Below are 224974 nucleotides of genomic sequence, written 5' to 3' on the forward strand. Positions count from 1 at the left end.
CCAGAGGCAGGTCGAACAAATCTTTCGGCGACGGCCCGGCTGCAAAGTTGCCGCCAAGCACGCCGTAAGTCGCGAACAACACCGCAAAGATGAGACAGTCGCTCATCAGGTAGAGCCAGAAGCCCAGCTGGGTGCTGCCACCGTCACCGTGCTCGTGCTCATCGGCCACGTAGAAGGGACGCGTTTCCTTTGCCTCTCCGGCCCCGGACGCCGACGCGCTTGCCGTCATTGTCGTCATCGCTCAGGCCCCCACCGATTGAAGGAGCTGAGTACGCTCGCTCTCGGTTTCAACGATCTGCTGCGTCGGAATGTTGAAGCTCCGATTGTAGTTGAATGTATGACCGATCGCGGTCGCCAGCAGGGCGACGAAGCCAACGGCGGCCAGCCACCAGATGTACCAGATCAAAGCGAAACCGGTGATGAAGCTGAGACCGGCGAGAATGACACCGGCTCCGGTGTTCCTCGGCATATGGATCGGCTTGAAGCCTCCCATCGGCCGCTTATAGCCGTGCTCCTTCATGTCCCACCACGCGTCGTGATCGTAGACGACCGGCGTAAAGGCGAAGTTGTAGACCGGCGGCGGCGATGACGTCGACCATTCGAGCGTCCGTGCATTCCAGGGATCGCCGGTGAGGTCGCGCAGCTTCTCGCGGTTCTTGATGCTTACGGCGAGCTGGATAAGGAACGAACCGATACCGAGCGCGATCAGGAACGCACCGAACGCCGCGATGACGAAGTAGATCTGCAACGACGGGTCGTCGAACACGCGCAGGCGCCGCGTCACACCCATCAGGCCAAGAACGTAGAGCGGCATGAAGGCGAGGTAGAAGCCCGAGACCCAGAACCAGAACGACATCTTGCCCCAGAACGGATCGAGCTTGAAACCGGTGACCTTCGGGAACCAGTACGCGATGCCCGCAAAGCAGCCGAACACGACGCCACCAATGATCACGTTATGGAAATGCGCGATCAGGAAGAGGCTGTTGTGAAGCACGAAGTCCGCCGGCGGGACTGCGAGCAGAACGCCCGTCATGCCGCCGATCACGAACGTCAGCATGAACGCGACGGTCCACATCATCGGCAGCTCGAAGCGAATCCGGCCGCGATACATAGTGAACAGCCAGTTGAAGAGTTTCGCGCCCGTCGGGATCGAGATGATCATCGTCGTGATACCGAAGAACGAGTTGACGCTAGCGCCCGAGCCCATCGTGAAGAAGTGGTGCAGCCAGACGAGGTACGACAGGATCGTGATACAGACCGTGGCGTAGACCATCGACGTGTAGCCAAAGAGGCGCTTGCCCGAGAACGTCGCGGTCACCTCGGAGAACACGCCGAACACCGGCAGCACGAGAATGTAAACTTCCGGGTGGCCCCAGATCCAGATGAGGTTCACGTACATCATCGGGTTGCCGCCGAAGTCGTTCGTGAAGAAGTTCGTGCCGACGTACCGATCGAGAGAAAGGAGGGCCAGCACGCCCGTCAGAACGGGGAAGGCCGCCACGATCAGAACGTTGGTGCAAAGCGCGGTCCAGGTGAAGACCGGCATCTTCATCATCGTCATACCGGGGCAACGCATCTTCACGATCGTCGCGATCAGGTTGACGCCCGATAGAAGCGTTCCGACGCCAGCTATCTGCAGCGCCCATATGTAGTAATCGACCCCGACATCTGGACTGTAGGCGTAGTTCGAAAGCGGCGGATAGGCGAGCCAGCCGGTCCGTGCGAACTCACCGACGAACAGCGACGCCATAACAAGCACGCCGCCCGAAACCGTCATCCAGAAGCTGAAGTTGTTGAGGAACGGGAAGGCGACGTCGCGCGCGCCGATCTGCAGCGGCACGACATAGTTCATCAAACCCGTGACCAGCGGCATCGCCACGAAGAAGATCATGATCACGCCATGCGCCGTGAAGATCTGGTCGAAGTGATGCGCCGGCAGATAGCCCTCGTTGCCGTTGAAGGCGATGGCCTGCTGCGCGCGCATCATGATGGCGTCGGCGAAGCCGCGCAGCAGCATCACGAGGCCGAGCACGATGTACATGACGCCGATCCGCTTGTGATCGACGCTCGTGAACCATTCGTGCCAGAGGTAGCCCCACAGCCTGTAGTAGGTGATCGCGCCCAGAACCACCGCGCCGCCGATAGCGACGCCGATGAACGTCATCACCAAAATCGGCTCGTGATAGGGAATAGATTCGAGCGTCAACCGCCCGAATATCGCTTTCTGAAGGTCAAAGTTTTCGAACATCTCTGGAAACTATCCCGGTCAGGAGCCTGACGGCTCAGGAATTTGATGGCTTTCGCGCAAACGATTGGAACATGCCCGGCTGCGGCAGTCCGGCCCCGACGAGCGGCGTCGAACTGACAGGCGTGACTGCGGCAGCAGCCTGCGCATCCATGCCCATCGGCGCCGTCTTCGTGCACACGCTTGCGACGTACGACTTCTTCACGACCGGCCCATCACCGCGACGTGCATACTTGTCGTACTCAAGAGACTGCACGATGTCGTTGCCCGCGAGCCCAAGCCCACCCTTGGCGTCGATGGCTGCCATTTCGTGCATACACATTTTGCCGGGCTGGACACACATGTTGACGATTAGATCGAAGAGCTGCGGATCGACGCTCGAGAATTTCTTGACGGGCACAGCTTCGCTGGGACGCTCAAGATCAAGATACTCGGTCCGGCCAAGATTGCCGGTCTGCGATGCCTTGACGCCCGACACCCACTTGTCGAAGCCGGCATCGTCCATTGCCAGAAAGTCGAACCGCATCTCCGAAAAGCCGTTGCCGCTATAGTTCGAAGAGAAGCCCTTATAGATGCCCGCTTTGTTGATTACCGCGTGCAGCTGGGTCTGCATGCCCGGCATCGCGTAAATCATGCCGGCGAGCGCCGGAACGTAGAACGCGTTCATCACCGACGAAGCAGAAATTTTGAAATTAAGCGGCCGGTCGACGGGAGCCGCCATTTCATTCACAGTAGCGATGCCCTGTTCGGGATAGATGAACAGCCACTTCCAATCGAGCGCGACGACCTGAACGGTAAGCGGTTTCGCAGTGGCCGCAACTTCCTTGTCCGGGCCGGTGCGGTTAAGCGGGCGCCACGGATCAAGCATGTGCGTCGCCATCCACGTCACGGCGCCAAGGCAGATGATGATCAGAAGCGGTGCCGACCAGATGATCAGCTCAAGATGGGTCGAATGCGACCAGTTCGGCTCGTATCGCGCGTTCGTGTTCGAAGCTCGATAGTGCCAGGCAAACCAAGCCGTGAGTGCCATGACCGGAACGATGATCAAGAGCATCAGAACGGTCGAGATAATCACGAGATCGCGCTGCTGGATGGCAATATCGCCGGCAGGATTGAGCACGATTGCGTTGCAGCCGCCCAGGAGGGCAAGAACCGGCAACAGAGCGAATATATAAAAACGTTTCAAGGCAGGTCGCGTCCTATCGACAGAGCTTCCCCTGATCTCCCGCTAAACGCGCACAGGTTGAAGCAAAATTGGACAATTTGCCCAACGCCAGTTGGCCGCAGGACATCCCCGGCCTGGGTAACACACCTAGATATAGCTTTCAGTGACGATCGAACCGGTGTTGAGAACTCCGAAAAACTACACCTGATTTGAAAGAGATTTGCCATCCAATTTGTCGCTCGGAGGCGCCGTGCCTAAAAATGCCGAACCTCGCCACCCCCGTGCGAGAGGCGCGAGGACGCTCCGATCGCACAGCGCCACTTGCGTCCGGGCGTTCCGATGACGATCCCTTTGGCCCCCAAAACCGCGCAAGGCCTGATCAAGGCTGCGATGCGTCAGAAGCATGCTCCGGGAAAATACGATGTCTTCGCCTGGCAGGTCGGCCCGGACTTGCATGCAATTCCGGTCGCCTGGAAGTCCTTCACCAAGAGGTCTGTTGCGCTTGAGGCCATGACGCTGAGCGATGGCAACGAAATTCAAACCAACGCCGCGCCTTTGCCGAATGGCGTCGGCAGCAAGGCAGCCCGCTATGTCGGCTCGTTCCGGATCGACAAACGGACAGGAGAGAACGAACCCTGACGGGAAACAACCGACGGACTGCGCCGCCTGATGGCCTGGCTCGTCGGAACGACGGCGCACCGGTCGGCGATCTAAGATATGACAAAGCGCTCCTCGCAAGGCTGAGATCGTCCCAGCCTGCAAGAAGCGCTTTGAGTTTCAGTTATAGATCGTGTCTGAGCGCGCCGCTTAAGCCTGCGGCGAAAGCCGCTTCAGTTCACCGACGAGCGTATCGGCCATGCGCTTCGCATCATCGTCCTTTGCGGCGGCAAGTTCGGCTTCCGCAGTCTTGAGCTCCGCCGCAATCGTTGCCGCCGACATCTCGTCGACGTCGTAGGCTTTCTCAGCCAGAACCGTCAGGCGCGCCGGATCGACTTCCGCGAAGCCCGACTTGACGAAGAGCCGCTTGCGCACGCTGCCGGCCGTAACATCGAGAACGCCCGGAACAAGCGTCGAGATGACCGGCACATGACCGGCGAGAACCGTGAACTCTCCGTCTGTGCCAGGCACGACCACCTGCTCGGCGTCGACCGACATCAACACCCGTTCGGGCGAGACGAGTTCAAACCTGAATGTGCCTGCCATGGTGATTTCCGACCCTTCGAAGGCGTTCGACCTATTTAATGCCGTCGTTTTTTATTTTGACGCCGTTAAGCCTGGCGCGGCTCTTCTTCGCCGTCGTCCTCGGCACCGGCTTTGGCTCTCACCTCTTCCGGCGTCTGCAGCTTGGTGCCACAGAACGGGCAGAAGAAAAGCGGATGATCGACCAGACCCGGCTCTTCTTCTTCGAGATCGACGAGCCCGACGGTCATGTAGATGACCTCATCGGGCCCGACCGTGATCAAGGGCTCAAAGTCGCCGCCCTCAAGAGCCTCTTTCAGCTCTTCGCAGCAGCTTCCAAACGTCTTTCCGGCTTCCGCCATGAACTCTCTCTCCTGGCGGCGCCTTCGGACGGGTTCTCCGCTCGAAAACGCTCAGCCTAATCGTTATGCCGCTTCCGCGAGCTTCTCTGCCTTCGCGATCGCTTCGTCGATCGAACCGACCATATAGAACGCCGGCTCGGGAAGGTGATCGTACTCACCGTCGCAGAGGCCCTTGAACGCTTTGATGGTATCGGCGAGCGGAACGAGCTTGCCGGGCGAGCCGGTGAACACTTCCGCGACGTGGAACGGCTGCGACATGAAACGCTCGATCTTACGAGCGCGGGCAACCGTGAGCTTATCCTCTTCGGAAAGCTCGTCCATGCCGAGGATCGCGATGATGTCCTGCAGCGACTTGTACTTCTGCAGGATCGCCTGAACCTTACGGGCAACGGCGTAGTGCTCTTCGCCGACGATGCGCGGATCGAGCATGCGCGACGTCGAGTCGAGCGGATCAACCGCCGGATAGATGCCCTTTTCCGCAATCGCGCGGTTCAGCGTCGTCGTCGCGTCAAGGTGGGCAAACGAGGTCGCCGGCGCCGGGTCGGTCAAGTCGTCGGCCGGAACGTAGATGGCCTGAACCGAGGTGATCGAGCCCTTCGTCGTGGAGGTAATGCGCTCCTGCAGCGCGCCCATGTCCGTCGCGAGCGTCGGCTGATAACCGACCGCCGAAGGAATACGGCCGAGCAGCGCCGACACTTCCGAACCTGCCTGCGTGAAGCGGAAGATGTTGTCGACGAAGAACAGCACGTCCTGGCCCTGGTCGCGGAAATACTCAGCAACGGTAAGGCCCGAGAGCGCAACACGTGCGCGTGCGCCCGGCGGTTCGTTCATCTGGCCGTAAACAAGAGCGCACTTCGAACCAGCGGCCGACCCGTTGTTCGCCTTCGGGTCCTTGTTGACGTTCGATTCGATCATTTCGTGATAGAGGTCGTTGCCCTCGCGCGTACGCTCGCCGACGCCGGCGAACACCGAATAACCGCCGTGAGCCTTCGCGATATTATTGATCAGTTCCATGATCAGAACCGTCTTGCCGACGCCGGCGCCGCCGAACAGGCCAATCTTGCCGCCTTTGGGATAGGGCGCGAGCAAATCAACGACCTTAATGCCCGTGACGAGGATCTGCGCTTCCGTCGCCTGATCTTCAAACGTCGGTGCTGGTTGGTGAATGGCGCGCACCGCGCTTGTCTTGATCGGACCGGCTTCGTCAACCGGCTCGCCGATGACGTTCATGATCCGCCCGAGCGTTTCATCGCCGACGGGAACCGAGATCGGCGCGCCCATGTCGGTGACTTCCTGACCGCGGACCAGACCCTCGGTCGAGTCCATCGCGATCGTGCGCACGGTGTTTTCACCAAGATGCTGCGCGACTTCGAGAACGAGGCGATTGCCGTTGTTGGTGGTCTCAAGCGCGTTCAGAATTTCCGGCAGCTTGTCGGCGAAATGCACGTCAACGACGGCACCCGTCACCTGGTGAATCTTCCCTACGTTTTTAGCCATTTTTATCTCCAGCGGAATTGTTTCAGGCGACCGAGAGCGTCACCGGGATATTGTTGCGTGTCGCTTTGGAATACGGGCAGATCTGATGCGCTTCTTCGATCAGCGCCTGCAGCTTGTCCTTATCGGCGCCAGGAATCGCGAGCGTCAGATGCGCCTTGAGGGCGAAGCTCGTCGCGTCCTTGTCGAGTTCAACTTCGCACGTAACCTTGGCGGCCTGACCGTCGAGTCCGTGCTTCTTGGCCAGCAGCAGAACCGCCTGACCGAAGCAAGACGACCACCCGAGCGCAAACAGCTGCTCGGGGTTGTGGCCTTCACCCGATCCACCGAGCTCCTTCGGCAGCGCCATCGCAAGAGCGAGCTTGCCCTCTTCGAGAACTGCGCGGCCGTCCCGGCCGCCCTTCGTCGTTGCACGCGTTACATAGGCCATGATCTATCTACCTCGCCCTAGACCGCTTCCGCTCCGGAGATGATCTCGATCAATTCCTTGGTGATGTTCGCCTGACGCTGACGGTTGTAGGCGATCGTCAGTCGATTGATCATGTCGCCGGCATTGCGTGTCGCGTTGTCCATCGCGGTCATCTGCGCGCCGTAGAACGACGCCGAGTTCTCCAGCAGGCCGCGGAAGATCTGCGTCGAGATATTGCGCGACAGCAGGAAGCCCAGGACTTCTTCTTCGCTCGGCTCGTACTCGTGAATGGCGCCTGCGCCCTTCGCAGCGTCCGGTGCCGCCTCAGGCACGGTCGCCGGAATAAGCTGCAACGCCGTCGGCTTTTGTGAGATGATCGACTTGAACTCTGAGAAGTAGACCGTGGCGACGTCAAACTCGCCGGCTTCGAACATCTCAAGCACACGCTTCGCGAGGCCCTCGGCATGCCCGAACGTCAGCTGACGCACACCCTGAAAGTCTTTGCGCTCGACAATATTGCGGCCGAGATCGCGACGTAGGTTGTCGGCGCCCTTGCGGCCGACCGTCATGATCTTCACCGTCTTACCCGCGGCGATCAAACGGTTCGCATCTGAACGCGCTAGCTTGGCGATGTTCGAATTGAAACCGCCGCATAGACCACGTTCCGCCGTCATGACAATCAGCAGATGCACCTGATCCTTGCCGGTGCCGACGAGAAGTGGCGAAGCGCCGTTCTTATCCGCAACTTTCGAAGCCAGGCTACCGAGCACGGTTGCCATCCGCTCGGCGTAAGGCCGGGCGGCAGTCGCAGCTTCCTGCGCGCGGCGCAGCTTCGCCGCCGCAACCATCTGCATGGCTTTCGTGATTTTCCGCGTCGCCTTCACCGAGGCGATGCGGTTGCGCATATCTTTTAAGCTCGCCATCGGGCGTTCTCCTCAAGGAACCCGATTAAGCTGCAAAACCTTTGGCAAACTTGTCGAGGAACTCGACCAGCTTCTTCTCGGAATCTGCCGACAGAGCCTTCTCTTTCGCGATCGTTTCGAGAAGCGTCTTTTCAGAGCGAAGCCCGGCGAGAACGCCTTCTTCGAACTTGCCAACGGCCGAGACCGGAATGGCGTCGAGATAGCCGCGCGTACCCGCAAAGATCACCGCAACCTGCTCTTCCATCTTGAGCGGCGAGAACTGCGGCTGCTTCAGAAGCTCCGTCAGACGTGCGCCGCGTGCGAGCAGCTTTTGCGTGGCGGCGTCGAGGTCCGAACCGAACTGCGCGAAGGCCGCCATTTCGCGGTACTGCGCCAGCTCGCCTTTGATCTTGCCGGCGACCTGCTTCATCGCCTTCGTCTGAGCCGACGAACCGACGCGCGAAACCGAAAGACCGACGTTCACGGCCGGACGGATGCCCTGATAGAAGAGATCCGATTCAAGGAAGATCTGGCCGTCGGTGATCGAAATGACGTTCGTCGGAATGAACGCAGACACGTCGTTGCCCTGGGTCTCAATGACAGGGAGCGCCGTGAGCGACCCCTTGCCGGCGGCGTCGCCCATCTTTGCAGCGCGCTCAAGCAGACGGGAATGGAGATAGAAAACGTCGCCCGGATAAGCTTCGCGGCCCGGCGGACGGCGCAGCAGCAACGACATCTGACGATACGCGACGGCCTGCTTGGAAAGATCGTCATACGCGATCACCGCGTGCATGCCGTTGTCGCGGAAGTATTCGCCCATCGTGCAGCCGGTGAACGGCGCGAGATACTGCATCGGCGCCGGATCGGAAGCGGTGGCCGCGACGACGATCGAATATTCAAGCGCGCCACGCTCTTCCAGGACCTTCACGAACTGAGCAACCGTTGAGCGCTTCTGGCCGACGGCAACGTAAACGCAATAAAGCTTCGCGCTTTCGTCGTTCCCCGCGTTGAGCGGCTTCTGGTTGAGGAAGGTATCGAGAACGACGGCGGTCTTGCCCGTCTGACGGTCGCCGATGACCAACTCGCGCTGGCCACGGCCGATCGGGATGAGCGCGTCGATGGCCTTGAGACCCGTCGCCATCGGCTCGTGCACCGACTTGCGCGGCAGGATGCCCGGCGCCTTGACGTCGACGCGCATCTTTTTCTCGAACTGGATCGGGCCCTTGCCGTCGATCGGGTTGCCGAGACCGTCGACGACGCGACCGAGAAGACCCTTGCCGACCGGAACTTCGACGATGGCGCCGGTCCGCTTGACGGTGTCGCCTTCCTTGATCGTGCGGTCGTCGCCGAAAATAACGACGCCGACGTTATCGGCTTCGAGGTTCAGCGCCATGCCGCGGATGCCGCCGGGGAACTCGACCATCTCGCCCGCCTGGACGTTGTCGAGACCATAGACGCGCGCGATGCCGTCGCCGACCGACAGCACCTGGCCGATTTCGGAAACCTCGGCTTCCTTGCCGAAGTTTTTGATCTGATCCTTCAGGATCGAAGAAATTTCTGCGGCCCGGATTTCCATTGAGACCTCTTCCCTGGTCGTTTCCATTTACGGAGCCTGGTCCGGCCCCTTATGCCAATTTGTTAAGTGCAAACCTTGCCGTGACACCGCCGGCCTCGCAGCCAGCAGCGAAACTGTCAGGCCTTAAGCCCCGGCTCCGTTCAGCGCCGTCTTCATGTTCTGAAGCTTGGTCTTGAGCGAGGAGTCGATCATGCGGCTGCCAACCTTGACGATCAGGCCGCCGAGAATGCTCGGATCGACGCGCGACTGCAGCGTCACATCCTTGCCGACAGAAGCTTTGAGCGTTTCTTTAAGAGCCGAGACCTGCTCGTCGTTGAGGGCAAACGCGCTGGTGACCTCAGCCGTGATTTCGCCGCGCGCCTTGGCGGCGAGCGAGCGATAAACTTTGATCATGTCTTGAATGACGAACAGGCGCCGATTGGCGGTCACGAGCTTCAGGAAGTTAGCGGTCAAGCCGCCGATGCCTGCCCTGTCGAGAATGGCAGCCATCGCCTTCTGTTGATCGTCCGCTGCGATCACCGGGCTGCGCACGAGGCGCACGAGATCCGGGCTTTCATCGAGCAACGATTGGAAATTTACGAGATCGCTTTCGATCCCCTCGATGTTCGAGCTTTCCTTAGCCAGCTCGAACAAGGCCGACGCATACCGTCCGGCCACTCCGTCCACGCTTGTTTCGTCCGTCGCCACGTCGCTCTCACCTCGCGCCTTCGGGCGCATAGAGGGCGGGGCACGAAAAGGCCCGAAATTGCGCCCGCTCCAAGGAAAGGCCTTTGACAAAAAAAGAGCGCCGGGGCCGGAACCCACCAGCAGCCCCCTTCCAAAGCCGGGCTGTCCTTAACATGCACTCTGCAAGGCTTCAACAGTGCGCCAAGAGGGCGCGTTGCCGCATTACATTTTCGCAAGGAGCCTGAATTTCGGGCGTTTCCCGGCCCGGCCAGCTTCCAGAGGGATGAACGAAGGGATCGAGCGCCGTTCAAACTACGTTCAGGCTCGATCAGCTAAACGTTCGTCAACATGCAGCGCAACCCTATCGCGCTCGCGCGTTCCTAGACGATGACGGTCCCTGCACTTCACGTTCAATCACTCAAAGACCCGCTTTGGCGGGTCTTTTTTTGTCTCAAAGCGCATCCCGCATGATGATCGGAAAGCGCCAGGGCAGCACGAACACCAAGTCGAAACCGACGTCGTGCTCGCGGTATTGCGGGTTGCGCGCCAGCCAGAGGTCGGCCGCGCGGCGCACCCGGCGGCGCATCGTCAACGTAATGGCGTCTTCGGCTTCTTCGGTTGTTTGCCGCCGTTTGACCTCGATGAAAGCCACCCGGTTCTTCCTGATCGCGATCAGGTCGATCTCCCCGACCGGGGTCTTGAACCGGCGCCCCAAAATGCGATGCCCGGTGGCCATATAGACCACTGCGACGATCGTCTCTGCCCTGACGCCACTATGGTGCCGCCGCTTGCGCTCAAGCCGCTGCCGGAGCTCATCATTGACGTTCGAACTCATCGTCCCACGTCCTTCGCCTTTAGTTCGTCTTTTGCCTTGATCCCAAGCCCATAAACGCGCGCTTTCGGAACCCCAAATTCGTCGGCCAGGGCTTTGGCGGCATCCTTGAGGCTCATAACCTCAAGAGCCCCCGCCAGCCGCGCCGTCAACGTCTCGTCACTGACGGCCTGAGCCTGCTCCGGCCCGACGACAATGACAACCTCGCCCTTGAGGCCCTCCATTGGAGTTGCCTCAGCAAGCTCCGCCAGAGTGCCGCGCCGAACATCCTCGTGCAGCTTCGTCAGTTCGCGAGCGATGACGGCGTCTCGGCTACCGAGCAAACGCGCCATATCCGGAATCGTCTCCGCGACACGGTGAGGCGCTTCATAAAAGATGAGACTGCCAGGAATGGCCGATAATTCCGCAAGCCGCGCCCGCCGGGCCGCCTGCTTCGGCGGCAAAAAGCCCGCGAAGAAGAATGCATCCGTCGGCAGACCACTGGTTGTCAGCGCTGGCAGCAGCGCCGACGCGCCGGGAATAGCGACGACTGGAATGTCTTCCGCCGCCGCAGCGCGCACAAGTTTGAATCCCGGATCCGAAAGCAGGGGCGTCCCGGCGTCCGATATGATCGCAATGCGCTTATCGGCTTTGAGTTCGTCAATAACGCGCGCGCTTTCGCGCTCTTCATTATGGTCGTGAAATGGCCGCGTCCGCGTGGCAATGCCATAATGCTGCAAAAGCTTCGCGGAATGGCGCGTATCTTCGCAATAAATGATATCGGCCCGCGCCAGCACCGACAGTGCGCGCAGCGTGATATCCCCGAGATTGCCAATCGGCGTCGCGACCAGATAAAGCCCGGCCGCCAATGGCTCCGACAAAAGCCCCGCAATCACGCCCTGCGCACGCGCCGCCGGTCCGAGAGTTGGCGTCGCTATGGCGGAATGAGAGGAACGATCGTCGGCCACGGAGAAAGTCTCGATCCTGTAATGCGGGCAGTTGCACTACCCATATCAACCCAGGACGAATGCCGAAAGCCGTCTTGCCTTAAAGCATTTAAGCAGCGATTGCGCCGCCGATCGGCCGCAGCGCCGGCATCGGCGCCACACCCAGCACATGCACCGTCGCGCGACGGCGGACCCGATCGCCCATATCCATGACGGACGACAATTCATCGATCAAAGACGACAAGGCATATTGCGCCAGATCGATCTGCTGGGTTGCAGAGACATGGCAGCGTGTCGCCGTTTCGGCTTGCTGCACCGCCCCGACCACGATGTCGGACAGCCGGCTCCATTGGTCGGCAAGCGACAGCCGGCGCGGCTCGACCGGCCTTCGAATTTCAACCGTTTCCGGAACGTCGGCAAAGGCCCAGATGACGAATTGACGGACGATTGCAAGTCCGCGCGCAATTGCGGCGGATAATCTGGCACCGACAATTTTCGATATTTCTGCCATAAATGCGAGAATCCGGTGGATAGATTAGAGAACGATTAAAATTGACGTGATTTGGCCAAAGTTACAAGGAGGGGCCAATTTGCTTTTCAAATATTTTTGAATCTTAAGAGTAATAAGGGAAATATCGCGCACGAATCCGGCGCGGAATGCGACCGGGAAACGCGGCAATGAAATATGGCACCGACGCCGAATCAAAAAAGTTGGCGCCTTAGGGAATTTAATTCCGCCCCGCGCCTCGCCATATCGCAATGGCCACAAAAACGTTCCGGCGCGATCAGACTTCGAAGATGACCCGCCGGATATCGTCCGCTGTCGCCCCTTCGTCGCGCAGCACCCGGAGCCCCATATCCTGATTGGACTTCGAAAGCTTTTGTCCGTTGGCCCATCGGATCACCCGATGATGCGAATAGACCGGCTGCGGCAGATCCAATAACTCTTGCAGCAGACGCTGCAGATCTGTCGCCGCCAGCAAATCCTGTCCGCGCGTAACATGCGTCACGCCTTGCCGCGCATCGTCGACGACGACGGAAAGATGATAGCTCGCAGGCACTTCCTTACGCACGATCACGGCATCGCCCCAGCGCGCCGGATCGGCCACAACAGTCCTCTGCGAACCGTCATCCCCAATCTCGACGAACGTCAACGGCTCATCGCCGCGTTTCGATTTCAGAACCTGCAACGCGCCTTCCATGTTGAGACGAAGCGCCGGCGTCTCTCCTGCAGCCATCCGCTCACCAACTATTTCGGCGGAAGCGCCACGCCAAATTCCTGGATAAAGCGGAGCGCCATCAGGATCGGTTTTTGTCGGATCCGCCGCAACGACAATTTCCTTGCGCGTTGCAAAGCACGGATAGAGCAAACCCATCGCGATCAGCCGCTCTGCAGCCGCGAGATATTCAGCGAAATGCTCCGACTGTACCAGCACCGGCTCTTCCCACGTCAGTCCGAGCCAATTGAGATCTTCAAAGATGGCCGTGATGAATTCAGGCCGCCTCCGTTCGACATCGATATCCTCAATGCGTAGCAGAAAGCGTCCGCCGTTCCGGCGTGCTGTATCGTGCGCAATAATCGCGGAGAGTGCGTGCCCGATGTGCAAGAGCCCGTTGGGCGACGGCGCGAAGCGCGTAACAGAATCCATCACGCGCTTTGGCTCGCAAAACGCGCGTCACCGACGCAATGACCGGCCTTCCACTCAGCAGACTGATAAATCATGACCTCAACTACGACCCAAGCTGTTGAACTTATCCGCGAATGCAACGCCTAGCATGCCAAGGCAATTTCACCGGCACACGATCTGAATGCACCGAAAAGCCGACCGGAGATCAGGGAAGTTTTGAAAATCTTCGATAGTCGGATGGTCACCTTTTGCGGAAAGATCGGCATGCTTGCAATTGCCATGCACGTCTTACGTCGGCGACATACTCATTGATCTGAGATGCCTCCGTGTGTCATTCCAAAACTTGTCGAACCTCGCCATGGCGAAAGCGTGACGCCTCAGAATCGCATTGCCGCACTGTCTGAAATCAACAAAGCGATAAAGAGCGCCGCCAATAGAATTCCAGCAATCCGTGTCATTTTCCACGTCCTCTTTTCGCCGGCTCCGCATTGCGCGATAAGATCGCCCGCGAATTGAATGAGGCAAATCCTTCCCGGAACAACGCGTTTGACCCCTCGCCACCATGCGACCGTAACGACCGAACGCCAGCTCAAGGCAGCGGCGATTATGCTCGCCGCTCAATGCAAGGTCATGTCGCGCATATTGAAACGCACCGGCCTTCCACCGCCACGGGATTTTCCCGCCGATTTCTCCGGACTGGCAAAAATCGTCGTCGGGCAACAGCTTTCAACCCAGAGCGCCGCTGCCATCTGGACACGCGTCGCGGAAGCGCTTTTCCCGTTCACGCCTGATGCAATCCAGGCGGCGAGCGACAGCGATCTGAAACGGCTCGGACTTTCGGACGGCAAGATCCGCACGCTGCGCGCCCTGACGCGCGCTGTCCTCGACGAAGGCCTCGACTTCGAAGCCCTCAACGCCGCCAATGATCTCGTCATCGTCGAACGTTTGACCGCAATCCATGGCATCGGCCCCTGGACCGCCGACATCTATATTCTTTTTGCTTTGGGCCGCCGCGACGCATTCGCGCCGGGCGATCTCGCCTTGCAGCTCGCCGCGCAACACCACTTCAAGCTTGAAAACCGCCCCACGGCCGAGGAACTGGAACGAATCGCCGAGCGCTGGCGCCCCGCACGCGCTGTCGCCGCCAGGCTGTTATGGGCCGATTACGCCTTTGCGCGCCGCGCTCTCCTGGGGAAAGCCCAACAGACGATCAGGACAAAAACAAATAAATTACTGAAATAGAACGAAAAAATCATTTCCGCGACAGATGGGCTCGAATGCTTCACAGAACTGATACGCGCGGCTAGTATCCCGGCGTCCGAGTGGGGCCAAGACGCGATTCGACGGATCGAAAAACCGCGAGGTTTGCGCGACTGTGAATGCTCACGTGACAATACCGGACAATTGTCCGGCTCTTGTGCTGAACGCCGACTTCCGGCCGCTCAGTTACTACCCGCTGTCCCTGTGGAGCTGGCAGGACACGGTGAAGGCGGTCTTTTTGGACCGCGTAAATATCGTCTCGGAATACGAACGCTACGTCCGAAGCCCGTCATTCGAGCTGAAGCTGCCGAGTGTCGTTTCGCTGAAGACCTACGTGAAGCCGGCGCTTTATCCGGCATTCACGCGTTTCAATGTTTTCCTGCGCGATCGCTTCACCTGCCAGTACTGCGGCGACAGGAATGATCTGACGTTCGATCATCTCATTCCGCGCTCGCGTGGCGGTCAGACGCGATGGGACAACGTCGTCACCGCTTGCGCACCCTGCAATTTGAAGAAAGGCGGATTGATGCCGCGCGCTGCAGGCATGTTCCCAGCGCACGAGCCATATCGGCCAACCGTCTTCGAACTGCATCGCAACGGCAGGCTTTTTCCGCCGAACTATCTGCACGAAAGCTGGCTCGACTATCTCTACTGGGATACCGAACTCGAGCCGTAGCCGCGCACTCTATTCAATGGCCGGGCAAAACCCGGCCATCATCTTCCGAGCGCAGCAAGGGCCTGATCTTAAGCGGCCCGCGCCATCGGATGCGCACACAGCTCGGACGCAACGAGATCGACCACGCGCTCCCAGTCTGCACCTTCCTCGCACTTTAGGCCGAACGCGACCAGAGCGTCGCGAGGCGCACCGCCATCGCGAAAGATTCTGGCGCACTGCTCGCGGCTCACTGCGACGGCCTGATGCCACTGAATGGGGCTGACGTGTTCCGGAACCGAGGGGGTCATTGTCTTCGCACTCCGCTAAACCGAAAATCGTGGAACGATTCCCGAAGCTTCTGAGTTTCAAACGATGGCGGCAGACACACAGAGCGCTGTGACATCACTACGCGAGACCGTGTCACATGATGTCTCGATTGAGGGCTAACTCCAATCACGCTCCGTGCGTCTGCCAGCTCGTTGGAAAGCCAGCGCTCTCCGAAATCCTTTTTCCCAACTCTTAAAACTCGACGCATACGCGACCGGATACTCAACGCTCGACTTAGGGGTTCACTTCGCCTTTGCGAGAGCCGCAGCGACCATGGCGTTTCGCACCACATCGCCCGCGACGTCTCCAACTGGACGCCATCCCCAATCGGGTGAACGCGCACTTGCCTCAAAACCGTTGGAGGTCCGCTCCGGGAAAGAGCGATCTCCGTGAGGAGTGCGGGCGAACCGCGAGGACATACGCTTTGACGAGTTTGTCGAAGCAGTTCGCCTAAATTTTGCAAACGTCTCGGACAGAACGTCTTTCGGGCTCGGTCCGTACACAGACACCACGCTACGCAACGAACGCCTACGAAACGCAACAACGCCACTCGTACTCAAAGATGGTGCGGACTGGGCCTCGGACAATGGATTGCTGTCACTCGTCCCAAGCATTGCACTCGACAAACTCAACGCAGACGCCACCACGAACGCTCCCAACGCTGGTACGATATCCACACAATCCACATGGGCCGGCTCGGGTTTCGTTCCGTGCCCCGCGAACGAAGCAAGAATAGCCGTCACATTCGGGCAACGCGAAGGCGCGATCACGGCTTACCGGTGATATTCACCGCGACATTGCCTTGACAGTATTAGGCCAGCAACAAAATCAACGTTTTCATGGATTTTGAGAATTGTGGACAAGCGTCAGAACGTTGGGAACGCTGCCGCGCCTCAGATGTTACGGCGCGTCCAAGCCGCCGAGGCCGCACCGAACGCAACCACCATCAGCAGCACCGAAGCGACGACGTTCCAGCCAGCAAAAGAGATGCCGAGGAAGCGCAACGCCGCTTCATCGCACTTGATGACTTTGATGTGCTGGATGTCGTTCAGAAGATTTCCGGCGGACGACGTGAGGGATTCCCCGCCGCCGCAGGCGCTCGGGCCAGGCCAGAACTTCCACTCCGCTCCGGCGTGATAGATGCCAAGCCCCGTATTCGCCAGAAACGCCAAAGCGACCAACACGAAGAGCAGCGCGGCGATCCGCCGATAGCCGCCCGCCGTCAGCACCAACGCGATGAAAAGAACCGGAATTCCCGCGTAATAGGCGTAGCGTTCGATCAGGCACAGCATACACGGCACGTAGCCGCCGATGTATTGAAACCCGAGCGCCGTCAGGATCGTGGCAATCGCTCCAAATAGCGCCAGCGCGCCGAGCTGATAATCCGCACCCCGTGCCGGCCGTTCCGCAAACGCCATGATCTCACGTCCGAGTTAGAAGATGTATTTGACCGCAACGAAGCCGCCGACCAGCAGCACGACGAACGTCGTCATCACCAAGCCGAGCCGCTTCTCGATAAAGGCTCGGATTGGCTCGCCGAAGAAATATAGGAGGCCAGCGACCAGATAGAAACGCATGGCGCGGGCGATGATGCTCGCACCGAGGAAGGCCCAGATATTCATCTGGCCAACGCCAGCCGCAATCGTCACAACCTTGTAAGGGATCGGCGTCGCGCCCTTGATGATGACCGCTTCGACGCCATACTCCTGTACGAACGTCATGAAGCTATCGAGCGCATGCTCGCGGCCGTAGAACTTCAGGATGGGCAGTCCGACCGCCTCAAAGAAATAGTACCCGATGGCGTACCCGAGAATGCCGCCGATTACGGAGGCGACGGTCGCCACCGTCGCATACCACCACGCTTTCCGCCGGTCGCTCAGGACCATCGGGATCAGCATGATGTCGGGCGGTATCGGAAAAAACGAACTCTCGGCGAACGAAACGGCGGCGAGCGCCCACGGCGCCCGTTTACTGGCCGCCATTCGCATCGTCCAATCGTAAAGTCCCCTCAGCATGAGCGCTGCTTAAACGGCGCTTCTGAGCTTGTCCATGCGGTCCGTCAGCTGAAAGCTGTTTGAGAGTTTGGCGACAACGGCGTTAAGCACGAGCCGGCCATGCGGCGTCACCCGGATGCGCACGCCAGACAGCGGTTGCGTCTCGGGAGCAAGTCCTGGACTTGAGCACATGACGATCTCGTCAAGCTCATTCCGCCGCCAGTCGCCACCGGCCGGGGAGGCGCGCAAGGACGCAGGCAGCGTCTCCAGAAGCCCGAGTTCCGCCAGCTCGTCGATGGTCGTCTTGCTCGGCCGCACGCCGCCGATCTTCGCAAGCTGCGCCAGATCGACCCCTTCGGAAAGCCGCAGGCCCATCAGCAGCATCTCGTCCGCCTGCTCGGCGTCAGACAATGCGATCCGCTCAATGAAACCATGACCGTTGCCTTCGACGTGTTCGACCCACGCCTCAGGATTGCGCTCGGCAATCGTCGCTTCACGCCGGCCATCGACCACAATCCGGCCATGCGCCCCCGGCCCGATCCCTGCATACTCGCCGTAGCGCCAATAAAGGAGATTGTGTCGGCTTTCCGACCCGTCGCGCGCGTAGTTTGAAACCTCATAAGCCGCGAGCCCGCGCGCCGCCGTCATCTCCTCGGTGATCTCGTAAAGCGCCCCCGCATCGTAGTCGTCCGGAATGACGAGCTTACCGGCAGCGTGAAGTGCGGCGTAAGGCGTATCGGGCTCGATGGTCAGCTGATAAAGCGATAGGTGATCGCCTGCCAGCTCGAGCGCCTCGCCAAGCTCGCGACGCCATGCGTCTGCGGTCTGACCGGGACGTGCATAAATCAGATCGAACGAAAACCGCTCGAACGTGCCGCGCGCTACATCGAGCGCCGCCTTGGCTTCCGCCACGCTGTGAATGCGCCCAAGCTTGCGCAGTTCGTCATCTCGCAGCGATTGCACGCCGATCGAAACGCGGTTGATGCCCGCGTCGCGAAAACCGCGAAAGCGCGCGGCTTCCACGCTGCCCGGATTGGCCTCAAGCGTGATCTCGGCGTTGTCCGCAATGCCCCAGCGTTTCGCAATGTGATCGAGGATGCCCGCAACCGTCTCGGGCTGCATCAGCGATGGCGTGCCGCCGCCGAAGAACACGCTCATCGCAACGCGTGCTCCGATGCGATCCGCCACCCAGTCGATCTCGCGCTTATAGGCCGAAAGAAACCGCGCCTCGTCCCAGCCTTTATGGCGAACGTGACTGTTGAAGTCGCAGTACGGACACTTCTGCGCGCAGAACGGCCAGTGCACGTAGACGCCGAATGTCGTGTCGCGATCAGTCATCGCTCGCAGCCAGCATTGCTTTTGTGATTTGCCGCCACGCCGGTTCATCCTTCGAAGGCGCATGCTCTAACTCTCGGGCAAGTGCACCAAGAAAACTTTCGAGCGTCGTGTTGTTCCATTCGGCGCCGTGCGTGACGAGATCGTCTTTCAAACGTGCAACGAACGCCGCAGCCTCGACCCGCGTCGAAAGACTCGCGGCTGCTGCTGCAAACGCATCGACGTCGCGGCCCCTACGCACCTTCGCGGCGGTCGGCGCAATACCATCGAGCATCGCCGCCTTGAAGGCCGCAAAGGCCCGTGTCCGATGCGAAATCGCATACTTCTCTTTCGGCTCCATCTCGCCGAACGTGCGGGTGTCGCCGTCCGGCACGAACATCGGATCGTAGCCGAAGCCGTTGCCGCCACGTGCCGGCCAGACAAGATGGCCAAACACCTTGCCCTCGAATAGCTCCACCTCGCCGCCTGGCCACGCAAGACACAAGACCGAAATGAAATTGGCGCGCGGGCCTTCAGCCGTCCAGCCGTGACACGCGCTGATCTCGTCTGCGACTTTCTTCATAGCGACGCCGAAGTCTTTTGCCGGACCGGCCCAGCGCGCCGAATAGATCCCCGGCGCGCCATCCAGGCATTCGACTTCAAGTCCGGAGTCATCGGCAAGCGCCAGCAACCCAGAACCCTCAGCCGCTGCGACAGCCTTCAGCCGCGCGTTGCCAGCAAACGTCGTCTCCGTCTCTTCGGGTTCCGAAAGCCCAAGCTCGCCCGCCGAAACGGCATCGAGTCCATAAGGCTGGATGAGTTGATTGATCTCCCAGACCTTGCCAAGGTTGTGGCTCGCCACGACGAGCTTCATGCCCTTCGAAAGAGTCTTCATTGCAGTCCCCAGATGCGCGGCTCGGCAAATTCGAGGCAATTGCCCGCCGGATCGCGAAAGTAGATTGAGCGGCCGCCGCGCGGCCATTCGAGTTCGGCTTCGATCGGAATATGGAGGCTCTCAAGTCGATGCCTCCAACGCACGAGGTCGTCGCGCGTGGCTCGAAAGCAGACATGCCCCTCGCCACGCATGCCGTGAGGCGGCACTGGCAGCGCATCGTGCGCGGGCGGAATACGCGATGTCTCCGGATTGAAGATTAAAAGCATCTGCGTACCTAGTCGGTAAAAGAGGTGGCGGCCGGCAACGGCTTGAAATGGTCGAATGCCAAAGACCCGACGATAAAAGTCTTCAATCGGCACGAGATCCCGCGCGTAAAGCACCGTTTCGAGCACACCAGGCAGTGCCGGCGGTATGTTTAAATCGACGCCCATAGGAAAAGCCCCAGGCTGAAGGCGCCAAGCACGCTGCGCACGCCGTGCAGCATGCCCCAGCGCTCGATCAGCGCCCGTGTCTCTTCGTTGGCCCGTTCGAACGGGGTCTCTTCAAGGATCTTATTGACCGGCATGATCGCGAAGATCGTAAACGGCCAATTGGCGAGTAGCGCCGCGCCACCGGCAAGCCAGATCACCTTGCCGGTGACCAGCCACTCGAGCGTTCCCAGAATGAAGCCGATGACGGCAAGCGACGCCTGCATCTGGAATCCGCGCCGGTAGGCGGGTTTCCATTCCGCAAGCATCGCAGCATCGTCGAGAGAAAGCCGCGCCGGTTGCTCTGCCCAGTTGATATAGATCGCCGCGCCGGTGAATAGCGCCGCGACCGTCAGGGCAAAAGGTCCGAACATGGCCTCGCTCCGTTGTCTGGTCCTAAGCGACCGTCAGCTTCTGCAGCTGAACGAGTTCGCCGATCCCCTTCTTGGCGAGCCCCATCAGCTCGGTGAACTTGTCTTCTGTGAAGGGCGTCGTCTCGGCCGTGCCTTGGATTTCGACGATGCCACCCGAACCGGTCATCACGAAATTGGAATCGGCATCCGCGTTGCTGTCCTCGGCATAGTCGAGATCGAGCACCGGCTCACCTTTATAGAGACCGCACGACACGGCAGCCACGTGATCGCGCAGCACGGCATCCTTCACCATGTCGCGCATTTTCATCCACTGGATGCAATCGTGCAGAGCCACCCACGCGCCGGTAATCGACGCCGTGCGCGTGCCGCCATCGGCCTGGATGACGTCGCAGTCGACCGTGATCTGCCGTTCGCCAAGCTTCGTCAGATCGACGACCGCACGAAGCGCCCGGCCGACGAGACGCTGAATTTCTTGCGTCCGCCCCGACGGATGGCCGCTCGTCACCTCGCGCCGCGTCCGGTCGTGCGTCGACCGCGGCAGCATCGAGTATTCCGCCGTCACCCAGCCGCGGCCCTGACCTTTCAGCCACTGCGGGAGGCGCTCTTCCAAGCTCGCCGTGCAAAGAACATGGGTGTCGCCGAATTTGATGAGGCAGGAGCCTTCGGCATATTTGGAAACGGCCCGCTCGATTGAAACACGGCGCAACTCGTCTGGCTTGCGTTTGGAAGGTCGCATGAGTTCCCTGAATTGTTGGTATTGCGGCCGCGACCCTAATGAAGGCCCCCCCAGCCTTCAACCGGAAACCTTATCGGTTGAAAGAAGGGTGCAGATACCCAGAAAACACCGCAGGATTTGACGTAGGCCCCTGTCATTCATAGATTTTGACGGTGAACACGGAAGATCAAATCGTGGCAGCACCCATCCTGGACGGCAAAACGCAGCTGCAAAAGCTTAACGAGCGCTCGCGGACGATCCTGCGGCGCATCGTCGAAAGCTATCTGGCGACGGGTGAGCCGGTCGGCTCTCGCAATCTGTCACGCGCCTTGCCGATCGCGCTCTCGCCCGCCTCGATCCGCAACGTCATGTCGGACTTGGAGCAGCTCGGCCTCATTATCGCGCCGCACACGTCTGCAGGGCGCCTGCCCACCCAGCTCGGCCTGCGTCTGTTCGTCGACGGCCTTCTTGAAGTCGGCGACATCACCCCGGACGAGCGCCGTCAGATCGAAGCCCAGATCGCCGTCCGCCGCGAAAAATCGGTCGATCAGCTTTTGAGCGAAGCGGGCGAACTGATGTCCGGTCTGTCCCACTGCGCGGGCGTCGTCCTCGCCGAAAAACAGGTCGCCCGCCTGCGCCACATCGAATTCGTGCCGCTCGAACCCGGACGCGGCCTCGTCATCCTGGTCGATGAAGACCAGAACGTTGAGAACCGCATCATCAACCTTCCCGATGGCTTGCCGCCGTCTGCCTTGCAGGAAGCTTCCAACTATCTCAACACCCACTTGCGCGGCCTGACGCTCGCCGAAGCCAGGGCAGAACTCGAAAAGTCGTTGAACGCCGCCAAGGCAGAACTCGACGTATTGACCCAAAAGGTCATCAAGGCCGGGCTCGCCGAATGGTCAGGTGTCGCTGATGATCGCAAGAGCCTCATCGTCCGCGGTCAGAGTAACCTCCTGAAAGACGTGACCGCCGCCGAAGACCTGGAACGCATCCGCCAGCTCTTTGACGCCTTCGAATCCAAGCAGGACATCGTCGAGCTGCTCGGCGCCTCCGAAACGGCCGAAGGCGTCCGCATTTTCATTGGCTCGGAAAACAAGCTGTTTTCGCTTTCGGGCTCATCGTTGATTGTTGCCCCATTTCGGGATGAGACCCGCCACGTCGTCGGCGTGCTGGGCGTTATCGGCCCGACGCGGCTCAATTATGCCCGCATCATCCCGATGGTGGATTATACAGCCAAGCTGATGAGCCGCTTGATGGGCTGAGGCATCGAGACCTATTTGACCCGCTTCTGACGCACCCCAACTTGAACTGCCTTGATTTTTACGGCCTAGCGGCCGATACCCCGGCACCGGAATTTTTGCAGTGCTATTCCAGCGAAGAGAAAAATGAGCGACGACAAAAAGCCCATAGACGAGACCGTGCAACCGTCCGCGGCAACGCCCCCCGAAATGGGAGATGTGAGCGTCGAGCAGCTCAAGGCGATGATCGCCGCCCTTCAGGCCGATCTCGAAAAAAAGTCCGCCGAAGCTGCCGCCAAGCAGGATCAGTACCTGCGCGCCGTTGCTGAAACGGAGAACGTCCGCCGCCGCCTCGAAAAGGAAAAGGAAGAGACGGCGAAGTATGCGATCACCAAGTTTGCCAAGGATATCTTGACGGTCGGCGACAACTTCCAGCGCGCTATCGCCGCCGTGCCGAAGGATGCCGTCGAGAGCGATCCGGCCCTGAAAACCTTGCTCGAAGGTGTCATTCTCGCCGAGCGTGATTATAAGACGGCCCTTGAGCGTCACGGTGTCCGCGCCATCGACCCGGCCGGCCAACCCTTCAATCCGCACCACCACCAAGCCGTGATGGAGCAGGAGAACGCAAACGTCCCAGCTGGCACCGTGCTGCAGGTCTATCAGGTCGGTTACATGATAGATGACCGCAACCTGCGCCCGGCGATGGTCGTCGTCTCCCGCGGCGGCCCGAAAGTCGCCAAGGCTGACGATGCTGCCCCTGCCTCGTCGGAGCCACCCGCTGACGCCTGATGCCGCTGCGACGTCGCGACCAGCATCGCAACAGAACAAACGTTGAGCAAAATCAAGGCGCCTCCTCCTCTCCAGGGATGCGCTTCAACCGCAGAAAAAAGCTTGCAAACTGAAGCATTGCGTCACGGCGGGTAGTTCCGTTTTGACGCAATCAAAAGGCGATAAAGTTGATCTATGGAGGGGATAAGAAGCGTTGCACGCTGAAATCAGGCCCCTATATAACCGTCGGTCACACAATTGAAATCCTGGGGACCGGTGCCTCTGACCTCTCGTTGGGGAGCACGTTGGATGCCAATAGAGGGTCCACCCGGTCTGCCGCAACTGAGAAGGATTGATGCGAATGGCAAAAGTAATCGGTATTGACCTCGGCACGACCAACTCGTGCGTCGCCGTCATGGATGGCGGCAAACCGAAAGTCCTTGAGAACTCCGAAGGCGCCAATACCACCCCGTCCATTGTTGCATTTACTGCCGACGACGAACGTCTCGTCGGTCTGCCAGCCAAGCGCCAGGCAGTCACGAACCCCACCAACACCTTTTTCGCGATCAAGCGCCTGATCGGCCGCCGCTACGACGATCCCGAGGTCACGAAGGACCAGAAGCTCGTTCCGTACAAAATCGTGAAGGGCACCAACGGCGACGCCTGGGTCGAAAGCCACGGCAAGCAGTATTCCCCGCAGCAGATCTCGGCTTTCATCCTTCAGAAGATGAAAGAAACCGCCGAAGCCAAGCTCGGCGAGAAGGTCACGCAGGCGGTCATCACCGTTCCCGCTTACTTCAACGACGCCCAGCGCCAGGCAACGAAAGACGCCGGCAAGATCGCGGGCCTTGAAGTTCTGCGCATCATCAACGAGCCGACGGCAGCCGCGCTCGCCTACGGCCTCGACAAAAAGACGGACGCCAAGACGATCGCGGTCTACGACCTCGGCGGCGGCACCTTCGACGTGTCCATTCTCGAAATCGGCGACGGTGTCTTTGAAGTGAAGTCGACGAACGGCGACACGCACTTGGGCGGCGAAGACTTCGACATGGTGCTCGTCACCTATCTCGCCGACGAGTTCAAGAAAGAGCAGGGCATTGACCTGCGCTCCGATAAGCTCGCCCTTCAGCGTCTGAAGGAAGCCGCGGAAAAGGCCAAGATCGAGCTGTCGAGCGCCCCTTCGACGGAAGTCAACCTGCCGTTCATCACGGCCGACGCGACCGGTCCGAAGCATCTCACGATGAAGCTGACGCGCGCCAAGCTCGAAAGCCTCGTCGATGGCCTCATCAACCGGACCAAGGGTCCGTGCGAAAAGGCTCTGAAGGATGCTGGCCTCAAGGCTGCCGAGATCGACGAAGTCGTTCTCGTCGGCGGCATGACGCGTATGCCGAAGGTCCAGGAAGTCGTGAAGCAGCTCTTCGGCAAAGAGCCGCACAAGGGCGTCAACCCGGATGAAGTCGTCGCCGTCGGCGCCGCGATCCAGGGTGGCGTTCTGCAGGGCGAGGTCAAGGACGTCCTGCTGCTCGACGTCACGCCGCTGTCGCTCGGCATCGAAACGCTGGGTGGCGTCTTCACCCGTCTGATCGATCGCAACACGACGATCCCGACGAAGAAGAGCCAGACTTTCTCGACCGCCGAAGATAGCCAGAACGCTGTCACCATCCGCGTCTTCCAGGGTGAGCGTGAAATGGCGGCCGACAACAAGATGCTCGGCCAGTTCGACCTCGTCGGCATCCCACCGGCGCCGCGCGGCGTCCCGCAGATCGAAGTCACTTTCGATATCGACGCCAACGGCATCGTCCACGTTTCGGCGAAGGACAAGGCGACCGGCAAGGAACAGTCGATCCGCATCCAGGCCTCCGGTGGCCTCTCGGACGCCGACATCGACAAGATGGTCAAGGACGCCGAAGTCCACGCGGCCGAAGACAAGAAGCGTCGCGAGGTCGTCGAGCTTCGCAACCAGACCGAAGCCCTCGTCCACGGCACCGAGAAATCGCTCGCCGAGAACGAGTCGATCCCGGCCGTCGCCGCGATCAAGGGCGAAGTCGAAGCTGCGATCACTGCCGCCAAGGAAGCCATCGCCGGCGAAGATGCCGATGCGATCCGCTCGGCTTCGACCGCGTTGACCCAGGTCGCCATGAAGATCGGCGAAGCCGTCTACACGGCCAAGGGTGGCGCTGAAGGTATGGAAGGCGGCCCGGAAGCGTCGGCTGAAAAATCTGCCAGCGGCGACGACGTCGTCGATGCGGATTTTGAAGAAGTCAAAGACGATAAGAAGAAATCGGCTTAAAAGTCGAACTTAGATTCGCCCTTGGGTTGTCGCAGCGTTCTCAATTTTGGACCGCTGCGCCCGGCCTGAGGGCGAAAAGTTGATATAACCGCTTGTTATTGCTGCGACTTCATCGACCAGCAACTTGCCAATCAATAGGTCATAGAACAGCGCACCATGGCTAAGCGCGATTATTACGAAGTTCTGACCGTCAAGCGGTCCGCTACCGAAATCGAGATCAAATCCGCCTATCGGTCTCTCGCCAAGGAATATCACCCCGACCGCAATGCGGGCGACAAAGAAGCCGAGCGCCGCTTCAAGGAAGTCAACGAAGCCTACGAAGTTCTGAAAGACCCTCAGAAGCGCGCCGCTTATGACCAGTTCGGCCACGCCGCTTTCGACGGCGGCATGGGCGGTCGCGGCGGCCCCGGCTTCGGACCGGATTTCGCCTCTTCGATGTCGGACATCTTCGACGATCTGTTCGGCGAATTCATGGGTGGACGACGCGGCACCCAGGGCCGCTCGCGCACAGCTCGCGAAGCAGGCGCCGACCTGCGCTACAATCTCGAAATCACGCTGTCGGAAGCCTACACCGGCAAGACCGCGCAGATCCGCGTTCCCGCCAGCGTCAAATGCGAAACCTGCTCCGGCACCGGCGCGAAACCCGGCACCAAAGCGAAAACCTGCACCACCTGCGGCGGCATGGGTAAAGTCCGCGCCAGCCAGGGCTTCTTCACGATCGAACGCACCTGCCCGCACTGCCAGGGCCGCGGCGAGATGATCGACGATCCGTGCGTCGACTGCGCCGGTTCCGGCCGCGTCCAGAAAGAACGCACGCTCTCCGTCAACATTCCGGCTGGTGTCGAAGACGGCACGCGCATCCGGCTGGCGGGCGAAGGCGAAGCCGGCCTGCGCGGCGGCGCGCCCGGCGACCTTTACATCTTCCTCTCGATCAAGCCGCACGAATTCTTCCAGCGGGATGGCGCCGACATTTTCTGCAAGGTGCCGATCTCGATGACGACCGCTGCTCTCGGCGGCCAGATCGACGTGCCAACACTCGAAGGCACGACGACGCGGGTGAAAATCCCCGAGGGCACCGAAAGCCGCAAGCAGTTCCGTCTGCGCGGCAAGGGCATGCCCGTACTCCGCGCCAAGGTCTCAGGCGACATGTACATCGAGGTCGATGTCGAAACGCCCAAGAACCTCACGCGTAAGCAGCGCGAACTGCTCGAAGAGTTCGAGCGAGCAAGTCATAAGGAAACGAGCCCGGAAAGCGCCGGTTTCTTTTCGCGCGTGAAAGAATTCTTCGAAGGCAAGAGCGGCTGATTCATTGTCGCTCCTGCTCGCGTTCAAGCCTTCTGCGCAGCCTTGCCAACGGTGCGAAAGCCGCTAGGGTCCGGCTCACAAAGCGCTCTCATTATCCGGACCTTCGACCCAAATGACCGACGCCCCCGCGCCCGATCCGCGCCTTCTGTTCTTCGCAGGCAGCGCCCGCCAAGCCTCGTTCAATAAGCGCGTGGCGAAACTCGGCGCCGTGATTGCCGAAGCCAATAGTATCCCCGCGACGTTCGTCGATCTCTCCGACTACCCGATGCCGATCTATGACGGCGATCTGGAAGCCGCGTCCGGCCAGCCGGAAAATGCGCACAAGCTCAAGAACCTGATGATGGCCCACACCGGCGTTTTCATTATGAGTCCCGAATACAACGCGTCCTTCACGCCGCTCTTGAAAAACACGCTCGACTGGATCAGCCATATCCGCGATGATGGCGAGAGCCCGCTCGAAGTGTTCCGCACACGCGTCTTCGCTCTTGGCGCAGCCTCGAACGGCGGCACCGGCGGTCTGCGCGGCCTCTCGCAACTGCGCCTGATGCTGGAATTGGGAACCGGCGCGCTCGTTCTACCGAACCAGTTCCTTCTTCCACGCGCCGCCGATGCTTTCGACGAGCACGGCCACCTGAAAAACAAAGAGCAGACCGAACAGTTCAAGACCGTCATTCAGCGGCTCGCACGCGCCGCCCGCGTGCTGCACGGCTAGAGGAACGAGACCGCGATGATCGACGCCGCCACACGAGACAAGCTCATCGTCGCCCTTGACCTGTCGTCTTACGATCAAGCGCGCGCGCTTGTTGATCGCCTCGACGATACCGTCAGCTTCTACAAGATCGGCTTGGAACTGTTGTTTGCGGGCGGTCTCGATCTTGCTCAGGAACTGAAGCGCGAGGGAAAACGCGTTTTCCTCGATCTGAAATTCCTCGATATCGCTAACACCGTCGAGCGCGCGGTCGCGTCAGCGGCCGGGCTGGGCGTCGATTTCGTTACCGTCCACGGCCACGACACCAAGACGCTGACAGCCGCCGTCAAAGGCCGTGCCTCCTCGAACCTGAAGCTGCTCGCCGTCACGGTGCTGACGAGCCTCGATCAGTCCGACCTCGAAGAACAGGGCATTACCGACATAACGCCGGCGGGCCTCGTGGTCGGCCGCGCCCGCATGTCGGAGCTCGCGGGCTTCGACGGCGTCATCGCCTCTGGCCAGGAAGCCGCCGCCATTCGCGCCGAAACCGGGCCGGATTTCCTCATCGTCACGCCAGGCATCCGGCTGCCCGGCGCCGAAGCCGGCGACCAGACCCGCGTCACGACGCCCGAAGAGGCTATCGGCTTCGGCGCCAACCACATCGTCGTCGGCCGCCCGATCAACGCCGCCAAGGACCCCAAAGCCGCCGCTGAAGCGTTCCTGCAGCACATCGCCCAGGCTTAGCGGCGAAGGCACTTACGCGCGATAAGTCGCTGGCCGATCATGGCCTTGCCACATCCGCGCCCAGCTCTCACCACGCCGTGCGCACACTCGCCGTTTACCTCCCCTTAACCGTCTTTGGCCATGAACTGGACGGTCCATGATGGTTAAGCGTTTGCGTAAGCGGGGTTCACGGACAGCATGCGTTGGCTTTGGCACTTGACCCAGCAGGTGCGTCTGCTGGCTGCGGCAATCGCCGTTGCCGTCCAGGTTTTTGCGCCCGTGGCGCTTGCGGACGAGCGGTCCGCCGAAAAGCCGCTTCCTTCCGCCGTGGAAGCCGCCCTGATCCTCAAGGACATCGACCAGAATTCCCCTGTCTATCTTCGTATCTTCAAGGAAGAATCCGAGCTTGAGGTCTGGAAGGCCCGCCCGAACGGCCGTTACGCGCTGATCAAGACGTTCCCTGTCTGCAATTGGGGCGGCACGCTCGGACCAAAGCGCACCCAGGGCGATCTGATGTCGCCCGAAGGCTTCTACCGTATCACGCCCGGCGCCATGAACCCGAACAGCAAATATCATCTGGCGCTCAACGTCGGCTATCCGAACGCTCTCGATCGTTCGCTCGGCCGCACCGGCAGCTACATCATGGTCCACGGCGACTGCAAAAGCGTCGGCTGCTTCGCCATGACCGACAATCAGATCGAAGAAATCTACGCTTTCGTGCGCGATGCGCTCGCTGGCGGCGAAACATCCGTGCCGATCCACATTTTCCCGTTCCGCATGACCGCCGCCAACATGAAGCGCCATGCCGACAATCCGGCACGAGATACGTGGGAGCCGTTGAAAGAAGCCTACGACGATTTCACCCGAACGCGCGAGCCGCCGCGGATCGGCATGTGCGGCAAGCGCTACATCGTCAATCCGCTGACCTCGGTCGGCGACGATCCGAATGCCGCCTGCCCGGTTCTTATCGGCAAGCGCTTGGCGCCGCTGTCGCCGCGCTTCCGGAAGCGATTGGTTAAGGCCGATCCTGACCTTGAAGGGAACGGCAAGAAGCTCAAGGGCGTGATGATCGCGAGCCAGAGTTGGGAAACCTATCTGCTGGGCACCTCCGTCGCGACGGCATCCAATCCGCCGCGCCCTGCGCCGCACCGGCAGTCGTACGCGACCAGCAGCGACACCGCTCTGGGCGCTCTTCAGTCGATCGTGAAATAACGCCTGCTCCGCCGCCATTGACGTCGCATGGGTTGCCGAAGCGCCGCCGCACCGGCTATGGCTCCTCGTCCAAAAATCCACGCTCTGCGTCGAAGGAAAGAACAAGCCAATGCCGAAGGGATACGTTATCGCCCGCTCCATCGTCACCGACCCCGACAAGTGGGCTCAGTACGCTGCCAAGACAAAGGCTGCGCTCGACAAGTTCGAAGGCAAGCCCATCGCACGCGGCGGCAAGAGCGAGACCCTGGAAGGCGAGGGCGTCGCCCGCAACGTCATCCTCGAATTTCCGAGCTACGAACACGCCATCGGATATGCCAAGTCGCCCGAATATGCCGAAGCCAAAGCGCTGCGCCAGGGCGCCGGCACGATGCACATGACCATTGTCGAAGGCGTGTAATCGGACGCTCAACGGTGTCATCCTCGGGCTTGTCCCGAGGACCCATCGGTCATCGTCCCGCTGCAAAATGGATCCTCGGCGTGCAGCCGAGGATGACAACATAAATGGCCCACTTCCCAACGAGCGACGGACGCGCCCCGTGGCGAGCGCAGGTCCTGACCCTCTTCCCCGAGATGTTTCCGGGACCGCTCGGCATCTCGCTGCTGGGACAGGCGCTCGACGCCGACCTCTGGTCGCTCGACGCTCTGCAGATCCGTGACTTCGGCTTGGGCCGTCACCGTCAGGTCGATGATACGCCCGCGGGCGGCGGCGCAGGCATGGTGCTGCGTGCCGACGTGCTCGGCCCAGCACTCGATCACGCCCAAAAACGTTCGCCCGATGCACCGCTGATCTATCTCTCTCCGCGCGGCACCCCCCTGACGCAGCAACTCGCCCGCGATCTCTCCGAAGGACCGGGCGTCACGCTGCTCGCGGGCCGCTTCGAAGGCATCGACCAGCGTGTCATCGAAGCCAGGGGGCTACGCGAAATTTCGATTGGCGATTATGTGCTGGCGGGCGGCGAGTTGGCCGCCATGGTTCTGATCGAGGCCTGCGTCCGCCTCATTCCCGGCGTGCTCGGCGCTGCCGACAGCCTGACCAGCGAAAGCTTCGAGACGGGCCTGCTCGAATACCCGCAGTACACCAAGCCCCGCGAGTGGGAAGGTCGCGCCATTCCCGAAATTCTGCTCTCCGGCGATCATAAGAAAATTGAAGACTGGCGCCGCCGCCAATCAGAAGAACTAACGGCCGCCCGCCGCCCGGATCTTATTCGTCCCACCCGCGCCCCAAAGTGAGGCGTCACAGCCGCTTCGCCTTTGCATGGCCAGGATTTCTTGAGCAAATGACGCGGGGGAAGATTCGCGAAACGGTTCTTTAGACCGCGCGCATGAAGCTCTCGGCACGGACGCGTGACCAATCGAGAGATGGCGATGGTATATTACAAAAATCTGCTTCTCGGCATAGCGGCTATGGTGCTGCTGACGTCTCCCGCAATCGCCGATCCGCTCCCCGCCGCGCCCGATCCGGCGCCCGTTCAAACCAATACGCCCAATCCAAAAGCCGCAGCCGAAACCCCGGCCGCTCCGGCAGCAACGCCGGCCGCGACCGCGCCCCCATCCTCTGAAGCGGCTTCTGCCGCTCCGCAACAAACGCAAGACGATCCGGTCCTGGCTGCCGCCCGGGCCAAGCTCGCCGCCGAACCAGCGGCAGACGACGAGCACGACCGCGACGATCAAAAGGCGCTCGTCGAATTCTACAACAGTCGCCACGGCGGCGGCTTGTGGGTGACGGCCTCGGGCCTCAAACCCGAAGCCAAGGCGCTTGCCGCCGAGATCGCCAACGCCGATCACTACGCGCTCGATGTCCGGCGTTTCAAGGTCCCCAAACTCGCCAACGGCGCGCTGACGGTAACGGACACAGATTCTCTGGCCGACGCCGAGATCATGTATTCGAAGGCCGCGCTGCTCTATGCTCGCGACGCCCGGGGCGGCCGGATCCCCGACCCGTCGGCGCAGCTGACGACCAACCTCGATCGCCGCCCGCAATGGATCGAGCCGAAAATCGTCATCGACGCGCTCGCCGCCACGCACGAGCCCGACGCCTATCTGCGCAGCCTCGAACCGCAGCATCCGCAGTTTGAAAAGCTGCGCCAGATCTACATCACGATGCTGCCGAAGGACGGTAAAGGCAAACTGAGCCCGGCCGCCAAGCGCATTCGCGCCAACATGGAAGAGTGGCGCTGGATGTGGCTCGATATGGGCAATTTCTACGTCCTGAACAACGTCCCCGAGTTCATGCAGTACGTCTATAAGGACGGAAAGATCATCCGCTCCGAAAAGATCGTGGCTGGCCTCGTCGACAAGCAGACGACGATCTTCTCGCGCCCGCTGAAATACGTAGTGCTGCGTCCTGCCTGGCGCGTGCCCGAAAGCATCATGGTCAACGAGCTGTGGCCGAACCTGATCCGTGGCGGCGGCATGATGACCAAATACGGACTGCAAATTCGCTCGAAGGACGGCAGCCGTAATATCGACTATCGCAAGGTCGATTGGGCCTCGACGGACATCCGCAATTTCGAGGTCATTCAGCCGCCGGGACGCAAAAGCGTGTTGGGACACGTCAAATTTTCATTCCCAAGCCAGCACACGATCTTCATGCACGACACGCCCGATAAGTGGATGTTCAGGCCTGCGATCCGGACCTTGAGCCATGGCTGCCTCCGCGTCTGGAAGCCCATGGAACTCGCCAAGATGATCCTGAAGGAAGACAAGGGCTGGGACGCCGCGAAGGTCGACGAGCTCGATCGGACGGGGCCGCTTAACAATGAGATCGCGATCACCAAGGAGATCCCGATCCACATCGTCTACTTCACTGCTTGGGTGACCGATGACGGCAAGCTGAAGACCTTCCCTGACGTCTACGGCCACGAGCGCCGCATCACGCAAGCCCTCGACGGCCAGTGGAGCAAGATCAACAAGGGTCACGACCACCTCGCCCCGGTCGAGCCCGACTTCAATCCGGAGGCGCTTGCCGCCCGCAGCGGCCGGGCCGACGATGTGGACGACGATCGATACCCAGCACGCCAAAACGCGACGCTGGGCAATATGATCGGCAACGCGCTCGGCCTAAGCAATTGATTTTGCGATAAAGATCTCAAAATCCGGCCGCAGATCTCGGTTCGCTGCACCGCCCACCATACTAACAGCGTACACGAACTAATCGGTGGATAACTCGCCGCCAGCCGGGGACTCTCGCACTGCAACGTGATCAGTTGCCTGCGCAAGTGAGTTGGTTCCTCTATTTTGAGAAAGTGAGTAAATCGTCATGGCTCAGAATGAGAAGACATCTGCGCGTGTGAGTGCGATCGCCTCAAAGGCGCTCTCGAACCCACAGTCCCTGAACTCTGAAGAGATCAAAGAGCTTGCAGCGTCCGTGTTGTCGCAATCTCAAGATCCTCAGAGATCGCAGCAAAATGCCCAGAACCAGCAATACCAACCGAACCAGGGGCAGCAAAAGCGTTAGTACTGCGTTCGACTTCCGTCAGCCTTTCGACCGAAAGGACGCAGCGGGTGGGTATCGTCATGATCCCACTCGCTTGTGCTTTATCGGGGGTCTCGAGATCGCCGACGTTCTGGCAGATGACGATCACCTCCGCGGTATCCCGCAGCAGCCAACCGACGCTCGCCACTTCGACGGGCCGCGCCTCCGGCAAATCCGCAATATAGCGCCATTGCCCTGACGGTTGCCGGCTATCGAGCCACCGAATGATGACGAGCGGGCAATCGGCCATTCCGCACCTCCGAATGTGATTCGAAGGAAATCATAACAGACTGAGGCGCCTGACGGCGTGGCTGCCGCTTTTGGCTGTGGTAACGTGGCTCACCGGAACCACGCCAGTTTTCGCTCGCCCTCTCGCGCGACGCTCTCGACAAAACCAGGCGCATCGGTTATCAACCGCCCCAACAATATTCCCCCTCAAACGGGTTGCCCTTCGGGGTTGCATGAACGGCTCGGGCGCCAACGCTGCTTAGCCGATCCTCTGCGTCATCAAAAAACTATATGGAATCAACAAGATGAACCTTATCCAGCAGCTCGAACGCGAGCAGATGGACGCCATTCTTTCCAAGCGCGGCGTCCCCGAATTCGGCCCCGGCGATACCGTCAAAGTGATGGTAAAAGTCATTGAGGCGGCCGAAGCCGATCCTAAGGACAAGAAAAAGAAGGTCGAGAAAGAACCGACCGTTCGCTTCCAGGCCTATGAAGGCGTCGTGATTGCCCGTTCGGGTGCAGGTCTCAACGAGAACTTCACGGTCCGCAAGATTTCCTACGGTGAAGGCGTCGAGCGCGTTTTCCCGATCTACTCGCCCTTCATCGCCGAAATCGAAGTCCTGCGTCGCGGTAAAGTCCGCCGCGCGAAGCTTTACTATCTCCGTGGCCGCCGCGGTAAGGCCGCCCGCATCTTCGAACGTACGGACGCTCGCGCGCGCCGCCTGAACGCCGCCTGGAAGGGCTTCAAGAAGCCGAAGGGTGAGGCCGAAGATCTGACGCAGATCAAGGGCATCGACATCGACCTGCAGAACCGTCTGAAGCAAGTCAACGCCTACAAGATCGAGCAGATCGCGAACCTCTCGGATGAGGATATCGCCAACCTCGATGAGACGCTGAAGCTCAAGGGCGCCATTGAGAAGCAGGATTGGGTCGGCCAGGCTCAGCGTCTTCTCGCCGAGCTGACGGCTGCCGAAGTTCCGGCTGAAGAAGCCAAGGAATAAGCGCCTCGTGCAGGCCGCTTCTGAAATTTTAAAAAGCGCCGGGATCTCCTGGCGCTTTTTGCGTTAATGCCGCCGCGACGATGCCATGTATTTTGTTGGCCGCGGTTTCGCACTAAATATACTGACGAACGATTGCCCCCGCCGTGGAGTCCCATGTCCAACATTGAAGTGAGCAAAACAGCAAGCCGCGACGGTAAGATCCCGTTGCACGGCCCCGACGCCTTCGCCGCCATGCGCAAGGCCGGCCAATTGGCAGCCGCCGCGCTCGACATGCTGGTTCCGGTCGTGCAACCGGGCGTCACGACGGCCGAAATTGACGAGCTTGTGCTCTCATTCGCCCTCGATCACGGCGCCATCCCGGCAACACTGAACTATCGCGGCTATCGCTACGCGACGTGCACCTCGATCAATCACGTCGTCTGCCATGGCATGCCGAACGACAAGCCGCTGCGGCCGGGCGACATCGTCAACATCGACGTGACGTTGATCGTCGACGGCTGGCACGGCGACACCAGCCGCATGTATCCGGTGGGAGACGTGTCGCGACGCGCCGAACGGCTGATGGACGTCACCTATGAATCTCTGATGCGCGGCATCGCCGTTGTGAAGCCCGGCGCGACGACCGGCGACATCGGCGCCGCCATCCAGCGCTTTGCCGAAGCTGAGCGTTGCAGCGTCGTCCGCGACTTCTGCGGTCACGGCCTCGGCCGCGTCTTCCATGACCGCCCGAACATCCTGCACTACGGCGAACCGGGCGAAGGCACCGTGCTCGAACCGGGCATGCTCTTCACGATTGAGCCGATGATCAACCTCGGCAAGCCGCACGTAAAAATTCTCGCTGACGGCTGGACGGCGGTCACGCGCGACCGCGAGCTATCCGCGCAATTCGAGCATACCGTCGGCGTCACCGAGACCGGCTGCGAGATCTTCACGGAATCGCCCGCCGGTTATCATTACCCGCCCTACAACGTCCGCGCCGCAGCGTGATGGAGTAAGCGGCATGTCGCGTTCGGGGGGATCTCGCGACAAGGCCAGCGCCGAAGAGCAGGCGGCATTTTTCGCAGCCGCCCCTGAGAAGGCGAAACCAGAGCCGGACGACAGACACGGCCACCGCCAGCGTCTTCGTGAGCGCTTCCAGAACGGCGGCGCAGACGCCATCCCCGACTACGAACTTCTCGAAATGATTTTGTTCCGCGCCTTCCCGCGGATCGACACCAAGCCCATCGCCAAACGTCTGCTCGCCAAGTTCGGCTCGTTTGCCGATGTCGTCTCCGCGGCGCCCCAGCGCCTGAAAGAGGTCGACGGCGTCGGCGACCGTGCGGTCGAGGAACTGAAGCTGATCAAGGCGGCCGCCGAGCGCCTCACCAAAGGCGAGATCAAGTCTCGCTCGGCGCTCACCTCATGGAGCGGCGTCATCGATTATCTGCGCTTGGCGCAAGGCTTCGAAACGCGCGAGCAGTTTCGCATTCTCTTCCTCGACAAGAAAAACCAGATCATCGCCGATGAGGTGCAAGGCCACGGCACGGTCGATCACACACCGGTCTACGTCCGCGAAGTGGTGAAGCGCGCTTTAGAATTGTCCGCGACCGCAATTATTCTCGTCCATAACCACCCCTCGGGTGATCCAACGCCATCGCGCGCCGACATCGACATGACGAAACAGATCATCGATGCATCGCGGCCGTTCGGCGTCACTGTGCACGACCACATCATCGTCGGCCGCAACGGCCACGCGAGCCTGAAGTCGCTGCGGTTGATTTGAGAATCTCTCTTCGGAAGCCAGGAATTCCGCGACAGGGTCATGGCAGCTCGCGCCTCAGTATGGTCGTTCAGACTTGGCTGGCGCATTTGCCGCGTCATTTCCGAAAGACTTCCCATTCCCGCCTCAACAAGGCGTACCCAACCTCGTCATGCCAACGACCAGCCAACAAACGGCTTTCGACCGTTCGGCTTTCTAGGCGCATACCAATCTTACGCATCGTGTTCTGAGACGACGTATTGGTCGAAAGGCAACGGGCGGTGATGCGGTGCAGCCCGCGCATGGCGAAAGACCATTCCGTAAGCGCCGCCGCTGCTTCAACGGCATAGCCTTGCCTGCGATAATCCGAATGTAACCACCAGCCCAGATCGCCTTGTTCGGGATCGTCCGCAGCAATGAAGATGCCGACTTCGCCGATCAGGCCCGGAATTTCGAGCCGCTCGATAGAAAACATCCTCCACCCGAATGCGTCGTCCTTCAGCTGGGACTGGACGGACAGGAAGGATTTGGCGCTTTCCTCATCTATGGCGTCCACCATCAGGGATTCCATGGATGCAGGCTCGTTGCGGTAGGCCAGATAGCCGGAAAGGTCTTTGATCGTTGGGGCCCGGAGCTTCAGGCGTCGAGTCGTAATGGGAGGGATCATGATGCTCGACTACATTGCATCGACAGGGCCGGCAATTCCCGAATTGGATTCCGCACGAGGAGGATTCGCCGATCTCCCGACCCTCATCGGCTCAAACGCATCTGAGATCGGCGCGTCGCGGCCGTTCGGCGTCACCCGCGCACAACCACATCATCGTCCGCCGCAACGGCCACGCGAGTCTTAAAGGGCTGAAATTGATTTGATCGATCGAAGTCCCCTCATCCGGCCTTCGGCCACCCGTCGGGAGAAGGAAGTGTGTCTCCTCTCCCGGAACGGGAGAGGATGCCCGAAGGGCAGGTGAGGGACTTCAGAGCTGAATGACACAAGTCTAAAGCCGCCGATCTCAATCAATTGCTGAATGATCCCGCGTGTCCCGCATCGTGGCATAGACGATGAGCGATAACGCGATGCAGCCTGTGACGTACCAATAGAAATAGGTTTCGCGTCCGGCCTGCTTGAGCCACAGCGCCACCCATTCCGCCGTGCCGCCGAACAGCGCGACCGTCAGCGCATAGGGCAATCCCACGCCCAGCGCGCGCACCGACGTTGGAAACAATTCCGCCTTAACCACCGCATTGATCGCCGTGTAACACGACACGATCGCGAGCCCCGCGACGATCAAGAGAAAAGCCTCCCACGGATCGCGCACGTTTCCGATGGCGCTCAAAAGCGGCACCGTACACAGCGTGCCGAGAACACCGAACGTGACGAGCACCGGCCGCCGCCCGACCTTGTCCGATATCGCGCCGACGATAGGCTGCAACAGCATGTAGACGAACAGCGCGGATGCCGACACGAGCGTTGCGGTGTCCTTCGAAAATCCCGCCGTGTTGGCGAGAAATTTCTGCATGTACGTGGTGTAAGTGTAGAACGCCAGCGTACCGCCCATCGTCAGCCCAATGACGATCGCAACCTCGCGCGGATGTCGCATGAGTGCCGCAAGCGAACCCTCACGCCGCGTCTCACGCGCAAACGAATCCGTCTCGACGAGATCGCGCCGCATCACGAATGCGATCAGCGCAAGCAGCGCCCCGATGACGAACGGAATGCGCCAGCCCCAGGCTTCGAGCTGGGAAGCCGTCAGCACGAACGTCTGCAGCACGATCAACACCAACATTGCCGTCAATTGCCCGCCGATCAGCGTCACGTACTGAAAGCTCGAATAGAACCCGCGATGCTTCGACGTCGCCATTTCGGATAGGTACGTCGCGCTCGTGCCGTACTCGCCGCCGAGGCTCAGCCCTTGGATCATGCGCGCGATGAGCAGAATGATCGGCGCCGCAACGCCGATCGTTGCATAGACGGGCGTCACCGCGATCATCGCCGAGCCGAAACACATCAGCAGCACCGACGCCGTTAGCGACACACGCCGCCCGTGCCTGTCCGCCATCCGCCCGAACAGCCACGCTCCGATCGGGCGCATCAGAAAACCGACGGCGAAAATCGCGGCGGTATTCAAGAGCTGCGCGGTCTGATTGCCTGCCGGGAAAAAAGCTTTGGCGAAATACAGCGAAAACGCCGCGTAAACGTAGAAATCGTACCACTCGACCAGATTGCCCGACGAGCCGATGAGGATGGCTCTGATTCGCTGGCCGAAGCTCATCTCCGGCGCGGACTTCGCGTCATTCACCCCTGGTCACCCCCCCGTTTTTGATGAAGCCTAACACGGCCCGCGCCGCTGTGCCGCACGTATTCCCCGGAAACGACGGCGCTCGGGCCGACGAACATTGACGATGGGCAAACGGCACCCCTAATTAGCAAACCCTGACCCGCAGGCTGCGGTCGGAGAGTGAGAGCCATGACTAAAAAACCGCATCACGCCAAGGTTATCGTTCTGGGCTCCGGCCCCGCGGGCTACACCGCGGCGATCTACACTGCACGCGCCATGCTTTCGCCGACGCTCATCCAGGGCACGCAGCCCGGCGGCCAGCTGACGATCACGACCGATGTGGAAAATTATCCCGGTTTCGCCGATCCGATCCAAGGCCCGTGGCTGATGGAGCAGATGCAGGCGCAGGCCGAGCACGTCGGCACGCACATCATCATGGACCACATCAACAAGGTCGATCTGCGCGTTCGCCCATTCCGCTTGGAAGGCGACAGCGGCGACACCTACACGTGCGATGCGCTCATCATCGCGACCGGTGCACAAGCGCGTTGGCTTGGCCTGCCGTCGGAAGAGCATTTCAAAGGTCACGGCGTCTCGGCTTGCGCGACATGCGACGGCTTTTTCTACAAGGGCAAGGACGTCGTCGTCATCGGCGGCGGCAACACCGCCGTTGAGGAAGCGCTGTTCCTCACGAACTTCGCCAACAAGGTGACGCTCGTTCATCGCCGCGACTTCCTGCGCGCCGAAAAGATCTTGCAGGAACGCCTGTTCAAGAACCCGAAGATCGACGTCATCTGGGATAGCGTCGTCGAGGAAGTCATCGGCGCACCGTCGCCGAAGTCAGTGACCGGCATCGTGCTGAAGAACATCAAAACCGGCATGACGTCCGAACTCGCGACAGACGGCTTCTTCGTTGCGATCGGACACGCGCCGGCAACTGAGCTGTTCAAAGGCCAGCTAGAGACGACACCGTCGGGCTATCTGATCACTGCGCCGGACTCGACCGCGACGGCCATTCCTGGCGTCTTCGCGGCAGGCGATGTCAAAGACGAGGTCTTTCGCCAAGCCGTGACCGCGGCCGGCATGGGCTGCATGGCGGCGCTCGAAGCCGAGCGCTATCTCGCGCAGATGGAAGACCAGGCCGACGCCGCCGAATAGAAACCGGCGCATTCATCGCGACCAGAGATGCCTTTGATCTGTGGACGGAGCGCGACAAGACCGCGCTCGGCCCATTTGTCTATTGCTTATCTGGCATACCCCCGTTGCAATGCGTCCAGTGCATAGCTAATTATGTACCGTCCAGTAACCCCCCACTGGTGAGCCTCCGAAATGGATTGGGATAAGCTTCGAATCTTCCATGCCGCAGCCGAGGCAGGGAGCTTCACGCATGCTGGCGAGCAGCTTCATATGAGCCAGTCGGCCGTCAGCCGACAAATCTCCGCTCTTGAAGCCAACCTCCGCGTCACGCTCTTTCACCGGCACGCCCGCGGCTTGGTCCTGACCGAGCAGGGCGAGCTGCTGAACCGTACGGTCGCCGAGGTCTTCGCCAAGCTGCAGACCGCCGAAACGTTGCTCTCAGACTCGACGACGAAGCCTTCGGGCGAACTTCGCGTCACCGCGCCGATCGGCTTCGGTACGATTTGGCTCACGCCGCGTTTGAGGGAATTCGGCGAGCTTTATCCCGAAATTCGTATCGAGCTGATCCTCAACGACGATCAGGTCGATATCGGCATGCGCGCCGCCGACGCTGCGATCTGGACGCGCGAACCGGAACAGGCGGACCTCATCCGCCGTCCGCTGTTCGAAAGCCGCGTCCGCGCCTTCGCATCTGCACACTACATCCGCAAATACGGCGCGCCGAAGAGCCTCGAGGATCTGAACCAACACCGCATCATCGGCTATACCGGTCCGTCCGCCCAGCACCTCGACGCCATGTCCTGGATCGAAACCGCAGGCAGCCTGAACGGCGAGCCGCGCGAAGCCGCTCTGCGCGTCAACAGCGTCGTCGCCATCAAATACGCGATCAAGGCAGGCATCGGCGTCGGCATGATCCCGGATTATCTGACCGACGACATCACCGATCTCGTGCCTGTCCTGACCGACATCGAGCAGCCGTCGCTCAACATGGTGTACGCCTACCCGGAAGAGCTGAAATCCTCAAAGAAGGTCCAGCTTCTGCGCGACTTCCTGATTTCGAAGATTGCGAAAAATAAAGGTAACTGAACGCTCTGCGCGCCTTGCTGGCAGAACGCGCGCACCCCATGTCCCTGACATGCGCGGAGCGGCGAACTGGTTTGTTTGCCACCACCGGACGGCGCTCCGTTTGAAATGCCAGCTCCCTCAACTGCCGGGCCCCAAAAGGCCCGGCTTTTTGCTGATCAGGCCTGCGACCAGCACTGATTTGCGGAAATCGATCTCTGACGCTATCTAACGCGTTCGTTTTGATCCGCCGCACCCAAAAGGCTCTCGAAAAGTCATGGCAAAGACGCTGTACGATAAAATCTTCGACGATCACGTGGTTGAGCAATCGCCGGACGGAACGAGCCTCCTTTATATCGACCGTCACCTCGTCCACGAGGTCACAAGCCCGCAGGCATTCGAAGGCCTGCGCATGGCCGGCCGCAAGGTTCGCGCCCCCGAGAAGACGCTCGCCGTCGTCGACCACAACGTTCCGACGACGGACCGTTCCAAGGGCATCGCCGACGAGCAGAGCCGCGTTCAAGTCGAAACGCTGGCAACGAACGCGCGCGACTTCGGCATCGAGTATTTCAACGAGCGCGACAAACGGCAAGGCATCGTCCACGTCGTCGGACCGGAGCAAGGCTTCACGCTGCCGGGCACGACGATCGTTTGCGGTGACAGCCATACCTCGACGCATGGCGCATTCGGCGCACTCGCACACGGCATCGGCACCTCCGAGGTTGAGCACGTTCTGGCGACGCAGACGCTGATCCAGAAGAAAGCCAAGAACATGCGCGTGACGGTCGATGGCGTCGCCCCGAAGGGAGTCGGCGCCAAGGACATCACGCTCGCGATCATCGGCGAGATCGGCACCGCTGGTGGCACTGGCTCGGTCATCGAATATGCGGGCGAGGCCATTCGCGCGTTGTCGATGGAAGGCCGCATGACGGTCTGCAACATGTCGATCGAAGGCGGCGCCCGTGCCGGCATGATCGCACCGGATGAGAAAACGTTTGCGTTCCTCAAGGATCGTCCCAAGGCGCCGAAGGGCATGGCCTGGGACATGGCGATGAAGTACTGGGAAACGCTGCGCACGGACGACGGCGCGCACTTCGATCGCGAAGTTCGCCTCGACGCCGCAAAGCTGCCGCCCATCGTCTCGTGGGGCACGAGCCCCGAAGACGTGACGTCGATCGCGAGCGCCGTGCCCAATCCTGCCGATGTGCACGACGAGAACAAGCGCGCCTCCATGCAGCGTGCGCTCGAATACATGGGCCTGACGCCCGGCACCCGGATGACCGACATTCCGCTCGACGTCGTCTGGATCGGCTCATGCACCAACGGCCGCATCGAAGATCTTCGCGCTGTTGCCAAGATCGTCGATGGCAAGAAGATCTCGTCGCGCCTCGCTTACGCGATGATCGTTCCGGGCTCAGGCCTCGTGAAAGAGCAAGCGGAATCTGAAGGTCTCGACAAGATCTTCATCGACGCCGGCTTCGAATGGCGTGAGCCGGGCTGCTCAATGTGCCTCGGCATGAACCCGGACCAGTTGAAGCCGGGCCAGCGCTGCGCCTCGACCTCGAACCGCAATTTCGAAGGCCGCCAGGGCTACAAGGGTCGCACGCATTTGGTCTCGCCGATCATGGCCGCCGCCGCAGCCCTCGAAGGCCACTTCGTCGACGTGAGAGAGTGGCAGGGCTAAGAGACTCGCGCCACGCCGTCTCCTGTCATCCCGGGCGAGCCGCTCTTTGCTGCGAAACCTGGGAACCAGAATGTTGCTACAGGTCTGCTGATTGATGGGTCCCGGCTGTCCGCTACGCTGCGGCCGGGATGACAAATGAGGATGTGCGCTATGGCCGACGACACAACCACTTCCGTCCAATCGCAGTTCGGCCGCGCCGCTGCCGACTACGCAACGTCGGAAGTTCATGCCAAGGGCGAAAGCCTCGCGCGCATCGTCGAACTGACGGCCCCACAAAAAACCTGGGAAGCCCTCGACGTCGCGACCGGTGCCGGACATACCGCCGCGATCTTTGCGCCGCACGTCGCCAGCATGATCGCGAGCGACGTCACCGACGAGATGCTGCAGGAAGCAGCAAAGCTCGCCAATGCGCGGCGCATCTCGAACATGCTGACGGCGCGCGCTTCTGCTGACGCGCTGCCGTTTCCCGACGAAAGCTTCGATCTTGTCTGCTGCCGCTTGGCGGCGCATCACTTCCCAAATCTCGAAGCCTTCGTTCGCGAAGTGCGCCGCGTCTTGAAAAAAGGCGGACGCTTCGCGTTCGTCGATAACGTCGCGCCGGACCGCCTGCGTCTGCCGAACGCGAGCGACGCGGAAATCGAAACAGCCGTCGTTGACTACAACAGCTTCGAGAAACTGCGCGATCCGAGCCACGGCTTCGCGCCGCCGCCTGAAACCTGGGTCGCTTTGCTCAAAGCCAACGGCTTCTCGATTGCTGCGCATGAGCAAATGGAAAAGGAACTCGACTTCGCATCGTGGGTCGCGCGTATGCGCTGCACACCCGATGTCGTCGCCGAACTCGATCGCATTCTGACCGCCGGTCCGGCGCCGCTCAGAGCTTTCCTCAAGCCGCGGACCGACGACACCGGCGCACTGCACTTCACGTTGCAGGAACTTCTCATCGTCGCTGACCGGACCTGATCGAAAACGGCCTTTCCATTTCGTCCAGCGAGGCCTATCTCCTGCGCTCAACCACAGGAGTGCGCCGAGATGCCGATCGATTGGAGCAATGCCTTCGCCCCAAGCCTTGCCGACTTCGAGATGCTCGCGCAAACCGCGTGGAATAAGCTACCCGCCGAATTTCGCACGATGGCGGGCGACGTCATCATTCGCATCGAAGATTTTGCGTCCGACGACATCCTCGACGAGTTGGACATCGAAGATCCCTTCGAACTGACGGGCCTTTACCAGGGCGTCAGCCTCGACCGCAAAAGCGTGACCGAGACCACGCGCGAACCCGACATGGTGTTCCTCTATCGCCGCGCCATTCTCGACGAGTGGGCCTCCGAAGGCGAAGAGCTGGGCCACCTCGTCGCGCACGTCCTCGTCCATGAAATCGGCCATCACTTTGGCTTCTCGGACGATGACATGGAGGCCATAGAGACCCGCATAAGTGACTGAACCGTGGCCGGAAGTCACATCGGATTAACTGTGTTCATGCCACAAGACGGCTAAGCTTGAGCACTACGACATTTCGGTCCATGTTGTAGGGGCAGGCTGAAAGAACGCGGGGCACGTTTTTGAATGTTTGAACGGATGAGCGGCCGGCGATTCCTATTCAGGATCGTCTTGGCAGGATGTTTGGGCTTTGCGGTTGCGTTCGCGCCATCCGCTGACGCGCAAGACACGTCGGCAACGCTGCGCGACGGCATCCCGACGCCGGAGCAATACGTCTCGACCGTCGGCGGAGACAGCCACATCGTTGGCCCTGGAAAATTCAAACTCGACGGCCAGACGCAATATTGCGGCCAACGGCCGACGGTCATCGACAACAAGCTTGATGACTACGGCGCGGCCTATCCGGGCTTCCTGATCATGAATCCGCGCCTGCTCGACAAGGTATCGACGCCCGTCAAGCAGTGGATCTACGCGCACGAGTGCGGACATCAGTTCCGCGGCCCGGACGAGGAAACCGCCGACTGCTTCGCCGTCCAGCGCGGCCGCCGCCAGGGCTGGCTGAAGCCCGAAGGCCTGGAAGAGATCTGCACGTTCATTACGCCCGCCAAAGGCGATGCCATGCACTTCTCCGGATCGTACCGCTGCGAATACATGCGCAAGTGCTACGCCGACCCGAAGATCCGGTGACGATTTAGGTTTAGCCGCGGCGGCCGGCTCCGGGAACGGGAGTCGCCGCGGCCCGCCAAAAAAGCCAAAAACTTATCCCCGCCCATTCCGGCGGCCGTAAAATCCCAGATCCGTTAGACCTGAGGATCTGCCATGCGGCTCGCCGACTACGCCCAGCGCCTTCTCGACCTCGCCCAGCGCCTTCTCGACCTCGCCCGCACGGTTAACCGTTGGCTGGCGCTCACCGCCAAGCTGGACGGCCTCCGGCGCGAAAAGGTCGCCCTCTATGCCGAGGAAGTTGCAGCAACATTGGCCCGCGCCGCCACAAGCCTTGCGGTCCTCGAAGGCGATCCCCATAACCGCCTAGCGCTCCTGACCGCCACCCGCGAGCTCGGCCGCGTCAGTGGCTACGTCGAAACGATTGTCGCGACGCTCGAACACCATCTTGACGGGCGCAAGCAGGCTGGCGTTAAACGGCGGCTGGAACATCTGAAGCCCTTCGATCTCGAAGCCGCCATCCGGGAGTTCGGCGCTTTCCGGCACGCTCGGCGGCTTGCCTCGGCGGAAGGCTATTTCCGGGCGCTGGCAGACACACTGCGCGCCTGAAGAGGAGACGTAAGCATGGATAAATTCACGGTTCTGACCGGCGTAGCGGCGCCCCTGCCGATCCGCAATGTCGACACCGACATGATCATCCCGAAGCAGTTCCTGAAAACGATCAAGCGGACCGGCCTCGGCAAGTCGCTGTTCTATGAAATGCGCTACGACCCGGCGACGGGCAACGAGCTGTCGGACTTCGTCCTGAATAAGCCGCAGTACCGCAACGCGACGATCCTCGTTGCCGGCGACAACTTCGGCTGCGGCTCTTCGCGCGAGCATGCGCCCTGGGCGCTGTTGGACTTCGGCATTCGCTGCGTGATCGCCACCGACTTCGCCGACATTTTCTACAACAACTGCTTCCAAAACGGCATCCTGCCGATCAAGCTGCCGCAGGCGGACGTCGATAAGCTGATGGACGACGCCAGCCGCGGCGCCAACGCGACGATCACCGTCGATCTGGAAAAACAGGAAATCCGCGGTCCCGATGGCGGCGTCATCAAGTTCGACATTGATCCATTCCGCAAGCACTGCCTGTTGAACGGCCTCGACAACATCGGCCTGACGCTGGAGAAGGGCAAAGCCATCTCGACGTTCGAAGAAGGCACCGCCTCCTCGCGCCCCTGGCTGTGACGCCTTTTTTCCTCTTGTCATGGCCGGACTCGATGTGGCCGTGACGTAAAAAGAACGAAGACAAAAAGGGAGAAACGGACAGAATGGCCAAAGCGATTCATATGATGATCCGCGTTCTCGACGAGGCGCGCTCGGTGAAGTTCTACGAGGCGTGCTTCGGTCTCAAAGTTTCCGAAAAGAAAGATTGGCCGGACTTTTCGCTCACCTATCTGAAGAACGCCGAGAACGATTTCGAGGTCGAGCTTACGGTCAACAAAGGCCGCACCGAGCCCTACAATCTCGGCGATGGCTATGGCCATATCGCCTTCGTCGTCGACGATCTCGAAGCGGCGCGGGCGAAGATCGTTGCTGCCGGCTACCAGCCGAAAGACATCAAGAACATGACACACGACGGCAAGCCGTTCGGCACGTTCTTTTTCATCGACGATCCGGACGGCTACAAGATCGAAGTCCTGCAGCGCGGCGGCCGGTTCCAGTAAGCGAGAGGCTCACATGGCCGACGACGATTTTAAATTCGATTCGGCCACGATGGCGCGTCTCGCGGGCGCCCTGTCCTTTGTTGTCGGCGCCGATCACGCCGCAACGAAGGCGCTGAAAGCCGCCGCCGAAACCGGCACGGCGAAAGACATCAAAACCGCGCGCACGCAGTTCCTGCGCTTAAAGCCCGGCGACCGCCGCGCCGCGCTGACGATGCTGAACGATTAGCTCGCAACCGACACAGAAACGCATTTCAAATTAAAGTCTCGTTTACTCGCATCACGAACAATCTCCCCATTCTTTCGATTGCCTGCGTACTGCGTCTTCACTCGACTTTTATATGGGGGGACTCGTGCGCATATTGGCAGCGTCCGCACTATTTCTGTCCGCATCAATTGGCAATGCATTCGCTGGCAATGGCGGTCCGCACGATTGGACCGGCCCTTACATCGGCGCCGATGTCGGCTACGCCTGGGGCGAGACGGGCAACCAGTGGCGCTCTCCCGGAGCAGGGTATCAAGACTGGCAACCGGATGGAAAGATTTCCTACGACAGCGCGATGGGCGGTGGATACATCGGCTATCTTGCACAGTACGGCAGGCTCGTCTTCGGTGCCGAAATCGACATCAGCGCCATGTCTCTCAAAGGAGATGACAGTCAATTTGCGGGCGAGGTCAATGCGATTGAGCTCAACTACGTGGGCACCATACGCGGCCGGCTAGGTTATGCCTTCGACAACTCTCTTCTCTACGCGACCGGGGGTTTCGCCTATAGCGACTACACAAAGAAAGACGAAACCTTAGGCTGGTCGCAAAACGATAATTTGACGGGCTGGACAGTCGGCGCCGGATACGAATATGCGCTTGGCGAAAACTGGAGCGCCAGGGTCGAATATCTCTACACCGACCTCGGCAGCGTGGATTCACTCCTCACCGATGGCGAAGGCTCATACTATTATCACCGGGCTTCCGATGTGACCGTGCAGTCCATGCGTGCCGGCCTAACCTACGGCTTCTGAGATCATTTCTCTAAAACCTCGACCCGCGCGCGGTGACGAGAGCACCGCTTAAAGCGTTGGCGAAATCACGCCGCTCGTCATCCGTCAGAAACTTCCCGAACCGCACCGCCTTGCCCTGCGCCGACAGCCAGAGCGACGTCCTCCCGTCCGGACGATCGACCGTGCAGTTCACCCGCGTCCAATAGGGATTGAACTCGAACACTTCGCGCCGCCCCGAGGGATGCACATGCGTGAGCGTCAGCACGTCGGGAGTGACGTCCACGGTCTCGTATTCCCGGCCGTCGCGATAGTTGCGTTTGAAGGCCCAGTAGATGAGCGCGACGTCGAGCCCGAAAAACCCGAACACCGGCCACGCGCCCATGAGATAAAACACCAGCCCGACGATGAAGCTCACCGAGCTGATCAAGCTCATCATGATCAGAAACCCGCTCGGCGGCAGCGAGCGATGAGGATGAAGCACAAACTGCGTATCTTTCGCGGATTGCATTTCAGTTCGTTTATCGCTCATGTCTCGTGGCTGGCGACCCGTCTCAACCCATCACTGCGGAGCGCCAACGGCGCCAACACAGCGGAGCTCTGATGGCCAAAGCGTACTCGGATGTACACCGTACAAGCATCGGAAGTTCCGCCCCAAAACGCAAGGCTGCAAAACCTGCGGCAATTGCGGCCAAGAAGGCGCGTAAATCTGCGCTGCTCGACAAAGCCGAAATTCATGAGGTTTTCCGGAGGTTTCACGCCGCAAACCCCGAGCCCAAGGGTGAGCTGGAGCATACCAATCCGTTTACGCTACTGGTCGCCGTTGTGCTGTCCGCCCAGGCAACCGACGCCGGCGTCAACAAAGCAACCCGGGCTCTCTTCAAGATCGCCGATACGCCGGCAAAGATGCTGAAGCTCGGCGAAGACACGTTGCGCGATTACGTGAAAACGATCGGCCTTTATCGCGCCAAAGCGAAGAACGTCATCGGCTTATCGCAGCGCCTGGTCGACGACTACGACGGCGTCGTCCCCTCGGACCGCGATGCGCTGGAATCGCTACCCGGCGTTGGGCGCAAAACGGCGAACGTCGTCATGAACATCGCCTTTCACCAGCCGACGATGGCGGTTGACACGCACGTCTTTCGCGTCGCGAACCGCATCGGACTATCACGCGGAAAAACACCGCTGGCGGTGGAAGAAGACCTGATGCACGTCGTGCCGAAGGAATATGCGATGCACGCGCATCATTGGCTGATCCTGCACGGCCGCTACGTCTGCAAAGCCCGCAAACCCGAATGCTGGCGCTGCCTCATCAGCGACATCTGCCGCTTCCCCGACAAAACGCCCGCACCTTAGAAACCGGACGCCATAGCCCCAAGGCAGCGCCCTTTTGGTTTCTCATACCGTCATCCCGGCGCAGGCCGGAATCTAGTCAAACCTCGACAGGTGAAATGGTGATGCCTGTCTGGATGCCGACCTCCGTCGGCATGACGGAGGGCAGGGCGCCATTCCAAACTCAAGAAAATCTAGGAATCCATCCGCATCGCGAGTCCGGCTTTGGCCATGTAGTCTTTCGCTTGCGGGATCGAGTACGTCCCGAAGTGAAAGATCGACGCTGCCAGTACGGCGCTCGCGTGGCCGCCTTCGACGCCATCAACCAGATGCTGCAGCGTGCCCACGCCGCCCGAGGCAATGACGGGAATGGTTACGGCATCCGACACGGCCCGCGTCAATTCCACGTCGAACCCGGCTTTGGTGCCGTCGCGATCCATCGAGGTCAGCAGAATCTCCCCCGCCCCGAGTTCTGCAACTTCGCGTGCATATTCGACGGCATTGATGCCGGTCGGCTTACGGCCGCCGTGCGTGAAAATCTCCCACCGCGCCGGCTCGCCTTCGGCTGAGACGCGCTTGGCGTCGATCGCGACGACGATGCACTGCGCCCCGAATTTCTCGCTCGCTTCTTTCACGAACGCCCGGTTGTTCACCGCCGCCGTGTTGATCGAAACCTTGTCGGCGCCAGCTTCCAGCAGCTTACGGATATCCTCGACCGTCCGGACCCCACCCCCGACCGTCAGCGGCATGAAGCAGCGGTTCGCCGTGCGTTCAACCACGTCGAAAATGGTATCGCGGTTTTCATGGCTCGCCGTGATGTCAAGAAAGCAAAGCTCGTCGGCGCCGGCTGCGTCATAAGCGGCGGCCGCCTCGACCGGATCGCCCGCATCGATGAGATCGACGAAATTGACGCCCTTTACAACTCGTCCATCTTTGACATCAAGACATGGAATGATGCGGACTTTCAGCATATTTGTAAAAGCGACTTCCTTTGCACCTGGGAGCTCCGGTATCACGCCCCGTGGCTAGGCAACTATCACGCCGTATCCGTCAGCGTCGAGCATATTAACGCTCCCTGAGGGAACTCTCGCGCACTTCGGAAGTTATGCCGTCTCGCGGGACTACGCGCAAAAATTTGCAAGGGAACCTGATACCTATGGTCGACGACTTTGCCCCAAAGAACCTTCGCGCCCGGTTGGCCGCCATACAGGACCGTATTGCCCAGGCCCGCACCCAGCTCGAAACGCATGGCATCGGCGATCAAGCCGATGCGCTGACGAACTTCGTCGATCAGCACGACGCCATTCGCGGCTCGTTGGACACCGAAGGCACCATAACGGAGCTGCAGCACAGCAAAGCGTCCGCCCAGACGGATGCCCTCGAAACCGCGCTGCATAAGTGGCTGGAAGGCGTAGAAGGCAAGTTCAACAACCCGCAGAGGCGGGAGCCAAATATATCGGTCTGAAGCCGCGCCTTATTCGTCTGTTTGCGGGAATTTGACGCGGATCAAACCTCCGACGGCGATCGCCGGAATATCAAATTGGCGGGAGTGGCCGCCGCAAGCGGCAATGTTCTCGCAGATACCCGTTTTTGGGCGCAGCAGCGGTCGCTCCCGCAGCCACGCCGCCTTTAGCTGCTCAGCATGCCTACAATCGAATTAGGATTCGCCGCGTTCCCGGAGTGCGGCGAATTTGATTTCGGGGAAGCGCTCGGTCTTGTATTTCAGCATCCAGGCGCTCTCCGCAAGGAACACGAGCGCCCCGTCACGATCGGTCGCGATCTCGCCCCGATGCGCATTGACGAACTTCTGCAACGCCGCCGGATCATCCGCCGAGATCCACCGCGCCACTTCGAACGGCGACTGTTCCAGCGACACCGGTACGCTGTATTCGTTTGCCACACGTGACTGCAAAACTTCGAACTGCAGCTGCCCGACGACGCCGAGAATTTGCCGCCCGCCCGCGATCGGGGTGAACACCTGCACGATGCCCTCTTCTGCCAGATCGTCCAAAGCGCGGTTGAGCTGCTTCGCCTTCATCGCATCCTGAATAACGACGCGGCGCAGAAGCTCCGGCGCGAAATTCGGAATGCCGGTGAATTTCAGGCTCTCTTTTTCCGTCAGCGTATCGCCGACGCGCAGCGTTCCATGGTTCGGTACGCCGATGATGTCGCCCGCCCAGGCTTCGTCCGCAGTCTCGCGGCCCTGGCCGAAGAAGAACGTCGGCGACGAGATCGTCATCGGCTTGTTGTCTCGGACGTGCAGCATCTTCATGCCGCGCTTGAACTTGCCCGAGCAGATCCGCATGAACGCAATACGGTCGCGATGGTTCGGGTCCATGTTGGCCTGCACCTTGAAGATGAAGCCGGTAACCTGATCCTCGCCCGGCTGCACCGTCCGCTGCGTGGCATCGCGCGGCAGCGGCCCCGGCGCCCAGGCGCCAAGCGCGTCGAGAAGCTGCTCGACGCCGAAATTCTTCAAGGCGCTGCCAAAGAACACCGGCGACAGATGCCCTTCGCGGAAGGCCTGTAGATCGAACTGCGGCAGCGCACCCTGCGCCAGTTCCACAGCCTCGATCGTCTTCTCAGCGATACGCTCGTCGATTCCCTCGATGCGGCGCAGCCCCTCGAACGTTTCGAGCGGTTGCGAATGCCCGTACGAAGCGCCGCGCTCGGCGCTCTCGGGAAGCAAAATCTTATTGCCGACGAGATCGAGTACGCCGCGAAAATCCGTGCCCATGCCAACGGGCCACGCCATCGGCACGAGGTCGAGCGCGAGATCGGCCGCAATCTGATCAAGAAGCGTCAGCGGATCTTCCGCTTCGCGGTCGATCTTGTTGATGAACGTGATGATCGGAATATCGCGCAGGCGGCAAACTTCGAACAGTTTGCGCGTCTGGCTTTCGATGCCCTTCGCCGCGTCCATCACCATCACCGCCGCGTCGACCGCCGACAGCGTACGATACGTGTCTTCGCTGAAGTCGGAGTGGCCCGGGGTATCGAGCAGGTTGTAGACGATGCCGTTACGCTCGAACGTCATCACCGACGACGTCACCGAGATGCCGCGCTGCTGCTCGATCTGCATCCAGTCGGACCGCGTGCGCCGCCGCTCGCCGCGCGCTTTCACTGCGCCCGCCATCTGGATCGCTCCGCCGAACAGCAACAGCTTTTCCGTCAGCGTCGTTTTACCGGCGTCAGGGTGCGAGATGATCGCGAACGTGCGCCGCCGCGCAATTTCAGGCGGCAGCATCGGCTCGGCCGACGCGCCTTGCGTCATGACGTTCAAAGTTCAGGCCTCAATCAATTGCACTTGGCTCGGATCGAGCCAGATTTGGTGATGCTCGGCGGACTTGCCGAAAACTTCGCCGACATGCAGCTCGACCAGTCCGTCGTCGAACTTGACGATCGGAAACGTCTTGCCGACGCAGCCGCGAAACAGCGTCATGAGCTGCTTGTTATCTTTGGGCACGCCATCCGGAACGCCCAGCACACGAACTTTGTCACCGATCTTCATGCCGTCTCCAGAAGTTCGAGCGCTTCTTTGGCATCGAGGCGGCCATCGTAGAGCGCGCGGCCCGTGATGGCCCCTTCGAGCATGCGGTATTCAGGTTTCATCAGGTCGCGCACATCGGCGATGGACGCAAGACCTCCCGACGCGATGACCGGAATGCGCGTCGCCTGCGCGAGCGCAGCTGTGGCAGGCAGATTAAGCCCCTTCAACACACCGTCGCGCTCGATGTCGGTATAGATGATAGCCGCAACGCCCGCGTCTTCGAACCGCTTCGCCAGATCGACAGCCGTCAGCTCCGATGTCTCCGCCCAACCCTCGACGGCCACCTTGCCGCCCTTGGCGTCAATTCCGACCGCGACCTGGCCTGGAAAGCGTTTCGCCGCGTCCTTCACAAGCGCCGGATCGCGCACCGCGACCGTGCCGAGGATCACGCGGCGAATGCCCTTATCCAGCCAAGATTCGATGGTCGCAAGATCGCGAATCCCGCCGCCAAGCTGCGCCGGCATTTTGATCGCCGTTAGAATGGCTTCGACCGCCGCACCATTGACCGGCTTGCCCGCAAACGCGCCGTTGAGATCGACGATATGCAGATACTTGAAGCCCTGGCGCTCGAAGCTCGCCGCCTGCGCCGCCGGATCGTCGTTGAACACGGTGGCGGCATCCATCTCGCCGAGCTTCAGCCGCACGCACTGGCCGTCTTTCAAGTCAATGGCAGGGAATAGGATCAATGCTTTTGTCTCGCGGGTAAATTCCTGCTCCCGTCAGGGAGAGGACGAATTCGCGCCATATCCGGCGCGACAATCCGGCCATCAGATTGCTATCTTGGGTTCCTAAATGTTCCGTGCGATCAATCGCGGATCGCAGGCTACGTCAAGACCTACGCGCTGCGGCCGGCTCGCGGAACGCGTGTCGCAGCGCGCAATCGAAGAAACAGCCGACTCCACCGGAAGGAGTCGCAATGCGCAAAAGTAAGAGTGTTCCATGGCTACCGCGTTTCTTGTCGAGCCGCCGCCTGCCGTTGCCCGCCGTCCCCTAACCGAGGACGACGCGGTCGACATCTGGATCGCCCGCTGGATGCGCATCCGCCCGACGGACCTGCAGCGCCGCTACGCCTGCGACCCGCGCCGCCTCTATGAAATCTGGGAGGAAGTGCGCTTCCCCGGCGCCCGCGCCAGGGCGCTGGCTGAGTTCCAGCGGCGTTTTCCGGGCCTTGAGCCGCGCTTCGATCCCGGCCCCCACCGGCGCATTCCATCCACCCAGCATCCCGATCCGGATCAGCTGAGCCTGTTTCCCGAGGCGTAACGGGCCGCCGGCACATGTTCCGCTTGGGCCCGGGGTGCAACGCCCCGCTTAAGGCCGAAATTCTTAATTATTTTAACCTGTTGTCCCTACCACGACGTTAAGACTCCGACAAGAACAATTTTAGAACAAATGCTGGACAACTGTTCTGAGTCGTGGCATGTTCTTCCTATGTTCACGACGCCGCAAGTCAGGCGCCACCCTGGGTCAGAGTAGCGTGTTCGACCCTCCCGAAACACTAGGAGAGCCCCCATGCGCACCTACCTCATCTCGTACGATCTCGCCCACCCGACCCGCAATCAGCACGTCGTCGCCCAGGCCATCATGGGCATTGGCGACAAGTGGGCCCGGCCACTGTCGAACACCTGGTACGTCATGTCCGAACGCGAAGAAGTGGAACTCGAGACCGATCTCCGCGCGCTCCTCGCCGAAGATGACGGCCTCCTGATCCAGGCGACGAAGCGCGACGCCGCAATGACGAACACGTCGCTCCGCTGGTTCCGCCAGCGCCGCCCCAGCGTCGATCTCGCACCCGATGGCAACGTCATCGCCTTCCCGCTTCCCGCAACAGCTGCCGCCGAGCCGATGGAGCCCGAGCTGCCGTTCGCGAAAGCCGGCTGACGCTCACGAATTCCGGTCTTTGGGCGGGGCGGGTCTTTCTCTCCCCCTAGCCTTCCCGACGGGCTCGTCTCGTCCAAAGGCCGATGCTGGAGACCCGGGGATCATGCCCCCCAACTGCCTCATGATCCCCGGCTCCTTTTTTCACTTTGCGTTTTTCACGTCGCGTACTGCGTACCTCATGCCTGCTCCCCCAAAGCTCCCCCCGCCCAGTACCGGATTAGCGCCATGAAGACCTTCCTTCTCCATCACACCCCCAAATCCGCCAACCAGGACACCTGGACGGTGACGTTCTCGCTCCCCTACATCGCGACCGAATACGCCCCCGCCGGCAACGGCGTCTGGTACGTCAGAACCTGGCTCGGCGCCGAACAGATCAAGCGACGCCTCGCGATCCTTTTCGATTCTCCTGATGAACTCGCCGTCCACGAACTTGGTCGCGCCGACGCGGCCGGCACGGCACGTCTCACCTGGCTCGAAGGCCGCCTCGAAGACGACGATACCGATGGCACATGGCACGTCCCGCGCGGCGTCTGGACGGTCATTCAATCGGCCGTCGGCACGCTCGCGCGGTGACTTCGGCTTCTGACTTCCTGCTCCTTATCGGGAAGGGGTTAGAGATCGGGGGATAGACACGCCCGCTGAACGTCATCCCGGCGCAGGCGGGGATCCAGCCAAGCCTCAGCTTGCCAGACATTTGCTCGCTGACTGGATGCCGACCTCCGTCGGCATGATGTCAATATCTACGGCTTCCACTTCAAGAAATTCGCAATCAGCTTGAGACCGAGCTTCTGGCTCTTCTCGGGATGAAACTGCGTGCCCGCGATATTGCCGTCGGCGACGAACGCCGTGATCGGCCCGCCGTAATCTGTCTCGGCAACGACGACGCGCCGCTCTGTCGGCACCATCGCGAACGAATGCACGAAATACGCGTGCCAGCCGTCCGGGCCGGTCGGAATGCCGTCGAGCAACGCATGCGGATGGACAACGTTGAGCGTGTTCCAGCCCATGTGCGGAATTTTCAATTCCGGATCGCTGGGTGCAATCGCACGCACCTCACCTTTGATCCACCCAAGCCCCGGCGTCTCGACGAATTCGAGCCCCCGCTCGGACAAAAGCTGCATGCCGACGCAAATGCCGAGAAACGGCCGACCCTTCTGCCGCACCGTCTCTTCCAGCGCCGGGATGAGCCCCGGCACGCGTTCGAGCCCATGCTTGCAGTCGCCGTATGCCCCGACACCCGGCAGCACGATCCGATCCGCCGCCAGCACGTCTTCAGGACGCGGACTGACGATGATCCGGGCATCGGCCTCGCTGTCGCGCGCCGCGCTTTCAAACGCCTTCGCCGCCGAGTGCAGATTGCCCGACCCGTAATCGATGATAACGACGCTTTGCATGAGAAGACCGGGCCTCGGAGGAATTTTCAGTGAGATAAATTGTGCCAGCTTCCAATGCCGCAAGCCGCGCCAATTGTCATCCCGGGTGAGCCCTCTTGCGAGACCTGGGACCCAGTCTCAACGACGCGGACGATGCGACCTGGATTGCGATCGTCTCACAACGCACAACCCGGAAGAACAATGCGCGCGCGTGATGCTCAAGCCCCAATGCCGAACGGCCAGAAGCGTGATCCGCGCGCTCTCGACGACGCACCAGTGGCGTCATCGCGCGCGATCACCGGCTGCTCCGGCAGCCAGCCTTCGAAGAACCGCCGCTCGCTCTCCGCAATCGACTTGCCGTTGACGACGCCAATCATCTGCCAGCCGCGTTGGTCCAACATCCACCGCTTCAGGCTCGACACCTCGAAGCCAAGGTAGATGTTGATCATCAGAAAGATGATGCCGATGCTGTCCGGGCTGACTTTCAGCGCATTCAGCACGTAGCCGAGCAGCGCCGAACCCGCGAGATAGGCAATCGCCATCAGCCAGACGCCGTTCGCCAGAAACCCGAGCGGCGGACAGATTGCGGTCAACCACGAAAACCCGTCTTTGACGAACTCAAGCTCGACGCCGCGATCGATGCGATCGGCATCGGCATCCGGCGGCTCATGCACGGTGTAGGTCGACACAGAACTCAAAGCTCCTTGCTCCATTCGAACGGCGCGCCGCCCAGATCCGTCAGCCAGATCCGTCAGGTCGACCGGCTCGAACGTTAAAGCGCGCCTTTCGTTGACGGAATGCGACCCGCCTGCCGCGGGTCGATCGCAACCGCCGCCTTCAGCGCCCGCGCGAGGCCCTTATAGCAGGTCTCCGCGATATGGTGATTGTTCTCGCCGTAAAGGTTTTCGACGTGCAACGTAATGCCGGCATTCTGGGCAAACGCCTGGAACCACTCGCGGAACAGCTCGGTGTCCATCTCGCCAAGCTTCGGCCGCGTGAAATCCACCTTCCAGACCAGAAACGGCCGCCCCGAAACGTCGACCGCCACGCGCGTCAGCGTCTCGTCCATCGGCAGATGCACGTCGGCATACCGCACGATCCCGGCTTTATCGTCGAGCGCCTTGGCGATCGCCTGCCCCAGCACGATGCCCGTATCCTCGGCCGTGTGGTGGAAATCGATGTGCAGGTCGCCTTTGGCCCTGAGCGTAATGTTGATGAGAGAATGCCGGGCGAGTTGCTCCAGCATGTGATCGAGAAAACCGATCCCCGTCGAAACGTCGTAGGCGCCCGTCCCGTCGAGGTCGACGGTCGCGGAGATCTCGGTCTCCTTGGTCTTGCGCGTTATCGTCGCCTGCCGCTTCACGTGAATCGTTCCTTTTCGTTTGGCCCCGGCGACTCCCGTACCGGAAGCCGGCCGCCGGGGCCAGAAAACCATCAATGTTTGCCCGCGAGGCCACGAGCCTTTATCAGCTTGTCACCCGACAGGCCAAGGCCCACCCACCTTGCATCTTCCCGCCAAAAGCTTAACTGACGCGATACATATGACGCACCAGAGCCAAAATGCCGGCCTTCCGAGCTGGCACGCCACGACGATCCTGACGGTCCGGAAGGGCGGCAAAGTTGTAGTTGCCGGTGATGGCCAGGTCAGCCTGGGCCAAACGGTCATCAAGTCGAATGCCAAAAAGGTCCGCCGCCTGGGCAAAGGCGACGTGATCGGCGGCTTCGCAGGCGCGACGGCCGACGCCTTCACCTTGTTCGAGCGGCTCGAGGCCAAGCTTGAGCAATACCCCGGCCAGTTGACCCGTGCCGCCGTCGAACTGGCGAAAGACTGGCGCACTGACCGCTTCCTGCGCCGCCTGGAAGCTATGATGATCGTCGCCGACGCCACAACGACCCTCGTCCTGACAGGCACCGGCGACGTGCTGGAACCCGAAAACGCCATCGCCGGCATCGGCTCCGGCGGCAACTATGCGCTTGCCGCCGCGCGCGCCTTGATCGACCAACCGCTCGACGCCGAAGCCATCGCCCGCAAGGCCATGTCCATTGCCGCCGAGATTTGCGTCTATACGAATTCGAACATCGTCGTCGAAAGCCTCGACGCGAAGACATCGTAACGGCGCGAGCCCGCTCATGGCCAACGGACCATCCTCTGACGATCTTCAGGCAGCCGTCGACGCGGGCGTCATCGACGCCGCGCAAGCCGAGAAGCTGCGTGCCATGCGCCATGGTCCCGCCGCCGCGCCGCTCGGACCCGACGGCGAACCGTCCGTGCTGGCCGATGAGGAACGCTTCCGCTTCCTCAACGGCTTCAACGACGTTTTCCTGACCATTGGCGTGCTGCTGATCGCGGCTGCGTTTCTCACCGTTACGTCCACCGGACTTTTCGGCATCAGCTGGGTCGCGACACTGGCTGTCGCCGCCGCCACGTTCTGGATCTTGAGCGAAATTCTCGTCGGACGGCTGCGCGCCGTGCTGCCGGGAATGGTGCTCTCTCTGCTGTTCGTTGCGTTCGCAGCCTCCGCCGTCGTCGTCCAGCTTCACTGGGACAACTTCAAATCCTCCAACTGGGATACCGCTTCCGAACTCGCATTCTGGCGCAATCCGACACTTGTGTTCGGCTTGCCAGCCCTCATCGCGGCGTTCGTCTATTACTTGCGCTTCCGCCTGCCGTTCGCGCTCGGCCTGATGGCGTTCTTCGGCTACGCCGTCGTCAGCAAAGGTCTTTACTCGATAGGGCTCGGCTTATCGTTTGCGGCATTCGGTTACGGCATCTTCGTGTTGCTTGTCGCGCTGTTCTACGATGCGAAGGACCCCAAGCGCGTCATGCGCTTTTCCGATTGCGCCTTCTGGCTGCATCTCGTCGCCGCCGCACTGATCGTCTCGCCGATGATCATGCTGATCAAAAGTTCAACCAACGGCTTGATGACTTCTGGCGTCGTGCTTCTGACCGTTCTGGCACTTGGCCTCTTTGCGCTGGCCATCGATCGGCGCGCACTGCTCGTCTCGTCGCTCGCCTACTTCTGCGGCGCGGTCTACGATCTCTTGAGCGGTGGCGTGGAGCTGCCTCATAGCGGCAACGCTCCCTCGTCCTTCACCTTGACGCTTGCCCTCGTTGGCGGCTTCGTCTTGATCCTCGGCGTCTTCTGGCACCCGCTGCGCAACCGCCTGCTGCCGGTGCTGAACGCCACACCCATCGGTCCCTACCTTCCGCAAGCGAGACAATGACCAACTTTTCCCCGCGTGAAATCGTATCCGAACTCGACCGCTACATCGTCGGCCAAGCGGACGCCAAGCGCGCCGTCGCCATCGCGTTGCGCAACCGTTGGCGCCGCCAGCAATTGACCGGCGAGTTGCGCGACGAAGTCCTGCCGAAGAACATCTTGATGATCGGCCCGACTGGCGTCGGCAAGACCGAAATCTCCCGCCGCTTGGCGAAACTCGCGGGCGCACCGTTCCTCAAAGTCGAAGCCACGAAATTCACCGAGGTCGGCTACGTCGGCCGCGACGTCGAAAGCATTATCCGCGATCTCGTCGAAGTCGGCTTGGGCCTGGTCAAAGAATCGAAACGCCAAGGCGTCCGCGCCAAAGCCGAGAAAGCCGCGGAAGAACGCGTACTCGATGCGCTCGTCGGCTCGAACGCCTCACCATCCACGCGCGATAGCTTCCGCAAGAAGCTGCGCAACAATGAATTGAACGACAAGGAAATCGACATCCTTGTCGCCGATACGGCGTCGCCCATCCCGACGTTCGACATGCCCGGCGGTTCGATGGCAACCATCAACATCAGCGAGATGCTGGGCAAGGCGCTCGGCCAGCGGACGAAGTCGCGCCGCGTGACCGTTAAAGACAGCTTTGACATTCTCATTGCCGAGGAAAGCGACAAACTGATCGACAGCGATCAGATCTCCGGCGAAGCGATCGCTGCGGTCGAAAACAACGGCATCGTCTTCCTCGATGAGATCGACAAAATCTCCTCGCGTAGCGACGGCGCGCGTGGTGGCGCCGATGTCTCGCGCGAAGGCGTCCAGCGCGATCTTCTGCCGTTGATCGAAGGCACCACGGTCGCGACAAAGTACGGCCCGGTGAAAACCGACCACATTCTCTTTATCGCGTCCGGCGCCTTCCACGTCTCCAAGCCGTCGGACCTGCTGCCTGAGTTGCAAGGCCGCCTGCCGATCCGCGTCGAGCTCAATGCGCTTACGCGCGATGACATGAAACGCATTTTGACGGAACCCCAGGCGAGCCTCATCAAGCAGTACGTCGCCCTGATGCAGACGGAAGGCCTGACGCTCGAATTCAAGCCCGACGCCATCGATGCGCTGGCCGACGCCGCCGTCGAAGTGAATTCGACCGTTGAGAACATCGGCGCCAGACGCCTGCAGACGGTTCTGGAACGGGTACTCGACGAGGTTTCGTTCGAAGCCTCCGACAAGAGCGGCGCCACCGTCGTCATCGACGGCCCCTACGTGACAGAGCGCGTCGGCCCACTCTCGAAAAACGCCGACCTCAGCCGGTTTATCCTTTAACCGTCGGCGCTTGGCGGCCGGCGCGCGGAACGCATGTCGCTAAGCGCCATCAAATAAGGAGCGCGACGTCCTGCGACTACCAATCCGCCGCAAACGCCTGTAAAAGGGCCACTTCCGCAACTCGAAGCTGATTTTTTAAGTTATGACCGCCGCTCCCTTGGTTAAGATTGATACCGATACGTCCGCCGCGAAGCCTTCGCTCGCAGGTCTGACGCGCGACCGCTTGAAGCTCGCGCTCGCCGCTGCAGGCGTGCCGGAAAAACAGCTCCGCATGCGCGTCGGTCAGCTCTGGAGCTGGATCTACGTCCGTGGCGTCACGAGCTTCGAGGACATGACGGACGTCTCCAAAGACCTCCGCCGTCAACTCGCCGACCTTTACACACTGGACCGGCCCGAGATCGTCTCCGAGCAAATTTCGGTCGACGGCACGCGCAAGTGGCTTCTTCGCCTGGCAAAACGCAGCCACGAGGCCCGGCCGCCGGAAATCGAAACCGTCTACATTCCGGAAAGCGACCGGGGCACGCTCTGCATTTCGAGCCAGGTCGGCTGCACGCTGAATTGCTCATTCTGCCATACCGGCACCCAGCGCCTCGTGCGCAATCTCGAAGCCGAAGAAATTGTCGGCCAGATCATGCTGGCGCGCGACCGCATCGGCGATTGGCCCGGCGCGAAAGGCCCCGACGACGGCCGTCTGCTTCCGAACGCGGAACGCAAGATCACCAACGTCGTGCTGATGGGCATGGGCGAACCGCTTTATAATTTCGACAACGTCAAAGCCGCGATGGACGTCGCCTCCGACGGCGAAGGCCTGTCGCTATCGAAGCGGCGCATCACGCTCTCGACGTCGGGCGTTGTTCCCGAGATCCCACGGTGGGGCGAAGAAGCCGACACAATGCTCGCGATCTCGCTGCACGCGACGAACGACGCGCTGCGCGATGAACTCGTGCCGATCAACAAGAAATACCCCATCGCCGAGCTGATGGAGGCCTGCCGCAATTATCCGGGCCTTTCGAATGCGCGCCGCATCACCTTCGAATACGTGATGCTGAAGGGCGTGAACGACAGCCTTGCCGAAGCCCGCGCGCTGGTACGGCTGCTGTCGGGAATTCCGGCGAAAATCAACCTGATCCCGTTCAATCCGTGGCCGGGCTCGCGCTACGAATGCTCGGATTGGGAAACCATCGAACGCTTCGCCGACGTCGTGAACCGCGCAGGCTACGCAAGCCCCGTCCGCACGCCGCGTGGACGCGATATTCTCGCCGCCTGCGGGCAACTTAGGTCCGAAAGTCAGCGCGTGGCCGCCAAGGATCGCGCGGCTCCTACGGCAAATCCCTAATCGGCGGCTCAGCCCGAATCCCTATTGAGCCCCGAGCCGCTGGCTATATACACTCCGCGCCAGGGTGACTTGGGGCGGAGTTCTTGTGCTCAGACTAATCGGCACATTGGCGCGGATCGTATTCGGCTTGACGCTTGCGAGCTTGGCCGCAGGGCTCGTGACCGTCCTCTTCGTCGATGTCGGCGTTCTGCCCGGCTCATCCAGCCGCTGGCCCAAGACGCTTGGCGAAATCATCGACTTGTCGCTGCTCGCCGCAACCCACATCGCAATTTTCTCAGCCTTCTTCGTTTTGATCGTGGCCACGATCGGAGAATGGTTTTCGATCCGTTCACTGTCGTTTTATCTTCTCGCCGGCATCGTCATCGCGTTGCTCGGTTTCAGTGCCCAGTACGCCAGCGAAGTGGCCGGCCAGCCGACGATCTTCAATGATTACGCGATCAAGACATTCCTGACGGTCGGCTTCTTTGGCGGCTTCGTCTACTGGCTCGCCGCCGGACAATTTGCTGGCCGTGCTCCCGCACCGACACCCGCACTGGTAACCGCGCCCACGCAGGAAACCGCCCCACCACGTCCCGATAAAGAGGGCGACGTCAGTGTCGTCATCACCCATCCCCCCGTTACCGAAACGATCGAAGACCGGCGGCTTTGGCGTATGCCGACCCTCGAACGGCTGAAGTTTGCCAAACGTGACGCCTCGGCGGTCCCCGGCGTCACGGCTACGCCCACGCAGGACGACGAGGCTCCGCCATCCTCGCGCAGTTGACCGCGCTCATCCCTCGACGCGCTCCCCTCGCGCAGACGTGATTAACCAAAGCCGTTGCCCTGCTGCTTCGCTGTTGCTGCATCGCAGCAACCATGATATATTGTCGCAGAGCTAGAGGGATGACGCCTGTGTTCGATTGCGCCCTGCACTTCCGCTTTCTCCAGAAAGCGACGGAAGCCATGTTCGAGATGGGTCAAGCCTCCGTTGCGGCCTCCCTCGCGTGCCAAAAGCGCCTCTATGACGAAATGACGCCGGAAAATCTCCGTCCTGCGGAGCCCGTCGCGCCATGGGCGGCTTGGTTCGAAGCCTGGGCTCCGGTCGCAAAACCGCAACTGCCCGCCCAGCCCGATCTCATGCAGTCGTGGTTGGCAATGGCCAATGCTTGTTCGGCCTATTGGTCCACCGGGCAATCAGCCCCGGCTTCACGCCCAATGATGCCGAACCCGGTCTTTCCTCCTGCCGTCCAAACCTTCTGGGGCGCGACCCCCTGGACGCTTTATCAGGCGCCGATGATGGCGATGATGCTCTCCTACGGCGTTCCCTACGCCGTCGCAGCCCCGACCGCCCGCGCCAGCACGTCCGCCATGGATGCCGCCGACGCTGCTTGCGCCCAATGGCGTTTGGTTTTTGGCAGCGACGAAGGCCGGAAAAGCCTGGAGCGCAACGTTCCCGTCACGCCACGTTGGTCCGGCTACCTGCACTGACGGATGCCGAGCCGGCCCCGAAGTAAACCAGCCCGCACCTTGGAAATCACGGCTTAGTCAGCGCCGCCGGCATCCGACGGGGGCGCAACCGAGTCACCGCCACTGGCAGCCGGGGCCTCGGCAGGAGCCGCATCAGCCGGAGGCGTCGCCGCAGCGGGTTTCGCCTTGGCTTTCTTGTGATGAACGGTCTTCTTCTTTTCCGGCTTTGTCTCGGCCGTCGTCGTCGTAGCGGTCGAGCCCGTGGTCGCATTCTTGGCCCACGGCAGGACTTCCGGCTCTTTCGTCTTGGCAGCTTTCGCGGCCTTGTCGATTTCCCGTTTCAGGATCGCCATTGACCGGCACCGCGCCTTGGTGGCCTTACCGGCATCGTTGGTGCCGGCCGCCACCCAGATGCAGGCCGTGTTGGCCCCGCACTGATCTTCGGTCAGATTGAGACACGACGCCTTAGCCGACTTCGTCTTCTTCGCCGTATTCTTAGGCGTGGCTTCAGCTGTGCCTTCGCTCGCGGGAGCCGCGGCTTTAGCCGCTTTCTTTGTTTTCTTATGCGTTTTCTTCACAACAGGGGTGGCAGGCGCCGCCGCCGGAGCCGCTTCCGCAGCGGCCGGAGGAGCAGCCTCGGCGGGCGCTTCCGCGGCGGGAGCCGGCGTTGGCTCGGGTTGAGCAACGGGTGCTGCCGCTGCAGGCTCGGAAGGAGCAGGTTCAGAGGCCGCAGGTTCGGCCTGGGCTGAATTTTGCGGCGCTGTCTCGTCGGTCGGGTGCGCGGTCGGATCCGTGGCGGACTGCGTCTGGGCGGGCGTATCGTCCGGCGGGATCGTTACGGTGATTTCTTCGGCACCCAGCGGCAACGCCATTGCGCCGCTCAAGAGCCCGATCCAAACGAGCCTTCCGACGATGCGAATCGATCTGGCCACGCCCCGTCTCCCCCACTGAGATTAGTTCCCGCGCTTCTAACAGCTTCCGCGGGTCATAAATACCCGCAAACACCCGCCGAAAGCCTTTTTTATGTTCACGAATCGAGTGCAATGCAAAAGCGGGAATGCGCAGCAATACATTCTCGTAAGGTCTTCATCGCGCTGCTGTAATACCCCGTAAAAAGCCTCACGATTTTGCCGGCGTTTTCGCGCATGCCCACGCCAGCGCCTGATCCAGCCGATCGTCACCCCAGAACAGTTCGCCATCGCCGGTCGTGAAACTCGGCGCCCCGAAAATTCCCAGCGCCTGCGCCTCGTCCGTGTTGGCGCGCAAGGCGGCTTTGACAGCCGGGTCCGACGCCAGCGTGCGCGTCGCTTCCGGATTAAGACCGGCGGACAGCAGGCAGTCCGTCAAGACAGCGTCATCGAAGATGTCCAAACCCTTCCCGAACGCCGCCGCATAGACGGCACGGGTGAAACCGCCGATCTCTCCCTGCGCCTTGGCAGCGATGGCGAGTCGTGCCGCCTTCAGGCCGTTGCCGGGGAATGTCGTCGGCATCTGGAAGGGAAGTCCGCGCGCCGCTGCCGTGCGCGCGATATCGCGTACCATGTAGCGGCCTTTGGCCGGATAAAGATTGAACGGAGACGTGTCCCAGCCTTGCGATTTGAAGACCGGGCCGAGCAGAAACGGCCGCCATTCGACCTCGACCTCTGCCCGCTGGGCTGCATCCGCGATGCGCATCGCGCTGAGATAGGAGTAGGTCGACGCGAATTCGTACCAAAAGATAATCGTCGGTCCCATTCTGCTCCCCATCTTCGCCAAACGCCGACTTTCGTTGCGACAAGTCGGTTTCCCCCGTCTACTCCACTTGCGGGTAGCGCCGCCGACCCTATAGTGCCGCGCGTTTCCCGCCCAATCTCATCTCAAGAGCCAGAAGAGCCATATCGTCCATGAGCGCCGCGCCCAAATCCGTGAAGAAAGTTGTCCTCGCCTATTCGGGCGGCCTCGACACCTCCATCATCCTGAAATGGCTGCAAGAGACCTACGGCGCCGAAGTCGTGACGTTCACGGCCGATCTCGGCCAGGGCGAAGAGCTTGAGCCCGCCCGCCAGAAGGCGCTCATGCTCGGCATCAAGCCGGAGAACATTTTCGTCGAAGACCTGCGCGAGGAATTCGTCCGCGACTACGTCTTTCCGATGTTCCGCGCCAACACACTTTACGAAGGCATCTATCTGCTCGGCACCTCGATCGCTCGGCCGCTGATCGCCAAGAAGCAGATCGAGATCGCGCGCAAGGTCGGTGCCGACGCCGTCTGCCACGGCGCGACCGGCAAGGGCAACGATCAGGTCCGCTTCGAGCTTGGCTATTATGCGCTTGAACCCGGCATCAAGATCATCGCCCCATGGCGCGAATGGACGTTCAAGGGCCGCGAAGAGCTTCTGAAGTTCGCGCGCGAACATCAGATTCCAGTCGCCAAGGACAAGGAAGGGGAATCGCCGTTCTCAGTCGACGCCAACCTTCTGCATTCCTCGTCCGAAGGCAAAGTGCTGGAAGACCCGGCGAAGAAGCCGCCGGAAGTTGTCTATCAGCGCACGATCTCGCCGATGGACGCGCCGGACAAAGTCACGACCATCAAAATCGGCTTTGAAAAGGGCGATGCCGTTTCTCTCAACGGCCAAAAACTCTCGCCCGCAACGCTGCTGAAAGCACTGAACGATCTCGGCCGCGACAACGGCATCGGCCGTATCGACCTCGTCGAGAACCGCTTCGTCGGCATGAAATCGCGCGGCGTCTACGAAACGCCCGGCGGCACGATCTTGCTCGCCGCCCATCGTGCGATCGAAAGCCTGACGCTCGACCGTGGCGCCGCGCATCTGAAAGACGAGATCATGCCCCGCTACGCGGAGCTGATCTATAACGGCTTCTGGTTCTCGCCCGAGCGCGAGATGCTTCAGGCGCTGATCGACAAGAGCCAGGAGAACGTCGAAGGCGAAGTGACGCTCGAACTCTACAAGGGCAATGTCATCCCCGTAGGCCGCGAGAGCGCAAAATCGCTCTATTCGCCGACGCTCGTCACCTTCGAAGACGACAAGGGCGCCTACGACCAGAAAGACGCCGCAGGCTTCATCAAGCTCAATGCGTTGCGTCTGCGCACGCTCGGCAAAAGAAACGGCTAAATCTATGGGCTGCCGGCGGGTTCCTTGCCGCGAACCCGCCGGCGCTCCAATCATGTCCTCACACGTGCGAGCGACATCCCGCCAATAGACAGTCGTTGCCGCCTCGACTAGGTTTTCCGCGGTCTTCTTTCGCCCCAGACTCGACGTAGGAGCCGCTCTTTTCCCGGCGCGCACCACATCGGAAGGATATCCGCCATGATCGTCATCACCAGAAACGGCGAAACGACCGTGCTGACCGGGTGGCGCGAATGGCTCTTCAAGCTCGTCGTCTTCCTGGCGGCAATCCTGCTGTTTGGCGTCATCGCCTTCGTGATGTTTGGGCTGGCAGTGACCATCGGCGCAATCGCGATGGTCGTCATTCCGGCAGCCATCATCGTCGGGCTGCTCGGGACGATCTTCAGCCGGGGCGTCTGACGCGCCCGAACCCGGCCATTGGTAAATAATTCGCTGCCCCGGCCGCAATTTTCGGCTCCGTCGCATCTCTACTCTTGACGCGGCGGACCCCATCCCCGACATGGCCTGCTTCTAAGAGCATGTCGCTCTCCATATGATTGACGAGGACGGAAATATGACAGTCGCGGCCGACGGCCTGCCGGTGGTGACACCTGCCGAATGGGCGCCCCAGAAAGCGATCTGGACTGCGTGGCCCGCCGATCCCGATGAGTGGAACGGCGATCTTGAAACGCCGCGCCGCGACGTGGCTGCCCTCGTTCGCGCCCTGAGCCTCGCCGGCAACAAGGTCCGGCTGCTCGTCAACGGCGAGGAAGCCAAGGCGTCGGCGGAAGCCGCGCTTCGTGATGCCGCCGAACTGATCCCGGCGAAGTACGGCGATATCTGGCTACGCGACACCGGCCCGATCTTCGCTCAACTCGGCAACGACCGCGTGGCGCTGCGCTTCAAGACGAACAGCTGGGGCGGCAAATACGATCTGCCGGACGATGCGACCGTCGGCGATGACGTGGCGCGCTTGTCAGACGTTCCCGTGCGACGCTTCGATTTTGTGCTCGAAGGCGGCGCTGTCGATCACGACGGCGAAGGCACGATCCTCGCCACACAGCAGACCTTGCTCAACCCCAATCGCAACGGCTGGACCAAGGAGGCCGCCGAAGCCGAACTTGCCCGCGCGTTCGGCGCGAAGAAAGTCATCTGGATCGACGAAGGCCTGAAGAACGACCACACCGACGGCCACGTCGACAACATCGCTCGCTTCGTGGCACCGGGCCGCGTCGTCTGTCAGGCGCCCGCCGGGCCTGACGATCCGAACGCTGAAATCCTGAACGCCATCGCCGCATCGCTTGAAAAGGCGACGGACGCGATGGGCCGCAAGCTCGACGTCGTCCGCATTCCCGGTGTCGGACTCTATCGCAATGCTCTTGGCGAAATCTCGCCTGCGTCCCATATGAATTTCCTCATCGCCAACGACGTTGTCGTCGTTCCGATTTATGGGACTGCTACGGAAGCCGACGCGCTTTCAGCGCTCCAAGCCGTCTTCCCAACGCGCGCAGTCGTCGGCGTATCGTCCCGAGGTCTGCTCGGCTGCGGCGAAGCCGGCGGCGGATCTTTTCACTGCATCACTCAACAGGAGCCTCTGTAGATGGCGCGACGCTCGATCACCGTCGGGAGCATTCAAACGTCCTACGGTCCGGACCTCGAAACCAACATCGCCAAGACGGAAGCGTTCGTCCGCGAGGCTGCTGGCCGCGGTGCCGAAGTGATTTTGCCATCGGAGCTGTTCGAAGGCATCTACTTCTGCACGCGCCAGGACCCGAAGTGGTTCGAGACGGCCCGGCCGCTGATGGAGCATCCGGCGGTGTTGCGGCTCCGCGAGCTTGCCAAGTCGCTGAACGTCGTCATTCCGATCTCGTTCTTCGAGAAGGACGGCCCGCGCTATTACAACAGCATCGCCATTGCCGATGCCGACGGCGAGATCCTCGGCGTCTATCGCAAGAGTCACATTCCGGATGGTCCAGGCTATCAGGAAAAATATTATTTCCGCCCCGGCGATACCGGCTTCAAAGCCTGGAACACGAAGGCCGGCAAAATCGGCGTCGGCATCTGCTGGGACCAGTGGTATCCCGAAACCGCCCGCGCGATGGTGCTTCAAGGCGCGGAAATTCTGTTCTACCCGACCGCCATCGGCTCGGAACCCTATGATTCGAGCCTCGACACCCATCTCCAGTGGCAGCGCGCCATGCAGGGCCATGCCGTGTCGAATGCCGTCCCGATCGTTGCCGCCAATCGCACCGGTCTCGAAGACAATGACGGGGTGAAGCAGAAATTCTACGGCCACTCATTCATCAGCGACCACCGCGGTGAGCTGGTTCAAAAGTTCGATGCCGACGATGAAGGCGTGCTCGTCCACACATTCGATCTAGATCTGATCGAGAGCTATCGCGCCGACTGGGGATTCTTTCGCGACCGGCGCACCGATCTCTATGCTAAGAGTATCATCTGATTACCCAGCGACATCAGGAGTGCCGCATGAAGATCAGTGCCAGAAACGTGCTTAAGGGAAAGATCGTCGAGGTCACCAAGGGAGTAACAACGGCGCACGTCCGCATCGACATCGGTGGCACAATCGTGACGGCGTCGATTACCAATGAGTCCGTCGACGATCTCGGTCTGGTCAAGGGCATGTCTGCATCAGCCGTCATCAAATCATCCGACGTGATGATCGCGGTCGAATGATATGAAAAAGATCCATCTTCTTTCGGCAATGGTTGGCGTCGTTGTGGTGGCGACCTCTGCTTCAGCGTTCGCAGCAGAGACAGGCGGCTGCAACAGCTTCACGTGGCCCATCACGACCGAACTCAAATGGATGAAGTCGGAAAGCCAGGATGTCGCTTCAGGCGGCAAGCTGCCTTCGCCTCCGGAAAAGGCTGTGAAGCTGGCGCTCGAACCGATGAGCGCCGTCTCGTTTCCCGTCGCGCCGACGGGCCGCCTGAAACCACACGGCGAGGCTTATGGCGGCATCATCGCGTTCGACAGTCCGAGCAGCGCGCCCGGCGCCTATCAGTTTTCTTTGGACGCTCCCGCCTGGATCGACGTCATTCAGGACGGTAAGGCCCTGAAGCCGACGGCGCATAGCGGCAAGACCGACTGTGACGGCGTTCGCAAAAGCGTGCGCTTCAATCTCGATCCCGGTCCGTTCACCGTCGAGATCAGCAACGTCAAGAAAGATGCGATCAAATTCACGATCCGTCAGGCCGAATAGCGTGAAGCCGCTTGTCGGCTTCAACACCCAATTCTGCATTCCGGCGGACCATTATGAATTTTCTTAGCGACACCCCGAGACTGGAACTGTTCCGGCTCGGCGGTATCCCGATCAAGATCGACATCACCTTCATTCTGGTGCCGATCTTTTTATGGAATGTCCTTCTGAGTTCGCCCAACACCTTCGTGATCCTGACGATCGGCGTCTTTCTGTCCGTGCTGCTGCACGAGCTTGGCCACGCAACGATCGCGCGCCTCTTCCGCGTACCCGTCGGCGAAATTCTGGTTGGCGGCTTCTACGGCTACGCGCGGATGCTGCAAGCCGCACCCTCCACGCTCGCCAACATTCTGATCCTGTTCGCCGGGCCGCTGACCAATGGGCTGCTTTTCCTGCTGTGCTGGCACGTGCTCGGCCAGCCTCAAATCGGCATCACCGGTCAATTTGGTCCGATTGATCCGATGCCCTGGCTTGCCAACAATCCATGGGCCATTTATGCCGCTTTCATGCTGGCGCGCATCAATCTCGCAATGCTGGTGTTCAACCTGCTGCCTGCATTCCCGCTCGACGGCGGACGGATTTATCGCGACATCCTGGGCGCTGTCTTGTCCCGCACGTTCGCGATCCGCGCGATAGCGCTCCTTGGTATCGCCGTCGGACTATGGAGCGCCTACACCGCTTACGCCAGCTTCAATCACAATCTGGTCCTGCTTTTGATCGGCGCACAGATCGCCATCATGAACTGGGCTATTCTGAAACGCCCCGCCGACGCCGAAGACCGCTAGCACCACGATTGCAAAAGCGTCTTATCTCCGTGCATATCTGGCGGCCACTTTAACCCCTTCGCCGGGAGCCAGTGATGACCCGCGTCTCCGTCAACCGCACACTCGCGCGGCTCTATTGGCTGCTGGGGCTCGTATTGCTTCTTTTGCTCGCCTCGAAATTCGCCAACGACATTCCCGGTATCCCACCGTTCGTCATATCCGCCGCCAACAACTTCTATGACTTCATGCGCGATATGTCGTTGCTGATCGCGACGGGCGGCGTCGCCTATATTTCGAACATCTACCAGAAGCGCTCAAACTTCGTCGAAAGCCTGGAAGAGGAATGGCGCAACATCGTGCGCACCAAATCCGTCCTACTGTCGACCTGCGAAAAGCCCTATCTCGCGACCGACGATTACCTCGCCGCCTATTACAAAGTCAGCGAGACCATCGACACCATGCGCATCGTCTATCGTAATGCCGGTGAAACGGAGGGGCTCGTTGGCCTTTATCCGTATGCGCCGCTGCACGACATGCGCCGCGCCCTGCAGACCTTAGACCCGCGCGTCGCAAACGACATCACGAAAGACAAAAAAGCCCTGGTTCGCGATGCCATCCTGCAGGCGTTCTATGCCCTGCGCGAAACCTTCCTCGAAGAGCTCGACCTGGAAGAGCCGCAGCATCCGCTGCTGGTCGCCGGCAGCCGCCGCCTTAAGACGCCCGGCGCCGCAGTCTCGGCCCGCGTCATGGAAGAGTATCAACGCAAAAAGCTCGGCCGCGAGCCCTCGCCCCGGCCCGACATTGACACCTTTTTGGCGAAGCTCCGCGACCAGGAAGAAACGGGCGGCGAAGGCCGCACCACGCCGAGCCGATGACCGGCCCGCACCCTTTCCCGTCTCGCCAAAACAAATTCCATGCCAAATCCCGCACCGGATCCCTTGTTTGACTGTTAAGCCGCACCCAACTTATTGCGTGCCGCCCTAGCCCTGCCCTGCCCCGTCATGCTAGGTGCGAGGCCAATATTGCGCCGCAGTGGCACGGCCCGCGGCGCTTCCCATAACCTCAGGTTCCAAATGGCCCTTCGCAATATCGCGATCATCGCGCACGTCGACCATGGCAAAACGACCCTCGTCGACGAGCTTCTGAAGCAGTCCGGCTCCTTCCGCGACAACCAGAAAGTCGCCGAACGCGCGATGGATTCCAACGACATCGAGCGCGAACGCGGCATCACCATTCTCGCCAAGTGCACAAGCGTCGAATGGAAAGGCACGCGCATCAATATCGTCGATACGCCAGGCCACGCCGACTTCGGCGGTGAGGTCGAGCGCATTCTGAACATGGTCGACGGCGTCGTCGTTCTGGTCGACGCCTCTGAAGGTCCGCTCCCGCAGACCAAGTTCGTCGTTTCCAAAGCCCTGAAGCGTGGCATCCGCCCGATCGTCGCGATCAACAAGATCGACCGCCCGGACGAACGCCACGTCGAGGTCTTGAATGACGTCTTCGATCTCTTTGCCAATCTCGACGCGACCGATGAGCAGCTCGATTTTCCGGTTCTCTATGGGTCCGGCCGCAACGGCTGGATGGCCCGTGATCCGTCGGGCCCGGCAGAAAATCTGGCGCCGATGTTCGACCTGATCCTGGAACACGTGCCGCCGCCGGAGGTCAATGACGGCCCCTTCTCCATGCTCGCGACGACGCTGGACGCCGATCCGTTCCTCGGCCGTATTTTGACCGGCCGCATCACGTCAGGAACCGTCAAGCCGAACCAGCAGCTCAAAGCGATGGACCGCGACGGCAAAGTCCTCGAGACGTTCCGCGTGCAAAAGGTCCTCGCCTTCCACGGCCTCGAGCGCGTTCCAGTTGAGCAGGCGAGCGCCGGTGACATCATCGCCCTCGCCGGTATGAGCGAAGCCAACGTTGCCGATACGCTTGCCGATCCTTCGGTTGAAAATCCGTTGCCGGCTCAGCCGGTCGATCCGCCGACGCTGTCGATGAACTTCCGCATCAACGACGGCCCGTTCGCAGGTCAGGAAGGCGACAAGGTCCAAAGCCGCGTTATTCGCGATCGTCTGCTGAAGGAAGCTGAGCGCAACATCGCCATCCGCGTTGTCGAAAACGAAGATCGCGATAGCTTCTCGGTCTCGGGCCGCGGCGAACTTCAGCTCGCGATCCTGATCGAGAATATGCGCCGCGAAGGCTTCGAGTTGACCGTGTCACGTCCGAAGGTCGTGTTCGAGACCGACGCCGAGACCGGCCAGCGCTTGGAGCCGATCGAAGAAGTCATCATCGACGTCGACGATGACTACACCGGCGTCGTCGTGCAGAAGCTGTCCGAACGCAAAGGCGACCTCTTGGAAATGCGCCCCTCGGGTGGCGGACGCACGCGCATGGTGTTCCACGTTCCGACGCGTGGCCTCCTTGGCTATCAGGCGGAGCTGCTCTCCGACACGCGCGGCACCGGTATCATGAACAAGTTGTTCCACTCCTATAAGCCGTTCAAGGGTGAGATCGCGGGACGCCGCACGGGCGTTCTGATCTCGAACAGTCCGGGCGAAGCGGTGGCTTACGCGATCTTCAATCTTCAGGATCGCGGCCCGTTCATGATCAATCCGCAGGACCGCGTTTACGAAGGCATGATCGTCGGCGAGCATTCGCGCGACAACGATCTCGAAGTGAACGTCATCAAGGGCAAGAAGCTGACCAACGTCCGCGCCTCCGGCAAGGACGACGCCGTGCTGCTGACGCCGCCGATGCGCCTGACCCTCGAAAAGGCGATGAGCTACATCACCGACGAAGAGTTGGTTGAGGTGACGCCGAAGAACATCCGCCTGCGCAAACGCTGGCTCGATCCCAACGAACGCAAGCGTCAGAGCCGCAAGAGCGAAACGGAACGCGCGGGCTGACGATAACGCGCGTTCATTTGCATAATTTGAGGCTCGGGGAAAAATTCCCGGGTTGAATGGGTCAATTTCCGCCCACAAATGATCATGGTTGAGACCATGTCATAGGAGAGAGACCTGATGAAACGTTTCGCCATCGTTGCTGGTGCGGTGTTCGCGATGTCCATGCCGGCCTTCGCAGACACGCCCCTCACCGAGGAGGAAATGAAGAGCGCGACGGCCGCGGCCTCTGCTGTGGGCTGCGAAGGCGGCAAGTGGGAAAAGGAAACGGAAGGCACCGGCGTCTTCGAGCTTGATGACGCCAAGTGCAAGAACGGTGCTTACGACCTGAAGTTCGACAAGGACTTCAAGCTCCTCAACATGACCGCCGACTGATTCAAGGTCGAGATTTCGGCGCGGACGGCCGGTGGGGCCGTCTGCGTCCTATGACCAACCGATTTCCAACAGCACTCACAATTTGACTTGAGTGACCGCCTTTGATTTCTCTTCCTTTGGGTCTCAAATCTTCGTGCGCTAGGCCCGTGGCGGAACACGCTCAGAATGCTCCAATCTTCAATAACTGATAACGAGACCCCCTCGCTGCGAGGGCGGTCGTGATTGCTTGGCCTGACGGTATCACGCCGACGCCGGCGTTCGAACGCGCCGCGGCCTTCATCGCCGAAGAAAATAGCGGCAACCTCTTCGTCACCGGCCGTGCCGGAACCGGCAAGTCGACGCTGCTGAAAGCCCTGCGCGATACCTACGAGGATCGCATGGTCGTCTTAGCGCCGACCGGCCTCGCAGCCATCAACATCGGCGGCCAGACGATCCATTCTTTTTTCGGTTTTCCGCCGAGACTCATCCAGGACAACGACATCAAGCGCAGCCGTAACGGCCGCGTCATGCGCAAGCTCGATTTCGTCGTCATCGACGAAGCCTCGATGGTGCGCTCGGACATGATGTGGGCGATCGACAAAGCGCTGCGCGTCAACCGCGGGCGCCCGCGCGAACCGTTTGGTGGCGCACGCCTGTTGTTATTTGCTGACCTGCATCAGCTGCCACCCGTCGTCCAGGAACGCGAAGTCCTCGCCCATTTGACTGAAGAACATGGCAGCCCATTCTTCTTCTCAATCCCGGCCCTTCGCGAAGGCGCGGGCACTGCGCTCCTCGAACTGGAGCAGATCTTCCGCCAGACAGATGACGCCTTGATCCACGTCCTGAATGCCGTCCGCGAGGGCAACGTCAGCGACGATGATCTCGCTTTCATCAATAAGCGCGTGAGCCCTATTCGCACCCTGTCGGAAGGCGAACCTTTCGTCATACTGACGACGACGAACGCCGCCGCAAAACGCATCAACACCGCCTATCTCGAGGCCCTTCCCGGCCGCGCCAACCGTTTCGACGCCAACATCACCGGCGAGTTCGCAGCAAACGTCCAGCCCGCCGAAACCGCCCTTGAGCTAAAGGCCGGCGCAAAGGTCATGATGTTGCGCAACGATCCGGACCGCCGCTGGGTCAACGGCACCATCGCCCGCGTCTCGCGCCTGACGGAGAAGCAGATCTTCATCGAAGTGTCCGGCAAGGAATACGAGGTCGAGCAGGTCGCCTGGGAACACCGCCGCTACGCCTTCGATCAGTCGCAGGAAAAGATCGTCGAAACCATCGCCGGAACGTTCAAGCAGTTCCCGCTCCGCCTCGCCTGGGCGTTGACGATCCATAAGGCCCAAGGCCTGACCCTCGATAAGGTATATATCGATCTGGGTTCGGGGACGTTTGCCCACGGCCAAACCTACGTCGCGCTGTCCCGCTGCCGGACGCTCGAGGGCCTCGTACTCGCCCGCCCGCTCACCCGCCGCGACATAATGTTCGATCCGAGCACGGTCGGTTACCGCGATGTTTTTTCAAAACTTTGATCAGCCCGGGGTGCGGCGAAAAAACATCATTTCGCAAGTGCGAACAAAAGGATAGGGCTCCCCCTGCCCGGCCGGGTCAGTGTACGGACATATTTGAGGCATAAGGACGCGATTTGCGAGTCTCAAAACCCCATTTCACAGGTGCGCGGCAAAAACTTGTTGCAACGCACAATACATTTGCATATATATTCACCACTGGTTTTGCCGTCGGGCGCCAGACAGCAGATTTCAAATTCACGCTCAGCCGATATTGCTCTTTTTAGGAGTGACCCCATGACCGACGCTTTTACTCGTCAAGTCCAGGACTTCACCAAACAAGCCCAAGAGATGTTTACCGCCGGCAAGGACGCTAAGGTCCCCGAGAACATCTCTGCGTTCGCTGAAGACGCCATCGCGAAATCGCGTGACGCCTATCACAAGTTCACCGCCATGGCCAAAGACAACGCCAAGGTCGCTGAAGAAGTGATGCTGACGACTCAGGCCGGCGCCAAGTCGATCGGCGAAAAGATCGTCGCCAACACGCTCGCCAATACTGAAGCAGCTTTCGAAGCGGCTCAGGCGATGGCACGCGCGCGCACCTTCCCGGAGATCGCTCGCCTGCAGGCCAACTACTGGCAGCAGCAGTTTGCTGTCGCTGGCTCGCAGTCGAAAGAGCTCTTCGAGCTCTCGAGCAAGGTCACGAAGCAGGCACTCGAAACAGTCGGCGCTGCAACGACGAAGTCGTTCGAGCAGTTCAAGACCGTCGGCTAACGGTCACGCCGATGCGAATACGATGCATTGCTTAAAGCAAGCGTCGAGTGGGGCACGTAATTCATACATCAGACGCGGAGATTGCTCTCCGCGTCTTTTTTATTTTCACGATATGCATCGAGACGTGATGCCTTTTCTCCAACTTGGAGTTAGAGTGTCCGTATGCTGAACCAGAGGCTTGAGGTTTCTGTCCGCAACGCCCGGCCCGCCGATGCCGCCGCGCTCGCCACGATATTTCGTGACTCCTGGCGCCTCGCCTACACCGGCATTCTCCCTGCCCTTTATCTCGAACGTGAGATCTTGCGCCGTGACGCCATATGGTGGCGGCGCGCCATTTCGTCTGAACGCAATCTGCTCGTCATCCTGCACGGCGAAACGGTTGCTGGCTATGCCACATGCGGACGGGCCCGCGGCGGCGGCCGCGACGTCGGCGAAATCTATGAGCTTTATCTCGCGCCGGTCTACCAGGGCCTGGGGCTGGGCGAGCATTTGTTTGAAGTCTGCCGCTCCACGCTCGACTCCCTCGACCTCGAACGGCTGATCGTCTGGGCGCTGGAAGGCAACGAAAGAGCCTGCACTTTCTATCGCCGCTGCGGCGGCCGGGCGACGCGCCGTTCCTGCGTCCGGTTTGGTAAAGGATTGAGCACCCGGATCGCCTTCGAGTGGTAGCCGGCAAAATTTCGATTTCGCTCCGACAGCGCCGCATTTTTTACTTTTTCTGCGCCGATGTGCGACCTATGAGCGGTTGTGCGGCCCATGCTTTCCCGGCAAGTGTGACCCCCGAACCGAATGATTTGATTTGAGGTTATCTCCCATGCGTCTCGACGCTATCAAGCCCGGTAAAAACCCGCCCGACGATATCAACGTCGTGATTGAAGTCCCCGTCGGCGGCGAGCCGATCAAATACGAAATGGATAAAGCCTCAGGCGCTCTCGTCGTCGATCGCTTCCTCTATACGGCGATGCGCTATCCCGGGAACTATGGCTTCGTTCCCCATACGCTTTCCTCGGATGGCGACCCGATCGACGTCCTGGTTTGCAATACGCGCGCGATCGTTCCCGGCGCCGTCATCAACTGCCGCCCGGTTGGCGTACTTGTGATGGAAGACGACGGTGGTCCGGACGAGAAGATCATCGCCGTACCGTCCACCAAGCTCACGAAACGCTACGACTCGGTCAAAACCTATACCGATCTGCCGAAAATCTCGGTCGAGCAGATCGAGCACTTTTTCGCTCACTACAAAGATCTAGAACCCGGCAAATGGGTTAAGATCGACCATTGGGGCCATGTTGATGAGGCACATGACCTTATCCTCAAAGCGCTTGAGCGAGCCAAGACCCCGGCCTGACTTTTGACCGAAGTCAACCAAACAGGCGTTTTAAACGGCGTGGCGGCGATTTTCGGAGCTGTCCTCTTTACGCTCGCGTAACGGCATTGCTATATCGGCCCGCCGAATGGCAATCGCCGAGCGAACCGGAGATGATATGAAGATCGCCGTCATGGGCGCGGCCGGCCGTATGGGCCGCGAACTGATACGCGCGATTGCAGCTGAACCCAGCTGTACGATTAGCGGCGCGACCGAAACGGTAGGCTCTGCAGTTCTGGGCAAGGATATCGGCACGCTCGCGGGCCTTGAGCCCATCGGCCTTACTGTCAGCGACGATGCTGCCGCTGTTATCGCCGCTTCCGACGCCATCGTTGATTTTACGGTTCCCAAGGCAAGCGTTGAGTTTGCGCGTCTCGCTGCCAAATCAAAAACGGCCGCCATTATCGGCACCACAGGTTTCGATGCCGCCGCCGAAGCCGCGATTGCGGCCGCAGCCAAGGAAACGGCCATCGTCAAGGCTGGTAATATGAGCCTTGGCGTCAATCTGCTTATGGCCTTGACGCGTCAGGCCGCAGCCGCGCTCGGGAACGACTTCGACATCGAAATTGTTGAAATGCATCATCGCATGAAGGTCGATGCCCCTTCGGGAACGGCCTTGATGCTGGGAGAAGCCGCAGCCGCCGGCCGAGGCCTCGACCTCGGCGCCCATTCCGTTCGCGTCCGTGATGGCGTGACGGGTCCGCGCCGGAAAGACGATATCGGTTTCGCCACGTTACGCGGCGGCACCGTCGTCGGTGAGCATACGGTGATATTCGCAGGCGAGGGTGAACGCATCGAGCTAACCCACAGCGCAACCGACCGAGGAATTTTTGCCCGCGGTGCGGTCAAGGCCGCGCTTTGGACAAAAGGCCGTGCACCAGGTCTTTATGGTATGACCAACGTATTAGGAATTGCGCTTTAAGCTATTGCCGTAAGCGCGGCTGGAGGCCCCTAGACCGAAGACATGACAGACGCTCTGACGGACAACATTCTGGTACTCGTACGGCACGGCGAGAGCGAGTGGAACAAACTCAATCTCTTCACCGGCTGGCGCAATCCCGACTTGACCGAAAAGGGCGTGATCGAAGCCCGCGTCGCGGGACGTATGATCCGCGATCATCGCGTCAAGTTCGACATCGCCTTCACGAGCGCGTTGAAGCGCGCCCAGCGCACGCTCGATATCATTCTGTCCGAACTCGGCCAGCCTGACGTCCCGATCATCAAGGACGCCGCCCTCAACGAGCGCGACTATGGCGAGCTCTCAGGTCTCAACAAGGACGAGGCCCGCAAGAAATGGGGCGAAGCGCAGGTGCAGCTCTGGCGGCGCTCCTACGATATCGCTCCTCCCGGTGGCGAAAGCCTGAAGGACACGCTGGCCCGCGTGCGTCCTTATTATGACAAAGCCATTTGGCCCCAGATCACCGCCAGCAAGAACGTCATTATTGCAGCGCACGGTAATTCCCTGCGCTCTCTGGTGATGATCCTCGAAAACCTCGACAAGGATGAAATCCTTGAGCGGGAGCTTGCGACCGGCGCGCCCATTCTGTATCGGCTTGGCGCGGACGGCCGCGCCATCGATCGCAAAGACCTGTTGCCCGCACGATCCCTTGCCGCGCCACCCGAAGACCGTATCGTCTGACGACGTACTGTTTCAGTTGGGGGGGACTTCACATGGCGTTGGAAGAACTTGCGGTTGAGCGCGAGAACATGAAGTCGCGCGACAAGCTCATTGGCGTCTACGTCGGCATCCTCGCCGTCGTCCTTGCGATTTGCAGCCTCGGAGGCAGCAACGCCGAGCAGGACGCACTTCAGGAAAATATCGCAGCCTCCAACACCTGGGCCTTTTTCCAGGCGAAAAACGCGCGACGGCAGGCGCTCCGCCTTCACGCCGAAGAATATGAGGCGATGCTGAAAATGTCGCCGACCATGCCGGACGACGCGAAGAAATTCATCGAAATGAAAATCGCCGACTACAAGGCGCAGGACAAGCTGCTAACCACCGATCCCAAGAGCGGCGAAGGCCTCGACGAACTCTTCACAACGGGTAAGGGCCTCGAAGCGATCCGCGACGAAGCGCTGAAGAAAGATCCCTATTTCGATTTTGCCCAGGCGCTTCTGCAGATCGCGATCGTGCTGGCGTCCGTCGCTCTGATCTCGGGCGGCAACATGCTGCTCTTCGTCAGCTTCGCGATGGGCATTGTCGGTGCCGTGCTGACGTTCGGTGGCTTTACGCTCGCCTTCACGCTACCCGCGTTCATGTCCTAAGCGGCCGTGGCCCCGCCTGCCGGGGGGCGCCCTATCGGTTGCATAGCACTCTCTGCGCCAAAGTGGCGTTTTTCGCCGCCGGGTGCTTGCCCGGCGACGGTGCAAACGCTAGCACTCCCCCCACCGAATTCCCTCATCCCTTGGCTAAGGACCGTTAACCGATGACGACGCACACCCTCCTGCTCCTTCCCGGCGACGGCATTGGCGTCGAAACGATTGCAGAGGTCGAGCGGCTCATCGCGTTCTTCAATGCCCGGAGCAACGCCGTCCATTTCGATATCGAGCGCGATCTCGTCGGCGGCGCGGCCTACGATGCGCACGGTGTCGCCATCACCGAGGACGCGATGGCGAAGGCCAAGAAGGCCGACGCAGTGATCTTCGGCGCCGTCGGCGGCCCGAAGTGGGCGAACGTTCCCTACCAGCACCGCCCGGAAGCTGGCCTGCTCCGCCTGCGCAAGGATCTCGACCTCTTCGCCAACTTGCGTCCTGCGATCTGCTACCCCGCACTGGCCGATGCCTCGAGCCTGAAGCGCGAGCTGGTCGAAGGCCTCGACATCATGATCGTGCGTGAGCTGACGGGCGGCGTCTACTTCGGCGAGCCGAAGGAAATCGTCACGCTTGAGAACGGCGAGAAGCGCGCCGTCGACACGCAAGTTTACACGACACACGAAATCGAACGCATCACCAAGGTCGCCTTCGACCTCGCCAAGAGGCGCCGCAACCTCGTCCACTCGGCCGAGAAGCACAACGTCATGCGCACGGGCGTGCTCTGGAAAGAGGTCACGACTGAGGTCCACAAGGCCTATGCACCAGACGTGAAGCTTGAGCACATCCTCGCCGACAACTGCGCGATGCAGCTGATCCGCAATCCGAAGCAATTCGACGTCATCGTCACCGACAACCTGTTCGGCGACGTCCTGTCGGACGAAGCTTCGATGGCGGCAGGCTCGCTCGGCATGCTGCCGTCAGCATCGCTCGGCGCCCCCGACGCAACGACCGGACGCCGCAAAGCGCTTTACGAGCCGGTGCACGGTTCGGCTCCCGACATCGCCGGTAAAGGCCTCGCCAATCCGATCGCCACGATCGCATCGTTTGCCATGGCGCTTCGCTATTCCTTCGATCTCGGCGCCGAAGCCGACCTCGTCGAGAAAGCGATCTCGAAGGTTCTCGATAAGGGCCTGCGCACCGGCGACATCATGCAGCCCGGCATGACCAAAGTCGGCACGACGGAGATGGGCCAGGCCATCGAAACCGAACTCAAAGCTTTGGCGGCGTAAACAAACTTACGTCCGCGCTTGGCGGCCGGCTCGACGAAGGAGAGTCGCCAAGCGCCAGGAATACTACGGCCGGCTTCGCGGAGCGAAGTCGCAATGCGCAATCAAACAGCAGGCTCGTCGCGGCAAGCGCTGGCTTGCCCTTGGATCGCCCCGCGTGCCGTCCAGCGCGGCTTGCCGTCTTCCGACCGCGGAACCGTCGCTTCCGTCCGTGAGATGAAATAGAACTCGTAGCAGTTCGTATCGACGCGCATCACGCGATAGCACCCGCCTGTCTCGTCATAATCGTAGATCGTGCAGAGCGAGCCTTGCGTGATCGACCAATGGCCGCCGAGCGTCATCCCGTGCTCGACGTAATGCAGCCGCCCGTCGCTGCCGTAATGCTCGGTGAACGGCTTGCCGTTGGCATAGCGGCCATCGATCGTCGCGTTGGAAAAGCGTTGCAGCTCGGCATCAGAAAGCCACGCGCTGATAGCGAACGCCGACGTCATGGTCATCGGCGCGCAGACGCCAAATAGTCCAAAAACCAAGGCTGCCAACGGCTTTAACGTCTTCACCGCGCTCTTCTCCGCCCCGAGAATTCAACAGAAAACAAGTTGGTCATGGAATTATGACATTCACATGCTCCGACAAATTCCCTCAGATGAATACGACGTGGGCTGATTCTCTGGGGACGGCGCATGCGAATATTCAAGAAATTTCCATTTATTCTTTTGTCTTTGTTTGGTTACGCAGTTCTTAATCCGGCCCTGGTGAACATCTTCGACGCGGCAATCGCTCAGCCCGCAAGCGCGAACGAGTCGAACACGCATCGCCACTCATTGCTGATCTTCGCTCCGGACATGCTCAGCAAGGCCTTGGCCAAGCAGCTTGCTGCTTTCGACAACAAACAAGACGACCTCGAAGTTCGCGAGATCTCTCTTGTTTATGTTGTGGGCAAAACGGCGTCGGCCCAGCTTGGGTCTTACGTCGTAGCACCTGCCGTGAGACTGCGGGCCCGCTACCAAGTCGGCGCCGATGAATTTCGAACCATCCTTGCGGACGAGCACGGCGGGATCGAATTGGTTTCCGATGTCCCGATCACCGCGGCGCAGCTCTTCGAGACGACCGACGCGGTGCCCGCCACGCACGAGGCGCAACGCTGATTTGAGGCCGCGACGCCGACGGCCTTGACAGTCCTTGAAACTCCGGCGCGGGCCGCGTATGTGAACGGCCAGCAAACGGGCGTTGCGTCGTCGCTGACGCTCAACGCAAAACACATAGATTTCAAGGACATAACCGTCATGGGCTATAAGGTCGCCATTGTCGGCGCAACCGGCAACGTAGGCCGCGAGATGCTGAATGTGCTCGCCGAGCGGAAGTTTCCGATCAGCGAGCTTTACGCCTTGGCCTCCCGCCGTTCGATCGGCACGGAGGTTTCCTTCGGCGATTCCGTCATCAAATGCCGCGACCTTGAAACGTTCGACTTCTCCGGCGTCGACTTCTGCCTGATGTCCGCGGGTTCGACCGTCTCGAAGGAATGGTCGCCGCGTATCGGCGCGCAGGGCGCGATCGTCATCGATAACTCATCGTGCTGGCGCTATGACCAGGACGTGCCGCTGATCGTGCCGGAAGTGAACGCTGACGCCATCCGTGGCTTCACGAAGAAGAACATCATCGCCAATCCAAACTGCTCTACGGCTCAGCTTGTCGTCGCGCTGAAGCCGCTGCATGACGCGGCAACGATTAAGCGCGTCATCGTCTCGACCTATCAGTCGGTCTCCGGCGCGGGCAAGGACGCCATGGACGAGCTCTGGCAGCAGACCAAGGGCAAGTACGTTCCGGGCCAGGAAGTCGACCCGAAGAAGTTTCCGAAGCAGATCGCGTTCAACTGCATTCCTCACATCGACGTCTTCATGGAAGACGGCTACACGAAAGAGGAATGGAAGATGTTGGCCGAGACCAAGAAGATCTTGGATCCCAAGATCAAGCTGACGGCGACGTGCGTGCGCGTGCCGGTGTTCGTCGGCCACTCCGAAGCCGTCAACATCGAGTTCGAAAAGCCGATCAGCCCCGAAGAAGCCCGCGATATCCTACGCGCGTCACCCGGCATCATGGTCATCGATAAGCGCGAGCCGGGCGGCTACATCACGCCCGTCGAAGCCGCCGGCGAATACGCGACCTTCGTCTCGCGCATCCGCGAGGACGCGACCGTCGAGAACGGCCTGACGATGTGGATTGTCTCGGACAACCTGCTGAAGGGCGCGGCTCTCAATGCGGTGCAGATCGCCGAGGCGATCATCAACCAGCGCCTGCTGCCGAAAAAGGCAGCATAAAACGCAACGCTTTCAGCTGATGAAATGGCAACGCCGGCAAATCACTTGCCGGCGTTTTCCTTTTCTTTGAGCTTATTGAGCGTCTGCACGATGGCGTTGAGATCCTGCAGAAAGCGGTCGCGCTGCTGCGCCGGAAGGCTCGACAGAATGCGCTCATCGACCCGGCGCGCCATCGGATCATGCGTCTTCAAGATCCGCGCGCCTTCTTCCGTCAGCTTGACGGCATAGGCCCTGGCGTCATCCCGCGTCCGGCGCCGCTGCAGCAGGCCCTTCTTGAGCATGCGCCGAACGACATCCGCGAGCGTCGACCGGTCGATGCCCGTCAACTCCACGAGATGCGTCTGGCTCAGGCCCTCGTTCTGCGCAACGGTCAGCAGAATCGCATACTGCCGAGGGGTGAGCTCGTCATTGCCCAATTCGGTTTGAAAGATTTCGGACGCACATTGTCCGGCTCGGTGTAGCAGATGCAAAGGCGATCGCTCGAGGCGACTGTTTGCGGAGTCTCGTCCCATTCCATGCCCCACACGTTTCACCCCACCGGTCCACGCATCAGCCCCCGACCGGCAAGCAAAACTAACTCAACTTAGTTCATAGTTCCTGACAAGAAACACAAGCCAGGGCACTCCGTCTAGCGAAAATACAATCGTCGTTCGAGAAATCGAAAAGTTTTCTGGATGGCGAAACAGCGCGCACGATGCGCGGGCAATTAAATGTCGTCGGACGAAAGTGCGCCGGTGTTTGGCGTCGTATCTTCGTATCTTTTTAGGACACCGATTTGCGCCAACGCGAACACGAACGTTAGCGGCATGATACCGAACACCTTGAACGTCACCCACGTGTCGGTCGAGAAGAGCCGCCACATCACTTCATTTAGAACCGCCAGTACTACGAAGAAAAGCGCCCAGCGGATCGTCAAAATGCGCCAGCCTTCACGCGTGAGACGCATGACGTCGCCGAATACGATTTTCAGGAACAGCCGGTCGAACAGCAACCCGCCGGCCAGAATAGCGGCGAACAAACCATTCACGATCGTCGGCTTCATTTTGATAAAATGATCATCTTGCAGATAAAGCGTCAGGCCGCCGAACACGAGCACGAAGACGCCCGTCACGAGCGGCATCGTTGCGATCCGGCCGAGAAACACCCGCGACGCCACGAGCGCAATGACGGTGGCGACCATGAAAGCCGCCGTGCCTGCGAAAATGCCATAGTGGCTGTTGACGAAGAAGAACACGAGCAGCGGACCAAGCTCGACGATGAACTTGATGAGCTGCTTGCGGTCGAGCTGCGGACCGTCGCTCGTCTCTGAAACTTTGTTCTGTTCCGACATCGTCTCAGGCCTCACTCGTGCGCAGGATCGGGCAAGCGGTACTTCTGCATCAGCCGCGTTAGGATCCATGCGTAAACGCCAGAGACCGGCAACACAATCGCGACTTTGAACAAAATCCAGACGTTCACGCCGCTCATTTCGTGACCCAGGATCTTGTAAAAGTGGTCCTCCACGTAGACCCGGCGGACATATTCGTTCGCAATTGCCGTCAAAAAGAAGAAGAGAGCGAAGCTCCACGTGAACTTGTTCCAGCCTTCGTCAGTGTAGCGGAACGTCTTCTCGAAGACGTACTGAAAGAAATTGTGCTTAACGAACAAGCCGCCGATCAGAAATACGGCGAACAACGCGTTGAAGATCGTAACTTTGATCTGAACCCACATCGGATCGCCCGTCACCAGCGTCAGCATCCCGAACGCCACCGTCACGCTCGACGCGATCAACGGAAAGATCGGCGGCCGGTGAAACATGTAGAACATCACGCCGATCGCCATCAGGGTCGTGATGATCAACGCCCAGGTGCCTGCTTCGATGCCGAGCGCCGCGTTGACAATGAACATCGTCACGAGCGGGCCGAATTCGCTCATGATGTTGATGGTCTGCTCGGCATTGAACGGAAACCAACTTTTACGCGCTGGCGGAACAGAAGCATTCCGAATGTTTACGTCTTGCGTCATCTCGTGATCCGTTCCCCCGAGGCTTCAAGTTCCGGCAATGGCGTTAGCGAAATCTTGCGCAGAAAACGGCTGCAGGTCATCGGCGCTTTCGCCAACACCGACGGCGTGGACGGGCAGGCCGAACTTCGCCGCGATTGCAACCAGGATGCCGCCGCGCGCCGTGCCGTCGAGTTTCGTCATGACCAATCCTGTCACTCCGGCGCGATCTCGAAAGACCTCGACTTGTTGCAGGGCATTCTGACCGGTCGTCGCATCGAGCACGAGCACGACGTCATGTGGCGCGCTTGGGTCGATCTTTTTCAGAACGCGTGTAACTTTTTCGAGCTCTTCCATCAACACTTGCTTGTTTTGCAGGCGACCGGCGGTATCGAGCAAAAGCACATCCGCACCTGATGCTTGCGCCTGTTTTAAGGCGTCGAACGCCAAGCCTGAGGAATCCCCGCCAACTTCGCGCGCGACAACGGGACACCCCGTACGTTCGCCCCAGACCTTCAACTGGTCGATGGCCGCGGCACGAAACGTATCGCCCGCTGCGAGCAGAACCGATTTTCCCTCAGCCCTGAATTTGGTCGCGAGCTTGCCGATCGTGGTCGTCTTGCCGGTGCCGTTGACGCCCACCATCATGATCACGTGCGGCTTTCGCGACGGATCGATGACAAGCGGCTTCGCAACCGGCGCCAGAACGCGCTCGACCTCGGCCGACAGCACGCTGCGAACCTCTTCGGCTGAAATGCCTTTTTCAAACCGGCCCTTCCCGATGGCCGCCGTAATGCGGCTCGTCGTCTCCAGACCGAGATCGGATTGGATCAAAAGGTCTTCAAGATCATCCAGCGTCTCGGCATCGAGTTTGCGCTTGGAAAAGAGATCGGTGATCCCGGTCGTCAGCTTCGACGACGTCTTGCCGAGCCCCGATTTGAGCCGTTGAAACCAGCTCTGCTTGACGGGCTCTGCTTTGGGCGCAGGAGCCACGGCCACGGGAACCGTCGTAGGGACTTCGGCCATCGGCGGGTTATCGTCCGAGACGGCGATGCTCGCTTCGTCTGTCGCTTCCTTTTCCTGTGCAACAGGCGCAGCAGCGCCGCCCTTGAACAATCGCCCGAACAGACCTTTGCCTTTTTCCTTTGGCTCGCTCACGCGCACGCCTCGCCGATCAGATGTTGCGCATCGGCGCCCTTGATTTCCGTCCGAACGACCGCCCCAGCGCCAAACGGCGCCTCTCCGTGAAATAACACTTCGGCAAATTGCGGCGTGCGTCCCTTGCCGTCACTTTCGACGAGCACATCGACGACGCGGCCGCGTTGAGATTGAAGATACGAAGCGAGCACGTTTGTTCCTTTTTCACGCAGCCTTGCCGCGCGCTCCTTGATGATGGTGCCGTTGACTTGCGGCATGCGGGCGGCCGGCGTGCCGCGCCGCGCCGAGAACGGAAAGACGTGCAGATACGTCAGGCCGCACTCATCGACGATACGATAGGAATTCTCGAACATCTGATCGGTTTCCGTCGGAAAGCCCGCAATCAGATCGGCCCCGAACACGATATCAGGACGCAGCGCGCGCGCCTTTTCGCAAAACGCAATTGCATCAGACCGCAAATGCCGCCGCTTCATGCGCTTCAACGTCAGATCATCGCCTGCCTGCAAAGACAAATGCAGATGCGGCATCAGACGTTCCTCGTCGCGCAGCGCGATCATCAGATCGTCGTCGGCTTCGACCTGATCGATCGACGACAGCCGCAAGCGCGCCAACTCCGGCACATGCTTCAGCACTTGCCGAACGAGTTTGCCGAGCGTCGCAGAACCCGGCAGATCGCGACCGTATGACGTGATGTCGACGCCGGTCAGCACGATCTCGGCATAGCCCTTTTCGACAAGTCTGCGCACCTGCGTCACGACTTCGCCCGCCGCAACCGATCGCGACGGCCCGCGGCCGAAAGGGATGATGCAGAACGTGCAGCGGTGATCGCAGCCGTTCTGAATTTGCACATAGGCCCGCGTCCGCGAACCGAACCCATCGATCATGTGCAGCGCCGTATCACGCACGCTCATGATGTCGTTGACCTGCACGCGTTCGCCGTCCGCAATCGATAGCCCGGCGAACGTCTCCGCCTGCATCTTCTCGGCATTGCCGACGACATGATCGACTTCCGGCATGTCGGCGAAACGTTCCGGCTCGATCTGCGCCGCGCATCCCGTCACGATGATGCGCGCATTGGGCTTCTCGCGCCGCAGCCTGCGAACCGTTTGCGCCGCCTGTCGCACCGCTTCGCCCGTCACCGCGCACGTATTGACGATAATCGCGTTATCGAGACCCGCCTCGCGCGCGTGCCGGCGCATCACTTCGGACTCATACGTGTTGAGCCGGCAGCCGAGCGTGATCACCTGAGGTTCGGACATGAGCGCAGTGACTTCTTTCTTAAAATCGCTCGTTAAGCGGTCTCCGGCCAGCGCGATCAGACCGACACTTTGGTCAGCTTGGAAAAGTCGATGACGCCCTCGTACTCGAATTCGACCGGGCCCGTCATGAAGATATGATTATTCTCGGCCCATTCGATTTCGAGTGTGCCGCCCGGCAGCGTGACCGCTACCTTGCGCCCCGTGAGCTTCTTGCGCGCCGCGCAGACCGCCGACGCACACGCGGCCGACCCGCACGCGAGAGTCAGGCCCGCGCCGCGTTCCCACGTCCTGAGAAGAAGCGAGGCGTCTGACGTCACCTGCGCAATCGAGATGTTCGCGCGCTCTGGAAAGATCGGATGGTTTTCGAGCAGCGGACCGAACCGGCCGAGGTCGTAGGCCTCGACATCGTCGACCCAGAAGATCGCATGCGGATTGCCGACATTGACGACGGATGGCGAATGCAGGACCGGATGGTCGATCGGCCCGACCTGAAGTTCGATGGCGCGCGTATCGCGAAACTCTTCCGCCAGTGGAATGTCCTGCCAGCCGAACTTGGGTTCCCCCATATCGACCGTGATCGACGCCTGATTTCTGACGACGGTGCCGAGCACGCCGGCGCGCGTCTCGACCAGGAACCGCTCCCGCGAACCGCCTTCCGACAAAAACCAGCCGACACAGCGCATGCCGTTACCGCAGGCGCCTGCCTCCAAGCCATCCGCGTTGTAGATCCGCACGAACGATTCCGTGCCGGTCGTCCGCGGCGCGTGCAAAACCATCATCTGGTCGAACCGGGATTTCCGGTCGGCCGCGACCGCCGCCACTTCCTCCGCGGTGAACGTCTTGGCGCTATTGCGCAAATCGACGACGACGATCTCGTTGCCGAGGCCGTTCATCTTGAGAAAGGGAAGGGTCGTTGCCGTGTTCATCGGGCCTATATGGCGAGAAGCGGGAAAAATGACAATTCCGAACCCACTCAGAACGGCCCGACGCACCCGGGCAGGGCGCAGGAATTTCCCGCATTATCCTCTGGACGGAACAATATTTCTTGAGCAACCGTTTAGGTCGCCGAAAACGCCTGACCGCACGCCGGTGGGCGGCGATTTATCCTCTCAGAGACCTTGATGTCGCATTCCGCCTACAGTTCGCTGCTTTTCCGGGTCGCTTTTGCCCGCGCCCGACCCTGCTATTGCTATGGCTGCATCTGCCTGGCCCCGGATGAGCGAGCCTATCAGCGCCGCGTCTTCCGATTGGCTCGCAACTGGACAAAGGTGCTGAAGCGCTCCAGCCGCCCCCCAAACTAGGCCGATCGGCCGATGTGACGGTCCCGCCAGCCCGGCGGGATTTCCTTGGCATTGCCTTGCCGGAGGGGGAAAATCGGCGCACACGTTGCTGTCTTGAGGAGCCAATTCGAAGGCCGGGGGCAGCTTTCCGAATGAAGAGTTTCGTGCGCACCGTGGCAGCGTCCGGCATCGCGGCTCTGCTCGGGCTTATCGCCGTCAGCGCCGGTGCCGCTGCCGACGACATGCTCTATGCCCTGAAGATCGGCGCGCTGGCCCACGACGTGCCAGACCTCTGGAGTGGCTTCCAGGTCGAAAAGAACGCGGTCGACATCAACATCGAAGCCCAGTTCAACGCCGCCTGGGCACTGCCGTGGGGCGCCATCCGCCCCGTGATCGGCGGCTCGATCAACACCCGCGGCCAGACCAGCGACGGCTACATCGACGCGCGCTGGCAGGGCGACTGCCCATCGGGACTGTTCTTCGGTCTCGGCCTTGGCGCTGCCTTTCACGATGGCGAAATCGGCGGCGCAGGCTCCGATCCGGATCGCAAATGGCTGGGCTCCCGTGTGCTGTTCCACATTCCGATGGAAGTTGGCTACCACCTCGACGAACACAACGACATCTCAGTCTATTTTGAGCACATGTCGAACGCCTACACCGAGAAATACAACGAAGGCATGGACCGCATCGGCATGCGCTACGGCTATCGGTTCTAGCAGCGCGGAGAGGCTCGCTCCCGGCTAGGCCGCTTCTGACTCGTCGTCCTTCCCATCTTCCAGCATCGGAAGTTCGAAACCTTCGATCTCTTTCAGCGCCTTGCCCGCGATGCCTTGAAGGTCGCCGTACATGCCAGCGGTCGCCGCGAGCACCCCATCGATCTGCGCCTGCCGCTTCGCCCACAGCTTGGTCATGGCTTTGCGCTCTTTATCGAGATCGCTTTGCATTTCGTCGAATTTTTCGACGATCGCCTCAACGCGGTGACGAAACTGCGGTCCCGTTAGGTAGTCGTAGACGAGCGCCATTTTGCTTTGCTGGCCCTCTCCGACCACACGCGCCGTTGCCACGTCGATCAGCAGTTGCCGCAGCACGATCGCGATCGGAACGGCGCATTTGAAGTCGGCAACCCACACACCGTCGACGAGATCGAACGTATGCACGCCCTTCGGCAACGCGGTCGAGACGATCACAGCGAATTCCGCCTTTGCCCGCCGCTGATCCTCACGCAGCTTCGCAATCCAGCCGTCTTGCCAGTTCTTAGTCCGCTTCATCTCCCACAGCACCGAGCCACACGCCGCCCCCGAAGCGCCGACGACGCGCTGCACGAGATCGCCACCAAACTCGCCCTTCGGCACGGGTTCGATCCCATCAAGCGGAAATCTCGCACGCAGCAAATTCTCAAGCTCAAGTTCGAGCACTTCGCCCTGCAATTGCTGCGAGCCCTGTTCAGCCTTGCGCTTCAGCTCTTCGATCTTGTTCTGCATCGACGCGATGATCTGATCTTTTTCCGAGACGCGGAGCTTCAGCGCCTCTTCGGCTTCGAGCTTGGCTTTCGCCCGCTCGCTCTCAAGACCGGCGCTGATGCCTTTCTGGACGTTCAAGTCCATCTCGCGCTTGGCGTCGTCCAATTCGCGCACTTTCTTCTGGAACTCTGCCTGCGCCTTCTGCGCTTCGGCGAGCTTCTGATCACGCTCCTTCAGCACGTTCTGAAGTTCGGCAAGAGCATTGGCCTTTTCTTCGAGATCGGCCGCGGCGCGCTGCTTTGCCTTCTGCGCTTCTTCGCTGACGATGCGTTGGCGCTCGACCACGAGCTTTTCAGCGACCATCGCATCGAGCGACGCGCGCGCCTTTTCGAGTTCGCCGGCCTTCTCTTGCATGGCCGCTTCGCGGGCGGCGATCTCGCGATCCTTTTTTGCTGCCGCCGCCTCGAATTGGCGGCGGGTATCGGCGATCAGCGGCGCGGCAAGCGATTCCGTCAGCGCAATCTCATGATCGCAGTTCGGGCAGGTAATGGTCAGATCGGTCAACGCGAGCTTCCTTCCAAACGAGGCGATAGCCGAGCCCCACAATAGGCCGTCGTTCTTGTCTTGTATACGTTACTTTCTGATATTGTTCTTTTAACGCCAGGATTTAGCGTTACTCGACCGCTATCGCCGCCATCCAACCTGACTCGCGCTTCAAAAATGAGGGGATTGGCGCGAGAAGGGCGACTTCGCTGGGGATGAGCGCCACGTTGACTTCCGCGCCCGTTTCCCGCATACCCTCGCCCATTCCGACGGCCTCTATTCAAGAAGCCGCCGCCCTGCACATGGCCTTTTTCGCGAAAGCGTCCGGGAGGCAGGGGGGTTAACATCCGGCAGCGCGTTGCGCCCCCGGGTGCGTTTGTGCTTTGCGCTGCCGATCCTATCTCTTCGTCATACCGGCGAAGACCGGGATCCAGACAAATCCAACCCGACGCAAGTTTGAATGGGCCCCGGCCTGTGCCGGGGTCACGTAACGATTAGGGCAATTTCCGGCGGCTCGGAAACGAAGGCTGAATGTTTCAATCGCTCACAGAACGCCTCTCGGGCGTCCTCGATAAGCTCACCCGCCGCGGCGCTCTGACCGAGAACGACGTCGTCGAAGCGATGCGCGAAGTTCGCCGGGCGCTGCTCGAAGCCGACGTCGCGCTCGATGTCGTCAAGGATTTCACCGAGAAGGTCAAAGCCAAGGCTGTCGGCGCCGAAGTCCTGCGCTCGGTCACGCCCGGGCAGATGGTCGTCAAGATCGTCAACGATGAGCTGGTTGCTACGCTCGGCTCGAATGCCGAACCGATCGATCTGCACGCCGCCCCGCCCATCGGCATCCTGATGGTTGGCCTCCAGGGCTCGGGCAAGACGACGACGACCGCCAAGATCGCCTATCGCCTGACCAACCGCGACCGCAAGAAAGTCCTGATGGCGTCGCTCGACACGCGCCGCCCGGCAGCCCAGGAGCAGCTTCGCGTGTTGGGCGAGCAGACGGGCGTCGCGACGCTGCCGATCATCGCCGGACAAACGCCGTTGCAGATCGCGCGCCGCGCCGAAGATGCCGCCAAGCTCGGGGGCTATGACGTCATCATCTACGATACCGCCGGCCGCGTGACGGTCGACGAAGAGCTGATGGACGAAGCCCGCGACGTCAAAGCCGCGATCCATCCGCATGAAGTCCTGCTCGTTGCCGACGCGCTGACCGGCCAGGACGCCGTCAACACAGCGAAGGCATTCGACGGTCACATCGGCATCACCGGCATCGTCCTGACGCGCGCCGACGGCGACGGCCGCGGCGGCGCTGCACTCTCCATGCGTGCCGTCACCGGCAAGCCGATCAAGCTCATCGGCGTCGGCGAAAAGTGGGACGCGCTCGAAGACTTCCATCCCGGCCGCATTGCCTCGCGCATTCTCGGCATGGGCGACGTCGTCTCGCTGGTCGAGAAGGCCGCGCAGACGATCGACGTCGAAAAGGCGACGAAGATCGCCGAAAAGATGAAGAAGGGGTCGTTCGACCTCGAAGACCTGTCCGATCAGCTCGCCCAGATGCAGAAGCTCGGCGGCATGGGCGGTGTGCTCGGCATGCTTCCCGGCGTCGCCAAGATCAAAGGCCAGATCAACGAAGCTGGCCTCGACAAAAGCCTCGTGCACCAGCGCGCCATCATCTCGTCGATGACGCCGAAGGAACGGCGCAACCCCAAAATTCTCGACGCCAAGCGCAAGCGCCGCATCGCGGCGGGTTCAGGCACAAAGCCTGAAGACATCAACAAGCTCATCAAAATGCACCGCCAGATGGCGGACATGATGAAGACCATGGGCCGCAACGGCGGCCTAATGAACAAGTTCCTCGGCCGCACCGGCGCCGGACCTTCTGAAGCCGAATTGCAGTCGATGCAGGCCGAGCTCGCAAAGCTCGATCCCAAGGCGCTGGAACAGTTGCCCGCGGAATTGAAAGAACAGATCGCCAAGGGCACGGCTCCTGCGTCGGGCTCCGGCGGTGGAATGCCGGGTCTGCCACCGGGACTTGGCCGCGGCCTTCCCGGCCTCGGCGGCGGACTTCCCAAAGGTCTTCCGGGTCTCGGCGGTGGAATGCCGAAATTCCCTGGGATTCCCGGAAAGAAAAGATAACCCCCATCCAAAAACACATTTTGATTTGATCAGGAGAAGAAGAAAATGTCGGTGAAAATTCGTTTGTCGCGCGGTGGCGCGAAGAAGCGTCCTTACTACTACGTCGTCGTCGCCCACGGCACGAGCCCGCGCGACGGCCGCTATATCGAGCAGATCGGCACGTTCGATCCGATGCTCAAGAAGGACGACCCGAACCGCGTGAAGCTCGTCGAAGAGCGCGTGAAGCATTGGCTCGGCGTCGGCGCTCAGCCGACCGACCGCGTCCTCCGCCTGCTCGACGCCAACGGCTTCGCCAAGCGTGATGCGCGCAACAACCCTGAAAAGGCCAAGCCGAAGAAGAAGGCCCAGGAGCGCGCCGCTGCTGCTGCCGAGAAAGCAGCTCAGGCCGCCGAGGCTGCTGCTCAGGGCGAGCAGGCTTAAGAGACTGCGCCCGAACAAACAAACAGGCCTCCCGAATAGGCTTCGGGGGGCCTTTTTGTTGCAGATCTGACTGGCCCGACTTTTGGACCGCCTCCGACTTTCGATCGTTAATTCGTGGGGAGGTCCGAAATTGAACCAGATAACGCGCGTCAATGGTCTGTTTGAGGTGGTCCGGACCAAACCGAGCCCGCTCTCGGCCCCGGCCAGCCGACTCATTTTGGTATGTCGCGGCGGCCGGCTGTTCGGCGCCGATTCTGAGGGTCGCGTCTGTATGGGACGTCTCCTGCCCCAGCGCGTCCATCACATGCGCCTGTCGGCCATTCGCGGCACCTACGAAATCCCCCTTCGGCGCGTCCGAACCCGCAACCCGAGCATTCGGATCCCGATCTTTGGCGATGTCGACCCGTTCGCCCGCTCCCAGAACACGACAATCAGCATCGGCGGCAAAACGATCGACATTGAGATTACCTATCTCGGCCCCTTGCCCCCGTGATCGTTGCACGCCATCAAGAGCCCCATGACAGCATCAGAGACAGCATCAGAAAAACCATCGCCCGACCGCCGTATCCTCGTTGGTGAGATTACCGGCGCCCACGGCATCCGCGGCGACGTGCTAGTCCGCAGCTATACCGAGACTCCGGACGCCATCGCCGCTTACGGCCCATTGACCGACGCAAGCGGCAAGAAAAGCTATTCGCTCCGCGTCGTCCGCGTCACGAGCAAGGGTATTGTCGCTCGTGTTGCGGGCGTTGAGGATCGCAACGGTGCCGAACCGCTGCGCGGCACAAAGCTCTACATCGAGCGCAGTAAGCTTCCGGAAACGGGCGAAACCGAGTTCTATCACGCCGACCTCATCGGCCTGCGCGCAGTCGCAGCCGACGGCAGCGCGCTTGGAAAGATCGTCTCCGTGCAGAATTTCGGCGCCGGCGATCTTCTCGAATTGAAACCACTCGAAGGCGAGACGGAATTCATTCCCTTCGAAGATCGCTGGGTGCCGAGCGTCGATCTCGACGCTGGCATGCTCATCATCAATCGCCCCGCCGTCACCGTGGACGACGACAGCGATGAAGACGACGGATCGTCCGCAGAGGATGAGGCCGACGCCTAGACGGCAACGCCGCGCGCGAGTTTCGGCAAGTCGCCGGTGACGCCTGCCGCCTCGGCGATGATCAACTCTTTCAGGCTGGGAATGCGGTCGAGCACGCCGAGCGCAGCACCACGGCCCGCGCGCAGAACCATGCTGTCGATCGCAAATGCCCGATTGATCCCGTCATAGAGCGTCGCCGACATCGCCGAATCGAACCGGCGCCAGCGCTGATAGCGCTCAAGATGCGTACCGCTGCCGAAGTCGAGCCCGATGCGTCCGGCATCGACAAGAATTTCAATCATCGCCGCAGCATCGCGAAGCGCGAGGTTGACGCCTTGCCCAGCAACCGGATGCACACCGTGCGCAGCGTCCCCGACCAAAGCGAAGCGTGGCGCAATCAAGCGGCGCGGCAAACGCAAATCGAGCGGCCACGATTGCCGCGGCCCGTCGAGCGAAATCGTGCCGAACCGGCCACCGATCCGACGATCGAGCTCAGCCAGAAAGCTGGCATCGTCGAGCGCGATCGTGCGCGCTGCTTCGTCTTTGTCGGCGCTCCACGTGATGCACGCGCGATTTCCCGGAAGCGGCAAAATCGCAAACGGACCGCCGGGTAGAAAATGCTGGATGGCGACGGCGCCATGCGGCTCGCTGAACTTCACCCGCGCGACGATGCCCGTCTGCGCGTAGGGCCATCCGACAGTCTTGATGCCGACAGCCTCGCGAAGCTTCGACTGCCGCCCGTCGGCTGCAATCGTCAGCGCGGCGCTGACGACAGTGCCATCGCGCAAAGTGAGATCGCTGGCCGTCTCGCCCCACTGCGCGCTTTCGATCTCGGCTGGTGCAAACCACGTCACCGCCGGATCGCCCGCAACGGATCGATAGAGCGCGGTGGCGAGCACCGATGCCGGAACGATATAGGCGGCAGGCGATCCGTCGTCCGTCCGCGCGTCATAGGTAACGAGCGCAGGCCGGAAAGCATCGTCAAGCCGCGAATCAGAAATTTCGATCGCCGTCACAGTCTCCGCGGCATCGCGAATACCGTCCCAGACCCCGAGGCTTTCCAGGACCTTCTGTGCGCCGGCCCAGATCGCAAAGCCGCGGCTATCGTCGGCGTGCTCGGTCGCCGGAACAACCCTGTCGATGATCGCCAGCCGAATATCGGGTCCAAACGCCTGCGCCAATCCGCGCGCAACCGCCAGTCCCGCAAAACTGCCGCCGACAATCGCGACATCGAAGTTCAATTTTGGCATCTATCGACCGTCATCCGTAGCTGTAGTGATTTGCTTTGCCCGGACGCGAGGGCAGCCTAAAAGGTCCCCGTCGCCGCGCGCGCAACCCTGCCATTATAACCCCGAAAGTCCGCCATGACAGCTTCGCCCCAGGCGCATCAGGCCCTCCAAAAGCTCCTTCGAACTCTGACCCTGGAGCCATTGGAGGACAACCTGTTCCGCGGCCATCGCGCCAGCGAAGGCTGGCAACGCGTGTATGGCGGCCTTGTCCTTGGCCAAGCAGTGGTTGCTGCGGCGTTAACCGTCGACGAGAGCCGGGCGATCCATTCGCTTCACGGTTACTTTCTGTTGGCGGGCGATCCGGAACGGGAAATCGTTTACGACGTTGAGCGCGTCCGCGACGGCGGCAGCTTCACGACGCGGCGCGTCCGCGCCATTCAGCACGGACGCACCATCTTCGTGATGAGCGCTTCGTTCCACAAGCCGGAGCCGGGCTACGAGCACCAGTCCGAAGTGCCGGACGTCCCGCCGCCCGAAGCGCTGCCAAGCGTCCGTGAGCTTTTTGACGCCGCCACCGACATCCCTGACGGCATGCGGGCCTACTGGCAGCGCGAACGCCCCATCGACGTCCGTATTGTTGATGCATCCCGCTACATGAGCCGCGAACCGCGGGCGCCCCGGCAGTCCATCTGGCTTAAGTCCAATGGCCCGTTGGGCGACAACCCTTACATTCACCAAGCGATTCTGGCCTACGCTTCGGACTTCACGCTGCTCGATACCGCCCTCGTGGCACACGGCAAGCTGTTGTTCGATGCCGACATCCAGTTAGCGAGCCTCGACCACGCCATGTGGTTCCACAGGCCTTTCCGGGCCGACGACTGGCTACTCTATACCCAGGACAGCCCCAGCGCCTCCGCCGCCCGCGCCTATTGCCGGGGCGCCGTCTTCGATCGGAACGGCCGGTTGGTCGCATCGACCGTTCAGGAAGGCCTGATGCGCCCCAGAGAAACCGCATTTGTGCCCAAATAGCGGGCAAAAACCTCAAATTGCCCAATTTTCATGCTTATTTTGCAGGCTAGTGCCGCATAAATTTCGTTCATTCGTAAACTTTCCGTTGTCTAATCAATGCGTTGAGCACGCGTCCGTCAATTGGCACGCGTCTTGACTCCCATCACGCGAAGTCTTCGTCCCGGCGTGGGGGCGGAGGCTATTTTGTCGAGCACCGGTTCAATTAAAAAAGGGGGCCTTATGAAGCTCATAACTGCGGTCATCAAGCCTTTCAAACTCGAGGAGGTTCGCTCTGCGCTGACCGATCTCGGTCTTCAGGGCATGACTGTCACGGAAGTCAAAGGCTACGGCCGTCAGAAGGGCCATACGGAAATCTACCGCGGCGCCGAATACGCCGTGAGCTTTTTGCCCAAGATCAAGATCGAAGTCGTCGTTCCGGGAGCACAGGTCGATAAGGCGCTTGCCGCCATCCAGCGCGCGGCAAAGACGGGACAGATCGGCGACGGCAAAATCTTCGTGTCTCCGATCGAGCACACGGTTCGCATCCGCACCGGCGAATCGGACGACGACGCGCTCTAAAGCTCACAAAATTTCCGCTTTTCATAAGTCAATCAGGGAGCACTCAACATGGAGTTTAGAAAGTTAGCGCGATACGCAGGGGTCGTGGGGGCCCTCGGCGCGGTTGCGCTTATGGCCGGACCGGCCATGGCACAAACGCCGCCCGCGCCGGTGCCGAATAAGGGCGACTCCGCCTTTATGTACATTGCCGCGGTCCTCGTTCTCCTCATGACCGTGCCGGGCCTCGCACTGTTCTACGGCGGTCTTGTCCGCACGAAAAACATGCTGTCGATGTTCATGCAGGTGTTCGCAACGCTTTGCCTCGTCGGCATCCTCTGGGTGCTCTACGGCTACTCGATGGCCTTCACCAACGGCGGCGCGCTGAACGACTTCGTCGGCGGCTTCTCGAAAGTCTTCCTGAAGGGCGTCGACTCGAACTCACTCGCCGCGACCTTCTCGAACGGCGTCTACATTCCTGAATACACCTACATAATCTTCCAGATGACATTCGCTTGCATCACGCCGGCCCTTATTCTGGGTGCTGTTGCCGAGCGTCTAAAATTCTCGGCGATGTTGGTGTTCATGACGCTCTGGGCCACGTTCATCTACTTCCCCATCGCGCACATGGTTTGGTACTGGGGTGGTCCCGATGCCTTCGCCAGCGCTGCTAAGGCTCTCGCCGCGGCAACGGGCGACGGCAAGGCTGCCGCTCAGGCCGCCTATGACGCTGTCATGGCCGACGCCGGCATCTCCTTCAAGTGGGGCGCTCTCGACTTTGCCGGCGGCACGGTCGTTCACATCAACGCCGGTATCGCTGGCCTTGTTGGCGCGCTCATCCTCGGACCGCGCATCGGTTACGGCAAAGAGGCAATGCCTCCGCACTCACTTGTCAACTGCATGATCGGCGCTGCTCTTCTTTGGGTCGGCTGGTTCGGGTTCAACGTCGGTTCGAACCTCGAAATCAACCAGTTCGCTGGCGTTCCCTTCATCAACACATTCATCGCGACCTGCGCTGCGGCCCTGTCGTGGATGATCGTCGAATGGATCGTCAAAGGTAAGCCGTCTGCTCTCGGCCTTGCGTCGGGTGTTGTTGCCGGTCTCGTCGCCATTACCCCGGCCTGCGGCTTTGCCGGTGTTATGGGTTCGATAGTGCTTGGCCTCGTCGTCAGCCCGATCTGCTTCTTCTTCTGCTCGGCGATCAAGAGCGCTCTCGGCTACGACGACAGCCTTGACGTTTTCGGTGTCCACTGCGTTGGCGGCATCGTCGGCGCGCTTGGCACCGGCCTGCTGGTCAACCCCGATTGGGGTGGCGCCGGCATCGCCGACTACACGTCGAAGCCGGGCGAACTGGTTGCGGGCACCTACGACATGGCAGCCCAGATGCTCGCCCAGGCGAAGGCCGTCGGCATGACGCTTCTCTGGAGCGGCATCGGTTCGGCAATTCTCTTCAAGTTGGTGGACATCGTCATCGGTCTCCGCCCGTCGGAAGAGAAAGAACGCGAAGGCCTCGACATCACCGACCACGGCGAAAGCGCCTACCACTACTAAGACGAATTTCTCCTGGCCTGAGATCGGCGGGCCAGGAGATCTCCTTTCATCTCCCGAGCACGCGTCTCCACCTAGACGTGCTCTACTTAAGCCCGACGCCTCGTGCTGTCGGGCTTTTTTTATCGCAATCCGATGACGATCACGCTCCGCCGCGGCAGCACAGCCAGAAGTCGCCGCAGATCGCGCGCACGTAGCGCGATGCAGCCTTCGGTCGGCTCGAAATTCCCGCGCGCGACGTGCATGAAAATGGCGCTGCCTCGATTGCGCACGCGCGGCACATCGTTATAACCGAGCACGACAACGACCTCGTACAGCCCGTCCGCGCGCCACAGATGTTCAGCGCTTGCGCGATAGGGCAGCCGCACCGGACGATTATAGTTGCGATCCTGCGGACTGTCGCACCAGCCGTCATTGCAGCGAATTCTGCGCAACCGGAAAGTCGACCTTGGCCGTGCAGCGTCGGACCGATAAAGAACGCAGCGCACGGGTAACCGCCCTCGCGGCGTTGCACCATCTCCCTCGCGTTTGATGGCCGTGATGCCCGATTGGCCGAGCGCGCAAGCAAAACGCAATGCGCCAAACGCGACATGGCCGCGCTGCGCCGCCTGAGATAGAACCCTGACGTAGACCTGCGCCACGGGCGTCCGGGCCGGGTTCATCGACCACTTATTCAAGGAACCGCCATTCCGCTTGCCTGTTTGCCCCGAGACCCTATGTTGCCGACGCGCACGATGCTAGAGTTCCACGCCAAAAGAAGGCAAGAAACCGGAGCCCCCGTCCATGAGCACGGCCCGAAAGGTCCTCCTCGTCGACGACGATGAAGATTTGCGTACGTCGTTGAAAGATCAGCTCGTCCTCCATGATGAATTCGAAGTCTCCGAAGCAGGCACTGCTGCCAAGGGCATGGAAGCCGCAAAAACCGGCCGCTTCGACTTGGTGGTGTTCGATGTCGGCCTGCCCGATATGGACGGCCGCGAAGCGGTGAAGCTTCTGCGCAAATCGGGTTTCAAGACACCGATCGTCATGCTGACCGGCAATACGTCCGACGCCGATCAGATCCTTGGTCTCGATGCCGGGGCGAATGATTATGTTTTAAAGCCATTCAAGTTTGCCGTTCTTCTTGCGCGCATCCGTGCACAACTACGGCAGCACGAGCAAAGCGAAGATGCTGTCTTCGCGATCGGCAACTACACCTTCAAGCCCGCATCGAAGCTGTTGGTCGACGAAGCCGGAAGCAAGATCCGTCTCACCGAGAAAGAGACATCGATTCTCAAGTATCTGTATCGCTCCGGCGACAAGGTCGTCTCTCGCGACGTTCTGCTGCACGAGGTCTGGGGCTACAACGCCGGTGTCACCACCCACACGCTCGAAACGCACATTTATCGTCTGCGGCAGAAAATCGAAAAAGACCCATCGAACGCCGAACTTCTCATCACGGAGAGCGGCGGCTACAAACTCGCGCCCTGAGTTGCCGGAACAATCGATTGCTGGGTCACAGCCGCTAGGCCAATCGCCAAGTTTTCACGTGAATCTTCTGACAGTGAAAGTTGTTCAACTGCGTCCACAGCAGCTTTCACGCGCGCGGGTTGGATAAGTTCCGTGACGGACATCGAGTCGGATAGTTAATCTGCGTTCGCTTCTGTTGTGGTGAGATCGCAAGCGAATAAGTGCATTCGTGCGTATCGCATCAATGGAGTTCGCAACGATGGCAATCAATGCCCTCGTCCAACCTCTTCTTGCCCAGCCGCTTTTCCGCGGACTGTCGCCGTCCCAATTGACGGAAATCGTTCGTTGCGCTGAGCGCATCATCTATCGCTCGGGCGACGCGCTTATAGCCGAGCATCAGCCGAGCGATGCTTCCATCCTCGTCATTTCAGGAACGTGCCTGCGCATCGACGACAACGGCGACCCATCGCAAAAATCGCGCGGCGAGGTTGTACCCGAAGGCTCCATTATCGCTGAGCTCGCGATGCTCATCGAGATCGAGCACGTTACGACGATCATCGCACAAGGGCCTGTCAAAGCACTGCGTCTTCCGCGCCAAAAAATTCTCGCACTGATGCAAGACGACCCATCACTCGCGCAACATTTCAGCGCGTGCATCACATCGCGACTAAAACTGTTGGCGAATGATTTGAAAGCTATTGATACCAGCGCAGATGACGCTACGATCCCCCCGCTGCTTCAACCGCAGAGCGCCGATCAGGCCGCCGCGGCTCAAGCTAGCTAAATTAAGCGGAGCGCCAGACCACACACGACATGTGTTGTGGTCTTCTTCTGGAATTCAGGGGGCCAGAAACGAGGGCGCCCAGTTCCGGGGGGAGGAACTGGGCGCTATGCGCTTGTCGCGCTCGGCACCGGGAGGGAAGCCGGTACCAGAGGCGGCGTCTTCGGCTAGACGGGGGGCACTACCGAATACAGGGTGACGCCACCTGCATGCATGAGAGTTAAGCGCAAGCTGGAGAAATTCAATAGTGCCCGCGCGGGCACTTCACGAAAATGTGAAGACATACCCAAACTTATCCACAGGATGGGTATTGCATCGCGTCAAAAGCGCAACACACTGATTTGCAGGCGAATTCCCCTTATGGCATCGCGCTTTTTGGCCAAAGTGATTGAATTTTAAACAAATTTCCGTCTAGGTCGTCTGTTTTGACGAGCTGCGAAAGCTGGATTCGGGTGTCCTGACCCTGGGCGTCGGTGGTCACCCACTCTTTCAGTTCCATGGCCGGTTTGGTCGCCAGAAAGAGCTTAATGCGGCCCGGAGAATTGGGGTCTTTATCTTCCAGCGTGAGCACGATCAGGTCGGCGGACTGCTGGACTTCCAGAATTTTCGCATCCCGCAGCAGATTGACGTCCTTGCGCAGAAGCAGCCGGAACGGCGTCTGATCGAGCGAAACACGATCCTCGTTATTGAGGTCGAGGTCTTGAATGGCGAGGTTCTGTCCGTCGGAAACAATGATCTGCCGCGACGGCAAGGCGTAGTCGAAACGGAAGCGGCCGGGACGCTTGACGAAGAACTTGCCCTTCATCTTTTTGCTGTCGGCATCCGTCTGAACGAACGTGCCTTTGAGATCCTGCAAAGATTCGAAATACGCGCTGACATCGTCGACGATCTTCGTCTGGCGCGCGTCGAGCGTAATACCTTGATCGGTGTTCGGTGCGACTTCGCTGGACCAACCATTGACCGCAGGCTTGGTCGCCGGCGGATTGACGATCGTATTCGTCGGACCGTCCGGATCTTGCGCCGTGGCAACGCCAGAAAACGCGACCGTAAACGCCGTCGCGACGGCTGCTCCACGCAGAAAATGCCTCATGATTTGTCCCATTCGTGGCCCCCCACAGCCCCGATGCCCCGAGTCGGGGCCCTGTACGCAGAGTATCGTTTCAACAAAGATTGCGTCCAGAACTAGGCGAGAGGCGTTACAGCCCTATTTTGGGTAGAACCAATCGAACATCCGAGGCAAGCAAGCGCAGTAGCGCGCCCCCGAGTTATCCTCAGTTGTTAGCCTCGGTTTCGCTGTTGTTCGTGCTGGCCTGAGACCGTCGAAATACACAATCAGGCGGCGTCGGCGCTACCGCCGCGCGACATCAGAATTTCGCGCTTGCCGACCGAGTTCGCCGTTGAGATCAATCCTTCACGCTCCATGCGTTCGATGAGATCGGCGGCGCGGTTGTAGCCGATCGACAGGCGACGCTGGATATAGCTCGTAGAAGCCTTTCCATCCCGAAGCACGATAGCGACGGCGCGATCATAAAGGTCGTCATCGCTCGCCTCGCGAATCCCGGTCGCGACGTCCGACGGCGGCGGCGTCTCCGTAATACCGTCGACATATTTCGGCGCGCCCTCCTGCCGGAGCGCATCGGCAAACGCCACAACTTCTTCATCCGACACGAACGCGCCATGCACACGCACAAGCTGGCCGGCGCCTGTCGAATAGAGCATGTCGCCCTGACCGAGCAATTGTTCGGCGCCCTGCTCATTCAGGATCGTGCGGCTGTCGATCTTCGACGTAACCTTGAACGAGATCCGGGTCGGGAAGTTCGCCTTGATCGTGCCGGTGATGATGTCGACCGACGGACGCTGCGTCGCCATGATCAGATGAATGCCGGCCGCACGCGCCATCTGCGCCAGACGTTGCACCGAAGCTTCGACCTCGCGGCCCGCAACGATCATCAGGTCCGCGAATTCATCGACGATGATCACGATACGCGGCAACGGCTCAAGATCCATCTGCTGCGTTTCAAAGCGTGCGGCGCCGGTCTTGTCGAAGCCGGTCTGCACCGTGCGCGACAGCATCTCGCCGCGCTTCTTGGCATTGCGCACGCGATTATTGAAGACGTCGATGTTGCGAACGGAAAGCGCGGCCATGCGCTTGTAGCGTTCTTCCATTTCGCGCACGGCCCAGTTGAGCGCGGAAACAGCCTTATGCGGGTCCGTAATCACGGGCGTCAAAAGATGCGGAATGTCGTTGTAGACCGACAGCTCCAGCATCTTGGGGTCGATCATCAGCATGCGGCAATCTTCTGGAGAATGCCGGTAGAGCAGCGACAGCACCATCGCGTTGATGCCGACTGACTTGCCGGAGCCGGTCGTACCAGCGACGAGGAGATGCGGCATGCGCGCCAGATCCGCGACGACCGGATCGCCGCCGATCGACTTGCCCAGACCAAGCGGTAATCCACTGGCTTCCGATTTGAACGCGTCGGCTTCGAGAATTTCGCGCAACAGCACCGTTTCGCGCCGGGCATTCGGCAATTCGAGGCCGATGGCATTGCGCCCCGGAACCACAGCCGCACGCACGCTTGCAACGCTCATCGAGCGCGCGATGTCTTCCGCGAGCCCGATAACGCGCGATGACTTCGTGCCGCGCGCAGGCTCCAATTCGTACAGCGTCACCACCGGACCTGGCCGGATATCCTTGACCTCGCCCTTGACGCCGAAATCGGCCAGCACGTCTTCGAGCAATCGCGCGTTGCCGCGCATGACCGTCTGCGACAGCTCGGGACGCGGCTTCTGCGCGCTCGGACGCTTGAGCATGTTGAGCGACGGCCGCTTCCAAATCGGATTGGCGCGCGTCCGCGCAATGCCCGACAACAGCGCATTGGTGACCGCGGGCTTTGAAGCCTGCGCCTTGGCTTGTGCCTTGGCCAAGACCTTCGGCAGCGGCGGAGGCGGCGGGATAGAAGGATCTAAAACCTCTTCGACCACAGATTCACCACGCGCCAATGCGGCAGTTGCCGAAACCGGCGCAAAGCGTTGCGCGATCGCCCGACTCGAATCTTCCGTCGTATCGTCGAACGCCAATCCGCGATCTGCGAATTCGCGGGCATGGGTGAACTCATCATCGAGATAGTCATTGTCATCGTGGTCATCGAAGCCTTGGACGCCACGACGATCCTCACGATCGTGCAATTCCGTTAGCAACTCCGAAGGCCGCGCGACATCTGCCGGACGCTGCCTTGCGAGACGCTCCGGATTAAGATCGAGCGTCGGCGTCGCGTCGCCCGCAAAGGCATCGAGCGAGCGATAGGAGTGCGTATCCGTTACAGCTGCAGCAGGAGCGCGCCGGAACCAACCTTTGCGCACGCGCTCCGCACCACCCGCCAGCGTCGAGCTGACAGCCGCCACATCGTCGAGCCGTTTCTTGCTCGACGCATAACGAAGGCCCGAACCGAGCGAGCGCAGGAGCGACTTGGTGACAGTCTCGACTTCGAAGCCGATAGCCTTGCCGCAGGTATGTGCAGCCGCTGCCAGCAGCACGACACCGGCAGCAACCGGCGCGCGTTCTTCGTTGAGCATCGCGAACAGCTTCAACGCTAATTGATAGACGCCATCGCCCACCAGGCCGCCGTAGCCGTGACGCAGCGGCCAGCCCCCCAAAACCGGCAGCGCCGAGATCGCGCCGGTCAGAGCCACGATGGACAGCGGATAAAAACCAAGCTTGACGCGTCCGTCCTTCACACGCTCGGAACGGAGCATCTCGATGCCCCAGACGACCGGCGCGATCAGCGCCAGCACCGCACCGAAGCCGAGCATCTGGAACAGAAGATCTGAAACAATTGCGCCGACGCGGCCCGCATAGTTCTGCGCAGCCGCCGTCGTTGTATGCGTCAGGCTCGGATCAAGCGCTGACCACGAAACGAGACTCGTCCAGATGAGCAGCGTCAGGCCGAGCAGGATCAACCCGCCAAAACGGCCCAGCCAACTCAACAAACGGTCCTCGACTGACTGCGGCAACAGCCGCTGAGGATCGATTCCTCGCGTATCCAGCGACATCTCGGCGAACGTACTCTTTAACGCAGCACGGAAATCGTGCGTTCGAGCGCTTCCTGGATCGTCTTGGAGTCCTGCACCATCGCGACGCGAACGTAGTCTGCGCCGGGATTGGTTCCGTCTCGTCCCGTCTGAGCCAGAAAGCTACCGGGAATAACCTTGACGCCTGCGCGTTGCCATAAGGTTACCGCCGCTTGAGCGCCGCCGCCAAACTGACTCATATCGAGCCAGAGACAGAACCCGCCAGCCGGCCGCTGGTAGCCGTATCGGCCACCTAACACATTGTCAGCAATGAGAAATTTTTCACAATACGCCTTCCGCGAACGCTCAACGTGCGCTTCGTCGCGCCAGATCGCGGCGGATGCATGTTGCAGTGGCAAGGGCACTGTCGGCGCGCACATGTTGCGCACTTCGCCGTAGGCTTCGATGAATTCCGGGTCGCCCGCACAGAACCCGGACCTCAACCCCGGCAGGTTCGAACGCTTCGACAGCGAGTTGAAAACGACGAGATTGCGGAACCGCTCCGGCGTCGCCGCCGCGACCTCCAAACCGCCGAGCGGCGCGGTCTCTGTGTAGATTTCCGAATAGCACTCGTCGAGGAACAGCATGAAGTTGTGGGCGCGCGCCAGTTCCAGCGCCTTCAGGATGTAGCTGCGATCGGCGACCGTGCCCTGCGGGTTCGACGGTGAATTGATAAAGAGCGCAACCGTCCGCTTCAACAGCGCCTCATCGCGCGCAATTGCATCGAGATCCGGCAGGAAGCCTGTCGCCTTCGTGGCGTTGAGATAGACCGGCTCCGCGCCAACCGCGATCGCCCCCGCGACGTAGGCCGAATAATACGGGTTGCACATCAGGATCGCAGGCCGACCCTGCACGTCCTTCCGGCCCACCGCCGGCAGGCACGCAAAGAATAGCCCTTCGCGCGAGCCGCTGAGCATCAACACATCGCGCTCGGGATCGACGCCGCCCGGCAGGACGTAACGTTTCGCCAGCCATTCCGAGATCGCCTTGCGCGCCTCCTCGGCGCCGCGGATCGGCGGATACTTGCCGTAGAGCGCCGTCGCCTCATCGAGCTTTGCCTGAATGAAATCCGGCATCGCCTCGCGCGGCTCCCCGATTGTCAATTCGATGGGTTTCTCATGCCCCGGCGCAATCCCCGCCAGCAGCTTGCGAAGCTGACTGAAGGGCGACGAAATCGCACCGGACGTGAGGGAGGAAAGCGGGTGACTCATCTGAGGATTGAACATCGATCTTGCGCTTGCTCGCCGCTATCGCATGTCGGCCACGATGTGGGAAGCCCAATACTGGTCTGTCAGTGTCGAACGCCCGCGAGACTCCGGCCGGCAGGTGCGCCAAAAATCCGGCGAAACTCGCGGGCGAAGTGCGGTTGATCGTAAAAACCCGACGCTTGGGCGGCGGTCGTAAAATTGCTTCCCTTGACGACTTCGGACACCGCCACGCGCATTCTCGCCCACGCCGCATAACGACGATAAGAAACGCCAGCCTCCTGTTTGAACAGGTGCTGAAATCGCGACGTCGAAAGCCCCGCAGCATGCGCAGCCCAATCGACCCGCGGCACCGATCCGCCCGTCACGACACCGCCCGCGTTGTCAGCAACCGCTTCAAGTGCCCGGCGCACGCGCGCGTCGATGGTTCTTCGCGCCCTAGACTTGGAAAATCCGAGAAGATCATTCATCGCTTCGTCGGTCCAAGCCAAGCTGGAAGGATCTTCGTAAAGCGACCGAACCTGCGAAAGGTCAGCGCGCATTCCGATCAGCACACCCCGTTCCTCGCGTGTCTCTCCGACGAGCGCTGCAAGACCTTCAGCGGACGCCTCGCTCGGCTCAATGTAGATCACCGCGATCGGTCGGCCTTCGGCATCGAACTCGTAAGCCGTCCCGGCGGGTATAACGGCCGCACGACACGCGAACCACGAACCGCCCGCAAGTCTCAAGCGAAAATCATCGTAAAGACCCGCGAGCATCACCGGTGCGCTGTGGCTGTGAAGTGCATTCTTATGCAGACAGCCGGCGAAAAGCATGCGGCCCGAACCGACGTGCCACAGCGGCTTCAGGGACCTGCCCTCGATGCCAGCAGATTCATACAATCGCATAGCTCCGTGCCTCGACTAACCTCGGCTTCAGATCAGATACTTGGCAAGGACATCGAAATGCGCAAAGCCCTCTCGCCCGATATCGAAGCTCTCGCCGTGGACCGCCGAAAGCTTTTGACCACAGGCATCGGCGTCGCTCTCACACCCACTCTGTCCCTGGCCTTTACATCAAACGCGACCGCGTCAGCCCAAGCCCTTGGACCTTGGCAGCCGAAATTCTACCGCTTCAAGCTCGGCTCTTTCGAGATTACCACGATCTCGGATTCAGAAGCTTTCATTGATGGTCCGTTCCCTATCGTCGGGCAAAATGCCCGCGAAGCCGATGTTCGGGCGCTGATGCGCGACAACCTTTTGCCGGAGCAGAAATACCAGCCGGGCTTCACGCCGACGATCATCAACACCGGTGATAAGCTGATCCTGCTCGATACTGGCAACGGATCGAACGGTTTCATTCCGCGTCCCAACGGTGGCTGGCTTGCGGCCCAGCTCGGCCCCGCAGGCTTCAAGCCCGAAGACATCGACATCGTCCTTTTAAGCCACGGTCATCCCGATCACGTCGGCGGCATGATCGAAAATGCAAAGCCGCTCTTTCCCAACGCACAGTATGTCATCGGTGGCATCGAACACGATTTCTGGTCGCCCGAAGGCAAATTCACGGGCGATCTTGAAAAGCTCGCAAGCGTCTTCCGCGCCAATACATCGCCGGTGGTCGAGAAGTTCAAATTCGTCAAACCAGGCGACGATGTGGTGACCGGCATCCGCGCCGTCGAAGCTTACGGTCACACTCCGGGGCACCTGGCGTTCTTGATCGAGAGCCAAGGCAAATCTCTATTGTATTGGGGCGACTGCGCCCACCACCAGGTTGCCTCGCTCGCGCACCCGGAATGGTATTGCGTTTTCGATATCGATAAGCAAAAAGGCGTCGAAACCCGCCGTCGCATCTATGACATGGCGGCCACAGACCGTATCCCGGTCATCGGCTACCACATGCCGTTTCCGTCAATCGGTTATGTCGAGCGCAATGGACCCGGCAGCTATCGTTGGCTGGCGCATTCCTACCAGCTCAATCTCTGACAGAAAGGCTAATCATTACTCCGGCAGATGCGTCACGGCTTCGATGTTGTGCCCGTCCGGATCGAAAACGAAGCCACCGTAGTAGTTGGCGTGATAGTGCGGCCGAAGTCCCGGCGGTCCGTTGTCTTTACCGCCTGCAGCCAGCGCCGCCTCGTAGAAGGCTTTCACTTCGTCGCGGCCCTGCGCAGCAAACGCGACGTGAAGGCGACCCTTGAGCGCCGTACCCGTTCCGATCCAGAATTGCGGCCGCTCACGACCGAACCCGGCATACCCGTCATCGTCCTCTTCCGAGAACTTCATTTCCTTGAGCAGCTTGATGCCGAGCGGCGCCAGCGCCTTGGTATAGAACTCCAGCGACCGGCGGTAATTGGTAACGGGGAAGCCAATGTGATCGAGAATGTCCAGCACGGTCGCTCCTTCATTATGATGCGATCGAGCCGGCCGCCTACACGCGGCGCTCGACCATAAGTTTCTTGAGTTCCGCGATGGCTTTTGCCGGAGACAAACCTTTCGGGCAAGCCTTGGCGCAATTCATGATCGTGTGGCAGCGGTAGAGCCGGAACGGATCTTCGAGATTGTCGAGACGCTCGCCCGTCGCTTCGTCACGACTGTCGATTACCCAGCGATAGGCTTGCAGCAGAATGGCAGGGCCGAGATAGCGATCCGAGTTCCACCAGTAGCTCGGGCACGACGCGGAGCAGCATGCGCACAGAATGCACTCGTAAAGCCCGTCGAGTTTCTCACGATCTTCGCGTGACTGCTTCCACTCCTTCGGCGGCGTCGGCGTATCGGTTTTGAGCCACGGCTCTATGGAGCGATGCTGCGCGTAAAAATTCGTGAGATCCGGCACGAGGTCTTTGACGACTTCCATGTGCGGCAGCGGATAAACCTTTACCGGCCCTTTGACGTCTTCGATACCCTTCAGGCACGCGAGCGTATTGGTGCCGTCGATATTCATCGCGCACGAGCCGCAAATGCCTTCGCGGCACGAGCGGCGGAACGTCAGCGTCGGATCGATCTCGTTTTTGATCTTGATCAGAGCGTCAAGAACCATAGGTCCGCACTGCTTCTGATCGATATGATAGGTGTCGACGCGCGGATTGCGCTCGTCATCCGGATTCCAGCGATAAATCCGGAATTCCTTCCAATCGCCCTCGCGGTCCGGCCTGTTCCAGATCTTGCCTTCAGAGATTGTCGAATTTTTCGGAAGAGTGAGCTGAACCATGAGAGTGCCGGTGTTCCCGCCAACGAAATCCTTATGAACCTGACAGAAGCTTGAACGTCGTCCCCTGTCAACGGCATGAGCCCGCGGCGGATGCGGTTCTTTGGCCTTAACCGGATTTCTGGTGTTTCTTCAGCTCCCGGACCAACCCGACAAGGCTTTCCGCGATCTGAGCCCCCGTTTGGACCGCGACGCGCAGCGGCACTCGCGACTGGATAATGTCGTTGAGCCGTTCCTGTTGCTCGCCAAAGCCGAAGAAGACCTCCTCCGGCGCCTCGACATCCCCATCTTCGATCGCGGTCATGACGTCGAACGCGTTCTGCGTGGCAAGCACCAGCATCGAGGCGATGTCATTCATCAGTTGCAGATAAAGCCGCTGAGCGTCCGCGCGAATGCGTTGTCCGTGAACCCCAAACTTCAGCGGCGCCGACGCCTGTCCGCCGCCACCTGCAAACACCCTCGGATGCTTCTGGAAACGCTTAAAGATCTCGACGAGGCCGAGACAACAGGTTTCAAGATCGCGAAGCGCGGCACCCGTCTTGCGCTTGGTGCGGGTGCGCGTTGCGACCTTTTCCTGTCCCGACCAATTAATGGCCGCGATCGACGCGATTGCGCCAAGAGCCGCCAGCGACGGCAGCACCGCCGCGAACGGATCGGGCGGCATGCGAGTGTCGGTATCGTCGCTCTCGTCCTTACTGATCTTCGTCACAATCGCGCCCGCCCCTTGAATAGCGGCCGCACCATAAGCGACTTCCCAAAGCGGCGCTATTTCTACTCATCCGGAGCGCTTCCGGAAAAGCCGGGCACCGGTTTTCCCGATGAGAAGCGCGACTAAATAAAAGCTGGACCGGCTCAATAAACGCGAGCTTTGGGCTCGATATATTTGACCTCGTTGGTCATGGTCTTCGTGTGCACCGGACGATCGTCGAGCTTGACTGTTTGCGTCGCGTAATCGGCCCATGCCAGCGTGTGTTTCATCCAATTGACATCGTCACGCTTGGGGAAATCTTCGCGCGCGTGCGCACCACGGCTTTCCTGCCGGTTTTCGGCGCCCACGACCGTAACGGCTGCTTGCGCGATCAGGTTGTCGAATTCCAGCGTTTCGACGAGATCGGAATTCCACACCAGGGACCGGTCGGTAACGGAAATATCCGCCGCATCGCGCCAGACCTGCGTGATCTTCTCGACGCCTTCTTTCAGCACCGGGCCATCGCGGAAAACCGCGCAGTTCGACTGCATAATCTTCTGCATGCGCAGCCGCAGCGCCGCCGTCGGCGTCGAGCCCTTGGCGTTACGGAAATGATCGAGGCGGGCAAGCGCCGGTTCGTGCGCGTCCTTGGGCAGGTCCGACTGCATTGCGCCTTGCTCGATCGTCTCGGCACAGCGCAAACCGGCCGCACGACCGAACACGACGAGATCGATGAGCGAGTTCGAGCCCAGACGGTTGGCGCCGTGCACCGACACGCATGCCGCCTCGCCGATCGCCATCAGGCCCGGCACGACATGATCGGGATCGCCGTTCTTCTTGGTCAGAACTTCACCGTGATAGTTCGTCGGGATGCCGCCCATGTTGTAGTGAACCGTCGGCAACACCGGGATCGGCTGACGACGAAGATCGACGCCTGCGAACACCTTCGCGTTCTCCGTGATGCCGGGCAAACGCTCGGCCAAAATCTTCGGATCGAGATGGTCGAGATGCAAATAGATATGATCGGCATCCGGGCCGACGCCGCGGCCTTCGCGAATTTCGATCGTCATCGAGCGCGAGACGACGTCGCGCGAGGCGAGGTCTTTGGCATGCGGCGCATAGCGCTCCATGAAGCGCTCGCCCTTGGAATTCGTCAGATACCCGCCTTCGCCGCGCGCGCCTTCGGTAATCAACACGCCCGCGCCGTAAATACCGGTGGGATGGAACTGTACGAATTCCATGTCCTGCAGCGGCAAACCTGCGCGCAGAACCATGGCGTTGCCGTCGCCGGTGCAGGTATGCGCTGAGGTGCACGAGAAATACGTCCGCCCGTAACCACCTGTTGCCAGGATGGTCTTCTTCGCACGGAAGCGATGCAGCGTGCCGTCATCGAGATTGAGCGCGATGATGCCCCGGCATGCACCGTCCTGATCCATGATGAGATCGAGCGCGAAATATTCGATGAAGAATTCCGCCGCGTGGCGCAGCGACTGCCCGTAAAGCGTATGCAGCATCGCGTGGCCGGTGCGGTCGGCAGCAGCACACGTGCGCTGTGCCGGCGGACCCTCGCCGTAGTCGGTCGTCATGCCGCCGAATGGGCGCTGGTAGATCTTGCCGTCTTCGGTGCGCGAGAACGGCACGCCATAGTGCTCGAGTTCATAGACGGCGGCCGGCGCGTTCCGGCACAGATATTCGATGGCGTCTTGGTCGCCGAGCCAGTCGGAGCCTTTGACGGTGTCGTACATATGCCAGCGCCAGTCGTCGCGGCCCATGTTGCCGAGCGCCGCCGCCACACCGCCCTGCGCCGCAACCGTATGCGAGCGCGTCGGGAACACCTTCGTCACGCAAGCCGTTTTAAGGCCTGCTTCCGCGCAGCCAAGCGTCGCACGCAATCCTGCGCCACCCGCACCGACGACAACGACATCATAAACATGATCGTGCAGCGGATAGGCTTTGCCGATCTGCGACGGTGCGGCACCCGCGCCGTTGGCCTTGCCATTCAATTGCGACATCAGGCTCAGGCTCCAAAACTCAGTTTCAAAATCGAGAACACGCACGCGAGTGCGATGGCAATGGCGAAGAAGGTGTTGAGCATCAAGGCCACGACCTTAAGCCCTTCTTCGTGGACGTAATCTTCGATGATGACTTGCATGCCGATCCGCATATGGACGGTGCCCGAAAGTACAAGACCGAGAAGCGGAATCGCAATCAATGGGTGCGCAAGCTTCTGTTTCGCCGTCGCGTAGTCCGCGCCAAGCAGCGAAACGATCAGCCAAACGAGAAAGATCCCGAGGAACAGGTTCGCAACCGCCGTCACGCGCTGTTTCCAGAAATGGTCGGCGCCTTCTTTGGCCGAGCCGAGATAACGTACTTTTTTCAGCGGTGTCCGCATCGTGGTCATCAGACGGCCCCCATAGCAACCGCGATCCAGACAATCGCCGTCAACGCCAGCGACGCGGCAAGCGACCCCCACGACAAGAGATCGACCGTCTCAAGGTCGTAGCCGTGGCCGCTGTCCCAGATGAAGTGGCGGATGCCGCCCATCATGTGATGCATCAGAACCCACGTATAGCCAAGCAGCACCAGCTTACCGAACCACGTATCGCACCAGCTCAGAAAATAGTTGTAGGCGTCCGGTCCGCTCGCGGCTGCGATCAGCCACCAGGCGAGCAGCAGCGAACCGAAATAAAGCGCCGCCCCCGTGATGCGATGTACGATCGACATCACCATGTTGATAAGCGGCGAATAGATTTGCAGATGTGGTGAAAGCGGCCGCTTGGGGCGCACGCCGCGGCCGGATGTAACTGCCATCGGACGTCCTTCTTTTTTGTTTGATGCGCATATCTAGCGCCTCGACGCGGGCGCGGCAATTCGCCAAATGCCACATAGATTCTGTCGCGCCTCAGGTCAGCGCGCCAGCAATGGCCTGCCCGAGATGCCGGCCGCTTGTAAAGGCATGTTCGGCGAAGCTGCCGAGGCACCAGTCCCCCGCAACGCCGACCCGCGTTTCCGGACAGTAAAGATGCGTCTCGCCCAGCGCCCTGCCGACGATACCCTGGCGCCAGAGGAAGGCTGTCATCCGCGACGGTCTGACAGGGGGGAGATTTAAGAACTCCCCGACCTCGCTCCAAAGCTCTTCCGCCACATCTTCGGGGTCAGCCTGCTCCGCCGCCAGGCTCCACGCCGATGAGGCATGAATGACAAGGGCCTGGCCCCTGGGATCGCGCCCCGGCTTCGTGTTGTCGCGCGCGATCCACCGCACGACCTCTGAGACGTCGGTGAAAACGTCATGCTCCGAAGTTTTCTTTTGATCGAGGCGGACCATCAAGGACCAGCAGGGCAGCATCAACACGTTCTGCAGCGGCGACGCGAGACGGTCGATCCGTTCCGTCAGCGGCAACGCCGCTGCCGCGGGAACAGCGATGGCGACCGCTTCGAACGGCCCAGCCGATGCTTCGTCTGCGAACCAGAGGTGCCAGCCTTTCTCTCGCCGTTCGAGCGATTGCACCCGCCGGCCGACCGAGACACGCACGCCATCGGCGATCGGACGCGCGATCGACGACATGCCGGGTGTCCCGACGATCCACGGCTCCCGGACGGTTTTGCCGGGCCCTGGTTTCCACTGTCGCGGCACCCAGGTATCCGCATAGCCGAGACCCGCAATCTCCGAGAGATAACGCCCGAATTCATCCGTTTGCGCCAAGAGATATTGCGCACCCGGATCGAACCGGTCGCTGCCGAGACAGATCGTTGCGAGGCGGCCGCCGACGTTGCGGTCTTCTTCAAAAACCTCAACGGAAATGCCCGCGCTCCGCAACGTCTGCGCACATGAAAGCCCCGCCAGACCCGCACCGATGATTGCAACTTGATTGATCACCGCATCTCGCTTCGAATGTCCGGCCGATTAATTACGACGCATACATACGATCGAATCGCGGCCCTTTGGAGATTTACAATCTCAGGCCCGGCGTGCGCATCGGCAAAGCGGCATCACGTCGATTGATCAACGTGAATTTCGCGTCCCACCGACGCTATTGCTGTTTGATCACACCGCAACCGATCCGCTTTTCCCCGCTACCATCCGGATCGGTCCGATAGTCATCGGCCTTGTCATAGATGACAAGCGATGATCCATCGGCATCGAAAAGCGTATCGTCAGCGCCGACGTTAAAGTGGAGATACGTTGTCATCATTTCGGCGCGCGCCATACCGTCGGGTCCGGCGACGATGTTGGGAAGATCGCCCGCCATCGGACCCTCATCGTTCATGAAGCCGTGCTGAGCGCCGAGCGGATTGTAGGTCGGCCCTGCGGACGAAAAATCGCCATCGCATTTGCCGGCCTCGTGCACGCCAAAAGCGTGAGCGCCCGGTGGCAAGCCTTTGAGATCGAATGCGAGAAGCACGCCGGAGGACATGTCGGTCAGCGTCACCGTGCCGGCACTCGAACCGTCTGAGAGTTTGATCTCGGCAACGGCCTTTTCGCCGGCCGCGTCTGCCGGTCCGGCCACGGCCAGAACGAGCACGCCCAGCGCCACCCGACCGATCGTGATGCTCGCCTTGAGGTTCGCTCTGAGGTTCATGCGACGTGTTCCCCCGCTTCCTGCCCGGAAGTCGCTAGCGCCAAGGCACAGGCGTCAGCCAGCCCCGCTGCCGCTGAATGCCCTTAGCGGGGAAGCACAAGCCACGTATCGAGATCGAGAACAACCCCTTCGGCATACTCGCCCGTCGGAGTCTTGAGCGGCAGTGACGCGCAATCCTGATTTTTGACGCCGACGAGACGAACCCGAAGCGCGCCGACGTCCTTCCGTTCGGGAATCTCGGCTTTCTCCAGGATTTCCGACCACGCGTAGATCGTATCGCCGGCGAACGTCGGCGCCACGTGCCGGCCGCCATTGATGGCCGCCAAGTGGAAGGCATTGCCGAGCCCGTTGTAGGACAGCGCCCGCACCAGCGAAATGACAACGCCGCCATAGACGATCCGCTTGCCGAATCGCCCCTTGGATTCGGTGTGCTGATTGAAATGGACCTTCGCCGTATTCTGATAAAGCCGCGTCGCGATCTGATGCTCGGCTTCTTCCAGTGTCATGCCATCGACATGATCGATCTTCTCGCCCGGCTCATAATCACCCCAGCGATGCGGCGAACCCGACAGCGCGAAATCATATTTGCTGACGTCGAGCGCCGGGACCGCCGACGCAAGAACTTCCGGATCGACACGCTCGGGAAGCTTCGGCACCACCGCTTCCGGCGCCGGCGAACCCTTGGAGCGCTTGCGCACCATCACCCAGCGGCAATATTCAAGGACGACTTCGCCATCCTGGTTGCGCCCCGTCGAACGCACGTAAACGGTGCCCGTCTCGCCGTTCGAATTTTCCTTCAGACCAATCACTTCCGACGTCGCCGACAGCGTATCGCCCGGATAGACAGGCTTCAGGAACCGGCAATCGGCATAGCCGAGATTGGCGATGGCGTTGAGAGAGATATCCGGCGTCGTCTTGCCGAACACGACATGAAACGTGAGCATATCGTCGAGCGGCGCTTTCGGATAGCCGATGGCCTTGGCGAACGTATCAGCCGACTGCACTGCAAAGCGCGAGCCGTAAAGCGAGGTGTAAAGCGCCACGTCGCCGTCGGTGACGGTGCGGGGTGTGGCGTGCGGGATGACTTGGCCGTAAGTGAAATCTTCGAAGAAGTTTCCTGCGTTCGTCTTGGTTCCGGCCATCATCCCCGCCTTATGGTTCGGGAAGCCCTTACGCACGGGCTTCGGGTTTTGGTTCTTTTCAGGATGTCGGGATCAGACCGCAACCCTTTTTTGAAAGGTCGGGGACGCGATCAAGGGCCGCACGAAGCCCGTTGGAGGCGGCATTTACTAAAACCACGGCTCCTCGACTTTCGATCGCGCGTTGATGGCATCGGCAATCGCGGCGACACGTCTCGCCATCACGAGATGCAGCCGTTCGACCATGCGTCCCTCGACCGTAATCACCCCCTTGCGCGCATTCTCGGGCTCTTCGAAGGCTTTGATGATCTTATGCGCCCAGGCGATTTCCTCGATCGTCGGTGAAAAGACTTCGTTGCAGGGCACGACCTGCGACGGATGGATGAGCGTCTTGCCGTCCATGCCCAGCGTGCGGCCATGCTCGCATTCGGCGCGAAAACCGGATTCGTCCTTAAAATCGTTGTAGACGCCATCAATGACATCGAGCCCATAAGCCCGCGCGGCCACCAGCGTCATCGCCAGCCACGGCACGACGGCGAAACGGTTGCGGCTTGCGAGCGCACGGCTCTCCTTGAGGAGATCGTTCGTGCCCAGCACGAAGCAGACGAGCCGATTGTCCTGGTCGGGCGCACAGGCGGCAATTTCCTTGGCGTTGATGATCCCCATCGGCGTCTCGATCATCGCCCAGAGCCGAATGCGCGGATCGGCATCCGATGCTTTGATGACCTTCGCCGTACCGGTGATATCGCCGGAGTTCGAAACCTTTGGAATGAGAATGGCATCCGGAACGGCTGCCATGGCCCCGTGCAGATCGGCCATCCCCCACGGCGTTTCTATCGGATTGACCCTGAGGATCACTTCCCGCGAACCAAACCCCCCTTCGTGGATCGCAGCCGTTGCCTGCGCTCGCGCCTTTTCCTTGTTGGGAGGCGCGACCGAATCCTCAAGATCGATGATGATCGAATCCGCCGGCAGCGTTTTGGCTTTTTCCAGAGCCCGCTCGTTGTCGCCGGGCAAATAGAGGACGCTGCGTCTGGGTCTCATGGCCATCGCATCGACTCCCGTAGAAAATGCGTTGATTTTGCATCGCAGCATGCACGTTTGCAACATCGACCGCGACTAAACTTTCGAATAAATCGCAATTCCGAGCGCTGGCGTTGGCTTGTCCATCGCGCGGCAAAGGTCCAATCGCGAACTCTTCGGTCCCTATGCGCCGCATTCTCATGATCTCGTCGTATGTTGCGCATGATCCCGTTGGGCTGACCGCAACAAGCCCGCCCCTACTCGCCGCCGGCATCGATGTCGTCGGACTGCCGACGGTTGTGCTGTCGAACCATCCGATCCGCGCCCACATCGCCGGCATTACGCTCGATCCGAGATTTGTCGGAGACATGGTCCGCGCCCTCGCCGACAATGGCTGGCTGGCCTCGTTCGATGCGATTTTCTCCGGCTACCTACCATCGCTCCAGCACGCCGAAATCGTCGCCGAAGCCGTAATGCGTCTGCGCTCCGCAAAGCCCGAGATCACCTATATCTGCGATCCGATCTTCGGCGACGACCCCGGCGGCCTCTATATTGACGAACGATCCGCACACGGCATCCGCGATCTGCTCATGCCAATGGCCGACATCATGACGCCGAACCGCTTCGAGTTATCGTGGCTGTCCGGCATCAATGTCCAATCGCCGGCCGATGCCGTCACCGCAATCGCCAATCTCAGCCGCCCCATCGTCGCGGGAACGTCAATTCCGGACGGGCCAGCCTCGCTCGCTACCGTGCTGACGGCTGCGAACCGCACCTTCATCGGCCGCGTCGAGAAATGGGCCGACGTGCCGCATGGCACCGGCGACATCTTCGCAGGCTGCCTCACCGCCAAACTCATGCACGGCGAACCGCCTCAGACGGCGCTGGCTTACGCTCTCGGCGGCGTTCGCCGCGCGCTCGAAATCAGCCGCGGCACCGATCGCATGCTGCCGAATTTCGTCGATTGGCGGCACATCTCTCCTGTGTCCATCGAAGCTGCAGCGTGAGTGACATTCGCGCGCCACGCCCGCTTTGGGTTGCTGCGCATGGAATGAACCGGCATATCTGCCCAGGGATCATTTTTATGGAGGGACTCCGCAGATATGAAGCCAGAATCAAGTGCGGAAGGCATTAGCAGAGAAGTTCTTGCCAGCCTTGTTTTGCTTGCCGCCGCGCTCTTGGCGCTGTTCCTTGCCAATTCGCCTCTTCACAACGCCTATGAGCACATCTTAACGACCAAAGTTCAGCTCGGCGTCGCACCCTTCGCTCTCACAAAAGAAATCCATCACTGGATCAACGATGGCCTGATGGTCATTTTTTTTCTGGTCGTCGGTCTCGAAATCAAGCGTGAAGCCATTCGCGGCGCGCTTTCGAAACCCGCCGCCGCGATGCTGCCGATCGTCGGCGCAATTGGCGGTATGGTCGTCCCGGCGCTGATCTATGTCGCGATCAATTTCGATAACGCGGAGCACCTGCGCGGCTGGGCCATTCCGGCAGCAACCGACATCGCGTTTGCCGTCGGCGTGATGGCGCTGCTGGGCAAGCGCGTCCCACCGACGCTGAAGGTCTTCCTGCTCGCCCTCGCCATCATCGACGATCTCGGCGCCATTCTGATAATCGCATTTTTCTACACATACGAACTGTCGTTCACCGCATTGGGATTGGCCGCTGCCGGCGTCGCCGTGATGGCGGTCATGAACCGGCTCAACGTCATGCGGGTCTGGCCCTATCTGCTCGTCGGAGCCTTCGTTTGGCTCTGCGTGTTGCAGTCCGGGGTTCACGCAACCATTGCGGGTGTCGTCACGGCGCTGATGATCCCGCTCTCGAGCCCGAAGAAAGGGGTCGACGGTCCGCTCCCGGCGCTCGAGCACACATTGAGCCCTTGGGTCAGCTTTGGCATCATGCCGATCTTCGCTCTCGCCAACGCCGGATTGGCGGTTGGCGACCTGTCAATGAATGACATGCTGTCGCAAATCCCCGTCGGCATCGCGTTGGGTCTTTTCCTCGGCAAGCCACTCGGCATATACGGCGCAGTGCGCGCTGTGATTGCCAGCGGCCTCGGAGAAATGCCTCACGGAGCATCTCGGATGCAGCTCTTCGGGACCGCAATTCTCGGCGGCATTGGTTTCACGATGAGCTTGTTCATTGGCCTGCTGGCGTTCCCCGACCCCACGCTGACCGCGGAAGTGCGTCTCGGCGTTATGGCAGGGTCCCTGCTGGCAGCGGTGGTCGGCTACATCGTATTGGTCACGAGCAAGGGAGCCCCGCCGATGGCGGAGGAAAAACGATAATGAGCAGCTTTCCCGAAACTTTGGCGGACCGCTATCGCCGTTTCCGTCATCGCCATTTCGTTCCGAACGCCGACCATTACGAAGAACTCGCGACACACGGGCAAAGCCCCGAGACGATGATCGTCTCGTGCTCGGACAGCCGCGTCGATCCCGAGACGATCTTCTCGGCCATGCCCGGCGAACTATTCGTCGTCCGCAATGTCGCCAATCTTGTTCCGCCCTACGAAGTCAGCGGCAAATATCACGGCGTCAGCGCCGCGATGGAGTTTGCAGTGCTGAATTTGCGCGTGAAGAACATGATCGTCATGGGCCATTCTGGCTGCGGCGGCGTGAAGGCGGCGCTGGACCAGAACGCCGCAATCCAGACGGACGCGCATTTCATCTCGAAATGGATGTCGATGCTCGACGACGCCCGTCTCAGCGTTCTAGCTGCACATCAAAGCAGCTCAGCTAGCGTCCGTCAGGAAGCGCTCGAAAAAGAAGCCATCAAGCAGTCGATCGCTAATTTGCGTACCTTCCCGTTCGTGAAAGAGCAGGAAGACAAGGGCCGGTTGTCGCTGCACGGCGCGCATTTCGACATCAAGTCGGGAACGCTGACGGTTCTGAACCACTCGCGCGGTCAGTTCTTCGCACTTTGATGGCGTGGCCGCTCGGAGCCTTCTCGGCCTATCAGGATGATGGACCTGCCGCTCCGGCGGCAGCTTCCACTTTCGCCTTGGCAATGATCGGCAGCAACTTCGTCTTGAGCGACTCCGGCGTGATCGGCCCAACGTGCTTGTAGATCACGTGGCCCTTGCCGTTGACGACGAACGTCTCAGGCGTTCCGTAGACGCCCCAGTCGATCGCAGCGCGCCCATCGGCATCGGTCCCGACTGCCGTGAACGGATTGCCGTAACGCCCCAGGAAACGCCGCGCCGCCGCAGCCTGGTCCTTGTAGTTGACGCCATAAATGTCGACGCCGGACTCTTCCTTGAGCTGCTCCAGCATCGGATGCTCATCGACGCACGGCACGCACCACGACGCCCAATAATTGACGACTGAGATCTTGCCCTTCGCAAGATCAGCCGAGGTAAATCCTGGTTCGGCGTTGCCCGCTGTCACTTCCAGTCCTTCGACGGCCGGAAACGTCGTCTGCGGCACCGGCTTGCCGACGAGCGTTGACGGCAGCAACGACGGATCGCCGGACCTAAGTGCCATCGCGAAAAAACCCGCGATGACCACGAAAATCACGACCGGCAACAAGCGCAAATAATTGGATCGACCCTGGGCCACCGTCATCTCTCTATTCAGTGCGAGGAGCGGCGCTTGACGCCCTGGCGTTCCAGCGCGGCGAGTTCGGCGCGCTGCTTCCATCCATCAGCCAAAAGCCAAAGGATGAGCCCGATCACCGTCACCGTGACGACGGCATACGACAGCCAAATGAAAGCGGCGTGCGGTCCCATATTCATAGCAATCACTCCGCTGCCTGAGGCGCGAGCCGATCCCGGCCCATGACCGCCTGTGTCCTGAGCGCCTTCACCCGGCGGCGAAGAATCTCGTTCCTCATCGCCTTCAGATGCATCGCGAAGAACATCAGCGTGAACGCTAGCGCCATCACCAGCAACGGCAGACGCATGCTGGGATCGACAGTCGATGTGAAGTCCGTCGACGGCTGATGCAGCGTATTCCACCAGTTGACCGAAAACTTGATGATCGGCAGCAGCGTCACGCCCACGAGCGCCAGGACGGCTGTCAGCTTGGCTGCAGCCCCTTCGTCTTCCAGCGCTGAGCGCAGAGCAATCAAGCCGAGATAGAGAAAGAACAGCAGCAGCACCGACGTCAGTCGCGCATCCCAAACCCAGTAGGTGCCCCACATCGGCTTGCCCCAGAGCGAACCGGTCACCAGCGCCAGGAACGTGAAGGCCGCGCCGAGCGGCGCCGCGGCCTTCGCCGAAACGTCCGCCAGCGGATGACGAAACACGAGCAGGCCGAAACTCGACAGCGCAATCAGCCCGTAAATCATCATCGAGAGCCACGCGCACGGCACATGGATGTACATGATCCGGACCGTCTCGCCCTGCTGATAGTCAGGTGGCGAATCCAGAAATGCCAAATAAAGACCGTAAACCAATAGGATAGCCGAAGCGGCCGTCACCCACGGCAGCACGCGAGCGGAAAGCTCCATGAACCGTGTCGGATTGGCGAGGCGTTGCGTAAGCGTCTGCATGGGCGGGATTTAAGCCTTTAAACGATACGGCGCAATGAAGCCTGAGGTTACCATTTGGAGAATTACTGCAACTGGATCCGAAGCGCAGCAGCTGCCGCGACCGGCCCCAGCACGACCGTAACCAGCGACACCGCCGCCAGAATGAGAAACGACGCACTAAGCCCATCGGGTCCCGCGCTGGCACTGACGGCCGATATGCCGAAAATCAGCGTCGGCACATAGAACGGAAGCACAATCACGGCCAGAAGCAGGCCGCCGCGACGTGTCTTCATGGTCAATGCCGCCCCGATCGCCCCCAGAAAACTCACGGCCGGCGTCCCGATTAAGGTTGTTGCCACAAGAATAGGGTATGAATTGAGGTCGAGGTTCAGGAGAATGCCGAGCACCGGCGCCATGATCGCCAGCGGAATTCCCGTGGTGATCCAGTGGGCTAAAGCCTTTGCGGCGCTGACAAGCTCGAGCGGCAGCGGCCCCGTCGCCAGCACATCAAGGGTCCCGTCTTCGTAATCCGCCTCGAAAATACGATTGAGCGACAGCAACGCTGCCAGCAACAGCGCGATCCAGAGCACGCCCGCCGCAATCCGCGCCAGCAGATTGAGATCCGGCCCGAGCCCAAGCGGCATCAACGAGACGACCACGAGAAAAAAGCCCAGCGCTGTCCCGATAGCGCCACCCTCGCGGACTGCCAATCGCAAGTCCCGCTTGATGAGAGCCCAGAAACTCTTCACGCCGCCATCCTATGCGCCACGAGATCGAGCGTCCGCGCCCGCTCCAGCGCCAATGGCAAATGCGTGGCAATGACGGCAAGCCCGTCCTCGCGCGTATGCGCGTTCACCGCCGCCACTAGCCGCTCCGACGACGCCGCGTCGAGCGATGCAGTGGGCTCATCGAGCAGCCACAGCGGCCGGTGCGCAACAAGCAGCCGCGACAGCCCGAGCCGCCGCTTTTGTCCGGCCGAAAGATACGCGGCGGGAAATTCGCCAAGCTCTTCCAATCCGAAATGCTGAAGCGCAGCGTCGATCCGCTGCTGCGAATGATCGTTCGCTTCCAGATAGGCGTTCCAGAACGTCGCGTTCTCGATCACCGTCAAACTCGACTTCACCGAATTGGTGTGACCGATCGCATGCGCCTGCTCCGCGACCGACAGCTCCGGATCGCCGCCTTCGAGACGAACGGAACCGCGAAACGGCCGGATGAATCCGGCCAGCGTTCGCAGCAACGTCGTCTTGCCGATGCCGTTCGCGCCCGTCAGCACCAAGGCTTCGCCGTGCTTAACGTCGAACGACAACCCCTCGATGACACGCCGCGGCCCGCGGTCGATGGTCAAGTCTTCAGCAATAAGCTGCACAGTGATCGGATTCCATGATGCCGGATTGAGCAAAGGCGGGGCAATTTGGCCATCCGCACGATTGGGCTTTTCTTTTCGATATGCTTATATAAAAGGCACGTTGTATCCTTCGCTAGCGCAAAAGCGAGGGGGTCGCGCGGCCCAGTCCTATGTGCCGCGGGGCGTCCTCGATTCCGTCGGCACACCGGCGGCGCAGCCCTTCGTCTTAATCTTTCGGAGGCCTGACCTTGAGCGCCCTTACACCCATTTCCGACGACAGCTTCAAATGCAAGAAAACCCTCACCGTCGAGGGTAAGACTTACGTTTACTATTCCTTGCCCGATGCCGAGGCTAACGGCCTTAAAGGCATCTCGCGCCTTCCCTATTCCATGAAGGTTCTCCTCGAAAACCTCCTTCGTCACGAGGACAACCGCTCGGTCACCAAAGCCGACATCATGGCCATGGCCGAATGGCTCGATAACAAAGGCAAAACCGAGAAAGAAATCGGCTTCCGCCCGGCCCGCGTGCTGATGCAGGACTTCACCGGCGTTCCTGCCGTTGTCGACCTCGCCGCCATGCGCGACGGCATGACGAAGCTCGGCGGCGATCCGACGAAGATCAACCCGCTCGTGCCCGTCGATCTTGTGATCGACCATTCCGTCATCGTCGATGAGTTCGGCACGCCGAAAGCCTTGGCCGACAACGTCGCGCTCGAATACGCCCGCAACGGCGAGCGCTATAACTTCCTGAAGTGGGGCCAGGGCGCGTTTCAGAACTTCCGCGTCGTGCCGCCCGGCACCGGCATCTGCCACCAGGTCAATCTCGAATATCTCGCCCAGACCGTCTGGACGAACGAGATGGCCGACGGCGCAACCGTTGCGTACCCGGACACGCTCGTCGGCACCGACAGCCACACGACGATGGTCAACGGCTTGGCGGTTCTCGGCTGGGGCGTCGGCGGCATCGAAGCCGAAGCCGCGATGCTCGGCCAGCCGCAGTCGATGCTCATTCCTGAGGTCATCGGCTTCCGTCTGACGGGCAAGCTCAAGGAAGGCGTCACCGCGACCGACCTCGTTCTCACCGTCACGCAGATGCTGCGCAAGAAGGGCGTCGTCGGCAAATTCGTCGAATTCTTCGGCCCCGGCCTCGATTCAATGACGCTCGCCGACCGCGCGACGATCGCCAACATGGCGCCCGAATACGGCGCAACGTGCGGCTTCTTCCCGGTCGACAAGGAAACGATCAACTACCTGACCATGTCGGGCCGCGACGCGCACCGCATCGCGCTCGTCGAAGCCTACGCCAAGGCGCAAGGCCTTTATCGCGAAACGGGCTCGGCCGATCCGGTCTTCACCGACACGCTCGAACTCGATCTCGGCGATGTCGTCCCGTCGATGGCTGGCCCGAAGCGTCCCGAAGGCCGCATCGCGCTGACCGACATCAAGACCGGTTTCGAAACCGCGCTCGCCGGCGAATACAAGAAGCCCGACGAGCTGTCGAAGCGCGTGCCCGTCGAAGGCAAGGACTTCGACATCGGCCATGGCGACGTCGTCATCGCCGCGATCACGAGCTGCACGAACACGTCGAACCCGAGCGTGCTGATCGCCGCCGGCCTGCTCGCCCGCAACGCGGTCAACGCCGGGCTGACGAGCAAGCCGTGGGTGAAAACATCGCTCGCGCCGGGATCGCAGGTCGTCGCCGCTTACCTCGCGGACGCTGGCCTACAGCCCTTCCTCGACCAGATCGGCTTCAACCTCGTCGGCTTCGGCTGCACCACCTGCATCGGAAACTCCGGCCCGCTGGCACCTGAGATTTCGAAAGCCATCAACGGCAACGGTATCGTCGCTGCGGCGGTGCTGTCCGGCAATCGCAACTTCGAAGGCCGCGTCAGCCCCGACGTGCAGGCGAACTATCTGGCGTCGCCCCCGCTCGTCGTGGCTTATGCGCTCGCGGGTTCGGTCCAGAAAGATCTGACCAAAGAGCCGTTGGGCATGGGCAAAGACGGCAAGCCTGTCTTCCTGAAGGACATCTGGCCGACGACGCAGGAAATCCAGCAGTTCATCGCCGACAACATCACGCGCTCCATGTTCATGTCGCGCTACGCCGATGTCTTCAAAGGCGACAACAACTGGCAGGGCATCGCGACGAGCGGCGGCCTGACCTACGGCTGGAACGGCTCTTCGACGTACGTCCAGAACCCGCCCTACTTCCAGTCGATCGCGCGTGAAGCCAAGCCCGTGGGCGACATCGTCAACGCCCGCATCCTCGGCCTCTTCGGCGACAAGATCACGACCGACCACATCTCGCCTGCGGGCTCCATCAAGACCGCGAGCCCGGCAGGTAAATACCTGCTCGACCACGGCGTGCAGCCGGTAGACTTCAACCAGTACGGCACGCGCCGCGGCAATCATGAAGTGATGATGCGCGGCACCTTCGCCAACATCCGCATCAAGAACCACATGGTGAAGGATGCGAGCGGCAACGTGAAGGAAGGCGGCCTGACGATCCACTATCCGTCGGGCACCGAAATGCCGATCTACGATGCCGCCATGCAGTACGAAGCCGAAGGCGTGCCGCTCGTTGTCTTTGCGGGCGTCGAATACGGCAACGGCTCCTCACGCGACTGGGCGGCGAAAGGCACGAACCTGCTCGGCGTCCGCGCCGTCATCGCGCAGTCGTTCGAGCGCATCCATCGTTCGAACCTGGTCGGCATGGGCGTGGCGCCGTTCGTCTTCACCGAAGGCGCCTCGTGGGAATCGCTTGGCCTCAAGGGCGACGAACGCGTGTCCATTCCCGGTCTCGCCAGCGTCAAGCCGCGCGAGGTCATGACGATCACCATCACCCGCGCCGACGGCTCGACGCTGCCCGTGCCGGTGCTCTGCCGGATCGATACCCTCGACGAGATCGAGTACTTCAAGAACGGCGGCATCCTGCACTACGTGCTGCGCAACCTGGCGGCTTAAAACATCGGCCCCGGCGGCCGCCACGCAGAACGCGTGTCGCCGGGCCTAACTTAAAAAATGTCTGCCCCTCCCGATGCCGATAGGCCAAGAAAGTGATATTTTGAATCGGCGGGTTGTCGGAGGGGATCAATATGACGTCGCAGGTAGATGCCGTCATTCTGGCGCTACGCTCCGTGCTGGAAGACGCGGCTCGAAGCCATGACGTCTATTGGCAGACCAGGACAATCAATCGCTGGATCAACCAGCTTCCCGGCGCGTGGACCTGGAAATGGCGGCACCTAAAGCTTCGCGGCGACTCTCGCAGAGTTCCCCGCGCTGACGCCATTGTGCACCTGCGCGCGACGATCACCTACCTTGAAGCCAACCGGGACGGCATCCGGTCCCCATCGTTCCGCTGGCCGAAGCTGCGCAAGGAAAAGACGCCGCGGCCAGTCGAGCCAGCTAAGCCTCAATACAGAATGGTGGAAGGACCGACCTCAGATACGAGGCACTAGCGGTTGACCTATCGAACGACTGGTCGCGCCTGATCCAAATGTAGAACGTCGGGCGGCCGTTCGTGGGGCCAAACGTAGGGTGGCCAAACGACGAATCGCTTTATGAATCAATTTGGCCGGGAACGCTTGCAACGCCCCGGCCAATTAGCACCCGCCGTAGGCCGACGGGCTCGTGATCACAAAGCAGATTGTACACTTAGAAGGACTCGGGTCAAGCGGCCGACGGCTACCCAGAAAGGGTAGACGAAAATGAGCAACTTCGTAGATTGGCAAGGGAAGTCCGGTCGAGCTTATCGATACTGGTTCGTAGACATGGACTTGCCGTTTAACGCCGTCGCAGGCAATTACGTATTCGCAACGCGGATGCCAAACGGCAATTTAAAGCCACTTTACTTTGGCGAGACTGGCGATTTCAGCACGCGAATGTCAAAGCATGAAGTGTGGAGCGTAGCTTTGAGACTTGGCGCTACTCACGCGCTTGCGCATCCCACACAAGGCGTAGAGACGGTGAGGCGCGCCGAGGAACGCGATCTTGTTGAGCTGTGGAATCCACCATTAAATACGCACTATCGCACGACTGGCTGATGCCACTAGGCTGCAACTGGCAGGGGCTCTCTACTCCGCTTTGGACGGGCGCTCCTGTCATCCTGAGGATTATATCGGCGTTGTTTTTTGCGATCCTGTCCATGTGAGTGTTGAACGTGAGTCTGGTTTAGAAGTTCCTAATCAGATAGGATTCCGGGATGCCTAAACGCGAAGAACCCGAGCTGGACCCTAAAGAGCAGTTCCGGTTCTGAACTCGATCGGGCTACGGCCTTATCGTTTAAGATCACAAATGCCAAAGTATAGGTCGTCCGGGTCCGGCGCGTTCCGCGATTAGAAGCCCGGCACGGCCCGGGGATCTGCCATCACAAGGGCACAAGTTCAGCCCTTTTTTGCAAGTCACAGTAGGCGACGCTCTCATCGGTTTGGTGCGTTTGCTACGCGGTGCCGAAAATGTCTGCGCCCATCTCCCCCGCGCAGATAGTGGAACGCCATGTAACACCCGCCCACCCCCCCAACGAACCCCTTAACGCTCACCCCTTCGTGACAAGGCTTTCGCGCCTTTCACTTTGGCCTGACGTTTGTGGGCGCTAAAGATAAACTTGGCGGCGGCCGTAGTGTCTGTGAGGCTTAACGATTGATGCGTTTTCGCGAATTCCTGCTGGCGGTCCTCGTCGTCGGTGCCAGCGCCCTTCCCGCTTCAGCCCAGGAAGTCCCCGTCGACCGGCCAGCGGAGCAGCCCGTCAAAGCCGTCGTTGAGCTCTTCACGAGCCAGGGTTGCTCGTCCTGCCCGCCCGCCGATGAAGTTCTGAAGACGCTCGCCGACGACCCGTCGATCATCGCCCTGTCGCTGCCCGTCGACTACTGGAACTATCTCGGCTGGAAAGACACCTTCGCCTCGCCGCGCAACACCGAGCGGCAACGAAACTACGCCCGCGCCCGTGGCGACGGCCAGATCTACACGCCGCAGGCGGTCGTGAACGGCGAAATCCCTGTTAATGGCTCCTCAAAAGCCGCAATCGAGCAGGCCATCGACGAAACCTCCAAATCCGGGGGACCCCGCCAGGTTCCGGTCCGTTTCTGGCAGGAGCGCAACACCATGAACTTCGCGCTGGGCGCCGATGCGGCCGGCCATACCCCGCGCGAGGCGACCATCTGGCTCGGCGTCGTGCAGATGTCGGGTTCGGTGCCGGTCAAGGATGGCGAGAACGCCGGCAAGACGCTGACCTACACCAACGTCGTCCACGAACTTATTCCCGTCGGCATCTGGAAAGGCCAGCCGATGCAGGTGCAGCTGCCGCGCGCCGCCATGATGCAGGCCGACGTGCAGAAGGTCGTCGTGCTCGTGCAGGAAGGCCGCAGCGGCCCCATCATCGGCGCGACGATGGCGGGCCTCTGGTAGGTGCCCCGGCGGCCGGCTCCCCGAAGGGGAGTCGCCGGGGCCAATCATCAAGCCGCCAGCCCGCGCTTCTTCAGCAGGCCGTCGATCTTCGGCGGCCGCCCGCGAAACGCCACGTACGCGTCATGCGGATCGCGCCGGTTGCCCGCCGAATAGATGAACTCGTGCAGCTTCTTTGCCGTCGCCGGATGGAAGACGTTGCCCGTCTCTTCGAACGCCGCGAACGCATCCGCGTCCATCACTTCCGACCACAGATAGCTGTAATAGCCCGCTGCATAGCCCGACATGATGTGCATGAAGTGCGGCAGCCGGTGCCGCATCACGATCTCTTTCGGCATGTCGATACCGTTGAGCGCATCGCGTTCGAAACCCTCGATGTCGCCGATTTCCGACATGTCTGCGGAATAGAGCGCCATATCGACGAGTGCCGATGACGTATATTCGATTGTCGCAAATCCCTGATTGAAATTGCGCGCCGCCGTCAGCCGCTGGCGTAGAGACTTCGGCATCGGCTTGCCGGTCTTGTAGTGCAGCGCGTGCTTTTCGAGCACGTCCGCCGTCGACAGCCAATGCTCGTAAAGCTGCGACGGCAGCTCGACGAAATCGCGCGACACTGACGTTCCCGAAATCGACGGATACGTCACGTTCGACAGCAGTCCGTGCAGCCCGTGCCCGAATTCGTGAAATAGCGTGCGCGCATCGTCGAACGACAGCAGCGGCGGCGTATCATCGCCGCCCTTCGTGAAATTCAAGACGTTGATGATGATCGGTGTCTGGCCCTTGCCGAGCTTGTGCTGCGAGCGGAACGACGACATCCAGGCGCCGGAACGCTTCGTTGGTCGGGCAAAATAATCGCCCATGAAAATGCCGACGTGCTGGCCTTTCTTGTCGAGCACCTCCCACACACGCACCTCGGGGTGATAGCGCGGCAGATCCTTGCGCTCCTTGAACTTCAATCCGAAGAGCTTCGTCGCCGTGTCGAAAGCAGCGCGGATCATGTTATCGAGTTCGAGATAGGGCTGCAGCTTCGACTCGTCGAAATCGTACTTCGCCTGGCGCACCTTTTCCGAGTAATAGCGCCAGTCCCACGGCATGATCTCGGAATTGTCGCCCGCGTTCTGCGCTTCCGCCGCCAGCAGATCGCGTTCGCCTTTGGCGCGCACGACGGCCTTCGCCCACACGGCGCGAAGAAGCTCATCGACGGCAACCGGCGTCTTCGCCATCGTGTCCTGCAGGCTGAATTCGGCATACGACTTGAAGCCCATCAGCCGCGCATATTCGCCACGCAACGCAACCGCTTCGGCAACGATCTGCCTGTTGTCGGTATCGCCAGCGCGCGCACCGCGGCTGATCCAGGCATTGAACGCCTGCTCCCGCAAATCTCTGCGGGCAGAGTACGTCAGGAAGCCTTCGACACTCGACCGCGCCAACGTCACGATGGCCTTGCCGGGAAGACCCACATCAGCGGCCGCCCGTTCCGCACTGTCCTTGAGCGTTTGAGGCAGTCCGGCGAGATCATTCTCGCCGTCGAGCACGAGCTGCCAGGATTGCTCGTCTTTCAAGACGTTCTGCATGAACTGCGTGACGAGCGTCGCAAGGCGCGCATTGATCTCTTTCACGCGTGATTTGTCTGCCGACGACAGCCGTGCGCCCGCGCGAACGAATTCCAGATGGTGGCGTTCGAGCACACGCAGGTCTTCATCATTGAGCTTCAGCGCATCGCGGCGCTCGTAAAGATCATCGACACGCTTGAAGAGGCGCTTATCAAGCAGGATCTGCGTTTCGTGCGCTGCAAAACGAGGCGCCATATCGCGCGCAACTTCCTGCAATTCCGGCGTCGAATCCGAGCCTTCGAGATTCCAGAAAACCGACGCGACGCGGGACAACTGCCAGCCGCTCTTTTCAAGCGCGATGATCGTATTGGCGAACGTCGGCTTTGCCGAATTGCGTGCGATCTTTTCGATTTCCGCTTTGTGCTCGCGAAACGCCGCTTCGAGCGCCGGTTTGAAATGGCGCGCCTCAATTTTCTCGAATGGCGGCATGGCGAATTCGCCGTTCCATTTCATCATCAATGGATTGGCGGTGGCTTTTGGGCGCGGCTTCGATGCCGCCTTACGCTTTGCTATCATTGAGATCGAATATCCGAGTTTCCCCCACTCTGTAACTTTATATACGCACAAAATACCGTTTGTGCTCAAATGAAACCCTTGCAATGCGGCAACGCCGACAGGACCGGCGCGGTGGCACCGGTCCTGTCGAACACGACGTCGAGGGAGAGGGTTCGTTTTGGATGGGGACCAAAACGCAGAAGGGAGCGTTGCCTGAGAGTCCTATCTCGAAACTATGGCCCCGGGGGGCTGGGGGGCTATATATCCAGAGCCGGTCCTTTGAAATCGGACCCAAAGGCAACGGTTATCTCTATCGCGTTTTAATACGGCGGATTGGGGCCGCGCCTGAGTCGCGATTTTGTCAGGGTCAGGGTATTTCCGTGCTTTGTCCCCAAAGTTGTTCATCCCGTTCATTTGGCCGAAGAACCGCAAGTTTTTTGACGTCTCTCTTGCATTCGCCGTCCGTTAGCGCGATCCTTCACTATCAACGATTGGACGGCGCCGTTTGAGCGAGACAACCGACCCGATAGTTTTTCGCCCGCGCTCAGCGGGCACGCCTGGATCGCCCGATCAGCATTCGGAGCCAGGCCGACGAACCACATTCGATCGCTACGAACTCACAGCCATTCTCGATCTCTACGGCCGCAAAGTTGCCTCCGGCGCTTGGCGCGACTACGCCATCGACCTGCTGCGCGACAAGGCCGTCTTTTCCGTCTATCGCAAGGCAAGCGAATACGCGCTCTATCGCATCGAGAAGGATCTGCGCCTGGCGCGCAAACAGGGCGCCTACAGCGTCATCGCGGCCGGAGGCCTCATCATGAAGCGCGGCCATGACCTGAAGCGCGTGCTGAGCGTCCTCGAAGACCGCCCCGACGTCGTGAGATTTTAAAGCTCTTCCTCCGCTTCCGGCCGGCTCTCGGAACGAGAGTCGGAAGCGGAAAACAAAAGAGCGCCGACCAAAAATACGCAAACAAAAAAGGCCCCGGATTCCGGGGCCTTTCTCAATTGGATTTCTCGCTCTTAGTTGCGATTCGCCATTCCCAACAGGTTCAGGATGTGAATGAAGAGCGTGATGAACGAGCCGTAGAGCATGAAGGCGCCGAAGATCGACGACCGCTTCAGCTGCTCTTCGCCACCATACTGGGCATTCTCGATGTACATCGACTTGATCGCCTGCGTTTCAAACGCCGTGATGACCGAGAAGAGCAGCACGACGACGGCCGAGATACCCATGCTGACCGTCTTGCTGGTGCCGGGATCGGTGATGAAGAAGAAGCTGCCGAGCATGACGACGATCAGGCCGATCGACGCCATCGACAGGAAACCGCTCCAGCCGGTCATGTCCTTCTTCGTGGTATAGCCGATGAGGCTCGTGACCGCGAACATCGCGGCGGCGATGAAGAACGCCTGACCGACGAGGCCAGCCATGCCGGTCGAAACGTAAAGCGAAATCATCGGAGCGATCAAAGCGCCCCAGGCCGCGCAGTAGAGCCAATAAGCGCCGTGGGCGACGACGTTACTGCCGCCGAAGAAAAGACGCGGTGCAAACCAGCCAAGACCCATGACGGCGGCAAACAGAACCCATTTCATCGGGCCCAGCGCAATCGCTGCCATGACCTGCGGGTTGGCCATAAGAAGCATGACAACGGCCGCCGTACCGGCAACACCGAGTGCCATGTAGTTGTAGGTGCCGAGCATGAACGAGCGCAGCCCCTGGTCGATCGCGCCAGATGTCCGCGCGCTGCCGTACGGGCTATTTGGTCGCGAAAAAACTTCAGCCATGGTCCTCGAATCCTCGTGTTATCCGGCGAACTGCCGGTTCTGCGTGGAATATGATCCTGCTGCCGAAGCCTTTCAAGGTCCGGAAACCAAAAGCAGAATGCTTTTATTCTGAACGCAGGTAACTTGCAGGCGGAGCCTTAAGGATCATCCACGTTCCGATCCCACCGAACACCGCAATCATAGCCGCTGCAACCCCAAGCGTCACGAAAACGGCATTGAGCGAAAAGACATAATCCAATTCCATCACGCGGGTAACGGCAACCCAAGCGATGACACTGCCGAGCAGAATGGCGATGAGCGCCGCAATCACGGCCAGCAAGGCATATTCCCAGGCGTGCGCCATGAGAATCTGCCGCCGCCGTGCCCCGATCGTCTTCAGAATCACGGCTTCGAGGATTCGCCGCCGCTGAGCCGTTACGAGCGCGCCTGCTAAAACGAGCGCGCCCGCCGTCAGCGTCACGCTACCTGCAACTTGAACCGCCACCATCACTTTCGCGAAGATCTTGCTGAACTGATCGATGGCGTCGCGAACGCGAATGGCGCTGACCGACGGATAGGACCTGCCGATATCGCGCACCATCCGGGTTTCGACATCCGCCGCCGTTCCTGGCGGCAGGCGCACCGTCGCAAGCAGATTATGCGGCGCGGCCCGCAGCGTGTTCGGCGAGAACACCATGATGAAGTTGAGGGCGATGCTCTCCCACTTCACCTCGCGCAGGCTTGCGACCTTCGCTGTTATATTCCGCCCGAGCACGTTGATCGTCACGCTGTCGCCAAGTCCGACCCCGAGTTTTTTCGCGATTTCGCCCTCGAACGATACGAGCGGCGGCCCGGAGTAATCTTTCGCCCACCAGGAACCTGCGGTGAGTGTCGAACCTTCTGGAATGCTGTCGGAATAACTCAGGCCGCGGTCGCCATTCAGTACCCACTGAGTATCGGACGAAAATTTGAGATCCTCGACCGGCGTACCTTTGATCGCGACGATCCGGCCGCGCAGCATCGGCGCTTCGACCAGTGACGTGCCCGGTGCGTCTTGCGCGATGCGCGCCTTCAACCCATCGAAATCTCCGGGCGGAATGTCGAGCAGGAAATAATCCGGCGCTTCCTCAGGCAAGCGGTCCCGCAGATCCGCCACCAGCGAAGCATTCGCGAGTGCCACCACGACGAGCAGCGAAAGGCCAGTCCCGAGCGACAACACGACAGAACGCGTCAGCCCGTCAGGCGAACCGATGTTGCGCAACGCCAATCCCAATTCCGGCCGCGACGGGCGCGGCAGGCGACGCGCCATCCGCGCCAGAAATCCGCCGAGCCAGCCGAATACGACCAGCATGACGACCAGCCCGGCAAGAATCCAGAGCGCAATCGACCGTGACTCCGACGTCAACACCGCGATCGCGATCAGCGCCGCACCGAGCGCCGCCATCAACACGATCAGCGATGTTCGCGGCCGACCGCCGGATCCGTTAATGCTGTCGCGAAAAAGAACCGTCGCCGATACGTTTTCCGCTCGTCCCAATGGCCAGAGCGCAAACAGCAACGCAACGAGCGCGCCATAGAGCGCCGCGAGTCCCAGACTGAGCGGCGATACCTCGACGTTGATCCGAACAGGCAGCAAATCACCGTAGAATTCGTCGATGATCGACGGCACCGCAACGCCGAGCGCGAGGCCGATCGCAATGCCGACCGCGCTCATGATGACGAGCTGCACCAGGAATATGCCCATGATCTGCGAACCCGACGCGCCGATGCTGCGGAGCGTCGCGATCACCTTCATGCGCTTGTCGATGAACGTGGAAACCGCGTTCGCAATGCCCACGCCGCCGACCAGCAGCGATGCCAGCCCGATCAGGATGAGAAACTGCCGCAAGCGGTCGAGCGCCCGGCTGATCTGCGGTGACGGATCATAACGATCGTTGCTGGTGTAGCCGCCGGTCGGAAGTTTTTCGGCAACCGATTTGCGCAAATTCGAAAGCGCCCCACGGTCGCTTGGCGCACCTGTCGGCAACTTGATCGCATAGCGCCAGCGAATGAGTGTGCCGGGCTTGATGAGATCGGTTTTTTCCAGCGTCGCGAGTGACACGAACACACGCGGGCCATAGGTCATGCGGTCGACGATGGCATCCGGCTCGTTATCGAGAATGCCTTTAATCACCACACTTTCGGAGCCGATGCGCATCTCGTCGCCGATCTTGAGACCGAGCCGATCAAGCAACATGGCATCGGCGACGGCGCCCTGTCCGGAAAGCGCTTCGGCAAATGTGCCACCGCTCTTCAGCGTCACCGTCCCTGCGAGCGGATAAGCGCCATCGACGCCTTTCAACTCCGCCAGGGCCTGATCCGAACCGTCGGTACGCCGCGCCATCGTTCGCATCGTCGCCGTTTCGCTCACCCGCCCGAGACTGTGAAACAGGTGCTGATCCTCGGGCGTGCCGCGAACATGCATCCGCGCGAACACGACATCGCCGCCGAGGATCGCCTCGCCCTGTTTCGTAAGTCCGGCGCGCAACGCATCGGCCAGCGCGCCGACGGCCGCGATCACCATCACACCCAGTGCCAGGCAGGCGATGAAAATGCGAAAACCATCGAAACCATTGCGAATTTCGCGCAAACCGAGACGAACGATGGTGAGAATACTCGCGCGCTTCGGCTGAGCCGCGCCGTCCAAATTCGAGAGTGCCGTCACGACGACACCGCGCGCATAGCGGCTTCCGTCCTCTCGTCGGCGACGATTGCGCCGTCCGTCATGCGGATCACGCGATCGGTCATTGCCGCAAGCTTGTTGTCATGCGTGACGATCACGAGGGTCGCGCCGCGCCGCTCGCGCAGACCGAACAACAGCTCGATAATCTGTTTGCCCGTTCGCCCGTCGAGATTGCCGGTCGGCTCGTCTGCGAACAGAATATCCGGCGACCGGCTCAACGCGCGGGCAATCGCAACGCGCTGCTGCTCGCCGCCTGAAAGTTCCGCCGGGAAATGATCGACACGAGCGCTCAAGCCCACTTCCGCCAAGAGGTCGCGCGCCGTCTCGAAGGCCTTTGCTTCGCCCGCAAGCTCCATCGGCAGGGCGACATTTTCCAGCGCCGTCATCGTCGGTACAAGATGAAACGACTGGAACACGATGCCCATGTCGGCGCCGCGCAGAACGGCCAGATTATCTTCCGACAGCGACCCAAGCTCGCGCCCCGCGACCGTAATGCGGCCGCTCGTCGCCCGTTCGAGGCCCGCCATCGTCATCAGCAGCGAGGTCTTGCCCGATCCCGATGGCCCGACGATTGCCGCCGATTGCCCGCGCGGAATCGCAAGCGACACGCCACGCAGGATATGTACCGGCCCGGCGCGGCTCGTTAAGGTCAACTGCACATTGTCGAGTTTAATGATCGGATCGCTCAAGGTAAGATGCCCTGCCTTGTCGTGGCTGATGTGTGTCGTATCGGACTTGTGCCGCACACATTGAGCCTCTACGTCAGCTCATGAAATGTGTGATGTGTGGGGCCGAAAGATGAACGCTAAAGCTTCCCGCGCCCCGAACCGGGTTTCTGGCTGGATTGCGAAGACCGCCTTTCGCGTACTGATCTGTGCCGGGATGATGGCTCCGCTCGTAACCTCTGCAACTGCCGTGTCGTCGCGCCCACTGACGATCGTCGCCTTCGGCGACAGTCTGACGGCCGGTTACGGCGTCAAAACCAGCGACTCCTTCCCGACCCAGCTTCAGATGGCGCTTCAGGCCAAGGGACACAAGGTCACCGTAACGAATGCCGGCGTTTCGGGCGATACGACGTCGGGCGGACTGGAACGCCTCGACTGGGCGCTCGATCCCAAACCCGACGCCGTCATCATGGAGCTTGGCGCCAACGACGCGCTGCGCGGCATCGATCCGAAAGTCCCGCGCGAAAACCTCGACAAGATGCTGGCCGATCTCAAAGCCAAAGGCATTCCCGTTCTGCTCACCGGCATGAAAGCGCCGAACAACTGGGGCGACGATTACGCCAAAAAATTCGATGCGATCTTTCCGGATCTCGCAAAAAAATACGACGTTCCGCTCTATCCGTTTTTTCTCGAAGGCGTCGCGCTCGATCCCTCATTCACGCAACCCGATGGTCTGCATCCGACGGCCAAAGGCGTTGCCGAAATCGTGAAACGCATTCTGCCTGACGTCGAAGCGCTTATCGCGCGCATCGACCAAAGTGAGACGACAGCAAAAGGGGCTGCGCCTTAAGCCCCGCCTACGAGCAAGGACATCCTGAAATGCCCCGCTTGTTTACGGCCATCGAACTGCCTGACGATATTTGCGACGAGCTGCATCGGTTGCGTATGCCTCTTCCCGGCGCGCGCTGGATTAAACCGGAGAGCTACCACATCACGCTGCGGTTCGCCGGCGACATCGGCAACGTTCAAGCGCGCGAGTTTGCCGACAACCTCGCCCGCATCGAACCTGACGGCTTCGAGCTGCGCTTGTCCGGTCTTGGCGTCTTCGGCGGTGACGATCCGCATTCGATCTGGGCGGGCGTCGAACCCAAACCCGAACTCGAAGACCTCGCCCGCGCCCACGAGAAAGCCGCACGCAATGCCGGTCTTGCGCCCGATACGCGGGCGTTCAAACCGCATGTTACGCTCGCCCGCCTGAAACATTCGAACGTCGATGCCATTGCTCGTTACTTATCGCGCTACGGCGGCTATCGCTCGGAGCCGTTTTTCGTTGCACGAACATTGCTGATGTCCTCGCGCCCAAGCGTAGGCGGCGGGCCGTACGGCGTCGAAGAACGCTTCCCGATGCGCGGCATGGGCTTCCTGGCAGATGAAGGCGAAGGCGACGCGAGCTGGTAACGCGCGACCGCGTCAGCTCATCGTCAGCACGATCTTGCCGGTCGCCTCGCGACGGTCGAGCACACCCAACGCCAACACGATGTCTTCGAGCGGATACGTCGCCTGAACGCGCGGCCTGAGCCGCCCGTCGCGCACCCAGTCCAAGATGCGAACCATATTGGCGCGATGCCCGGCGGGATTGCGCGTCACCGCTTCGCCCCAGAAAACGCCTGCGATCTCCGCGCCACGCAACAGCAGCAGGTTGAGCGGAATTTTTGGAATTTCACCCGCCGCAAACCCGACGACCAGAAAGCGCCCCTCCCACGCCAAAGCCCGCACGAGCGGTTCGGACGCCTCTCCGCCGATGCAATCGTAGACGACGTCCGCGCCGCGGCCGCCAGTGAGATTGCGAACTTCCGTTTTAAGATCCGATCCGGGAAACAAGATCACCTCATCGGCCCCGGCAGCCTTGGCGATTTTCGCTTTTTCATCCGATGACACGACCGCGATGACGCGCGCGCCCATCAGCTTTGCGATCTCCACCGCCGCCTGGCCGGCGCCACCTGCCGCGCCGGTCACGACGACCGTTTCTCCGGCCTTGAGCTGACCGCGATCTGCGAGCCCATGAATCGCCGTGCCGTAGGTCACCGAAAGCCCGGCCGCGACCGTCATCGGCACCCCGTCCGGAATGGGCACCAGCTTGCCGATGTCGACCGCGATGTTTTCCGCCGCCCCGCCCCAATTGACGTAAGCCATCACCGGCTGTTCCACGTGAATCCCGAGATCGTTCGGCCCCACGCTCTCGACCACGCCCGCGATTTCGGCACCCGGCGAAAACGGTAAATCCGGCTTGAATTGATATTTGCCGCGCGTAATCAACGTATCGGCGAAATTGAGACCGACTGCCGCAACCCGGACGATCGCCTGGCCGTCCAGCGGCACCGGCTCCGCCAGCGTCTCGATAACGAGGCCGTTCGGCCCCTCAAGGCTCTTGCAAAGAGCTGCCTTCATATGTGACGTCCCTCGCGCTGCATCTCTCTCTGACACACACGAGCGGAACCCAATGTCAAGAAAAGCGACCACATGGCCGCCGCATCCGAAAGGCTATTTCGCCATCGGCGCCGAACGCATGTCGAAGTCGCTCAATCTCGGTAACCTGATGCGCTCGGCCCATGCTTTCGGGGCAAGCTTTACCTTTACCGTTGGCGCCACCTACAAAGCCGCTGAGGCCTACGCCGACACGTCCAAAAGTCAGTTGCATTTGCCGCATTACAATTGGTCCTCGCTCGACGAGATGGCTCTGCCCGGCGGCTGCAAGCTGGTCGGCATCGAGCTGCTCGACGATGCGATAGATCTGCCGAGCTTCCGCCATCCGCTGCGCGCGGCTTATGTGCTGGGACCCGAGCTCGGCTCGCTGTCCGAACCGCTGATCGAACGCTGCGACTATGTCGTCAAGATCCCGACAGCCTTTTGCGTCAATGTTGCGATGGCCGGCGCTATCGTGATGTATGACCGCATTAAATCGCTGGCTCGGTTTGCCGATCGGCCGATCGGCGAGGGGGGACCTTGAATGCCGAATGTCGGGAAGACCTTAGCTATTCTGTTGTTGGTTGCTGCAGTACCTGGCGGAGGAGCGTTCGGCGCCGAGCAGCAGATGACGCGCGTCAACACCTATGGCGCCTGGTCGTTGATGACCGACACTGCTGATCCGCATCTTTTCTGTTTCATCACCAGCGAGCCGACAGCAAGCCAATCGGGGAGCGTCAATCGCCAGTCGCCTCGGGCCTACATTTCCGCTTGGCCGAAAGACGGCATTCGCGCCGAAGTTAGCTTCCGCATGGGCTTTCGCATCAAGAAAAACACGCCCGGCATGGCGACCGTAAGCCCCGCAGGTTTTCGGCTCTTCGGCTCCGGCGACCGCGTTTACGTCTCCGACTCGACGCGCGAGCTGAAGCTCGTCGAAGCCATGCGCAAAGGCAGCACCATGACCGTCGCGGCGACGCCCGCAAGCGGCGCGACGGTGACGGACACCTATTCTTTGAGCGGTATTGGACAGGCCCTGCAGAAACTCCAGCAAACCTGCTTCTGAACTTACACGCGATGGCGCGCGCGCAAATGCACGTAGATGGCGCCCTCGCCGCCGTGCTGAATAGCAGCCGTCGTGAAGCTGACGACAATCGCGCGCAAATCCGGTTCTTCCAGCCAGCGTGGCACATTGCGTTTCAACACGCCGCGCTCGCGATCCGCTTCACCGATGTGGGCGGCCTGCGAACCCAGCGCCTTGCCCTTGCCTGTGATGATCAGGACATAGCGCAGGCCCCGCGCCTGACAGCTCAGCAGAAATCGCCGTAAAGCCGCATGCGCCTCGTGCTGGCGCATGCCATGCAGATCGACCCGTGCTTCGATGTCGAGACGCCCGCCGCGAATCTTCCGCACGCTATTGCGGTCGAAAAGCGCAAGCTCTGGCGCGGCCGTACGCGACGGCTTGACGGCGGGCACTTCAACGGGCGCCACTTCCGCGCGTTGCTTGCTCGCGGCGCGCTCCACGCGCCCGGCAGCTTTCGGCGCGGCTTTCGGTTTGACGTGCCCGAGTTTGACGGCCTCGCTGGCGGGATGAAAACGGCCCTTGGCGCGCTTCAGCGGCTCGACCGTTGCCGCCGCATAGTGCCAAACCTCATGATCGTCATCGCCGGTCGATCCGCCTTTTTTAGCGCCGGTTCCTTGCCGCTTCTTCACGGCTCCATGCTCGCAGTCTTCGGGTCTGGAACCGCCGGGATGCCATAGTCAGCGCTGGTTTCATTCGGCAGCAATGCATAGAGATGACCGGGTTGCTTCGTAACGCCGGCCCGCCGCCCGGCCTCGGCGCCCGAACCGAAATAGATGTCCCCGCGCTCAGTGCCCTTGATCGCCGAGCCGACATCGTGCGCAACCATCAAGCGGCGAAAAACCTTCGACGTCGTGGCATGCGTGATCCGTGGCGCATCGACATAAATCGGCGTTCCAATCGCGTAGTACGTTGTATCGACGGCGAGGCTCCGTCCGGTCTGCAGCGGAATGCTCATGACACCCATCGGCGCCTTCGCCTCATTGCCTAAAAGCTCCTTGAAGAAGACGTAGGACTTGTTCTTCCACATCACGGGTTTAGCGCGATCTTTGTCTGCTCGAAGATAGCTCTTCAGCGATTTAAGCGACATCTCCTCGGCCGTCATTTGACCGTCGGCGATTAGCGCTTTTCCGATGGATGTGTAGGGATAGCCGTTTTTGCCGTCGTAGGTCACGCGCACTTTTTCGCCGTTCGGCAGTTGGATGCGCCCCGACCCCTGCACCTGCATGAAAAAGACGTCGACCTGGTCCTTGAGATACATGAGTTCAAGCCCATGCCCAGCGAGACCGCCCTCCTCGATCTCGGAGCGCGTCAGATGCGGCTCAAGGCCCTTCGCAGTCTTCCGCTGATGGGTGAAAGACCCCGACTTCGCCCCGCGCTCGCTTTCCGCCACCACATTCACGAGATCGGGCGGACGCTTGTAGATCGGAATCTTATAGATCGCCGTCGGCGTCCGCGATCCCTTGATGACCGGCTCATAATAGCCCGTCAGCAGACCTTCGCTGTCACCACCGCTAATGCGATGCGGCCGGAAGTTCGCTTCAAAGAACTGCCGCGCTTCGCTGCGCGTACGAATGGATTTCGTTTTCGACAGTTCGAGCGCAGTCGAGCAAATGTCGAGAAGGGCCTGCGGTTCTCCGGTGCTTCCTGGTTTGGCAGGACGGGCGCCCGCCCGCAGGACCGGCTTGCAGGAGGCTAAAAAAGCCTTCCACGCCGCCAGATGATCGTCAGCCGCCCAGCCGGGAAGCTCACTGAACGCCATAGGCTCGAACGTAACGGCACTCGGCGGCATCGCAGGCGAAGCTTGAGTTTGAGGTGGAGGTGGAGGTGACGAAGGGTCAGCTAGCGCTGTCTGACCATCAAGGATAAGATTATGGGACAGAAACACCAGCATGGTCGCCATCGCAAGACGGCTGACCAGTAAAAATCTCGGGTGATACGCACACTTGGTCACAAGGCGCCCCCCGGTGCCCGACCCACGCAGTCCTCAAAAACCTCTTAATCGGTGCGCGGCCTACACCGCCCCTCAGAAAAGCACGTACCGCTTAATCGTGACTTAATTTGGCGCCTGCGTCGCGACGAGCCGCCAATTCGGATTGCTCCGGGCCTTCGCCGTCGACACGTCACGGCTGAACGTCCAGATATCCGTCACGTCCTTGATCTTCTGCGCGTCGCCCGCGATGACCTGACCGGCCTTGTCACGCGTTGCCGAGATCAGTTCGCTCATGAAGCGCACCGTCACAGACGCGACACCGTTTTTGACTTCGGCTTCGACGATCTCGGCCTTTTTGATACCGACAAACTGCTGCTCGATCGTCTCCCCACGCGCTTCGCGGTCGGCGATCGCGGTGGTAAATCCATCATAAACTTCCTTGCTCAGAAGGTCTTTCAAGGCCCGGCGATTGCCCTCCGCGAACGCCGACACGATCATCTCGTAAGCGCGTCCGGCGCCGGCCACGAACGACTCGGGATCGAGCGAGGGATCGAGCTTCGCAATATCGAGCAAGCCAGCCGTGACGGCCGGATCCTGTACCGGATAGGCGCGAATTTTTGCTTCGACGCTCGGACCGGACATTTCCGGCGCCGGAGCAGGCGGCATGGGTTCCCGGTCGCGGCGCGGCATCGCGATGACGTCGGCCGACGCCGTTTCGGTCGCCGGACGCTGCGCAGCTTCGCGCTCACGCGTTTTCAGCCGCTCGACGCGCTGCTCGTCCTCATCGGTGCGATGGCCAAGCACGCTCCTGAGCTTGATGATCGCAGCAACCGCGACGACAAGAGCAATCAGCGTTATGAGATCAAATTGGCCGTACATTCTAAAGGTCAGCGCTCCGGTGGGGGACAAGGACAGAGATGCCGGTGGGCACCCGGATCGATTGCCGCAACCCTATCACCTATCTAAGGCTGCGGACGGACGTTTTGAAGATGGCAGCTATAGCACCTTAAGGTTGCCGCGTCTGCCGTCCATCTTTCCGCCTGCGAATGTGACGTTGCCTCATGGTAAGCGCCAAGAGCAACGCAAATAGTGTTGAAACGTCCGCCCCCGCGTCGGGAAGGTGTGTGGCCGCTGACATGCAACCGCGCTAAGGTGTCGCGTTCGTTAGGTAAGAGCATATGTCTCAACCCTTGAAAATCGCCCTGGTCCTCGCGTTCGCAGCCCTTCCGTTGCTGGAAATCGGGCTGCTGATCCGTGTTGGCCAGCTCATCGGCATCTGGTGGCTCGCGGCGATCATTATCGGCACCGGCATTCTCGGCACATATGTCATCCGCCGCGTCGGTCTTTCTGTTTTCGAACGCGCACTGTCGCGCTTGGGATCCGAACGGGAAGGTTTCTCGCCCCTCTTCGATGGCTTCCTCCAGGTTCTCGCCGGGCTGCTTCTGATCTTTCCCGGTCTCATTGCCGATTTCTGCGGCCTGATCCTGCTCGTGCCGCCGATCCGCCGCATCGTCATCCAAACCGGCCTGCTGAAGCTCGTCACGCTATTCCACTATCAGGCTGAGGTCAGCCGCGAGACGTTTCGCGCCAGAGACGATGTTCCGCCCGCCGATGCCGACGGCATCGTGATCGAAGGCGAATATGAGCGCGTCAGCGAGCGGCCTATTCGCCCCGGCAGATCCGTCCAGCCGCGCCGATCCCGCTCATAGCGACACGTGTTTCGGGAAAGCCTTGCAAGCGCATTTGATTGCGTCACCCGGATCGACGTGCTAGCGACCCCGCATCAAAATTTAAGTATCGCGACGCCGCGGGAGGGGATCCATGGCCGACAACGAAAACAATGGAAACGGCGCAGCGAACGACGGGCAGGTTCCGATCCAAGCCAAGATCGTCAACCAATACATCAAGGATCTCTCGTTCGAGAATCCGAACGTCCACAAGCTGATTGCCGGCGCCGGCGATCAGCCGAACCTTCAGGTCGAGGTTAACGTCGCCGCCCAGCGCATCAACGGCGATCTCTACGAGACCGCAATCGAGTTCAAGGCGACCGCAACGAACAACCTCGGCACGATCTACGTGCTCGAAACGGTCTACGCCGGACTGCTGAAAATCGACAGCATTCCCGATGGGGCGCTTGAGCCGTTCCTGCTGATTTCCGGCCCGGCGATGATCTTCCCGTTCCTGCGCCGTCTCGTCGCCGACATCACCCGCGAAGGCGGTTTCCCGCCGCTGCTTCTCGATCCGATCGACTTCGGCGGTCTTTACGTTCAGCGCCAACGTCAGCGCGCTCAGTCGGCCGGCCGCGCCGACGCCTGATCGACGTCACGCCGACGTTTTATTCCAGAAGTTGAGCCAAAGCGCCGGCGTCTTCATTTTCTCAATAAACGACTGGTGCGCGGCGATGTCGGCCTCGCCAATGCGCGGCGGTAGCGGCTCCGGCCGAACCGCCGCGAGAGTGCGTCCTGCACCGGGCCGCAGGCCGCTTGCTTTCGCGCCGACGGTCTGCAATCCGAGCGCCGCCTGACGTTCGCCGAGCAGCTCGACGTAAACTTCCGCCAGCAGCAAACTGTCGACGAGCGCGCCATGCTTCGTGCGAACGGAATTGTCGATGGAATAGCGTTTGCACAACCCGTCGAGCGTATTCGGACCCGCCGGATGGCGACGCCGCGCGATCGCAAGCGTATCGACCACGCGCTCGAAGCTGATCGGCTTCTCGCCGACAAGCCCCAGCTCGTAATTGAGAAACATGATGTCGAATTGCGCGTTGTGAATGACGAGAACGTCATCCGCCAGAAACGCCAGCAGGTCGCGCACCACGTCCTTGAACAGCGGCTTGTCGAACAGGAACTCCGTCGCGATGCCGTGAATCTCTTGCGCTTCCCTCGGCACGTCGCGCTGCGGATTAATGAAGCGATGAAACTCGCGTCCTGTCGGAATGCGGTTGATCATCTCGATACCGCCGACTTCAATCAGGCGATGACCCTTTTTCGGATCGAGGCCCGTTGTTTCCGTGTCGAGAACGATTTCGCGCATTCTGGTCCTTCAAGCCTGGCGTCAATCGCGCCAGAACTGCTCGTAGGCCGTGGCGCTCAAGGCCGGTAGTTTAGTGATGACGACGTCGATTTGGCTGTTGCAGTTTTCGACCGATCCGCTGGTGTCCACAACGAAATCGGCGCGGATCTGCTTTTCGGCTTCCGAAAGCTGGCGTGCCACCACGGTTTCGAATTTCTCGTCCGTCATTCCCGCACGTGCAAGCACCCGCGCGCGCTGAACCTCACGCGAAGCGGTAACGACGATGATCGCATCGACATGCTCATCGCGCCCGGCTTCGAGAAACAGCGGCACTTCGAGAACGGCAAGCTCCGAACCATGGTGGTATTCGGCCTGCAGGAATTTGCGCTCAGCCTCATGCACGCGCGGATGCACGATGGCCTCGAGCTCTTTGAATCGATGTGGCGCAGCGAGCAGATGTTCGGTGAGTTTAGCGCGATCGACCGCGCCGTTCGTCAGCGATCCCGGAAATGCCTTTTCGATTTCGTCAGCCAGCGGCCCGGCATAAAGCCGATGCACCTCCGCGTCGGCATCGAACACTGCGATCCCGCGCGCGCGAAACCGCGCTGCGGCTGTCGATTTGCCCATACCGATCGACCCGGTCAGTCCCACGACGCGCATTCATCCCTCGCGAATATGGTCAGCAACGAGGGTATAAAGCTCGGAGGAAACCTCAGGCCGGACCCCGAACCATTTTTCAAATCCGGGAACAGCCTGATGGAGCAGCATGCCGAGACCGTCGACCCCCACCAATCCATGCGTGCGTGCGGACTTTAAGAGCGGAGTTTCCAACGGGACGTAAACAAGATCAGCGACAACAGCGTCCTTTTTGCCAGAGCGGAAGTCGATCTCGGGATCGCCGACGCCATTCATACCGAGAGTTGTCGTATTAACGATAAGAGATGCTTCCGCGACGTGATTATTCCGGACATCCCACGCCCACGCGGACACCCCTGCGCCGAAGTGCCGCGCAATGTCTTCCGCCCGGTCAAGGGTGCGGTTAAAGACGCGAATATCGCTCCGCCCGCTGTCTAAAAGACCATAGATGACAGCCCGCGCCGAGCCGCCCGCACCAAGCACCAGAACCGGCCCATCGACCGCGCGCCAACCCGGCGCACGCCAATCAAGATTGGCCATAAACCCGTAGGTATCGGTGTTCGTGCAAGCGAGCGCATCGCCCTCGAACCAAAGCGTGTTCGCGGCGCCGATCGCCACCGCGGACGCATCCTTGATGTCTGCCGATCCGAACGCGCGCTCCTTATGCGGAACGGTGACGTTGCAGCCGAGGAACCCGCGCTCTTTCATCGTGGCAAGAAACGTCACGAGATCTTTCGGCTCGACAGGCTCCTTCGTATAGAAACCTTCGATCCCATACTTGCGTAGCCAATAGCCGTGAATGAGCGGTGATCGCGACTGCGCAATCGGCCAGCCGATGACACATGCTTTCTTCATGCCGTGATCATCTCTTCATCACGCAGACGCTGCAGCAGCGGCAACAGCGGAATGCCGAGGATCGTGAAATAATCGCCCTCGATCCGCTCGAAAAGCTGCACGCCGGTGCCTTCGAGCTCATAGCATCCGACGCTCGCCAACGCCCGATCCCCCATGCGTTCGAGATAGGCCCCTAGAAACTCGTCGGAGAAATCGCGCACCGTCATTCCGGCGACCGCCAGCGTCTGCCAGTGTACGACGCCGTTGCGTGCAAGCGCCACTGCAGAAACGAGATCGTGCGTGCGTCCGCGCATCATCGTCAAATGATCGCGCGCTTCCAGCATCGTCTCAGCCTTGGAAAAAATCTTGCCGCCGAGCACCAGAACCTGATCGGCGCCGATCACCAATGCTTCCCGATGCAGTTCCGACACGGCGCGGGCTTTCTCGGCTGCCAGCACGCTTGCGATATCGCTCGCTTCGGCTCCCATCGTTTCTTCGAGAATGGCTGTGCGAATGGCGGCTTCGTCGATTTGTGCTGGAACGACATCGAACGTCAATCCAGCGGCTTCGAGCAATGCTTTGCGCGCCGCGCTTCCAGACGCGAGCACGAGGCGCGTTGATTCAGGCATTGGACGGTTCCACCTCCGGTCGCGTACCGGATTTCCGGTCTTGCAAAAGTTTCAGAATCATCGTGGCTGATTCCTCGATCGAACGACGCGTCACGTCGATGATCGGCCAGCCGTGTTGTGCCGCAAGTTTTCGCGTATACGCAATCTCCGCTGAGATCGTATCGCGATCGACATAGGTTTCGAGATCGCGGTCGGCCATCAGAATTGCGCGATTGCGGCGCACGTCCGCAATGCGATCGACGTTCGCGATCAGGCAGACGATGAACGCCGTATGCGGCTGCAACAATTGCTCCGGCAGCGGCACTTGCGGCACCAGCGGCAAGTTCGTGGTCTTGTAACCGCGCTGGGCGAGATAGAGCGACGTCGGCGTCTTTGATGTGCGCGAAATACCGAGCAGCACGATATCGGCATCATCGAGATTGTCGGGCAGCCGGCCGTCGTCATGCGCCATAGTGAAATTCATCGCATCGATGCGGCGGAAGTAGTCGGCGTCGAGTACATGCTGGCCCGCGACTGTCGGCGTCTGCGGTGCGCCAAGATAGCTTTCGAAAACTTTCATGATCGGTTGCAATACGGCGAGGCACGGAATCTTGAGTCGCTGACAATGCGCTTCAAGCTCGGCCACCAGCGTCGTATTGACGATGGTATAGAGAACGATGCCGGGCTCCTGCTCGATATCGGCCAGCACGCGTTTCAATTGCCGCTGCGTTCGCACCAGCGGATGCACATGCTCGATGGCGCGAATGTTCTGATACTGCACCGTCGCCGCTTTTGCGATCGCCACCAGTGTTTCACCGGTCGAATCCGAGACGAGATGCATGTGAAAGAGGCTCGGCAGCGTCATGGCGATGATCTCTGGAAAATGACGCCCGGCGGCATGTTCAAAACTCGCATGTTATCCCCTGCCCCCGTGGACGACCCATCGGTTGAGAGAACAACCATCCTCTCGCCCACGGCGATACCCACATCCTGGCAAAAGGGAAAGATGTTGTTCAGCGAATGGCCGTCCAAAGGAACAACCAAGCTCTCCTGGCCTCGTCTGCCTGTTCTTAACAGGATGTCCCTTCGGGTTGGCGGCACACATTACCTGCAAGGCCTTGATTAATGGGCGTCTTAAGGCCCTATTGCGCCAGCCGCCCCACAAGCGCTACGCCTCGTGCTACACGATCCGGCAATGGGATACCTTGTGGATGACGCGTGGATCGCTAGCCGATCCCCGATCCTCCCCGGCCTAAGAGTCAAAAAAATAAGCTTCAAGAAAATTTATCTGATCTGAAGTGAAGGGAAGAACGAAGGTGCGCGACCTGAAATCCGAACTGCTCGACAAGCGCTTCCTGCAACCGTTTGCGAGCAAGGCCGTCACACCGCCTCCAGTCTGGCTGATGCGGCAAGCCGGCCGCTACCTGCCGGAATACCGCCAGGTCCGCACCGAAGCCGGCAGCTTCCTCGATCTCTGCTACACGCCAGATCTCGCCGCTGAAGTGACGTTGCAGCCGATCCGTCGTTTCGGCTTCGATGCCGCGATCCTGTTTTCCGATATTCTCGTCGTGCCCGATGCGCTGGGCCAGAGCGTTCGCTTCGCCGAAGGCGAAGGTCCGCGCCTTGATCCGATCAAATCCGTTGCTGGCCTCGCCCGACTCGCCCTATCGAACACCAACGACAAGTTCGCGCTCGTTTGCGAAACGGTCCAGCGGCTGAGCGAAGCACTGCCGCGCGAAACAGCTTTGATCGGATTTTGTGGGGCACCGTGGACCGTCGCGACATACATGGCCGAAGGCAAAGGTTCATCGGACCAAGCAGCGGCACGAGGCTGGGCCTATCGCGATCCGGCAGGCTTTCAGCAACTCATCGATATCCTGACGGAAACGTCGATCGTCTACCTCACTGGGCAAATTGATGCCGGCGCCAATGCGATTCAGATCTTCGACAGTTGGGCTGGAAGCCTTGCCGAAAACGAATTTGCGCGCTGGGTCATCGCACCGACTGCCCGCATCGTTCGTGCGATCCGCGAACGCTTCCCCGCTGTTCCGATCATCGGCTTTCCGCGCGGCGCCGCGGCTTCGTTGCAAACCTATATCGACGGAACCGACGTCGATGGCGTCAGCTGCGACACATCTTGCCCGCTGAGCGTAATGCAGACGATCGCAAGAACAGGCAAAGCCGTGCAGGGCAATCTTGATCCGCTGTTGCTCGTGACGGGCGGCGATGCCCTCGACCAGCGTGTCGACACGATTTGCGAAACGATGGCCGGGCTGCCATTCGTCTTCAACCTCGGACACGGCATCGTTCCAGAGACACCGCCTGAAAATGTTACGCGGCTCGTCGCGCGTGTGCGCAAAGCATCGTGAGGCACGTCATGGCGGAAACAACCAGTGGACGAACCGTAGCCATCCGCGCCGGCGTCGCCCTTGCCGTCACAGCGATTGCAGCCGCGGCGATGATGCTGATTTTCGGCGACGCGGCTTACCTTTGGATCAAGGCGCTCCACGTCATCGCGATCATCGCCTGGATGGCGGGCATGCTCTATTTACCGCGCCTCTTTGTCTATCATGCCGATGCGCCGGTCGGTTCGCCTCAGTCTGAGACTTTTAAAATCATGGAGGCGCGCCTCCTCAATATCATTACGACGCCCGCGATGGTGGTGGCCTGGGTCCTGGGTCTATGGCTAGCCTGGCAGGGTGCTTTCTGGTCGGCGCCTTGGTTGCATGCAAAATTGGCGCTTGTCCTTGCGCTTTCCGGGTTGCATGGCTACCTCTCTGCTGCCACCCGCGCCTTCCGCGAAGACCGGAACACGAAACCGGCGCGCCACTGGCGAATCGTCAACGAGATCCCGACCGTACTGATGATCGGGATTGTCATCCTTGTGATTGTAAAGCCGTTTTGACACTTTCCAGATCGGTGCCGATCTGCTATACAAGCCATGTCCTCATTGGATTTTGGCAGACGGCACGTTTCGACGTTTTAATGCGTCAACGCTCGCTGGGTTATGACGGGGCGCCCGCCTCGTCGCCGTCGTGCCAGGCTCATTCACCCCACCTCACCACCCGATTCCGCTGACATGCGGCGCTCCGTGGAGTTCTTTTTCAATGAAGCAAATGAAGCTCGAGGATTTGAAGCGGAAGTCTCCCGCTGAGCTCGTCACCTTCGCCGAAGAGGCCGGTGTCGAGAATGCCTCGACCCTGCGCAAGCAGGAATTGATGTTCGCGACGCTGAAGCAGCTCGCGACGCAGGAGACTGAAATTACCGCGACGGGCGTCGTCGAAGTTCTGCAGGACGGCTTCGGTTTCCTGCGCTCGCCGGAAGCGAACTATCTTCCTGGCCCCGACGACATCTATGTGTCGCCCTCGCAGATCCGCCGCTTTGCACTCCGCACCGGCGACACCGTCGAAGGCCAGATCCGCTCCCCCAAGGAGGGTGAGCGCTACTTCGCGCTTCTCAAGGTTTCGAACATCAACTTCGAAGACCCCGAGAAGGCGAAGCACAAGAGCCACTTCGACAACCTGACGCCACTTTATCCGACGAAGTGGCTGAAGCTCGAAATCGAAGACCCGACGATCAAGGATCTGTCCCCGCGTGTCATCGATATTGTCTCGCCGATTGGCAAAGGGCAGCGCGGACTGATCGTGGCACCGCCGCGAACCGGCAAGACGGTTCTGTTGCAGAACATCGCCCATTCGATCTCCGTCAATCATCCGGAATGCTACCTGATCGTTCTTCTGATCGATGAACGGCCTGAAGAAGTCACCGACATGCAGCGCTCGGTGAAGGGCGAGGTTATCTCCTCCACATTCGACGAGCCGCCCTCACGCCATGTCCAGGTTTCGGAAATGGTCATCGAGAAGGCTAAACGTCTCGTTGAGCATAAGAGGGACGTCATCATCCTGCTGGATTCGATTACGCGCTTGGGTCGTGCCTACAACACAGTTGTGCCGTCATCCGGCAAGGTGCTGACCGGCGGCGTTGATTCCAACGCGCTACAGAGGCCGAAGCGCTTCTTCGGCGCGGCTCGCAATATCGAAGAAGGCGGCTCGCTGACCATCATCGCGACGGCGCTCGTCGATACAGGTTCGCGCATGGACGAAGTTATTTTCGAAGAGTTCAAGGGTACCGGCAACTCGGAAATCATTCTGGACCGCAAGGTCTCCGACAAGCGCGTCTTCCCGGCGATCGATGTGGCCCGCTCGGGCACCCGCAAGGAAGACCTGCTCATTCCGAAGGATCAGCTCAAGAAGGTCTATGTGCTCCGCCGCATCCTCAACCCGATGGGCACGATGGACGGCATCGAGTTCCTCATCGACAAGCTGCGCTCGACCAAGACCAATGGCGAGTTCTTCCAGTCGATGAATACATAAGCAGCTACAACGATTCACGTGAAAAAGGCCGCTGCATCCAAGCGGCCTTTTTTCTTGCGCTTGCCGTTCCATTCAGACCTAGCCGAAATGACGGGCAACGATCCGACCGACATCAGCCAGCAGCGGATCCCGGTCCGCAGGCTTCGCTGCGACACCGGTCGAATAGGCTGCGACCAGCAGCGGCTTTTTATTTGGCCGCTGAATGATGGCGACGTCATTGGCTGTTCCGTTCGCGCCGCTTCCGGTTTTATCGCCGCTGGTCCAGCCGGCCGGCAGACCAGCTGGAATACGTCGCGCTGCCGTCTTGCAGCCATTCAACCAGCCCAAAAGTCTCGCTCGTGAGTTCGCAGCCAACGCATCTCCGAGCACCAGCGCGTTGAGATCGGCGAGCATCGCCGCTGGCGTTGTCGTGTCGCGCGGATCGCCGGGAATGCAGGTGTTGGCATCGGGCTCGAACCGATCGATTCGTGTCACCTCATCACCCAGAGAACGAACGTAGCGTGTCGCGCCGTCTGGCCCGCCAACTGCTTTGAGAATGAGATTGGCGGCGGTGTTGTCACCGTACTCGATCGCCGCCGCGCAAAGATCGCTCATCGTCATGCCGCCTTTGCCGACGGCTGTCTTTGTCACCGGCGCATAATCGAGAAGATCGCTGGCCTGAAAGGAAATCCATCGGTCCAGCCGCTCAGAACCCATGTCGACGTTGTGCAGAACGGCGCCAACGATAAGAAGTTTGAATGTGCTGCACATCGGAAAGCGCTCGTCGGTACGATAGGCCATGCGCTCGCCCGATCCGCTATCGCGTACCGCGACGCCGAGCCGGCCGCCGTATTGTCTCTCCAAGACCTCAAACGGATTTTCGTCGCCGCGCGCAGACGATCCCATGACGAGCGCTGCGGTCGTGAGAATGAAGGCGCGGCGATCCAATGACAGCTCCCATGAATGCGAATTTCGGAGCTCTCACTGACGATGATCTATCGCCAAATGATGGCGTTCGGAATCTCACTTTTCGAATGCCACAATGATTCACGTGAAATAAAAAAGCCGCCCAAATGAGCGGCCTTTTGTGATGTTGTTGTGATCATCACGACGAAGACGTTCATTCCGCCGCGTGCAGCACCTGATCGCGCGCTTCTTGCGCCGGCGTTTTTGCTTTGGCCTCTGCGGCCATCCGCTTATAGCGTTCCGGTTCGCCGTTGCCCGGCACGTAGACCCAAGGCAGGATCAACTGCTCCCACAAACTTTTCGGGAAGTTCGGCAGCTCGTCGACGCCCATGTCTTTCGACGTCACTTCGCGGGACAGCTTCTCGGTATAAGTTCCGAACAGCCGATCCCAGATCGTCAGGAGCATGCCGAAGTTGCAATCGCCTTCGGTGCCCCAGTTGACGTGGTGCATATGATGCGCGCGTCCGATAGCAAGATGCTTCTCCAGCGGTCCGAGATAGGCGTCCACGTTGGAATGCTGCACGATCAGAGTGACAGAGATCACGAAGCCGAGCACGACCGCAACGGACGCCGGCATGCCGATGATGACAAGCGGCATGTTGCCGACGATCATGTCGATCGCCTGGTGCAGTGGATGGCGGATAACGCCGTTGTAGCCGTAGAGCCGCCCGACGCCGTGATGCACCGCATGCAGCCGCCACAGCATCGGCAGGCGATGGCTGAGGTAATGCATGAACATGAAGGAGAAGTCGGCGACGACGAACGCGATCAGGACCTGGCCCCACATGGGCCACTCCGTCGGCCAGAGACCCTGGAACGGAAACAGCCAGCAGATCACGGGGATCAGCAGAACGCCGTTGATCGCTCCTAACTCGTAGAGCGCGATGTGCCCGGTGTTCGTGAGCATGTCTCCATGGGACTCGTTATCGTTCCACTCCGGAAAGAATGGAGCGATCCGTTCGGCGAGCAATGAAGTTGCATAAGCGACGACAAGCAGCGGAAAGATCAACGCATACGCCCACGTCTTTCCCTCCGCGACGACCAAGTGGCTGACCACCCAATAGGCGGCGCCGGTCAGGCCGAGCATCATGAAAGGTATGTAGCCGTAACGTACGGCTGCTCTGAGAATTTTCATTGGTGGGGCTGCCTTTCTCGACACCCTGTATATCGCGCATAGGATAACTCATCCAAGCGTTTGCTCCGTGAGACCTTTCAACGCGGTAAAAATTGACAGCGATCAATAGTTTAGCTGCGTGCGATCAGAACTTCTTTTCGTAGATCTTGGGGCTGCCGAACCGGCATTCCGCAAACGGGTCCGACGCAGACATAAGCCGTTGATTCTCCGTCTATGCTCATTTTGCCTGCAAGCGGTGAGCCCTCTGCAAACGATCCTGTCTCCGAAAAGAAGGTCACGGCCCCCGGCACCGACATCTCAATCAATGTCTTTCTCAGATCAGATTTGCTGCCGTCGATCACGGCAACTTGAACGAGGCGGCCGAGATCGAGTTCTGCGGCGATCAATCCGCAGTGACCTGTAGGCGCCCGCGCGACGGCGCCGGAAAACACCCGCGTGAGTTCCGCCGCCCTATCGTCATACGTGAGGTCGCCCGTTATGGCTGCGAGTGCAATAAGGTTCGACAGCTGAATCGCATTCGCGCTGGGTGTCGCGTCGTCGGATGCCGACTTCAGCCGCACGACGACGTCGCTGGTATCGTCGGCCGCCGTGAAGTAACCGCCGCTATCGACATCCCAATAATGCCTATCGAGCACCGCGGCCCAGCGCTGGGCTTGGCTGAGATAGCGATCCGATAAGGTCGCCTCATACAGACGGAGTGCCGCCCAGATCATATTGGCGTAGTCGGATGCCGTCGCCGGAGCTTTCGCAAGGCCGCCGCGATAGGAATGAAAGAGGCGGTCGCCGCCAGCGGCGAGTTTCGTCGTGACGGCGCCGAACGCACGCTCCGCCAGCACCAACCATTCCGGCTCATCGAAAACGATAGCGGCGCGTGACACGGCTGCGATCGCAAGCCCACTCCAATCTGCAAGAATTTTGTCGTCCCAGCCCGGACGCACACGCCCGGCCCGGCGGGTCAGAAGCTTCACGCGCATTTCGCCGAGACGCGCTTCTTCTTCACCCGACAGCAGCGTTTGGTGATCGAGACGATTGAGGATGGTGTGGCCCTCGAAGTTTCCTTGCGGTGTCACGCCATAGATGCGGGCAAAGAATGCTGCGTCTTCCGCACCCAAAACGTCTGCAATTTCCTCCGCACTCCAGACATAGAATTTGCCTTCCTCGCCTTCGCTGTCGGCGTCGAGTGAAGCTGCAAAACCGCCTACTTCTGCGATCATCTCGCTCTTCAGCCACGCGATCGTCTCCGCGATGCGGGTCTTGAACAGCGGCTCCTGCGTCTCGCGCCAGACCTCCGTCAGCAGATCGATCAACAGCGCGTTGTCGTACAGCATCTTCTCGAAGTGCGGCACGAGCCAATACTCATCGACCGAATAGCGCGCGAAGCCACCGGCGAGATGATCGTAGATGCCGCCCTGGCAGATGTTGCGCAGCGTTGTGATGACGGCTTGCTTCGCATCCTCATCACCGAAGCGCATCGCGCCGCGCCACAGCAGCCAGAAGATATTCCATTGCGGAAATTTCGGCGCGCCATTGAGGCCGCCATGTTCGCGGTCAACGGCGCGCGAAATCCGCGCCACGAGATCGCGTATGTCGGGACCGGCCGCGACGCGGTCTTTCGTCGATGCTTCTTCCTTCAGCGACGCCACCAGCGCTTCGGTATTCTTGGCGACGTTTTCCGGCTGGTTCTGATAGGCCTCTGCGATGCGCAGCAGCACCGTTACGAACGACGGCCGGCCGTAGCGTGATTCACGTGGAAAGTAGGTGCCGCCCCAGAACGGTTTCGCCTCGCTATCGAGAAACATCGTCAGCGGCCAACCACCTTGTTCGCCGAGCCGATGCAGCGCGCCCATGTAGATCGCGTCGATGTCCGGCCGCTCCTCGCGATCGACTTTGATATTGACGAAAAGGTCGTTCATCACCTGCGCGGTATTGGGATCTTCAAAGCTCTCGTGCGCCATCACGTGGCACCAATGGCATGCCGCATAGCCGACGGAGAGCAGGATGGGCTTTCCCGTTCGCTTGGCTTCGGCCAAGGCCTCCGGCCCCCACGCCCACCAGTGCACCGGATTGTCCTGATGCTGCAGCAGATAAGGGCTCGTCTCGTACTTCAGGCGATTTTCGGACATGTAAGGAATTCAACGAGCGTTAGGAGGAATTGCGAGATCAAGTTGCGGCACGAAGCATCCGCGCGTACGCGAAGCTTATGTCGATAACGCCCTCGTACTCAAATTCCATGAATCAAAGCCCCTCAACGCCGGATGCGACGACGATCTTCGCGCTCTCAAGCGCACCGGGCCGTGCGGGCGTCGCTGTCATCCGCATTTCCGGCCCCGCTGCGCAGGGTGTGCTGGAGAAGATGGTGGCGCCGAAGCCCAAGCCACGCGTCGCTGCCTTTCGGACCATTCGTCATCCCGAGACAGGCGAAGCGCTTGACCGTGCGGTCGTGCTCTGGTTCGCGGCGCCTTTGTCCGAAACAGGCGAAGACGTTGTCGAGTTCCAAGCCCACGGCAGCCGAGCTGTCGTCGCCGCGCTTATCTCGGCCCTGTCAGCTATTCCCGGCTGCCGGTTGGCGGAACCCGGAGAGTTCGCCCGCCGCGCGTTCGAAAACGGCAAGCTAGATCTTGCCGAAGTCGAAGGTCTCGCCGACCTCATTGATGCCGAAACCGATGCCCAGCGCCGCCAGGCGCTCGCGCAAGCTGGAGGCGCGCTCTCGAAACTCTACGATGGCTGGCGTGCCCGCCTGATTGAAATCGCAGCGCTCACCGAAGCCGCCATCGACTTCTCTGACGAAGGTGACGTTTCCGCTTCATCATTCGCCGAAGCACGAAAACGCGCGGAAATGCTGAACAAAGAGATGGCCGCGCATCTGGATGACGGCCACCGTGGCGAGATCCTGCGCGATGGCTTCCGCGTCGCCCTGCTCGGCGCTCCGAATGCCGGAAAGTCCTCGCTGTTGAATGCGCTTGCTCGCCGCGACGCTGCAATCGTGTCGGCCGAAGCCGGAACCACCCGCGACGTCATCGAGGTCCGTCTCGATCTCGGCGGCCTTCCGGTCATCGTCTCCGACACCGCCGGCATTCGCGAAGCCGCGAGCGAAGTCGAACAGGAAGGCATCCGCCGCAGCCTCGCTGCCGCCCGTGACGCTGATCTGATCTTGTGGCTGACGGAAAAACCCGAGTCGATTCCACCGCTTGGCTTTTCACGTGAAACAAGTCTTGTAATTCGTTCCAAGATCGATCTTCCACATGAGTCGCAGATGGAACCGGACTTTGGCGATTTGGCCATCTCCGCGAAGACCGGCGCGGGTCTCGACCGTCTAATCGCAGTCATCTCAGAGCGTGCGAAACAGGCTGTCGGCTCGCAAACGGACCCCGTCATCACGCAGGCGCGCCATCGGCAGGCCCTCGAAACGGCCTTGGCCGACGTGACGGCTTTTCTGGCTGAAAGCCCCGAGCCCATCGAACTCCGGGCCGAAGATGTCCGCCGCGCCGCCCAGGCTCTGGGCCGTATCACCGGCCGCGTCGACGTCGAGGACGTCCTTGACCAAATCTTCAGCCGTTTCTGCATCGGCAAGTGAGTCCAAAAAGTTTCACGTGAAATGATTCTTTGGATTCGCAAGCCTGGATTTTTCTCCCTCCCGCCCAAACTCCCGATTCTGCGGCTTCCGGCCCGCTCGACGAAGGAGAGTCGGAAGCCGCGATCAAAAACTAAGGGCGTTTCGCCTTTTGCCGTGCCTCAAGATTTGCGCTAAATCGCGGCCATGAACCGATATGACGTCATCGTCGTGGGCGGCGGACACGCCGGAACCGAGGCTGCAGCCGCCGCGGCGCGCATCGGCGCGCGCACGGCGCTCGTCACGCACGCCTTTGCGACCATCGGCGAAATGTCGTGCAATCCGGCCATCGGCGGCCTCGGCAAGGGCCATCTGGTTCGGGAAATCGACGCCCTTGACGGCTTGATGGGTCGCGTCGCCGACGCTGCCGGCATCCAGTTCCGCCTTCTGAACCGCTCCAAAGGACCCGCCGTCCACGGCCCGCGTACCCAGGCTGACCGGAAGCTCTATCGTCAGGCCATGCAGGCCGAAATCGCCGCAATTCCAAATCTCGATGTGATCGAAGGCGGGGTCGAGGACCTGATCGTCGAAAACGGCCGCGTGGAAGGCGTGATCACGGCCGACGGTCGCCTGGTCCGCTCCGGCGCCGTTGTCCTGACGACGGGCACGTTCCTGAACGGCCTCATTCACATGGGCGAGCAGAAAATCCCGGCCGGCCGGGCAGGGGCGGCCCCGGCGTTGAAGCTGTCCGACCGCCTCTATGCCCTCGGCCTGAGCCTCGGCCGCCTGAAAACGGGCACCCCAGCCCGACTGGACGGCAAATCCATCGATTGGTCCGGCCTTGAAATGCAAAAGGCCGACGACGATCCGGTCCCATTCTCGTTTTTGACCGAGACAATCGCGACGCCCCAAATCGCTTGCGGCATCACCTATACGACGCCGGAAACCCACGACATCATTCGCGCCAATCTCGCCCGTTCGCCGATGTATTCGGGCCAGATCGAGAGCGTCGGCCCGCGCTATTGCCCCTCGATCGAAGACAAGGTCGTGCGCTTCGCCGACCGCTCGGCACACCAGATTTTCCTTGAGCCCGAGGGCCTCGACGACGACACGATCTACCCGAACGGTGTCTCGACCTCGCTTCCCGCCGAGGTCCAGGAAGCATTCCTGAAAACCATGCCGGGGCTCGCAAACGTCGTTATCAAGCGGCCGGGCTACGCCATCGAATATGATTACGTCGATCCGCGCGAACTGACGCCGGGCCTCGAAGTGAAGCGCTTGCCGGGCCTGTTCCTGGCTGGCCAGATCAACGGCACAACTGGCTACGAAGAAGCGGGTGCCCAGGGCCTGCTGGCCGGCATCAACGCCGCGCGAACTGCCGGGCGATTAACCATAGATTCATATACAACGGATTCACGTGAAACTGTTTATTCAGAAATGGATTCACGTGAAACGTACAGTATTTCGCGCACTTCCGGTTATTTGGGCGTCATGGTCGACGACCTCGTCACCCGCGGCGTTTCCGAGCCCTATCGCATGTTTACGTCGCGGGCCGAATTCCGCCTGAAACTCCGTGCCGACAATGCCGACCAGCGCTTAACGCCCCAGGGCATCCGCCTCGGCGTCGTCGGGCCGGAGCGCGCCCGGGCCTACGAGGCGAAAGCCAAAGCTCTGTTCGACGGCCTTGACTTGTTGAACCAACTCTCGCTCACCCCGACCGAAGCCGCCCGCCACGGCCTGGCGGTCAATCGCGACGGCCGCCGGCGCAGCGCTTTCGATCTCCTGGCCTTCCCGGACATTTCGCTGGAGAGGCTGAAGGCCGTCTGGCCCGAGATCGACCGCATCGAACCCAAAATCGCCGCTCAGCTCGAGGTCGACGCCCGCTACGCCGCCTACCTCCGCCGCCAGGACGAGGACGTGGCTCAATTGAAGCGCGATGAAGCCGTCCGCATTCCGGATGACTTCGATTACGCGAGCTTGCCCAGCCTTTCGGCCGAAATCCGCCAGAAGCTCGTCCGCCACCGCCCCGCGACCATCGCCCAGGCCGGACGCATCGAGGGCATGACGCCCGCCGCGCTTTTGACCCTGCTCGCCCGCCTCAAGGCCGCCAAGAGCGAAAAATCCGGCCGTAAGTCCGCCTGATGGCCCGCTCCCATACGGAAGCCCGTATCGATACGCCAGCCGCGTTCCAGGCCCGGTTCGGCATCTCGAATGCAGTCCGCGAAAAGCTGGAGACCTACGAAACCCTGCTGAAGAAGTGGCAGAAGACGATCAACCTCGTCGCCCCGAGCACCCTGGACGATATCTGGGACCGCCATTTCGCCGACAGCGCCCAGCTCTGGCCGCTCCGGCCCCCAGAGGCCAAAACCTGGCTCGATCTGGGCTCCGGCGCCGGCTTTCCGGGCCTCGTGCTCGCGATCCTGGCCTCCGAGACCGGCCAGACCCACCATACGCTGGTTGAGAGCGACAGCCGGAAGGCGGCTTTCCTGCGGGAAGCCGCCCGTCAGACCGGCGTGGCTGTGGACATTCTGTGCATGAGGATCGAAAATCCCGAGACTCACGCTAAGGTAGGCGTGGCCGACTGCGTCACCGCGCGCGCGCTCGCACCGCTGTCCAAGCTGGTTGAGATCGCAGCGCCGTATTTCGGGCCTTCTACGCTTGGGTTTTTCCTGAAAGGCCGTGACGCCACGGCCGAAGTCGAAAAGGCGGCTCAGGATTGGCAATTTGCCTTTGAGCTGATTCCAAGCGTTACGGAAGAGGACGGCCGCGTTGTGTTGCTTAAAGCGTTGAAACCCCGGGTGTCGAAACCCAAGACGGAGGGATAACCCGTGGCCGGTTACGTCTCAGGCGCGGGCAGTGCAAACGCGGGTCCGCGCGTCGTCGCCATCTCCAACCAAAAGGGTGGCGTCGGCAAGACCACGACGGCGATCAACCTCGGCACAGCGCTCGCTGCCGTGGGTGAGCGCGTGCTTGTGCTCGACCTCGATCCCCAGGGGAACGCTTCTACTGGTCTTGGCATCGATATCGAAAAACGCTTCCAGACTTCGTTCGATATTCTGACGAGCGGCGTCGCGATCCTCGATACGGTCCTGAAAACGGCCGTTCCGAACCTTTTCGTCGTGCCCGCAAACAATGATCTCGTCGGCATCGAGCCGATGCTGGCCGCCGATCAAAACAAGGCATTCAAGCTGCGCGACGCCATCACCGCGATGGTCGGACACCAGCGCACGCGCGATCCCGAAACGCACTTCACCTACGTGCTGATCGACTGCCCGCCGTCGTTGAACCTGCTGACGCTCAACGCCATGTCGGCGGCGGACGCGGTCATCGTTCCGGTCCAGTGCGAGTTCTACGCGCTCGAAGGTATTTCGCAGCTCAAAGACTCGATCGAACAGATCCGCGCAACACTCAATCCGCGCCTTGAAATCCAAGGCGTCGTGCTGACGATGCACGACCAGCGCGTCTCGCTCTCTCGCGAAGTCGCAGCCAACGTCCGGGCCTTTTTCGGCTCGAAAGTCTACGACACAGTCATTCCACGGAATACGCGCATTGCCGAAGCCCCCTCACACGGCAAGCCGATCCTTCTCTACGATTACGACTGTGCCGGCAGCCAGGCCTACATGCGCCTGGCGACAGAAATCATGGAACGCGAGCGGCGCTTCAAGGCCGCTTGAGACATGTAAGAAACGAGCGGATTTAAAGAACAAATCGATCAGCAGGGGACTGAAAAGCAGATGAACTCGATGGTGCCGAAGAGCCGCCTGGGCCGTGGCCTTGCCTCTCTCATCGGAGAGCCGGCGCCGATGGGGCATCGCCTGCCGCCGGAAGGCGAGCAGCGCATGGTCTCCATCTCCGAGGTCAAGTCGAGCCCGCTCAACCCACGCAAGGATTTCCGCGACGACGAACTGGCCGAGCTGGCGGAATCGATCCGCACCAAGGGTCTCGTCCAGCCCATCGTCGTTCGGCCGAACGGCATGGCGGGCGGCTATGAGATCGTCGCCGGCGAACGCCGCTGGCGCGCCGCGCAGAAGGCGGGCATCCACACCATCCCCGTCATCATCCGCGAACTCAGCGACCGCGAGGTTTTGGAACTCGCCATCATCGAAAACGTCCAGCGCCAGGACTTGAACGCCATCGAGGAAGCGACCGGCTATCGCGAGCTGGTCGAACGGTTCGACTATAGCCAGGAGCAGGTCTCCGAGATCATCGGCAAGAGCCGCAGCCATGTGGCGAACACGCTGCGCCTTCTGAAGCTGCCCGCCGACGTGCAGTCGCTTGTCCAAAGTGGCCAGATCAGCGCCGGTCACGCCCGCGCTTTGATCGGCCGCGAAGATGCCGGCAACATCGCCAAGCAGATCATCGACAACGGCCTGAACGTTCGCGATGTCGAAACGCTGGTGCAGACGTTCGGCGAACCGGGCAATACCGGCGGCGGTACTCGCCGCGCCCGCGACAAGGACGCCGACACCAAAGCCTTCGAGAAGGAGCTGACGGATCTCCTGGGCCTCAAGGTCGAGATCCGCAAGGCGTCCGGCGAAAGCGGCACGCTCATGATCCGATATGGCAACTTCGATCAGCTTGACTATATCCGCCAACGGCTGGGCGGAGGCTGACGATTTTAAGCTTTTCTCGCGTTTTCGGATGAGTATCGCTTGATTATCCGGCGCTGGCTTGATGGTGTGCGCTCGCTTGGGTTCGAACGTCGAACCGAACCGCACGAGACGCAACACATGAGCGAAGAGAATACCCTGGACCGGCTCGCCGCGTTGATTCACTCGCGGCGTTCCGACACTTCGGGAAAGTCCTATACATCTCAACTGCTGACCGCCGGGACCGAGCGCTGCGCCAAGAAGTTCGGCGAGGAAGCGGTCGAATTGGTCATCGCGGCGATGGGCACCGACGACAAGGCGGTGCGCGCCGAAGCCGCCGATGTGCTGTACCACCTGCTGGTGCTGCTTGAATCTCGCCAGATCGCCTTCGCCGATATCCTGATGGTTCTCGACGGACGTATGGGCACTTCAGGTCTCGAAGAGAAAGCCTCCCGCACCAAAGGCACGACGTGAACGCGCGGTACACACCGAAGCGACGAACGAAGACGCGTGACGACGCGCGGCTCGAAAGCTTGCCGTTTTCTCCCTATCGTGTTTTTACCCGCGAGGAATGGGCGAGGCTGCGCGCTGACACGCCGATGACGCTGCAGCCGAACGAGCTGGAACAGCTCTCCGGTATCATCGAGGAGCTGTCGGTCGACGAGGTCGAGCAGATCTATCTGCCGCTCTCGCGCCTTCTCAACCTCTACGTCGCCGCTGCGCAGAAGCTTTATTCCGTTAGCTCTGAGTTCTTAGGGCGCAAGGATACCAAGGTTCCCTTTATCATCGGCGTTGCCGGATCGGTTGCGGTCGGCAAGAGCACGACGGCCCGCGTTCTGCGGGCGCTTCTGGCGCGCTGGCCGGATCATCCGCGCGTCGATCTTTTGACGACCGACGGCTTTCTCTTTCCGAATGCCGAGCTGGAGCGTCGCGGCCTGATGGCCAAGAAGGGCTTTCCCGAAAGCTTCGATACCGAACGGCTTTTGCGCTTTCTGGGCGATATCAAATCCGGCCTCACGAGCGTCGCAGCGCCAGTCTATTCGCACTTTCAATATGACGTTCTTCCCGGTCAGGAAGTCCTGATCGAGCAGCCCGATATTCTCATTATCGAAGGCTTGAATATTCTGCAGCCGGCCGAAATGCCCAAAGACGGCGGCACTATTCCGTTCGTTTCAGATTTCATCGATTTCTCGATTTATATCGACGCCGATCCGGCCGTGATCGAGAATTGGTATCTGACGCGTTTCATGCGTTTGCGTTCGACCGCATTTCGCGATCCCGGCGCTTACTTCCATAAATACGCAACCCTCGCCGCCGATGAAGCCCGGCATGTGGCGCTGAAACTTTGGCGCGAGATCAACTTCGAAAACCTCGAAAAAAATATTCTGCCGACACGGCGGCGCGCGCAGCTCATCCTGCAGAAAAGCGAGAGCCACCGTGTCGAATCCGTATACCTCCGCAAGCTGTAGATTTACGCATGGTCTCTAAACGGCGGGCAAAAAAATGGGCCGCTTGGGGACGCGGCCCTGGCGAGTGATCACAGGAAAGATCGCTCTATAGTCGACGATTTGAAAAGGGTTTGGTGTCTTCGAAATACCGGGCTTTAGCGGCCGTGCTGAATAAGCGCCGAAATAGGCTCTGCAGCCACTGGCACTGCGGCTCTCATTTCCTTCGCAAGCTCGATGCGCGTCTTCATCGCAAAGACCTTATATTTGTCGCGAAGTCGCCGAATGGCCGAGGGGTCGGAATATCCCATCATGCGAATGGCGGTGGTCGGCTTCATTTCGGGGTGAACACGCAACAATTCGTCCAATCGGGCGATCCGGTCGCTATCATCAATGCCGGTCCCTTTCGGGCGGCCGCGTCGGACGGGAGCGTGAAGCATTTTTTTTTGAACCTCGAAACAAAGCGATTCAGTAATTTCGAGATTGCGGCAAGTTAAATCGTAATTCCAGGGAGAATAATTGTGAGTCCGAATTGGACACGAAATACCCCCTAAACATTCTCCTATGATGTGCAGTTCAACTCAAAATAGAGATATCAATACGCCCCGGAATGGGGTCCGGGGCGTAAAATGACCTTACGAAATAATGCCGTGTTGCCGGGCGTATTCCGAGAGCGAAACAGCCGGCCGGGCGCCCGTATGGCTGATAATTTCCGAAGCTGCCAAACTCGCCAGCCGGCCAGCAGTTTCCAGATGCAAACCTTTCGCATACCCGAAAAGGAATCCCGCCGCATATAAATCGCCGGCACCCGTCGTATCGACGACCTCTTCAACGGGGAAAGTACCAATTCGAATTGTTTCGCCTTCGAAGTGAATCTCGGAGCCTTTTGCGCTTCGCGTCAGAACCGCAAGCTTCGCGTCGGCACGCGCTTTCTCCGCCGCAAAATCGAAGGATTCCGTTTGGTAGAGCGATTTGATCTCGGATTCATTTGCGAAAAGAATATCGATGCCGGAGCGAATGAGTTTTAGAAACTCGTCGCGATGGCGATCAACGCAAAAACCGTCTGAAAGCGTCAACGCCGTTTTTCGCCCCGCTGCTTTTGCAGCTTTATGCGCCGACCGAAAAGCGGTCATCGCTTGCGGCTGATCGAAGAGATAACCTTCGAGATAAAGAATGGACGAAGCGCGGATCAATTCGAGATCGAGTTGCGTTTCTTCGATATTCGTCGAGATGCCGAGATAGGTATTCATCGTGCGCTCGCCGTCGGGCGTGACGAGAATGAGAGAGCGCGATGTCGGCGTTCCATTCGAAATCGGCGAGGCGCCGAATTCAACTCCGATAGAACGAATGTCGTGTGAGAAAATCCGGCCAAATTCATCGTCGGCAATCGTACCGATGAACGCTGCGCTTCCGCCGAATGACGCAACGCCTGCAATGGTATTTGCGGCCGATCCGCCCGACGTTTCGATCGCCGGTCCCATGCCCGAATAGATCTTCTTGATCTCGTCCGCATCGACGAGCCGCATGCTGCCTTTCGCAACGCCAACGTCGGCGAGAAAAGCTTCGTCGCATCGCCCGATGATATCGACGATCGCGTTACCGATCCCGATCACGTCGTAACGCGCATCAGTCATGAAGGTCCCCTTTATTCTCAGATGAAAAGCGCTGGCACTATAGGGAGGCGCAGCCGACCTGCAAGCAGGCCTTAGCGGCGGCTCGCCGCAGCGGCAGATATCGCAGCCATCGACGACAACGCCAGGATCAGACGCTCGGCGATGACGTCTTCGAGATTGGACGAGAGCCGCGCTGTTTTCGCTGCTTCCGCAATGCGCCGCAGCGCCTGGTCGAGCTGGCTGCGCGACCAGCTGCGAACCTGCCGCGAAAACAGATCTTTTTGCTTGAAGAACAGCGGCGGTCGCAGCGACTTCAGCGCATCATCGAGCCTTTGCCCGGCATCGACATCGCTGCGCACGCGATGCAGCTTCAGGAAATAGCGTTGCAGAACGCCAATGATCATCTGCGCATTTTCGCCCGACGCCATTGCACGCCCGAAATCGCCGACGGCGTTTTTGGTGCGCCCGTCGGCCACAGCTTCGGCGATCCGCTCGACCGCGAGGCCTGCAGCGTCTCCGACGAGCATATCGACGTCTTCGAAGGTGATCTGCTGTCGCCCGAGACAATAGAGCGCCAGCTTCTCGATTTCCGAGCGCGACAGCGCCCGGTCGGCGCCGAGGCGGCTTTGCAGCAGATCGCGCGCATCGCCGTCGATCTTGAGCTTGAACGACGTGAGCACATCAGAGATGAGTTCGTCGATATCGGCGGCGGTATCCGGATAGCAGGGGATCGCATAGCACGACGCCTGCTTCTCAAAGAGCGCGCGCAGCGCGTCGTCCGCTTTCAGATTTCCGGCTTCGACGATGAGCAGACCTTCGAGCGGCACCGACGCCAGAATGGGTTTCAGCAACTGCGCTGAGATCTTTCGCCCCGCAATCGCCCTGACGATCCGCCGACCCGAAAACATCGGACGCGTTTGAAGCTCCGTCTCCAATAGCCCAGTATCGTCGTCGAGTTCCGTCTCGTCGATCTTGAGGATTTCGCCCGGCGGGCTTTCGCGGCCCGCCAGAACACGCGCCAGCGTCGCCGAGCGCTCGCTGACAAGGCCCGGATCGGAGCCGTGAAACAGCACCGCCGCCAGATCGGCTGGTGGCGCCTTCATGAAGGCAGCGGTTTGTTGTGGTTTGACGGCGGCCATGAGCAAGCTCTTACAGGGCAGCAGCCCCGAAATGAAGAGCGGCTAGGCTTGATTGCTGGCGAGAACGGCGAGCAGTCGCGTGCGAAGCTCTTCGCCGACCGTTTCGGCCGCGCGGTTTTCCGCGTCCTGCCGGGCTTCAACGTTGGCGAAGATCGACGACACGCGATCGAACGACGCCCGGCCGTAGCTGGAGCCCGTGGCAACGACTTTCTTGTCCGACAGCCGCACGAGACTGTAGGAGGCGTCGATGCCGTAAATCTGGTTGCCCGCGTTGCCGTCGACCGCGACGAGCATCGACGTGACGGATTCGCGGATTGCGATATCGAGGCGATACTTCGGCGGTGCGGGAGACCCGCCGCCCGTCGTCTGGAAGATCAGTTCGTTGCGGATTCGCTGTCCGACACGGCCCGGAATCGGCGCGACATCTACCGACGCCAGCCGCTCGTTGATCGCGGAGCCGTTGATCAGCGCCGAGCCATAGAGCGGATGAAATCCGCCGTTGCCGCAGCCGCCAAGGACAGGAAGTGTCAGAAGTGCGGACGTCAAAAACAGGCCACGTACAGCCGCAAGGCCGTACTTGCCCCCCAGTCCAAACCGCCCCTCAGCCAACGACATTCACGATCCTCTGCGGAACGACGATCACTTTCTTCGGCGACCGCCCTTCAAGAGCACGCGCCACCGTCTCAAGCTTCAACGCCGCCGCCTCAACTTCCTCGGACTTCGCACTGCGCGAAATCACAAGTTCGTCCCGTCGCTTACCATTAACCTGTACGGCAATGGTCACTTGATCGTCAACGAGTAGCTCTGCCTCAGCGGCGGGCCACGGTTCGTTCGCGACCAGCGTGTTGTATCCGAGCCGCGCCCAGCATTCTTCCGCCAAATGCGGCATCATCGGGCCGATCATCAGAACCAGAAGTTCGGTCGCTTCGCGAAGTGCCCACGCCATCTCAGGATTCCGCTTCGATAGCGCGGATTGGAGAACATTGGAAAACTCGTGGACATTCGCCACGGCGACGTTGAAGCGAAGAGCGTCGATGGCTTTGCCGACGCCGTCCAGCGCCCGGTGCGCTGCCTTCCGGACTTCCAGCGCCTCGGCGCTGAAGGAAGCCGGCTTCGCACCTTTCTCGCCTGGATAAGCCTCTGCAACCTCTTCGACGATTCGCCACACCCGCTGGATGAAGCGCCCGGCGCCCGCGACGCCTGCCTCCGTCCAGATGACGTCACGCTCCGGAGGACTGTCGGAGAGCATAAACCAGCGGGCGCAGTCCGCGCCGTAATGGGCGATGATGTCATCGGGATCGACGAGGTTCTTCTTCGACTTCGACATCTTCTCGATTGAGCCGATCGCGGCCGGTTTTCCCGTCGCGATCTCGGTCGCCTTGCGGCTCGCGCCTTCGCCTTCGAGCCGGATGTCGGTCGGGAGCAGCCAAGTGCCGTCTTCGGATTTGTAGGTCTCGTGCGTGACCATGCCCTGCGTGAACAGCGCCGCAAACGGCTCGCGCGTGTTCGTTGCAAACGTCAGATGCCCGGTGTCGCACATCGCCCGCACGAAAAAGCGCGAATAGAGCAGATGCAAAATCGCGTGCTCGATGCCGCCGATATATTGATCGACCGGCAGCCAGTATTGCGCCGCGCTTTTATCGACGGGTGTCGGCGCTTCCGGTGCGGTGAAGCGCACGAAGTACCAGGACGAGTCGACAAACGTGTCCATCGTATCGGTTTCGCGCAAAGCCGGCTCGCCGCAGATCGGGCACGTCGTGTGCTTCCACGTCGGATGCCGGTCGAGCGGATTGCCGGGCTTATCGAACGTCGCATCTTCCGGCAGTTCGATCGGGAGGTCTTTTTCCGGCACCGGCACGGGGCCGTGCGTCTTGCAGTGGATGATCGGGATCGGACAGCCCCAGTAGCGCTGGCGCGAAATACCCCAATCGCGCAAGCGATAATTCACTTTGCGCGCGCCCTGAGGCTTTGATCCGAGCTTCTGCTCTTCGAGCCGCTTCGCCGCTTCCTCGAACGCGGCATCCGTCGAAAGCCCATCGAGAAAGCGCGAATTGATCATCGTGCCGTCATCGACGTAGGCCTTGTTCGTCAGCGCGAACGTCTCGGCCTTTTCGCCAGGCGGCAGAATGACGGGCACGACCGGCAGCTCGTAACGCAGCGCGAAATCCATGTCGCGCTGGTCGCCGGACGGGCAGCCGAAGATGGCGCCCGTGCCATATTCCATCAGCACGAAATTCGCGACGTAGACGGGCAATTCCCAGCTGTCGTCGAACGGGTGCACGGCGCGAATGCCGGTATCGAAACCACGCTTTTCGGCCGCTTCGATCTCGGCGACGGACGTGCCCATGCGCCGAACCTCGTCGCAGAAAGCAGCAAGTTCCGGGTTCTTTTCAGCCGCAGCCTTCGCCAGCGGATGATCCGCCGCGACCGCAAGAAACGATGCGCCGAACAGCGTGTCGGGCCGCGTCGTATAAACTTCAACCTCGTCGAAACCTTTCGGCGCCGTCTTCTTGTCGAGCGCCCAGCGGACGAGCATGCCTTCCGAGCGGCCGATCCAGTTCGCCTGCATCAGGCGCACCTTCTCGGGCCACTTGTCGAGCGTATCGAGGTCGTTCAAAAGCTCTTCGGCGTAGTCCGTGATTTTGAAGAACCACTGCGTGAGTTCGCGCTGCTCGACGAGCGCGCCGGAGCGCCAGCCGCGGCCATCGATCACCTGCTCGTTCGCAAGCACCGTATGATCGACCGGGTCCCAATTCACCTTCGACGACTTACGATAAGCGAGGCCTTTCTTCAGCAGATCGAGAAAGAGCTTCTGCTGGTGCCTGTAGTAAGCGGGTGAGCACGTCGCGATCTCGCGCGACCAGTCGAGCGACAGGCCCATCGACTTGAGCTGTCCGCGCATCGTGTCGATATTGGCGTAGGTCCAGGCGCCCGGATGGACCTTCCGCTCCATCGCGGCATTTTCCGCCGGCATGCCGAAGGCGTCCCAGCCCATCGGATGCAGCACGTTGAAGCCCTTCGCTCGCTTGTAGCGCGCGACGACGTCGCCCATCGCGTAGTTGCGAACGTGGCCCATGTGAATGCGCCCCGACGGATAGGGAAACATCTCAAGGACATAGGACTTGGGCTTGTTCTGATCCTCCGAGGCGCGAAAGATGTCCGCCTCTTCCCAGATCGACTGCCAGTGTTTTTCACGCTCGGGCGCGTTGTAGCGTTCGTTGGCCATGGGGCCTGGATCTCATTCAAATGCTTGCCGGAACGCCGTAAAGACCCCGAATGGTAAAGCCGGTCAAGGGATGGGTTTCTGCTGGCCCCTTAGCGACCGCCGCAGAATTCAATTTCTTTCATATGGAGAATGAAGGTAGATGCGGTAACATATTGAATAAAAAGCGCCCATGCCCGAGCATGAGCGCCTTTTACTATGGTCAGGGCAGGCCTGCGCCGAGTTATCGGCACGGGCGCAGATTTGGTCTCAGCACGTATGCGCACCGGCGCCGGCTTCGGCGACCGACTGGTCCTGCACGCCGCTGCCGCCCGAAACACCGATGGCGCCGACGACGTTGCCATCCTTATCCTTAAGCGGAATGCCGCCTGCGAAGATCATAACGCGATCATGGTTCGAGGCATGAATGCCGAAGAACTGGTCGCCCGGCTGGCTGTTTTCGGCAAGCTCTTTGGTCGAGATGTTGAAGGCACGTGCCGTAAACGCTTTATTGATCGCGATATCGATCGATCCGATCCATGCGTTGTCCATGCGAATGTGCGAAATGAGGTTCGCGCCTTCATCGACGACGGCGATGTTCATCGGCTGGCCGATTTCCTTCGCCTTCTTTTCTGCGGCGTCGATGATGCGGCGAGCGTCGGCGAGTTTCAGCATGTGGGGAATTCCTCTGCGGGGGGTGGAACGGATGCGTTATGTAGTGCTTGAGCTTGACCACAAAATTGCGACACTTGTTCACTGCGTGTCGGAATGGCTATGGGAAGCGAACAGCGGGTGAGGAAAGTGTGACGAGCGTCAGTTACCACGAAAGCGCGGTCGACAGGTTAAAGCACATAAAGGACGAAATTGTTGCCGCCGCCAAGGCTGCCGGCCGCGACACTGAAAGTGTCGAGCTGATTGCTGTCTCTAAGACTTTCGATGCAGATGCCATTCGCCCGGTCATTGCTGCAGGGCAGCGAATTTTCGGCGAGAACCGCGTCCAGGAAGCGGAGCGTAAGTGGCCGCCGCTGCGCACCGAGTTCCCGGATGTGAAGCTACATCTCATCGGCCCGCTGCAATCCAACAAAGCGAAGGAAGCTGTCGCCTTCTTCGATGCGATCCACACCATCGACCGCGAAAAGATCGCGCGCGCCATCGCCGCCGAAATGGAAAAGCAAGGCCGCGCGCTCGAACTGTTTGTGCAAGTCAACACAGGAGAAGAGCCGCAGAAAGCCGGCGTCATGCCCCGCGAGGCGGCGGCGTTTGTTGCGCTCTGCCAGGATGAGTTGAAACTGCCGATCTCGGGCCTGATGTGCATCCCGCCCGTCGACGAAGAACCCGCCGTGCATTTCGCATTTCTTGCCAAGCTTGCTCGCGAGCTTAGGCTGACCGGCCTAAGCATGGGCATGAGCAGCGACTTCGAAGCCGCCGTTGCGTTCGGCGCGACCTACGTTCGTGTCGGCTCGGCTATCTTCGGATCGCGGTAACACGTTTTCCCACCGCAAATTTTTGGCCCACCTCAGTCTCGCGTGGCGTCAGTGCTAGGGTCGTCCGAGTGATTCGCTTGGACTGTGTGCATCGACACGCGCGAGGACTGCCATGACCGCATCTGCCCAGAAAAAAGATCCTGTCGAGGTCGAAGCAAAGGCCGCCGCGGCCGAAGCCGCCACCGTCGCGCGGGACGAAGTTCTGGAGCAGGCGCCAAAGGCCGATCCGTCGAAAGACTCCGTCGCGAAGCTCGAAAAGACCAGCAAGACCGCGGTAAAAGACGCAAAGAAGTCCTGGCACGACTTCAATGTTGACGTCTGGCTGACGCCCTTCAACTCCATCGAGTTCGGACCGTGGAAACGAGACCGCAACCGCGGCAAGTCGCGCCAGTTCACGACCGACATGGATGTCTTCGCCGAGATCACCGAAAACGGCGAGCGGACCGGCGTGCTCGGCTATCGCAAGGAAATTTGGAAAGACGCGACCGGCATGGACAAGCGTCTCGTGCTCAAGCTGTTCTCGGATACGCTGAACTGGAAAGCCAGCATGGACATGATGCTCGGCCGTTCGGTGCAGCAAACGCTCGCGGCTGGCGGCTTTCCGGTGACGAGCTTCGCAATCAACACCAGCGAGGACGACAACCTCATTAGCGTCGAACGCTCAGCCGACAAATGGCCGTTGCTGCCCGAGAACTTCTCGTTCTTCATCATCCACGACGGCGAGCCGCGGTTTTACCGGTTCCGCCGTGACTATATCAATCTCGGTGGCGATTACACGCTGATCGACCAGCACGGCGACCACGTCGGCCACATCGACGGCGCCATTCTCACGATCGGCGGACGCTGGCGCTGCAAACTGCGCGGCGACCATATCGACCAGCGGCTGTTGCAAGTGATGAAGCTGTTCACCGGCATGGTGTCGTTCAACAGCCAGGCCCGTCGCCACGTCAAACATATTGCGCGAGACATCCGCGACGGCCGGCTGAAGCCCACAATTCAGCGCCAGGAAGCCGACCTCTATATGAATCCGCGCCGCATCCGTTAAACGCCGGATTCAATCTGCGCTGAGTTCAGCCGAAGCAAATGCTCCGATCCGAACTTCGCCTGCTTTGCGTCATCGGCCGAAACGGCGATGGCCCAAAGCATAAAGACCGAACACACGCTTAAGATCGCGAAAATTGAGCGCAACAGCATAAAGGCCCTCCCGAGCCGGTCCTGTGAGCCAGCCCGCACCTTACGTTCTGCCATCGGAAAAGGTTCCGTCGCCGCAACGACCTAATAGATCGCCGGCACGTACATGTCGTCCGGCACCGGCATGCGGTGATAATCGGGATGGTGCACGCGGTCCGGCAGGACCACCGGCGCACGTGGCACTTCGCTGTACGGAATCTGGCTCAGCAGGTGATAGATGCAGTTGAGCCGCGCCCGCTTCTTGTCGTCGGCATGGACGATCCACCACGGCGCTTCCGGAATGTGCGTGCGCTCCAGCATCGCTTCCTTGGCCTTGGTGTAGTCTTCCCAACGGCGGCGCGATTCCAGATCCATCGGCGACAGCTTCCACTGCTTGATCGGATCGTGAATACGCATCTGAAACCGCAGATGCTGTTCATCGTCGGAGATCGAGAACCAATATTTGATCAGTGTAATGCCCGAGCGTGCGAGCATCTTCTCAAACTCGGGAACGTCACGGAAAAACTCTTCAACATCGTTTTCCGTACAGAAACCCATGACGCGCTCGACGCCCGCGCGATTGTACCAGGAGCGGTCGAACAGCACGACCTCGCCGCCTGCTGGAAGGTGCGGAACATAGCGCTGGAAATACCATTGTGATCGCTCGCGTTCGGTCGGTGCCGACAAAGCGACGACGCGTACGACACGCGGATTGAGGCGCTGCGTGATACGCTTGATGACGCCGCCCTTGCCGGCTGCGTCGCGCCCTTCGAACACGACGACGACTTTCGCCTTCGCGTTGACGACCCAGTCCTGCAGCTTGATCAACTCATGCTGCAGACGGAACAATTCCTTGAAATAGAATTGCCGGTCGAGAAGACCGGCATCTTCGTCGTGATCCTTGCCGTCGAGCAGCCGGGCGAGCCGATTGTCGTCGAGCTCCATTTCAAGCTCTTCATCGAAGCTGTCGGCGATCTCGGCTTCGACGCGTGCCATCATCGCGCGGTCGCTTTTGTCCTGCTCGTCCATCATCGCTCGATAACCTCTTTCTTAGTGGCTCGCTTCAACCCGCAAAGCCGATAGACAAACGAGCCATGTGACATCGCTGTGACAAGCTTGGCCATTGGCCAAGCTTGTCGAACGGCGCTGACCTGAAAGCAAATTATACTGGCGGCGGATTGCGTTCCGCAAAGCCCGACTGATGCCAGTAGGGATAGGCCTTCGGCGTTTCGCTCGCGGCGTCGAGCTTGGCAATCTGTTCCGCTGTCAGGCTCCAGCCGATGGCGCCGAGATTGTCCTTCAATTGCTGCTCATTCCGCGCGCCGATGATGACGCTCGAAACCGTCGGCCGGTGCAACAGCCAGTTGAGTGCGATCTGCGGGATGCTCTTTCCCGTCTCTTTCGCGACCTCGTCGAGCGCATCGACGACGGTGTAGACGTACTCATCAGATACCGGCGGCCCCATGTCGGCGGTCTTGTGCAGGCGGCTAACTTCTGGAAGCGGCTGACCGCGGCGGATCTTGCCTGTGAGACGGCCCCATCCGAGCGGGCTCCAAACGAGCGCGCCGAGCCCCTGATCCAATCCCAGAGGCATCAGCTCCCATTCGTAATCGCGCCCGATCAGCGAATAATAGGTCTGGTTGGCGACGTAGCGCGGGTATCCGTAGCGGTCCGCAACAGCCAGCGACTTCATCAAATGCCAGCCCGAAAAATTCGAAACGCCGACGTAGCGAATTTTGCCGTCGCGAACCAATTGATCGAGCGTTGAAAGAACTTCTTCCGGCGGCGTCATCGCGTCGAAGCCGTGCAGCTGGAAGATATCGATATGGTCCGTCTGCAAACGCTTGAGTTGCGCTTCGCAGGTTTTCAGAATGTGAAATCGCGACGAGCCGACATCATTCGGATCATCACCGAAACGGAACGTCGCTTTTGTCGAAATCAGAGCTTTATCTCTGCGCCCTTTCAGGGCTTCGCCAAGAACGGTTTCCGAATTGCCCTTGGAATAAATATCGGCCGTATCGAAAAGCGTAACTCCAGCGTCAAGACAGAGATCGATCATGCGCCGCGCTTCCGCGACGTCACTAGAACCCCACGCGCCGAAGAATTCCCCCGATCCGCCGAATGTCGCTGCACCGAAGCTCAATAGAGGCACGGAAAGCCCCGACGCGCCGAGCCGTCGATAGTCCATGAAATGCGTCCTTTGAATTGAATGTGCGAATTTATGGCGTCAAACTGCGGACAGTCGCCGCAGCCAAAGCTCAAATAAGCGCCGTTGCAGCGCAATAAAAGTGTTCACATATGGCGGCGTTCCGTACGCAAACTTCACAATTTTTTCGCCTAACAGTAGCGATTAACAAAATCTGATCACGGAACATTTGAGCTAAACTTCTCATAAATCGGCTTGAATCGACCTACGCGCGTCAGTTGTGCCGTCCTCTGACGATATGCCGCGCGTCGAATCCTCTCTTGTTTTTGCCCCATTGAGACGGTGGATGCGCCCCGTTTGTGAAGACAAGTGAAGGAGTGGAAAATGCGATTGGGTTTAATCGCAGTGGCGATGGCTCTAGCCTGGGTGGCTGGGATGTCGTCGGCGGAGGCCCGCGAGTATCGGGGCCATAAGGGGGATCGTTACGAACGTTCTCACGCGCATTGGAATGGCAGGCGGGCCTACAGCGGACGCTACGCCCAACGCGCTGACCGCCGCTATACCCGCCGTCAGTACGCGCACCGCAAGTCGGCATCCCGCTACGCGTATCGCTCGAGCGAGCGTCGCCGTTATGCCTACAGCGGTCGCGCACACCGCCAGTACTACGGCCAGCGTCGCTACGCGCAACGCCACTATTCGAGCGGCCGCCGCCGGTATGCATCGGCAGGTGGCGTCGGTGGCCGTCCGCGCGCGTGGTGCGGCTGGTGGATGCGCACGCAACTTGGCGGCGGTCCGGAATATAATCTCGCTGCCAACTGGCGCCATTACGGGCGTCCGAGCGGCCCGCGGGTCGGCGCCGTGGTCGTCTGGCCGCATCACGTCGGCATGATCACCGGCCGTTCTGCGAATGGCCAATGGATCGTCAAGTCGGGTAATGACGGAAACAGGGTCCGCGAGCGGCCGATGTCGGTTGCCGGCGCTGTGTTCCGCACCTCGGGCTGATAACGTCCGCAACAACGCAATAAAATCGGGCAGGTCGAGATTTCGACCTGCCCGGACGCGTTTCATATGAATCAAAAAAAGAGATGATGCTGCAACTTAAGCAGCTGGGCAGGAATTCGGTTGGTCCCAAAGAATATGGCCGGTGACGCTATCGCTGTCGCCCGGCCATTTCTCGGAAAGGAAGGGGCGCTAGTAGGGGCGCCCGTTCGCCAATAAGCATTTGCGATCGAAGCCAGAATGCCCAGTCCATGGCCCCGAAACGCGAATGGATTAGGCGGCCTTCTTCTTCGCGGTCTTCTTGACAGCCTTCTTGACCGTCTTCTTGGCGGGGGCCTTCTTCGCGACCGGCTTCTTGCGAGCCGAGGTCTTCTTAGCCGCCGTCTTCTTCGCTGCTTTAACTGCCTTAGCCATAGTTCTAAATCTCCCTCTAGGATGTTCGAATCAGCTCGAACTCTGCAAACATGAGCAAATTCCAGAAGTTTGTAGACGAAGAAGTTTGATATTGCGGGCAAAAAGGAGTTTATTAACGGTCATCTGTGACATTAAAGTCGCATTTTTTCTTATTTTTCGCCTTTTGGGGGTCCCTGGCTAGACTCCCACCGGCAAATTTCGCAGCGCGCCGAGCCTGCTGCAGTGCCGTTCCAAACTCAAAAAATCGCAATTTCATATCTTCGCAGCGAGCGCGAAGAGCATCACAACACAATTGATCCGCGCACGCGCTTTTGCAAATCGAGCGCCGACTGAAGATATGTCATCCGCTCATCGAGGATCTCGGAGAACCACGACTGGTAATCTGGATCCTTCGGCACGATGTCGGCGATGATCGATCCATCTTCGACTTTGAGTTCGGCTCCATAGTGACGCGCGATGGCTTGCATCTTCGCGTTGTCGGGTAAGCAAACAAGAATGAGGTGCCGAAATCCGCGATTGCGCGCGGTACGAATGACACGGCCCATCAATTGCGTTGCAATTCCGCGATTGACGAACGGCCTCTCCACCGAGAACGCAACTTCAGCGCCGTCGCGATGCATCAGAATGTCAGGACGCAACTCGGCAACCGCGCGCACTTCGCCATCGACGAAATATCCGAACGTGACGTTGCCGAAGTCGCCGGCGTGCGCTGCATATCGGTTGATGAAGTCATCCGACACATTGTGCCCGAACCGACGATGCCGCGCCTCATGATCGAGACGCTGCAGATGTTCGCGCAGCAGATAGGTTTCGCTCGTCAGCAAGCGGCGGATCAATCCGATATGTTCGGCGCCTGCCTCCGGGGCCTCATTCAACATTGTAACCAACTCCTCGATGCGGGCGGCCCGCCGGCCGTTAACCGCTTAATTCGTCCGCTAAAATGGCGATGATTTTGTGCGGAGCGATAGAAAATGCTGCAAGGCAGCAATGCACTTTTAACCGACGAAGATGAAGCGCGCCTGAACGGACGGCGTTCGGCGGTGGTCGCCAGCGGAGCGGTGGCAATCCGCCACTTCAATTCGTCGCGGCTCCTGCCTGTTGCGTCTTCCGCGTTCGCACGATTACCGAAGTCACCATCAGGTGGTTGAGGGCATGATGGCGACAATCCTCGAGGGATATCGGCGGCGGCTGGCGGAAAACGAAATCGAGTCAGACCCCGCACAAGCCGAGGTCGCCGCTCGTCTTGATGCGCTCGAAATGCAGCTCGCGTCCTACAAACCCAAGAACGGCGTGCTGTCGAAACTGTTCGGCAAGCCGCCGGAGCCGCCGCGCGGGCTCTATATCTGGGGCTCGGTCGGTCGTGGCAAGACGATGCTGATGGATCTCTTTTTCGAAGAGACATCCTTCGCACCCAAGCGCCGCGCGCACTTCCACGAATTCATGGCCGACGTTCATGATCGCATTGCCAGAGCGCGCCACGATGTGCCAGGCGATCCGATCCCGCACGTCGCCGAAGAGATTGCGAAAGAGGCGCGCCTTCTCTGCTTCGACGAAATGCACGTCACTGACATCGCCGATGCGATGATCCTGGGGCGTCTGTTCGAAGCGTTGTTCGCTGCCGGTACAATCATCGTCACGACGTCGAATGCCGTTCCCGCCAACCTCTATAAGAACGGTCTCAACCGCCAGCTTTTCCTCCCCTTCATCGCGCTTCTGGAAAAGAAACTGGATGTCATTGAGCTTGGCGCCAAGAAAGACTTCCGCCTCGATAAGCTGTCGGGTCTTCAGCTCTATTTTTATCCCTCTGACACCGCCGCGAAGGCCGCGCTCGATACGCACTGGTCACGCCTGACCGGCAATCATCCGGGCAAGCCGCAGATTATCGAAGTGCTGGGCCGGAAGGTGCCGGTGCCGCTCGCGTCGATGGGTGTCGCCCGCTTCAATTTCCGTGATCTCTGCGATGTGCCGCTCGGCGCCAACGATTATCTACACATCGCGCACGCCTTCCATACGGTTCTGATCGACGACATCCCGCTGTTGACACCCGACCGCCGCGACGTTGCCCGCCGTTTCATCACGCTGGTCGACGCTTTTTATGATAATCGCATTTGTCTCATCGCCTCGGCGGCGGCCGAACCCTCGGCTCTTTATCCGAAAGGCGACGGCGCTGAACTGTTCGAGCGCACGGCATCCCGCCTCACCGAAATGCGCTCCGAAGCCTATCTTGCTGGGCACTCCGGCGGTCGCAGCCGTCATTAACGGCAAACGGACAGGCAATTCTGATCCAATCGGGCAGTGGCGCCCGCTTTCTCACCGTGCGATGAGACTTTCGGATGAAACTTGCGGCTTGCGCTTGACGCCCTGAGGATTTTGATTAGGCAGCAACGCTGTAATCGTTTGTCGCAGACATAGTCATTAATGAATTGATCCTGGGGGAAGCAGCATGGCGCGCACCAAAATCGCACTGATCGGGTCCGGACAGATCGGTGGAACGCTTGCCCTCTTGGCCGGGCTCAAGGAGCTCGGCGACATCGTCATGACCGACATGTTGGCGGGCGTCGCAAAGGGCAAAGCGCTCGATCTGGCGCAGACGGCGGCAGTCGAGGGCTACAACGCCAAGCTTTCGGGAGCCGGCACCGACGAATACGAAGCCATCGCTGGCGCTGACGTTTGCATCGTCACCGCTGGCGTTCCGCGCAAGCCCGGGATGAGCCGCGACGATCTCATCGGCACCAACCTCAAGGTGATGGAGCAGGTCGGCGCGGCGATCAAAACGCATGCGCCGAATGCTTTCGTCATCTGTATCACCAACCCGCTCGACGCCATGGTCTGGGCCCTTCAGAAGTTTTCAGGCCTTCCGGCGAACAAGGTCGTCGGCATGGCAGGCGTGCTTGATAGTGCGCGTTTCTCCTGCTTCCTCGCCGAAGCGGCCGGTGTCTCTATTGAAGACGTTCGCGCCATGACGCTCGGCGGCCACGGCGACGATATGGTGCCGATGGTCCGTTATTCGACGATCGGCGGCGTGCCGCTTCCGGATTGCGTCAAGCTCGGCTTCTTCTCGCAGGAAAGCCTGGACGCCATGATCAAGCGCACGCGCGGTGGCGGCGGCGAGATCGTCGCGCTGCTCGGCACCGGCTCTGCTTTCTATGCGCCCGCAGCCTCCGCAATCGCAATGGCCGAGAGCTACCTCAAGGACAAGAAGCGGATGCTGCCGTGCGCCGCGCACCTGAATGGCGAATACGGCCTGAAAGACACCTACGTCGGCGTTCCCGTCATCATCGGTGCGGGCGGCGTTGAGAAAGTCGTCGAACTCGCCATGGACGAAGGCGAAAAGGCGATGTTCGCCAAATCGGTTGCCTCCGTGCAGGGCCTCATCGAAGCGTGCAAGACGATCAGCCCGGCTCTCGCAAAATAAAAAAGGAGCGGCGCAACCGTGCAGTCACGCCACTCCTCATTCTGGATCGAGAGTTCAGCTTCAGCCGAACTTGAACATCTTTTTGAGGCTGTGCGAGAGCGCGCCGCGCTTCTCTTTCCGCGCAACGTCGGCCTCGCTGCGAAGCCACGTCATCTGCACGACGCGGCGCTCGCCGACGAACGGCGTGTGGCCATGCCACGACCAGTCCGAGCGGCGGAACGCGAACACGGTGCCGGTCAGCGGGCTGACTTGCTCGGTGTAGTCCTCGAAATCGTGGTCGTTCTTCAGAACGCGAAGGCAGCCCGCGCCCGTGCCGTCCCACTTATCGTTCAAGTAGGTGAGCATGGTGGCGATCTTCGCTTCGCCGTCCGTGTGAATGCGCCCGTCCTTCGCGGCCGAGAGCTTGCGGATGGTGATCATCTTCGGCTTGCCGACGAGATCGATGTCGAGCTTCTCCGAAACAATCTTCGAAACTTCCGGGCTCTTCAGATCGGCCAGAAGCTTTTCGAATGCGCCATGGATACGGTCGCCGATGTCGGTCTCCGTCAGAAAGCCCGGCTCTTTCAGATCCGGAAAGTCGGCCTTCAGCGGCTCGACCGCCGGCGACTGAATGAAGTTTTCGCCGACCAGATAATTGAAGGGATCGCGACCGGTGCGCGCGGCCTTCAAGCCATCAATGTTGATGCAGGCAAAAGTCATGGACGTTCCCCGTTGTTGACTGGACCCGTATTGAAAAACGATTTACGGCGGCGCCAGTGTCGACTCAAGAGGCGGTCTCGCCGCCTGTCGACAATTGCCCGTGAAGGGCACCTTTACCCCCTTAAATTAGGGCGTAAAAGCGGCGCGACATGTTCCAGTGCAGGCTATGACAATCTTTTGTGGAGCAAGGCGAGAGCATGAACATTCACGAGTACCAGGCGAAAGAGCTTTATCGTCAGTACGCGGTCCCGACACCGAATGGTTTTCCCGCTTTCTCGGTCGAAGAAGCCGTTGCCGCAGCAAAAAAACTTCCCGGTCCGGTCTGGGTCGTCAAAGCTCAGATTCACGCGGGCGGCCGCGGCAAAGGCAAGTTCAAGGAAGCCTCAGCCGGAGACAAAGGCGGCGTCCGTCTCGCCAAGTCGCTGGAGGAAGTCGAAACCTTCGCTAAGGAGATGCTCGGAAACACGCTCGTCACGGTCCAGACCGGACCGGCGGGCCGCGTCGTCAATCGCCTCTATATAGAAGACGGCTCCGCCATCGAGCGTGAGCTTTATCTCTCGGCCCTCGTCGATCGCGCGACCTCGCGCGTCGCGTTCATCGTCAGCCAGGCGGGCGGCATGAACATCGAGGATGTTGCGCACGACACTCCGGAAAAGATCCACACGCTGACGATTGATCCCGCGACCGGATACCAGCCATTCCACGGACGCAAGGTCGCCTTCGCGCTGGGCCTCACGGGCGATCAGGTGAAGACCTGTGGAAAGCTTGTTGAGAACCTGTTCAAGATGGTCGTCGAGAAGGACATGAGCCTGCTCGAAATCAACCCGCTCGTCGTCACTAAGGATGGCAAGCTCATCTGCCTCGACGGCAAGATGGATTTCGATTCAAATGCGCTCTATCGCCATCCCGAAATCGTCGCCATGCGCGACCTCGGCGAAGAAGACCCGACCGAAATCGAAGCCTCGAAATACGATCTCGCCTTCGTCAAGCTCGACGGCAACATCGGCTGCCTCGTGAACGGCGCGGGCCTTGCCATGGCGACCATGGACATCATCAAGCTTTATGGCGCCGAGCCTGCGAACTTCCTCGACGTCGGCGGCGGCGCATCGAAGGAAAAAGTCCAGGCAGCCTTCAAGCTCATTCTCGAAGATCCGGCCGTCAAAGGCATCCTGGTCAATATCTTCGGCGGCATCATGCGTTGCGATATCATCGCTGAAGGCGTCGTCGCCGCTGCCCGCGAGATGGCGATCAACGTCCCGCTCGTCGTCCGCCTGGAGGGCACGAACGTCGATCTGGGCAAAAAAATCCTGAAGGAGTCGGGCCTTAAGATCATTCCGGCCGACGATCTCGCCGACGCGGCCAAGAAAATCACCGATCAGCTCAAGCAGCCCGCTTAAACCGGGGGTCGAACGCGCTAGGAGCAGCAATTTCGATGCTCCTGGTACGTCAGTTCTACTTGCTGCACCGCAAAAAATGCGCGACATTTAGGCCTAAGAAGGCCAAGAACAACGCGGGGATGGAATGTCTATTCTTGTCGACAAGAATACGAAGGTCATTTGCCAAGGCATTACTGGTAGTCAGGGAACCTTTCACACCAAGCAGGCGCGTGCCTACGGCACCGAAATCGTCGGCGGCGTAACGCCCGGCAAGGGCGGCTCCAAGCACCCTGACGCCGAACTCGCCGACATTCCGTTGTTCGATAGCGTTGGCGAAGCGGTCGCCAAGACGGGTGCCACCGCAACCTCGATCTACGTTCCCCCGCCCTTCGCGGCCGACGCCATTCTCGAAGCCATCGACGCTGGCGTACCGCTGATCGTCTGCATCACCGAGGGCATTCCGGTGATGGACATGGTCCGCGTCAAGCGCGCGCTCGACGGTTCGAAATCGCGCCTTGTCGGACCCAACTGCCCCGGACTTCTCACCCCCGATCAATGCAAGATCGGCATCATGCCCGGAAACATTTTCAAGAATGGCTCGGTCGGCATTGTATCGCGCTCGGGAACGCTCACATATGAAGCCGTAAAGCAGACGACGGACGTTGGCCTCGGGCAGACGACGGCCGTCGGCATTGGCGGCGACCCCGTCAAAGGTACGGAATTCATCGACGTCCTCGACATGTTCCTCTCCGACGACGAAACGCAGTCGATCATCATGATCGGCGAAATCGGCGGCTCCGCCGAAGAGGATGCGGCTGACTTTCTCATCCAGGAAGCAAAAAAGGGCCGCAAAAAGCCGATGGCAGGCTTCATTGCCGGCGTGACGGCGCCTCCCGGCCGCCGCATGGGCCACGCGGGCGCGATCATCTCCGGCGGTAAGGGCAAGGCGGAAGACAAGCTTGCGGCGATGAAAGCTGCGGGCATTGCCATTGCGCCGAGCCCCGCCGCGCTCGGCCGTACTCTTGTCGAAGTCTTGAAGGCTTAAGGTCGCCGAAATAACCGAGCCGTAAGACTGGCGGCGTTATCAGTCCGGTCACTGTCCGCGTCATCCAGAGCATCGAGGCAACGCTCTTGGAGAATGAATAAGGACGAACGACATGGCACGAAACGGCCAGAATGAAGCGTTCCTGCGCACCTCTTTTCTGAGCGCGGCCAACGCCCCCTATATCGAAGACATGCAGGCTGAGTATGAGCGCAACCCCGGCGCCGTCAGCGACGAGTGGCGCCGATTTTTCGAAAGCATCAAGGAAGCGCCCACACAACTGACGGGATACGCGGGCGGACCCGCCTGGGCGCCGCCGCTGTCCGCGCTTCTCGAGGAAAGCGGTACCGATAAAGATCTCGTCGGCGCGCTGACCGGCGATTACGGCGAGACCGAGCGGACCATCCGCGACAAGATCGAACGCCGCGCGCAGATCTCAGGCTTCGAAATGACGCCCGCGGCGTCGCTCCGGGCGACGCAGGATTCGATCCGCGCACTGATGTTGATCCGCGCCTATCGCGTCATCGGTCACTTGGCGGCTGACCTCGATCCGCTCGGCCTCGCCGACCGCCGCGTCCATCGCGAATTGCTGCCGGAGACCTACGGCTTCACCGACGCCGACCTTGACCGCCCGATCTTCATCGACCGCGTCATGGGCCTCGAAACCGCAACGATGCGTCAGATCCTGACCATCCTGCGCCGGACCTACTGCCGCAAGATCGGCGTCCAGTTCACCCACATCACCGACCCGACGCAAAAGGGCTGGATTCAAGAACGCATCGAAGGCCCGGAAAAGGATGTGCGCTTCACGCCGGAAGGCCAGAAAGCCATCCTGAAGAAGCTCATCGAAACGGAAACGTTCGAGAAGTTCTGCGATATCAAATATACCGGCACCAAGCGCTTCGGCCTCGACGGCGCGGAATCAATCATTCCGGCGCTTGAGCAGATCATCAAGCGCGGCGGTCATTTGGGCGTGCAGGAAATCGCCATGGGCATGGCCCATCGCGGCCGCCTCAACGTGCTCGCCAATGTCATGTCAAAGCCGCTGCGCGCGATCTTCAAAGAATTCAAAGGCGGTTCCTTCAAGCCCGACGACGTCGAAGGCTCAGGCGACGTGAAATATCACCTCGGCGCCTCTTCCGACCGCATGTTCGACGGCAACAGCGTGCATCTTTCGCTGACCGCGAACCCATCGCATCTCGAAATCGTCGATCCTGTGGTGCTCGGCAAAGTGCGAGCCAAGCAGGATCAGCGCAACTGCCCGAGTAACGATCGCACCGCCGTGATGCCGCTTCTCATTCACGGCGACGCAGCGTTCGCGGGTCAGGGCGTCGTCGCGGAATGCTTCGGCCTGTCAGGCTTGCGCGGCCACCGCACCGGCGGCTCGATCCACTTCATCATCAACAATCAGATCGGCTTCACGACCGCGCCGCATCACTCGCGCTCGTCGCCCTATTGCTCCGACGTCGCCCTGATGATCGAAGCCCCGATCTTCCACGTCAACGGCGACAGCCCCGAAGCCGTCGTTCACGTCGCCAAGATCGCGACCGAGTTCCGTCAGCGCTTCCAGAAGCCTGTCGTCATCGACATGTTCTGCTATCGCCGCCACGGCCACAACGAAGCCGATGAGCCGCTGTTCACGCAGCCGGCGATGTACAAGCGGATCAAGTCGCATCCGACGGTCGTCGACATCTATTCGAAAGATCTGATCGACGAAGGCATCATCACGCAGGCCGAATTCACCGCGATGAAGGACGAGGTTCGCGGCAACCTCGACAACGAATTTTCGTTCTCCGACGGCTACAAGCCGAACAAGGCCGACTGGCTCGATGGCCGCTGGTCGGGCATCACCCGCCCCGACAGCGACGACTGGCGCGGCAATACCGGCGTCGAGATCGAAACGCTCAAAGACATCGGCCATCGCGTCACGACGATCCCGAACGACTTCCACATTCACAAGACCGTCGGCAAACTGATCGAACGCCGCCGCGAGATGATCGACACCGGCCAGGGCATCGACTGGGCCATGGCCGAGCACATGGCCTTCGCCTCGCTGCTGATGGAAGGCTTCCGTGTTCGCCTGTCCGGCCAGGATTGCGAGCGCGGCACCTTCTCGCAACGCCATGCCGTGTTCATCGACCAGGAAAGCGAACGCCGTTTCTCGCCGCTGAAGCACTTGTCGCCGAACCAGGCGCGCTTCGAGATCGTCAACTCGATGCTGTCGGAAGAAGCCGTTCTCGGTTTCGAATATGGCTACTCGCTCGCTGAGCCCAACGCGCTGACGCTGTGGGAAGCCCAGTTCGGCGACTTCGCCAATGGCGCCCAGGTGATCTTCGATCAGTTTCTGTCGTCGGGCGAACGCAAGTGGCTGCGCATGTCGGGCCTCGTCTGCCTGCTGCCGCACGGCTACGAAGGCCAGGGTCCGGAGCATTCGTCGGCTCGCCTCGAACGCTATCTGCAGCTTTCCGCGGAAGACAACTGGCAGGTCGCCAACTGTTCGACGCCTGCGAACTATTTTCATATTCTGCGGCGTCAGCTGCACCGGAATTTCCGCAAGCCGCTGATCCTGATGACGCCGAAGTCGTTGCTTCGTCACAAGCGTGTCGTCTCGAAGATCGAGGATTTCGGTCCGGCCACCAGCTTCCACCGGCTGCTGTGGGACGATGCCGAGCGCGGCTCGTCGTCGATCACGCTGAAGCCCGACGCCGAGATCAAGCGTGTCGTGATCTGCACCGGCAAAGTCTATTACGATCTTCTCGAAGCGCGCGACGCCAAGGGCCTCGACGACGTCTACATCCTGCGCGTCGAGCAGCTTTATCCCTTCCCGGCCCGCGCCCTCATCAACGAGCTTGGCCGCTTCAAGTTCGCCGAGATCGTCTGGTGTCAGGAAGAGCCCAAAAACATGGGCGCGTGGTACTTCATGGACGCCAATATCGAGTGGGTTTTGAACCATCTCGGCTACATCCACCGCCGCCCGCGGTACGCCGGACGACCAGCGTCGGCCGCCACCGCAACCGGATTGCTTTCGCAGCACATCAAGGAGCAGACAGCGCTCGTTGCCGACGCGCTGGGAATTTGAAACGCATTTCGCGACCGGCTCCCTGAAGGGGGAACGCCGGTCGCAACAAAAAAGTATCCCGCGATTGGCGGCCGGCTCGACGAAGGAGAGTCGCCAATCGCAAACAAGAAGAGGCTAAAGGATGTCGATCGAGATCCGCGTTCCCACGCTCGGAGAGAGCGTTACGGAAGCGACTGTAGGCAAGTGGTTCAAGAATGCGGGCGATGCAGTCACTGCGGATGAACCGCTTGTCGAACTGGAAACCGACAAAGTGACCGTCGAAGTTCCGGCACCCGCCAGCGGCGTTCTCGGCGAAATTCTGGTGCAATCGGGCTCGACCGTCGAAGTCGGCGCGCTGCTGGCGGCCTTGAACGAAGGCGGTGCCGCGGCGGCTCCGGCAAAAAGCGAAGCCAAAGCCGCTCCGCCTCCGCCGCCTCAAGCAGCGCCCGCTCCTGCTGCGGCTCAAGCCCCACCTCCGCCGCCACCGCCTGCAGCCCAGAAGGCCCTCACCGAAGCAGGTCTCGAGGCATCCGACATTCAAGGCTCCGGCCGCCGCGGCCAGGTGCTGAAGGAAGACGTCTTGGCAGCGGTCGCGTCATCGGCGCGTCCCGCCGCCCCGCCGCCGGTACATGAAGCCGCTCCGGCAACGAACGTCGTCGCGATCCCGACCGCTCCCGCCTTGAAAGCCGTCCCGCAGGAAACGCGCCTGCCGTCGCCCGGCAACGACGTCGCCCGCGAAGAGCGCGTGAAGATGACAAGGCTGCGCCAGACCATTGCCCGCCGCCTGAAGGACGCCCAAAACACCGCCGCCATGCTGACGACGTTCAACGACGTCGATATGAGCGCGGTGATGGCGCTGCGCTCGCAGTACAAAGATATTTTCGAGAAGCGCTACGGCGTGAAGCTCGGCTTCATGGGCCTGTTCGTGAAGGCCTGCATCCAGGCCCTGCGCGATGTCCCCGCGGTCAATGCCGAGATCGACGGCGATGAGCTGATCTACAAGAATTACTATCACATCGGCGTCGCCGTCGGCACCGAGAAGGGCCTTGTCGTGCCGGTCGTCCGCGACGCCGACCGTTTGAGCCTCGCGGGCATCGAGCAGCAGATCAACGAATTCGGCAAGCGCGCCCGCGATGGCCGCCTCTCCATCGAAGACATGCAGGGCGGCACGTTCACGATCTCGAACGGCGGCGTCTACGGCTCGCTGATGTCGACACCAATCCTGAACGCACCGCAATCCGGCATCCTGGGCATGCACCGCATCGAGGAACGCCCGGTCGTCAGGAAGGGCCAGATCGTTGCGCGCCCGATGATGTATCTCGCGCTCTCCTACGATCACCGTATCGTCGACGGCAAAGAAGCCGTCACCTTCCTGGTCCGCGTCAAGGAATGCCTGGAAGACCCGCAGCGCTTCATCCTGGAGCTCTGAGCTCAAACAGAATGAGTGACGAGAGTGACAGGCCAGCATGGGACGATGACGAAGGTCAGCGCCTCGTCGGGAAGATAGTATTGGTTGGCATTACCTATATGGAGCCCGATTACGAGACGGTGATACGTCAAGAACAATACTTCGGTACGATAGTGTCGGCAGATTCGATGCGCGGATTCCAAATAGATTGCATGGGCGGATTGGCAGGAACCACTAAGTTTTTGCCGCCTGATCTACGGTCGTTGCGCGCCGCAGCGCCCGGTGAATATCGATTGAGGTCTACGGGTGAAATTGTCGTCAATCCAGATGTGATTTCCACTTGGACTTTAAGCAAAGAAAAGAAATAGAGCGATAGCTCGGACAGCGGAATGTGAAATGAGCTATGATCTGATCGTTATTGGCACCGGCCCCGGCGGTTACGTGTGCGCCATCCGCGCTGCTCAGCTCGGCATGAAAGTCGCCGTCGTCGAAAAGCGCGCGACGTTCGGTGGAACGTGCCTCAACATCGGCTGTATCCCCTCGAAATCGCTGCTCCACGCCTCGCACTGCTACGACGAAGCGAAGCACGAATTCGCGTCGATGGGCATCGGCACCGTTCCCACGCTCGATCTCGCCAAGATGCAGGCGTTCAAGCGCGAAGGCGTCAAAGGCAATACCGACGGCGTCGCTTACCTTCTGAAGAAGAACAAAATCGATCATCACTTCGGCACTGGCCGCATCGTGAAGTCCGGTCAGGTCGCAGTCACCTCACCCGGCGGTGACACGCAAACGCTTGAAACAAAGTCGATCGTCATCGCGACGGGCTCCGACGTGACCCGCCTGCCGGGCATCGAGATCGATGAGAAGCGCGTCGTCTCGTCGACCGGCGCCCTCGATTTCGAGACCGTACCGAAAAAGCTGCTCGTCGTCGGCGCAGGCGTCATCGGACTTGAGCTGGGCTCTGTCTGGCGTCGTCTCGGCTCGGAAGTTCTCGTCATCGAATATCTGCCGCGCATTCTGCCCGGCATGGACGCCGAGGTCGCAAAGTCTTTCCAGCGCATCCTCGAAAAGCAGGGCATTGCCTTCCGCCTGTCGAGCAAGGTTGCGGGCGTCGAAACATCCGACACTGGCGTCGTCGCCAAGGTCGAACCCGCAGCAGGTGGTGTCGCCGAAACGGTCGAAGCCGATGCCGTGCTCGTTGCCGTCGGCCGCGTGCCCTACACGGAAGGGTTGGGCCTCGCCGAAGCCGGCATCGCGCTTGACGCCAAGAAACGCGTGCTGGTTGACGGCTACTATCAGACCAATGTTACCGGCGTTTTCGCAATTGGCGATGTCATCGCCGGTCCGATGCTCGCGCACAAGGCCGAGGACGAAGGCGTCGCCGTCGCCGAGATCATCGCCGGTCAGGCGGGCCACGTGAACTACGATGTGATCCCGAGCGTCATCTATACAAGTCCGGAGGTCGCGAGCGTCGGCAAGACCGAAGAGGAACTGAAGGCCGCAGGCATCGCCTACAACGTCGGCAAGTTTCCGTTCACCGCCAACGGCCGCGCCAAGGCGATCAATCAGACGGCGGGCTTCGTGAAAATCCTGGCGGACGCGACGACCGATCGCGTGCTCGGCGTCCACATCATCGGCGCCGTCGCAGGCGAATTGATCGCCGAAGCGTGCGTGCTGATGGAATTCTCAGGCTCGGCCGAAGATCTCGCCCGCACCTGCCACGCGCACCCGACCTTCTCCGAAGCGATGAAAGAAGCCGCCCTTGCCGTCGCCAAGCGCGCGATTCATTTCTGACGCCGCTACCGCCACACCCACCGTCATCCCAGCGAAGGCCGGGATCCAGTCGAACCTCGGCTCCAAAATGCCGATTGGGAGCGTGAGTTGGGGCTTGCGTCGAGGTTCCAGCCTCGCCTTGCTGCGCTAGGGCGAGGCCGGGAACAGACGGAGCTTCTGAAGCTCCATTCAGCGAATCCGCATCAATGACTTTCGCTTGATGCTTTCGGCAAACATGGGCGTCTCCCGGCGATTATGATCGCCTCCAGCCGTTTGCCGTGCCTGCGCCGCATCCTCAAACGAAATGTTGTGTTCCTTGATGAACGCCATGAACTCTTCGGTCGGATGCGCGATGACGCTATTCGTAAATTCGCAGCTCATCGCGCTGATCGGCTTGATACTCAGGTCCCAAATAACTTGAACAGTCGTGTGACCGTTCGGCGAGAAGGCATCTGATATCGAAACCATGTGGCAGTGGAGAGGGTCGGTGATCTCGCCGACGTACTGCTGAATCATCAACGTGCCTCCGATTCTCTCGACGTTGATGGACATTTTGCGTCCGTCATCTGTCGTCGTGAAACCGGCGGTGATGTGATCGGGCGCACAACACCTGCGATATTCGTACATGGGCAGGTTGAACAGCCAATCAGCGATATCGAGACCGTCTGCCGGAACATCGAGAACGTGGCTGAAAGCCGATTTGGATAGAACAAGATCCGACAGAACTTTGGTCGACATTTGAAGGTCCTCATGTGTTGCAAGCGCTGAGGACAAATGCGCGTAAATCGCGGAGCAATCTTTCGATATTCGATGCGCTTTATCTTATCCGCACGATGCCATTGCAGATCGGCCTATAATGCGGCTGCTCAACTTTGCGGATGCCATGTCTTTTCTGGCTGACACGCAGGCCGAATTTAAAATATGACCGCAGATGACAAAGGCCCGTTGCCCACATGTCGATCATCGCCGCATGTCGCAGCGAATGAAGCGCTCTATTTGCCGAAAGTAATACGACCATGGAAATCTACGTCGATGCGGATGCGTGTCCGGTGAAGGCCGAAGTCCTCCGCGTCGCCACCCGCCATGATCTCATCGTGCACATGGTCTCGAACAGCTGGATGCGGCTGGAGGAAAGTCCGCTCATCAAGCGCGTGATCGTCGGTGACGGCGCGGACGCCGCCGATGATTGGATCGCCGAGCATGTCACGCCCTCGGACATCGTCGTAACGGCGGATATCCCACTCGCGGCACGTGCCCTGAAAGCCGGTGCCCAATGTATCGGTCCGACAGGAAAGCCATTCAGCGACGCGAACATCGGCATGGCCGTCGCGATGAGAGACATGCAGCGCCACCTTCGCGAAACCGGCGAGAGCCGCGGCTACAACGCGTCCTTCACGCCTCGCGACCGTTCCCAGTTTCTTCAAGCTCTCGAAAATGCAGTGCAGGCCGGATTGCGTCGACCCGCATGACAGGCGTCGCGCTGGGCGGCCGGCGCGCGGAACGCGTGTCGCCCGGCGCCAAACACTTAAAAAAACTTATCCCCGCTCTCTGAACCGCCCGCATACTCGCCTCGTCTTGCCGCGTGCGAAGGGCTCTAGGCTCGAGCTGGGATCCTGAGGGCGGTGGGAGCGTGCCGGACTGCCGGGGCCCATCAGCTGGAACCGGGGTCGTCTGCCGGCCGCGGTAGCCCCAAGGGGCGCCGGGGTTCAACGCCCGTTCGAAATCTCGGAATGCGCGGGCGGATGGCGGTGTCGACGGTTCGAAATGGGGGCCCACCCTCGTTGCACGTCGCGGATCGGCGAAGGCTGCATCCCGAACAGACAAACAAAAACGCGAGGCGTCGCCGATCTGCCCCTTCGCTTTATATTTGGCCATCGGCGACTCCGCTACGTGGAGCCGGCCGCCGATGGCCGTAGGCTATCACGTCCGATACGAGAAGCATCGGAGTCCGGGGAGTTTTTTACTTCGTGTCGCCCGAAGTACCCCCCGAAGTACCCGACGTCCCTGGCGATGCGCCGGTCGCGGCATTCGACGACATCTTGTCGTGCAGCTCCTTGACCATCGCCAAATGATGTTCGAGCGTCGGCAGCGTCTTTTCGGCAAAGCTCTTCACGGGACCGGCCGGACCATTGGCAGAGTAATCTTTGAACAAGCCAACCGCATCTTTGTGCGCCGAAAGCTGTTCATCGACATACGCCGCATCAAAACCATTCTCGGTCGTGAACACGCGAAGTTTGGCGTATTTGGCCGTGTGCGCAATATCGAGCGCATCTTTAGGCGCCTCGATTTTCGCCTCGGCGAGGCTCGCCTTGAAGTCCTGTCCGGCCTTCGTGTGGTCGTCGATCATTTGCTGGGCAAAGCTTTTGACGTCGGCCGCTTTGCCGTATTTGAGCTCAAGTTGGCTCGTGTCGATCTCGAATTTATTGGCCACCGCGACCTTGTCGATAAAGTCTTGCGTGGCTTGGGGCACGGTGTCCGCAACGGCTGTTGCGGCGGTGAGCATGAAAATGCCTAGGGCGAGCAGTTCCCGGCGCATGGCAGCGTCTCCTCTAACGAGCTGGCAGCCAAGCAACTTTACCGACGATGCTTCGTTCCGTAGAAAAATACGCCCATTTGTGAAAATGCCGTCGACGAAGCAATCGCCGCCGGCTCCCGCGAGTTGGCGTCTCTCACTCGACCGGCGTCACCGTGTAGCCGGATTGGCGCAACAGCGCGACGAGCCCTGTCGGGCCCGGCAGATGCAGCGCGCCAACCGCAATGAAGGCGTTACCCTTATCGAGCAGCGGCAGCGCGGCATCGCGCATCCGAGCGTTGCGGTCGACGAGCAGCGATTTCTTGAAGCCGTCAAACACCGATGGCGAAATTCCGCTCTGCGCCGCCAGCGCCAATTGGAACGGCATTGCGGCACCGATCTGCCGCTTGACGTACATCTGCACCAGCGTTTCCGTCATGTCGTCGGCGCGATCGAGATATTTCAACCCGACTTTGAGCATCGCGATTTGCTGATCGTCGGGAACGGAGGCAAGCGCGCTGAGCTGATCCTCGATCGTCTCAAGTCCCGTGATGGCGATGCCATGCTTTTGCGCTTCCGCCGCCACCTGCAGATCGAGTACCGTCTTGCCGGCAGCGAGCTGCTTCCTCTCGCAGTCCGAAGTGGCGAGCAGCATGCTGACGAGCCAGGGCTTCATCGATGCCGCCAGCTCGCCGGGCATGCCGGCTTTCGCCACGGTCTGCTGAACGTCCTTATATTCCTGGTCGGTGAGATCCTTTTTGAGCGACTCGCCATTCGTATAAACGATGAGCGCCGCCATCTTGGTCATCGCTGCGGCGACCGCTTTGTCCGAGAGATCGGCCACTTCGAGCGCGACCGATTTCGATTGCGCAATGTCCTCTTTGACCGTTGGCGACAGCGTCGCAACGCGCGGATCGCTGAGATGCATGGTGCCGAACAGATAGGAGGTCGGGACGCCCGGCTTATCTATTTTCCAGAGCATCGCTTGCGTGTTGGGAAGCGCGTCGCTCTCGGCCATCACCTTTTTGTAGATGTCGGGAGTCTTGGCCTGCATCTCAGCCAGCATGTCGGCGCCCTGGCATCGCGCTGGAGCGTCGTCGGCGAAAGCAATCCTCGGGCCGAGCGAAAGAAATGCCAGCACACTGACGATATGACCAATGAAACGTAGGTTACGTGAAAACGTCATGGGTACTCGCAAACGAAACAGCAGATGAATGTCAGCGCCGCGCCGCCCGTGGATGGGCCTGGTCGTAAACGGCCAGCAGCCGGTCTCGATTGACCTCAGTATAGACTTGTGTCGTCGACAGTGAGGCGTGACCTAAAAGCTCCTGAATTTGGCGTAAATCGGCCCCCGCTGAAAGTAAATGCGTGGCGAACGAGTGGCGCAGAGCATGCGGCGTCGCAGTATCCGGTAAGCCAAGTGTCCGCCGCAGTTTTTCCATCGCGAGCTGGATGAGCCGGGGCGACAACGGGCCGCCCCTGGCACCCCGAAACAGCGGGCCATCGGGCTCAAGCGGATAGGGACAAAGCCCCATGTACACGGTGATCGCGTCCGACACGACGGCCAGTGCTGGGACGAGCCGTTCTTTGCCGCCCTTGCCGCGGATGTGCATGATATCGCGGCCATTGATCGGAGCGGTCTTCGGCGTGAGACTCAGGGCTTCGCTGATGCGCAAACCGGCGCCGTAGAGCAGCAGTAGCACCGCCGTATCGCGCGCCGCGATCCATTCTTTTTCTTCATCGCTCGCATCCCGTCCGATCAGGGACGCTGCACCTTCGACCGTCAGCGGCTTCGGAATCGAATGCGGAATTTTTGGCGCTGCGACTTGCAAAACGGCCCGGTTTTGCACTGTATCTTCGCGTTCGAGCCATCGAAAGAATGTCCTCAGCGCCGACAGCGATCGCGCGAGGGATCGCGATGTCAAACCGGCCTTGCGCCGGTTTGCCAGAAAGGCACGAAGGGTTCGCGCGTCGAGCCGTTCGAGATCGGCAAGGCACGGCGGATGCCCGAGATACGATTTGAGGAAGGCAAGAAACTGCCGGGCGTCGCGCGCATAGGCCTCCCGCGTCGCCGCGCTCTGCCCCCGCTCGATGACGATATGATCGAGCCATCCCTCGACCACGCGCTTGAGGTCGCCACCGAGCGGCAGCTCCGCGTCGCCTGCCAGAATGTCGTCGAGCGATTGTGCCACCGGCCCCACCTTAAGAAGCCTCCCGACCCTTCGCAGGTTCGGTTAACAAGCCGTTAACAGCAACTTAAAGCAGCTTGCCGGGGTTCAAAATCGCCTTGGGATCGAGGGCTTTTTTGATCGCCCGCATCATGTCGAGCTCGACCTCGGACTTATAGCGCTTCAGCACGTCGCGCTTCATTTGCCCGATGCCGTGCTCGGCCGAGATCGAGCCGCCAAGCTCGGTGACGAGTTCGAAGATCGCGTCCGACATGATATCCCACAGCGCCAGATATTGCGCCTTATCCATGTGCTCGGGTTGCGTGACGTTGTAATGCAGGTTGCCGTCGCCGAAATGTCCGAATGGGACAGGGCGCGCTCCCGGACAAACGCCATCGACCACTTTCGCGGCGCGCTGAAGGAATTCGGGAATGCGCGCGATCGGCACCGAGATGTCGTGCTTGATGCTGCCGCCCGCACCTTTTTGCGCTTCCGAAAACGCCTCGCGCAGCCGCCAGAAATCTTCCGCCTGCCGAAGCGAGCGGGCAATGGTGGCGTCGCGAATGAACCCCTGGCCATGCGCCGATGTCAGCAGCGGCTCAATGGTGTTCGCAATTCGCGTGCCCTTGCCGCCATGCGACAGCTCGATCAGTGCGTACCACGGATAATCGTCGGTGAACGGATCGCGCACGTTCGGCATGTATTTGAGTGCAAACTCTTGCGCCCGATGCGCCCAGAGTTCGAACGCCGTCAATGACGAGCCCGCTTCGGACTCGGCGCGGCGGAAAAGTTTCATCGCGGCGTCCGGCGTGTCGAAGGCGACGATGGCCGTCTCACGCTCGGCGGGCATCGGGAACAGCTTGAGGCTCGCAGCGGTAATGATGCCGAGCGTTCCCTCCGATCCGATCAGAAGATCGCGCAGATCATAACCGGTGTTGTCTTTCTTAAGGCGCCGGAGGCCGTGCCAGATGCGTCCGTCCGCCAGCACCGCTTCGAGACCGAGCGCGAGACTGCGCGCATTGCCGTAGGCGAGAACAGCGGTGCCGCCCGCATTTGTCGCCAGCACGCCGCCGATCTGCGCACTGCCCTCGGAAGCCAGACTCAATGGAAAAAGCCGGCCCGCATTTTTTGCAGCATTTTGCGCTTCAGTGAGCGTCACGCCCGCTTCGACGATCATCGTGCCGCCGATGGCATCCACGTTGCGGACGGCCTTGAGCCGCTCAAGTGACAGGACGATCTCGCTGCCGTCGCCCGATGGAATCTGTCCGCCGACGAGTCCCGTGTTACCGCCTTGCGGCACGACCGCGACATCCTCGGCATGCGCGAGCGTCAGAATGCGCGAAACCTCATCCGTCGAGCCCGGTCGCAGAACGACCGGCGTCGAACCCGTATAACGGTCGCGCCATTCGTGCAGATATGCGCCTTGATCTTCCGCGCGCGTCAGCGCGTTCGTTTCGCCAACGATTTCAGCAAAACGCGCAATCAAGCTTTCGGATAAGGTTTTTAAGTGCACGTGCTCGTGCCTGCCTCACACGATGGTCTGGCCGGTCTTCTTCCAGTCGTTGACGAAGGCCGCGAGGCCAGCATCCGTCAGTGGATGCTTCACGAGTGACTTCAGAATGGCCGGAGGAATGGTGGCGACATCGGCGCCGATCATGGCTGCTTCTTTGACGTGGTTCACCGTGCGGATCGAGGCCGCCAGAATGTCCGTCGAAAGATCCGGATAATTGTCGTAGATGGTGCGGATCTCGCGAATGACGTCCATACCGTTCAATCCAATATCATCAAGACGGCCGATAAATGGCGAAACGAATGTCGCACCGGCCTTCGCCGCCAGCAGCGCCTGGTTCGCCGAGAAGCACAGCGTCACGTTGACCATCGTGCCCTCGCTCGTCAGCGTCTTGCAGGCTTTGAGCCCGTCCATCGTCAGTGGCACTTTGATCGTCACGTTCTTGGCGATCTTCCGCAGCACTTCCGCTTCCCGCATCATGCTGGCGTAATCCGTCGCCGCCACTTCCGCCGAGACCGGACCCGGCACAACGGCGCAGATCTCCCGAATAATATCCTTGAAATCGCGGCCCGCTTTCGCAACGAGGGTCGGATTCGTCGTGACGCCGTCAAGCAGGCCCGTCGCCGCCAACTCCTTGATCTCGGCCACGTCGGCGGTATCGACGAAGAATTTCATTTCTTTCTCCTCAGCTCGTCCCTTAAGTCTGGGGAATCTGCCTTCCGTGCGCCCCAAGTTAGGGGCAAACCTAGCACGACCGATTCTCGGAGGAAGCTTCTAGTCCGTTGAACGCCCCTTTGGATAGCCTGCTTGAAATCCTGGATAACGGCGCGAACCCCGGCGCCCGCAGCGTGCCGGTATTGATGCCGGTCGCGCTCGACCAGACTTACGACTATCTGGTACCGGAAGGCATGGAAGCAGGCCCCGGATCCTTCGTGCTCGTGCCGTTTGGGCCGCAGACCCGCATTGGCATCGTCTGGGACGGCCCGCGCGGTGATGGCAAGCCGGTCGATCCCAAGAAAATGAAAGCGCTGACCAGCGGCATTGACGCCCCTCCCCTCCCCGAAATTTCCATGCGGTTCGCGGAATGGGTGGCCCGGTACACGCTGGCGCCGCTGGGCATGGTCGTCCGCATGATGATGAGCGCCGATACCGCATTCGAGCCGCCCAAGCATCGCTTTGGCGTCGCGATCGTGGACGGCGCTGCGCCGCCCGCCAAAATGACGCCCGCCCGCACCCGCGTGCTGGATGTGGCCGCCGACGGCCTCGTGCGCGCCAAATCCGATCTCGCCCATCTCGCGGGTTGTTCGACCGGCGTGATCGACGGCCTCGCGGCGGCCGGCATGCTCGTTGAAGTCGCGATCCCCGAGCGCGTCTTCCCGCGCCCCAATCCAGCGCATGCGACGGCGACCTTCACAGCGGACCAGACCCGCGCCGTCGACTCCCTCAAAAGCGCTGTCGATGCGCAGAATTTCTCGGTCACGCTGCTCGATGGCGTGACGGGATCGGGCAAGACGGAAGTCTATTTCGAAGCCGTGGCCCGTGCGCTTGAAGCGGGACAGCAAACGCTCATCCTGCTCCCTGAAATTGCGCTGACGAGCCAGTTTCTCGATCGGTTTGAGCGCCGCTTCGGCGTCCGGCCTGTCGAATGGCATTCGGCTTTGAGCCCCGCCGAACGCGGCCGCATCTGGAAGGGCGTCGCGCGCGGTGACGTGCGTTGCGTCGTCGGCGCTCGTTCCGCGCTCTTCCTGCCGTTTTGCCAGCTCGGCCTGATCGTCGTCGACGAGGAGCATGACCAGGGCTTCAAGCAAGATGATCGCGTGCACTACCAGGGCCGCGACATGGCCGTCGTACGTGGCAGCCTTGGAAAGTTCCCCGTTGTGCTCGCCTCCGCTACGCCATCGATCGAAAGCCACGTCAACGCTCTGATCGGGCGCTATCGCCACGCCGTGCTGCCGGGGCGGTTCTCGGGCGTGGAAATGCCGGACGTCTCCGCAATCGATTTGCGGTCGGAGAAACTGGAACCGGGCAAGTGGCTGTCGCAGCGCCTCGTTCAAGGCATCACCGAGACGATGGAGAAAGGCCAGCAATCGCTGCTCTTTCTCAATCGTCGCGGCTACGCGCCGTTGACGCTTTGCCGGTCCTGCGGCCATCGCCTCGAATGTCCGCAATGTACAGCTTGGCTCGTCGAGCATCGCTTCAAGAAAAAACTGACCTGCCATCATTGCGGCTTTTCGCTCGCGCTGCCCGAGAAGTGCCCGAAGTGCGCGACACCCGGCTCGCTCGTCGCCTGCGGTCCCGGCGTGGAGCGCGTGCAAGAGGAAGTCGCCGAGCGCTTTCCCGATGCGCGCGTCGCACTGCTCTCGTCGGATTTGATTCCCGGCTTGACCGAGATGCGCGAGATCATCCGCAGCATCGAAGCCCGCGAATTCGACATCATCATCGGTACGCAAATCGTCGCCAAGGGCCACAACTTTCCGGGTCTCGCATTGGTCGGTGTCGTCGATGGCGATTTGGGTCTCGCGCATGGCGCCGATCCGCGCGCAGCAGAACGCACGTTCCAGCTTTTGCACCAGGTGACGGGCCGCGCTGGGCGCACGAGCTTCGTCGGTCGTGGCTTGGTGCAAACCTATGCACCCGAACATCCCGTCATGCAGGCGATCGTTGCCGGTGACCGCGACGCCTTCCTGAATTACGAAGTGCGCACGCGGCAGGCCGGCATTTTGCCGCCCTACGGCCGTCTGGCTGCGATCATCATTTCATCGCGCGACAAGGCGCTGACGGAAACCGTCGCGCGCGACATCGCCCGCCGTGCGCCGCAAAGCGAGGCAATCTCAGTTTTGGGCCCGTCGGAGGCGCCGATCTCGGTCGTGCGTGGTCGTTATCGCTGGCGCCTGCTCGTCAAAGCCCCACGCGACGTCGATTTGCAAAGCTATCTGCGCGCCTGGGCTGGAACGATTCCAAAACTGAAATCCGATGTCCGCATCACTGTCGATATCGACCCCTACAATTTCCTTTGAGGCCGCAAATCGCGCGCATCCGCAGGCTCTGCGGCATGTTTGCCATAAGCGCGACGGCATCGTGAGACGCGTCGTTCATGTCATTCCGCGACGGCGTCAAATCGTATAAACGACGTGGGGCTGCACGCCACTCAGGCGCGCCCGAAATGCAACGTCCTTGAAAGCCTGACATGCCGCTCCGCATAGCCGTTCAGATGGACCCGATCGACCGCATCGATATTCGCGGCGATTCGACCTTCGCCATTCTGCTCGAAGCGCAAAAACGCGGGCACGACATTTTCTATTACACCCCGCCCGATTTGGCGCTTCGCCAAGGTAAGCTACTCGCGCGCGGGCAAACTCTGAAAGTCGAGGACAAGCACGGCGCGCACTATGCCTTGTCGGATCCGCGCGTCGTCGATTTGAGCGAGCGCGATGTTGTCCTGCTGCGCCAGGACCCGCCATTCGATATGGCTTACATCACGACGACGCATCTGTTGGAACGCATCCATCCCAAGACGCTGGTGGTGAATGACCCTGCGCACGTTCGCAACGCGCCGGAGAAGCTTTTCGTCCTTGATTTCCTCGATCTGATGCCACCGACGCTCGTCACACGTTCGCTCGCCGACGTGCAGTCGTTCCGCGCCGAATACAAAGACATCATCATCAAGCCGCTCTATGGCAACGGTGGCGCTGCAGTATTTCGCATCAAGCCCGAAGACGGCAACCTCGGCTCTCTCGTCGAACTGTTTCAAACCGTTTTCCGCGAGCCCTTCATGGTCCAGGAATATCGCCCCGAAGTGAAAGACGGCGACAAGCGCATCATTCTCGTCGACGGCGAAGTCGCAGGCGCTATCAATCGTGTTCCGCAAGCCGGTGAGACGCGCTCGAACCTGCACGTCGGCGGCACCGCTGCACCGGTCGAGCTCACCGCGCGCGACCGCGAAATCTGCGCGCGCCTCGGGCCGGAACTGAAACGCCGCGGACTTATTTTTACAGGCATCGACGTCATCGGGCTCTACATCACCGAGATCAACGTGACATCGCCAACGGGTATCCGGCAGGTGAAGGCCTTTGGCGGCAACGACATCGCGGCGATGATTTGGGACGTCATCGAAGCAAAACGACAAGCGAAAGTGTGAAGCGCGGATTTGAGGCGGACGGGGCAGCAAGGGACATCACGATGAAATCAATCATGATCGCAGGTGCCGCAGCCACTGCCTTCAGTTTTGCAGCCGCAATTCCTATCGAGGAAGCCAATGCCGTAACGGCATCGCCCTTCGCGTCGCTGATCGGCCGTTGGAGCGGCTCTGGCATGATCGGCTACAAATCGAGCCCACCCGAAAAAATCAAATGCCGCGCCACCTACCTCACGGCAGGCTCGGAAAACGAGATGAAGCAAACGATCCGCTGCGCGACTTCGGGCGGCAACGTTGAGATCATCAGCAATGTTAAGGAAACCGGCGGCAAGCTCTCGGGCCACTGGAAAGAGACGATTCACAATTTCGAAGGCGACTTGACAGGTGACGTCACTCCACGGGGCTTCCGCGTGATCGTGAAAAGCGCCGACGTGACGGCCAACATGGACATCATGGTGATGGGCAGTCGCCAGGCCGTCGAAATCCAATTCGTCAATTCGCAGTCGCTGCTCGGACTGACGCTTGCGATGACGAAGGGCTGAGCCGAAAGACGGCCGAGCGCATGAGCCTCATCGGCGTTGTCGGGCTGCTCATGTCGACCGCGAGCGTGGTGATAATACCGATCGGCGGAACAACCCTCGGGTTATATCAATTTAAGAGGGTCTGGAGATTGAGGCCCGTTAGCCTGCTGACGATCTCCGTACTGTCCGCCGGATGAAGCGAGGCGCGCATGGAAGAGATCGAGAAACAAGCTCGTGAGTACCTCAAGGCCTTGTATGGCCTGGGAAAGTCTTCCGCCGACATCCTCGCCGTTCAAAATTTGCCCGCCATTCTCGCTTTCGCGCGCCAGAAAAGATGGATTGTTGAGGGACCCGATGGCGGCCACGGACTATCTCCCCTGGGCGTCAGAGAGATCGCGCCGGAATGAACACAGCCTCTACTCAACAAATTGTTCGACATTTGTTCTTGCCTTTGGCTCGCCGCCGTGATTGCCTGGAAACGAGGGGTTTTCGGGGGCAGGCATGTACGGCCAGATCTCAACACTCGCGTTCATTGGCATCGAGGCGCGCCCGGTCGAGGTGCAAGTTCGGGTCACGCCCGGTGCAGCGGCCTTCGCGATCGTCGGGCTCCCCGACAAAGCCGTGGCCGAAAGCCGGGAGCGGGTCAGGAACGCCCTTCACGCTGTAGGCCTCGGCCTCCCTTTCAAGCACATCACCGTCAATCTCGCACCTGCTGACCTGCCGAAGGAGGGCAGTCACTTCGACCTGCCGATCGTACTCGCGATGATGTCGGCCATGGAGGCGATCGCGCCCGACGCCATAGCGAACTATGCCGCCATCGGCGAGCTGGCGCTGGACGGCTCGATCCGCGCCGTGCCGGGCACCCTACCGGCTGCTATTGGCGCCAATGCGCTCGGCAAGGGTCTGATCTGTCCGGCCGCCACCGGGCCGGAAGCCGCCTGGGCCAGCGAAGAGATCGACATTCTAGCAGCCCCGCATTTGCTATCGCTCGTCAATCACTTCAAAGGCATGCAGACCCTGTCGCGGCCAAAGCCGAACGTTCTCCCTGTTCAGAATTACGCCGCCGACCTTCGCGATATCAAAGGCCAGGAGACCGCCAAAAGGGCTCTCGAAATTGCGGCGGCTGGAAATCACAATCTCCTTCTGATCGGCCCGCCGGGCTCCGGCAAATCGATGTTGGCTTCGCGCCTGCCGTCAATATTACCGCCGCTACAACCTGAAGAGATCCTTGAGGTCTCGATGGTGCATTCGCTCGCCGGTGAACTGATGGGCGGCAAGTTGACAGTCGAGCGTCCGTTCCGCGCGCCGCATCATTCCGCCAGCATGGCGTCGCTGGTCGGCGGCGGCTCGCGCCCACGCCCCGGAGAAGTCTCGCTCGCGCACCACGGCGTGCTGTTTCTCGACGAGCTGCCGGAATTCCAGCCCAACGTGCTCGACGCATTGCGGCAGCCGTTGGAAGCCGGCGAAACTGTCATTGCCCGAGCAAACCACCGGATTTCCTATCCCTCGCGAATCCAGCTCATCGCCGCGATGAACCCCTGTAAGTGCGGTGGCGGTAATCCTGGCGAGCCGTGTCGGCGCGGACCCCGCTGCGCTGCCGACTATCAGGCGCGCGTCTCAGGTCCGCTGCTCGATCGCATCGATCTGCAAATAGAGGTGCCCGCAATCTCTGCGGCCGATCTGGTCTTGCCCGCCCCATCCGAAGGCAGTTCCGAAGTTCGCATCCGCGTTGCCGCCGCGCGTGACCGTCAGCTCGCGCGCTTCGCGGCGCTGGGTGCCAGAGGTGTACGCACCAATGCCGACTGTTCAGCCGCTCTGCTCGAACAAACCGCAATGCCGGATGAGGCCGGCGTCGCGTTGCTTCGCCGCGCAGCCGAGACGCTCGGCCTCTCCGCGCGCGGCTTTCACCGCACGCTGAAAGTTGCGCGAACTATTGCCGATCTTGAAGGCTCAGAAAACGTCGCCCGGGCTCACGTCGCAGAGGCCTTAAGCTACCGCGGCGAAACCCTGCGCCAGGCGCGTGCCGCATAAGCAAGGTTGAAACACGAGGAACAGAAATGGAATTTCCGCGCTCCTCGGTCATCAAGTCCGCTGACTACGATCCCGAAGCACGAACACTCGATGTCACCTTCCGGACGGACCGGCACTACACCTATTTCGGCGTCCCGGGCCACGTTTTCGATGCTCTGGTCACGGCATCGTCAGCGGGCGAATATTTCAACACCCATATTCGCGACCACTACGAAAGCGAACGCCATTAGGTCCAAAAAAATCCGGGACCCGAAGGCCCCGGACGAACAAAACATTCACAACTCGCTGTCTCGCTGATCTCAGCCGAACACCGACTTGACGCCGGCCTGCATCGCTGCCGCCTGCGCCGCATTGCGGAGCAGACACGCAATCGTCATCGGTCCGACGCCGCCCGGAACCGGCGTGATCGCGCCCGCAACCTGCGCACATTCCGCGTAAGCCACGTCACCGACGATTTTCGTCTTGCCGCCTTCCGATGGCACGCGGTTGATGCCGACGTCGATAACGGTCGCGCCCGGTTTGATCCAGTTACCCTTGACCATCTCGGGAATGCCGACGGCAGCAATCACAAGGTCGGCACCTCTGACGACGCTCTCGATATCCTTCGTTCGCGAATGCGCGATCGTCACGGTGCAGTTCTCGCGTAGCAGCAGCGCGGCTACGGGCTTACCGACGATGTTGGAACGCCCGATCACGACGGCATTCATACCCGACAGGCTCTGATGCACCGTCTTGGCCAGGATCACCGAACCCGTCGGCGTGCAGGGGACCAGCGCCCGCTCGCCGACCCAAAGACGGCCGACGTTCACCGGATGGAAACCGTCGACGTCCTTGTCAGGGTTGATGAGGTTCAGAACCTTTTCGGCGTTGATGTGCTTGGGCAGCGGCAGCTGCACCAGAATGCCGTGGCAGGCCGGATCGTTGTTCAGCTTCTCGACCATCGAGAGCACGTCCGCTTCGCTCGTTTCGGCGGGAAGCCGGTGCTCCCACGAGTTCATGCCAACTTCGACGGTCTGCTTCGCTTTGTTCGCAACATAGACCTTACTCGCGGGGTCTTCGCCAACGAGCACGACCGCGAGGCCGGGTTTCAGCCCATGTTCTTTCTGAAGCCGCGCGACTTCCGCCGCCACCTCGGCGCGGACCTTCGCCGCAATCTCTTTTCCATCGATGACCTGGGCTGACATTCCTCTCGTTCCTCCTCGTTTTCCTATTTTTTGAATTCGCCTATCCGGTCCTGCAATCGTCTGTCGAGTTCGTCCGGATCGCCGGATATCCGTAAGGATTTGAGCCGTGATTTCCCGCCCTTAGCGAGCGAAACAGACTGCTTCGCCACGCCCAGCCATCGGGCCACGAGCTCTTCGAGAGCTCGGTTCGCCGCTCCATCCTCGGGAATTGCGCGCACGCGCGCTTGAAAGGCCGGACCGTCGGGGGTTTCGACAATCCCGTCAACCGCCTCTTTGCTGGATTTTGGCGTTAAGCGGAAGCGCGCAATGACGCACGCGGTATCGTGCCGCCAGGCGCTGTCAGCCGACTGCGCGCCGCCGGACGCCGCCGTCACACGACGGCCTTGGCGATGTTCGGCAGCACGACAGTCTGGATGAAATAACAGGCGAGCAGCAAGATCACCGGCGAGATATCGAGCCCGCCCATGTTCGGCATCGCATTGCGAATAGGGGCGAGCAGTGGCTCCGTCACGGCGTTGAGCGCCTGCCAGATCGACCGCACGATCGGATTGTAGGGGTTAACCACCCCGAATGCCATGAGCCAGCTGACGATCACCACGGCAATAACGACGTAGGTATAAAGCGTGATGAGATAGTTGATAAAGCCCAGAAGCTCGAGCATTCGCCGTCCCGCAATTTGGTGTCGTTGCGCCATGTAGCCCCGACACCCTGCCCCCTGCAAGCCTTTGGCCCGACTTGTGTCCAGACTTTCGCACCCGAACTGCGAATGGGGTTATCAGGGTACCCAAAGTCTAGCGCGATTGTCGCAGTTTCCGCGCAAACGGCCGTCCGCCGTCCCGTGCCCTAGGATGCCGACGAGCGGAGCGGATTTCTTGACAACTACTCAGGGCGAACCCTAAATGCCGCGCATCCGGGGCCGTAGCTCAGATGGGAGAGCGCTGCAATCGCACTGCAGAGGTCAGGGGTTCGATTCCCCTCGGCTCCACCAATGTTTCCAGTGCCTTATCGAAACGCTGATGTTTCTCCCGAAACCAGTAGCTAACGCATAGCTAACATCCTGCTACGCGCGGAAGTCGCGCGTACTGACCCAATCCAGCGCCGTGTGTTTGGCGGTCTCAGGCGACCACACAACCCAGCAGTAGCGATGGGACGCGGTGAGACGCGTCGCGCGCGAGGGATCATCTTCCGGCCAGCAGACGAGTTCATCGAGCACAATCACGCGCGCGGGTCGATGCCGAGTCCACAGCGCATGGCGCGCAGGATGCGCGAGCGAAGCGAGATTGAGCAGCATCGCGACTTTGCCACCGGTATCCTCGGTAAGCGCAAGGGCATGTTCCACGAACGCATCGGCAAGACCACGCCCATAAGGCGGGTTGGTGATGATGTGCTTCGCACGGGTGGATGTTTCACGAAGAAAATCCACGCCACCGATTCCGAAATCCCGCTGCACGAGATCAGTTGAAATGACTTTGTGTCCGGCCGCCTCGAGCACCTTGCTGATATGACCGCGCCCGCATGCAGGTTCCCAAATACTGCCGCTGAACGACTCAAGCGATAGGAGCGCACGCGTCGCCTGCGGCGGCGTCGGATAAAATTCATACGGCGCGCGTGACGGATGAAGGCGTCCGTCAGCCCGGTAGGGAAGGGGAGTGGGCTCCCCAAGCCAGCGATAGGAGTCGCGGAAGGCGCGGGGAGGGAGGTGCAGGCTCATGCGAACGCCTCCGGTTCGACCTGATAGACGGGATTGCCGTCGAAATGATCCTGCGCGTACCAAGCGTCGACGAGATCGCCGAACTCCTGATCGCTGAGATCGCGCCGTTCCCACGGAATGAGACCCGCCAGGAATTCGTGGTCGAGGGGTGAGAGTGTCATCGCTTTGTCTTTCACTGTGAAAGGACCCGCCCTGTGCGGCTCCGTCGCCAGCGAAGAGACGGAGGCTCAAAAGCCGGCGCGACAAGGCTGAAACCGTGAGGCGGCGAAGATGGGGAGGGCCCTGTCTGCAGCCGGCCTTGTCGCGGCGGCGGCCTCCGTCACCGTGCGACGTTGGAGCCGACGGCGGGGTCGTGAAAGAAGACAAAAGGCTGACCCGAACCGCGCACAGAAACGATGCCTCCCTGCGAATGACAGTGGACAAGTGCATCGCGGAGTCCGGTTTCCGTCCCACATCGTCGCCATCGTGGTCGCTGGCATCAGCGAGAGGGGATGACCATGATCAGAAAGGAGGTGTTTCATGGAAGGTGACAGCCGGGCGTCAAACGCACCCAACGTGCCACCACAGCAACGTGACAGGGTATTGGCCAGTTCGCGCGCCGAGAATGGTGATCGCGGGCTCGAGGGCAAGACATTCCATGTGCCCAAGGAGGCAGCATCATTTCTTCGCTCTCACGTTCGGACGCTGGAGGATTGGAGGAGGGAAGGAAGAGGACCGCGCTTCTACAAGTTGGGCAGCCGAAAGAGGGCCAAAATCCTTTATCGCCGGCGCGACCTTGAAACGTGGGTCGATATGCATTTGATGTCGGCGTGCGGACCGAATCCACTGCCATAAACAGTATTTGCTCCGGGGTAGAATCCCGCCAGCGATGGACGCCCACCGGGCCGAGACGCATCGCGGCTCGGTTCACGACAGCGCGGCCGGCGCCAGCCGGGGCGGCCCGTCACTTCTGACGAACCCCCAGCAACACCAACAAATCCATTCCAAACAAATCCCCAAGGGTCACCGCGGCATCAGCCGGCAAGCGTGCTGTGCCGTTCTCGTAACGCGCATACATTTGCCAGCTTACATCGAGATCCTTAGCCACCTCAGCCATCGACCACCCCAGGACACGCCGACGCTCGCGCAGTCTCGCGCCAACATCGACGTGCCATTGAGAGGGCTTTCCGCGCGGCATGCAGAGAGCTAGGCGCGCCCTGTGACGGCTTTTGCTTTGGTTTTCGGCATGCCCTTGGACACCGCTCCGGCCGCAACCAGGGAATCGATCGTGGCGTCCTGCTGTTGCGGCTCGGACTTGCCGGGCAGGGGATAGCTCGTCGCCCCCGCCAGCATCGCGTGGCCGTTGCGGTCCTTCTTGGTCCAGGCGCTGATGCGGACGACGGGATCGCCGTTGCCGGGATTGAAGGCGCCCCAATAGTCCGGCCGGTCTTTCTCGGGGGCCTCGGCCTTGAAGCGGTTCGGGAACAGCACGACCTGGCGCGGTGCCAGCGTCAGATTGCCGATCGTCGCCTCGGCGCCTTCGGGCGAAGCCTTGAGGAGCGTCGCCACCTGGTCAAGCGGCGCGGCGCTGGTGGCAACATTGCCGGCCTGGCCGTTGAACATGATCTGCACCTCGCCGGTGGAGGGGGTCTTGTACTCGTGTGCCCAGATGGCGAAGCGCAGCTCCTCGTCGCGGCCAGGGATGCCGATGCGGCCGTCGAAGGCCGGCTTCTTGTCGCCGGGTTCCTTGTCGCGGTTGAGATAGGCAATGAAATTGCCAGTGGGTTGTGTCATGGCGCCTCCTTTGGGTGTTGCGTGAAGAGGCTGCGCGGCATTGCATACACGGTCAATGCAACTGCTCACGAAGTGAGCAACTTCAAGCAATGGCATGTCGCAAGGTGAAGAAAAGGATGCCACCTCCCTCGTCGGGCGACGGCGGATACGATCCCTGCATGCCCACTCGGCAAGGGGTCTTTTTTCTATTTGCCAGAGCGAAGCAGTTTGGCAATGTACGGGGTGGGGAGAATCCATGGACGCAAAAGATCACAAAGTGATCGCCATATTGGGCGATCAGCGCCGTTTCATCGTGCCCGTCTATCAGCGGCAATATCAATGGCAGACACAACGGCTCCAGCCATTCTGGGATGACGTTGTCGCCAAGGCGCAAGAGGCTCTGGATGGCAAACCAAAGTTCAGCCACTATATGGGGGCGCTTATTCTCGCGCCCGGTTCGGACGGCTACATCATCGGAGCTACGCCACGGGTTCAGGTCGTCGACGGTCAGCAGCGGCTGACGACATTCCAGATCTTTCTGGCGGCGATACGCGAGGCTAGCGCGAAGCTCGGATTCCCGGACATCGCCAAATCCGTGCATGACTACATTTTCAACCGGCCGATGAGCGGCGATTCCGAAAAAGACGCAACCTACAAGCTGGTGCCGACGCGTGACGATCGGGCCATCTTTCAAGAACTGATGAAGGACGGCCTGCAAAAGGTCCGCCAGACGCATCCGTCGTTCTTTTTCAAGAACGGCAACGTCATCCAGAACAACGCACCCAATACGGTGCGCGCCATGGCGTTCTTTATCGATAAGATCATCCGATTTGTCGGCACTGGCTTGGCCAACGAAGAGGATTTCGATATCCTGGACGACCGCTCTTTTGCGGACGAAGACTCCGGCGTCAAACTTTCTCGCCTGCAGGCGCTTCTTGAAGCTTTGCTGAATCACCTCAAGGTCGTGGTCATCACCTTGGAGGATACGGATGACGCTCAAGTCATCTTTGAAACGCTGAACAGCCAGGCGGAGCCGCTCCTGGCGATGGACCTGGTCCGGAACAACATCTTTCACCGGGCAACCGCGCAAGGGGAATCAACGGAAGAACTCTTCGAGAGGAAGTGGCAACAGTTCGACTCCCCTTTTTGGAAGGCTGACTCTCCCCGCGCGAAGCCAAAGCGTCCACGCATTGACCATTTCCTGAGCCATGCCCTGAGTGCCCAGACGGGAAATGAGATATCGCTTCGTGAATTGTATGCCGAGTACCGCGCCTTCACCCGCCCCAAGGGAAAGCTTCGCTTCGCGACCGTCGAGACGGAGTTGGATGCGCTTCTCAAGTTCGTGCCTACCTACGTGGCTCTTGAACAGGGCGACGGAGGCGGAGACCTTGAGATACTCGGCGAAAAACTGCGGACATGGGAAGTGACGACGGCCTATCCGTTTGTCTTTGCCGTCGCCGCGTCCGATGCGGATGACGAAGAAAAATCCCGGATCTACCGTCTGATCTATTCATATCTGGTTCGCCGGGCCGTGTGCGGCCTTACGCCGAAGAATCTGAACAAGACGTTTCAGCGGCTTGTGACGTCGATGGCGGAAACTGGCGTTTCGGTTCAGGCCTTCGCTTCGGCTTTTGCCGATCAAACCGGGCCCACTGTCCGTTTCCCGTCGGATATCGAATTCAGGAACGCCATCAGGACGAGCCCCGTCTATCTGCAATTCGCGCGCAAGGACCGGTTGGCAGACATCCTGTGGGAACTCGAATTGGCGTCACGCACGAAGTACACGGTCAAAACCGGCAGACCCGACAGCATGTCCATCGAACACGTTCTCCCGCAAACATGGATGACGAATTGGAAGCTTCCTGACGGACGAGCATGTCCTGCTGACAAGGTTGGCCTCGATAAGGAGATGGTCGCGGCAATCTCATCGCGGGAGGGTTTGCTTCATACCTTGGGCAACCTCACGCTTATCACCGTACCTGGCAATACGGCAGCCTCGAATAGCGCGTTCAAAGAGAAAGCGCCGTGGTTGAAGCAAAGCCTTCTTGCCTTGAACCTCGACATCCTCGACCAGACAAGTTGGGACGAGGTGGAAATCAGAAACCGTGCGGACCGACTTGCGGACCTTGCTGTGAAAGTCTGGGCGTACCCTGCGCCGTGACGAAGGCGTCGCGGCTTCCGCCGCAAGGCCTTCGAGGACACGGTGAGGGTAGGGGCCGCGCTCATGGCCCGTCGAGGTGCGCGGCGAGAGCGGCCCGCAGACGCGAATGGTTGCCATCGCGCAACGCGAAACCCAGAGGCCCGTAGATCCTGTCAATATGCCGGTAGGCATCGGCCAGCGCGTTGATGACGGCATCTTCCCTCGCACATCGCACGGTAAGCTCGGTAAGGCTCTGGTCCATATGCGTGAACGTGGCGAGGTATTCAGATCCCCGCCGAAGTGAATAGATGCGGCGACTACCACTGCGAATTGACCGCCAATAGTCGTCCGTTTTCCAGCTGAGGCAATGATGCATGTGAACGCCTTCCTCGACGAGGTGGGCCGGATGCACAAGCTCTTCAAGCCGGAAATTGCGATCGAGCGAAAGCCAGGTGATTGGTCGGGGAGGGGCATTCTCCGCTGAATATTTGCTTGGGATGAAGAAGCCCGGCTCCGCGCGAGCCAACTCTTGGCGGTTGGCGCGTTCCTGAGCCAACCGGTTTTCCCGGCTCCGCTGGCCCTGCAAGCTAAGCTCGATGATCTTACCCATGCCCATGCGGCTGGTGATGAGACGAGGCTTATCAACGAGGAATTGAGCCGCGTGGGCAGAACGCGTGAAAAAGCTTGGCGACTCCTGACGGACACCGGCCTTGGAAACATATGCCGCGAGTTTCCAAAGAACTTGCGTCCTTTCTTCCGGCGGCAACTTCCGGCGCGAGGACAGGATGCGCATCATCAGATCGGCGGCCACGGCCGCGACGTTAAAAATGTTTTCGCTTTTCGAGAACGGCAGGTGGGGGAGATCGCTTGGGCTGCCTTCGACAGTCCGGCCGGCGATGACATGGGAAAGCTCGCGGCGGGTATTGCGTAGGGTCATGGACGCACCTCACTTGTTACCGACAAGGTGGTGCCGCGCGCTCCAAGACGGCCGGCGGAACGTCCCGGCACGGGTGAGGCCGGGAGCCCGCTTGACCCCGCGCGACGCGTCGAAGCACGCAGCACCGGGCGGCTAAAGATGGCAGACACAACGGCGCGATTGCGGCGCGGCGCTGAATCCGCCCAACTTCGCGGTCTCATGTCGGCAGGTTATCTCGGATGCGGAGGAAGTCCGGAAATGAAGGCGTCAGCGCCTGCTTCGAGATGCAATGCCTCCGCAAGGCGCGACGCGGGCTCGTACGTTAAGACCGGCCGGCGTGTCTTTCCCGCGACAACGGATTCGATGGTCCGGCGGCTGTGACCGATCACAGCGCTGACGTCGCTTGCGGAAAGATGAGGACGCCACGCGGTGGCGGCGTTTTGCCAAACGGCCACCGGATGCCTGGCTGATACGCGGTAGAAATCCCAAACGGCGCGTTCGTCGTCGGTCAGCGCACGCGTCAGTTGCCCGTCGTCCAGCGCGAGGTTCTGATAGAGCCATGCCGTATCGGCGGCGCCGAGGGACACACGCCCCTCGCGGACGCTTCGCGCCAGGTCGCGGGACAATCCCGCCGCGCGCAGCGATGTCGTGGACAGGCCGAGGCGATGGAGGTGGAATGCCACGCGCGCGGCGAGTTCATCCGGACTTTGGCGTTCTCCCAGGAGCGGCCACGGGCGCGGCAGGCGCGATGCTTTCTTTGGGGAAAGCGTGCGCGCGCTCGCGGTGCGTGAAAAGACGGGGTGATTAAAATGTGAGCATCGAAAATCGCAGCCGGCTTTGAAGACGGCGCAAAAGGTGCCTAAGCTTTGCTTGTGAAAGCAAACACACCGTGAAACGTGGAACAAGCCCCTTCTTCCACATCATGCACCTGGCGGCCGCGCGGCTCTACGAGGGCCGGTTCGTCCTCGTCCGTGCGCTCTTGAAGGATCCGGCGCGAACCCTCTATCGGCTCAGCACGGAACCTTCGACCTTTGGCATTGTCAGGGAAGGACTGACGGGAGAGCGGCGCCGCGAGGCCGTTCAGAACCTCATCACCGCCGCGAAGGCCTACATCGTGGCCCGCCGCAAGAAAACGACGCACGCGGTCCATCAGGACGAACTGGGACTACCGCATCCTCCATCGCGTCGGCGATGAAGGACGCGGCAACGCTCAGCCGGACATCATTGATGCTTTCCCTGCCGCCATCTCGGCCATGGCTCGCATGCCATGCCGTCCAGGTCGGCGAAGAAACGCGGTGGCGCGTGAGGTGTTGTCTCTAACAACCCTATTTGTTGGCGGCCGTTTCCGGATGCAGCTCCACGGTGATCTCGCTCGGGTAGTCATAGGCTGCGCCTGTCGCCATATCGACACCTCCACCGATAATGCCCCCGAAGATGATGTTTCCCGCCGCCATCCCCTTGGTGCTCGACTTCGACGCCGTCGAACCGCTGCCGTAACCCTTGAGTTCGCAACTGGTCACCATATCGTCGTAGCCGCGCGTAACTGTCACGGTGCCGGGCGTGTTGTTGACGTACCAAGTGCCCTTTCCGTTGGTGAGTTTGCAGATCGCGCCTCCTTTGGGAATGGTGTTGACCGATAGCGCCTGGTTCTGACCGTCGACGATGGACGCGCATGCGGAGGTGCCAACGGCGAACAGGCCGCAAGCAAGCAAAGACAGGAATTTCATGGGAGGCTGCTTTCTTTCCCAATCACTTCTAAGGCCTCACAGCCCATCGGGCAAATTCACTGCCTGCGGATGGGTCAGTTGAGGTTGAAGCAGGTTATCGAGCAGCTCTGTTGCTGGCGGCTGTAGGAACTGATCGTCGTCAGCTTCCAGGCACCGGGACCGCCGGTAATCTTACATCCCAGCACGGGGTTGTCGAACGCGGACGTCCACTGATAGCTCAGCATGCAGAGGTCGGCCTTGTAGGGGCCTATCGTGGTGGAGTTCTTGTTCTTCATGGTGCTGCCGTAGGTGCCGACGACCTTTACGGCGCCCGAACCGCCGCTCGCGCACTGGCTGGTCGAGGCATTGAACGTGCCGTGCGCATTGTAACAGGCGATGAGCTTGGCCATCGTGTCGTTGGTGGTGTTGAGCTGGGCGGTGAGGTCGGGGGCGGAGTCCATGCAGGCGCCGGTGTTCTGGTCGTAGAACTTCTTGTCGGTGGTGCAGCCGGCGATCTTTTTCGCGAGGGGCTCGTCCACGGGGATGCATCCGGACGCAGTCCACAGCTTGCCGTCCTTGTTGCAGGCGATGACGTTGTTGAGGCCGGTCTGCAGCACGGTGTTGCCTGCCTCGATCTTGGCGTTGAGGCCGATCTGGCTGGCGTTGATCGTGTCAGCGCCGGCGGAGGCTTCCAATGCCGAGGACGATGTGGCGGCCGCGGCCAGGACCATGGTGGTGAAAACGAGGGTACGCACTTGGGTTCTCTTTCCTTCGTTCCTTTATGAGAGCACAGGGAAGGGAAACTGACATTGCCGGCCGTGGAGATTCCGGTGGGGCATGTTGTCAATGTGCAAATGACATCGCCATGGAGCGGAACGATGGGCATGGGCTGAAGCGCTGCGCCCGAAATGCCCCAATTATTGCATTGCGAATTGGAATCGTATTGCGCCGCTTTTCGGCGCGGCGGAATGGGTTGTGAAAGAAACCATATCGCCCGCTGCGGCTTTTTTGGATCGTGAGCATAAATTAATATTCTTTTGGTTGAGAAAATGGCTACAGTGGCGACATCCCGTCCGTTCCCTCACGGGCGGCGAATTGGGCTCAACGCACCCCCGTCCTGAGCCCATCATGGCGCCAATCTGCCCCCCGGATTGGCGCCTTATCTTTTGGCGGCATCGAGACGGGCAGACCAGCGGCGCCCATCGCGTAGGCAACCACGCTTGATTATTACGCGTTGCCCGCCACAATGGACGCGTGAAGCCTATTCTGCCCCTGGTGTTGATTGCCGCCCTCGCGGCGACCGCGCACGCGGCCGTTAAAACAGCTTCCGGACATTATCTGCTTCTCCACCCGGCCGCGACGATTGAGACCGACCTCGGTGGGACATGTGTGCGGGTGAGCAACGTTTCATCGGGCCTGGTTTATTTGCCGATATCCTCTGCGGAAATCTTCAATACCGCCCTTGAGGCATTTCCCGGCGTCCTGAAAATCGAAGATTGCACCAACAAATGAGAGCAGCCGCGCGACTGCTTGTCTGCGCGCTTGCGGCGGTGCTGCTCACCGCCGCGACAGGATACCAGGTCAACCACGGCACCAACCAGGACATCACCGAGTGGAGCGTCTGCAAGAACGTCGCCAACAACAGCCCCACCGGCAAGGCGATCTTCGTCCCCACGAAGACCAGCACGGAATGGGCCGCATTCTACAACGCCTCCACGCCCGGCATCACCATCGCCAACTGCGGCTGCACCGTCACTCCCGGGTCGCAGAGCTACACCACGGCGGGCAGCTTCAGCTTCACTATTCCTTGCTACAACACCCTGACCGTACAGGTGTGGGGTGGGGGTGGGGGAGGTGCTGGAGCCACCAGTGGATCCCGCAAAGCCGGTACAACCGGCGGAGCCTCAAACTTTGATGGTGCCCTTGTTGCGAATGGTGGGGTTCATGCTCCAACGAGCGCGAGCGGAGGGGCTGGTGGCACAGCTTCCGGCGGTACGACTAACACCACGGGCGCTGCAGGTACGGCCACTGTGGGGGGCGCTGGCGCCAATGGCGGTTCTGGAGGTGGTTCCTCCGGAAACAATAAGCCTGGAAAGCCCGGATCGGCACCAGGCGGCGGCGGTAGTGGAGGTTATTTCCTGGCTGTAATGGGCGGCAGCACTGCCAGGGGCGGTGGTGGTGGCGGTGGCGGCTACACGACACGATCCTATGCATCCGGCGTCTATACCGTAGGGACGTCGGTGAACGCCACGGTGGGGGCTGGTGGCGTCGGTGGGAATTCGACCTATGACGGTGGCGCGGGCGCAGTTGGCCGCGTGACAATCACCTGGAACTGATGCGCGCCGATATCGCTCTTGCCTTTGCCGTTGGCGCGTGGTCGCTGCTGGGTCAATTCATCTTCAACCGCATCATCTTCTTCTACGTCGCCAATTCGGAATACACGGCCGCCAGCATCATCACGCTGCACCTCGCCGGGTTTTGGCTGGGTGCCACCTGGGCACGGAAGCGCCGTCTCGGCATCCGGACACTCCTCGCAGGCGCGGCCGCAATAACATTGCTGGCAGAAATCCTCGTGTGGCGCATGGGGATCGTCTGGTTCAGCCTGCCGGCGCTCATTGCGCTGACGGCCGTCGGCGGGATATCGCTTGCCACCATGAGCGGTGCCACCATCACACGACTGATGCGGAGCGCCACGAACGACCACGCGCAGCGCGTGTTCATGGCGGACACCGCCGGGTCGGTGCTCGGCGCGCTGGTGGGCGGCTTCTGGCTCATCCCGCATTTCGGCATCGCGGCGGCATTCCATGGCCTGCTGCTGGCGCAGGTGGTGGCCCTTGCGGTGATCATGAAACCGCGGCGAGTGGGGACAGCCATTGCGGCGGCGGGAATGCTGATGGTGTTGTTCCTTCAGGCAACAGGTCCCACCCTGGCGGCCAAGCCGCAAGTGATTGCCGTCGAGGGCATGCCCATCGCCGAAAGGAGCGCGGGTGAGGCGTTGGTCTACAGCCGCCGTTCGCCCTACGGGCTCATTTCCATCACCGGGAAACCGGGGCGCAACCTCGGTCTCAACATCGACAGCCGTCCGCTCTGCGTTGTGACGGACCAACCCGCCGAGAACGCCGATTCCACATCGTGGAGATTGGGGGCGATGCCCATCCGCATGATGATCCCCGCCAGCGGGCGCGCCGACCTCAACGTGGCCAACATCGGCCTGGGTTGCGGCTTGACGTTGGCCGCGATGGTGGACGCGATATCGGCCAAATCCCACATGGACCTCATCGAGATCAACCCCGAGATGCCCGCCGCGCAGAAGTCCTTTTGGCCGTTGCTGCCGACGAATCCCAGCGATCCGCGCGTGACCACCACGATCGATGACGGGTTCCGTTACTTCGCGGAACGCAATCCCACGCTGCCAAAGTACGACGCGGTGGCCATGGATGTGGCCTGGATGCAGAACATGAGCGCCACGCACCTGTTCTCGGCGGAGATGTACCTGAACATCCGCCGGAACCTCGCGGATGACGGCGTGTTGTCGGTCCGGGTCGAGGAAACCGACCCGTTCTCCAAGGTGTCGCTCATCAGCTTCCGCACGCTGGCACAGGTGTTCCCCCACGTGAACGTGAGCCTCGCGGGCGGCGTCGTGGTGTTTTACGCCTCGCCCACGCGCGGCGACCTCGCCAATTTCCTCACCGACGAGGACAACCGCTTGACGGATTGGGTGCGTGAAGCCTCGGACGGGATGCCGGTCAACCGCCTGGACGACCTCGCTATGAACCGCGCGAAGTTCACCGCGGCGGGGGGCAGCACCTGGGAGCAGTTGGAAGCCAAATATGCGGGTATGCGGAGAATGCTGAAAGGCGAATAATCATTGGTATGGCGCGCAGCAGCCATCGATCGGTCGGCTTTGGCTGAGAGGATGTCGGCGTTTTGAAAGGGGAACTTGGATGAAACGAACGCCAACCCTTGCCATCGTCAACGACGAGCGGAACATCGTCACGTCGCTGCGCATGGCGTTCGAGGCGGAAGGGTTCCGCGTTCGGGGTTATGCCGATACGGCGTCCGCCTTGCAGCTCATCAATGATCCGGCCGATTTGGCTCTGCTCGACAAGACCAATCCGCCGCTCGGAGGTATCGAGCTGTTTAAGCGGATACGGGCGCGGCACCGGATGCCCGTGATCTTCCTCTCCGCGTGGGCCGAGGAATTGGAAGAGGAATTCAAAGGAACCGCACTGCAGGCGGAGGGCTATCTCGCGACGCCTTTTTCGCAGCGCTCCGTTATCTCATGTGTTCGGGACATCCTGCGGCGGCATCCTCCAAGGCCTGCAATTGCATTGGTCTCGCCCAAAATTTAGCGCCTACTCCGGGCCGCCGCATTCGATAGCGGCCGGTCGGTCGAATTTGATCTGTGCGGTGTCACCATCAAGCCGGTCTGCGGAATTGTAAGCGACGTGCCGAGTCCGGCCAGCCGCCTCGGTGCGTGTTGCCGCTGTTTGCGGTGCGCGGCGCGCTCGTGTTTGGCGTCATTGACCGCACGGATCAGATCATCACGGTCGGCCAAGCCGAAGCCCATGAGCGCGCGCACGATATCGATGCCATCGACGCTCAAGATTGAGGGCGCGCTTGCGTGCGATCGGTGCCTGAGCAGGCGCGGATGTCCCTTCGCCGTGATGTTCAATCCGAGGCTTGAAAACGTCGCGTAGCTGTCGGCGTTGCCGACGACCAGTCCCTTGCCCTTGCGCTCAAGCGCCAATCCGTGGTCGGCGATGGCCATCACCAGATCGTCCCACGTCGACGACGGCGTGAGGTTTTCTGAAAGGGTCCGGCCAAACCCGCGCGCGCTGGCCTTGCTCCACTGCAGCCGGTTTGTCGGTGCGCCGTGCTTGGCGGCATAGGTGGCGCGGCTGTTCGGCTTCTTTGGTGTTGCGTCTGTGATGTCAGGATTGAACACATGGGCAGGCGTGTACGTGCAGCCGTACTCCTCGGACAGCAGCCGCATGATGCGATCGAAGCGGGCGAAGTCCTGGGACGTTTTCCAGGCGCGTCCGGTGTCCGGGTGCACCCGGTTCAACAGGATGTGCAGGTGGCGGTGTGGTTTGTCGCCGTGGCCCATAACGAGCGCCTGGTGTTCGGCAAGCCCGGCGAGGACGAGCGTGCGCCGGGCGACAGCCTGCATCAGTTCCGCGTCCGGCCTCTCCCGCTCGTGCCATGCGATCATGAAGTGGTAGGCGGCCCTGCGGGTGCGCTGGGAAAGCTGTGCGGTCGCCTGCATGTAGGTGGCGGCCAGGTCGGGGTCGTCGGTCGGGAGATTCTGCGAAAACGTCCAGGCCACGCGATCGGGATGCGGGGTTGAGCCGGGCTTTCCCCGGACAAGATAGCGGGCGAGGGCGTGGAAATCGTTGGAGGCCGGGGCGATCTTCGCCAGCATCGTCAGAGCGTGCGGGCCAGCGTGTTGATGGTGTCGAGGCAGCGGCGGATGTCGTCGGCCGGCACCGCCACGGTGCCGGCGTTGGCCTGGCGCGCCAGTTGGTTGAGGTTGTTGCCGACCCTCGTGAGCTGGCGGATCAGTTCGTTGGAGGGGCCGCGCGCATGTGGAAGCTCGGCACGTTGGCCTTTGCCGTGAGCGATCAGCACGGCGCGCGCCAGGCTGGAGATCGTTGCCGACCGGGAGACCGCTTCGGCGGCCAGCTGCTTGAATTCCAATTCCGAGAGGCGCGTGCGGACGAAACGGGGAAGGGGCTCTTTGTGGTCGGAGAGGCCTTTGCGGTAGCCCTTGGTCGGCATGACGTCGCTTTCCTTCAGGACGGGGCGCGCGCGGGGTCTGTGACCCTGCGAGCACGCGCTTCAGCGCGCCGCCTTTGACCCATTTTGTGGTCAAAGGCATACCTCGCCCCGTCCCTTCTATCGTTCTCTATTATACGCGCTGCATACAAGCCGGGTGCCTCCGGCGTGGTCAACCGCGATGCAAGTTCGTCACGGCGGGTGATGCGAGGGACGGCAGTGCGGGGGACTTCACGTCCCCCGCGCCCCCTGTGGGATATTTGGAGCAGGTGAGGGAATGGTTTGTATACAGAACATGCGGTGAGCATTGGGGTTCGCGGGCAGCTTGGCAATTTCTCGCACGCGAATAATGCATTGATGCCTTCATTGAGCGCTTACGCGCTCTTCTGAAGCTTATTTGAATGTCTTCCGCAGGCGATACAGACGGACTTCGAGTGCTGTAACGTCCTTCTGCACCAATTTTAGCCCCTTCCGAGCCTCCTCCAAGACAAGGAAGAGCTCATCGGCTCTCTTGAAATCGCCGCGCACGGCCGCTGCTCGGCTTAAGAGCGGGATCTCCCGGAGGTTATCTTCAAGACGCCTTTCCTTCCGGCCGAGAGCAAGGAGGCGCTGCTCCAGGAGATCCAGTTCGTCGACCATAGGGAAACTCAGTTCCCCAAGACCTTCTCGATCTTCGCCAAAATGGCGTCCAACCGCTCCTCGACGGCTCCCATATCTCGAGCAATGGCGACCAAGCTATCGTGTTGAGGAAGGGAGATACCGTAGAGAGTGTTCGGTGATCCGGCGTTGCCGTCCAGATCATCCGCCGAGTGTTCAAAATTGCGAGACATTCCCAAAGGGTGCAGTTTGAAAGTGTATACGTCAATGGTTCATCTGGTGGTCGATTTAAGATGGAAACATGACACACATCGTTTCAATCGCTTACGTTCCATGTGCTGCGCGCGCACGTTCGTGATGACGGGCAGAAATGATGAACCTATGGGCGATGGATTTCGCAAGCTGACGCCTGCTGGTACCATCACCGATGCGGTACAGCCTGGGAAGGCGATGACCGCGCAGGTGAGACGGCGTTCGCCTCTTCGACGAGTGTGGGCGCCTCTGCCAATTTCCTAGCTGCGGCGCCGAAACTCCGCAAAATCCGCGCTCGTGAAATCGGCCTGTGGCCGTCTGATGTCGGGGGATGTCGCCATGTATCCGTTCTCGGCGGCTTGCCGCTTCGGAACGGCGATGCGGCGGTAGTCGACCGGGTTTGAGGTATGGAGCGCGGCGATGCGCTCGAACGGCACGGCCCTGAGTTCGTCGGCCGGCACGCCGAGGTTGGCGGCGAGATTGAGGAGCGTATGGACAGCCCAGGCGCGTTGCTGCTCGTGCGGCATCGGGAAGCCGGTCGGCGCGACGCTCATGTGGAATGTCCATGCCATGCCGGCGGCGTCCGGCTCGATCCAGCATTCGACACTTGATTTGCCGCCGAGGTAGACCCGACGGTGGCCGCTGGCGTTGACGGTGTGCGTGACGATCATGTCCGAGCGTGGCGAGAACAGGCCGCGCCGATCAAGCCCGGTTGCTTTTGATGTGGGCAGGCTGGCGACGGTCCTGGTCGATTGCGGCAAGGGTGTGTGGCGTGGCTGCATACATGCTGTCGACGCCCTGGTGGTGCGGGGCTGTTTCTTCGGAGCCGAGCCATCGCGGGGCCTCACCCTCCGGGCGCGCCAGCGCGGCCCCGCGAGGGATCGGCGGAGGAAGGCAGTCCCGCAGGGGTGTTTCTTTGGTGGGAGCCGGAGCGGCCGCCTTCCAAGGGACGCTGGCTATATATTGAAATATATAATCTTTATTGTGCTATTCGACTGAAATGCAATTTATACGCGCTTGCCGATATGTTCGATTCTCGCTGGTCTCATGGGGGAATTGCAGCAGAATTCGGAACACCTCCTACCGCTTATATCCGCGCCATAGGCGGTAGGAACCGATATCGTGGCCTATGTATTTTATTCCGCCCATCTCACGCCGGCCGCGAAGAAGGAGCTGATATCGCGGTGCCCTTCCACGATGGCAATCACTGTCAATGCCGTGGCGCCACAACGAAAGAAAATGATGTGGTTGCCAAAGGAGTAGCTGCGGATCCCTTCGCCAAGCTCGGGGCGTGTGCGCCCCACGGGGAAGGGGAGGGATGCAAGGTGCCGGCATTTCTGCTGAAGTTTCGAGAGGTACGCCCCTGCAATGGCCGCGTCGCCGGAGGCTTGCGCCAAGAACTCGGCCAGTTCTGTTAAATCGGCGAGTGCCGCACCGGCGTAAATGAGCCGGGGCATTAGCCCTGGGTCCGCTTTGCGTCCCAAGCTTCCAGCCGTCTTTGCACAGCGGCTTCGACGTCGTCCGGGCTGTGTTCTCCCCCGAGAGCGATTGCAGCGTTGAGTTTTTCGCGAAGTTGGGCAAGCTTCGTTTCCTCCGCCAGAAGGAGGCGCAGGCCGTCCCGGACGGCTTCGCTGGCACTTGCGTAATACCCCGAGGCGACAAGGTCGCTTAGATACTCATCCCAATGTTTTCCGAGAGATAGGTTCACTCCAACAACTTTCCTTATACGGACAGTATTGGCCAATAACATGTGATGCGCAAGGGATGGCAGAACTTGACCGCAGCGACGGTCACTGAGATTTGTGGGACGCGTTTCGGCTATTTTGCACCACCGGCAACACGCGCGCGAAGCTGCCGGCACAGCCGAGGCTCAACAGGGACCCGTCGTGCGAAAGTTCACTATCCAACCAGACCGGAATCTAGCTAGCCTCGGCGTGTTCCGGCTCCGATCGGAACTGCCAATGGGGCACTACAAACATTTTCCTTAGACTGTCGTATTGCTCGGGGTCACCTTCGCTGGTGGCCCCATTCTCTTCCCGACGGATACAGAGAACCAATCATGGGCGGCAACGAAGTCCTCGTCCAGCGCGCCTCGCAAATTTCCGGCGTCACCGACCTCATCCAGAATATCGCCGGGCATCCGGTATGGACAATGTCCATACATCGCCCTATACTGTGGGTATAAGGAAAGCTAACCCCAATGGACCGCTCGGACATGAGCCGCGATGCCAAGTTTCAAATCCGCGCCCGGCCGCTCGACCTTGACGTGATTGACGCCGCTGCCGACCGGCTCGGCAAATCGCGCTCGGAGTTCGTCATGGAAACCGCCCGGCAGAGGGCCGAGGACGTCCTGCGTGATCAAAGCGTGTTCTACCTCGACGATGCGGCGTGGCGTGCCTTCGCCACTGCACTGGACAAGGCCCCGGCCGATAATCCCGGCCTCAAGAATCTGTTCGCCACGCGGCCACCCTGGGCGAAATGACGTTCACGGCGCCCGCGCTCCTATCCGCTGACCATCGCACCGATGCCTTCGATTGCGGGCAGGCAACGCTCAACACCTGGCTCAAGCGGCACGCCCTCGCAAACCAGGAACGTGGTGCCTCACGCACTTATGTCGTGTGCGCGGACGACCGCGTGGTTGCATACTACGCCATCGCTGCCGGTTCCATTGCCCACGCCGATGCCATCGGCGGCGTCAGGCGCAACATGCCCGAACCGGTTCCGGTCGCCCTTCTCGGCCGCCTTGCCGTGGACGCTTCTGTTCAGGGACAAGGGATCGGCAAGCATCTGCTGCAAGATGCGGTAATCAGGGTTGCCCAAGCGTCCGACGTCATCGGTATGCGCGCCATTGTCGTCGATGCGCTCGATGTGCAGGCCAAAATCTTCTACGAGCAATATGGGTTCGTCTCCTCGCCCATCTCACCCTTCAAGCTGATGGTGACGATTGAGGCCGTGCTGCGCCAACTCCCGTTCAAGACCATCGGGCAATAGCCTGCCGCCTTGTTCTTATCGCCTGGCAGCTGCTCAATCCGGGCGAGCCCGGACAGTGCACTCGAAGGAAGCGGACAGCAAGACGCGCATTACCTGGAAGGATATCCACGGCATCGGCAACATCCTTCGTCACGACTATCAGAAAATCCAACATCACATCCTTTGGCAGACGGCGCAGAAGGAACGACCTGGGCTGCGCAAAGCCATGCTTGCTATCAAGAAGGTTCATCGACTGGATCAGGCCAAAGCGGGGCTGCGCAATAAGGAGCGTCAAATAGATTGCGCGGTTGCCACAACCCTGGTTGCGATCTGTAGGGTGGTTTCGGCTGGCTATTGACGCCCGATTCACTCTGCGTAAGTCTAACTTATCGCGCTAGAGAGCCGCGTCGCGGCGTTATCAGTGTTACGCATAATGATCGTTATGTTAAATGGATGCATCATTTGTACAAAACGCCAAACCGGTACTTCCGGCGCCTAAGGTCAAATGCGGCTTCGCCGCCTTCCATCACCGTGGTAATCGCTTCGCGTACTGTCGGCGTTTCAATCGCACCATCAGTGTCAATCTGAATGCGTGGTTGAACGCTACCTCCAGCAGTCTGCGGCTCCGCACTTCGAAGTGCGATTATCTTGTCCGCATCGCCATTAACGACAACATTCGGGTTATGGGTAGTGAAAATTAGTTGTCGATCAGATTTAGAACTTCGGATCAAATCGACAATTTTCATGATGACTCGATTGTCTAGGTCATCTTCCGGCTGATCAATAATCAAGGTACCGGCGCTTTGCTTTAAAAGTAATTCCAATAGGGCTGACGCCTGCTGACCCGGGGAAGCCTTTGCAAAAGGAATATCCCTACCCTCGTCGACGTAGGTAAGAATGATAGCGTCCTTAGGGGCAGACGCCAGAACGGCCCCAACCGTCGCATCACTGAGGTTCTGAAATATTTTTTTTGACTGATTATCCGTAAGCTGCCCGCCGCCAAAGAACAGCGCCTTGATCTTAGCGGCGACATCCTCTCCCGGATCGGGCGGGGCACCTAAAGAAATTTTCATTTCATAGATTGTCACCAGCTCTGAGCAAATACCCGACCAAGCATTTGGATCGGCTTTCAATGCCGTTTGGACCCAGTCGGCAATCCTTTGATCGGCATCTCGCACCGCAGACCCTTCGCAAAGTGCCCTCAGAGACGAGATATATTCCGCCGGAGAAGCATCCTGCTTAAGGCGGGCCTTGAGAAGATTGCTAGATCGACCTGCAACTTTTGCCGCCGCTTGTTTCAATACCTCACGGCGTTCATCTAACAGATTAAATAAATTCTTCGACGCCTGCTCAAGCGTTGCGACGGCCGACGAACGGTCGCGGAGCGTTGCGGCCGCTGATGACGCCAGCGCTTCTGAAACTTGCAGTTCATTCGCCAGACGTGTGTTATCGTCAATCGCCGCCTTGTGAGCCGTTTGCAGTGCCAAAGCCGCGGTCAAGCTTTCCTTAAAAGTTTGGTCTTTTGTTGAGAATGAGCTTAGCAGTTCTTGCCGCTTTTGCTCGACAGCCTCCAATTGATTTACGGCTGATTCTAGTTGCGCCGAAATATTCTTCTGAGCCTCAGAAATAGTCGCCTGCATGGCCGCGACTTCATCGAAGGATAAAATTGTTTCTAACTGTTGAAAGTCGGTCTTGAGTATCTGAGAAGCGAGAGGGCTTAGCTTCGCGATATCAGATTTCACAAGTTCACCCACTTGCTTGAGGTAAGTGTGGGCCCTTTGATACGTAGGGGCTTGGTTTATAATTTCCAGGTGTTCCTGTGAGACGCCTTCGGCTGACAATCTCTCAGAAAGCGACGCGAGGCGAAGGCGCAGGTCTGAAGCTTTTGCCGTTGTTTGAGTTGCCTCTAGTCGAGCCTGCCAAAATGCAGCAACTTGCTGCAACGCTGTTGTCAATTCTCTCTTCGCGTTGTTCAGGTCGTATTCGATGCGCCTTTGCGTTACGAGTTCTTCGGCCGCTGCAATCCCAGTTATCTGATCCGCAGCGGTGCGCAGATCGCTCATCGTTGTGGACAAGCCCTTTTGGCGAAACGCGCGCGCACGAAATCGCTCTCTAGCAACCTTTAAAGTAATGTCAGTTACGACGTTGTTGCGATCGGTAACCTCGATACTGTCTCGGCCGACCAGCGTTCTCCGCCACTTTTCCTGCACACCTTCGCGTTCGAGCTCAAGTTCTACATATCCATCTTGAAGTGTATCGTTGAGAAGATCGGCCTCGCGTTCTCGAGGGCTTTCGACTTCGTCTTCAATATCGCCCTCGCCTCGTCCTAGACCAAACCGTAGATATTCGAGCAGCGCACTTTTGCCCGAACCCCTTCCGCCAATAAGTGCTGTAAATCCCTCATTTAACGTAAACCGGACAGCCTCAGAACCGGTCAGTGTCGATTTTACGGTAATGGAGATAAGACGCTCCGAGGGCACCATTGGCTTAGTAAAAGCGATGCGTGCTTCGTCTGCTAAGAATGCTTGCCTTAAGGCTTCAATGGAATTCTCGCCGAGTTTGATCCAGCAATCATGCTTTCCAAGGCGATCCCAACTAGCGCTTCGATTATCCCCGGTTGCCAGAATGGCGCGCCGCCGTGTTCCCCACTCTTCAATTTTGCCTTGCACCTTGCTGAGGGTGGCTTCGTCAAGATCGGATATCGGTCGCTCGATATAGACTGCATCACAATCAAGAGCTGCGAATCTTGGATGGTGTCCTTTTTGATTGAGGCTCTTGTGTGCGTCATCTGAGCTAAAGTGAGGTAGTAGAACGCAAGCATCTCTGAGAGAGGGATCGTTTGCGACTTCGCGAAATATCTCAGAGACGGTTTTGGTAACTGGGATAATTGTGCATGTCTTTGAATCGTTGTGATTTGACGGGACGACTCCGCCGGCCTTTGCAAGAATCGCCTTCTGCTGATCAATCGTTGTGGATGGGTCGAACACCGCTAAGCACTGTGCGTTATCAGAGCACGTGATTTCCATGCCCGCGAGCACAAAGAGATTATTGTTCGCTTGGCTAGCAGCCTCGATAACATATTGAGGCATGCAGACATCGTGGTGGTCAGTAACGGCGATTGCACCTAGGCCGGCTGCTACTGCAGCCTCCACGAGTTTATTTGCCCAATCCTTTCTGGCTTCTTCGTATTCGGGAGTGCCTCCAGGTAAGGAGAGGCTACCCTGCCAGCCAAGGTCTCTCGGAGAATGACATTGGAAATCGCATTTGCGCCAGGTCGTCCCAGGATGCTCCCCTTTCTTGTATGCCATCATGACTTCCTAAAGGAACGGACTTTTGTTGGCTTTGCTGGTTTAACATATTGCGCCCGTTCCAGCATTCTCTCGGCCGGTTCGTCATCCGGGTCTTGCGGTACAAGCTCTCCGCGAAACGCTTTAGCCAGGATGGCTTGATCGAGCTTAGGCAGGAGGTGTTCGGAGCGAGCGTGCTCGGTGGCAATTTTGTCGAGCCACGTAAACGCAAACTCGATAAGCCGGACAATTTCCGTCTGCTCGTCAATTGTCGGAAATGGGACCTGAAAGTCCCTCAGCTCTCCAAGTGGGATAGTTAGCTGAGCCGTGCCCGTCGCGATTGCTAGGCCTTGTTCGCGAACTTGTGGCGAGGCAAGTAGGTAGTTCAGATAGAGAGCGGACGTTTTTTCAGCATTAGGCTTCAAAATGGCAATGTGGCGCTGAAAGACAAATTTTGCGTCAGTGTGAACTATCGCAGGAATACCTATGGAACCTGTGACAGAGAAAAGGAGATCTCCGCGAGCTGGACGTCGCATGGGCCTCAGTTCGTCATAGTACTTCTCTGGGACAAAGCGCGTCGACTTCGTGAGATCCAGCTTGCCGTCATTCATTGCAGAAATTGTGATAAACGGAACGCCTGATGCGACTTTCGGCGGAGCTTGGTGATCTCCATCAGTTATCGAATAGCACAGCTCTGAAAGGTTGACAGAAACAGGTGAGGCAATGCTGCGCTCCCGTCGCCACTCCGCTGTCAGCTCGCCAGAGTAGGCCTTCGCAAGGATGGCCTGCTTGTAGCGCGCGATGAGCGCAGGGATGCGGTCGAGTTCGTGTCGGGCGCGGGATGAGCGGGCTGTGAGGGTGTCGAGCTTGGCGACGATGCGATCTTGTTCCTCGCGCGGAGCAACCGGCACGATGAGACCAGCAAGTTTACTGGCATTGACGCCAGGCTGTGCGCTTCCGGACTTACTCTCTTCAATCTGCTGCCAGTAGCCGGGACTATTGAGGTAATGTTTCAGCCATTTCGGATTCAGCGCTGATAGGCCTCGGACTCGAACCAAGTACGATGCAAACACTGCTTGACCTGGCAGATGAGAGATTTGAAAGCTTTTGCCCGTGGTGGCACCGGTTCGTGCCACTACAATGTCGCCTTCCGCAAGTGCAAACCGGTCGACGTCGGCACATACACATCTTGGAACGTTCGACCAGTTGACCAGACCACCTTGGATGTCAGTTATCCTAAGAAAAAGAGGCCCTCTCGCTGTTGCATCGGATGAGGCAGTGAAGCCATAGTCTGGCGGCAAGCTAATTTGGTCTAAACGAGGTGCGGACCAATTTTCCGGAAGCCCAGTCATTCCGCGGCCTCCTTTGTGGCAAGCGCTGAATTCTCTTCGCTTTCCAACTCCTCACTTAGCGCCTCAATCCCCCCAAGCGCCGCCCTCAAGTGCCCAATGATGGCCGCAGCAATATCCTCCGGGTCGGTCAGTCCGTCCTCTGCCGCGTCCTCATCAGTCTTGAGCCAAGAAATATCGAGATTGTCATTCCGCTTCGTGATGGCATCGCGGGTAAAGCACCGGAACCGCCCCTCCTCCCCTTCATCCCTGCGCTTGGACTTCCCAAAAAGATCGCTGCCAAAAGCCTTCTCAAACGCGGCAAAGTCCTCAACCTTCAGCGGCCGCGTCTTCCCAAACGCATCCATGTTGGCGCGCAGGTCGTAAACCCACACCGCCTTGGTATTCCCCTCGTCCGTTTTCCCACGCGTGAAGAAGAGCACATTGGTTTTCACGCCCTGCGCATAGAAGATGCCCGTCGGCAGCCGCAGGATCGTATGCAGGTCACACATGTTCATCAGCCAGGTGCGCAGCCGGGCTCCCACACCGTCCGCGAACAGCACGTTATCCGGCACGACTACAGCCGCACGGGCACCGGGCTTCAGCGCGCGCACGACATGTTCAACGAACGGCAACGGCCCAACGCGTTCATCGGCGGTAATCGAGAAGTCCGCGCGTGAGACGGATTGCGGCATCTTGTTGAAGGGTGGATTGGTAAGGACGAGGTCGGCCTTCCCCAACGCCTCGCCATCGCTCGACAGGCTGTCGATATCCCCCACCGAGCTTTCGATTCCGTGCAGCTGGAGATTCATAAGACAAAGGCGACGCGTCTCAGGAACATATTCGGCCCCGGCGAACGCCTGGCACCGTTGAAAGTGAGCCTGTTCCGAAGTGAGCTTGAACAGCTCATCCGTCTTGCTCTTGATGTAACGGTCAGCCGCGATGAGAAAGCCACCCGTCCCGCACGCCGGGTCTTGAATGACCTCTCCTGGCTGCGGCTTCACCAAGCGCACGATACAATCAATGAGCGGCCTCGGCGTGAAATACTGCCCAGCCTTTGATTTCTTTTCGCTCGTGGTTTTTTCAAGCAAGCCTTCGTAAAGATTGCCGAGGCCATCGTCCCGCGCCGAAAACCAATCGAGCTCGTCAAGCGTCGTGGTGAGAAGCTTCAGATCGGTGGGTTTGCGCAATGCCGTCTGCGCGTCGGTGAAGATGGCGCTGACCAGAGGATCCTTAGCGATCTTGCTGTTGCCCAGGTCCAGCAACAGCTTGCGATAGAAGTCGAGCTGCTCCACGCCGCCCTTGCTCACGAGATCGGCCCAGCGATAGCCCTTGGGCAAGCGCTCCTCATGCTTGGTCTCTTCCAGCATCTTGAGGAACAGCAGGTAGGTGAGCTCGGTGATGTAGCCCTGATAGGAGACGCCTGCACCCTGGAGGGCCTTCGAGAGATTCCAGAGCTTGGCGACAATCGAGGAGGTGGTGGTCATGCGGCTCAACTCGCCTGCTTCCATAGTTCATCGTTGATCTGCGAGAGAATCCCCGCGAGTTCCCCGCCGAACTGCTTGTTCAAGCGGTTGAAGCCACCATGTTGAGCGAAGGGGTCGGCGTCTAGTGCCTGACGGTCGACCACAATCTCCTTTTGCATTTGTTCCCCAATTCGCTGCAGCCATTGCCGCTGCGGGTCGGTCCAGGGCTTGGATTTGAGGATGGTGGAAAGGGCGCGCTTCACCCGCTCATCATAGGGGAGCAACGGCTCCTTGAGAGCGGCCTGCCGCACAAAGCCGATGATGGACGCGGCAATATCCTCGTTCTTGGCCTGCAGCCACGCCTGGCGAAGATTGGCATCGTTGAAGTCATGCTTCGCGAGTTCGAGCCGCAGTTCCTTGAGCTGCTGGCGCGTGAGCTCGCGCGGCCGTGTCACCACGACATTGAGCGCGACGATCTTGTTGAGGTTTTCCCGAACGAAGGCCTCGAAACTTCCCAAATAGTCTTCCGGCCGACTTTGCCCGGCCCCATATCCCCGCGTCACTTCCTTGATTTCATCGCCGTGCTTGGAAATCGGCAGCACCCGACCCCCACCCTCGGGACTCCAGTCGAGGATCTTTCCCAGATGCGGCTTGCCCTTCACCCATCCGGCCAAGACTGCCGGATCGCCTTCCAGGAAGCGTTTTAAAGTGGTTTCCGGACTCTCTCCAGCCTCGGCCTCATATTTCTGGCGAGACTCATCTGAAAGCCGTTTCAGACGCCGTCGCAGCTTCACCGCCAACTGTTCGCGAATGACCTCGCGGTGTTCCGGCTTCCCGGCCTTGACCAGTTCCTCGAACAACTGCGCGAACGTGATCGTCGGATTAACGACCACCGGCTTCATCGCCGTGAC

238 protein-coding genes and 1 tRNA gene (2 of these 239 only partly in view) are annotated in these 224974 nt (G+C 60.3%); 121 read left to right on the plus strand and 118 right to left on the minus strand.

Annotated elements, in window-relative coordinates; all coding sequences use genetic code 11:
* The 3 genes in view from cyoC to cyoA are tightly spaced (at most 34 nt apart) and all read right to left on the minus strand, a layout consistent with a single transcriptional unit that may run on beyond the window.
* Window positions 1-229, minus strand: partial view of a cytochrome o ubiquinol oxidase subunit III gene (gene cyoC, locus RLW55_RS04870; protein ID WP_024275028.1) — the beginning only. 413 nt of this gene lie to the left of the window's left edge; 229 of the gene's 642 nt are visible here — the first part of the coding sequence; it begins with the start codon at window positions 227-229; the stop codon falls past the left edge of the window.
* A 12-nt stretch (window positions 230-241) separates the two neighbouring features.
* A complete protein-coding gene (gene cyoB / locus RLW55_RS04875) occupies window positions 242-2248 on the minus strand; it encodes a cytochrome o ubiquinol oxidase subunit I (protein ID WP_013950328.1) in 2007 nt (668 codons plus the stop codon).
* A gap of 34 nt (window positions 2249-2282) precedes the next feature.
* On the minus strand, window positions 2283-3431 hold the full coding sequence (gene cyoA / locus RLW55_RS04880; RefSeq protein WP_423415753.1) for a ubiquinol oxidase subunit II: 1149 nt from the start codon (window positions 3429-3431) through the stop codon (window positions 2283-2285).
* A 318-nt stretch (window positions 3432-3749) separates the two neighbouring features.
* Between cyoA and RLW55_RS04885 the strand changes: the two genes are divergently transcribed.
* Window positions 3750-4049, plus strand: coding sequence for a hypothetical protein (locus tag RLW55_RS04885; RefSeq protein ID WP_423415754.1), 300 nt, complete (start codon window positions 3750-3752; stop codon window positions 4047-4049).
* A gap of 168 nt (window positions 4050-4217) precedes the next feature.
* Here the strand turns inward: RLW55_RS04885 and RLW55_RS04890 are convergent, their stop codons facing one another.
* The 11 genes from RLW55_RS04890 to gluQRS all read right to left on the minus strand — a co-directional run bounded on the left by RLW55_RS04890 (window position 4218) and on the right by gluQRS (window position 13405).
* The gene (locus tag RLW55_RS04890) at window positions 4218-4613 is read right to left on the minus strand and encodes a F0F1 ATP synthase subunit epsilon (RefSeq protein WP_409561631.1); all 396 of its coding nucleotides are present in this window, start codon (window positions 4611-4613) and stop codon (window positions 4218-4220) included.
* A gap of 65 nt (window positions 4614-4678) precedes the next feature.
* Window positions 4679-4951, minus strand: coding sequence for a hypothetical protein (locus RLW55_RS04895; protein WP_013950323.1), 273 nt, complete (start codon window positions 4949-4951; stop codon window positions 4679-4681).
* A gap of 63 nt (window positions 4952-5014) precedes the next feature.
* The gene (gene atpD, locus RLW55_RS04900; protein WP_423415755.1) at window positions 5015-6448 is read right to left on the minus strand and encodes a F0F1 ATP synthase subunit beta; all 1434 of its coding nucleotides are present in this window, start codon (window positions 6446-6448) and stop codon (window positions 5015-5017) included.
* A gap of 22 nt (window positions 6449-6470) precedes the next feature.
* Window positions 6471-6875: an organic hydroperoxide resistance protein gene (locus RLW55_RS04905; RefSeq protein ID WP_423415756.1), complete on the minus strand. Its 405-nt coding sequence runs from the start codon at window positions 6873-6875 to the stop codon at window positions 6471-6473.
* A 17-nt stretch (window positions 6876-6892) separates the two neighbouring features.
* The gene (locus tag RLW55_RS04910) at window positions 6893-7777 is read right to left on the minus strand and encodes a F0F1 ATP synthase subunit gamma (RefSeq protein WP_423415757.1); all 885 of its coding nucleotides are present in this window, start codon (window positions 7775-7777) and stop codon (window positions 6893-6895) included.
* 25 nt (window positions 7778-7802) lie between these two features.
* Window positions 7803-9332, minus strand: coding sequence for a F0F1 ATP synthase subunit alpha (gene atpA, locus RLW55_RS04915; protein WP_414464410.1), 1530 nt, complete (start codon window positions 9330-9332; stop codon window positions 7803-7805).
* Between the two features lie 123 nt (window positions 9333-9455).
* Window positions 9456-10019, minus strand: a complete 564-nt coding sequence (locus RLW55_RS04920) for a F0F1 ATP synthase subunit delta (RefSeq protein WP_423415758.1) — start codon at window positions 10017-10019, stop codon at window positions 9456-9458.
* Window positions 10020-10449: 430 nt separating this feature from the next.
* Window positions 10450-10833, minus strand: coding sequence for a YraN family protein (locus tag RLW55_RS04925; protein WP_423415759.1), 384 nt, complete (start codon window positions 10831-10833; stop codon window positions 10450-10452).
* Window positions 10830-11777 carry a 16S rRNA (cytidine(1402)-2'-O)-methyltransferase gene (rsmI, locus tag RLW55_RS04930; RefSeq protein ID WP_423415760.1) on the minus strand — a complete coding sequence of 316 codons (948 nt, stop codon included), beginning with the start codon at window positions 11775-11777 and terminating at the stop codon, window positions 10830-10832. The genes RLW55_RS04925 and rsmI overlap by 4 nt, the downstream gene beginning before the upstream one ends.
* An 88-nt stretch (window positions 11778-11865) precedes the next feature.
* A complete protein-coding gene (locus tag RLW55_RS04935; RefSeq protein WP_409561624.1) occupies window positions 11866-12267 on the minus strand; it encodes a hypothetical protein in 402 nt (133 codons plus the stop codon).
* 274 nt (window positions 12268-12541) lie between these two features.
* Window positions 12542-13405, minus strand: a complete 864-nt coding sequence (gene gluQRS / locus RLW55_RS04940) for a tRNA glutamyl-Q(34) synthetase GluQRS (protein WP_409561623.1) — start codon at window positions 13403-13405, stop codon at window positions 12542-12544.
* A 525-nt stretch (window positions 13406-13930) separates the two neighbouring features.
* Between gluQRS and RLW55_RS04945 the strand changes: the two genes are divergently transcribed.
* Both RLW55_RS04945 and RLW55_RS04950 read left to right on the plus strand, forming a co-directional pair.
* Window positions 13931-14626, plus strand: a complete 696-nt coding sequence (locus RLW55_RS04945) for a DNA-3-methyladenine glycosylase family protein (protein ID WP_409561622.1) — start codon at window positions 13931-13933, stop codon at window positions 14624-14626.
* A 133-nt stretch (window positions 14627-14759) separates the two neighbouring features.
* Window positions 14760-15320: an HNH endonuclease gene (locus tag RLW55_RS04950; RefSeq protein WP_409561621.1), complete on the plus strand. Its 561-nt coding sequence runs from the start codon at window positions 14760-14762 to the stop codon at window positions 15318-15320.
* A 68-nt stretch (window positions 15321-15388) separates the two neighbouring features.
* Here RLW55_RS04950 and RLW55_RS04955 read toward each other — a convergent pair whose 3' ends face one another.
* From RLW55_RS04955 to rph, 8 genes are all read right to left on the minus strand, one after another.
* On the minus strand, window positions 15389-15607 hold the full coding sequence (locus RLW55_RS04955) for a hypothetical protein (RefSeq protein WP_414464405.1): 219 nt from the start codon (window positions 15605-15607) through the stop codon (window positions 15389-15391).
* Between the two features lie 912 nt (window positions 15608-16519).
* Complete coding sequence (locus RLW55_RS04960) at window positions 16520-17044, minus strand: disulfide bond formation protein B (protein WP_423415761.1); 525 nt, start codon at window positions 17042-17044, stop codon at window positions 16520-16522.
* Window positions 17045-17059: 15 nt separating this feature from the next.
* A complete protein-coding gene (locus RLW55_RS04965) occupies window positions 17060-17641 on the minus strand; it encodes a YqaA family protein (RefSeq protein ID WP_423415762.1) in 582 nt (193 codons plus the stop codon).
* Between the two features lie 9 nt (window positions 17642-17650).
* Window positions 17651-18958: a radical SAM family heme chaperone HemW gene (gene hemW, locus RLW55_RS04970; protein ID WP_423415763.1), complete on the minus strand. Its 1308-nt coding sequence runs from the start codon at window positions 18956-18958 to the stop codon at window positions 17651-17653.
* The gene (rdgB, locus tag RLW55_RS04975) at window positions 18951-19829 is read right to left on the minus strand and encodes an RdgB/HAM1 family non-canonical purine NTP pyrophosphatase (RefSeq protein WP_423415764.1); all 879 of its coding nucleotides are present in this window, start codon (window positions 19827-19829) and stop codon (window positions 18951-18953) included. The genes hemW and rdgB overlap by 8 nt, the downstream gene beginning before the upstream one ends.
* Entirely contained in the window at window positions 19826-20260 is a 435-nt protein-coding gene (locus RLW55_RS04980; RefSeq protein ID WP_409561615.1) for a VOC family protein, read from the minus strand. The genes rdgB and RLW55_RS04980 overlap by 4 nt, the downstream gene beginning before the upstream one ends.
* Entirely contained in the window at window positions 20245-20670 is a 426-nt protein-coding gene (locus tag RLW55_RS04985) for a DUF1772 domain-containing protein (RefSeq protein ID WP_409561614.1), read from the minus strand. The genes RLW55_RS04980 and RLW55_RS04985 overlap by 16 nt, the downstream gene beginning before the upstream one ends.
* 22 nt (window positions 20671-20692) lie before the next feature.
* Window positions 20693-21406: a ribonuclease PH gene (rph, locus tag RLW55_RS04990; RefSeq protein ID WP_409561613.1), complete on the minus strand. Its 714-nt coding sequence runs from the start codon at window positions 21404-21406 to the stop codon at window positions 20693-20695.
* A 173-nt stretch (window positions 21407-21579) separates the two neighbouring features.
* Between rph and hrcA the strand changes: the two genes are divergently transcribed.
* The 10 genes from hrcA to RLW55_RS05040 all read left to right on the plus strand — a co-directional run bounded on the left by hrcA (window position 21580) and on the right by RLW55_RS05040 (window position 32684).
* The gene (gene hrcA / locus RLW55_RS04995; RefSeq protein WP_409561612.1) at window positions 21580-22650 is read left to right on the plus strand and encodes a heat-inducible transcriptional repressor HrcA; all 1071 of its coding nucleotides are present in this window, start codon (window positions 21580-21582) and stop codon (window positions 22648-22650) included.
* Window positions 22651-22773: 123 nt separating this feature from the next.
* The gene (gene grpE, locus RLW55_RS05000; protein WP_423415765.1) at window positions 22774-23415 is read left to right on the plus strand and encodes a nucleotide exchange factor GrpE; all 642 of its coding nucleotides are present in this window, start codon (window positions 22774-22776) and stop codon (window positions 23413-23415) included.
* A gap of 340 nt (window positions 23416-23755) precedes the next feature.
* Window positions 23756-25684 carry a molecular chaperone DnaK gene (gene dnaK, locus RLW55_RS05005; RefSeq protein ID WP_024275018.1) on the plus strand — a complete coding sequence of 643 codons (1929 nt, stop codon included), beginning with the start codon at window positions 23756-23758 and terminating at the stop codon, window positions 25682-25684.
* 156 nt (window positions 25685-25840) lie between these two features.
* Window positions 25841-26989: a molecular chaperone DnaJ gene (gene dnaJ / locus RLW55_RS05010; RefSeq protein ID WP_013950296.1), complete on the plus strand. Its 1149-nt coding sequence runs from the start codon at window positions 25841-25843 to the stop codon at window positions 26987-26989.
* A gap of 112 nt (window positions 26990-27101) precedes the next feature.
* Window positions 27102-27701 (plus strand): NADPH-dependent FMN reductase, encoded by a 600-nt coding sequence (locus RLW55_RS05015; RefSeq protein WP_423415766.1) that lies wholly within the window; start codon window positions 27102-27104, stop codon window positions 27699-27701.
* A 15-nt stretch (window positions 27702-27716) separates the two neighbouring features.
* Complete coding sequence (gene pyrF, locus RLW55_RS05020) at window positions 27717-28421, plus strand: orotidine-5'-phosphate decarboxylase (protein ID WP_409561610.1); 705 nt, start codon at window positions 27717-27719, stop codon at window positions 28419-28421.
* A gap of 177 nt (window positions 28422-28598) precedes the next feature.
* Window positions 28599-29612: a L,D-transpeptidase family protein gene (locus RLW55_RS05025; protein WP_409561609.1), complete on the plus strand. Its 1014-nt coding sequence runs from the start codon at window positions 28599-28601 to the stop codon at window positions 29610-29612.
* 109 nt (window positions 29613-29721) lie between these two features.
* Window positions 29722-30009 (plus strand): DUF1330 domain-containing protein, encoded by a 288-nt coding sequence (locus tag RLW55_RS05030; RefSeq protein ID WP_013950291.1) that lies wholly within the window; start codon window positions 29722-29724, stop codon window positions 30007-30009.
* 104 nt (window positions 30010-30113) lie between these two features.
* Complete coding sequence (gene trmD / locus RLW55_RS05035; RefSeq protein WP_414464342.1) at window positions 30114-30842, plus strand: tRNA (guanosine(37)-N1)-methyltransferase TrmD; 729 nt, start codon at window positions 30114-30116, stop codon at window positions 30840-30842.
* A gap of 135 nt (window positions 30843-30977) precedes the next feature.
* On the plus strand, window positions 30978-32684 hold the full coding sequence (locus tag RLW55_RS05040) for a L,D-transpeptidase family protein (protein ID WP_423415767.1): 1707 nt from the start codon (window positions 30978-30980) through the stop codon (window positions 32682-32684).
* Between the two features lie 275 nt (window positions 32685-32959).
* On the opposite strand, the gene RLW55_RS05045 is transcribed toward RLW55_RS05040, so the two are convergent.
* Complete coding sequence (locus RLW55_RS05045; RefSeq protein ID WP_423415768.1) at window positions 32960-33337, minus strand: hypothetical protein; 378 nt, start codon at window positions 33335-33337, stop codon at window positions 32960-32962.
* Between the two features lie 283 nt (window positions 33338-33620).
* Here RLW55_RS05045 and rplS point away from each other — a divergent pair, with 283 nt between their 5' ends.
* From rplS to radC, 3 genes are all read left to right on the plus strand, one after another.
* Window positions 33621-34316, plus strand: coding sequence for a 50S ribosomal protein L19 (rplS, locus tag RLW55_RS05050; protein ID WP_013950287.1), 696 nt, complete (start codon window positions 33621-33623; stop codon window positions 34314-34316).
* A 153-nt stretch (window positions 34317-34469) separates the two neighbouring features.
* Window positions 34470-35303, plus strand: coding sequence for a type I methionyl aminopeptidase (gene map, locus RLW55_RS05055; RefSeq protein WP_013950286.1), 834 nt, complete (start codon window positions 34470-34472; stop codon window positions 35301-35303).
* 13 nt (window positions 35304-35316) lie between these two features.
* Window positions 35317-36078, plus strand: coding sequence for a RadC family protein (gene radC / locus RLW55_RS05060; RefSeq protein WP_423415769.1), 762 nt, complete (start codon window positions 35317-35319; stop codon window positions 36076-36078).
* A gap of 94 nt (window positions 36079-36172) precedes the next feature.
* On the opposite strand, the gene RLW55_RS05065 is transcribed toward radC, so the two are convergent.
* Together RLW55_RS05065 and RLW55_RS05070 are read right to left on the minus strand one after the other, a co-directional pair.
* Window positions 36173-36721: a GNAT family N-acetyltransferase gene (locus RLW55_RS05065; protein WP_423415770.1), complete on the minus strand. Its 549-nt coding sequence runs from the start codon at window positions 36719-36721 to the stop codon at window positions 36173-36175.
* Between the two features lie 343 nt (window positions 36722-37064).
* Window positions 37065-38324 carry an MFS transporter gene (locus RLW55_RS05070; protein ID WP_423416380.1) on the minus strand — a complete coding sequence of 420 codons (1260 nt, stop codon included), beginning with the start codon at window positions 38322-38324 and terminating at the stop codon, window positions 37065-37067.
* Between the two features lie 195 nt (window positions 38325-38519).
* Here RLW55_RS05070 and trxB point away from each other — a divergent pair, with 195 nt between their 5' ends.
* The 11 genes from trxB to RLW55_RS05125 all read left to right on the plus strand — a co-directional run bounded on the left by trxB (window position 38520) and on the right by RLW55_RS05125 (window position 47041).
* Complete coding sequence (trxB, locus tag RLW55_RS05075; protein WP_013950283.1) at window positions 38520-39488, plus strand: thioredoxin-disulfide reductase; 969 nt, start codon at window positions 38520-38522, stop codon at window positions 39486-39488.
* 171 nt (window positions 39489-39659) lie between these two features.
* Window positions 39660-40553, plus strand: coding sequence for a LysR family transcriptional regulator (locus tag RLW55_RS05080; protein WP_423415771.1), 894 nt, complete (start codon window positions 39660-39662; stop codon window positions 40551-40553).
* A gap of 253 nt (window positions 40554-40806) precedes the next feature.
* Complete coding sequence (gene leuC / locus RLW55_RS05085) at window positions 40807-42213, plus strand: 3-isopropylmalate dehydratase large subunit (RefSeq protein ID WP_423415772.1); 1407 nt, start codon at window positions 40807-40809, stop codon at window positions 42211-42213.
* 150 nt (window positions 42214-42363) lie between these two features.
* The gene (locus RLW55_RS05090) at window positions 42364-43173 is read left to right on the plus strand and encodes a class I SAM-dependent methyltransferase (RefSeq protein WP_423415773.1); all 810 of its coding nucleotides are present in this window, start codon (window positions 42364-42366) and stop codon (window positions 43171-43173) included.
* A 69-nt stretch (window positions 43174-43242) separates the two neighbouring features.
* Window positions 43243-43653 carry a metallopeptidase family protein gene (locus RLW55_RS05095; protein ID WP_423415774.1) on the plus strand — a complete coding sequence of 137 codons (411 nt, stop codon included), beginning with the start codon at window positions 43243-43245 and terminating at the stop codon, window positions 43651-43653.
* A gap of 135 nt (window positions 43654-43788) precedes the next feature.
* The gene (locus tag RLW55_RS05100) at window positions 43789-44337 is read left to right on the plus strand and encodes a hypothetical protein (RefSeq protein WP_024275014.1); all 549 of its coding nucleotides are present in this window, start codon (window positions 43789-43791) and stop codon (window positions 44335-44337) included.
* A 132-nt stretch (window positions 44338-44469) separates the two neighbouring features.
* Window positions 44470-44922, plus strand: coding sequence for a hypothetical protein (locus tag RLW55_RS05105; RefSeq protein ID WP_423415775.1), 453 nt, complete (start codon window positions 44470-44472; stop codon window positions 44920-44922).
* Between the two features lie 15 nt (window positions 44923-44937).
* Window positions 44938-45546 (plus strand): 3-isopropylmalate dehydratase small subunit, encoded by a 609-nt coding sequence (leuD, locus tag RLW55_RS05110; protein WP_409561598.1) that lies wholly within the window; start codon window positions 44938-44940, stop codon window positions 45544-45546.
* An 83-nt stretch (window positions 45547-45629) separates the two neighbouring features.
* A complete protein-coding gene (locus tag RLW55_RS05115; RefSeq protein WP_423415776.1) occupies window positions 45630-46025 on the plus strand; it encodes a VOC family protein in 396 nt (131 codons plus the stop codon).
* A gap of 13 nt (window positions 46026-46038) precedes the next feature.
* Complete coding sequence (locus tag RLW55_RS05120) at window positions 46039-46251, plus strand: hypothetical protein (RefSeq protein WP_423415777.1); 213 nt, start codon at window positions 46039-46041, stop codon at window positions 46249-46251.
* 124 nt (window positions 46252-46375) lie between these two features.
* Complete coding sequence (locus RLW55_RS05125) at window positions 46376-47041, plus strand: outer membrane protein (protein ID WP_423415778.1); 666 nt, start codon at window positions 46376-46378, stop codon at window positions 47039-47041.
* A gap of 10 nt (window positions 47042-47051) precedes the next feature.
* Here RLW55_RS05125 and RLW55_RS05130 read toward each other — a convergent pair whose 3' ends face one another.
* Window positions 47052-47549 carry a DUF2244 domain-containing protein gene (locus tag RLW55_RS05130; protein WP_423415779.1) on the minus strand — a complete coding sequence of 166 codons (498 nt, stop codon included), beginning with the start codon at window positions 47547-47549 and terminating at the stop codon, window positions 47052-47054.
* Between the two features lie 71 nt (window positions 47550-47620).
* On the opposite strand from RLW55_RS05130, the gene nth reads away from it, so the two are divergent.
* Window positions 47621-48373, plus strand: a complete 753-nt coding sequence (gene nth / locus RLW55_RS05135; RefSeq protein WP_423415780.1) for an endonuclease III — start codon at window positions 47621-47623, stop codon at window positions 48371-48373.
* Between the two features lie 170 nt (window positions 48374-48543).
* On the opposite strand, the gene hisF is transcribed toward nth, so the two are convergent.
* Complete coding sequence (gene hisF, locus RLW55_RS05140; protein WP_423415781.1) at window positions 48544-49320, minus strand: imidazole glycerol phosphate synthase subunit HisF; 777 nt, start codon at window positions 49318-49320, stop codon at window positions 48544-48546.
* A gap of 185 nt (window positions 49321-49505) precedes the next feature.
* On the opposite strand from hisF, the gene RLW55_RS05145 reads away from it, so the two are divergent.
* Window positions 49506-49814: a hypothetical protein gene (locus tag RLW55_RS05145; RefSeq protein WP_423415782.1), complete on the plus strand. Its 309-nt coding sequence runs from the start codon at window positions 49506-49508 to the stop codon at window positions 49812-49814.
* 192 nt (window positions 49815-50006) lie between these two features.
* Here the strand turns inward: RLW55_RS05145 and RLW55_RS05150 are convergent, their stop codons facing one another.
* The 3 genes from RLW55_RS05150 to hisA are packed head-to-tail and all read right to left on the minus strand — an operon-like array spanning window position 50007 to window position 52585.
* Window positions 50007-51623 (minus strand): peptide chain release factor 3, encoded by a 1617-nt coding sequence (locus tag RLW55_RS05150; RefSeq protein WP_414464583.1) that lies wholly within the window; start codon window positions 51621-51623, stop codon window positions 50007-50009.
* Window positions 51624-51635: 12 nt separating this feature from the next.
* Complete coding sequence (locus RLW55_RS05155; RefSeq protein ID WP_409561590.1) at window positions 51636-51860, minus strand: hypothetical protein; 225 nt, start codon at window positions 51858-51860, stop codon at window positions 51636-51638.
* The gene (gene hisA, locus RLW55_RS05160) at window positions 51857-52585 is read right to left on the minus strand and encodes a 1-(5-phosphoribosyl)-5-[(5-phosphoribosylamino)methylideneamino]imidazole-4-carboxamide isomerase (protein WP_423415783.1); all 729 of its coding nucleotides are present in this window, start codon (window positions 52583-52585) and stop codon (window positions 51857-51859) included. Before hisA ends, RLW55_RS05155 begins: the two co-directional genes overlap by 4 nt.
* Window positions 52586-52838: 253 nt before the next feature.
* On the opposite strand from hisA, the gene RLW55_RS05165 reads away from it, so the two are divergent.
* The 3 genes from RLW55_RS05165 (at window position 52839) to RLW55_RS05175 (ending at window position 54350) form a co-directional block, all read left to right on the plus strand.
* On the plus strand, window positions 52839-53159 hold the full coding sequence (locus RLW55_RS05165) for a hypothetical protein (protein WP_423415784.1): 321 nt from the start codon (window positions 52839-52841) through the stop codon (window positions 53157-53159).
* Between the two features lie 249 nt (window positions 53160-53408).
* Window positions 53409-53777 carry a hypothetical protein gene (locus RLW55_RS05170; protein WP_013950265.1) on the plus strand — a complete coding sequence of 123 codons (369 nt, stop codon included), beginning with the start codon at window positions 53409-53411 and terminating at the stop codon, window positions 53775-53777.
* A gap of 225 nt (window positions 53778-54002) precedes the next feature.
* Window positions 54003-54350, plus strand: coding sequence for a hypothetical protein (locus RLW55_RS05175; protein WP_013950263.1), 348 nt, complete (start codon window positions 54003-54005; stop codon window positions 54348-54350).
* Between the two features lie 167 nt (window positions 54351-54517).
* Here the strand turns inward: RLW55_RS05175 and hisH are convergent, their stop codons facing one another.
* The 3 genes from hisH to hisB all read right to left on the minus strand — a co-directional run bounded on the left by hisH (window position 54518) and on the right by hisB (window position 56513).
* A complete protein-coding gene (gene hisH / locus RLW55_RS05180; RefSeq protein ID WP_423415785.1) occupies window positions 54518-55171 on the minus strand; it encodes an imidazole glycerol phosphate synthase subunit HisH in 654 nt (217 codons plus the stop codon).
* Window positions 55172-55368: 197 nt separating this feature from the next.
* Window positions 55369-55839: a DUF2628 domain-containing protein gene (locus RLW55_RS05185; protein WP_423415786.1), complete on the minus strand. Its 471-nt coding sequence runs from the start codon at window positions 55837-55839 to the stop codon at window positions 55369-55371.
* 83 nt (window positions 55840-55922) lie between these two features.
* Entirely contained in the window at window positions 55923-56513 is a 591-nt protein-coding gene (gene hisB / locus RLW55_RS05190; RefSeq protein ID WP_409561584.1) for an imidazoleglycerol-phosphate dehydratase HisB, read from the minus strand.
* A gap of 178 nt (window positions 56514-56691) precedes the next feature.
* Here hisB and hslV point away from each other — a divergent pair, with 178 nt between their 5' ends.
* The 6 genes from hslV to RLW55_RS05220 all read left to right on the plus strand — a co-directional run bounded on the left by hslV (window position 56692) and on the right by RLW55_RS05220 (window position 62479).
* Complete coding sequence (gene hslV / locus RLW55_RS05195) at window positions 56692-57264, plus strand: ATP-dependent protease subunit HslV (RefSeq protein ID WP_409561583.1); 573 nt, start codon at window positions 56692-56694, stop codon at window positions 57262-57264.
* 16 nt (window positions 57265-57280) lie between these two features.
* Window positions 57281-58375: a hypothetical protein gene (locus RLW55_RS05200; protein ID WP_423415787.1), complete on the plus strand. Its 1095-nt coding sequence runs from the start codon at window positions 57281-57283 to the stop codon at window positions 58373-58375.
* Complete coding sequence (hslU, locus tag RLW55_RS05205; protein ID WP_409561581.1) at window positions 58372-59676, plus strand: ATP-dependent protease ATPase subunit HslU; 1305 nt, start codon at window positions 58372-58374, stop codon at window positions 59674-59676. The genes RLW55_RS05200 and hslU overlap by 4 nt, the downstream gene beginning before the upstream one ends.
* 142 nt (window positions 59677-59818) lie before the next feature.
* Window positions 59819-61012: a 23S rRNA (adenine(2503)-C(2))-methyltransferase RlmN gene (gene rlmN / locus RLW55_RS05210; RefSeq protein ID WP_423415788.1), complete on the plus strand. Its 1194-nt coding sequence runs from the start codon at window positions 59819-59821 to the stop codon at window positions 61010-61012.
* A gap of 85 nt (window positions 61013-61097) precedes the next feature.
* Complete coding sequence (locus RLW55_RS05215; protein WP_423415789.1) at window positions 61098-61775, plus strand: hypothetical protein; 678 nt, start codon at window positions 61098-61100, stop codon at window positions 61773-61775.
* Between the two features lie 119 nt (window positions 61776-61894).
* A complete protein-coding gene (locus RLW55_RS05220) occupies window positions 61895-62479 on the plus strand; it encodes a hypothetical protein (RefSeq protein WP_423415790.1) in 585 nt (194 codons plus the stop codon).
* A 53-nt stretch (window positions 62480-62532) separates the two neighbouring features.
* On the opposite strand, the gene RLW55_RS05225 is transcribed toward RLW55_RS05220, so the two are convergent.
* Both RLW55_RS05225 and RLW55_RS05230 read right to left on the minus strand, forming a co-directional pair.
* On the minus strand, window positions 62533-63390 hold the full coding sequence (locus tag RLW55_RS05225; RefSeq protein WP_423415791.1) for a hypothetical protein: 858 nt from the start codon (window positions 63388-63390) through the stop codon (window positions 62533-62535).
* A 187-nt stretch (window positions 63391-63577) separates the two neighbouring features.
* Window positions 63578-64192 (minus strand): 2-hydroxychromene-2-carboxylate isomerase, encoded by a 615-nt coding sequence (locus tag RLW55_RS05230; protein WP_423415792.1) that lies wholly within the window; start codon window positions 64190-64192, stop codon window positions 63578-63580.
* Window positions 64193-64341: 149 nt separating this feature from the next.
* On the opposite strand from RLW55_RS05230, the gene RLW55_RS05235 reads away from it, so the two are divergent.
* The 18 genes from RLW55_RS05235 to leuB all read left to right on the plus strand — a co-directional run bounded on the left by RLW55_RS05235 (window position 64342) and on the right by leuB (window position 79993).
* Window positions 64342-65568: an argininosuccinate synthase gene (locus tag RLW55_RS05235; RefSeq protein WP_423415793.1), complete on the plus strand. Its 1227-nt coding sequence runs from the start codon at window positions 64342-64344 to the stop codon at window positions 65566-65568.
* 195 nt (window positions 65569-65763) lie between these two features.
* Complete coding sequence (locus tag RLW55_RS05240) at window positions 65764-65982, plus strand: hypothetical protein (RefSeq protein WP_013950247.1); 219 nt, start codon at window positions 65764-65766, stop codon at window positions 65980-65982.
* A gap of 154 nt (window positions 65983-66136) precedes the next feature.
* Window positions 66137-67162, plus strand: a complete 1026-nt coding sequence (locus RLW55_RS05245) for an agmatine deiminase family protein (protein WP_409561573.1) — start codon at window positions 66137-66139, stop codon at window positions 67160-67162.
* Window positions 67163-68023, plus strand: a complete 861-nt coding sequence (gene aguB / locus RLW55_RS05250; RefSeq protein ID WP_013950245.1) for an N-carbamoylputrescine amidase — start codon at window positions 67163-67165, stop codon at window positions 68021-68023.
* Window positions 68024-68049: 26 nt separating this feature from the next.
* Window positions 68050-68256, plus strand: coding sequence for a TOBE domain-containing protein (locus RLW55_RS05255; RefSeq protein WP_409561571.1), 207 nt, complete (start codon window positions 68050-68052; stop codon window positions 68254-68256).
* 1 nt (window position 68257) lies between these two features.
* Window positions 68258-68782 (plus strand): hypothetical protein, encoded by a 525-nt coding sequence (locus tag RLW55_RS05260; RefSeq protein ID WP_414464319.1) that lies wholly within the window; start codon window positions 68258-68260, stop codon window positions 68780-68782.
* A 53-nt stretch (window positions 68783-68835) separates the two neighbouring features.
* Window positions 68836-69564, plus strand: a complete 729-nt coding sequence (locus tag RLW55_RS05265) for a site-2 protease family protein (RefSeq protein ID WP_414464318.1) — start codon at window positions 68836-68838, stop codon at window positions 69562-69564.
* A gap of 74 nt (window positions 69565-69638) precedes the next feature.
* Window positions 69639-70418, plus strand: a complete 780-nt coding sequence (locus RLW55_RS05270; protein ID WP_409561568.1) for a hypothetical protein — start codon at window positions 69639-69641, stop codon at window positions 70416-70418.
* Window positions 70419-70616: 198 nt separating this feature from the next.
* Window positions 70617-72446, plus strand: coding sequence for a translational GTPase TypA (gene typA / locus RLW55_RS05275; RefSeq protein ID WP_423415794.1), 1830 nt, complete (start codon window positions 70617-70619; stop codon window positions 72444-72446).
* Between the two features lie 117 nt (window positions 72447-72563).
* A complete protein-coding gene (locus RLW55_RS05280; RefSeq protein WP_409561566.1) occupies window positions 72564-72818 on the plus strand; it encodes a hypothetical protein in 255 nt (84 codons plus the stop codon).
* A 218-nt stretch (window positions 72819-73036) separates the two neighbouring features.
* Window positions 73037-74335: an ATP-dependent DNA helicase gene (locus tag RLW55_RS05285; protein WP_423415795.1), complete on the plus strand. Its 1299-nt coding sequence runs from the start codon at window positions 73037-73039 to the stop codon at window positions 74333-74335.
* A gap of 273 nt (window positions 74336-74608) precedes the next feature.
* Window positions 74609-75085 carry a phasin family protein gene (locus tag RLW55_RS05290; protein WP_013950237.1) on the plus strand — a complete coding sequence of 159 codons (477 nt, stop codon included), beginning with the start codon at window positions 74609-74611 and terminating at the stop codon, window positions 75083-75085.
* 162 nt (window positions 75086-75247) lie between these two features.
* Window positions 75248-75754 (plus strand): GNAT family N-acetyltransferase, encoded by a 507-nt coding sequence (locus tag RLW55_RS05295; protein ID WP_414464315.1) that lies wholly within the window; start codon window positions 75248-75250, stop codon window positions 75752-75754.
* A 145-nt stretch (window positions 75755-75899) separates the two neighbouring features.
* Window positions 75900-76433 carry an inorganic diphosphatase gene (gene ppa / locus RLW55_RS05300; protein ID WP_414464314.1) on the plus strand — a complete coding sequence of 178 codons (534 nt, stop codon included), beginning with the start codon at window positions 75900-75902 and terminating at the stop codon, window positions 76431-76433.
* A gap of 136 nt (window positions 76434-76569) precedes the next feature.
* The gene (dapB, locus tag RLW55_RS05305) at window positions 76570-77373 is read left to right on the plus strand and encodes a 4-hydroxy-tetrahydrodipicolinate reductase (protein WP_423415796.1); all 804 of its coding nucleotides are present in this window, start codon (window positions 76570-76572) and stop codon (window positions 77371-77373) included.
* Window positions 77374-77415: 42 nt separating this feature from the next.
* Window positions 77416-78090: a 2,3-bisphosphoglycerate-dependent phosphoglycerate mutase gene (locus RLW55_RS05310; protein WP_013950233.1), complete on the plus strand. Its 675-nt coding sequence runs from the start codon at window positions 77416-77418 to the stop codon at window positions 78088-78090.
* A 32-nt stretch (window positions 78091-78122) separates the two neighbouring features.
* On the plus strand, window positions 78123-78716 hold the full coding sequence (locus RLW55_RS05315; RefSeq protein WP_409561562.1) for a DUF4337 domain-containing protein: 594 nt from the start codon (window positions 78123-78125) through the stop codon (window positions 78714-78716).
* A gap of 161 nt (window positions 78717-78877) precedes the next feature.
* A complete protein-coding gene (leuB, locus tag RLW55_RS05320) occupies window positions 78878-79993 on the plus strand; it encodes a 3-isopropylmalate dehydrogenase (protein WP_423415797.1) in 1116 nt (371 codons plus the stop codon).
* 101 nt (window positions 79994-80094) lie between these two features.
* Here the strand turns inward: leuB and RLW55_RS05325 are convergent, their stop codons facing one another.
* Window positions 80095-80547, minus strand: coding sequence for a hypothetical protein (locus RLW55_RS05325; RefSeq protein ID WP_409561560.1), 453 nt, complete (start codon window positions 80545-80547; stop codon window positions 80095-80097).
* 123 nt (window positions 80548-80670) lie between these two features.
* On the opposite strand from RLW55_RS05325, the gene RLW55_RS05330 reads away from it, so the two are divergent.
* The gene (locus RLW55_RS05330; RefSeq protein ID WP_414464311.1) at window positions 80671-81135 is read left to right on the plus strand and encodes a DUF4174 domain-containing protein; all 465 of its coding nucleotides are present in this window, start codon (window positions 80671-80673) and stop codon (window positions 81133-81135) included.
* 138 nt (window positions 81136-81273) lie between these two features.
* On the plus strand, window positions 81274-82305 hold the full coding sequence (locus RLW55_RS05335; RefSeq protein WP_409563320.1) for an aspartate-semialdehyde dehydrogenase: 1032 nt from the start codon (window positions 81274-81276) through the stop codon (window positions 82303-82305).
* Between the two features lie 41 nt (window positions 82306-82346).
* On the opposite strand, the gene RLW55_RS05340 is transcribed toward RLW55_RS05335, so the two are convergent.
* The 6 genes from RLW55_RS05340 to dapF all read right to left on the minus strand — a co-directional run bounded on the left by RLW55_RS05340 (window position 82347) and on the right by dapF (window position 87628).
* Window positions 82347-82721, minus strand: a complete 375-nt coding sequence (locus RLW55_RS05340; RefSeq protein ID WP_245261435.1) for a MarR family winged helix-turn-helix transcriptional regulator — start codon at window positions 82719-82721, stop codon at window positions 82347-82349.
* 290 nt (window positions 82722-83011) lie between these two features.
* Window positions 83012-83635, minus strand: coding sequence for a septation protein A (locus RLW55_RS05345; RefSeq protein WP_409561558.1), 624 nt, complete (start codon window positions 83633-83635; stop codon window positions 83012-83014).
* An 11-nt stretch (window positions 83636-83646) separates the two neighbouring features.
* Complete coding sequence (locus tag RLW55_RS05350) at window positions 83647-84309, minus strand: inner membrane-spanning protein YciB (protein WP_024275002.1); 663 nt, start codon at window positions 84307-84309, stop codon at window positions 83647-83649.
* Window positions 84310-84333: 24 nt separating this feature from the next.
* Entirely contained in the window at window positions 84334-85443 is a 1110-nt protein-coding gene (ftsY, locus tag RLW55_RS05355; RefSeq protein WP_423415798.1) for a signal recognition particle-docking protein FtsY, read from the minus strand.
* Window positions 85440-86702 carry a tRNA (N(6)-L-threonylcarbamoyladenosine(37)-C(2))-methylthiotransferase MtaB gene (gene mtaB / locus RLW55_RS05360; protein WP_423415799.1) on the minus strand — a complete coding sequence of 421 codons (1263 nt, stop codon included), beginning with the start codon at window positions 86700-86702 and terminating at the stop codon, window positions 85440-85442. The genes ftsY and mtaB overlap by 4 nt, the downstream gene beginning before the upstream one ends.
* Window positions 86703-86758: 56 nt before the next feature.
* The gene (dapF, locus tag RLW55_RS05365) at window positions 86759-87628 is read right to left on the minus strand and encodes a diaminopimelate epimerase (protein WP_423415800.1); all 870 of its coding nucleotides are present in this window, start codon (window positions 87626-87628) and stop codon (window positions 86759-86761) included.
* Window positions 87629-88134: 506 nt separating this feature from the next.
* On the opposite strand from dapF, the gene RLW55_RS05370 reads away from it, so the two are divergent.
* Window positions 88135-88698 carry an acyloxyacyl hydrolase gene (locus RLW55_RS05370; protein WP_423415801.1) on the plus strand — a complete coding sequence of 188 codons (564 nt, stop codon included), beginning with the start codon at window positions 88135-88137 and terminating at the stop codon, window positions 88696-88698.
* A 24-nt stretch (window positions 88699-88722) separates the two neighbouring features.
* Here the strand turns inward: RLW55_RS05370 and RLW55_RS05375 are convergent, their stop codons facing one another.
* Window positions 88723-90006, minus strand: coding sequence for a DUF2130 domain-containing protein (locus RLW55_RS05375; RefSeq protein ID WP_013950219.1), 1284 nt, complete (start codon window positions 90004-90006; stop codon window positions 88723-88725).
* A 510-nt stretch (window positions 90007-90516) separates the two neighbouring features.
* Between RLW55_RS05375 and ffh the strand changes: the two genes are divergently transcribed.
* The 4 genes from ffh (at window position 90517) to rimM (ending at window position 93643) form a co-directional block, all read left to right on the plus strand.
* Window positions 90517-92115, plus strand: a complete 1599-nt coding sequence (ffh, locus tag RLW55_RS05380; protein ID WP_409561554.1) for a signal recognition particle protein — start codon at window positions 90517-90519, stop codon at window positions 92113-92115.
* Window positions 92116-92160: 45 nt separating this feature from the next.
* Window positions 92161-92535 (plus strand): 30S ribosomal protein S16, encoded by a 375-nt coding sequence (gene rpsP / locus RLW55_RS05385; protein WP_013950217.1) that lies wholly within the window; start codon window positions 92161-92163, stop codon window positions 92533-92535.
* A gap of 130 nt (window positions 92536-92665) precedes the next feature.
* The gene (locus RLW55_RS05390) at window positions 92666-93028 is read left to right on the plus strand and encodes a hypothetical protein (RefSeq protein ID WP_013950216.1); all 363 of its coding nucleotides are present in this window, start codon (window positions 92666-92668) and stop codon (window positions 93026-93028) included.
* Between the two features lie 24 nt (window positions 93029-93052).
* Entirely contained in the window at window positions 93053-93643 is a 591-nt protein-coding gene (rimM, locus tag RLW55_RS05395; RefSeq protein WP_414464303.1) for a ribosome maturation factor RimM, read from the plus strand.
* Here rimM and RLW55_RS05400 read toward each other — a convergent pair.
* The gene (locus RLW55_RS05400) at window positions 93640-94872 is read right to left on the minus strand and encodes an FAD-dependent monooxygenase (protein ID WP_423415802.1); all 1233 of its coding nucleotides are present in this window, start codon (window positions 94870-94872) and stop codon (window positions 93640-93642) included. The two genes, rimM and RLW55_RS05400, sit on opposite strands and share 4 nt — an antisense overlap.
* Window positions 94873-94986: 114 nt before the next feature.
* On the opposite strand from RLW55_RS05400, the gene tesB reads away from it, so the two are divergent.
* From tesB to RLW55_RS05415, 3 genes are all read left to right on the plus strand, one after another.
* A complete protein-coding gene (gene tesB, locus RLW55_RS05405) occupies window positions 94987-95880 on the plus strand; it encodes an acyl-CoA thioesterase II (protein ID WP_423415803.1) in 894 nt (297 codons plus the stop codon).
* 219 nt (window positions 95881-96099) lie between these two features.
* Window positions 96100-96438, plus strand: coding sequence for a P-II family nitrogen regulator (locus tag RLW55_RS05410; RefSeq protein ID WP_013950212.1), 339 nt, complete (start codon window positions 96100-96102; stop codon window positions 96436-96438).
* Between the two features lie 48 nt (window positions 96439-96486).
* Window positions 96487-97965, plus strand: coding sequence for an ammonium transporter (locus RLW55_RS05415; RefSeq protein ID WP_414464301.1), 1479 nt, complete (start codon window positions 96487-96489; stop codon window positions 97963-97965).
* A 119-nt stretch (window positions 97966-98084) separates the two neighbouring features.
* Here RLW55_RS05415 and RLW55_RS05420 read toward each other — a convergent pair whose 3' ends face one another.
* Entirely contained in the window at window positions 98085-98624 is a 540-nt protein-coding gene (locus tag RLW55_RS05420; RefSeq protein ID WP_409561549.1) for a L,D-transpeptidase family protein, read from the minus strand.
* A gap of 121 nt (window positions 98625-98745) precedes the next feature.
* Here RLW55_RS05420 and RLW55_RS05425 point away from each other — a divergent pair, with 121 nt between their 5' ends.
* Together RLW55_RS05425 and RLW55_RS05430 are read left to right on the plus strand one after the other, a co-directional pair.
* Window positions 98746-99432, plus strand: a complete 687-nt coding sequence (locus tag RLW55_RS05425; RefSeq protein ID WP_013950209.1) for a response regulator transcription factor — start codon at window positions 98746-98748, stop codon at window positions 99430-99432.
* A gap of 238 nt (window positions 99433-99670) precedes the next feature.
* On the plus strand, window positions 99671-100195 hold the full coding sequence (locus RLW55_RS05430) for a cyclic nucleotide-binding domain-containing protein (protein ID WP_409561548.1): 525 nt from the start codon (window positions 99671-99673) through the stop codon (window positions 100193-100195).
* Window positions 100196-100550: 355 nt separating this feature from the next.
* Here RLW55_RS05430 and RLW55_RS05435 read toward each other — a convergent pair whose 3' ends face one another.
* The 4 genes from RLW55_RS05435 to RLW55_RS05450 all read right to left on the minus strand — a co-directional run bounded on the left by RLW55_RS05435 (window position 100551) and on the right by RLW55_RS05450 (window position 106355).
* Entirely contained in the window at window positions 100551-101294 is a 744-nt protein-coding gene (locus tag RLW55_RS05435; protein WP_423415804.1) for a LolA family protein, read from the minus strand.
* A 230-nt stretch (window positions 101295-101524) separates the two neighbouring features.
* On the minus strand, window positions 101525-104245 hold the full coding sequence (locus RLW55_RS05440) for a DNA translocase FtsK (protein WP_423415805.1): 2721 nt from the start codon (window positions 104243-104245) through the stop codon (window positions 101525-101527).
* Between the two features lie 17 nt (window positions 104246-104262).
* Complete coding sequence (locus RLW55_RS05445) at window positions 104263-105474, minus strand: aminotransferase class I/II-fold pyridoxal phosphate-dependent enzyme (protein WP_423415806.1); 1212 nt, start codon at window positions 105472-105474, stop codon at window positions 104263-104265.
* 80 nt (window positions 105475-105554) lie between these two features.
* On the minus strand, window positions 105555-106355 hold the full coding sequence (locus RLW55_RS05450; protein WP_423415807.1) for a helix-turn-helix transcriptional regulator: 801 nt from the start codon (window positions 106353-106355) through the stop codon (window positions 105555-105557).
* 57 nt (window positions 106356-106412) lie between these two features.
* Here RLW55_RS05450 and RLW55_RS05455 point away from each other — a divergent pair, with 57 nt between their 5' ends.
* Window positions 106413-107429, plus strand: coding sequence for an MBL fold metallo-hydrolase (locus RLW55_RS05455; RefSeq protein ID WP_423415808.1), 1017 nt, complete (start codon window positions 106413-106415; stop codon window positions 107427-107429).
* A 15-nt stretch (window positions 107430-107444) separates the two neighbouring features.
* Here the strand turns inward: RLW55_RS05455 and RLW55_RS05460 are convergent, their stop codons facing one another.
* The 10 genes from RLW55_RS05460 to RLW55_RS05505 all read right to left on the minus strand — a co-directional run bounded on the left by RLW55_RS05460 (window position 107445) and on the right by RLW55_RS05505 (window position 116108).
* Entirely contained in the window at window positions 107445-107837 is a 393-nt protein-coding gene (locus tag RLW55_RS05460) for a VOC family protein (RefSeq protein ID WP_414464294.1), read from the minus strand.
* 37 nt (window positions 107838-107874) lie between these two features.
* Entirely contained in the window at window positions 107875-108654 is a 780-nt protein-coding gene (locus tag RLW55_RS05465; RefSeq protein WP_409561541.1) for a succinate dehydrogenase iron-sulfur subunit, read from the minus strand.
* A gap of 106 nt (window positions 108655-108760) precedes the next feature.
* Complete coding sequence (locus tag RLW55_RS05470) at window positions 108761-109360, minus strand: hypothetical protein (protein WP_423415809.1); 600 nt, start codon at window positions 109358-109360, stop codon at window positions 108761-108763.
* A gap of 143 nt (window positions 109361-109503) precedes the next feature.
* Window positions 109504-111351, minus strand: coding sequence for a succinate dehydrogenase flavoprotein subunit (gene sdhA, locus RLW55_RS05475; RefSeq protein WP_409561539.1), 1848 nt, complete (start codon window positions 111349-111351; stop codon window positions 109504-109506).
* 5 nt (window positions 111352-111356) lie between these two features.
* Window positions 111357-111740, minus strand: coding sequence for a succinate dehydrogenase, hydrophobic membrane anchor protein (gene sdhD / locus RLW55_RS05480; RefSeq protein ID WP_409561538.1), 384 nt, complete (start codon window positions 111738-111740; stop codon window positions 111357-111359).
* Complete coding sequence (gene sdhC / locus RLW55_RS05485; protein ID WP_013950197.1) at window positions 111740-112150, minus strand: succinate dehydrogenase, cytochrome b556 subunit; 411 nt, start codon at window positions 112148-112150, stop codon at window positions 111740-111742. Before sdhC ends, sdhD begins: the two co-directional genes overlap by 1 nt.
* Before the next feature lie 91 nt (window positions 112151-112241).
* A complete protein-coding gene (locus RLW55_RS05490) occupies window positions 112242-113216 on the minus strand; it encodes an NAD(P)/FAD-dependent oxidoreductase (RefSeq protein ID WP_423415810.1) in 975 nt (324 codons plus the stop codon).
* A 154-nt stretch (window positions 113217-113370) separates the two neighbouring features.
* Window positions 113371-113919 carry a superoxide dismutase family protein gene (locus RLW55_RS05495; protein ID WP_423415811.1) on the minus strand — a complete coding sequence of 183 codons (549 nt, stop codon included), beginning with the start codon at window positions 113917-113919 and terminating at the stop codon, window positions 113371-113373.
* An 83-nt stretch (window positions 113920-114002) separates the two neighbouring features.
* On the minus strand, window positions 114003-115061 hold the full coding sequence (locus RLW55_RS05500; protein ID WP_409561535.1) for a MaoC family dehydratase: 1059 nt from the start codon (window positions 115059-115061) through the stop codon (window positions 114003-114005).
* Between the two features lie 147 nt (window positions 115062-115208).
* The gene (locus tag RLW55_RS05505) at window positions 115209-116108 is read right to left on the minus strand and encodes an HpcH/HpaI aldolase/citrate lyase family protein (protein ID WP_013950193.1); all 900 of its coding nucleotides are present in this window, start codon (window positions 116106-116108) and stop codon (window positions 115209-115211) included.
* A gap of 158 nt (window positions 116109-116266) precedes the next feature.
* Between RLW55_RS05505 and RLW55_RS05510 the strand changes: the two genes are divergently transcribed.
* The 3 genes from RLW55_RS05510 (at window position 116267) to RLW55_RS05520 (ending at window position 119010) form a co-directional block, all read left to right on the plus strand.
* Entirely contained in the window at window positions 116267-117088 is an 822-nt protein-coding gene (locus RLW55_RS05510) for a PfkB family carbohydrate kinase (protein ID WP_423415812.1), read from the plus strand.
* Window positions 117089-117184: 96 nt separating this feature from the next.
* Entirely contained in the window at window positions 117185-118372 is a 1188-nt protein-coding gene (nhaA, locus tag RLW55_RS05515) for a Na+/H+ antiporter NhaA (RefSeq protein WP_423415813.1), read from the plus strand.
* Entirely contained in the window at window positions 118372-119010 is a 639-nt protein-coding gene (locus RLW55_RS05520; protein WP_409561532.1) for a carbonic anhydrase, read from the plus strand. Before nhaA ends, RLW55_RS05520 begins: the two co-directional genes overlap by 1 nt.
* Window positions 119011-119041: 31 nt before the next feature.
* Here RLW55_RS05520 and RLW55_RS05525 read toward each other — a convergent pair whose 3' ends face one another.
* The 5 genes from RLW55_RS05525 to ccmA form a co-directional block, all read right to left on the minus strand.
* Complete coding sequence (locus RLW55_RS05525; protein WP_423415814.1) at window positions 119042-119650, minus strand: DsbE family thiol:disulfide interchange protein; 609 nt, start codon at window positions 119648-119650, stop codon at window positions 119042-119044.
* Window positions 119651-119658: 8 nt separating this feature from the next.
* A complete protein-coding gene (gene ccmD, locus RLW55_RS05530) occupies window positions 119659-119814 on the minus strand; it encodes a heme exporter protein CcmD (RefSeq protein WP_024274982.1) in 156 nt (51 codons plus the stop codon).
* A gap of 11 nt (window positions 119815-119825) precedes the next feature.
* Entirely contained in the window at window positions 119826-120578 is a 753-nt protein-coding gene (locus RLW55_RS05535; protein WP_013950187.1) for a heme ABC transporter permease, read from the minus strand.
* 62 nt (window positions 120579-120640) lie between these two features.
* A complete protein-coding gene (gene ccmB / locus RLW55_RS05540; protein ID WP_024274981.1) occupies window positions 120641-121306 on the minus strand; it encodes a heme exporter protein CcmB in 666 nt (221 codons plus the stop codon).
* The gene (gene ccmA / locus RLW55_RS05545; protein WP_423415815.1) at window positions 121303-121926 is read right to left on the minus strand and encodes a heme ABC exporter ATP-binding protein CcmA; all 624 of its coding nucleotides are present in this window, start codon (window positions 121924-121926) and stop codon (window positions 121303-121305) included. The genes ccmB and ccmA overlap by 4 nt, the downstream gene beginning before the upstream one ends.
* Before the next feature lie 227 nt (window positions 121927-122153).
* Here ccmA and acnA point away from each other — a divergent pair, with 227 nt between their 5' ends.
* From acnA to RLW55_RS05560, 3 genes are all read left to right on the plus strand, one after another.
* The gene (acnA, locus tag RLW55_RS05550) at window positions 122154-124868 is read left to right on the plus strand and encodes an aconitate hydratase AcnA (protein ID WP_423415816.1); all 2715 of its coding nucleotides are present in this window, start codon (window positions 122154-122156) and stop codon (window positions 124866-124868) included.
* A gap of 131 nt (window positions 124869-124999) precedes the next feature.
* Window positions 125000-125362, plus strand: a complete 363-nt coding sequence (locus tag RLW55_RS05555; RefSeq protein ID WP_423415817.1) for a hypothetical protein — start codon at window positions 125000-125002, stop codon at window positions 125360-125362.
* 1183 nt (window positions 125363-126545) lie between these two features.
* Window positions 126546-127307: a DUF1223 domain-containing protein gene (locus RLW55_RS05560; RefSeq protein WP_423415818.1), complete on the plus strand. Its 762-nt coding sequence runs from the start codon at window positions 126546-126548 to the stop codon at window positions 127305-127307.
* A 47-nt stretch (window positions 127308-127354) separates the two neighbouring features.
* Here RLW55_RS05560 and RLW55_RS05565 read toward each other — a convergent pair whose 3' ends face one another.
* A complete protein-coding gene (locus RLW55_RS05565; protein WP_423415819.1) occupies window positions 127355-129433 on the minus strand; it encodes a M3 family metallopeptidase in 2079 nt (692 codons plus the stop codon).
* 484 nt (window positions 129434-129917) lie between these two features.
* Here RLW55_RS05565 and RLW55_RS05570 point away from each other — a divergent pair, with 484 nt between their 5' ends.
* Window positions 129918-130301 carry a DUF2794 domain-containing protein gene (locus tag RLW55_RS05570; RefSeq protein ID WP_414464279.1) on the plus strand — a complete coding sequence of 128 codons (384 nt, stop codon included), beginning with the start codon at window positions 129918-129920 and terminating at the stop codon, window positions 130299-130301.
* A 131-nt stretch (window positions 130302-130432) separates the two neighbouring features.
* Here RLW55_RS05570 and RLW55_RS05575 read toward each other — a convergent pair whose 3' ends face one another.
* From RLW55_RS05575 to RLW55_RS05585, 3 genes are all read right to left on the minus strand, one after another.
* A complete protein-coding gene (locus tag RLW55_RS05575; RefSeq protein ID WP_409561523.1) occupies window positions 130433-131194 on the minus strand; it encodes a Bax inhibitor-1/YccA family protein in 762 nt (253 codons plus the stop codon).
* Window positions 131195-131297: 103 nt separating this feature from the next.
* Window positions 131298-133877, minus strand: a complete 2580-nt coding sequence (locus tag RLW55_RS05580) for an ABC transporter permease (protein WP_423415820.1) — start codon at window positions 133875-133877, stop codon at window positions 131298-131300.
* Window positions 133874-134641 (minus strand): ABC transporter ATP-binding protein, encoded by a 768-nt coding sequence (locus RLW55_RS05585; protein WP_409561521.1) that lies wholly within the window; start codon window positions 134639-134641, stop codon window positions 133874-133876. Before RLW55_RS05585 ends, RLW55_RS05580 begins: the two co-directional genes overlap by 4 nt.
* 52 nt (window positions 134642-134693) lie before the next feature.
* On the opposite strand from RLW55_RS05585, the gene RLW55_RS05590 reads away from it, so the two are divergent.
* Together RLW55_RS05590 and thpR are read left to right on the plus strand one after the other, a co-directional pair.
* Window positions 134694-135410 (plus strand): arylesterase, encoded by a 717-nt coding sequence (locus RLW55_RS05590; protein ID WP_414464275.1) that lies wholly within the window; start codon window positions 134694-134696, stop codon window positions 135408-135410.
* Between the two features lie 29 nt (window positions 135411-135439).
* Window positions 135440-136018 carry an RNA 2',3'-cyclic phosphodiesterase gene (gene thpR / locus RLW55_RS05595; RefSeq protein ID WP_423415821.1) on the plus strand — a complete coding sequence of 193 codons (579 nt, stop codon included), beginning with the start codon at window positions 135440-135442 and terminating at the stop codon, window positions 136016-136018.
* A gap of 12 nt (window positions 136019-136030) precedes the next feature.
* Here thpR and RLW55_RS05600 read toward each other — a convergent pair whose 3' ends face one another.
* Entirely contained in the window at window positions 136031-137008 is a 978-nt protein-coding gene (locus RLW55_RS05600; protein WP_423415822.1) for an NADPH:quinone oxidoreductase family protein, read from the minus strand.
* Between the two features lie 52 nt (window positions 137009-137060).
* Between RLW55_RS05600 and RLW55_RS05605 the strand changes: the two genes are divergently transcribed.
* Both RLW55_RS05605 and RLW55_RS05610 read left to right on the plus strand, forming a co-directional pair.
* Window positions 137061-137567: an RNA methyltransferase gene (locus RLW55_RS05605; protein ID WP_013950169.1), complete on the plus strand. Its 507-nt coding sequence runs from the start codon at window positions 137061-137063 to the stop codon at window positions 137565-137567.
* Window positions 137568-138086 (plus strand): invasion associated locus B family protein, encoded by a 519-nt coding sequence (locus RLW55_RS05610; protein ID WP_013950168.1) that lies wholly within the window; start codon window positions 137568-137570, stop codon window positions 138084-138086.
* 2 nt (window positions 138087-138088) lie between these two features.
* Here RLW55_RS05610 and RLW55_RS05615 read toward each other — a convergent pair whose 3' ends face one another.
* From RLW55_RS05615 to RLW55_RS05625, 3 genes are all read right to left on the minus strand, one after another.
* Window positions 138089-138733: a Smr/MutS family protein gene (locus tag RLW55_RS05615; protein WP_423415823.1), complete on the minus strand. Its 645-nt coding sequence runs from the start codon at window positions 138731-138733 to the stop codon at window positions 138089-138091.
* The gene (locus RLW55_RS05620) at window positions 138730-139893 is read right to left on the minus strand and encodes a murein transglycosylase A (RefSeq protein WP_423415824.1); all 1164 of its coding nucleotides are present in this window, start codon (window positions 139891-139893) and stop codon (window positions 138730-138732) included. The genes RLW55_RS05615 and RLW55_RS05620 overlap by 4 nt, the downstream gene beginning before the upstream one ends.
* A gap of 264 nt (window positions 139894-140157) precedes the next feature.
* Window positions 140158-140913 (minus strand): Tim44/TimA family putative adaptor protein, encoded by a 756-nt coding sequence (locus RLW55_RS05625; RefSeq protein WP_409561515.1) that lies wholly within the window; start codon window positions 140911-140913, stop codon window positions 140158-140160.
* Between the two features lie 299 nt (window positions 140914-141212).
* Between RLW55_RS05625 and RLW55_RS05630 the strand changes: the two genes are divergently transcribed.
* The gene (locus tag RLW55_RS05630) at window positions 141213-141743 is read left to right on the plus strand and encodes an FxsA family protein (protein ID WP_409561514.1); all 531 of its coding nucleotides are present in this window, start codon (window positions 141213-141215) and stop codon (window positions 141741-141743) included.
* 112 nt (window positions 141744-141855) lie between these two features.
* Entirely contained in the window at window positions 141856-142350 is a 495-nt protein-coding gene (secB, locus tag RLW55_RS05635) for a protein-export chaperone SecB (RefSeq protein ID WP_409561513.1), read from the plus strand.
* A 6-nt stretch (window positions 142351-142356) separates the two neighbouring features.
* Here the strand turns inward: secB and dnaQ are convergent, their stop codons facing one another.
* Genes dnaQ through RLW55_RS05660 form a run of 5 tightly spaced genes read right to left on the minus strand, consistent with a single transcriptional unit; the run spans window position 142357 to window position 145989 of the window.
* Window positions 142357-143067 carry a DNA polymerase III subunit epsilon gene (gene dnaQ / locus RLW55_RS05640; protein WP_423415825.1) on the minus strand — a complete coding sequence of 237 codons (711 nt, stop codon included), beginning with the start codon at window positions 143065-143067 and terminating at the stop codon, window positions 142357-142359.
* Between the two features lie 21 nt (window positions 143068-143088).
* Window positions 143089-143706 (minus strand): dephospho-CoA kinase, encoded by a 618-nt coding sequence (gene coaE, locus RLW55_RS05645; RefSeq protein ID WP_409561511.1) that lies wholly within the window; start codon window positions 143704-143706, stop codon window positions 143089-143091.
* Window positions 143707-144537 carry a shikimate dehydrogenase gene (locus RLW55_RS05650; RefSeq protein ID WP_409561510.1) on the minus strand — a complete coding sequence of 277 codons (831 nt, stop codon included), beginning with the start codon at window positions 144535-144537 and terminating at the stop codon, window positions 143707-143709. It lies immediately after the preceding gene.
* On the minus strand, window positions 144534-145145 hold the full coding sequence (locus tag RLW55_RS05655; RefSeq protein WP_409561509.1) for a Maf family nucleotide pyrophosphatase: 612 nt from the start codon (window positions 145143-145145) through the stop codon (window positions 144534-144536). The genes RLW55_RS05650 and RLW55_RS05655 overlap by 4 nt, the downstream gene beginning before the upstream one ends.
* Complete coding sequence (locus RLW55_RS05660) at window positions 145138-145989, minus strand: pyruvate, water dikinase regulatory protein (RefSeq protein ID WP_409561508.1); 852 nt, start codon at window positions 145987-145989, stop codon at window positions 145138-145140. Before RLW55_RS05660 ends, RLW55_RS05655 begins: the two co-directional genes overlap by 8 nt.
* Window positions 145990-146440: 451 nt before the next feature.
* Between RLW55_RS05660 and hemE the strand changes: the two genes are divergently transcribed.
* The 3 genes from hemE to rho all read left to right on the plus strand — a co-directional run bounded on the left by hemE (window position 146441) and on the right by rho (window position 149497).
* Window positions 146441-147493 carry a uroporphyrinogen decarboxylase gene (gene hemE / locus RLW55_RS05665; RefSeq protein ID WP_423415826.1) on the plus strand — a complete coding sequence of 351 codons (1053 nt, stop codon included), beginning with the start codon at window positions 146441-146443 and terminating at the stop codon, window positions 147491-147493.
* Window positions 147494-147501: 8 nt separating this feature from the next.
* Window positions 147502-148029 carry a protoporphyrinogen oxidase HemJ gene (gene hemJ, locus RLW55_RS05670; RefSeq protein ID WP_409561506.1) on the plus strand — a complete coding sequence of 176 codons (528 nt, stop codon included), beginning with the start codon at window positions 147502-147504 and terminating at the stop codon, window positions 148027-148029.
* A gap of 202 nt (window positions 148030-148231) precedes the next feature.
* Window positions 148232-149497, plus strand: a complete 1266-nt coding sequence (rho, locus tag RLW55_RS05675) for a transcription termination factor Rho (RefSeq protein ID WP_013950154.1) — start codon at window positions 148232-148234, stop codon at window positions 149495-149497.
* Between the two features lie 78 nt (window positions 149498-149575).
* On the opposite strand, the gene bla is transcribed toward rho, so the two are convergent.
* From bla to RLW55_RS05690, 3 genes are all read right to left on the minus strand, one after another.
* The gene (gene bla, locus RLW55_RS05680) at window positions 149576-150424 is read right to left on the minus strand and encodes a class A beta-lactamase (RefSeq protein WP_423415827.1); all 849 of its coding nucleotides are present in this window, start codon (window positions 150422-150424) and stop codon (window positions 149576-149578) included.
* A 172-nt stretch (window positions 150425-150596) separates the two neighbouring features.
* Window positions 150597-151577, minus strand: a complete 981-nt coding sequence (locus RLW55_RS05685; RefSeq protein WP_414464264.1) for a sterol desaturase family protein — start codon at window positions 151575-151577, stop codon at window positions 150597-150599.
* Between the two features lie 110 nt (window positions 151578-151687).
* A complete protein-coding gene (locus RLW55_RS05690; protein WP_423415828.1) occupies window positions 151688-153700 on the minus strand; it encodes a thioredoxin domain-containing protein in 2013 nt (670 codons plus the stop codon).
* A gap of 107 nt (window positions 153701-153807) precedes the next feature.
* On the opposite strand from RLW55_RS05690, the gene mnmE reads away from it, so the two are divergent.
* The 7 genes from mnmE to coaA all read left to right on the plus strand — a co-directional run bounded on the left by mnmE (window position 153808) and on the right by coaA (window position 161185).
* Window positions 153808-155151 carry a tRNA uridine-5-carboxymethylaminomethyl(34) synthesis GTPase MnmE gene (mnmE, locus tag RLW55_RS05695; protein ID WP_423415829.1) on the plus strand — a complete coding sequence of 448 codons (1344 nt, stop codon included), beginning with the start codon at window positions 153808-153810 and terminating at the stop codon, window positions 155149-155151.
* Between the two features lie 183 nt (window positions 155152-155334).
* Window positions 155335-157269, plus strand: coding sequence for a tRNA uridine-5-carboxymethylaminomethyl(34) synthesis enzyme MnmG (mnmG, locus tag RLW55_RS05700; RefSeq protein ID WP_423415830.1), 1935 nt, complete (start codon window positions 155335-155337; stop codon window positions 157267-157269).
* Window positions 157269-157952: a 16S rRNA (guanine(527)-N(7))-methyltransferase RsmG gene (rsmG, locus tag RLW55_RS05705; RefSeq protein WP_423415831.1), complete on the plus strand. Its 684-nt coding sequence runs from the start codon at window positions 157269-157271 to the stop codon at window positions 157950-157952. Before mnmG ends, rsmG begins: the two co-directional genes overlap by 1 nt.
* Before the next feature lie 3 nt (window positions 157953-157955).
* On the plus strand, window positions 157956-158801 hold the full coding sequence (locus tag RLW55_RS05710) for a ParA family protein (protein WP_013950146.1): 846 nt from the start codon (window positions 157956-157958) through the stop codon (window positions 158799-158801).
* A gap of 60 nt (window positions 158802-158861) precedes the next feature.
* A complete protein-coding gene (locus RLW55_RS05715) occupies window positions 158862-159740 on the plus strand; it encodes a ParB/RepB/Spo0J family partition protein (RefSeq protein WP_423415832.1) in 879 nt (292 codons plus the stop codon).
* Window positions 159741-159857: 117 nt separating this feature from the next.
* A complete protein-coding gene (locus RLW55_RS05720; RefSeq protein WP_024274964.1) occupies window positions 159858-160190 on the plus strand; it encodes a phosphoribosyl-ATP diphosphatase in 333 nt (110 codons plus the stop codon).
* Window positions 160187-161185: a type I pantothenate kinase gene (coaA, locus tag RLW55_RS05725; protein WP_409561499.1), complete on the plus strand. Its 999-nt coding sequence runs from the start codon at window positions 160187-160189 to the stop codon at window positions 161183-161185. The genes RLW55_RS05720 and coaA overlap by 4 nt, the downstream gene beginning before the upstream one ends.
* 134 nt (window positions 161186-161319) lie before the next feature.
* Here the strand turns inward: coaA and RLW55_RS05730 are convergent, their stop codons facing one another.
* The 6 genes from RLW55_RS05730 to RLW55_RS05755 form a co-directional block, all read right to left on the minus strand.
* The gene (locus RLW55_RS05730; protein ID WP_414464258.1) at window positions 161320-161601 is read right to left on the minus strand and encodes a hypothetical protein; all 282 of its coding nucleotides are present in this window, start codon (window positions 161599-161601) and stop codon (window positions 161320-161322) included.
* 195 nt (window positions 161602-161796) lie between these two features.
* Complete coding sequence (locus RLW55_RS05735) at window positions 161797-162795, minus strand: adenosine kinase (protein ID WP_013950141.1); 999 nt, start codon at window positions 162793-162795, stop codon at window positions 161797-161799.
* Between the two features lie 71 nt (window positions 162796-162866).
* Window positions 162867-163913, minus strand: a complete 1047-nt coding sequence (gene holA, locus RLW55_RS05740; RefSeq protein WP_423415833.1) for a DNA polymerase III subunit delta — start codon at window positions 163911-163913, stop codon at window positions 162867-162869.
* Between the two features lie 42 nt (window positions 163914-163955).
* Window positions 163956-164528 carry a hypothetical protein gene (locus RLW55_RS05745; protein WP_423415834.1) on the minus strand — a complete coding sequence of 191 codons (573 nt, stop codon included), beginning with the start codon at window positions 164526-164528 and terminating at the stop codon, window positions 163956-163958.
* Window positions 164515-167139, minus strand: a complete 2625-nt coding sequence (gene leuS / locus RLW55_RS05750) for a leucine--tRNA ligase (RefSeq protein ID WP_423415835.1) — start codon at window positions 167137-167139, stop codon at window positions 164515-164517. Before leuS ends, RLW55_RS05745 begins: the two co-directional genes overlap by 14 nt.
* A gap of 246 nt (window positions 167140-167385) precedes the next feature.
* Window positions 167386-167790 carry a GlcG/HbpS family heme-binding protein gene (locus RLW55_RS05755; RefSeq protein ID WP_409561494.1) on the minus strand — a complete coding sequence of 135 codons (405 nt, stop codon included), beginning with the start codon at window positions 167788-167790 and terminating at the stop codon, window positions 167386-167388.
* A gap of 176 nt (window positions 167791-167966) precedes the next feature.
* Between RLW55_RS05755 and RLW55_RS05760 the strand changes: the two genes are divergently transcribed.
* Together RLW55_RS05760 and RLW55_RS05765 are read left to right on the plus strand one after the other, a co-directional pair.
* Complete coding sequence (locus RLW55_RS05760; protein WP_423416381.1) at window positions 167967-168599, plus strand: YggS family pyridoxal phosphate-dependent enzyme; 633 nt, start codon at window positions 167967-167969, stop codon at window positions 168597-168599.
* 112 nt (window positions 168600-168711) lie between these two features.
* A complete protein-coding gene (locus RLW55_RS05765; protein ID WP_409561492.1) occupies window positions 168712-169644 on the plus strand; it encodes a hypothetical protein in 933 nt (310 codons plus the stop codon).
* 230 nt (window positions 169645-169874) lie between these two features.
* Here the strand turns inward: RLW55_RS05765 and ppk2 are convergent, their stop codons facing one another.
* A complete protein-coding gene (gene ppk2, locus RLW55_RS05770; RefSeq protein WP_423415836.1) occupies window positions 169875-170801 on the minus strand; it encodes a polyphosphate kinase 2 in 927 nt (308 codons plus the stop codon).
* Window positions 170802-170931: 130 nt separating this feature from the next.
* The gene (locus RLW55_RS05775; protein ID WP_414464253.1) at window positions 170932-171957 is read right to left on the minus strand and encodes an aldo/keto reductase; all 1026 of its coding nucleotides are present in this window, start codon (window positions 171955-171957) and stop codon (window positions 170932-170934) included.
* A 342-nt stretch (window positions 171958-172299) separates the two neighbouring features.
* Here RLW55_RS05775 and RLW55_RS05780 point away from each other — a divergent pair, with 342 nt between their 5' ends.
* The gene (locus RLW55_RS05780) at window positions 172300-172917 is read left to right on the plus strand and encodes a hypothetical protein (RefSeq protein ID WP_409561488.1); all 618 of its coding nucleotides are present in this window, start codon (window positions 172300-172302) and stop codon (window positions 172915-172917) included.
* Window positions 172918-173187: 270 nt separating this feature from the next.
* On the opposite strand, the gene RLW55_RS05785 is transcribed toward RLW55_RS05780, so the two are convergent.
* Entirely contained in the window at window positions 173188-173328 is a 141-nt protein-coding gene (locus RLW55_RS05785) for a hypothetical protein (protein WP_013950131.1), read from the minus strand.
* Window positions 173329-173609: 281 nt separating this feature from the next.
* Entirely contained in the window at window positions 173610-174206 is a 597-nt protein-coding gene (locus RLW55_RS05790; RefSeq protein ID WP_423415837.1) for a GNAT family N-acetyltransferase, read from the minus strand.
* A gap of 277 nt (window positions 174207-174483) precedes the next feature.
* Between RLW55_RS05790 and zapE the strand changes: the two genes are divergently transcribed.
* Both zapE and mdh read left to right on the plus strand, forming a co-directional pair.
* Window positions 174484-175587: a cell division protein ZapE gene (gene zapE / locus RLW55_RS05795; RefSeq protein ID WP_423416382.1), complete on the plus strand. Its 1104-nt coding sequence runs from the start codon at window positions 174484-174486 to the stop codon at window positions 175585-175587.
* 184 nt (window positions 175588-175771) lie between these two features.
* Complete coding sequence (mdh, locus tag RLW55_RS05800) at window positions 175772-176743, plus strand: malate dehydrogenase (protein WP_409561485.1); 972 nt, start codon at window positions 175772-175774, stop codon at window positions 176741-176743.
* 60 nt (window positions 176744-176803) lie between these two features.
* On the opposite strand, the gene RLW55_RS05805 is transcribed toward mdh, so the two are convergent.
* On the minus strand, window positions 176804-177442 hold the full coding sequence (locus RLW55_RS05805; RefSeq protein WP_409561484.1) for a 2OG-Fe(II) oxygenase: 639 nt from the start codon (window positions 177440-177442) through the stop codon (window positions 176804-176806).
* 197 nt (window positions 177443-177639) lie between these two features.
* Between RLW55_RS05805 and sucC the strand changes: the two genes are divergently transcribed.
* From sucC to lpdA, 6 genes are all read left to right on the plus strand, one after another.
* Window positions 177640-178839 (plus strand): ADP-forming succinate--CoA ligase subunit beta, encoded by a 1200-nt coding sequence (sucC, locus tag RLW55_RS05810; protein ID WP_414464249.1) that lies wholly within the window; start codon window positions 177640-177642, stop codon window positions 178837-178839.
* A gap of 124 nt (window positions 178840-178963) precedes the next feature.
* Complete coding sequence (gene sucD, locus RLW55_RS05815; RefSeq protein WP_013950125.1) at window positions 178964-179863, plus strand: succinate--CoA ligase subunit alpha; 900 nt, start codon at window positions 178964-178966, stop codon at window positions 179861-179863.
* 112 nt (window positions 179864-179975) lie between these two features.
* Complete coding sequence (locus tag RLW55_RS05820) at window positions 179976-182939, plus strand: 2-oxoglutarate dehydrogenase E1 component (protein WP_409561482.1); 2964 nt, start codon at window positions 179976-179978, stop codon at window positions 182937-182939.
* Between the two features lie 121 nt (window positions 182940-183060).
* Window positions 183061-184347 (plus strand): 2-oxoglutarate dehydrogenase complex dihydrolipoyllysine-residue succinyltransferase, encoded by a 1287-nt coding sequence (gene odhB, locus RLW55_RS05825; protein ID WP_423415838.1) that lies wholly within the window; start codon window positions 183061-183063, stop codon window positions 184345-184347.
* 11 nt (window positions 184348-184358) lie between these two features.
* Window positions 184359-184694 carry a hypothetical protein gene (locus RLW55_RS05830; RefSeq protein ID WP_414464246.1) on the plus strand — a complete coding sequence of 112 codons (336 nt, stop codon included), beginning with the start codon at window positions 184359-184361 and terminating at the stop codon, window positions 184692-184694.
* Window positions 184695-184722: 28 nt separating this feature from the next.
* Window positions 184723-186120: a dihydrolipoyl dehydrogenase gene (gene lpdA / locus RLW55_RS05835; protein ID WP_423415839.1), complete on the plus strand. Its 1398-nt coding sequence runs from the start codon at window positions 184723-184725 to the stop codon at window positions 186118-186120.
* 168 nt (window positions 186121-186288) lie between these two features.
* Here lpdA and RLW55_RS05840 read toward each other — a convergent pair whose 3' ends face one another.
* On the minus strand, window positions 186289-186837 hold the full coding sequence (locus tag RLW55_RS05840; protein WP_423415840.1) for a hypothetical protein: 549 nt from the start codon (window positions 186835-186837) through the stop codon (window positions 186289-186291).
* Between the two features lie 278 nt (window positions 186838-187115).
* Here RLW55_RS05840 and RLW55_RS05845 point away from each other — a divergent pair, with 278 nt between their 5' ends.
* Window positions 187116-187568, plus strand: coding sequence for a YaiI/YqxD family protein (locus tag RLW55_RS05845; protein WP_409561478.1), 453 nt, complete (start codon window positions 187116-187118; stop codon window positions 187566-187568).
* A 491-nt stretch (window positions 187569-188059) separates the two neighbouring features.
* Here RLW55_RS05845 and RLW55_RS05850 read toward each other — a convergent pair whose 3' ends face one another.
* The 5 genes from RLW55_RS05850 to fsa all read right to left on the minus strand — a co-directional run bounded on the left by RLW55_RS05850 (window position 188060) and on the right by fsa (window position 192964).
* Window positions 188060-188635, minus strand: a complete 576-nt coding sequence (locus tag RLW55_RS05850; protein WP_423415841.1) for a DUF4142 domain-containing protein — start codon at window positions 188633-188635, stop codon at window positions 188060-188062.
* Window positions 188636-188768: 133 nt separating this feature from the next.
* On the minus strand, window positions 188769-189797 hold the full coding sequence (locus RLW55_RS05855) for a TraB/GumN family protein (protein WP_414464241.1): 1029 nt from the start codon (window positions 189795-189797) through the stop codon (window positions 188769-188771).
* 31 nt (window positions 189798-189828) lie between these two features.
* Complete coding sequence (locus tag RLW55_RS05860; RefSeq protein WP_423416383.1) at window positions 189829-190803, minus strand: tyrosine recombinase XerC; 975 nt, start codon at window positions 190801-190803, stop codon at window positions 189829-189831.
* 64 nt (window positions 190804-190867) lie between these two features.
* On the minus strand, window positions 190868-192292 hold the full coding sequence (locus tag RLW55_RS05865) for an FAD-binding oxidoreductase (protein WP_423415842.1): 1425 nt from the start codon (window positions 192290-192292) through the stop codon (window positions 190868-190870).
* Window positions 192293-192307: 15 nt separating this feature from the next.
* On the minus strand, window positions 192308-192964 hold the full coding sequence (gene fsa / locus RLW55_RS05870) for a fructose-6-phosphate aldolase (protein ID WP_423415843.1): 657 nt from the start codon (window positions 192962-192964) through the stop codon (window positions 192308-192310).
* A 107-nt stretch (window positions 192965-193071) separates the two neighbouring features.
* Between fsa and RLW55_RS05875 the strand changes: the two genes are divergently transcribed.
* The 6 genes from RLW55_RS05875 (at window position 193072) to RLW55_RS05900 (ending at window position 199206) form a co-directional block, all read left to right on the plus strand.
* Window positions 193072-195306 (plus strand): primosomal protein N', encoded by a 2235-nt coding sequence (locus tag RLW55_RS05875; protein WP_423415844.1) that lies wholly within the window; start codon window positions 193072-193074, stop codon window positions 195304-195306.
* Between the two features lie 170 nt (window positions 195307-195476).
* Window positions 195477-196427, plus strand: coding sequence for a glutathione synthase (gshB, locus tag RLW55_RS05880; RefSeq protein ID WP_423415845.1), 951 nt, complete (start codon window positions 195477-195479; stop codon window positions 196425-196427).
* A 41-nt stretch (window positions 196428-196468) separates the two neighbouring features.
* Window positions 196469-196966 carry a hypothetical protein gene (locus tag RLW55_RS05885; protein ID WP_423415846.1) on the plus strand — a complete coding sequence of 166 codons (498 nt, stop codon included), beginning with the start codon at window positions 196469-196471 and terminating at the stop codon, window positions 196964-196966.
* 188 nt (window positions 196967-197154) lie between these two features.
* The gene (locus RLW55_RS05890) at window positions 197155-197352 is read left to right on the plus strand and encodes a hypothetical protein (RefSeq protein ID WP_013950108.1); all 198 of its coding nucleotides are present in this window, start codon (window positions 197155-197157) and stop codon (window positions 197350-197352) included.
* 94 nt (window positions 197353-197446) lie between these two features.
* Window positions 197447-198976: a YifB family Mg chelatase-like AAA ATPase gene (locus RLW55_RS05895; RefSeq protein WP_414464236.1), complete on the plus strand. Its 1530-nt coding sequence runs from the start codon at window positions 197447-197449 to the stop codon at window positions 198974-198976.
* Window positions 198977-199002: 26 nt separating this feature from the next.
* Window positions 199003-199206, plus strand: a complete 204-nt coding sequence (locus RLW55_RS05900) for a KTSC domain-containing protein (RefSeq protein WP_423415847.1) — start codon at window positions 199003-199005, stop codon at window positions 199204-199206.
* Window positions 199207-199275: 69 nt separating this feature from the next.
* Here RLW55_RS05900 and folD read toward each other — a convergent pair whose 3' ends face one another.
* From folD to RLW55_RS05915, 3 genes are read right to left on the minus strand one after another with little or no spacing between them, the layout of a single operon-like run.
* On the minus strand, window positions 199276-200160 hold the full coding sequence (gene folD, locus RLW55_RS05905; protein ID WP_423415848.1) for a bifunctional methylenetetrahydrofolate dehydrogenase/methenyltetrahydrofolate cyclohydrolase FolD: 885 nt from the start codon (window positions 200158-200160) through the stop codon (window positions 199276-199278).
* A gap of 23 nt (window positions 200161-200183) precedes the next feature.
* Window positions 200184-200534 carry a DUF167 family protein gene (locus RLW55_RS05910; protein WP_423415849.1) on the minus strand — a complete coding sequence of 117 codons (351 nt, stop codon included), beginning with the start codon at window positions 200532-200534 and terminating at the stop codon, window positions 200184-200186.
* Window positions 200531-200821, minus strand: coding sequence for a YggT family protein (locus RLW55_RS05915; protein WP_013950096.1), 291 nt, complete (start codon window positions 200819-200821; stop codon window positions 200531-200533). Before RLW55_RS05915 ends, RLW55_RS05910 begins: the two co-directional genes overlap by 4 nt.
* Before the next feature lie 251 nt (window positions 200822-201072).
* On the opposite strand from RLW55_RS05915, the gene RLW55_RS05920 reads away from it, so the two are divergent.
* Window positions 201073-201148, plus strand: a tRNA-Ala gene (locus RLW55_RS05920).
* A gap of 72 nt (window positions 201149-201220) precedes the next feature.
* Here the strand turns inward: RLW55_RS05920 and RLW55_RS05925 are convergent.
* Complete coding sequence (locus RLW55_RS05925; RefSeq protein WP_423415850.1) at window positions 201221-201871, minus strand: hypothetical protein; 651 nt, start codon at window positions 201869-201871, stop codon at window positions 201221-201223.
* Window positions 201868-202032 carry a hypothetical protein gene (locus RLW55_RS05930; RefSeq protein ID WP_423415851.1) on the minus strand — a complete coding sequence of 55 codons (165 nt, stop codon included), beginning with the start codon at window positions 202030-202032 and terminating at the stop codon, window positions 201868-201870. The genes RLW55_RS05925 and RLW55_RS05930 overlap by 4 nt, the downstream gene beginning before the upstream one ends.
* A 358-nt stretch (window positions 202033-202390) precedes the next feature.
* Between RLW55_RS05930 and RLW55_RS05935 the strand changes: the two genes are divergently transcribed.
* Entirely contained in the window at window positions 202391-202705 is a 315-nt protein-coding gene (locus tag RLW55_RS05935; RefSeq protein ID WP_423415852.1) for a helix-turn-helix transcriptional regulator, read from the plus strand.
* A 109-nt stretch (window positions 202706-202814) separates the two neighbouring features.
* On the opposite strand, the gene RLW55_RS05940 is transcribed toward RLW55_RS05935, so the two are convergent.
* Together RLW55_RS05940 and RLW55_RS05945 are read right to left on the minus strand one after the other, a co-directional pair.
* Window positions 202815-203048, minus strand: coding sequence for a helix-turn-helix domain-containing protein (locus tag RLW55_RS05940; protein WP_423415853.1), 234 nt, complete (start codon window positions 203046-203048; stop codon window positions 202815-202817).
* Between the two features lie 8 nt (window positions 203049-203056).
* A complete protein-coding gene (locus RLW55_RS05945; RefSeq protein ID WP_423415854.1) occupies window positions 203057-203644 on the minus strand; it encodes a hypothetical protein in 588 nt (195 codons plus the stop codon).
* A 235-nt stretch (window positions 203645-203879) separates the two neighbouring features.
* Between RLW55_RS05945 and RLW55_RS05950 the strand changes: the two genes are divergently transcribed.
* Window positions 203880-205784 (plus strand): DUF262 domain-containing protein, encoded by a 1905-nt coding sequence (locus RLW55_RS05950; RefSeq protein WP_423415855.1) that lies wholly within the window; start codon window positions 203880-203882, stop codon window positions 205782-205784.
* A 61-nt stretch (window positions 205785-205845) separates the two neighbouring features.
* Here RLW55_RS05950 and RLW55_RS05955 read toward each other — a convergent pair whose 3' ends face one another.
* Both RLW55_RS05955 and RLW55_RS05960 read right to left on the minus strand, forming a co-directional pair.
* Window positions 205846-206700: a hypothetical protein gene (locus RLW55_RS05955; RefSeq protein WP_423415856.1), complete on the minus strand. Its 855-nt coding sequence runs from the start codon at window positions 206698-206700 to the stop codon at window positions 205846-205848.
* A gap of 209 nt (window positions 206701-206909) precedes the next feature.
* Window positions 206910-207362 (minus strand): hypothetical protein, encoded by a 453-nt coding sequence (locus RLW55_RS05960; protein ID WP_423415857.1) that lies wholly within the window; start codon window positions 207360-207362, stop codon window positions 206910-206912.
* Between the two features lie 206 nt (window positions 207363-207568).
* On the opposite strand from RLW55_RS05960, the gene RLW55_RS05965 reads away from it, so the two are divergent.
* A complete protein-coding gene (locus tag RLW55_RS05965; RefSeq protein WP_423415858.1) occupies window positions 207569-207874 on the plus strand; it encodes a hypothetical protein in 306 nt (101 codons plus the stop codon).
* A 130-nt stretch (window positions 207875-208004) separates the two neighbouring features.
* On the opposite strand, the gene RLW55_RS05970 is transcribed toward RLW55_RS05965, so the two are convergent.
* Both RLW55_RS05970 and RLW55_RS05975 read right to left on the minus strand, forming a co-directional pair.
* Complete coding sequence (locus RLW55_RS05970; RefSeq protein ID WP_423415859.1) at window positions 208005-208406, minus strand: hypothetical protein; 402 nt, start codon at window positions 208404-208406, stop codon at window positions 208005-208007.
* A gap of 74 nt (window positions 208407-208480) precedes the next feature.
* Window positions 208481-209140 carry a hypothetical protein gene (locus RLW55_RS05975; protein ID WP_423415860.1) on the minus strand — a complete coding sequence of 220 codons (660 nt, stop codon included), beginning with the start codon at window positions 209138-209140 and terminating at the stop codon, window positions 208481-208483.
* 499 nt (window positions 209141-209639) lie between these two features.
* Between RLW55_RS05975 and RLW55_RS05980 the strand changes: the two genes are divergently transcribed.
* The 4 genes from RLW55_RS05980 (at window position 209640) to RLW55_RS05995 (ending at window position 212737) form a co-directional block, all read left to right on the plus strand.
* Complete coding sequence (locus tag RLW55_RS05980) at window positions 209640-209897, plus strand: hypothetical protein (RefSeq protein ID WP_423415861.1); 258 nt, start codon at window positions 209640-209642, stop codon at window positions 209895-209897.
* On the plus strand, window positions 209882-210721 hold the full coding sequence (locus tag RLW55_RS05985; RefSeq protein WP_423415862.1) for a hypothetical protein: 840 nt from the start codon (window positions 209882-209884) through the stop codon (window positions 210719-210721). Before RLW55_RS05980 ends, RLW55_RS05985 begins: the two co-directional genes overlap by 16 nt.
* Window positions 210721-212250, plus strand: coding sequence for a hypothetical protein (locus RLW55_RS05990; RefSeq protein ID WP_423415863.1), 1530 nt, complete (start codon window positions 210721-210723; stop codon window positions 212248-212250). Before RLW55_RS05985 ends, RLW55_RS05990 begins: the two co-directional genes overlap by 1 nt.
* Before the next feature lie 79 nt (window positions 212251-212329).
* Complete coding sequence (locus tag RLW55_RS05995; protein WP_423415864.1) at window positions 212330-212737, plus strand: response regulator; 408 nt, start codon at window positions 212330-212332, stop codon at window positions 212735-212737.
* On the opposite strand, the gene RLW55_RS06000 is transcribed toward RLW55_RS05995, so the two are convergent.
* The 6 genes from RLW55_RS06000 to RLW55_RS06025 form a co-directional block, all read right to left on the minus strand.
* Window positions 212734-213810 (minus strand): relaxase/mobilization nuclease domain-containing protein, encoded by a 1077-nt coding sequence (locus RLW55_RS06000; protein ID WP_423415865.1) that lies wholly within the window; start codon window positions 213808-213810, stop codon window positions 212734-212736. The two genes, RLW55_RS05995 and RLW55_RS06000, sit on opposite strands and share 4 nt — an antisense overlap.
* Window positions 213811-213812: 2 nt before the next feature.
* On the minus strand, window positions 213813-214166 hold the full coding sequence (locus tag RLW55_RS06005) for a MobC family plasmid mobilization relaxosome protein (RefSeq protein WP_423415866.1): 354 nt from the start codon (window positions 214164-214166) through the stop codon (window positions 213813-213815).
* Between the two features lie 390 nt (window positions 214167-214556).
* Window positions 214557-214802 carry a hypothetical protein gene (locus RLW55_RS06010; RefSeq protein ID WP_423415867.1) on the minus strand — a complete coding sequence of 82 codons (246 nt, stop codon included), beginning with the start codon at window positions 214800-214802 and terminating at the stop codon, window positions 214557-214559.
* Window positions 214803-215272: 470 nt separating this feature from the next.
* Window positions 215273-215794: a hypothetical protein gene (locus RLW55_RS06015; RefSeq protein WP_423415868.1), complete on the minus strand. Its 522-nt coding sequence runs from the start codon at window positions 215792-215794 to the stop codon at window positions 215273-215275.
* A gap of 354 nt (window positions 215795-216148) precedes the next feature.
* Window positions 216149-216469 (minus strand): type II toxin-antitoxin system RelE/ParE family toxin, encoded by a 321-nt coding sequence (locus tag RLW55_RS06020; protein ID WP_423415869.1) that lies wholly within the window; start codon window positions 216467-216469, stop codon window positions 216149-216151.
* Complete coding sequence (locus RLW55_RS06025) at window positions 216469-216720, minus strand: type II toxin-antitoxin system ParD family antitoxin (RefSeq protein WP_423415870.1); 252 nt, start codon at window positions 216718-216720, stop codon at window positions 216469-216471. The genes RLW55_RS06020 and RLW55_RS06025 overlap by 1 nt, the downstream gene beginning before the upstream one ends.
* A gap of 492 nt (window positions 216721-217212) precedes the next feature.
* On the opposite strand from RLW55_RS06025, the gene RLW55_RS06030 reads away from it, so the two are divergent.
* From RLW55_RS06030 to RLW55_RS06040, 3 genes are read left to right on the plus strand one after another with little or no spacing between them, the layout of a single operon-like run.
* Window positions 217213-217494, plus strand: coding sequence for a DUF1778 domain-containing protein (locus RLW55_RS06030; RefSeq protein WP_423415871.1), 282 nt, complete (start codon window positions 217213-217215; stop codon window positions 217492-217494).
* Window positions 217491-218003 carry a GNAT family N-acetyltransferase gene (locus RLW55_RS06035; protein WP_423415872.1) on the plus strand — a complete coding sequence of 171 codons (513 nt, stop codon included), beginning with the start codon at window positions 217491-217493 and terminating at the stop codon, window positions 218001-218003. The genes RLW55_RS06030 and RLW55_RS06035 overlap by 4 nt, the downstream gene beginning before the upstream one ends.
* Before the next feature lie 55 nt (window positions 218004-218058).
* Window positions 218059-218340: a HepT-like ribonuclease domain-containing protein gene (locus tag RLW55_RS06040; protein WP_423415873.1), complete on the plus strand. Its 282-nt coding sequence runs from the start codon at window positions 218059-218061 to the stop codon at window positions 218338-218340.
* A gap of 100 nt (window positions 218341-218440) precedes the next feature.
* Here the strand turns inward: RLW55_RS06040 and RLW55_RS06045 are convergent, their stop codons facing one another.
* The 4 genes in view from RLW55_RS06045 to hsdR are tightly spaced (at most 5 nt apart) and all read right to left on the minus strand, a layout consistent with a single transcriptional unit that may run on beyond the window.
* Window positions 218441-221290, minus strand: coding sequence for a TrlF family AAA-like ATPase (locus tag RLW55_RS06045; RefSeq protein ID WP_423416384.1), 2850 nt, complete (start codon window positions 221288-221290; stop codon window positions 218441-218443).
* Window positions 221290-222621 (minus strand): restriction endonuclease subunit S, encoded by a 1332-nt coding sequence (locus tag RLW55_RS06050; protein WP_423415874.1) that lies wholly within the window; start codon window positions 222619-222621, stop codon window positions 221290-221292. Before RLW55_RS06050 ends, RLW55_RS06045 begins: the two co-directional genes overlap by 1 nt.
* Window positions 222618-224084, minus strand: coding sequence for an N-6 DNA methylase (locus RLW55_RS06055; RefSeq protein ID WP_423415875.1), 1467 nt, complete (start codon window positions 224082-224084; stop codon window positions 222618-222620). The genes RLW55_RS06050 and RLW55_RS06055 overlap by 4 nt, the downstream gene beginning before the upstream one ends.
* A 5-nt stretch (window positions 224085-224089) precedes the next feature.
* Window positions 224090-224974: the 3' end of a type I restriction-modification system endonuclease gene (gene hsdR, locus RLW55_RS06060; protein WP_423415876.1), read on the minus strand. It continues 2517 nt past the right edge of the window; 885 of the gene's 3402 nt are visible here — the last part of the coding sequence; its start codon lies beyond the right edge, outside the window; its stop codon occupies window positions 224090-224092.

It is taken from the genome of Hyphomicrobium sp. B1, assembly GCF_049532635.1.
Taxonomy (GTDB): domain Bacteria; phylum Pseudomonadota; class Alphaproteobacteria; order Rhizobiales; family Hyphomicrobiaceae; genus Hyphomicrobium_B.

What these genes read in the sequence shown, in the direction of transcription:
- cyoB (WP_013950328.1), bottom strand. Translation starts at nt 2,248, where the DNA reads ATGTTCGAAAACTTTGACCTTCAGAAAGCGATATTCGGGCGGTTGACG.
- RLW55_RS04885 (WP_423415754.1), top strand. Translation starts at nt 3,750, where the DNA reads ATGACGATCCCTTTGGCCCCCAAAACCGCGCAAGGCCTGATCAAGGCT.
- RLW55_RS04890 (WP_409561631.1), bottom strand. Translation starts at nt 4,613, where the DNA reads ATGGCAGGCACATTCAGGTTTGAACTCGTCTCGCCCGAACGGGTGTTG.
- RLW55_RS04895 (WP_013950323.1), bottom strand. Translation starts at nt 4,951, where the DNA reads ATGGCGGAAGCCGGAAAGACGTTTGGAAGCTGCTGCGAAGAGCTGAAA.
- atpD (WP_423415755.1), bottom strand. Translation starts at nt 6,448, where the DNA reads ATGGCTAAAAACGTAGGGAAGATTCACCAGGTGACGGGTGCCGTCGTT.
- RLW55_RS04905 (WP_423415756.1), bottom strand. Translation starts at nt 6,875, where the DNA reads ATGGCCTATGTAACGCGTGCAACGACGAAGGGCGGCCGGGACGGCCGC.
- RLW55_RS04910 (WP_423415757.1), bottom strand. Translation starts at nt 7,777, where the DNA reads ATGGCGAGCTTAAAAGATATGCGCAACCGCATCGCCTCGGTGAAGGCG.
- atpA (WP_414464410.1), bottom strand. Translation starts at nt 9,332, where the DNA reads ATGGAAATCCGGGCCGCAGAAATTTCTTCGATCCTGAAGGATCAGATC.
- RLW55_RS04925 (WP_423415759.1), bottom strand. Translation starts at nt 10,833, where the DNA reads ATGAGTTCGAACGTCAATGATGAGCTCCGGCAGCGGCTTGAGCGCAAG.
- RLW55_RS04935 (WP_409561624.1), bottom strand. Translation starts at nt 12,267, where the DNA reads ATGGCAGAAATATCGAAAATTGTCGGTGCCAGATTATCCGCCGCAATT.
- gluQRS (WP_409561623.1), bottom strand. Translation starts at nt 13,405, where the DNA reads ATGGATTCTGTTACGCGCTTCGCGCCGTCGCCCAACGGGCTCTTGCAC.
- RLW55_RS04955 (WP_414464405.1), bottom strand. Translation starts at nt 15,607, where the DNA reads ATGACCCCCTCGGTTCCGGAACACGTCAGCCCCATTCAGTGGCATCAG.
- RLW55_RS04960 (WP_423415761.1), bottom strand. Translation starts at nt 17,044, where the DNA reads ATGGCGTTTGCGGAACGGCCGGCACGGGGTGCGGATTATCAGCTCGGC.
- RLW55_RS04965 (WP_423415762.1), bottom strand. Translation starts at nt 17,641, where the DNA reads ATGCTGAGGGGACTTTACGATTGGACGATGCGAATGGCGGCCAGTAAA.
- hemW (WP_423415763.1), bottom strand. Translation starts at nt 18,958, where the DNA reads ATGACTGATCGCGACACGACATTCGGCGTCTACGTGCACTGGCCGTTC.
- rdgB (WP_423415764.1), bottom strand. Translation starts at nt 19,829, where the DNA reads ATGAAGACTCTTTCGAAGGGCATGAAGCTCGTCGTGGCGAGCCACAAC.
- RLW55_RS04980 (WP_409561615.1), bottom strand. Translation starts at nt 20,260, where the DNA reads ATGGGCGTCGATTTAAACATACCGCCGGCACTGCCTGGTGTGCTCGAA.
- RLW55_RS04985 (WP_409561614.1), bottom strand. Translation starts at nt 20,670, where the DNA reads ATGTTCGGACCTTTTGCCCTGACGGTCGCGGCGCTATTCACCGGCGCG.
- rph (WP_409561613.1), bottom strand. Translation starts at nt 21,406, where the DNA reads ATGCGACCTTCCAAACGCAAGCCAGACGAGTTGCGCCGTGTTTCAATC.
- grpE (WP_423415765.1), top strand. Translation starts at nt 22,774, where the DNA reads ATGAGCGACGACAAAAAGCCCATAGACGAGACCGTGCAACCGTCCGCG.
- dnaK (WP_024275018.1), top strand. Translation starts at nt 23,756, where the DNA reads ATGGCAAAAGTAATCGGTATTGACCTCGGCACGACCAACTCGTGCGTC.
- dnaJ (WP_013950296.1), top strand. Translation starts at nt 25,841, where the DNA reads ATGGCTAAGCGCGATTATTACGAAGTTCTGACCGTCAAGCGGTCCGCT.
- RLW55_RS05015 (WP_423415766.1), top strand. Translation starts at nt 27,102, where the DNA reads ATGACCGACGCCCCCGCGCCCGATCCGCGCCTTCTGTTCTTCGCAGGC.
- pyrF (WP_409561610.1), top strand. Translation starts at nt 27,717, where the DNA reads ATGATCGACGCCGCCACACGAGACAAGCTCATCGTCGCCCTTGACCTG.
- RLW55_RS05025 (WP_409561609.1), top strand. Translation starts at nt 28,599, where the DNA reads ATGCGTTGGCTTTGGCACTTGACCCAGCAGGTGCGTCTGCTGGCTGCG.
- RLW55_RS05030 (WP_013950291.1), top strand. Translation starts at nt 29,722, where the DNA reads ATGCCGAAGGGATACGTTATCGCCCGCTCCATCGTCACCGACCCCGAC.
- trmD (WP_414464342.1), top strand. Translation starts at nt 30,114, where the DNA reads ATGGCCCACTTCCCAACGAGCGACGGACGCGCCCCGTGGCGAGCGCAG.
- RLW55_RS05040 (WP_423415767.1), top strand. Translation starts at nt 30,978, where the DNA reads ATGGTATATTACAAAAATCTGCTTCTCGGCATAGCGGCTATGGTGCTG.
- RLW55_RS05045 (WP_423415768.1), bottom strand. Translation starts at nt 33,337, where the DNA reads ATGGCCGATTGCCCGCTCGTCATCATTCGGTGGCTCGATAGCCGGCAA.
- rplS (WP_013950287.1), top strand. Translation starts at nt 33,621, where the DNA reads ATGAACCTTATCCAGCAGCTCGAACGCGAGCAGATGGACGCCATTCTT.
- map (WP_013950286.1), top strand. Translation starts at nt 34,470, where the DNA reads ATGTCCAACATTGAAGTGAGCAAAACAGCAAGCCGCGACGGTAAGATC.
- radC (WP_423415769.1), top strand. Translation starts at nt 35,317, where the DNA reads ATGTCGCGTTCGGGGGGATCTCGCGACAAGGCCAGCGCCGAAGAGCAG.
- RLW55_RS05065 (WP_423415770.1), bottom strand. Translation starts at nt 36,721, where the DNA reads ATGATCCCTCCCATTACGACTCGACGCCTGAAGCTCCGGGCCCCAACG.
- RLW55_RS05070 (WP_423416380.1), bottom strand. Translation starts at nt 38,324, where the DNA reads ATGAGCTTCGGCCAGCGAATCAGAGCCATCCTCATCGGCTCGTCGGGC.
- trxB (WP_013950283.1), top strand. Translation starts at nt 38,520, where the DNA reads ATGACTAAAAAACCGCATCACGCCAAGGTTATCGTTCTGGGCTCCGGC.
- RLW55_RS05080 (WP_423415771.1), top strand. Translation starts at nt 39,660, where the DNA reads ATGGATTGGGATAAGCTTCGAATCTTCCATGCCGCAGCCGAGGCAGGG.
- leuC (WP_423415772.1), top strand. Translation starts at nt 40,807, where the DNA reads ATGGCAAAGACGCTGTACGATAAAATCTTCGACGATCACGTGGTTGAG.
- RLW55_RS05090 (WP_423415773.1), top strand. Translation starts at nt 42,364, where the DNA reads ATGGCCGACGACACAACCACTTCCGTCCAATCGCAGTTCGGCCGCGCC.
- RLW55_RS05095 (WP_423415774.1), top strand. Translation starts at nt 43,243, where the DNA reads ATGCCGATCGATTGGAGCAATGCCTTCGCCCCAAGCCTTGCCGACTTC.
- RLW55_RS05100 (WP_024275014.1), top strand. Translation starts at nt 43,789, where the DNA reads ATGAGCGGCCGGCGATTCCTATTCAGGATCGTCTTGGCAGGATGTTTG.
- RLW55_RS05105 (WP_423415775.1), top strand. Translation starts at nt 44,470, where the DNA reads ATGCGGCTCGCCGACTACGCCCAGCGCCTTCTCGACCTCGCCCAGCGC.
- leuD (WP_409561598.1), top strand. Translation starts at nt 44,938, where the DNA reads ATGGATAAATTCACGGTTCTGACCGGCGTAGCGGCGCCCCTGCCGATC.
- RLW55_RS05115 (WP_423415776.1), top strand. Translation starts at nt 45,630, where the DNA reads ATGGCCAAAGCGATTCATATGATGATCCGCGTTCTCGACGAGGCGCGC.
- RLW55_RS05120 (WP_423415777.1), top strand. Translation starts at nt 46,039, where the DNA reads ATGGCCGACGACGATTTTAAATTCGATTCGGCCACGATGGCGCGTCTC.
- RLW55_RS05130 (WP_423415779.1), bottom strand. Translation starts at nt 47,549, where the DNA reads ATGAGCGATAAACGAACTGAAATGCAATCCGCGAAAGATACGCAGTTT.
- nth (WP_423415780.1), top strand. Translation starts at nt 47,621, where the DNA reads ATGGCCAAAGCGTACTCGGATGTACACCGTACAAGCATCGGAAGTTCC.
- hisF (WP_423415781.1), bottom strand. Translation starts at nt 49,320, where the DNA reads ATGCTGAAAGTCCGCATCATTCCATGTCTTGATGTCAAAGATGGACGA.
- RLW55_RS05145 (WP_423415782.1), top strand. Translation starts at nt 49,506, where the DNA reads ATGGTCGACGACTTTGCCCCAAAGAACCTTCGCGCCCGGTTGGCCGCC.
- RLW55_RS05150 (WP_414464583.1), bottom strand. Translation starts at nt 51,623, where the DNA reads ATGACGCAAGGCGCGTCGGCCGAGCCGATGCTGCCGCCTGAAATTGCG.
- RLW55_RS05155 (WP_409561590.1), bottom strand. Translation starts at nt 51,860, where the DNA reads ATGAAGATCGGTGACAAAGTTCGTGTGCTGGGCGTTCCGGATGGCGTG.
- RLW55_RS05165 (WP_423415784.1), top strand. Translation starts at nt 52,839, where the DNA reads ATGGCTACCGCGTTTCTTGTCGAGCCGCCGCCTGCCGTTGCCCGCCGT.
- RLW55_RS05170 (WP_013950265.1), top strand. Translation starts at nt 53,409, where the DNA reads ATGCGCACCTACCTCATCTCGTACGATCTCGCCCACCCGACCCGCAAT.
- RLW55_RS05175 (WP_013950263.1), top strand. Translation starts at nt 54,003, where the DNA reads ATGAAGACCTTCCTTCTCCATCACACCCCCAAATCCGCCAACCAGGAC.
- hisH (WP_423415785.1), bottom strand. Translation starts at nt 55,171, where the DNA reads ATGCAAAGCGTCGTTATCATCGATTACGGGTCGGGCAATCTGCACTCG.
- hslV (WP_409561583.1), top strand. Translation starts at nt 56,692, where the DNA reads ATGACGCACCAGAGCCAAAATGCCGGCCTTCCGAGCTGGCACGCCACG.
- RLW55_RS05200 (WP_423415787.1), top strand. Translation starts at nt 57,281, where the DNA reads ATGGCCAACGGACCATCCTCTGACGATCTTCAGGCAGCCGTCGACGCG.
- hslU (WP_409561581.1), top strand. Translation starts at nt 58,372, where the DNA reads ATGACCAACTTTTCCCCGCGTGAAATCGTATCCGAACTCGACCGCTAC.
- rlmN (WP_423415788.1), top strand. Translation starts at nt 59,819, where the DNA reads ATGACCGCCGCTCCCTTGGTTAAGATTGATACCGATACGTCCGCCGCG.
- RLW55_RS05220 (WP_423415790.1), top strand. Translation starts at nt 61,895, where the DNA reads ATGACGCCTGTGTTCGATTGCGCCCTGCACTTCCGCTTTCTCCAGAAA.
- RLW55_RS05230 (WP_423415792.1), bottom strand. Translation starts at nt 64,192, where the DNA reads ATGGGACCGACGATTATCTTTTGGTACGAATTCGCGTCGACCTACTCC.
- RLW55_RS05235 (WP_423415793.1), top strand. Translation starts at nt 64,342, where the DNA reads ATGAGCGCCGCGCCCAAATCCGTGAAGAAAGTTGTCCTCGCCTATTCG.
- RLW55_RS05240 (WP_013950247.1), top strand. Translation starts at nt 65,764, where the DNA reads ATGATCGTCATCACCAGAAACGGCGAAACGACCGTGCTGACCGGGTGG.
- RLW55_RS05245 (WP_409561573.1), top strand. Translation starts at nt 66,137, where the DNA reads ATGACAGTCGCGGCCGACGGCCTGCCGGTGGTGACACCTGCCGAATGG.
- aguB (WP_013950245.1), top strand. Translation starts at nt 67,163, where the DNA reads ATGGCGCGACGCTCGATCACCGTCGGGAGCATTCAAACGTCCTACGGT.
- RLW55_RS05255 (WP_409561571.1), top strand. Translation starts at nt 68,050, where the DNA reads ATGAAGATCAGTGCCAGAAACGTGCTTAAGGGAAAGATCGTCGAGGTC.
- RLW55_RS05260 (WP_414464319.1), top strand. Translation starts at nt 68,258, where the DNA reads ATGAAAAAGATCCATCTTCTTTCGGCAATGGTTGGCGTCGTTGTGGTG.
- RLW55_RS05265 (WP_414464318.1), top strand. Translation starts at nt 68,836, where the DNA reads ATGAATTTTCTTAGCGACACCCCGAGACTGGAACTGTTCCGGCTCGGC.
- RLW55_RS05270 (WP_409561568.1), top strand. Translation starts at nt 69,639, where the DNA reads ATGACCCGCGTCTCCGTCAACCGCACACTCGCGCGGCTCTATTGGCTG.
- typA (WP_423415794.1), top strand. Translation starts at nt 70,617, where the DNA reads ATGGCCCTTCGCAATATCGCGATCATCGCGCACGTCGACCATGGCAAA.
- RLW55_RS05280 (WP_409561566.1), top strand. Translation starts at nt 72,564, where the DNA reads ATGAAACGTTTCGCCATCGTTGCTGGTGCGGTGTTCGCGATGTCCATG.
- RLW55_RS05290 (WP_013950237.1), top strand. Translation starts at nt 74,609, where the DNA reads ATGACCGACGCTTTTACTCGTCAAGTCCAGGACTTCACCAAACAAGCC.
- RLW55_RS05295 (WP_414464315.1), top strand. Translation starts at nt 75,248, where the DNA reads ATGCTGAACCAGAGGCTTGAGGTTTCTGTCCGCAACGCCCGGCCCGCC.
- ppa (WP_414464314.1), top strand. Translation starts at nt 75,900, where the DNA reads ATGCGTCTCGACGCTATCAAGCCCGGTAAAAACCCGCCCGACGATATC.
- dapB (WP_423415796.1), top strand. Translation starts at nt 76,570, where the DNA reads ATGAAGATCGCCGTCATGGGCGCGGCCGGCCGTATGGGCCGCGAACTG.
- RLW55_RS05310 (WP_013950233.1), top strand. Translation starts at nt 77,416, where the DNA reads ATGACAGACGCTCTGACGGACAACATTCTGGTACTCGTACGGCACGGC.
- RLW55_RS05315 (WP_409561562.1), top strand. Translation starts at nt 78,123, where the DNA reads ATGGCGTTGGAAGAACTTGCGGTTGAGCGCGAGAACATGAAGTCGCGC.
- leuB (WP_423415797.1), top strand. Translation starts at nt 78,878, where the DNA reads ATGACGACGCACACCCTCCTGCTCCTTCCCGGCGACGGCATTGGCGTC.
- RLW55_RS05330 (WP_414464311.1), top strand. Translation starts at nt 80,671, where the DNA reads ATGCGAATATTCAAGAAATTTCCATTTATTCTTTTGTCTTTGTTTGGT.
- RLW55_RS05335 (WP_409563320.1), top strand. Translation starts at nt 81,274, where the DNA reads ATGGGCTATAAGGTCGCCATTGTCGGCGCAACCGGCAACGTAGGCCGC.
- RLW55_RS05345 (WP_409561558.1), bottom strand. Translation starts at nt 83,635, where the DNA reads ATGTCGGAACAGAACAAAGTTTCAGAGACGAGCGACGGTCCGCAGCTC.
- RLW55_RS05350 (WP_024275002.1), bottom strand. Translation starts at nt 84,309, where the DNA reads ATGACGCAAGACGTAAACATTCGGAATGCTTCTGTTCCGCCAGCGCGT.
- mtaB (WP_423415799.1), bottom strand. Translation starts at nt 86,702, where the DNA reads ATGTCCGAACCTCAGGTGATCACGCTCGGCTGCCGGCTCAACACGTAT.
- dapF (WP_423415800.1), bottom strand. Translation starts at nt 87,628, where the DNA reads ATGAACACGGCAACGACCCTTCCCTTTCTCAAGATGAACGGCCTCGGC.
- RLW55_RS05370 (WP_423415801.1), top strand. Translation starts at nt 88,135, where the DNA reads ATGAAGAGTTTCGTGCGCACCGTGGCAGCGTCCGGCATCGCGGCTCTG.
- ffh (WP_409561554.1), top strand. Translation starts at nt 90,517, where the DNA reads ATGTTTCAATCGCTCACAGAACGCCTCTCGGGCGTCCTCGATAAGCTC.
- rpsP (WP_013950217.1), top strand. Translation starts at nt 92,161, where the DNA reads ATGTCGGTGAAAATTCGTTTGTCGCGCGGTGGCGCGAAGAAGCGTCCT.
- rimM (WP_414464303.1), top strand. Translation starts at nt 93,053, where the DNA reads ATGACAGCATCAGAGACAGCATCAGAAAAACCATCGCCCGACCGCCGT.
- RLW55_RS05400 (WP_423415802.1), bottom strand. Translation starts at nt 94,872, where the DNA reads ATGCCAAAATTGAACTTCGATGTCGCGATTGTCGGCGGCAGTTTTGCG.
- tesB (WP_423415803.1), top strand. Translation starts at nt 94,987, where the DNA reads ATGACAGCTTCGCCCCAGGCGCATCAGGCCCTCCAAAAGCTCCTTCGA.
- RLW55_RS05410 (WP_013950212.1), top strand. Translation starts at nt 96,100, where the DNA reads ATGAAGCTCATAACTGCGGTCATCAAGCCTTTCAAACTCGAGGAGGTT.
- RLW55_RS05415 (WP_414464301.1), top strand. Translation starts at nt 96,487, where the DNA reads ATGGAGTTTAGAAAGTTAGCGCGATACGCAGGGGTCGTGGGGGCCCTC.
- RLW55_RS05420 (WP_409561549.1), bottom strand. Translation starts at nt 98,624, where the DNA reads ATGAACCCGGCCCGGACGCCCGTGGCGCAGGTCTACGTCAGGGTTCTA.
- RLW55_RS05425 (WP_013950209.1), top strand. Translation starts at nt 98,746, where the DNA reads ATGAGCACGGCCCGAAAGGTCCTCCTCGTCGACGACGATGAAGATTTG.
- RLW55_RS05430 (WP_409561548.1), top strand. Translation starts at nt 99,671, where the DNA reads ATGGCAATCAATGCCCTCGTCCAACCTCTTCTTGCCCAGCCGCTTTTC.
- RLW55_RS05435 (WP_423415804.1), bottom strand. Translation starts at nt 101,294, where the DNA reads ATGGGACAAATCATGAGGCATTTTCTGCGTGGAGCAGCCGTCGCGACG.
- RLW55_RS05440 (WP_423415805.1), bottom strand. Translation starts at nt 104,245, where the DNA reads ATGTCGCTGGATACGCGAGGAATCGATCCTCAGCGGCTGTTGCCGCAG.
- RLW55_RS05445 (WP_423415806.1), bottom strand. Translation starts at nt 105,474, where the DNA reads ATGAGTCACCCGCTTTCCTCCCTCACGTCCGGTGCGATTTCGTCGCCC.
- RLW55_RS05450 (WP_423415807.1), bottom strand. Translation starts at nt 106,355, where the DNA reads ATGCGATTGTATGAATCTGCTGGCATCGAGGGCAGGTCCCTGAAGCCG.
- RLW55_RS05455 (WP_423415808.1), top strand. Translation starts at nt 106,413, where the DNA reads ATGCGCAAAGCCCTCTCGCCCGATATCGAAGCTCTCGCCGTGGACCGC.
- RLW55_RS05465 (WP_409561541.1), bottom strand. Translation starts at nt 108,654, where the DNA reads ATGGTTCAGCTCACTCTTCCGAAAAATTCGACAATCTCTGAAGGCAAG.
- sdhA (WP_409561539.1), bottom strand. Translation starts at nt 111,351, where the DNA reads ATGTCGCAATTGAATGGCAAGGCCAACGGCGCGGGTGCCGCACCGTCG.
- sdhD (WP_409561538.1), bottom strand. Translation starts at nt 111,740, where the DNA reads ATGACCACGATGCGGACACCGCTGAAAAAAGTACGTTATCTCGGCTCG.
- sdhC (WP_013950197.1), bottom strand. Translation starts at nt 112,150, where the DNA reads ATGGCAGTTACATCCGGCCGCGGCGTGCGCCCCAAGCGGCCGCTTTCA.
- RLW55_RS05495 (WP_423415811.1), bottom strand. Translation starts at nt 113,919, where the DNA reads ATGAACCTCAGAGCGAACCTCAAGGCGAGCATCACGATCGGTCGGGTG.
- RLW55_RS05500 (WP_409561535.1), bottom strand. Translation starts at nt 115,061, where the DNA reads ATGGCCGGAACCAAGACGAACGCAGGAAACTTCTTCGAAGATTTCACT.
- RLW55_RS05505 (WP_013950193.1), bottom strand. Translation starts at nt 116,108, where the DNA reads ATGGCCATGAGACCCAGACGCAGCGTCCTCTATTTGCCCGGCGACAAC.
- RLW55_RS05510 (WP_423415812.1), top strand. Translation starts at nt 116,267, where the DNA reads ATGCGCCGCATTCTCATGATCTCGTCGTATGTTGCGCATGATCCCGTT.
- nhaA (WP_423415813.1), top strand. Translation starts at nt 117,185, where the DNA reads ATGAAGCCAGAATCAAGTGCGGAAGGCATTAGCAGAGAAGTTCTTGCC.
- RLW55_RS05520 (WP_409561532.1), top strand. Translation starts at nt 118,372, where the DNA reads ATGAGCAGCTTTCCCGAAACTTTGGCGGACCGCTATCGCCGTTTCCGT.
- RLW55_RS05525 (WP_423415814.1), bottom strand. Translation starts at nt 119,650, where the DNA reads ATGACGGTGGCCCAGGGTCGATCCAATTATTTGCGCTTGTTGCCGGTC.
- ccmD (WP_024274982.1), bottom strand. Translation starts at nt 119,814, where the DNA reads ATGGGACCGCACGCCGCTTTCATTTGGCTGTCGTATGCCGTCGTCACG.
- RLW55_RS05535 (WP_013950187.1), bottom strand. Translation starts at nt 120,578, where the DNA reads ATGCAGACGCTTACGCAACGCCTCGCCAATCCGACACGGTTCATGGAG.
- RLW55_RS05555 (WP_423415817.1), top strand. Translation starts at nt 125,000, where the DNA reads ATGACGTCGCAGGTAGATGCCGTCATTCTGGCGCTACGCTCCGTGCTG.
- RLW55_RS05560 (WP_423415818.1), top strand. Translation starts at nt 126,546, where the DNA reads ATGCGTTTTCGCGAATTCCTGCTGGCGGTCCTCGTCGTCGGTGCCAGC.
- RLW55_RS05565 (WP_423415819.1), bottom strand. Translation starts at nt 129,433, where the DNA reads ATGATAGCAAAGCGTAAGGCGGCATCGAAGCCGCGCCCAAAAGCCACC.
- RLW55_RS05575 (WP_409561523.1), bottom strand. Translation starts at nt 131,194, where the DNA reads ATGGCTGAAGTTTTTTCGCGACCAAATAGCCCGTACGGCAGCGCGCGG.
- RLW55_RS05590 (WP_414464275.1), top strand. Translation starts at nt 134,694, where the DNA reads ATGAACGCTAAAGCTTCCCGCGCCCCGAACCGGGTTTCTGGCTGGATT.
- thpR (WP_423415821.1), top strand. Translation starts at nt 135,440, where the DNA reads ATGCCCCGCTTGTTTACGGCCATCGAACTGCCTGACGATATTTGCGAC.
- RLW55_RS05600 (WP_423415822.1), bottom strand. Translation starts at nt 137,008, where the DNA reads ATGAAGGCAGCTCTTTGCAAGAGCCTTGAGGGGCCGAACGGCCTCGTT.
- RLW55_RS05605 (WP_013950169.1), top strand. Translation starts at nt 137,061, where the DNA reads ATGTCAAGAAAAGCGACCACATGGCCGCCGCATCCGAAAGGCTATTTC.
- RLW55_RS05610 (WP_013950168.1), top strand. Translation starts at nt 137,568, where the DNA reads ATGCCGAATGTCGGGAAGACCTTAGCTATTCTGTTGTTGGTTGCTGCA.
- RLW55_RS05620 (WP_423415824.1), bottom strand. Translation starts at nt 139,893, where the DNA reads ATGCCGCCGAGTGCCGTTACGTTCGAGCCTATGGCGTTCAGTGAGCTT.
- RLW55_RS05625 (WP_409561515.1), bottom strand. Translation starts at nt 140,913, where the DNA reads ATGTACGGCCAATTTGATCTCATAACGCTGATTGCTCTTGTCGTCGCG.
- RLW55_RS05630 (WP_409561514.1), top strand. Translation starts at nt 141,213, where the DNA reads ATGTCTCAACCCTTGAAAATCGCCCTGGTCCTCGCGTTCGCAGCCCTT.
- secB (WP_409561513.1), top strand. Translation starts at nt 141,856, where the DNA reads ATGGCCGACAACGAAAACAATGGAAACGGCGCAGCGAACGACGGGCAG.
- dnaQ (WP_423415825.1), bottom strand. Translation starts at nt 143,067, where the DNA reads ATGCGCGAAATCGTTCTCGACACGGAAACAACGGGCCTCGATCCGAAA.
- coaE (WP_409561511.1), bottom strand. Translation starts at nt 143,706, where the DNA reads ATGCGCGTCGTGGGACTGACCGGGTCGATCGGTATGGGCAAATCGACA.
- RLW55_RS05650 (WP_409561510.1), bottom strand. Translation starts at nt 144,537, where the DNA reads ATGAAGAAAGCATGTGTCATCGGCTGGCCGATTGCGCAGTCGCGATCA.
- RLW55_RS05655 (WP_409561509.1), bottom strand. Translation starts at nt 145,145, where the DNA reads ATGCCTGAATCAACGCGCCTCGTGCTCGCGTCTGGAAGCGCGGCGCGC.
- RLW55_RS05660 (WP_409561508.1), bottom strand. Translation starts at nt 145,989, where the DNA reads ATGACGCTGCCGAGCCTCTTTCACATGCATCTCGTCTCGGATTCGACC.
- hemJ (WP_409561506.1), top strand. Translation starts at nt 147,502, where the DNA reads ATGGCGGAAACAACCAGTGGACGAACCGTAGCCATCCGCGCCGGCGTC.
- rho (WP_013950154.1), top strand. Translation starts at nt 148,232, where the DNA reads ATGAAGCAAATGAAGCTCGAGGATTTGAAGCGGAAGTCTCCCGCTGAG.
- RLW55_RS05685 (WP_414464264.1), bottom strand. Translation starts at nt 151,577, where the DNA reads ATGAAAATTCTCAGAGCAGCCGTACGTTACGGCTACATACCTTTCATG.
- RLW55_RS05690 (WP_423415828.1), bottom strand. Translation starts at nt 153,700, where the DNA reads ATGTCCGAAAATCGCCTGAAGTACGAGACGAGCCCTTATCTGCTGCAG.
- mnmE (WP_423415829.1), top strand. Translation starts at nt 153,808, where the DNA reads ATGAATCAAAGCCCCTCAACGCCGGATGCGACGACGATCTTCGCGCTC.
- mnmG (WP_423415830.1), top strand. Translation starts at nt 155,335, where the DNA reads ATGAACCGATATGACGTCATCGTCGTGGGCGGCGGACACGCCGGAACC.
- rsmG (WP_423415831.1), top strand. Translation starts at nt 157,269, where the DNA reads ATGGCCCGCTCCCATACGGAAGCCCGTATCGATACGCCAGCCGCGTTC.
- RLW55_RS05715 (WP_423415832.1), top strand. Translation starts at nt 158,862, where the DNA reads ATGAACTCGATGGTGCCGAAGAGCCGCCTGGGCCGTGGCCTTGCCTCT.
- RLW55_RS05720 (WP_024274964.1), top strand. Translation starts at nt 159,858, where the DNA reads ATGAGCGAAGAGAATACCCTGGACCGGCTCGCCGCGTTGATTCACTCG.
- RLW55_RS05730 (WP_414464258.1), bottom strand. Translation starts at nt 161,601, where the DNA reads ATGCTTCACGCTCCCGTCCGACGCGGCCGCCCGAAAGGGACCGGCATT.
- RLW55_RS05735 (WP_013950141.1), bottom strand. Translation starts at nt 162,795, where the DNA reads ATGACTGATGCGCGTTACGACGTGATCGGGATCGGTAACGCGATCGTC.
- holA (WP_423415833.1), bottom strand. Translation starts at nt 163,913, where the DNA reads ATGGCCGCCGTCAAACCACAACAAACCGCTGCCTTCATGAAGGCGCCA.
- RLW55_RS05745 (WP_423415834.1), bottom strand. Translation starts at nt 164,528, where the DNA reads ATGTCGTTGGCTGAGGGGCGGTTTGGACTGGGGGGCAAGTACGGCCTT.
- leuS (WP_423415835.1), bottom strand. Translation starts at nt 167,139, where the DNA reads ATGGCCAACGAACGCTACAACGCGCCCGAGCGTGAAAAACACTGGCAG.
- RLW55_RS05755 (WP_409561494.1), bottom strand. Translation starts at nt 167,790, where the DNA reads ATGCTGAAACTCGCCGACGCTCGCCGCATCATCGACGCCGCAGAAAAG.
- RLW55_RS05765 (WP_409561492.1), top strand. Translation starts at nt 168,712, where the DNA reads ATGACCGCATCTGCCCAGAAAAAAGATCCTGTCGAGGTCGAAGCAAAG.
- ppk2 (WP_423415836.1), bottom strand. Translation starts at nt 170,801, where the DNA reads ATGATGGACGAGCAGGACAAAAGCGACCGCGCGATGATGGCACGCGTC.
- RLW55_RS05775 (WP_414464253.1), bottom strand. Translation starts at nt 171,957, where the DNA reads ATGGACTATCGACGGCTCGGCGCGTCGGGGCTTTCCGTGCCTCTATTG.
- RLW55_RS05780 (WP_409561488.1), top strand. Translation starts at nt 172,300, where the DNA reads ATGCGATTGGGTTTAATCGCAGTGGCGATGGCTCTAGCCTGGGTGGCT.
- RLW55_RS05785 (WP_013950131.1), bottom strand. Translation starts at nt 173,328, where the DNA reads ATGGCTAAGGCAGTTAAAGCAGCGAAGAAGACGGCGGCTAAGAAGACC.
- RLW55_RS05790 (WP_423415837.1), bottom strand. Translation starts at nt 174,206, where the DNA reads ATGTTGAATGAGGCCCCGGAGGCAGGCGCCGAACATATCGGATTGATC.
- zapE (WP_423416382.1), top strand. Translation starts at nt 174,484, where the DNA reads ATGGCGACAATCCTCGAGGGATATCGGCGGCGGCTGGCGGAAAACGAA.
- mdh (WP_409561485.1), top strand. Translation starts at nt 175,772, where the DNA reads ATGGCGCGCACCAAAATCGCACTGATCGGGTCCGGACAGATCGGTGGA.
- RLW55_RS05805 (WP_409561484.1), bottom strand. Translation starts at nt 177,442, where the DNA reads ATGACTTTTGCCTGCATCAACATTGATGGCTTGAAGGCCGCGCGCACC.
- sucC (WP_414464249.1), top strand. Translation starts at nt 177,640, where the DNA reads ATGAACATTCACGAGTACCAGGCGAAAGAGCTTTATCGTCAGTACGCG.
- sucD (WP_013950125.1), top strand. Translation starts at nt 178,964, where the DNA reads ATGTCTATTCTTGTCGACAAGAATACGAAGGTCATTTGCCAAGGCATT.
- RLW55_RS05820 (WP_409561482.1), top strand. Translation starts at nt 179,976, where the DNA reads ATGGCACGAAACGGCCAGAATGAAGCGTTCCTGCGCACCTCTTTTCTG.
- odhB (WP_423415838.1), top strand. Translation starts at nt 183,061, where the DNA reads ATGTCGATCGAGATCCGCGTTCCCACGCTCGGAGAGAGCGTTACGGAA.
- RLW55_RS05830 (WP_414464246.1), top strand. Translation starts at nt 184,359, where the DNA reads ATGAGTGACGAGAGTGACAGGCCAGCATGGGACGATGACGAAGGTCAG.
- lpdA (WP_423415839.1), top strand. Translation starts at nt 184,723, where the DNA reads ATGAGCTATGATCTGATCGTTATTGGCACCGGCCCCGGCGGTTACGTG.
- RLW55_RS05840 (WP_423415840.1), bottom strand. Translation starts at nt 186,837, where the DNA reads ATGTCGACCAAAGTTCTGTCGGATCTTGTTCTATCCAAATCGGCTTTC.
- RLW55_RS05845 (WP_409561478.1), top strand. Translation starts at nt 187,116, where the DNA reads ATGGAAATCTACGTCGATGCGGATGCGTGTCCGGTGAAGGCCGAAGTC.
- RLW55_RS05850 (WP_423415841.1), bottom strand. Translation starts at nt 188,635, where the DNA reads ATGCGCCGGGAACTGCTCGCCCTAGGCATTTTCATGCTCACCGCCGCA.
- RLW55_RS05855 (WP_414464241.1), bottom strand. Translation starts at nt 189,797, where the DNA reads ATGACGTTTTCACGTAACCTACGTTTCATTGGTCATATCGTCAGTGTG.
- fsa (WP_423415843.1), bottom strand. Translation starts at nt 192,964, where the DNA reads ATGAAATTCTTCGTCGATACCGCCGACGTGGCCGAGATCAAGGAGTTG.
- gshB (WP_423415845.1), top strand. Translation starts at nt 195,477, where the DNA reads ATGCCGCTCCGCATAGCCGTTCAGATGGACCCGATCGACCGCATCGAT.
- RLW55_RS05885 (WP_423415846.1), top strand. Translation starts at nt 196,469, where the DNA reads ATGAAATCAATCATGATCGCAGGTGCCGCAGCCACTGCCTTCAGTTTT.
- RLW55_RS05890 (WP_013950108.1), top strand. Translation starts at nt 197,155, where the DNA reads ATGGAAGAGATCGAGAAACAAGCTCGTGAGTACCTCAAGGCCTTGTAT.
- RLW55_RS05895 (WP_414464236.1), top strand. Translation starts at nt 197,447, where the DNA reads ATGTACGGCCAGATCTCAACACTCGCGTTCATTGGCATCGAGGCGCGC.
- RLW55_RS05900 (WP_423415847.1), top strand. Translation starts at nt 199,003, where the DNA reads ATGGAATTTCCGCGCTCCTCGGTCATCAAGTCCGCTGACTACGATCCC.
- folD (WP_423415848.1), bottom strand. Translation starts at nt 200,160, where the DNA reads ATGTCAGCCCAGGTCATCGATGGAAAAGAGATTGCGGCGAAGGTCCGC.
- RLW55_RS05915 (WP_013950096.1), bottom strand. Translation starts at nt 200,821, where the DNA reads ATGCTCGAGCTTCTGGGCTTTATCAACTATCTCATCACGCTTTATACC.
- RLW55_RS05925 (WP_423415850.1), bottom strand. Translation starts at nt 201,871, where the DNA reads ATGAGCCTGCACCTCCCTCCCCGCGCCTTCCGCGACTCCTATCGCTGG.
- RLW55_RS05930 (WP_423415851.1), bottom strand. Translation starts at nt 202,032, where the DNA reads ATGACACTCTCACCCCTCGACCACGAATTCCTGGCGGGTCTCATTCCG.
- RLW55_RS05935 (WP_423415852.1), top strand. Translation starts at nt 202,391, where the DNA reads ATGGAAGGTGACAGCCGGGCGTCAAACGCACCCAACGTGCCACCACAG.
- RLW55_RS05940 (WP_423415853.1), bottom strand. Translation starts at nt 203,048, where the DNA reads ATGCCGCGCGGAAAGCCCTCTCAATGGCACGTCGATGTTGGCGCGAGA.
- RLW55_RS05945 (WP_423415854.1), bottom strand. Translation starts at nt 203,644, where the DNA reads ATGACACAACCCACTGGCAATTTCATTGCCTATCTCAACCGCGACAAG.
- RLW55_RS05950 (WP_423415855.1), top strand. Translation starts at nt 203,880, where the DNA reads ATGGACGCAAAAGATCACAAAGTGATCGCCATATTGGGCGATCAGCGC.
- RLW55_RS05955 (WP_423415856.1), bottom strand. Translation starts at nt 206,700, where the DNA reads ATGACCCTACGCAATACCCGCCGCGAGCTTTCCCATGTCATCGCCGGC.
- RLW55_RS05970 (WP_423415859.1), bottom strand. Translation starts at nt 208,406, where the DNA reads ATGAAATTCCTGTCTTTGCTTGCTTGCGGCCTGTTCGCCGTTGGCACC.
- RLW55_RS05990 (WP_423415863.1), top strand. Translation starts at nt 210,721, where the DNA reads ATGCGCGCCGATATCGCTCTTGCCTTTGCCGTTGGCGCGTGGTCGCTG.
- RLW55_RS05995 (WP_423415864.1), top strand. Translation starts at nt 212,330, where the DNA reads ATGAAACGAACGCCAACCCTTGCCATCGTCAACGACGAGCGGAACATC.
- RLW55_RS06000 (WP_423415865.1), bottom strand. Translation starts at nt 213,810, where the DNA reads ATGCTGGCGAAGATCGCCCCGGCCTCCAACGATTTCCACGCCCTCGCC.
- RLW55_RS06005 (WP_423415866.1), bottom strand. Translation starts at nt 214,166, where the DNA reads ATGCCGACCAAGGGCTACCGCAAAGGCCTCTCCGACCACAAAGAGCCC.
- RLW55_RS06010 (WP_423415867.1), bottom strand. Translation starts at nt 214,802, where the DNA reads ATGGTCGACGAACTGGATCTCCTGGAGCAGCGCCTCCTTGCTCTCGGC.
- RLW55_RS06015 (WP_423415868.1), bottom strand. Translation starts at nt 215,794, where the DNA reads ATGCAGCCACGCCACACACCCTTGCCGCAATCGACCAGGACCGTCGCC.
- RLW55_RS06020 (WP_423415869.1), bottom strand. Translation starts at nt 216,469, where the DNA reads ATGCCCCGGCTCATTTACGCCGGTGCGGCACTCGCCGATTTAACAGAA.
- RLW55_RS06030 (WP_423415871.1), top strand. Translation starts at nt 217,213, where the DNA reads ATGGACCGCTCGGACATGAGCCGCGATGCCAAGTTTCAAATCCGCGCC.
- RLW55_RS06035 (WP_423415872.1), top strand. Translation starts at nt 217,491, where the DNA reads ATGACGTTCACGGCGCCCGCGCTCCTATCCGCTGACCATCGCACCGAT.
- RLW55_RS06045 (WP_423416384.1), bottom strand. Translation starts at nt 221,290, where the DNA reads ATGGCATACAAGAAAGGGGAGCATCCTGGGACGACCTGGCGCAAATGC.
- RLW55_RS06050 (WP_423415874.1), bottom strand. Translation starts at nt 222,621, where the DNA reads ATGACTGGGCTTCCGGAAAATTGGTCCGCACCTCGTTTAGACCAAATT.
- RLW55_RS06055 (WP_423415875.1), bottom strand. Translation starts at nt 224,084, where the DNA reads ATGACCACCACCTCCTCGATTGTCGCCAAGCTCTGGAATCTCTCGAAG.